This window comes from Actomonas aquatica (assembly GCF_019679435.2).
GTDB lineage: Bacteria > Verrucomicrobiota > Verrucomicrobiia > Opitutales > Opitutaceae > Actomonas > Actomonas aquatica.
On record NZ_CP139781.1, the window covers coordinates 4,688,375 to 4,919,060 of the forward strand.

The window sequence follows — 230,686 nt, forward strand, 5'->3', positions numbered from 1 at the left end:
GTCTGACAGATCGGCAGATTTGGCCGATGGACACGGCCACCGCGCGTGCGCAGCTTAGGCGGCATGTTACCCCCTTTTCGTCGGATGGCCGTCGCGGCCGTCCTCGCTCTTTCGACCCTGGCCGTCGCAGCGGCGGCTGATCGCCCCAACATCATCTTCGTCATGGCCGATGACCTCGGCTACGGCGACCTCGGTTGCTACGGGCAGGAACTCATCGCCACGCCGCGCCTCGATCAGATGGCGGCCGAGGGCATGCGGTTCACCCAATTTTATGCCGGGGCCTCGGTCTGCGCGCCGTCGCGAGCGGTGTTGATGACGGGACAACACACCGGCCACGTGAGTGTGCGCGGCAACGCCAGCAAAGAAATCCAGCGCCTCGGCGATGACGATGTCACGGTGGGCGCCGTATTGCAGGATGCCGGCTACGACACCGCACTCATCGGCAAGTGGGGCCTGGGTGAAGCCGACACGACCTCACACCCCAACGACAAGGGCTTCGACCATTTCTTCGGTTTCACCAACCAGACTCAGGCCCACAACTACTACCCGGTTTACCTGTGGCGCCAGCGCGTGCAGGTGCCGCTGCGCAATGAAGTGCAGGTGGCCAAGCGCGCCGGTTCCAACTACCACGGCGGCTACGCCATCAAACGCGTCGACTACAGCCACGACCTGTTTTTCGACGATGCCTTGGCGTGGATCAGCGAACCGCGTGACGAACCGTTTTTCCTCTACCTCTCACCCACCATTCCGCACGCCAACAACGAGGCGACCAACGATCTCGGCGACGGTCAGGAGGTGCCGGACTACGGCGACTACGCCGACCGCGATTGGCCGACTCCGGCCAAAGGACAGGCGGCGATGATCAGCCGACTCGACCGCGACGTGGGTCGTCTGCTGGATCGCTTGGCGGAGCTCGGTCTCGACGAAAATACGATCGTGTTTTTCACCTCCGACAACGGTCCGCATGACGAAGGCGGTTTCGACATCCGTCGCTTCCGTCCCGCCGGACCCTTGCGCGGCATCAAGCGCGACCTCTACGAAGGCGGCATTCGGGAGCCGCTCATCGCGCGTTGGCCGGGGCGGATTCCCGCCGGCACGGTGAATGACCATATCGGCTACTTCGGCGATGTGCTCGCGACCTGCGCCGACCTCGCCGGGGTGGAGCCGCCGGCCGGACTGGATTCGATTTCGATGGTGCCGACGCTATTGGGCGAAGCGGACGCGACGCAGGCGAAGCACGACTACCTGTATTGGGAATTTTACGAGCAGGGCGGCAAACAGGCCATCCGGCGGGGCGATTGGAAACTCGTGCGGCGTGGGCTGTTTGAGGGGCCCCTGGAACTCTACAACTTGGCCGACGATATTGGTGAAACGACCAACCTCATCGCTGAACATCCCGCCGTCGCCGCCGAACTCGAAGAGTTGATGCAAGCGGCGCACCGCCCCGACCCGCGTTGGCAGGTGCGCGGCACCCCGCCACCTCCACCACCTCCGCCGCCCGCGGCTCAGTAGCGGCTGATCACAAACCACATCACCCAGGTCAATGACAGGGTGTAGGCGGCCATGCCGCCGAGACCGCAGGCCTGGAGGAACGGGTTGCCCCAGCCGAAGAAGGTGATGAGGCCGAGGACGCTGTTGCCCAGAATCATGAGGAACCAGTAGTCCCGGCGGCGGCGACTGGGGCGGATTTCGATGGGCTCCAGATCGGGAAACTCCAGCGCGTCTGGATCGTCGCCCGGCAGCGGCGGGCGGGTGCCGTCGCCGGCGGCTTGGCGCAGGGCCCACACATCGTGATCGGGGGAGGCTTCGCCGCGCGGGATGGGTGGGTTGGTGACGGTGAAGTCGGTCTTCGGTTTCAGCTTGAACGGCGAGCGGGTGGTCCCGGGATCAGGCGGGGGTGGGGTGGAGTCGGGGGACGGTTTTTCGGGCATGGGCCAGTGCTCGGATGGCAAAGCGCATTCGCCGCGGCAGGGAAAGCTTGGAAACTGCGTAGTGGGGGCTGGGGCGGGCGCGGAGTGTCGTCACGCAATTGTTGCTCTGCTCGAATTGACAGGGAGCGGATGAGCGGGCCTCTTTGCGTTCGTTCCCGCCTAGCGGGAACTTTGGGGTTACCAAGAAAACAAATGGCCGGTCGCTTAGGGGTAGGCGACCGGCCAACTTTTTGGCCAAGCGCGACGCGCGCGGCAGCGGCGGGATTTAGGCTTTGGGTTTTGGTGATTTCCCGCTACGGCATGGATCACCCCACCCTTGTTGTCCCCGTTCCGCTCAACGCCCCATGAGCTCTGCCATCCCTGCTCGTCCCGCTTCCAGCCCCACCACCAGCTTTCGCATCCGCCCGCGCTTCGAAGAGATTCTGCCGGATTCCCCCGAGGAGGTGCGCGAACGCCTGCTCACCGCCTTTGGCGCCGACACGACGTTTTTTGAAGTGAAAACCTACGACGGATTTGTGGGCATCCACATCTGCGGTGAGGAACGCCACCGCTGGTCGCCGCGATTGCACCTCAGCATCGATGCGGCGGACGGAGGCTGCACCCACGTGCGTGGCGTGTATGGACCGGAGTTGGAGGTGTGGGCGTTTTTCATCTACGGCTACGTGATGTGCGGTTTGCTCGGAATGTTCGCGGCGATCTACGGCTGCGCTCAGCTCTTCATCGGCCAGTCGCCGTGGGGCCTGTGGGTGACCGGGGGCATGGCGTTGATCGCGGTGGGTTTGTATCTCGTTGCGCAGCTGGGACAAAAGCTGGCGTCCTGTCAGACCCTGCGGCTGCATCAGGCTTACCATCAGGCCGTCGGCACCGCGCCGCAGTGTGGCTGAGTGTAAGTAGGGGAATTGCGAACCGCTGGCGGAAAAAGCCTACGTAATCCTTCCTCACCGTCGATTTTGACAAAAACGAAAGGGTGCGTGATGCTCTGTCCTGTTCCCGCTTAGCGGGGACATTTTGGGGTAACTAAGAAAGCAAATGGCCGGTCACTTAGGGGTAGGTGACCGGCCAACTTCTTTTATGGGGGGAAGAGGCCCGCGGACGAGGATGGGCTCAGGTTCGGGAGAGGGAGCGTTGCAAGGGAAGTCCTGTGCGGGAGCCGCGGCGGAGCGCAGCGAACCCGCGTCGACTCGATGGCGGTTGTTCGGCCGCGCCTTCGCCTCGGGCTCAAGCGCAGCTACTTCTCTGCATTGGGGCCGGTTTAACCGGTTGATACGGTGGGGATTGGCCACGTGGGGGGATGTCCGAAGCCATGGCGAGTCGGCTCCAGATTCAAACGGACTTAGTAGAATTACCCAATGTTGAGGGCGAATGACCCTACAATTAGGGGGCCGAATAGAGGCGCCGCCTAGGTCTTTAAGGCTTGGGCTTGGGGAGGGGAGCAGCCCTGTTTGGGTGCAGGTCCTCTGCATCTAGTCGCCCCGGATAATGCCCTCTGGAAGCGGCTATTCCTTCTGCTCTCTCCGCTTTCAACGCCCCGCCTCTCTATGCCTATCGCAAACGGCACTTGTGCATCGGCGAGTGTATATACCCCGCGAGGGGCGCGCTGCATTCGTTTCTGACGACTTCAAGGTGATGATAGGCAACCACATGTGGTTTTTGAACCGGTTTGCTAGCAGCTTATTATCAGGAAAAGTGCAGCTAATTGGCTTTGTAGTGACCCATTTGTCTCCACCGCTTCGCACTGATGGAGGCAGCGATTTCCCCTCTCTTTTCTCCGCTTTCAGCACCTCAGCCCATTTTAGCCGACACCGTTCATGAACATGCACCTGCCCATCCTATCCCGCCGTGGTTTTTTCATCCGCCGACTCCTTGTGTTGTTCGGTGCGTTGGGGCTGCTGGCGACTCTGTCTCATGCTCAGGCCATCACCAGCGTGGTGCCGGGTTATCTCAGTTACCAAGGTAAGGTAACCGATGCTTCCGGAAATCCGTTGGGGGCCAGTCCTTCTCCCATCAACCGCACGGTGACCTTCCGCATCTGGACGCATCCGACCAATAGCGCGGCCGCCGATCTGATCTACGCGGAGACGCAGACGGTCACCATCTCGGACGGCGAGTTCAGCGTGCTCATCGGCCAAGGCTCAGCCGTGTCGGATCAGCCTTTGGGCTTCGATGAATCCGGCAAAGGTCCTCCCACTCTGACGCCGACTTCCGCCGTGGTCTTCAACTCGCCCGATCGTTATCTGGGCGTGACCATCGATGACGGTTCCAGCGCGGCCGATCCGGAAATCGCGCCGCGCCAACGCCTGGTCAGTTCGGCTTATGCGGTGCGGGCGAAATACGCCGAGGTCGTCGGTTCCAACGGCAACTCCAGCATTGTCGCGGCGGACAATGGCAACGTCGGTATCGGCACCGCCAATCCGACCGCCAAACTCGATGTCGCGGGCAGCATGCGCGTGGGCAACTCCAACTTCGTTGCGACGGATTCCGGTAACATCGGCATCGGCACGGCCAACCCGGCCGCGAAGCTCGATGTCGCGGGATCCATGCGGGTGGGTGGGGCCAGTGTGCTCGACACCGTTTTTTCCCTCATGTCGGGTTCGGACACGGAGGTCGGCTTGGAGATCAAGTCGTTCGGTGATGGCAATCACTCTTGGATCCACACGGGTAACGGCGGCGACCTCTATCTTGGCTCGGGCAACGGGCCGAGCGCGCAGTTGATCAACGGCAACAATGACGTGATCTTCTTCAATTCGGCCTTTGCTGACAAAGGCTTCTCCACCACGGGCCAGCGCTTGACTCACCCCGAGGGCGCTTGGCTGGAGTGGAACAAGGATAACAGCCAAAAGAAGACCTACCTGCTCAACCAACCGGGGGCGGCTGCGGGCGGAATCGTATTCGGCAAGATTGATGGGGCCAATTCGTGGTCTGAGCAGATGACGATCTTCGGTGATGGTCGGGTGGGCATCAATTCGGGACCGTCGGGTCAGTTGACGATCCGAAACGGTGCCGGGGGCACCGAGTCGATTAAGTTGTATTCAAGTAGTGGACACTCTGAGCTTCAGCTCCATGTGGGGAATTTGTTTGGCCAAACGGATTCGGCCTCCAACACCCAGCTCGCCATGTTTGAAATGCCGGGCGGAGGAAAGATCGGCTTTTGGGATCACGTGGTTCTTCAATATGGCCGTGTGGGTATTGGCACGACGAATCCCCAAGTGCCGCTTCATGTGGTCGACTCGGTATCCATGGGTCTGCCGGAATACCGGTATCTCGCCAGAAGCGGAAGCAATCTTGTATCCGGTGAGTCGGGCAACATTTCGATTTGGGCCAATGGTCGCGTGGTTTGTGAAGAAGTGAACGCGATCTCGGATGAGCGCGTGAAGGTTATCGAGGGCGTGTCTGATAGCGCCAGTGACTTGATCACCCTCATGGAGCTGCGCGTGACGGATTATCATCTCAAGGACACGATTGGCCGGGGAATGGCGTCGGAAAAGAAGGTGATCGCGCAGCAGGTGGAGACCGTGTTCCCCCAAGCCATCAGCGAGAACACGGGAGTCATTCCCAATTTTTACCAAAGGGCAGCCGTCGCCGATGGTTGGGTTTCGATCGAGACCGATTTGGCGGTGGGTGATCGGGTTCGCTTGATCGATGACGCGTCCGACGAAAAGAAATCCAAGATCGATCGTGTTTTCGAGGTGCGGGAGGTCGCTCAAGGACGCTTCCGCGTGGACCTCCCGCCGGAGACCAAGGAGGTTTTTGTCTTTGGTCAGGAAGTCGATGATCTGCGTGTGGTCGACTACGATGCGATCGCGATGCTCAACGTCTCCGCGACGCAAGAGATCAAGCGCGAGAAGGACGCCGAGATCGCTGAATTGCGCGCCGCGAATGCAGCTTTGGCCGAGCGGGTGGCTGCGCTCGAAGAGCGCAATCGTCACTGGAAGCTGAAGCTCACCGCCATCGAAGAAATGCTGCGCGCCGGCAACGTGGCGCAGACGCCCGCGACGGCCAAAACGACCTCCTCATCGGACGAAGAGTAAGCCCGCCTGCCTACGCCCAACCCGCGTTACCCTTCACCCCTCACGCTGTGCCTATGAACGCTTCAAGCACTCGAGCGCGTTGGACTGGCCTGCTCGCTGCCGTCGGCCTGGCCCTCGGCAGCGGGCTGTCGCTGACCGCCTTTCCGCCGGCGCCCTATTACACCCTCTTTGGGGTGGTGCGGGACCAAGTTGGCACCGCCCTCGATGTCGAGGGCGCGGATGTGATTCTCTTACGCGACGGCATCGAGATCGGGCGCACCCCGATCACCGGTGACCTGCGCCTCGACCTCAACTACGAGCTCAACATCAGCATCGAGCAGGGCCGGGCCAACACCCGCACCTACTCGGATCGCACGGTGGCGCGGCAGGGTTTGTTTTCCCTCGCGGTGGAGATGAATGGCGAAACGTTCTACCCCATCGAAGCCGACGGCACCTTGCGCGCCGGTGAGGGCGGCGAACGCGTGCGGCTCGATCTCAACATCGGTGCCGATGCCAACGGCGACGGTCTGCCCGATGCCTGGCAGGAGTGGCAACTCTACCAAGCCGGCTTCCGCCCGGGCGATGACGGCTGGAACATCGATGACATCACGCGCGACGGCGACTACGACGGAGATGGCACGAGCAACTTCCTCGAGTATCTGGCCGGCACCTTCGCGGGCGACGCGGCGGAACGCTTTGAGCTCATCATCACCGGCCGCACCGACGCTCTGGTGAGCTTCGAGTTTTTCGCCATAACCGGGAAGGTTTACGCCATCGAATCCAGCACCGATCTGGTCAACTGGACGCCCGTCCCTCATCGCCTGTCTCCGACGGGTGAGGACTCCGATTACTCCCGCGCCACGGTGGTGGATATCCTGCCGATCTACGTGGTCACTGAACCCGGCGCTCAGCGCTTCTACCGCATCACGGTCCGATGAACTTACGTCGTTTCACCTCCCAGTTTTCGGCCTATTCAGCGGGGGGCGCCGCCTCCGGGCCAACCGCGGTGTCGGGCGTAAAGCCCGACCCACAAGCATATCATCCTGCCGGTGTGGGTCGGGCGTTACGCCGGCTGGCGCTCGCCGTCGGCGTGCTGGTCGGCGCGACCTCCGCGCAGGCCCAGTGGGAAACCGTCACCTACCACCTCAAGGGCGGTTGGAACGCCATCTACCTGCACGGCGAAGCCGACTACGCGTCCCTCGAAACCATTTTCCCGGAGTCGAGCAACGTGATCTCGGTCTGGCGTTGGAACCCCAATCCCAACCCGATCCAAATCGGCACGTCTTCGGTGCTGCCCACCACCGGCACGCCGGAGTGGCAGGTGTGGACCCGCGCCGAAGGCGACAGCGACTCGCTGGACTCGCTACCTGGCCAGTCCGCTTACCTCGTCGAGTGTTCCGGCTCCGCCGGTGACAGCTCCACGGTCACGATCACCCAGCGCGTTCTGCCGCCCCGCTACTCGTGGGTGCGCAACGGCGCCAACCTGCTCGGCTTTCCGTCCCGTTTGAGCGGCAACTACCCGCTCTTCTCCACCTATTTCGCCACCTTCCCGGTGGCGACGGCCAGCAACTCCAAGATCTACAAATACGACGGCGGTCCGCTCGGTCCGGGCAACCCGATCCAAGTGTTTTCGCCGTCCTCCGAGCGCCTGGATCGCACCAAGGCTTACTGGTTTGAGGCCCCGGTGGTGGGCAACTTCTACGCGCCCTTGGAGGTCACACCGTCGCGTCTCGATGGGCTCCACTACGGCCGCACCGGCTCGCTCATCACCGTGCGCGTGCGCAACCGCACCGCGAGTGCGCTCAACCTCACCGTGTCGCCCGTCACGTCGGCGGCCGCCCCCGTCGGCGAGGAAGCGATCGCCGCGCCCGTGCCGCTCACCTTCCGCGAGTTTGATACCGGCTCGTCCGCCTATGTGTTTAACGCCGTCTCGGGCGACATCCCGGTGACCATCGGACCGCAGTCTGCCGTCGAACTGAGCTTCGGCGTGGATCGTTCCCAAATCGTGGGCTCCACCGATTCCCTCTACGCGTCGCTCCTGCGCTTCACCGATGGCGGCAACCTCATGGACGTTACGCTGCCGGTCTCCGCCCGCGTCTCCTCCATGGCCGGCCTTTGGGTGGGCGAGGCGCTGGTGTCCGAGGTGCAAAGCCATGTGCCGGGTGCGGAGGGCACCGGCACCGGGCGTGACTTCCCGCTGCGACTGATCGTGCATGTGGCCGACGACGGCACCGCCCGACTGCTCTCGCAGGTCTTCATTGGCACGCTGACCTCGAACCCCAACGCCGTTGGTTTGGCCACGGTCGAAGGGGCCCTGCTGGCGAGCGACAAAGCCAACGCGCAACGTCTCAGCGTGGCGCACCTGCCGCCCGACACGGTGGCGGACGATGTGGTGGGCTCCGGTTCCGTCGCCATCGGCCAGACGCTCACCCGCACGATCACGATCGGATTCAACGCCCCCACCAATCCCTACGTGCACACGTATCACCCGGACCATGACAACCGGAACGCGCGCTTCGATGCGATGCTCCCGGCGGGCGAGGAAAGCCCGACGATCACCCGCGCTATGAGCTTCGCCTTCACGGCCTCGCCTCCGGAAGGAACGAGTCCGCAAGGGTGGGGCAGTAGCGTGATCGGCGGTGACTACACCGAAACCCTTTCCGGCCTGCGCCGCGCCAAGATGTCTGATGGCACTTCGACCACCAGCATCACGGTGTCCGGCACCTTCATCCTCCGACGGGTCAGCGAACTCGGCAGCATCACGACCACCGCGGCGCCATGATCACTCGAACTCTCCATCGCATCCGACTTTCCCTGTTCACCGCGGCCTTGCTTGGGGCTGTTGGTGCCAGCAGCGCCTCCGCTCAATACGAGATGAGTGGCTCGACGCAAAATCGGCTGTTCCAAGCCGACACCATCGCCGATCTGGCCGTGACCAACGGTGGCAGTGGTTACACCTCTGCGCCGACCGTCGCTCTCAGTGGCGGCAGCGGCAGTGGCGCCATTATCGTCGCCACGGTGTCCGGTGGCCAAGTCACCGGATTCACGATCAACGCGGCCGGTTCCGGATATTCGTTTACCAATCCTCCCACCGTCACCCTCAGCGGAGGCGGGGGCACGGGAGCCACCGCTCGGGTGATTTTCCGGGCGGTGCCGGACGGGCTCAACCCGCCGGTGACCACGTCCCAGTTTGCGAGCATAGCCAGCAACTCCGGTGGATCCGCTGCGGTGGCGGCCAATGAGGTGGTGTCAGTTCGTTACCCCTCCAGCGACGGCGGACTCGTGCTGCAACGCTCCGCTATTGGCAGCACCTTTGCGGCGGGCGTGCCGCGCTTCCTGCTCGGCGATGTGATACCGGTCCCGGCCACCCAGCTGGACGGCATCACGCCAGCCGGACCCAACTACTGGCGCGCCCAGCCGGTCGAAGTGGGGGAAACCTTCTCCCAAACGGCCACCTCCACGACCGACACACCGCTGCCGCTGGAGCTGGCGTCCATTCAAGTGACGTCGGGAGGATCTGGATACAGCTCCGTGCCGGCCGTTTCGATCACCGGCGGTGGCGGCTCAGGCGCCACCGCGACCGCGGTGATTTCGCAAGGCGTGGTGACGAACATCCTGCTCAACAACACCGGCTCTGGATACACCTCCCTGCCGGCGGTGACCCTCTCCGGCGGTGGTGGCACCGGCGCTGTTGCCGAAATGCTGGGTAAACAGTCTTCGTTTTATTTCAGCCCCCACGCCGAGCGCGTGTTTGCCACGCAGGCGGGGCGGGTGAGCGTCACGTGGGTGACGCGCTTGCCGATCACGACGGCCGATGAGCCGGAAACCGCCAAATACCGTTTCCGTCAGGAGTCGTTTACTGTTTCGTCCACCACGGCCAAACCCACCCGCCGGATCTACTGGACCGAGCGGAGTTTCGATGGACCGCTCATCAATATCCCCTTGGGCAAGATCGAAACGATCAACCCGGTCTTCAGTTCCTTCTTCCCGGCGTTGGTGGCCAAAGAATACACCCGCGTGGGGGCATCCGAATCTCCGGACGTCAGCCTGCCGCCGGAACGCCGCACGCTCTGGTTCGACAAGTCGAGCGGCATCGGCCAGCTGCATGCCTACAACCGCGAAGGTCGTATCTTCGTAGAGTATCTGGGGCCGATCAAAGAAGGCAGTGGGGGTGAGGTGCATGAGTTCCTCGGTGCCGACATCCTGGAGGTCGTGCGGGTCGCCTCTCCGACCGCCACCGACGTGTATTTGGGCGACCAGCTTACGCCGCGCACTGCAGGTGGCCGTTTGCTGCCGCTTGAGCAGGATGCCGAGTGGCTGGCCTATCCGGTCAACTCCGTCTCGACCAACAACGAAACCTTCTACGGCTCCATTACCCGACGCGACGGCGTGATCGAATACTTCGCCGAGCGCGAAAACCTGTCCCCTGATCGGGTGGCGTTCTATTGGTTGGAGGAGTCCGATGCGGCGATCCACTTCCAGAGTGCGGCCAACGCTCCGGACCTCGGTATCTATTGGCCGCGCATCCGCAGTCACTATCGCCAAATCTGGCCGGACGACGTCACCGAATACGCCCACTACACCGTGGGGACTCTGGGTAGCACGCCGGCGACGGGACTGGCTTTTACCGGCGGGCAACAACCGCAGATCATCTTCCAGGATGACCCCGCGCAGAGCGAAGCGCGCATCGACTCCTCCTCCCAACGTTTGTTTGTGCAGTTCACCGGGGCCGATGGGTTGAACCGCTCCCTGCTCAAATTCAGCGGCACCAACGAGCTCTGGTATGTGCGCTTGTTCACTCAGTTGGAGGATCGCGTGCGCCGGATTTCCGTCACGGATGGCGGCAGCGGTTACACCGAAGCGCCGACGGTGACCTTCACCAACGGCGGCGACGGCGCGACTGCCGTCGCCACGGTCGTCGATGGCGTGGTGGTGTCGATCACCGTGACCGATCCCGGGCGTAATTTCACTGCGGATACGCAGGTGGTGATTTCCGGCGGCGGCGGCAGTGGCGCGACTGCCGAGGTCACGATCCTGGGCTTCCTCGAAGGCGATGCCGAAAACGCCATCTATGCCGACGCGGTGGTCGGTGAGCGCATCGATGCTCCGGAAGGTCACGAGATTGCCGGCTACATTGCGGCCGGCACCGGCTACAATGTCGGCGCCTACGTCGATCCCTTCGATGTCGGGGTGGAAGAGGCCGCGACTGGTGCGATCATTCCGATCAACGCCATGCCGGCAGACGACGTGCTCAAGGTCTGGTGGTTTAAGGAAGTGGTGCCGGCCAACCCCGCGTTCCAACCCTTTTATGTCCCGGCCAAGATCGGCACCTACAACCTCGCTTACCCGGAGGATCCGGCGCTGATCGTATTGGCCTCCAACGAGGGTAGTGGCAGCCTGGCGTCTGCGGAGATCGCCGGCAGCCTCTATGTGCAGAACGATCGCACCAAGGTCGGCTTCAACCCCAATGAAGAGCACGCGGTGGCGCTTGGCGGTCGACTTTACGCGCTGCGGGATGACCTCAACAACACGTCTTCCAACGCCTCCGTTTATACCTCCGAGCCGTATGTGTTGCTCGACTACACGGATTTGGAAGACGGTCGCCCGGCCATGCGTGCCTTCAGGGTGGAGCGGGAGTTGGATCGCGCAGGCACGGAGAATGACTGGAAATTTAACTATCCGGTGACCGCTGGCACCATTCTCCAGCCCCCGATGCCGCTGCCCATCCTGCCGTTACCGGTGAATGCGAATGGCGATGTGGTGAACGAGGAGGTCCCGGCCATCACCGACTTGGCCGCAGCTGAGAATGCCCCTCCCGCCTACGACAGTTTCACGTTCAAGGACCGCAAGGGTTACGATTGGGTTTACCGCGGTCCGCATGGCGCCGGACCGGTGAACTCCATTGCGATTTCGTCCGGCGGTGCTGGCTACACCTCTGCTCCGACGGTTTCCTTTGTGGGCGGCGGTGGCAGTGGAGCTGCGGCGACCGCCACCGTCACCGACGGTGAGGTCACCGCGATTGAAGTGACCGCGCTGGGCAGTGGATACACCAGTGCGCCGACGATCGAGATCTCCGGTGGCGAAGGCACGGGCGCGACCGCGCAGGCCATCGTCGGACCGACCCTGGGCATGCAGTTCTACTACCTCATGCAGGAGAACTTTTACGTGCCGGGCATCGCTACCCAACCTGCCGTCGGCACCGTCCTGCCCTACCTCCGTCCGCTCGCCGAAGGCGTGCCGCAAGGCGACGCGGTCACGGGCACGCCGTTGACCATCACCTATCGTCCGGCCTGGCCTGAGCTTGCCCCGGAACTGCGCATCGCGGAGACGCTGACTCTGCCCAAGTTTGGCCTGCCCGCCGTGCTCACCCAGACCAGCGTGGAACTGCTCTATCAACAGTCCATCGCTCACGCCGGCAACGCGCAGCCCAGTGTCACGCTGCACGACCCGATTCGCGAAAAATCCTATGCCTTGGGTGAACTCAACGAACTGGACCGCATTCCCGACTCGGTGCTGACCTCCGATTATCAGGGACGCCTCTATTTCCAAGGCCTGCCGCCGCATCTGCAGAACCGGGTGTTCTTCGATGGCAACCGCGGCACCGACGGCGCCTTGGTTTTCCTTGGCGAGTTCGTCGATGAAATCGCGGGCGAAGACTACGTGAGTCTGAATGTTCTAGGCATCGATGACGTCGCGGCCCTCAAAGCTCTGTGTCAGACGACCGATACCAACAAGAGCAAGTGGGACAGTGCCATCGACGAGTTGAACACCGTAGTCGAGACGTTCGTGGAGGACGTTTTGCTACCGGGCACCTACGTGTCTGACGGTTCCCCGGTCACGGTCGGTCCGACTGTCCTCGCCCAGCCATCGGACTCAGATACCGCGGTGGTCAACTATGCGCTCACCGCCACCGGCAAGGGCAGTGGTTGGGTGTCGCTCATTTTCGGCGACGGCGAGGCGTTTACGCCGGCAGGTGAGCCGGTCAGCGCGGCCGTCTTCAAGGTCGCTCCGCGTCTTTACACCGGCGAGCTGAAGGTCGAACCCTCCAGTAACCCGCTGGATGAAATGGTCTCGCTGCGTCACTCCGGCGACTTCGCCGCCGAGCCCGGCAACTACGAGTTTGAATGGCGCTACGCGCCGCCCGTCGATGGCGTCGCGCCCGCAGTCTATACCTATGCACTGACCGCGCTTGCTAGTGACACCTGGCTGATTGTGCCTAATCCGGAAAACAACCTGCCAAATGCGGCCGAATACGCCGCGGCGGGCGATGTTTACTCGCTGCCGCACAACCGCGCCATCAACACCGATGATTCGCGAGTCGCCACCCAACCCGACCTGGTGGCCCGCAAGTCGAACGCCCTCGACTTCTCCGGTGGCGTGCCCGGCCGGATCATCTTTAGCGCCGACCTGTCCGACACCAACGCGGGTCTGGTGCTCTACGTGAATGGGGCAGCTGCAATTGCTTACAACGCGCCGGATAGCTTTGCCAACCTTAGCAGCTCCACCGGCTTGGTGGGCTCTGGTCTCACGCACCAATTTGAAGTGGACCCCAACGCGTTCCAGGCCGGAACCAACCGCATTGAAGTCGCGCTGTTCTCCGGCTCGGCGGAGGATGCCGTTTCGACCTTCGACTTCCGTCTGCATGCCTCCACCGAAACCGACGAAGTGGCCGGTTCCACCACTTGGCAGACCCCCAGCGGCGTGCTGAGTTCGCAGGTCATTGTGGGCGGTTCGCCCACCGCTCCTCTTGGCAGTCCCTTGTTGGTCCTCACCGACAACTATTTCACGCTGCGTTACCGCCCCAAGATCAACACGGGCAACATCCTCGCCGAAGGTTCGAATCAAAGTGAGGTTGGCTGGTCGCGTTGGACGCAGCCCAAGCTGGTCGAGGGCTGGATCAAGCGGGTGCTCGCCGGCATCAATCCCTTCAACCAGCGCGTCACCGACCTCTACAACAATGCCATCAATACCGACGTGTCCTTGCTCACGCAGGCCGGCACGCGTTGGGAGGGCGACATCTCGCTCAACCTGGCCAATATCCAGGACTTCGGCCTGATCGAAATCTACGAGACGGTGCTCAATCGCGGCAAAATGCTGAGTATCGAATCGGGCTTTGATTACGCCCCAGCCAACGACGCGCTCCTGCTGGCCGCTGGCTATTTGAACGACCTCTACACCCTGCTCGGTAACGAGGCCTTCGCCGATGCCGCCAACCCGACCATCTCGATCGACGACAGTTCGACGGTCACCGAAGTGAACACCTCGCGTTTCTCCTTCGAAGGGCAGGTTACCAGCGTGTTGGAAGAGGAGCTCGCCCTGCTGCGCGGTCGCGATGACTTCCTTTCGCCGGGCGTCACCGTTTCCCCGGCCTACAATCGCCTGTATTGGAACTACACCCGTGGCATCAACTCCGGCGAAGCCCTCTACGCGGCCAACTACAACATCGCGGAGAAGTCCGGCAGCTCCACCGCTGATGGTGTGGTCGATGCGGCCGACGCCTACCGCATGTTCCCGCAGGCGCACGGTGATGCTTACGGTCACTACCTCACCGCGCTCAGCGTATATCTCGGTCTGCTGCAGAACCCCAACTTAACCTGGGAGCCTCGCTCCGAAGCGGTTTCGGTGCTCGGCCAATCCATCCAGATCGACTACCAGGACGAACGGAAGTTTGCCCAGGCGGCGCTAAATCTCGCGCGCACTGCAGAGCAAGTGGTGGGGCTGACGCATCGCCAAAGCTATCGTGATGACCCGAGCGCCGGCTGGTCCCACTTCCGTGATGGTGCCACGAATACACGCACCGGTATCACGCGTCATTGGGGCCTTGATGAATGGACCTCCCGAGCCACCCAAGGCGCTTACTACAATTGGGTGATTGGCAACTCCATCCTGCCGGAACAGGACGACAACCCCGACCATACCGGCATTCAGGTCATCGACCGTTCCACCGTGCTTGAGCTCTCACAGCTCCCGACGATGGCGGACAGTTTCCAGACCAAGTTGGACAACGCGAATGCGCACCTGAACCCGCTCGGTCTCAGCCCGCATGCCATCGCCTTCGACATCTCGCCCAGCGAGCTGAAGGCCGGCAATTCGCACTTCGATCAGATCTACGAACGCGCCCTGCGTTCGGTGGTGAATGCCAAGGGGGCCTTTGACCAAGCCGCCCGCATGACCCGCTTGCTGCGCAATCAGGAGAACCAAATCCAGTCGCTCAACGATGCGATCGTGGACGAAGAGTTCGCCTTCGAAGTCGCGTTGATCGACATCTTTGGTCAGGCGTATCCGTCAGAAATCGGCGCCGGTCGCACCTACGCTCAAGGCTACGCCGGTCCCGACCTCTACCTCTGGTATGTGGTCGATCGCCCGACCGACCTGGTGGATACAGGCAGCACCTACGACATCTCGATCACCCTGCCGAAGGATGTGCCTCAGCTGTCGACCGATTTCCTCAATCTCCTGGATCCGGCCGTTCAAAGTATCTCCCTCAACCTGACCCCACAAACGGTCAGCATCCAGCCCGACCGAACGGTTCAATTCTCCGATGAGTTCCGTCGCGGCCAATCTATGGGTCTGCGTCCTACCATCGGCAGTGTGCAGATCGCGTTGGTGGAAGCTTACCAAGCACGAGTGGAATTTATGGCTGCTGGTGACGCGTTGCGCCTGAAACGACTACAGGTAGCAAAACAACTCGATCTGTTGTTAGAGTTGGCCCACCTCCACGCCGAAATTGTGGCGAAGCAGGCCAACGCAACTACTGAGATTCTCCGTCTTCGCCGGGTGCAGGCGGATCTCGAAAGCACGTCCGAGCTTTTGGCCACTACGGGTGATATCGTATACAATTCCTTCGAGGCAGCGTCGATCGCGCCGCCAGAATCTGCAGGATTGTCAAGTGACTTCACGTCGACGCTTCGCTCAGCTTTGAAAGGCTGGGGCACTGGCATTGATGGGGGGCTAAAGCTCGCTTCTGTAGGACTGCAGGGTGGCGCGCGCTTGGCTGGAATCGATTCCGAGCGGATCGCCGCCATCACGGAGACGGAAATCCTCGGGCTCGGGTTCGATTACGAGGAGCGCCAGGCGTTCTACGAGTTCCAGCTCTCCCTCAATGAGCTCTCCTCCAGCCTCTTCGAAGCTGCTCAGCTGGCGACCGCCCTGCAGCAGGCGAATGAGCGGGTGCGGAACGAAATCGCCACCGGCAATACCTTGCTGGCGCAGCGTGAAACCTTCCGGAAGCGCGCCGCGGCCAACATCCAGGGTTACCGCACCAAGGACCTCACCTTCCGCACCTTCCGCAATGAGGCCTTGGAGCAATACCGTTCCCTCTACGATCTGGCCGCCCGCTACACCTACCTCGCGGCCAAGGCTTACGACTACGAAACCGGCTTGCTGGGCACCACCACGGGCCAGACGGCGATCAACAACATCGTCTCCTCCCGCGCCCTCGGCGATCTGACCGGCGGCACCCCGCAGGCTACCGTCAGTGAGTTTGGTGACGCCGGTCTGGCCGGCACCATGGCTCGCCTGCAGGCCGACTGGGCCGTGGCCAAGCCGCGCCTCGGTATCAATAACCCGGATACGAACGGCACGGTCTTCTCGCTGCGTCGTGAGCTCTTCCGCCTCTCCTCGGAAGTCGATGGCGACACCGCCTGGCGCCAGACCCTTGAGCAGCACATCGTGAGTGACATCATGGCCGATCCCGATGTCGCGGCCTACGCCCGCAACGTGGGCAAGGGCGACGGCAGCGCGGTGCCGGGCATCATCATCCCGTTCTCCTCGCTCATCCAGAAGGGCTACAACTTCTTCGGCCATCCGCTGGCTGGTGGGGACCACGTCTTCACCGACTCCAATTACGCCACCAAGATCTTCAGCGTGGGTGTCGTGCTGCGGGACTACGTGGGCATGGACGCTTATGCTCAACGCGATCCGGGCCAGCCCGGACCGGACGCCACCGATCCCAACGCACTCGCCGCCACGCCTTACCTGTATCTGTTGCCCACCGGCACCGATTACATGCTGGCGCCGCCCTTGGGGGACACCGGTGAGGTGCGCGCCTTCACGGTGCATGATCAGGCCTTGCCGCTGCCGTTCAACCTCGGGGGATCGGACTTCTCCGATAGCCAGTTCTTCAGCGCGACGGACACCCTCTCGGAAAAGCCGTGGATCCTGCGTAAACACCAGGCCTTCCGTGCGGTGGACGACCCGGCCTTCTTCTACTCAACCGTGCCGGCGGAGTTCACCAGCTCCCGCTTGGTCGGTCGCAGCGTGTGGAACGGCGGCTGGAAGCTCGTCATCCCCGCCTACACCCTGCTCAGCGACGAACACGAGGGCCTCAACCGCTTCGCCGCCAGCGTGAAAGACATCGAGCTCTTCCTCCGCACCTACTCCAACTCCGGAAACTGAGCCATGACGACGCGCCACCTGCTCTCCGCCGCCGCGATGGTCTGTCTTACTATCGGTGCCGTCGTCTGGCATCTGCGGGACGACAACGCCACGACGGCTTCGGCGTCCGACGTCACCTCCACCGCGTGGGTCGATTCGGACGAGGCCCTGCTGAAACTGCAGCTCAACCAGGCCGAGGTCTTCCGCCGCGCCTTCTGGCGCCAGCCCGCGGACGATGATCGCATCCTCCACGCCGAGCGTCGCCACCGGCTGCGCGGCGAAGGCGGCAGCGTGGAGGAGTGGCAGTGGTTCATCGCCGTGGAACCGGGGGACGCCTTCGCCACTTGGTTCTTCGAGGACAATCCCTTCGAGCTCATCGCCGCTCGGCCGACCACCGCGATGCCCACCCTGACGGATGCGCCGGAATGGCTGCCGTCCGCCGACACGCTCGCGGGCATGGATCACTTCATCAAACCCGGCAGCCACCTCCACGTGTTTCGCGACGCGCGGAGTGGGCGGCTCTACGCCACCGACGAAGGTGGCGGTTTCACCTTGGCGCAGAACTGAACCTTTTTGCCATGACCTTTCATCGCTTTCCTTCCCCGTCCGCCGTGCTGCTCGGCCTGAGCTGTTTGCTGATCGCGTCCAGTGGCCTGTTGGCGCAGGGGGGCGTGTCACGACCGGTTGGATACATCGTGCAAACGATTCCGGCCGGGCAGACGCGTTCGTTTTCCGTTCCGCTCGACGCGCCGGCCTCCAGCCTCGGCGACTCGGTCGGCCTGATCACCGACGTGGGCGAAAACTGGCTCGAGAACGCCGCCGCCGATTGGGTGCCGGGCGTCTTCTCCTCGCCGGAGTATCCGTATTTCCTGCGCCTCACCTCGGGTGCGCAATCCGGCCGACTCTTCCGCATCATCAACCCGGCCAACACCGCCACCCGGATTTACGTCGCCGATGATGGCGTGGACCTGCTCACCCTCGCCATCGAGACCGGCGAAAACGGCGCGGGTTACGAGATCATCCCGGCCGACACCCTCGCGACACTTTTTGGCACGGCAGGGGAGGGCAACCTGATGCTGCAGGGCGGCGAGACCGCGCTGGAGGCCGACCTCGTGCAAGTCTGGGGTGGCGCCTCGTGGATCAACTTCTACTTCAATACCGCCCGGGATCGTTGGGCCCGCGACCTCGATTCCGCGGCGAGTCCGAGTCGCGATCACTTTCTGCTGCGGCCCGACCGCGGTGTCATGATCACGCGACGCGGCGGCTCCGATCTGAATATTCCGACGATTGGACGTGTGCTCATTTCGCCGCCGCGCGCCGTGCACTCCCGCACCGAAAATGCACTCACCTTCCTCGCCACCATGCAGGCGATGGATACGACCTTGGGGGAGCTGGCCTTGCAGACGGAGTCCCGCACGCACGCGTGGAAATCTGCGGCCGATCCGACCGAGGCCGATCTGCTCGTGGTCTGGGCCGGCGCCTCATGGTTCAGCTTCTACTTCAACAGCGAAAGCGGCCACTGGCAGCGCAGCGACGAGACCGACACCAATCGGGATGGCTTTGTGATCAAGGCTGGCACGCCCATCTTTGTGCAGCGCCGCGACGCGGGTGAAACGGCGGCCGACAAAACCATCCAGTTTCCGTCGATCGGCAACTGATCGAGGGGTATGGCGGGACACGCTCAGTATTTCCGAGCATGGGCGGCGCTGGTGCTGGGGCTCGGTCTTATCCGGCTGCCAATCCTGGCGCAGACGGTTGAGCTCGATTCCTTCGACCAAGACACGGTGAGCGGAGCGCCGGCCACCGGCACCTCTTGGACCGGTAACATCACGCAGCAGGCCACGAGCATCCAGGTCGGTGGCACGGCGAAAGATGAGAACGGCTGGGTGTCGGCGAGCCTCAACCTCGATGCGTCCGCCATGAACTACCTGCGCATCCTCGCGCAGCGCGACACCGGTAACGAAAGTCCGGCAGTCGTCGTGCAGTTCAACGACCTCTACCTCACCCAGGACGCCGGCGTGTTTTCGGTGGGCAGCGATGCCTTCGCCGCTGGGGAGCTGACGTGGGTCCAGGTGCCCATCGACTCGTGGGGCGCCGGCTTCGACGCGAGCCAGATCACTGACTGGAGCCTTGGTGGCGGGGCGACGGGTCTGACCGATTTCCGCATGACCTTTGCCCACCTCGCGTTGTCCAGCGACCTCTTGGCCCTAAGCGGCGGCAAAATCATTACGGCGGGTGATCAGACTTACGCGGCGGCGCAGTCTCTCACCGGTGACACCACCCTTGGCAACACCGACGGCGCGAATGGCACCGGCACCGCCATCACCTTTGATGACTCCTTGGACGGAGCTTATGCGCTTACGCTCAACACCAACGGCGTCACCACGTTGGACGGTGCGGCGGGCGGCACCACTCCGCTCGCGAGTCTCACCACCGATGCCGGTGGCCGCACCGAAATCAATGGCGGCGAAGTGACCACCACCGGCGACCAATCCTACGGTGACGAAGTGCACCTCGGCGCCGACACGCTCCTGCAAGTGTTGGGGGATGGCATTGTGCAGTTCTTCCAGCCGATCCAGGGCAACGATTGGGAGCTGACGATCAACTCGCCGAACTGGGGCACCTTCGGCGCCGCCCACCAATTGGCGGCGCTGAACAAATCCGGCTCCGGCACCTTCGTGCTCAGTAGCCAAAGCACCTTCACCGGTCCCACCACCGTGAATGCCGGCACCCTGCAGCTCGACGTCGATCAGGCGCTCAGTGCGTCCAGCTCGCTGGTGCTCGCCGGCGGCACCTTCGACCTCAATCAGCACAGCCTCACCCTCAGCACCTTGGCGGTCACGGCCGATTCGATCCTGGATTTTGGCGGCGGCTCGGGCTCGTTCACCTTGTCCAGTATCAGTGGCAGCCTGTGGAACGGCACGCTGAGTATCAGCAACTTTAACCCGTCTTCCAACACCCTGCGCTTCGGCACGGGGTCCGATGGTCTGAACCTCGCTAACCTGCCGCTGTTTCGCTTTGTCGATTACGGCGGAGCGATCGGCCAGATCGATGGACTCGGTTTTGTGACGCCCTCGGCCGTGCCGGAACCCGGCACGGTGGCGCTGCTGGCCGGCGTGGCCGTGTTGGGAGCCACGGTCTATCGACGTCGCCGGTTGCAGCAATTGGCGGCGACGGAGCGCGACGCGGACTCGACCGCGCCGCGTTGCGATGACACAAGGTCGTCCTCATGCTGCTGACCCCCCTCATGGCAATGCGAGTGCGCCGCTGGTTGAGCGTGGTGTTACTGTGCGGTGGCCTCACCGCCGCCTCCGCGCAAACGCTCCTGGTGGAGAGCTTCGACGCCGGCAGTAGCACGGGTTCGGTCGTGCCCGGCAGCTCGTGGGAAGGCAACGTGACGCAGAATGCGGGCAGCATCACGGTTGGCGGAGACGCCTTGGATGAAAACGGCTGGTTTGCCCCGGCCGTAAACCTCGATGCGACTGGCATGAACGTGCTCACCATCACGGCGCAGCGCGACAGCGGCAACCAAGCGCCCTCGGTCGCGATCCAGTTTGAGGATCCCTTTCTCAACACGACGGTGTTTTCGATCGCCGCCTCGGAGTTTGCCGTGGGCGAGCTCACCACCGTGCACCTGGCCATCAGCGGTTGGGCGGCCGGTTTCGACTTCACCCAGATCACCGGTTGGAATTTTGGCGGCGGTTCCCCCGGCATCGTCCCCTTTCGCCTCACCATCGATGAGATCCTCTTCGAAGCCGAGATCCTGGCCGCACCCGAAATCACCTCTGCGGGCGCTGACGTGACCGTGGTCGAAGGTGAGTCCACCACCTTTGCGGTGACCGCCACCGGCACGGATCCGCTCACGTATCAATGGTTCCATGACGGCGCGGCCGTCACCGGCAATGCCTCCGCGACCACCGCGTCGCTCGCCCTGACCGACATCACTCCCGCCGATGCCGGCAACTACACCTGCGTGGTCAGCAACGGCGAAGGCAGTGCGACCAGTCCGGCCTTTGCGCTCACCGTGCGCCCCCTGGCGGTGGTGACCTTGCTCGACCTGGCCACCACCTACTCCGGTGAGCCGCGGGTTGCCTCCGCCACCACCGACCCGGCGGGACTCACCGTTACCTTCACTTACGATGGGGCCGAGACTCCGCCGACCGCGGCGGGCAGTTACACCGTCGTCGCCACGGTCGACGACGATTCCTACGTCGGCTCAGCGACCGGCACGCTGGTCGTGGCCAAACGCCGGCCGGTCATCACGTGGGATGCGGGCGGGCCGCTGAACGACGGCGACACGCTCACCGCCGAGAACCTGGACGCCACGGCCGATACGGATGGCGCCTTCGTTTACGACCCGGCGCTCGGCACCACGCTGGCGACGGGCGAACACACGCTCACGGCGCAGTTTACGCCGACGGATACAGCCAACGAACTGCCGGTCACGACCACGCGTTTGCTCGCGGTGGGCATCACCCCGCCGTCGGTGCTCAGCGCACCGTCGAACCAAGTCACGATTCTGGGCCAAGCCTCCAGCTTCACCGTATCGGCCGCCGGACCCGGCACCTTGTTCTACGAATGGAGTAAGGACGGCGCCGTCCTCCCCGAGGCCACTAGCGCGACGCTCACCCTCAACGCGGTCACGCTCGACGATGCCGGCGACTACACGGTGCGTGTTTACAGCGCGGCTGGCTCGGCCCCGACGCGCACGGCCAGCCTCACCGTGCACGATGTGAGCGTCGCGCAATCGATCGAAGGGGCGGGCTATACCCCGGGCGCGACGGTGACTGTGACCAATACGGTGACCTACACCGCCAACCTCAGCGCGCTCACCTGGAGCGTGTTGCCGCCGGCCGCCGTGGGCGGAGCTGACTGGGCGTTCGCCGCCAGCAGTGGCGACACCACCGCGACCACCACCCCGACTGCCGGCGATACGGACCTCTTCGAGTGGCAATGGTCCACCGTGCCGGCCAACCCCTTCACGTTCAGCTACACCGTCGACGTGCCAGCTGCGGCGACGGGCGATTACGAATTCACCGCCATGGCGTCGGTCACCATTGAGGGCACGGTCATCGACGCGCTGGTCGCGCCCGATCCGCTGACCCTGGCTGCGGCCGACACCACGCACAGCGCGGACACCAATGGCGACTTTGCCATCGATTTGTCCGAGCTGCTGCGCGTCATCGAGCTCTACAACACCCGTTTTGGCACCACGCGCACGGGCCGCTATCAGGAACAGAGTGGCACCGACGACGGGTTTGCGTCCGACCCTTCGCTCGCGGCCGACGGGCCCGTGGGCCTAACCCAATTTCATTCAGCAGATTACAACGACGATGGATTGGTCGATCTGAGTGAGCTCCTGCGGGTGATCGAACTCTACAACCAGCGTGAGGGCACGACGCGCACCGGGCGGTATCACGTCGCCACGGGCACCGTGGACGGTTTTGCGCCGGGCGAGTGAGGGGGGCGCCAAACTTTGTTGCATAAAAATTCACTTCAGCCGGAACCCCTCGTGCCGTTTAGGGTCCATGCAAGTGTTCCCGCTTAGCGGGCACTTATTGGGGTAACCAAGAAAGCAAATGGCCGGTCACTTAGGGGTAGGTGACCGGCCAACTTATTTTCCGGCGGTCGGGGTGAAACTGTTTGGGACCTTTGCCTCAGCCGAGATTCTCGCGTCGCTCCAATTCCGCACGGATCTCCTGCAACCGCTCCTGAGTCAGGTCGAAGCGGGACGTCAGCCAATAGCTGACCGCGTAACCCACGACGGGAATGACGGCGAACAGCACCCGCATGGAGGTGAGGGTCTCCGGGGCTTGATCCGCTCCGACGGTGGCGTCGAATCCGGTCCACAGTAGCAGATAACCGGCGGTTAAGAATGCGAGGGCCAGGCCGAGTTTGAAGGCCCAACCATAAACTGCGCCAAACAATCCCTCGCGCCGAGTGCCGTGGCGGAGTTCTTCCAAGTCGCACACGTCGCCAATCATGGCGTGGCAAAGCATGAAGATCGCGGTGAGGCCGAATCCGCTCAGGCACGCACAGAGCAATTGCAGGTAAGGTTGCGCCGGCACGAAGAGGAACCAGGTGCTCAAGCTGCCCATACCGGCGAAGAGGAACGCGAGGCGCAGGGTGCGGATCTTGCCGTGGCGGGCCGAGTAACGATTCATTGCGGGGACTGCGATCAAGCCGACGAGTTGCGTGACGGTGCCGTTGTAACCGATGAAGGTGGCCGCAGTGGTTTTGTCGCCGCCACAGACGTAGTAGATGTTGAGATACGGCATCAGGCCCGCGACGAGCGAGTTGCACATCAGGATCGTGGTCACGATCGCGGTCAGAATCAAAAACGGCCGGTTCCGAAAGGCCTGGCGGGTATTGTGCCAGGTGGACCGTGTCGCGGGTGCCCCCGCGGATGGCGGAGGCGGCGAGGGCAGGGCGGGTTCCCGCACGAATACGAAGGTCACGAGTCCGGAGAGAGTTAGGACTCCCGCTGCGCCGATTCCGACCCACTTGGCGCCTTCCATCGCCGAATCGAACATCGGTTGTTTCATCAACCAGTAGAGCCACGCCACCCCGATCTGCGCCAGCGTGCCGAAAAACGCGGCGTAGGCCATCACACTGGTGCGTTGGTGGTAGTCCCGCGACAACTCGTAGCCGAGCGCATACCACGGCACGGCGTAGAGCGTCAGGGCCGTGTAGAACACCATGGCGAGCACGGTGAAATAGGCGAAGTAAGCGAGCTCGCTCCAGCCCAGGGGGAACCACCACAACAGCGCAAACCCCACGCCCGACAGCAGCGCTCCCGCGAGGAGGAAGGGCCGGCGCCGTCCCCAGCGGGAGCGAAAATGGTCGGAAAAATTTCCCATCCAAGGGTCGGTGATCGCATCCCACAGCCGGGCGAGAAACAGCACCGCGCCGACCAGGTGCGGCGCCAGCCCGAGTTCGATGTTGTAGACCTGAAAGGCGAACTGCTTGGGCGCCTGCTTGCCGAGCATCGTAGCGACCGCGCCGACGCCGTAGGCCAGTTTTTGGCGGACCGATACCGCGTGGGCAGCGGCCGGGGAAACGGCGGGATCGGGGCGCGAAGACATGGGGAGGCGAGGGGAGGGGGCGTTATGGAGTGGCAACCGGCCGGGGCGGGTCGAGGCTTTTGGGCCGTGACGTGTCACACCTGCCCGGAGTTGTGGCGCCAAGCGGCCTGTCGGTAGGTTTTGATCCTCCCCTTGCGACCCTTTCACCCCGGGTCGACCACCCCTGCCGCCGGACGACGCTTCCCGTGATATCCGGCTCTTTTTACGCTATGACTTTGTGCCTGTTATCCCCGTCACGTTTCCCTCGTGGTGCCGTCGCCGTCGCGAGCCTGCTTCTGGCCAGCGGCTTTGTCGCGCTCCGCGGGGCGGAGCCTGACACGACCTCGCGATCGATTTATCACGCCGATTGGATCGACCTGAACAAGAACGGTGTGCGTGATCCCTACGAAGATTCGCGCCGCTCGATCGACGAACGGGTCAACGATCTGCTCGCCCGCATGACGATGGAGGAGAAGACCTGTCAGCTGGTCACGCTCTACGGTTACTGCCGCGTATTGTCGGATCCCCAACCGACTGAGCAGTGGAAACAGCGGGTCTGGAAGGATGGCATCGGCAACATCGATGAGCATCTCAACAACAGCATCCGCTGCATCGCCAAGGGCGCGACCCGCGAGTATTCATTTCCCTATGACGCCAATGCGGCGGGGCTGAACGAAACCCAGCGCTTCTTCATCGAGGAAACGCGGCTCGGCATTCCGGCCGACTTCACCAATGAGGGATTGCGCGGCTTGTGCAGTGATTCGGCCACCTTGTTGCCGGCGGCAATCGGTATCGGCAGCACGTGGAACACCGAACTCGTGCGCGCCATCGGTGGTATGGTGGGCGCTGAGGCGTATGCTTTGGGTTACACCAATATCTACGCGCCTATTCTGGACCTGCCGCGCGATCCGCGGTGGGGACGCATCGTGGAGTGTTACGGCGAGGATCCGTTTCTGGTTTCCAGTTACGGCCGCCAAATGGTGCTGGGTTTGCAGGAGCAGGGTGTGGCTTCGACGCTCAAGCACTTCGCCGTCTACGGCATCCCGCGGGGCGGCCGCGATGGCAATGCCCGCACCGATCCGCAGGTCACGCCACGCGAGATGGTCGACCTGCACCTCGAACCCTTTCGGGTGGCGGTGCAGGAGGCGGGAGCCCTCGGCGTGATGGCGTCTTACAACGACTGGAACGGCGCCCCTGTCGCGACCAGCGCCCATTTCCTCACCGATATTCTGCGCGATGAGTTTGGGTTTCGGGGTTACGTCGTTTCCGACAGCGACGCGGTCGAGTATCCATTTTCCAAACACCGCACCGCCGCCCACTACCGGGAGGCGATCCGACAGTGCCTGGAGGCCGGCTTGAACATCCGCACCAATTTCACCGCGCCGGAGAAGTTTGTGGAGCCGCTGCGTGAGGCCATCGCGCTCGGCGAAATCGCGCCCAGCTTGATCGATCAACGCGTGGCGGAGGTGCTGCGGGTGAAGTTTGTGCTCGGCCTGTTTGATCAGCCTTATCGCGACCCCGCCAACGCCAACACGGTGGTGCGTTCGCCGGAACACCTCGCGATCGCGCGGCAGGCGTCGCGGGAGTCGTTGGTGTTGCTCAAGAATGACGGCCTGCTGCCCATTGACCCATCGGCCCTGCGCCGGGTGTTGGTGGTAGGACCGAATGCCGACGATGGTGAAGGCTCCATCAGTCGCTACGGTCCGTCCAACGTCGACGTCGTGACCGTTTACGAAGGGATCAAGGCGCACCTCGGTTCGGCGGTGGAGGTTGTGCATGCCCGGGGCAGCGAGATCGTGGATGCCACGTGGCCGGAATCGGAGATCCTGCCCACACCGCTGACGTCGACGGAAGAGTCGATGATATCCGAGGCGGTGGAGGAGGCGCGTCAATCGGACCTGGCCGTGGTGGTGCTGGGCGACAGTGAGCGCACCGTGGGCGAAAGTGTTTCCCGCACCAGCCTCGAGCTGCCCGGCCGCCAGCTGCAATTGCTGCAGGCGATCGAAGCCACCGGCACTCCGGTGGTGCTGGTGCTGGTGAGTGGTCGTCCCTTGTCGATCAATTGGGCGGACCGCCATGTGCCGGCGATTGTTGAGGCGTGGTTTCCGGGCGAGTTTGGCGGCGACGCCATCGCGGAACTTTTGACGGGAACACTCAACCCCGGCGGGCGTCTTCCGGTCACGTTTCCCAAGACCGTGGGACAGGTGCCCATCGCTTTTCCGTCCAAACCGGCGGCCAATGCGGGGCAGCCGAAATCCGGACCGAATGGCACCGGCTTTTCCCGGGTGACCGGCGCACTCTATCCGTTTGGCCACGGGCTGAGCTACACCACATTTGATTATGGGCCGCTGGAACTCTCGGCCTCGACCCTCGACCTGAGCGACGACCTGGAGCTGAGTGTGTCGCTGGAAGTAACCAACAGCGGTGAGCGCGCAGGTGACGAGGTCGTGCAGCTCTATCTGCGCGACGAAGTGAGCACCGTCACGACCTACGACCAAATGTTGCGCGGCTTTGCCCGCATCACCTTGGCGCCGGGGGAAACTCGCCGGGTGACGTTCACGCTCAGCTGGCGAGACCTCAGTTTGTTGGACGACAACCTGCAACGCATGGTGGAGCCGGGCGTGTTTCGCCTGATGGTCGGCGCCTCGTCGGAGGATATTCGCTCCGAAGCGGAATTCACCGTCGCGACTGCGAACTTGGAGGACAATGGATGAAGCCCCACCCGATGATGAAGAGAACCGCGTTGTTTCGAAAACTGGCCTGGTTGGTTTTGAGCCTGAGTTGGTGGAATCCCGCCGGGGCCGAAGACTATTTTCTGGATGCCGAGCACGGAGATGACACGGCGGCGGGCACCGCGGCCGAGGCCGCTTGGCAAAGCCTAGCCCGAGCCAGCGCCCACACTTACGGACCGGGCGATCGATTGCTGTTGCGGTCCGGCCAGACTTGGCGCGGTGCCCTGCTCCTGCAGGGCTCTGGCACCGCGACGGATCCGGTGGTGGTGACCTCCTTCGGCGACGGGGCTCGGCCGCGACTCGAGGGAGACGGCGCGACCAACCACAACCTCGCCAGCGATGTGGTGATCAGTTGCGCCGTCCGGCTCTACAACCTCGATCACTGGGAGCTGCGCGGTCTCGAAATCACCAACTACAATTCCGCCGAAGAGGACGGCATGACTTTGGCGGAATGGGAGCAGCACGGCATCGAGGCCTTTGCACAGGTCGTGAATCCACCGCGCATCGAGCACAAACGCATCCGCAAAGTGGGGGTGCTGGTGCAGGCCAAAGGAGCCGCGCCGGGCGGAGCGCGTCGCGGGTTCACCTTTGCGGATCTCGAAATTCACGGCATCAACGGCGACCTGTCGTCGAAGCATAACGGCGGGATCTTCGTGGAGGTTTTTGACGATGGCAGTGGCACACCGCTGCGGATCGATGACGTTCGTTTTGAGAACAATCTGATTCGCGATGTGGACCGCACCGGCATCTCCAACATGTCCGCCTTCTGGCGTCGCGACGCCGAGTCGGTGGAGGATTGGACGCCCAATCGCGGCTGGGTTTTTCGTGGCAACACCTTTCGTCGCACCGGCGCGAACGCCCTCATCGTGCGGGTGGCGGAGAACCCCGTGATGGAGCACAACCTCTTCGACCGTTGTGCGATCAAGGGGTCCGGCAACGCGGCCTTCAATTTCAACACCGATGGCGCCGTTTGGCAGTTCAACGAGTTTCGTTACACCAAAGCGAATCAAGGCGACGAGGATGCCGGCGGCGTCGACAGTGACTTCCGCTCGCGCTTCACCGTCATCCGCGAGAACTACTCCCACCACAACGACTACGGGATGCTGGTGACCGGCGGACCGGGCCGGTTCAACGTCGGCACCGAGGTCTACCGCAACCTGTTCTATCATGACGGTCAGCGACCGCGTGGCGGGGGGGAAGGGCGGTTTGTGATCCGGGTTTCCGGTTCCGCCAGCGCGACGCTTGTGCGCGACAACACCATCGTGGTCGATCCGGCCCATCCCGACACCCGCGTGATCTTCCACAAACGCTGGCAGACCTGGGCCGACGACACGACCTATCGCGATAATCTGATCTTCAACGCCGAGCGCGACACCACCGTCCACTTCGGCGAAAGCTCCAACAACCGGCTCGAAGGCAATCACTTCCTGGCGCAGTATCCGGATGAGTGATACGCGACAAAGAAGTGATGGAATAGGACGTGTCACGGGCGGCCTCTTTTGACTCCTACCGCGCGCATTCCAGCCTCTTTTCCCAGCGGCGGTTCGCCGCCTGACCCCACCCCACCAAGTTCCCCAACCCCACCCGCAATGATTGATGAGCTGCACGGCGAGGCCGAGCCATCCGACCGACTCCGCGATGCCGCGCGACGCCTCGATTCTGCGGACTCAGCAACGCCCGCGGCGGTTTCCGTCCCCGTGCGTCTGCGGAAAGAATTCAAAATGAATACCTTCAAAAAAGTCTGCCGCGCGCTGCCTGTCGCCGCGCTTGCTCTCCTGGGCCCCGCGCGGGGCTTCGGCCAAACCACCACCGTCGGGCCCGACTCCGAACCGGAGGACGAGGTCGTGATTCTGTCGCCGTTCACGATCGATGCCGCCGAGGACGATGGCTGGGTCGCGGGCAGCACCTTGGTGGGCTCACGCACCCGGGAATCGTTGCGGAATGTGCCGATCAGCGTCGATGCCATCACCTCCGATTTCATGGAGGACATGGGCATCCAAACGTTGGAAGATGCCGGAGCGTTTATCGCCGGTTTGGATACCGTGCCCGACGACGAGCGCGACAACGATGACGGTGGCACGGCCTTTCGGGGCCTGAGTCAGGGCGGCCGCGAAAACGCCGCCGCCTCGCGCAACTTCTTCCTGTGGTATCCGCGCACCGACAGCTACAACGTGGGCCGCATCGATTTTAACAAGGGCTCCAATTCCCTCATGTATGGCGACGCGTCGCCGGGCGGCATCGCGACGGTCTACACCAAGCAGGCCCGTTTCCGCAATTTCGGCTCCGTCACGGGGCAATACGGGAGCTACGACAGCTACCGCATGATGCTGGACATCAACCGCCAGTTGAATGACCGGATCGCCCTGCGCCTGAACGCAGTGCAGCGCAACAATCGCAGTTACATCGATTTCGCCGAGGACTACCTCGAAGGCGTCGATCTCGCCGGCACGGTGAACATCTTCGACAACCTCACCTTGCGCTTCGAAGCGGAGGATCTGAGTTACGAGCGCACCCGGGCCAACAGCCGCGTGGAGGCCAACCAGCGCGCCGCGGATGGACGGGGTTTCTCGTCCACAACGAGCAATTACTTCACCTCCGACGGCGAGTATGTGGATTCGCGGGATCGACTCGTTTACTCGTCCGATGGGATGGGCGGCTTTGGCACGCCCTACACGCTCTCGGCCGACGACCGCCGACGCGGTGCGACCGGCGACGACTTGTCGTGGGCCGTGGGTATGACCCCGGAGATCCTGACTTACGATGGCGATCCCTTCATCACGCTGCCCACGATTCCGCGCGGCGTGAACACGACCGGCGTGCGCGATTTCATCGCCCGCGATATCAACAATTACACGCTGTGGCTGGAGTCGCGGCTCGGCGATCTCAACGTCGAATTCGCGGTCAATCGGCAGGAGCAGTATCAGCTGCGCAATGACAACCGCTTCGGTTACGCGGTGAGCGCGGACAACACCGGGCGGCTGTATCTCGACAGCGATCTCGATCGCAAAACCTACGGCAACAACGTCGACACCGTGCGCCTCACAGCGACCTACCCGTTGGAGTTCGGTCGCAACTTCAAGCAATACCTCGTCGCCAACGTCACTTATCTGGACGACGAAGCGTTTTCGTTCCGGGAGCGTCTCGTGAACAAGGCCAAAGCCTACGATTCCGCCACCGGCGAATACGACGTGCTGCATGACCTTGAGGGACGCGACCGCATCCGGGTGCGTGGTTACTTCGATGCCTCCGATCCGGTCGCCGCATTGAGCAACGCCGACCAATGGACCAGCCTTACCCCGGAAGCGTTGCCGGTGGTGCCGGGCATCTTCGAACCGATGTGGGTGCACTACACGACCTCCAACAAGCCGTTTACCGACAAACGCTATTCCAAGTCCGGTTCGTTCTCCGCGTCCGGCAGCTACTTCGGCGGCAAGCTGCGGTCGTTGGTCGGCGTGCGTTACGATCAGTTCAAGTTGAAGCGCTACCAGTTGCCCGAGGGCACGGCTCAGGAGTTGGTCGATGAATACGGTGAACTCGCGTGGTGGGGTCAGGATGTCTACGTCGGCAGTCCCGATCAGGCGCCCGAATATTACGCCTACGTGCCCGAGCTCGACCAATCGGCGACCACCGGCAACGCGGGCTTGGTGTATCAGCTCAACCGCAACCTCAATGTCTACGGCAACTATTCCTCCTCCTTCCGTTGGCAGGGGACCGAGGATTTCCTCGGGCGCAATCTCGGACCGCAGGACGGTGTCACCCGCGAGATCGGCCTGAAGGGCGAGCTGTTCGAAAACCGGCTGGGTTTCAGCATGGCCGCGTTTGAAGTCGATCGCGACAATGTCGCCTACACGTTCTCCACCAGCAACAGTGCCGAGGAGCTGGAGTTGCTCTTCAACGATGTCGCGATCGATATCCAAAACGGCTCGCTGATTTACACGCCGGCCACCCCGGGCAGTGCTGGCTTCGTGGAAATTCCGCGCGGACTCAACAACGAGCACCGGCAGATCACCGCCTCCGAAACGTCGAAGGGACTCGAGCTCACGCTGCAATTAAAACGCATCCACGGCCTGCAGGCCCGGCTGGCACTCTCCCATATCGATGTCACCAGTGATCGCGACGTGCGCGACTACGCGGAGCAGGTCGTTTTGGCCGAGGCGCGCCTGGCCGAGAGACAGGCGATCATCGATCAATACTGGCCCTCCGACCCCAACTACGCGCCCGGCACGCTGCCGGAAATGGAAGCGGACCTGCGTGACTATCTCGAGGATGCCCGGAATGTGGTGGCGAGTAACTCCACCGGTGAGCTCGTGACGGGATCCCGCTCGCGGCCCTATATGGCGAGTTGGATTCTGGACTACCAGATGAGCGACGGCTTCATCCTGCCGGGCCTGCGGATCATCCTTTCCGGCCGCTACGCCGACAACTACCTCATGTCGACCAACGACGGCGTCAATTGGTATGGCGGCTCGACCCATCCGGTGGACCTGTCGTTTCACTACCGCACAAAGCTCTTCAATCGACGGCTCGATTTGCGGCTGAAGATCGACGACCTCCATGATTTCGAAAACACCGACTTCAAGGAATTCAGTGGCTTCGTCGACCAGTATTCCGGCGAGCAGCGTCTGCGTTGGGCCAACATCCGCCCGACCAGCTGGACCTTCAGCGCCACCTATCACTTCTGATTGAACCCATGCCTATGACCGACGTCCGGGACGGGTTTGCGCAGCAACGTTGCAAACCGTGCCCGGTCGCCGGACAGTGCGGTCCATGGCGGAGCGACGCATGACGATTCGAGACTTGGCTAAACTGGCCGGCGTATCGCGCATGACCGTGTCGCGGGCTTTGAACAACGCCGCCGAGGTGGCGCCGGAAACCCGCGAACGCATCCAGTCCCTCGCCCGCGAACACCGTTACACTGGTAATCCCATGATCACCGCGCTCATGGCCGATGTGCGCCGGCGCAAGGTGCGGTCGGATCGCACGATCATCGCGGTGGTGCCGCCTGTGTTTCAGACCACCAAATGGGGCACCAATCACATCGCCAATCGCCTCTATCGCATCGGCGTCGAGCGCCGCGCCGCCGCGCTGGGGTTTAAGGTCGAGGACTTCATGCCGAGCGCCTACGAGGGTTCCTATCGGCGGGTGTCGCAGGTCCTTTATCAACGCGGCATCCAGGCCGTGCTCGTCCCCAGCATCGATGTGCGCGACCCGCCGGAGCAGTTCGAATACGCGCTTGATTGGGACAAATTTGCCGTCGCGGGCATCGGCTTTTCGCTGCACGAACCGAAGCGTCTGGATCGGGCGGTTGTGGCGCATTTTCAATCCGCGCGTCTGGCTTTGCACGAGATCCGCGAGCGCGGTTATCGGCGGATCGGTTTTGGTATCCTGCAACGCATCAACGAGCGCATGGAGGGTCGTTGGAAAGCGGCGTTCCTGCTCGATCAGCTGGAACACGACGAACTCGGCCAGATGCGTTTATTCGAGTTCGACCGCATGCAGGGGCAGAAGGCGCGGCTGCGCCGTTGGCTGCGCGAGCACCTCCCGGAAGTGATCCTGGGCGAACGTTACTTCCTGCAATTGTTGCTCGAATGCGGCGTTAAGATTCCCGGTGACGTAGCCTTTGTGTTGCTGGATTGGTTGCCGGACGATCTGGGCGGAGACCGTTTTGCCGGGATCGACCAACGTTTCGAATCGGTGGGCGAAGCGACCGTGGACCTCATTGCCGGCCGACTGAATCGCAACGAACGGGGTCTGCCGGAGGATCCGCACGTGAAGAAAATCGAGGGCCGCTGGCTGGACGGACATTCGTTGCCGCGCCTCAACTGAGCCTGAGGCTGAGAAAGGGCGGACCGAGGTCCGTGGTCTCCAACTTATTTTCCGGTCGGCGCTGTCGCGGTCGCGTTCGCGCCTTTGCGCAGGGAGCCAGGGCTTACGCCGCGCATGGATTTGAAAGCGCGGCTGAAGGCGGCTTCGCTTTGGTAGCCGAGGCGGTCGGCGATCTCCGCCACCGTGGCCTGGCCTTCGCGCAGCCACGACTCCGCCAACCCCATGCGCCAGCGGCGCACGTAGTGCATGGGCGTTTCGCCCACCTTTTCCTGAAAGGCCGCCGCAAACGCCGAGCGCGACATGGCGGCGGTGTCGGCCAGCGATTGCAGGTTCCAGTCGCGCACGGGGTCGCGATGCACCATCGCGATGGCGCGGCCGATCTGCGGGTCGCGCAACGCACCGAGCCAGCCTTGCTGCGCACTTGGATCATGATCGATCCAGGCGCGGATGGCTTGGATGACGAGGATGTCGGAAAAACGCGTGATGATCGTGTCGCCGCCGGGCCGCAGGTTTTCGGCTTCGGCCGTGATGAAGCGCAACGAGTCGTGGATCCAGGCGTTGCCCGGCACACTGGCGCGCAGGTTCATGAGTTTGGGCAACATGCCGATGACCTGCTGTGCCACCGGATGGGAAAACGTCACCGCGCCGCAGATGAGGTTCGTGACCGCGCCGCCGCCGCCGGTGATGATGCGTTCGTAGCGGTCGCCCAGCTCCTCGCGCGGCAGATCGAAGAGGTCGACGCTGGGCGCTCCGATGGCGTGCGTGAGTTGGTGTCCTTCGCCGTGCGGCAACAGTGCGATGTCGCCCGCGCTGAGATGGCAGGGGTCGGCATCGGGCACGGTGACCCACGCTTCACCCTGCGACACGACGTGAAACATGAGGCAGTGCGGCATGGCCGGCAAATCCACGCCCCACGGGGCGGTGAGTTCCGACCGGCAATAAAAGGTGCCGCTCATGTGCAGGCTGTGCAGGGCCTCGCCCAGCGGGTCCACCGTTTGGCGGATCGTTTTCAGCGCAGCGTCGCGGTCCATGAGTTGGCAACCGTGGGCACGATGCCGGGCAAGTCCACCCGGTTTGGACGAAAGAGCAGGTTTCGTGGACCAAGTGGAATATCGGGCAGCGGCCGTCGCCCCTATGCTGGTGGCGTTATGCAAAACCAATCCCACTCCTCCACCTCCTCCGCTCCCATCCTCGTTCTCGGCAGTTCCGGCAAAACCGGCCGTCGCGTCGCCGAACGCCTCCACGCCGCCGGCCGTTTGGTCCGCGAGGGCTCCCGCGCCGCCGCCGTGCCGTTTGACTGGAATGACTCGAGCAACTGGGCCGATGTGCTCGCCGGCGTCGAAGCGGTTTACATCGCCTACGCGCCCGATCTCGCCGCGCCGGGAGCCGACACCGCCATGCGTGAACTCGTGCGCCTCGCGTCCGCCGCCCACGTGCAACGGCTCGTCCTGCTCTCCGGTCGCGGAGAGCCCGAGGCTCAGCTCTGCGAGCAGATCGTGCGCGACAGTGGCATCGCCTGGACCATCGTGCGCTGCAGCTGGTTCGCCCAGAACTTCACCGAGAGCTTCCTCGCCGACAGTGTGGCGCAGGGGCTCGTGGCGCTGCCGGCGGGCGAGATCGGTGAACCCTTCGTGGACGCCGACGACATTGCCGACGTCGCGACCGCGGCGCTGCTGGATTCGCGTCACACGGGTCAGCTCTACGAACTCACCGGACCGCGCCTGCTGACCTTTGCCGAAGCGGTAGCCGAGTTTGGCGCGGCGACCGGCCGTGAGCTGACGTATCAACAAATCCCGCACGCCGACTTCATTGCGGGCATGGAGGACGCCGGGGTGCCCGCCGACTACGTGCACCTGCTCGACTACCTCTTCGGCACCGTGCTCGACGGTCGCAATGCCTGGGTGGCCGACGGCGTGGAGCGGGCGCTTGGTCGACCGGCGCGCGACTTCGCGGAGTTCGCCCGCCGCGCGGCCGGTGCCGTCGCCGCAACGTCCTAAACCGGAACCCGAAACGACGCATTCCCATGAGCCCGCTCCAATTCGCTCTCCTGATCTTCGCCACCCTCGCCAGCGCGGCGCTGGCCGGACTGTTCTTTGTTTTCTCCAACTTCACCATGCAGGCGCTGGGGCAATTGACGCCGACTGCCGGCATGGCGGCGATGCAACGCATCAACGTGGTCATCATCAACCCGTGGTTCATCGGCCTGTTTTTGGGCACGGGCGTGGTGAGCGTGGTGCTGGCCGTGCTCGGCTGGGGTGATTGGCAGAGTCCGGCGACGCTGTGGATGCTGCTCGGCGCCGTGCTGTATATGCTCGGTTGTCTGGTCGTCACTGGCACCTGCAACGTGCCGCTCAACGACGCGCTGGCGTCACTCGAACCCGGCGGGCCCACCGCCGCCGGGGCATGGACCGACTACCGGCGGCGGTGGCTGCCGTGGAACCACGTGCGCATGATCGCCTGTCTGGGCGCGGCAGGTTCGTTTCTTACGGCGTTGCTGGTGCGGGGAACGTGAAGGTGCGCGTGCCGGGCTCGCAGACATGCGTGGCGCCGTCGGGCAGGGTGACAGTGGCGGTCGAGTTGGGCGGCACGGTGACGGTAAGCGTCACGGTGTCGCCGACGCGGCGCCATCCGCTGGCGGCGAGGCCGTAGGGTGTTTCGAGCGTGGCTTCGGCGTGGTCGAGTTGCGGCACGACGAGCGGTCGCACGAGGATGTGTTTATATCCTGGATACGCCGGATCGGGGGCGAGGCCGGCGATACGCTCATACATCCACTGGCCGACCGCGCCGTAGGCGTAGTGGTTGAAGGAGTTCATCGAGACGTCCCCAAAACCGTCGGCGTGCGTGTAGCTGTTCCACCGTTCCCACATGGTCGTGGCGCCCTGGTTGATGGGGTAGAACCACGAGGGGTAGCTCTCTTGGAACAGCAGGGCGGCGGCGAGATCGGCGTGGCCGGTGCGATCGAGCGCAAAGGTCAGGACCGGCGTGCCGAGGAAGCCGGTGCGCAGGTGGGTGTCGGCGACGTCGCGCACGAGGCGCGCGAGGTGTTCACCGGCGGCGGGGATGAGCTTGGCGGGCAGCAGATCAAACGCGATGGCGAGGGCGTAGGCGGTTTGCGACTCGGGCACGTTTTGCAGGCGACCCTCGGCATCGAAGTAGGCGCGAGTGAAGGCGGCGCGGATGGCGGCGGCTTCGGCGGCGTAGGTCGCGGCCAGTTCGTCGCGGCCGAGCACGCGGGCGGCTTGGGCGAGCAGTTGGGTGCTGCGGGCGTAGTAGGCCACGCCGAGGAGCGGGCGAGGGGTGTCGCCGCGGCGGTCGCCCATGCCATCTTCGGGCGTGATTTGGGCGGCGGCGTGCGGTTGCAGCCAATCGCCAAAACCTTCGATCGTCGGCAAGAGGCCATCGACGGACTGGCTGCGATACCAGCCGACGAGTTTTTCCATCATGGCGAAATTTTCGGCCAGGATCGTCGCGTCACCGGTGCGCACATACACCTCCCAGGGGATGACCGCGGCGGCGTCCATCCAACCCGGGCTGCGGGCGCGCCACTTGATGTTGGCGCTGGGGATGATGGAGGGGATGACGCCGTCGGCGTCCTGCTCGAGGCGCATGGACGCGAGCCAGCTGCGCCAGAACGCATGGCCGTCGGTGAGGAACATGGCGGTGGGGCAGAAGACCTGGGCATCGCCGGTCCAACCGGCGCGTTCGTCGCGTTGCGGGCAGTCGGTCGGGATGTCGAGGGAGTTGCCGCGCCAGCCCCAGACAATGTTGCTCTGCAGCTGATTCAGTTTGGCGTGCGAGGAGGTGAAGGTGCCGGTGGGCGTGAGGTCGGAGTGGAGCACCACGCCGGTGACCCAGTCGGGTTGGGGCGCGGCGTCGGGGGCGAGACCGGAGAGTTCAACGTAGCGAAAACCGTGGAAGGTGAAGTGCGGCTCCCACGTGATGGTGCCGTCGGTCGCCGCGGTGTAGGTGTCGGTCGATTTGGCGGCGCGGTAGTTGGCGTTGTAGAGCGTGCCGTCGGCTTGGAGCATCTCGCCGAACTTCACCGTGATCGTCTGGTCGCGTTGCACAGGCATCTGGAGGCGCGCCCAGCCAACCATGTTTTGACCGAGGTCGAAGATGAAGCGACCGGGCACGGGTTCGGAGATGGCTTGGGTGGCGAGGGTTTCGGTGGCGCGAACCGGCGCGAAGGGTTTGGGCTGCAGGACCGCGTAGCTGAGGTCGGGATCGACGTCCACGGGAGCCCAGTCCGACACGTGCTGGCGCGCGTCGAAGTGTTCGCCATCGTAGATGCTGGAGGAGCGAATGGGACCGTTGAAGGAGCCCTCCCAATTTTTGTCGGAGACGATGGTGCGGGTGGAGCCGCCGGCGAGGGTCAGCTCGAGTTGGAGGAGGAGTTGGGGATGTCGGCCGTAGGGTCCTGGCTTCTCCGCTTCGAACGGATAGCGGCCGGCGAACCAACCGGTGCCGAGGGCGGCATGCAGGGTGTTGTCGCCGGGGCGGAGCTGGTCGGTGACATCGTAGGTCAGCGTGTCGATGCGGTTTTCGTAGGGCGTGAGGCCCGGCACAAAGTGGTCATCGCCGACGCGCGTGCCGTTGAGTTGCAACGCGAACGCACCGCGGGCGGTGACGTGCAGGCGGGCACGAGTGACGGACTGATCGAGAGAGAAGGTTCGACGCAGCTCGCCGACGGGCTCGGCGTCCGGATCGTGCGCTTGGCTGGGACGAATCCACGCGGCCGACCAATCGGCGGTGGTGAGCAGCCCGAGCTCGAAGCGGGCGGGGTCGCTCCAACCGAGTTCGTCGCCCTGTTCGTCGCGGACATTCACCCGCCAGGTGGCGCGGTCGCCGGCCGCGAAAGGGTCAGGCGGGCCGGGCACACGCACGGACTGAGCGGACTCGATCCAGCCGCTATCCCAGCTACGATCGGCGGCGGTGATTTCGAGGCGGTAGGCGGTCTGGCGCGAGGTGCCGGTCGGCAATTTCCAGGAGAAGACGGGCTGGGCGTCGGGAAAGCTGATCGGATCGACGAAGCCGTCGCCGACGGTGAGGGAGTGGGCGGGCGCGGCGAAGCCGAGCGGGGCGGCCAGCATGAAGAGCAGGAGGAGCAGGTGGGGTTTCATTTCGGGGGCGTAGTGGGCACACCACTACGCAAAGTCCTACCCTCCGCCGCCGGCCCATCGCAATCCGCGAAGGCCGAGCGTCGCCCCAAAGTGGCCAGTGGCGTCAGGACGAAGGGGCGACGCTCGTTTCGGCGGGGCCGTTGTAGGAGGGGCGCAGGCCGCCGAGGTCGATCACGAGTTTGTCGACCACCACGCCGGGTTCGACGCCGATGAGGTGCAGGGTGTGCCAGCCGGGGGAGAGCGGCTCGGCGAGTTTCACGGTCGTCTCGGTGGCGTTGGTCACGACGCGTTCGCGCCAAGCTTGGGCGCGGGTGTTGAAACCGTCGGTGACGGCGCCGGGTTGGGCGGGTCCGTCGTTGACCGCGAGGGCGAAGCGCAGCGCCTCGGCATCCGCTTCGATGGGGAAGGTGGGCAACAGGCGCACGTGCACGGTGGCGGGGCCGCCGGTGGTCACGTGGAAACGATACGACAACAACGGTGCGTGGGCGGGTTCGATGGTGGCGGTGGACGGCAGGATCGTCACGGCATTGCCGGTGCGACCGAGCCCGGGCACGACGCGCCACCCGGCGCCGGCGCTGAGATCGCGTTGGCTGGTAAAGTGACCGGCGTGGATCGAGATGACGCCGTCTTGTTCAAAGAAGTCGCCGGGGCGGGCGTCGGCCGGGATGACGGGTGGCGTGCGATGCGGCGCCGGGGGCGGCAGGTGCACCTGTTCCTGGGCGACGGAGTCGAGGGGCGGGATGTCGGGATCGGGTTGGAAGCGCGGGCGCCACTCCTCCATGTCCATGCCGTTGAATTGCACGATGTGGCGCCATTTGCCGTCTGCGACCTCCTCGTTGTAGTGACGCGTCAGCTCGCGCCAGCGTTGGTCGCCGGCCTCGGATTCCGCCCAGAGCTCGTCTGCCGCGTCGTCGATCCCGCTGGCTTTGGCGAGGCGGGCAAGTTCGGCGCGGAAGTAGCGCTCGTTCATGGCGGCGGCGATGCCGACCTGGTAAGTCACGCGTTGGAAGAAGGCGTCCTGCGCGGCGGCGGGCAGGGTGGCGGCGACGGCTTCGGTGTCGGCAACGAGCGCGGCGTAGGCGTCGAGGCGTTCGTGCATCTCGGCCGCGGTGTAGGTGGTCGGCTGATACGAGCGGGTGGGGAACTGCCATTGCAGGTGCTCGGGTTTGCGGGCGGCGGCGAGCACCTGGTGACGCGTCCAGAGGTCGGCGATGGCCGCGGCGTGCTCGGCCCCGAAGTCGCGGGCGGCGACGCGCTGCAGGTAGGTCGCGGCGTGATCGGGCGTGGTGCGGTCGGCGTGCCAGGCGAGATCGAGGAAGTATTCGGCGGAGAGCTCCTGACCCTTGAAGTCGCCGACGTTGCCAATCCAGAGCGTGCGGGCGCCTTGCTCGTAAGCGCGGGTCATTTCGGACCAGATGAGCGCGGTGGGGATGGTGTCGACCCACAGCCAGGAGAAGGGCGCGCCGAGGTAGGACAGGTGGTAATACACGCCGAGGCCACCGGCGCGGGCGCGCTCGGCCGGCGTGGCGTAGCGGCGCACGTAACCGAAGTTGTCGTCGGGCCAGACGATGGTGACGTCGTCGGGCACGCGCAGGCCGGCGTTGTAGTCGGGCAGGACCTCCTTGTAGGGCACGAAGATCTGGGCGATGCGGGTGGGGTCACCGTCGCCGAGGTGGCGGGCGAGCAGGTCGCGTTGGTCGGCGAAGATGCGTTCCCAGACGGCAAGGCGTTCCTCCTGCGTGTCGGCGCCCATCATGCCGCTGTCGTGGATGCCGCGCATGCCGAGGGTGAAGATGCTCTCGCCGGAAGTGCGGGCGGCGACGCGTTCCTCCCAGTAGGCGAGCACGCCCTCGCGGTTGGTGACGTAGTTGTAGAGATGGTGGTCCTGCGTCCACTCGCCGACATTGTTGCGGAGCATGGGTTCGGCGTGGGAGGAGCCGACGACGATGGCGTAGCGGTCGGCCGTGGCGGCGTTGCCCGGCATGAGGTGGAAGGGCGTGGTGCCCGGGTGCATGGCTGGCCAGATGCTGTTGCCGCGCAGACGGAGGAGGAGCTCGAAGATGCGGGCGTAGGTTTTGGGGCCGATGTTGCCGGCTTCGGGTTCGAAGGTTTGCGCGGCCCACGGGCGCAGGCCCCAGCCCTCGTCGTTGAGGAAGACGCCGCGGTATTTCACGGCGGGCTGATCGACCGGCTCGGTGCCGAGGGAGAGGTGCAGGGAGTCGCGCGGCGTCACGGGGACGTCGGCCCACCAGGCCCAGGGCGAAACGCCGATGCGACGGGAGAGTTCGTAGAGGCCAAAGGCGAGGGCACGACGGTCGGCGCCGGCGACGGTGAGCTCGGTGGCGGAGGCGGAAAGTTGGAACGCCTCCCAACGGTCGGCGAGGTCGGGCGCGAGGGTGATGACGATGCGCGGCGCGGCCGGATCGGTAGGTGGTGTATCCGAAATTGAAGGACGTTGGCCGGTGACGCGTTCGACATCGGCGGCGAAATCGGCGGCGGCGAGGTGCACGACCTCGGCGGCGTCGGCCGGCACGATGAGCGGGGCGACGTGGTCGGCGGTGACGAGCGGGAAGCCGGTCGAGTTGGTGAGGTCAACAGCGGCTTGGGTGCTGGAGCAGAGGAGACCGCCGGTAAGGAGGACAAGGAAGGGGCGCAGGCGCATGGGGCGAAGGGGACGCGGATTAATCGACGGTCACGTTGACGGAGCGCGTGATTTCGAAACGGGGGGCGGAGTCGTCGACGGTTTGGAGATCCGTGAAGGTCACGTTTTCCACGCGGTCGAGTTTGATGGAGGCATCGGCGGGCAGGGTGATGCCGTCGAAGGTCACGTTTTGCGTGCGGTGACCGTCGGCTTCGAAGCCGTTGAGGTGAATGACAGGTTTGTTGGTGGGAGCGGAGCTCAGGTCGATGTTCTCGAAGCGGAAGTTGCGGAAGAGCGGAACGGTGGGTGCAGCGGCACCGTCGTTGTTGTAGTTGAGCACGGTGTTGACGGTGATCTGCTGGAGGTCGCAGTTGCGGACGGTCACGTTTTCGACGAAGCCGCCGCGGTCCTTGGTGCCCTTGATTTGGAGGCCGTGCAGGAGTGGACCGGCGATGCAGTCCTCGACGAGCACGTTGCGCACACCGCCGGACATCTCGCTGCCGATGGAGATGCCGTGGCCGCGACTGAAGGTGCAGTCGAAGATGCGCACGTTTTCGGTGGGGCGGTTGACGACGTTGCCCTCGGGGTTCTTGCCGGACTTGATCGCGATGCAGTCGTCGCCGGTGTCGAAGGTGCTGTTGAAGATGTAGGAGTTGACGGAGGAATCGGGATCAATGCCGTCGCCGTTGTGCACATCGCTGCGGATGGTGAGGCCGTGGAGGCTGACGTTTTCCGAGTAGATGTAGTGGAGCGTCCAGCACGACGATTCCTCGAGGGTGATGCCGCTGACCTCGATGTTGGCGGCGTTCATGAAGAGGACGAGGCGGCCGCGGGCGCGCAGGCCATCGCGGCGGTTTTCGTAGGAATCGACAATGGCGTGGTAGAGCGGGCGGCCGGCGCCGGCGATGGTGCCTGCGCCGCGGATGGAGACATTGCGGATGTTGGCGGGGCCGTCGCGGTCGAGCGTGCCGGCGTTGATGAGGGAGGCGTGAGTCTCGAGCTCCCAGCCCTCGAAACGATTGCGATTGAAGGGCAGGTAATCCTGCGGGTCGGCGGAGCCTTTGAGCACGGCGCCTTGGGCGAGGTCGAGGGTCATGTTGCTCTTCAGGTAGAGCGCACCGCTAAGAAAGGTGCCGGCGGGGACGTGCACAATGCCGCCGGGCGGGCAGGCGTCGATGGCGGCTTGAAGGGCGGTGGTGTTGAGGGTGGTGCCGTCACCGATGGCGCCGTGTTTGGTGACGTCGACGATGGGTTCGCGCGGTTTGGTGGTGAGACTAACGACGGATGACGTGGTCGCCTCGTCGCCCGTCGCAAGCGCGCGAACCTGGAACCGGTAATGGCTGGCCGCGGTGAGCGTGGTGTCGGTGAAGTGGGCCTTGCTGGTGGTGGCGATCACCTCGCCGTCGCGTAGCACCTCGAACTCCTGGTCGGGCGCAGAGCTGGCGGACGCGGGTTTATTCCAGATCAGTGTAACGCGGTCGGAGTGCAGCGTCTGAGGCGCGACCATGAGGTCGAGCGACGATGCGGCGACGACGGTCGTTGCCGCCCACAGCGGGAGCAGGGCGAATTTGAGCAAGCGCATGGGGACCGGCTCAGATTGGGTCGTTGGTCACGCCGTTGAAAGGAATCTCGGTCGGCGCGTTTCCGTCGGCATCGGTGAGGGTGAAGGTGGTCGAGGCCCGGATGTCGGCGGAAGAGGCGCCCACCATGACGGTGAAGCCGCCCGGTTCGACCACCCATTGGCGGTCGGCGTTGTAGAGCTGCAGGTGTTCGCGGGTAAGGGTGAAGGTGACGGTGCGGGACTCGCCCGGCGCGAAGTGCAGGCGTTGGAAGCCGGCGAGGCGGCGTTCGTAGGTGGTGAGGCTGCTGTAGTTGTCACGCAGATACAACTGCACCACTTCGTCGCCGGCGCGGTCGCCGGTGTTGGTGACGGTCACGCTGACGGTGACGTCGCCGTCGATGGTGCCGGTGGTCGGCGTGGCGGAGAGATCGGAGTAAGCAAAGGTGGTGTAGCTGAGCCCGTGACCAAAGGCAAAGAGCGGGCCTTCGACCTGGCCGTAATCTTTATCCTGAGCGCCGGGTTTTGTGGGGAAGTTGTAGGGGATCTGTCCGACGGACTGCGGCACGGTGACGGGCAGACGGCCGGCGGGGTTGTAGTGGCCTAACAGCACGTCGGTGAGGGCGTGGCCGCCGTCCTGACCGGGGAACCACATCTCGACGATGGCGGGGATGTGACGCACAGCAAACTGGGTGCTGAGGGGGCGACCGTTGGAGAGGACGAGCACGACGGGTTTGCCGGTGGCCTGCAGAGCCATGAGCAGCTCCTGCTGGTAGCCGGGCAGGTTGAGGCTGATGCGACTGAGCGACTCGCGGCACTGGGCATCGGTTTCGCCGAGGCAAGCGATGATGACGTCGGCCTCGCGGGCGGCGGCGACGGCGGCATCGATGCCGGCCTGCACGTCGGCGGAGGCCGGTTCCTTGTAGACGTCGCTCTCCGGCCAGTTGGCGTCGGCGGCGTCCACGCCCTTGACGTAATCGAGCTGGGTGGTGGTGCCGGCGAAGGCCTCGCGAAGGGCCTCGAGCGGTGTGACGAAGGGCGTGCGTTGGGCGCCGTAGCGGCTCCACCAGGCGCGTTTGTCGTCGGCCATCGGGCCGGTGACGAGGACGCGGTCGTAGGTGCCTTCGAGAGGGAGAAGGTTGCCCTCGTTTTTGAGGAGAATGATGGATTCGCGACCGGCTTGGGCGGCGACGTCGAGGTGGTCGGCGGAGCGGACAACGTCGTCGGTGTGCGCGGGGTCGGTCACGTAGGGCGCGTCGAAGAGACCGAGGCGGAACTTCACGCGGAGGATGTCGGCCACACGGGCATCAATCACGTCCATGCCGAGTTCGCCATCGTGCACGAGTTGGCGCAGCGGTTCGGCGTAGTCTTCGGGTTGAGTGAAGTTGGTGCGGATGTTGAGGCCGGCTTCGACGGAGAGGCGGATGGCCTCGGCGGGGGTGGGCGCGACGCGGTGTTTTTGGTGGATGAATTCCACGGCGGCGCTGTCGGAGACGACGTAGCCCTCAAACCCCCATTCGTCGCGCAGGATCTCGGTGAGAAAGAGGTGACTGCTTTGGACGGGCACGCCGTCGTAGTCGTTGTAGGAGGCCATTACGCCGAGGGCGCCGCCTTGGGTGATGGCTTTGCGGAAGGGGGCCAGATACATGGTCTGCACTTCGTTCCAGGTGGCGTGGGGGTCGGTGCGGGCGTGACCGTCTCGACCGCCCTTGGGGATGCCGTAGATGGCGTAGTGCTTGAGGGTGGAGGCGACGCCCTGCTCCTGAATGCCGAGCACCTGTTGCAGACCGAGTTCGCCGATGAGGAAGGGGTCTTCGCCGTAGCTCTCGATGATGCGGCCCCAGCGCGGATCGCGGGCGACGTCCAAGACCGGTGAATACACGTTGGTGTAGCCGAGGGCGCGGGCTTCCGTGCCGGTGACGCGGCCGATCTCGCGCGCGAGAGTCGGGTTCCAGGTGGAGGCGACGCCGAGCTCCGCGGGGAAACTGGTGGCGCCGGAATGCATGAGGCCGCGGATGCCCTCGTTGGTGAAATCGACTGGGATGCCGAGGCGGGTCTCCTCGATGAACCAGCGTTGCACGGTGTTGAGGGCGCGGGTGTGGCGGGACCACGGGAGATCGTTGTCCGGGTCGGGGAGGTTTTGAGTCCAGCCTTCGTTGCCGTTGATGTGCTCGTCGATGTTGCCGATGCCGTCCTTCCACAGGCGGTCCTTCCAGGCGGGCGTCGGGAGCTCGTCCTTCAGCACGCGGGAGAAGCCGTAGAGGGTGGTCATCTGCGCGGTCTTTTCGTCGAGCGTCATGCGTGCGAGCAGGTCGGCGATGCGGGCGTCTTCGGCGAACGTCGGATCCTCGTAGGGGTCGCGCTGGCCGTTTTTGTTAAAATCGATCCAGCCCTCGTAGTAGATGGGCGCGGGGGACGTTTCGATGGCAAAAATGTCGGCGGGCGGAGGCGCGGCCAAGGCGAGCGCCGGAGACAGGCAGCACGCGGCCAGCGCCAGACGGCGGGCAAGGGGTTGGGGATGCATTGAGTTCCATGAAGGCAGAGGCTGGCGCAGAAAACCGACTCCGAGAGCAGGCGGACTGTCTGAGTGACACCGGTGGTGGTGGGGTGCTCAGTGGTGGTGGGGGCGGTGAGATCGCCGATTGTATTGGGCGAGTGCGGGGCTAGGGTTCTCGGCCTCGCCGTATGAAACGACTGCTTCCTTGTCTCGCGACAGCCGCACTCCTGTGCTCCTCCGTTATGGCTGCCTCAACCTATCACGTGGTGCTCGATGAGACCGTAAACGGTCGTTTTGTCGTCGAACCGGCCCTGCCGGTCGACGGGCAGGTGGCGGAGGGCACGGTGTTGACGGTGCGGACTACGCCGGCGGAGGGCTACGTGCTGGACGCGGGGTATTATTCGGTGCCGGGGCGCTGGGGGGCGATGTATCACGAATCAATGACCGCCGAGTTCGAGGTGGTGGTGGATCAGAACAAGCACATCGGGGCGTCGTTCGTTCCCGCGGCGGCAGTCGCGCACGTGGAGGTGTTGCATGACGTCGTTTATGCGCAGCCGGGCGTGAAGCCGCTGAAATACGACGTGTTTACGCCGAAGGGCGCGCGGGATTTGCCGATCATTGTTATCATCCATGGCGGAGGTTGGACGACCAACGATGAGAACATCATGCGGGGGCTCGCGCGGGAGTTGACGAAGGGCGGGCAGTTTGTGGCGGTGAGTATCGACTACCGGTGGGCGGGACTGGCCGATGGCGACGCTGAGGCCAACTCCATGGTGGACCTCATTGAGGACTGCTACGGGGCGATCGCCCACATCATGGAGCACGCGGCCGATTACGGCGGTGATGCCTCGCGAATCGGGGTGACCGGCGACAGCGCGGGTGGCCATTTGTCGGCTTCGATGGCGACCATGATCGAACGCGTGGGCGACGGTGGCTTTGGCGAGACGGAGGGCGTGTTTGAGTTTATGCCCAGCTATCTGCCGGCGGGGAAGTCGGTCGACGTGGTGCGCGACGAGATGCTGACCGCGATCCGCGCGGCGGCGCCGAGTTACGGGGTGTTTGGGGGACCGTTCCTAAATCTCTACCTAGATGACCCGCGCATCGATGACGCGTGGAAGCAGGCAATCATGCCCCTGCACGCGGTGCCGGCGGCGACGGTGCGGGCCGTGCCGCACTACGTGAATCGCGGCACGAAGGACGGCCTCATTTCCGACGCGATGTGCACCGAGTATGTGGACGCGTTGGTGGCGCAGGGACAGCGCGTGCAGTATGTCCAGGTGGGAGGCGCGGGGCATGCCTTCTTCGACTGGAAACCCGATGCCGAGACTCGTGCGACGTTTGCCGAATATGGCGTCTATTACGCCGCCGAAATGAAGGCGTTCTTTGCCTCGGTCCTCAGTGGAGAGGATTGATTCACGAATATAAGATTGACCCCTTATGTTAGGGTTGCACGGCCCGCAGGATGGCTTCGGTCATGACGTCGGCGGCGAGCGCGCCGATTTGTGATACGTCGGCGGGACCGGTCCAGCCTCCCGTTGCGAGAGAGAAGACCGTGTCACCGTCGATCATGCTGTGGGCTGGGTAAGTGGTGCGGGCCAGTCCGTCCTGCGCCATCTGGGCCATTTTAGTCGCCTGCGCTTTGGTGAGTTGAGCGTTGGTGGCGACGACGCCGATGGTGGTGTTCTCGACTGGCAGAGGGTCGGCAGTTTGGTCGCCGGATCGAAGGATCTGACGCATGTCGGCGAACCCTTCACCAGAGGCGTCGCGGGCCCCGGCGATGATTTGGCCGGTGGCGGGATCGACGATATCGCCCGCGGCGTTTACCACCACGGCGGCGGCGACGATGAGTCCGTTGGGCAGGGTGATACTGGCGGTGCCAAAGCCGCCGCGCATGGCACGATCGGCGCCGAGCAGCTTGCCGATGGTGGCGCCCGCGCCAGCGCCGACGGCGCCTTCGGCTGGGGTTGCGCTAGAGGCAGACTGGGCGGCGAGGTAGCCCGCGTTGGCATCCGGCCGCATACGTTGTCCCTCGGGTTCGAGTTGCAGGTCGAAAATCACGGCGCCAGCGACGATCGGCACTACCTTGCCACGTCCGACCTCGAAGCCGATTTTTTCATCCTCCAAGTAGCGCATCACGCCATCGACGGAGGCGAGGCCGTAGGCGCTGCCACCGGTGAGCACGATGGCGTGGACCTGATCGACCAGGTTGATGGGGTCGAGGGTGTTGGTCCCGGAGGTGCCGGGCGCGCCGCCGCGAACATCGACACCGCCGACGGCCCCGGCGCGAGCGAGGATCACGGTGCAGCCGGTGGCACGGGCGGAAAGGGTGTGGTGACCGACTTCGATGCCGGGGATGGCGGTGATACCAGTAGCGGGTGTCGCAGTTTGAGCCACAAGCAGAGGGGCAATCAGGAGGTTAATGCCGAACAGCCAACGGGACACGTGGAGGAGGGGGGCGTTCATTTTGGGGGGATGAGAGCAAGGACTTCCAAGTTAACCGCACCGTGGTTGGGTGGCGAGGCAAGGGAAATGGGAATGTTGCTCTCCATTGTGAGCAGGTGGCAGGCCGAACCGACGGTGACTCGGGGTCAGCCAAAGCAGGCTTTGGAATGACCTCTTCGATGAGTAGTGCCTGAGTATAGGTGTGACCCTTTATGGGGAGGCTCTGGACAGCTCACGGACCAAGCGGATGGCGACGGTGGTGATCACCATGGTCGCAAGAAGAACGAGAGTGAGCCCGGTAATGAGCGCGTCGGGACCGTTGGAGGCAGGCGCTGTCGCGGAGGGTAGGTCGAGCAAGGGAACTAGGAGCGGTGGCTCGGGGGAAAGCTGGAAGAAATGCCACACGATGCGGGAGTTTTAGCATGCGGCGGCCAGCGTGTCTTTTACGGGTTCTGCGCGCTTTTGTAACTCAGTTGAAATGGAAACCGTTCGGGGGGCGAACGGTGTTATATGCAATCGAATCGCGCAGCTGAGCGGAGGCGTGGAGCGGAGAATGGTGCCGTTTTCAGGGCCGAATTCAGAGCCTCACCATCGTTAGGGAAACGAAGTGTGAAAAAAGTTCGTCCAGAAATTTGCAGAAAATTGCACGACGTGTGCACGAGGTGAGGGGATGTGATTCAAGAATATAAGATTGACCCCTTAGGATCGGGCAAAACTTTCAAAAGTGTAATGATGTGGGAGTTGACGCGGGGTTCGGCGTGAGCATGGTTCACGACGTTCCGCCTAGCGGAACTATTGGGGTAACCAAGAAAGCAAATGGCCGGTCGCTTAGGGGTAGGCGACCGGCCAACTTCTTTTCCAGACCTCGCGAGGTGCGGAAATCAGTGTAATCCCGTCAGGTCGGAATCGATCTGCAGCTCACCATCTCCTGCCGCCACCCGCGCGGAGAATCCTGAACCGGTTTTCATACTGGCGGTGGTTTTCACGCGGATGACTTTCCCGGGGATTTGGTTGTCGATGAGGGTCATCTGTCCGGGATGATTGAATACGCAGCCGATGAAGTTGATCGAGGTGGGGCCGTAGTCGGGCAGGGCGTCATTGGAGATAAACCGCACCGGGTTGTCGTTCAGGCTGCAGTTCACCACCGAGAGGCTGTCGATCGGGGTCTTCACTTCGATGAAGGCCGTGCCGGCATCGATCATGGCGCGGCAGTTTTCGAAGACCAACTGCTCCTGCAGCGGAATGGTCGCGCCGGGATAGTAGGAGCGGCTGTAGTGATCGTTGTCGAAACGCACCGCAAAGAGCGGCCGCGACTTGTGCAGCACGATGTTGCGAAAGGTCACTCGGCGCACGCCGGCGGTGTAGGTCACCTCGTCCTGCACCACGACCCAAGGAATGCCGTCGAGCGTGACGGTGCCGCTTTCATGCTCCGGCTGAGTGACGGATTGGTAGACGGTGCCGTCGGGTTTGGCCGACACACGGTAGAGGCGGCCGTTGGAGACCACGGTGTCGGATTGCTGCACTTCCATGCCTTTGCGCCAGTCGATCCACGCACCGGCGAGGATGCGGCAGAAGTGGCCGACGTTGCCGGAGACCTCCTGCAAGTCGTGACAATTCTCCACCAGGCCGTCTTCGATCCAACCGAGCTCCGGGTTGCTGGTGGCATAGTCGTGCGCGTTGAGCGCGATGGCATCATCGGTCGTGTCGAACACCCCGTCGCGGATGATGAAGCGTTTGCCGCGACCGAGATGCACGCCGTCCTTTTGGCCGCGAATGATGACATCTTCGACGAGCAAGTCCTCGAAGGTGCAGACATGTATGGCAAACTGGATACGTCCGAGATCGGCGCAGCGAAACCCACTGATGCGCAGGTCGCGCACGTAGAAAAATCCAAGATGACCGCGCAGGCCGAAGACCGTCCAGTTGCGGTTGTCGACGCCGTTGACGATGAGTTGCAGACCTTCGATCGCGATGTGTTCGTCCCAGGTTTTGGTGAGTGCACCTTTGTTGAGCAGCACATGCATGAACGGTCCGGCCTCTTCGACCTTTTGCAAAAACACGCCGTTGCCGCAGCGCAGGGTGGTGTGGCTACCGATGAATACCGTGCCGGCGATCTTGTAGGTGCCGGGCTGGCTGATCACGACCGTGCCGCCGCCGTCGAGCGCCTGTTGCAGCGCGACTTGGTTGGCCAACCCCGATGCCGCGGGCGAGAAGCCAAACGACTGCGCATCCACAAAACCCGGTGACGCCTCTACCGCCGTGGCGACGGGCTGGGCTTGAGCGCCCAAATGCAGGAGGCTCGAAGCAATGAACAGGGCGGCAAGCTGCAGCATGCGGCGGTGTGAACGAACGGAGGAGTCCCCCGGTCGGGGTAGAAAGCCAAACATGAGAGAGGGGCATAGCTGGCGATGCTTCGCGGCGCAAAGGAAAGGCACGTGGCGCGCGGTATTTGGGCTCCGAGTTGGGTCATTGCTTAGCCACGGATTTCACGAATCGACCCGGATAAACAGACCCCGATGCTAGAGTGTAGCTGCGCTTGAGCCGGAGGTGAAAGCGTGGCGCGGAGGCGTCCCATCCCGCGACCACGTTGTCGCTACGCTTCAACGCGGCTACCGAGCAGAGGCATATCCGGGTGGGGCGGCGCAATCCGTGGCCGGCTTGTCCTATTTCACTTCGTCGGCCGCGGGTTTGGCTAACGGGGCAGCGGGGCGACGGGTTGCTCCGGCGAGTGGGCTTTGTCAGGTCATGGTTTCAACCCTCTGTCGGCAGTCGCCCCGCGGTTTTTCCGGTTTGGTGCGCTGCCTATTCCCCGTAACCCCCATAATTCGGAGAAGCCCTTTATGCCCTCATTGTCTCGTTTGGTTTTCACGCGCGCGGTCGCGTTGCTGCTCGTTTGTCTTGGTTTGGCGGTCGAAACCGCGGCCGAGCCGACGCAGGTGCAGTATCTCTCAGGCACGGGTTCGGACGACACGGTGGAGTGGGAGTTCCGGGTCAACGGCGGGCGGCGCAGCGGTGAGTGGGCCACCATTCCGGTGCCGTCGAATTGGGAGATGCAGGGTTTCGGCACCTATCACTATTGGCGCGACTGGGGCTCGGATGCGGCGGAGGACAGTTTGGGCGAATACCGGCACACGTTCGCCGTGCCGGCCGACTGGGCGGGGCGCGCCGTGCGCCTCGTGTTTGGCGGCGTGATGACCGACACCCGCGTGCGGGTGAACGGCCACGAGGTCGGCCCGGTGCACCAGGGCGGGTTTTATGAGTTCGGCTACGACATCACGGCGTGGCTGGAGTTTGGCGCGGACAATACGCTGGAAGTGGACGTGCAAAAGTTCTCGGCCAACGAGTCGGTCAACGTGGCCGAGCGCGAGGCGGACTTCTGGTTGTTCGGCGGCATCTTTCGGCCGGTGTGGCTGGAGGCCCGTCCGGCGGAACACATCGCGCACGTCGCGATCGCGGCGGAAGCGGACGGACGTTTTCGCGCCGAGCTCGAGCTGGCTTCGGCCGCACACACGGCCGATGCGGTCGCGGTGACCTTGTTCGATCGCGCCACACAGGCCGAGGTCGCGCAATGGGAGCAGGTCATCCAACCGGGCGCGACAAACGTCTCCGTTGCGGGGGCGGCTGAAGCGATCACGGCGTGGACGGCCGAAGCCCCGCATCTCTACACGGCGCGCGTGGCGTTGCGGCGCGGCGCGGAGACGCTGCACACGGTGGAGGAGACGTTTGGGTTTCGCACCATCGAGGTGCGGCCGAAGGACGGACTCTACGTCAATGGCAGCCGGGTGGTGTTGAAAGGCGTCAACCGTCACACCGCTTGGCCGACGAGTGGCCGCACCACCAACGCGACGCTCAGCCGCGAGGACATCCGCTTGATGAAGGAGATGAACATGAATGCGGTGCGCATGAGCCATTACCCGCCGGATTCCCACTTCCTTGCCGCAGCCGACGAAATGGGACTCTACGTCATCGACGAGCTGACCGGTTGGCAGCGCGCTTACGATGAAGAGGTCGGCGCGAAGCTGGTGCGTGAGCTGGTGCGACGGGACGTCAACCATCCCTCTATCATCCTCTGGGCCAACGGCAATGAAGGCGGTTGGAACCGTGCCTTGGACGACGACTTTGCCGACTACGATCCGCAGGCGCGCGTGGTGATTCACCCGTGGCTCAATTCCAACGGCATCAACACGGCGCACTACGAGGCATACGACACCGGCACCAATTTCTTCTTCCACGGCGACGACATCATCATGCCGACGGAATTCCTGCATGCGCTCTACGATGGCGGCGGTGCGGCGGGGTTGGACGATTGGTGGACGCGCATCTGGAATCATCCGCTGGCGGGTGGTGGTTTCCTCTGGGTCTTTGCCGATGAAGGTATCGTGCGCGACGATCAGGACGGGCGCATCGATGTCGCGGGCAACCGCGCGCCGGATGGATTGGTGGGACCCTACCGGGAAAAGGAGGGGAGCTTTTATGCGGTGAAGGAAATCTGGTCCCCGGTGTATCTGCCGCTGGCGGAGCGCGACCGCTTGCCCGTCAGTTTCGACGGACGGCTGATGGTGGAGAACCGTTACGATCACACCGACCTCGCCGCGGTGCAGTTCGATTGGAAACTGCGGGCGTTGGACGGCGGGCGGGAGCTGCGTGACGTGGCGACAGGGGAGGCACCGCGCCTGGCGTTGGCGCCACGCTTGCGGGGCTGGCTCGATCTGGGGCTGCCCGACGATTGGGCCGATGCCGAGGTGCTGGAGCTCGCCGCGACGGGACCGGACGGCCGCGAGATTTACCGTTGGAACTGGATGCTGCGGGAGCCGGCGGAACTCGTCGCGGACTGGGTCGACGTTGAGTCGAGTGATGCCGGAGCGAGCGTGACCTTAAGCGAGGGCGACGGGCAATGGATCGCGCAGACCGGCGACGTTCGCTTCGTCTTTGATGCCGCGAACGGTCGACTGATCGAGGCCTACAAAGGCGGACAACGTCACCCGTGGAGCAACGGTCCGATCGCGATCGGGGCCGAGGCGCGAGCGAAGGACGTGACCGGGACCGTGTCCGATGGCCGAGCCGTGATCCGAGCCGATTACGAAGGCGGGATGCGGTTTGTGGAGTGGACCTTGGAGGCGAATGGTTGGCTGCGCCTCGACTATCAGGTCACGCCCCGCAGTGGTCAGCCGACGCAGCGTTTCGTCGATTACATCGGCGTGAGCTTCGACTTCGCCGAAGACGGCGTCACGGGTGTGGACTACCTCGGCAAGGGGCCTTACCGCGTGTGGAAAAACCGCCGCAAAGGGGTCGAATACGGCGTCTGGCAGAAGGACTACAACGACACCGCGACGGGCGCGAGTTGGGTGTATCCTGAGTTCAAGGGCTTCCACGAAGACCTGTATTGGGCGACGCTGCACAGCGAGCGCGGCGGGCTGACGATGGTCTCGGCGACGACGGATCTATACCTCGGTCTGTTCACGCCGGCCGAGGGACCGGATCCGCGCACCTCACACGTGGAGTTCCCGGACGGCGACCTCTCGTTTTTGCACGGCATCACCCCGATCGGCACCAAGTTCCAAACTGCCGCGGCGCACGGCCCGCAAGGCGCGCCGAACCTCGTGCACAACTACGCCGACGGTTATCGGGGCACGCTGTATTTCCGGTTGGAGTAGACGCAGGGGGCGCGTCGGGTGAGTGTAGGGCCGCACCTTGTGTGCGGCCGCGGCGGAACCACGGAGCGGCATCGGCGGCTCGACACAAGGTCGAGCCCTACAGTGAGAGCATGCTGGGAATGAGATGGTGCGTGGCCCGGATTTTACACGGTGAGGTGTTCGCGTGCAGTTGGGCCTTCAGTGCCTCTGCTCGGGTCATCGTGTTCGAAGGTGAACGAGACTGCCGTCCACCAAGGCGATGAGGACGTTGACGTCGAAGCGGGTTGGTCATTGAGCTGGGTCACCGGTCGCTCGCGCAAACTCCTCTTGGCCGTGCACCTCTTGCAGCGCTCGAATGGATTCGGAGGTCATCGGCTGGTCGGTCGGACGTGATTTGATCACGAGAAAGCCCAGCTCGTTGCGTTCAAATCGGTTTGGGTCGGGGTTGACGGTGTCGCAGGAAGAGCGCAGTTCACGCCGTAACGCACTCTCTACAAAAGCCACAAGCGTAGTGCCCCTCTGGGCTGCAGCCGTTTTAGACGCAGTCAGGAGCTCATCAGGCAAGTTGAACGTCGTTTTCATGCTACGGGCCATCGTATGGAATTGCGGCTAGTGGCCAAGTTTAGTGGGCCGCAAAAAGCGCGCTCCGGGATGGGAGCGCGCTGGGGAGGGGAGAAAGAGAAAGATAAAGAGAAAGAGGAAAGATGCATTGGACCGCTGAAACGCGGTTCAATGCTTACCGATACTCTTCGCCGGTGATCGCGTTGATGATTTTGAAGTTCTCGAGGTGATAGCTGAGGTCGGCGCGGAAGGCCAACTTGACGCCGAAGTCGCGCTCCATGCGCACGAGCAGCTCGGCATCCTCGTTGCGGAGGCGTTCGAGGATCGAGGGGTGCACCAGCACGCGCAGGGCGAGTTCGTCCTGACCCGGGCGGGCGGTGAGGCGACGCACCACGGAGGAGAGCTTGCGTTGCAGCTCGACCGAGATGGTGGTGGCCGACTTCACGATGCCGCGGCCGCGGCAGTAGGGGCAGTCGGTGTAGAGGTTGCTCGAGAGAGACTCCTGCTGGCGCTGGCGGGTCATCTGCATGATGCCAAGCTGGGAGATGGGCAGGATGTGGGTCTTGGCGCGGTCCTGGGCCATGAGTTCGCACATCTTCTCGTAGACGGCGTTGCGGTGGCGGCGCTCCTTCATGTCGATGAAGTCCATGATGATGAGGCCACCGAGGTTGCGCAGGCGGATCTGACGGGCGATCTCGGCGGCGGCCTCGAGGTTGACCGCGTAGATGACGTTTTTCTCGTCGCCGCCCCGGTTCTTGTGCGAGCCGGTGTTCACGTCGACGGCGATGAGGGCCTCGGTCTCGTCGATGATGATTTCACCGCCGGAGGGCAGGCCGACTTTGCGCAGGGCGGTTTGCTCGATCTGGCGCTCGATATTGAAGCGCTCGAAGATGGGAATGTTATCCTTGTAGAGGGCGATCTTGCCCTTGGAGCGGCTGGAGATCTGGGCCACGGCGGTTTGGGCGCGGGCGTGATCTTCGCTGTTGTCGACGAGCACGCGGTCGACCTCTTCGGTGAGGAAGTCGCGCACGGTGCGTTCGACGATGTCGGGTTCCTGGTAGAGGCAGGCGGGGGAACGCTCGCTCTTCTCGCGGGCCTGGATCTGGGCCCAGGTCTTGAGCAGGAGGTGGAGGTCGCGGACGAAGTAGCGGGCCTTCTTGCCCTCGCCGGCGGTGCGCACGATGACGCCCATGCCTTCGGGGATGGTGAGCTCGTTGACGAGGCGCTTGAGACGGGTGCGCTCCTTCGGGTCCTCGATCTTGCGCGAGATGCCGCACTGGTCGGAGAACGGCATGAGCACGAGGTAGCGGCCGGGCAGGGAAAGGTTGGTGGTGGTGCGCGGTCCCTTGGTGCCGATGGGGCCCTTGGTCACCTGAATGACGATCTCGGAGCCGGCCGGGTAGAGCTTGGGAATGTCCTTAACGGTGGGCTCGGCGCCGGTCTTCGGTTTGCCCTTCTTCTTGCTGTTCACGCGCACGACTTCGACAGAGGAGTCGGCGGCGGCCGGGAGCATGTCCCAGTAGTGGAGGAAGGCGTTTTTGTTGTAGCCGATGTCGACGAAGGCGGCCTTGAGGCCCGGGTCGAGGTTCTTGATGCGGCCCTTGTAGATGCCGCCGACCATACGGTTGTCGGATTCGCGCTCGATTTCGTATTTTTCGAGCACGCCATCGACGAGCAGGGCGACCCGCTTCTCGAGCGGTTCGGCGTTGATGATGAGTTCGCGGAAGGAGGATTTTTCCTTCTGGAAGGCGGCGACGATTTTTTGGAGCAGCGGACGCTGCTTGGCGCGGTCTTGGGCGCCTTTTTTCAGGCCGTTGCGGTCGATGGCTTCGGCTTTGCGCTGGCGGGGCGGTTGGGCCAATTCTTCGTCATACTGGGAGGCCGGGTCGGCGGAGGGGCTGCCGTTGCCGGAGGAATACTGATCGCTCATGGTGGGTTTGGTCCTTGGGTTGGACGGTGGCCCGACGGGCGAGCGTTGAGGCGCAAGGAGCCTCGGTCCGGCGTGCGATAGCGCGAGAAAGGTTCAGTTTCACGTGAAGTCCTTTCGGAAGCGATAGACGCTCTGGACGAGTCCTTGCAGCAAACAGCAACTGAGCATGAAGGAACCACCGTAGCTAATGAAGGGAAGTGGTATACCCGTGATGGGCATCAGCCCGATGGTCATTGCGATATTAACAAACACGTGCACGGCGAAGAGCACCGTGACGCCGAGGGCGATCAGGGTGCCGAAGCGATCCCGGGCGAGCCCGGCGATGCGTATGCCATTAAAGAGCATTAAACCAAACAAGCTGAGAACCGTGAGGCTTCCCAAAAGTCCTTTCTCCTCGGCGATGACCGAGAAGATGAAGTCGTTGTGCGCGACGCCGCGCGGCAGATAGCCGAGTTGCGCCTGCGTGCCCTGGGTCCAACCCTTGCCCGTCAGCCCGCCGGAACCGACGGTGATGAGGGACTGTTTCAGGTTGTAGCCGTCCTTGATTCCTCGCGGGTCAATGACGTCCGGGGCGGCAAAAGTGAGGATACGATTCCGCTGATAATCATGCAGCGGGATCCAGGAGTGCTCCTCGTAAGCACCCTTGTCGTTCATGAAATCGAGGTCGTTCGACTTCATGAAATTGACGTAATGGAAGGTGTCCCACGCCACCGCGCCCACGAGGAGGCTGAAAGCGCCCAAGGCTGCTACGAAGAACCGCGTCGAAAGGCGGGAGATGTAGAGCATTGAGAAAACCATGGGGGGCAGGACGATAACCGATTTGAGGTCGGGCTGGCGCCAGATAAGGAACATCGGAATTCCGGCGGCAAGCGCCAACTTTCCCAGCACGCCGAGCGACTGGAAGATGCCGCCGACCTTTTCGCGCATCAAAATCGTGGCGCAGAGCAGCAAAACGCCAACCTTGGCCGGCTCGGACGGTTGCAAACTGAAGGCCCCCAAATCGATCCAGCGCTGCGCGCCGTCGCGGGTGGCGCCGATCCCGGGGATGAGCACGGCGACCAGCAAAATGAGACAAGCCCCGTAAAACCAATGGATTACGCGCAGCCAGAATCGGTAGTCGATCAGGGAAACCGAGATGTAGAGCCCAGCTCCGGCGGTGACCCAGACGATCTGCTTCATCCAGTCGTTGTCCGAGGTGGAGAACTGGGCGCTGTAGACGAAGGCGATGCCGGTGAGGCTCAGCACGGTCAGAATCAGCGGGGTCCCGATGTCCCAACGCTCCCGCGTGGTCAGCTTAAATATGCTGAACATCTCGATGGGAGCGCGGAGATTTACGGCCATGAAGGTGGGTGAGGGAGGAGGTCCGGGAGTCGCCGACCGGTTCATTCGGAGCGAGACCGCGCCAAGGTGTCGCGTTTCCGGGGCGCGGCGCAAGCGCGGGCTTTGACCGATTGGCCGGGGGCTTGGGCTGCATGCACTTGGCGCTTCTCATTTCCGGCCGACGCCCCATGCAAGAGGGCCATGCGTTGGCGCAACCAACTGGGCAGAGTCCTCCCGCCGATCAATCGGCGCTGCGTGACGCCGCCCGGCGAACTGCGACCGCGGCCCGGGCGGCCGATCCTCGTCGCCTCGCTCATGCGCAGCGGCACCCACCTGGCGATCGATCTGATCCTGAACAACTTCGCCGCCTATCGGCACAACCCGCTCTACCTCGATCTGGATGGTTACCTCCTCGACGGGCGGGCGCGGGAGCCGCTGCTGGCCTGCGGCGCTTACGTCGCCAAGACCCATCACCCACACCGGCCGGTGCCGGCGGACCAACTCGAAGCCCTGAGGCGCTTCGCGGCGACGGCGGTGGTGGTGACGCCGGTGCGGGAGGCGGAGGCGGTGAGCCGTTCGCTGGCGAGTTTTGGGGAGTCGGAGACGGTGGCGGAGGTCGCCGCGATGCAGGCGCAGGCGCAGGCCTTTTGGGCGGAATGGGATCCGGTGGCGGTGGACTTTGCGGAGTTGACCGACTGGGCGGGGAGCGCGGGGTTTCTGGCCCGATTGGCTGAACGAGCTGGAGTTCCGGTGCCAGCGAGGGTGGTGGAAAACCCGCCGCGCTCGGCGACCGGGCAGGTTCTCTGGGCCAAGCTATGGACGCGGCTGCTCGGCAGTCGGGCGGCCCGCATCAATACCACCATCCAGTTCGATTCCACCCGGAGTTGAGACCGGTGCCGGCAACGGACTGCGGCCGTAGGCGGCGCCGAGCAGGATCCAGAAGGTGACCGCGCCCATCGGGCCCTCCAGCACGACGCCGAAGAAGGCACTCACCATGATACCCCACGCGCCGATCCACAGGCCGAGCCCGGCGTGGTCGGTCGAACTCAGGGCACGCCAGGTGTGACGGGCCATCAGGCCGAGCAAGAACAGGAAGGGCAACAGGCCGACGACGCCCATGCGGGCAAACACCGTCATGACGATCGAGTGCGGGCTGCGCACCGAATAGTCCCCGGAATTGTCGCCGTAGTAGCGCTGCATGAAGTTGCGCGCCAGGTCGTAGCCGAAGCCCAGGCCGGTGACCGGGTTCTCCTCCACCGTCTCGCGGGCGACGGTTTGCCACCAGACGAGGCGGTAGCGGTTGTTGTCGCCCTTGTTGGCCGTGTCATCTCCCCGGTAGGCGCCTTGGCCGCTGGGGTCGATGACCGAGCGCGCCTTTTCGTAGAGTCCGAGCAGCGGCGTTTGCTGCCACGGAGTGTTGGTCTGTTGAGCCACCCACAGCGTGCCAAATATCCCGACCACGCCAGTCACCAACACGACCATGGCGAGGCGCCAGCGTCCGCCGAACACCAGCCAGCAACCACCGCAGGCCAGCGCCAGCATGGCGGCGCGGTTGTCGGTTTCGATGATCTCAAAGGTCATCACCGCCATGAGCGGCCAGCGCCACCAGCCGCCGCGTTCCTCCCAACGCACGAACTGCAACAAGGTCCCCACCGCGAGAAACACCCCCAGTAGGTCGGCCTTATAAAAGATGAGCGGCACGCCTCCGATCTGGAGCACGTTAAAAAAGAAGCCGGGGTAGAACTGCCACAGCCGGTGGGTGATCATCATCACGACGGCCGCGATGCGCAGAGTGGCCAGCAGGCGGGCCTCAAAATCGGGGCGCCGCCGCAGCACCGTCTGCGTGAGGAAGAAAAACGCCGCATAATAGACCGTGGCGAAATCGCGCAGGGCGAAGAACCCGTGACTCCGGAAATCGAAGAGGAAGCGCACACTGCCGATCACGATCCAGAGCAGCACGATCACATCGAGTGCGCCCACCCGCCGGGCCTCCGGTCCGCTGTGCGCCCGCTCGATCACCTGCAGCGCGGCCAGCACCACGAGCCCCATCTCGGCGGGCAGCGCGGGCAATCCGGGAATGAGCGAAAACTGGGCGAAGCCGCGGTTGCCGATCAGGTAGCCGGCCAGCAATCCCATCAGCACGAACCCCTGCAACGCGGTGGTGCGCACCAGCGAAAGGATCACCGCGAGGGACGCTGCCAGCACCAGCGCCGGGATGAGCACGACCCCTTGGGCGACGTAAACGCCCGAAACCACAGCCACCAACAGCCCCCCGCCAAAAAACAGGCGATCACGCCAAACAGGTGCGAGGTGGTGCAGCATGGAGGTTGGGCAACAAAAAGAAGGGCGGGCGCCGGAAACGTGACGACGACGAGCGGAATCGTGGGCGGATCGATCCGGCGGTCAACGCTGGCTGAGCGCGTTCACCATGGCTCGCCAGCGATCGGGACGCACGATGATGAGCAGGCCGTCGAGCTGCGCGCGGGCGAGCGGACGCAGCGGCGGGAGTAACCAGGTTGTGAATACGCCGCCGACCAGCGCGCCGACCGCCACGGCGCCGGCCGCCCCCATCATGCCCCAGCGTTCGAGGCACCAGCCGGCCAGCGCGACTTGCACCGCCACGGTAATGAGCGCGCAGGCGAAGCTCCACCAACTGTCGGCCACCAGCAGCACGGCGTTCCACCGCGCGGCAACACTCAGCAGCAGGACGCCCAACCAGGCGCGGGCAATGAGCGGCGCGACCGCACCGTCGTATTGTGGACCGAGCACGAGATGCACCAGCACGGGCGCGAGCAGGGTGAGGGCGATGGCGGAGGCCCAGCCGAGTGCGCTCACGGCCTCGAACATGGCGCGCAGTTCGCGGCGAAAGCCGACCGCATCGGGCGCGGCGTGGGCGGCGGTGAGCGCCGGGAAGAGACTGGCGATGAGCGCGGCACCGGAGTAGAGGGCAAACTCGGTAAAACGGTTGGCCGCGAGGTAGAGTCCGGCGGCGTGATCCGAGAGTTTGATCGCGACCAGCACCTGGTCGAAGCGTCCGCCGAGCGCGGCCACCAAGCCGGCCAAGGCGAGGGGCAGACCCCCGCGCAGGAGGCGGCGGGCGATGACCTGATCCCAATGCCACGGACCGCTGCGCTCGGGGGCGGTGCGGTAGGCGATGGCGTAAGCCACGGCGTAGAGTCCGGCCTCAAGCACGATGGTGGCGACGAAAGCGAGGAGCGGCGCATCGAGCACGACCAGCAGCAGTTTCACGGCGGCGCCGGCGTAGATAACAGAGGTGCGGGAGATGACCGCGCGGCGCGACTGCAGGTGGCGTTGGAACCACAGATCGATGACGTTGTTGGCCTGAAAGACGAGCGAGAGGCTGGCGAGCAGCAGCAGGGGCCATTGGCCGGGCAACGCGACGCGGCCGGCGATCGCCATGCCGACGATGGCGGTGAGTCCGCCGCCGACGCGCAGCAGGCAGGCGGTGCCGAGCGTGCCGCCGGCTTCATCGGGTCGCCGCACCAGCTCCCGCACCACCACGGCGTCGAGACTAAGCGTGGCCCACGGCACGGCGATGGCCATGAAGGCGAGCACGGCGTTGAAGTGACCGAAATCCGCCGGACCCAGGTGCCGGGCGATCGCGCCGACCACGCCGATGGTGACGACCATGCTGGCCACGCGTCCGCCCACGATCCACAGCGTGTTGGCGAGAGGTTGGGCAGGGCGGAGCGGCACAGCGCGCAGTAAGCGCGGCGGCATTTTCCGGGGCAATCAAAGTCTGGCTGGGGCGTGTGTGAGATCGCTGAGTAGCTGCGCTTGAGCCGGCGGCGAAAGCGTGGCGCGGTGGCCTGGTGGAGCGGCCACGTTGTCGCTGCGCTCCAACGCGGCTACGGGGTTGGGCGCTGAGGCGGGCGGAGGGGCAGCGTTAGCGCGAGCAAGCTCGCGGCCTGGTCGCTCTAAGTAGCTGCGCTTGAGCCTAAGGCGAAAGCGTGGCCCGGGGCTTGCGGCGGGGGCGGGTGGTGACGCAGGCTTCGGGCGCATGCCGGCTGTGAGCGTCCTGATGGTCTTCCACCGCGACGGTCCGCATCTGCGGCCGGCGATTGCGAGTGTGTTGGCGCAGACGTGGCGGGACTTCGAATTGGTCTTGGTCGACAATGGCAGCGGGCTGGATGCGAGCGACCTCGGCGAACTCGGTCAGGACGCGCGCGTGCGTTGGGTGCACCTGCCGCAGAACGTGGGCATTCCCGGCGGACACAACGCCGGGGTCGCGGCGGCGCGGGCGCCGTGGGTGGCGTTGATGGATTACGATGACGTGAGTCAACCGGAGCGTTTGGCTCGACAATGGGCGGCGGCGCAGACGGTCGGTGATGACGTGGGCGTGATTTCGGGTCAGGCAGAGCGGATCAACGCGGCGGGTGAGCCGGTGGGGCAGTGCGAATTTTCGCTCGGACCGGACGACGCGACGAGGCAGCGCGACTACGCGGCGTATGCGGGCGCGTGGGTCACGCAGACGAGTTTGGTGCGACGCGAATGGCTGACGGCGCTGCCGTATCGCGAGGTCTTTCCGTTTGCGGCCGATCTGGATTGGCAGGCGCGGGCGAGTGAGCGCGGGGCGGCGTTGATCCTGCCGGACGTGTTGCTGCGCTACCGCTGGCACGATGGGCAGACCACGCAGGCTCGGCGGGATGAGATCGAGCGCAGTCGGGCGGTGATTTTGTTGATCAGTCAGCGTCGGCGAGCCGGGCGCGACGAGCGGCTGGCGGAAGCGTTGGCGGAGTTGGAGGGGATGTCGGCGGCGGCCGCGTGGTGGCAGGTGGCGGAGTGGGCCGCGACGGAAGGCTGGGCCGAGGCGGCGGCTTACGCGGCGCGGCGCAGCTGGGTGCTTGAGCGTGGTTGGCGGCGGGCGGGGCAGGCGGTTCGACTGATCGCGGCGCTGCCGGCGGCGGCGCGAGCGCGGGCGTGGCGCATGGCGTTGCGGGGGCCGGTGCGGGCGTTGGGTGTGCGGGGCACGCCCTAAAGTTGAAGCTTTTCGCCGGCGGGTCGTCCGGCCTTGCTGGGGGCGTGCCCGCTGCCCCGGAACTCGAGACCCTGCATTATCTTGGCTACGACGAGGATGTCGGCGGCATCGTCTCGATTGTGCGGGCGCTGGCGGAGACCGGACTTTTTGGGGTCACGTTGGGTCTGAACCGTGGCGCGCACCAACGGCGGCAGCCGGCGCTGCCGGTGGTGGAGTTCAGTCCGCTGGCGGGTGAGACGATTTCGCCGGGGACCTGGTGGCGGGCGCGACAGGTGGCGCGTGAGGTGCAGGTTTGGTTGCAGGGGGCGCCGGGACGGGTGTTTCACGGTCACTCGCGGGCGGGGCTGTTGGTGGCGCTGGCGTTGCGGGCGCGCGGCGAAGCCCGGGTCGTCGCAAGTGTGCACGCCTACGGACGGCAACGGTGGTTTTACCGGGCGGCGGCGCGACGGCTGGGGGCGCGGTTGTTTTGGCTGAGTCCGGCAATGAAGGCGTATTATGGGGTGCCGGGCAGTGACTGGACGCAGTGCATCGGGGGCGGGGTGTCGGAGCGTTGTTTTGCGGTGCCGCGCACGGCAGCGGAGGCGCCGCCGTGGATCATCGCGGGCATCGGCGATCGGGTGCGGTGGAAGGGGTGGCACCGGGTGCTGGACGCGTTGGCCGCGTTGCCAGAGGCGGAACGGGCGGCGCTGCGGTTTGAACATATCGGCGGCGCGGGTGATCCGGCTTACGTGGCGGAGCTGGAGACGCGCACGCGGTCGGCGGGGCTGAGCGACGTGGTGACCTGGCGCGGGCCGCAGCCGGACTCGGCCGGGCTGCTGGCGGAGGCGCATGCGTTGGTGGTCGCGTCGGACCATGAACCGTTTTCGATGGCCATGCTCGAAGCCATGGCGGCCGGGGTGCCGGTGCTGGCGGCGGCCGCCGGCGGAGCGGTGGATGTGGTGTCACCACCGCGCCTGGGGGTGTTGTATTCGAATTCTGATGACGACGGATTGGCGCGGGAGCTGGGGCGCTTGGCGCGGGGAGAAGGGGTGGCGCGGGTGTCGCCGGATCCAGCGGCGGTGCGACGCTTCGCGGCTCCGGCGGTGGCCGAACAATGGCAGAAGGTTTACCGGTTATGAGTGAGATGCCGTCCTTGCTGCACGTGGCGTCGTGGGTGCGCAGTATCGGCGGCGTGGAGACGCTGCTGGCGCAGCATGCGCGGGCTGATGCGGCGGCTGGGTTAAAGGCGACGCAGGTGTCGTTGTTTGATCGGCCGCCGTTTGGGGGCGAACCGGAGCCCGGTTATGTGCCACTGCGGCTGGGTGGTTGGTCGACGGTGCGCGCCATGCGGCGGGCGATGGCGGGCGTGGGCCGGGAAAATGCGGGGGCATTGGTCCTGTGGCACAACGGCTGGGGCTTGCCGTGGTTTGCGCCGGCGGATCGCTCGGCGCGGCGCATTGTTTGCCTGTGGGACAGCGTGGAGCATTTTGGACCGTGGCTGGCGTCGGTGCGAAGCTGGCTCGATGGCGTGATCTGCATGAGTGCGGCGGCGCGGGAGGACGTGCGGCGTTTACTGCCGGATTGGCCGGAAGAACGCACGCAGGTATTGCGGGTTCCCTTGGCCGCACCGGCGGGGCTTGTGGTCGAGCGCACGCGCGGAGCGGAGCTCGTGATCGGCTGCGCGGGGCGGTTGGTCAAAGCGCAGAAACGCTGGGAGCGGTTGGTGCCGTTTGTGGCGGAGTTGCGACGGCTCGGGGTGGCTTATCGGATCGAGGTGGTGAGCGACGGTCCGTTGCGGCCGTGGTTGCAGCAGCGATTGGGGGACGATGCGCGCATCGCGTTTTTGGGTTGGCAGGACCGGGCGGCGTATTGGCAACGACTGCAGCGTTGGGATGTCGCACTGTCCTTCACCGATCACGAAGGGGGGCCGATTGTGATGCTGGAGGCGATGGCGGCAGGGGCCCTGCCGGTGTATCCAGCAATTGGAGGCAGCCTCGTGCGCGACTACCTGCCGGGGCTGGATGCACGTAGCCAGTATGCAGTGGGCGACCCAGTGGCGGCGGCGCGAGCGGTGCAGGCGTGGGCAGCGACGACGGAGGCCGAGGTGCAGCCGGTGCGGGCGCGGGCGCAAGAGATCGCGGCGGGGCATCGCCCGGAGCACTACGATGCGGACTTTGCGGCGTTTGCGCGGCGGATCGCGGCCTTGCCGCGGGTGTCGCGGGACGGCGCGGGCGAGATGCCGCGCCGGTGGTGGGATGTGTTGCCGTTGGGCGTGGTGACGCGCCTGATGCCGGGAGCGTTGTGGCGATAGCTAGCGCAGGGCTTCGGCAAGGCGGTGGGCGAAGGCGTCGCGGGTGTAGTGCTGGAGGAAATACTGGCGGTGGGCGCCGGCGGGACGAGGCGCGGCGGCGACGCGTTCAAGGGCGTCGGCGATGTTCACCGCGCTGCGTTGGCGGGCGGGGATGAGGTGGACGTGTGCGGGGGGCAGGCCTTCGGGCACGGCGTGCCAGTCGGTGAGGATGAGGGGCAGGTCGTGGGCGAGCGCTTCGAGGATGACCAGCGGGTGCGCTTCGGCGGCGTAGCGGGTGGGGAAGAGCAGCACGTCGGCGCCGGCGTAGAGGTGGTGTTTGGCTTCGGCGGTGGCGAAGCCGATGTGGTCGACGGGCGCGCCGCAGCGGGCGGCGTGAGCGCGGAAGGCTTTGGCGGTGGCGGGATCGTCGAAGTCGCCGGCAACGGTGAGGCGCACGCTGCCCGGGCAACGGCGGTGGGCTTCGGCGACGCCGGCGAGGGCGGCCAGCACGCCTTTGGCGCGGGTGCAGGCGCCGACAAAAACAGCGTGCAGCGGGCGTTGGTGAGGACCGTCGCGGCGTTGCCAGTGCGGGAAGGGATCGGCGATGCCGTTGCGGATGACGACGGTGCGGTGCGGGTGCAGGTAGGCGACGTCGGCGCGGAGGGCTTCGCCGAGCACGAGCGAGAGTTCGGCGCGGCCGAGGGCGCGGCGGGCGAGTCCGCGTTCGAAGGGTTTGGCGTGGTGTTGCAGCCAGTGGCCGAGGCCGGTGGCGTGCCAGTGGAGGATGAGGCGGGTGGCGAGCGGGCGGCAGAAAAAGAGCAGGAGAAAATCGCGGTAGAGGGCGACGCGCTTGCCGGGCGCGGGCACGTAATAGAGGTCCATGCGGCCGTGGCGCAGGGTGAGTCGCCAGACGCGCCAGATGGCGACGGCGAGCGGGAGCAGTTTGCCCCAGCGCCAGCGACCGACGTCGGCGTTGTTGCGCGAGAGAGGGAGGTTGACGTGGTGCAGCTCGATCTCGGGGGCGGCGGCGGGGAGCGCGTCGAGCAGCGTCTGCACCATGAGACTCTGGCCGTGGATGGGGGGCGGAATCTGCGCGAGGACGAGCAGCTTCATCGCGAGCTTGGAATGTGGCGCGGGCGGCGGAACACTGCGGCCCAACGTGAACCGAGAGTCGTCGTCAAACCAGTCTGGAATCGTGCAATCGCCGTGGGCGGCGGCGGGGCTGTGCGCGCTCGTCGGTTTGGTGGTGTTTCAGGTCTGGGGTAACGCGGTGCGCGGTTACATTGATACGCCGTCGGTGTTTTGGTGGTGGGGCTGGCAGTGGTTCAACGAAGGTTCGGAGGCCGAGCATGGTCCGCTGCTGGTGGCGCTGGCGGTGTGGCTGGTGTGGCGGAACCTTTCCAAGGATGAAGTAAGAAGTAAGAAGTTTGAAGTGGGGGAAGTGTGGCCGGGGGTGGTGGCGATGGTGGGGGCACTGGGGCTGCATGCGCTGGGGTTTGTGGTGCAGCAGACCCGCATCTCGATCTTGGCGGTGTTGTTGTTTGCGTGGGGCGTGGCGCGGCTGGGTGGCGGGGCACGCTGGGGACGGGCGACGGTGTTTCCGCTCGCGCTGCTGTTGTTTGCGATCCCCTTGGGCGTGCTGGATGCGGTGGGCTTTCATCTGCGGCTGGGCGTGATCACGACGACGGAACTGATCGCGCGGGCGGCCGGCATAGAGGTGGTGCGCAACGGCACGCAGCTCTTCGCGCCGGATGGCAGTTACCAATACGACGTGGCGGCGGCGTGTTCGGGCGTGCGTTCCTTGCTGGCGCTCCTGGCGCTGTCGGCGCTTATCGCCTACGTGTGGGTGCGAGCGTGGTGGCGGCGCGGGGCGGTGTTTTTATTGGCGTTCCCGCTGACCTTTGTGGGCAACGTGGTGCGGATCGGCGCGATCGTTTTTGCGGGGGAGTGGTTCGGGCAACGGGCCGGTGAGATCGTGCACGACTGGGCGGGCTTTCTGGTGTTTGTGATCGTGCTGGGGGGCGTGTTGGCGGTCAGCACGTGGTTGGCGAAGGGCGAGAGCGAGGGTGGAGCGACGGAGAAGGTGGCCGGAGGACCGGGGGCGGCGACCCCGGCTACAGCGGAGACGGGTGTCGTGCGAGGCTCGCGGGCCTGGCGGGCCGCGGCGGTGGTGGGGTTGGCGGCGGTGGGGACCGTGAATTTTTTGGTGCGGGTGGATGCGTGGGCGGTGCGGGCGGAGGCGGGGATCCGGCTCGCGCCGGATGGGATGAACCCGGCGGAGTTGCCGACCTTTGTGGGCACGGAGTGGATCGGCCGGGAAACCGAGGTGACGCAGGTCGAGCGCGAGACCTTGCCGGCGGACACGGGTTACTCGCGGCGGCTGTATGTGTCGGTGAATGACCGGCGCGAGCAGGTGCTCATCTCCATTGTGTTGAGTGGGCAGGACCGGACTTCGATTCACCGGCCGGAGATCTGTTTGGTGGGGCAGGGCTGGAGTATCGGGACGCGCGAGGAGGCGGAGTTTAGCGATGCGCTGGGGCATGTCGTGCCGGCGGCGTTGTTGCGTTTGCAGCGCGAGGTGACGCGGCGGGATGGGGCGCGCGTGGAGGTGCCGGCGTTGTTTGCTTATTGGTTTGTGGGGCGGGACCGGGTGGCGACGACCACGGCGGAACGGCTGTGGTATACGGCGCTCAATCGGCTGCGGCTGCGGCCCGATCGTTGGGCGTATGTGGTGGCGCGAACAGTGCAACTCGATGGCGAATCCGAGGCCGATGCGCGGGCGCGAATGGAAGCGGTGGTGGAGCAGTTGTTGCCGCAACTCGTCCCAGCTGCAGACGAGCAACAACTCCGTGGTTGAACTTTGATTTAAGGCCCGCACGCTGCGCAGCTCCTTGCAATCAGCCAGCGCCGCCGACTTAGCCTTGTTGATAGCCGAGGGTGATCCAGTAAACTGGTCGCTCGCGGCTGCGTTGGTGTTGGGCATGGGCGGAGGCTTTTTGGTGGTGTGGCTGTTGTCGCGCAACACGCGTCGCCAAGCGCATTTACAGGCGGAACAGGTCATCGAAGTGGCCCGTCGCGAAGCGGCGGTGGCGGCCGAGGAAATCAAGCAGGCGGCCGAAAAGGATCTCGCCACGCGGCGCACTGCGCTCAACCGCGAGTTCGATCGGCGCGACATTGAGATCGATGTGCGCCTGCGGGAAATTCGTTCGCACGAGGAATCTTTGGCGGCCTTGGATTTTGAGCTGGAGGAAAAAGGGGAGCGCCTGAAGCGCGAAGCGGCGGCGATCAAACAGGCCCGGGATTCGATCCGCGATCAGGCGAAATCGCTGCGCAAGCGTCTCGAAGGTGTGGCGCAGATGGACGCCGAGGAAATCAGCGCGGCGCTGCGCGAGGAGGTCATGATCGAGTGCCAAGACGAGTTGCGCGCGCTGCGTCGCCAGATTCTCGAGCGCTCGGAGCAGGACATTAACAACGAGGCGCGGCGCATCCTCATCGCATCGATGCAGCGGCTCTCCTCGCAGCCCAACAATGATCTCACCGCGACGATCGTGCAGCTGCCGAGCGAGGACATGAAGGGCCGCATCATCGGTCGCGAAGGGCGCAACATTAAGTCCTTTGAGTCTTCGACCGGCGTCACGCTGCTCATTGATGAGTCGCCGCAGATGGTGCTCATCTCGTCCTTCGACCCGGTGCGTCGCGAAGTGGCGCGCGTGGCGTTGGAGGCCCTCGTGAAGGATGGCCGCATTCATCCGGCCAACATCGAGGACTTCGTGCAGCAGGCGCGGGATGAGATCGGCCTGAAGGTGCAGCAAGCCGGTGAAGACGCGGTGACGCAGCTCAGCATCAACGGCCTGCACCCCGAGATCATCAAACTGCTGGGTCGCCTGAAGTATCGCTTTTCCTACACCCAGAACGCCCTCGATCACTCCATCGAGGTCGGTCAACTCTGCTCGATGCTCGCGAGCGAGCTCGGGCTGGATCCCCAGGTGGCGAAACGCGCCGGCCTGTTGCACGACATCGGCAAAGGCATCGAGGGGGATTACGAAGGCAGCCACGCGGCCATCGGCGCGGAGTTTGTGAAGCGCCACGGCGAGACTGCCACGGTGGTTAACGCCATCGCGGCCCACCACGAAGAGGTGGCGCCGGAAACGATTTACGCGGGCTTGGTGATTCTGGCCGACACGGTTTCGGCGGTGCGCCCGGGCGCGCGGGCGGAGTCGATGTCGAGCTACATTCAGCGACTCGATCGTCTGGAGAAAATGGCCAAGAAGATCGACGGTGTGCGTCAGGCCTACGCCATCCAGGCGGGTCGCGAAGTGCGTGTGGTGGTGAATCCGAACGTGGTGAGCGACGACCAGGCGGGCGAGATCGCCAAGAAGTTGCGTCAGCGCATCGAGGACGAATTGCAGTATCCGAGCACGATCCGCGTGACCGTGATCCGCGAGAGCCGCTACACCGAAACCGCCACGTAAGCGCCGCGGGCGGCGCAAGGGGTCAAGGGCCAAGTGCTCAAGTGACAGGCAGAATCGGAGCTACCGTCGCTCTTGATACTTGGTCACTTCTACCTTGTTACTTCCTCCATCATGGCAGACCCGAAGATTCTTGAGACCTTTCCCAATCCGGCGCCGCAGCGGGATTTTCTGATCGAACACACGCATCACGAGTTCACCTCGCTGTGTCCGATGACCGGGCACCCGGACTTCGCCAACATCACCGTGCGTTATGTGGCCGACAAAACCTGCGTGGAGCTCAAGTCGCTGAAGCTCTACTTCCACGCCTACCGCAACGAGGGCATCTTCTTCGAGGCCGCGACCAACCAGATCTGCGACGACCTGGGCGCGGCGCTGCAACCGCGCTCGCTGGTGATTGTGGCGGATTGGAAGGCCCGAGGCGGTTTCAGCTCGCGCGTCACCGCCGAGTGGATACAGCCATCGGACTGATTTTTTTAAACCACGGATGCTCCCAAGGCGCACAAGTGGACACGGATGGCCTCACTAACGTTCGGCTGTAGAGATAAATTCTGGATCCGTGCAGGTGCGTAGCCGGTAGGCGAAGCCATCCGTGTCCATCTGTGGTTTTAAACCCAACACCATCATGAGTTCTCTGTTCGATCTGCCGGTGGATCATCCGGTGCGGAAACGCGCGGTGATTCGGCGTAGCCTCAAGATGAGTTCCTTCGAGGCGGTGCTGGCGATGCCCTTGGTCTACACGGGTCAGCCGGCCAACCTCGTGTTGGCGGCTTTGTTGGCGCAGGGGCTCAAGCTCGACCCGGGAGCCTACGGTCTGGTCGTGTCGCTGCCGTTTTGGTGCAACATGCTGCAGCTCTTCATCACCCCGGTGCTGGGGCGGTGGTTTGCGATGCGCTCGGTGTTCATCTGGGCGATCTGGTTGCACATTGCCTGCTGGTCGGGTTTCGCGAGCACACTGCTGATCGCGCCGGAGTGGGCGATGGCGCATGCGGTGCCGCTCTCGGTGGGTTTTGTGGGCGCGGCCGGTATGGTGGCGGCGGTGATGGGCGTGGCGTGGACGGCTTACATGCAGGCGTGGGTGCCGGCACGGGTGCGGGGTAAATACTTCGCCCGGCGTAACCGGTTGGCGCAGGCGTCCAACTTCATCTTTCTCCTGCTGGCGGGTTGGGCGCTGATGAATCCATCGCTCGATGTGCTGGCCGGGTTGATCCTTTTCGCGTGTTGGACGCGGGCCATCTCGGCGGTGGTGGCGGCGCGCACGCAGGCCGCGGGCGATCCGGTCGCACCGGAGCGCGTGTCGTGGCTGAAGCAGTGGAACGACCTGCGGCAAAACAAACGTTACCTGCGCTCGGTGGTGTTTGTGGCGGCTTGGATGGCGGTGCTGAACGGCTTCGGCGCGTTTCAGCCGGTATTCATGCTGACGGTGCTCACCGACAACGCAGGCGTGGCGAGTCTGCCGCTGGCGTTGTCATTGCTCTTCGGCGCGCTGGCGCTGCCGGCGTGGGGTCATCTGCTCGACCGCTACGGTGCCCGGCCGGTGTTGTTCAACGCGGTGGCGCTGTGGGCGTTGATTGGATTGCCGTGGATGTTTGTGACCAAGGAAAGCCAGTGGCTGCTCTACGTGGTGTGGGCGTTCACGGGCGCGGTGAATGCGGGCATCGTGATCGGTCAGCTCAACCTGCTCATGAAGCTGGTGCCGCCGGAGTGCAAAGCGCTCGCGGTGGGCCTGAACATCGCGGCGGGTTCGGTGGGCACGGCGATCGCGCCGATCCTTACGGGGCAATTGCTCGAGTGGGTGATGGCGCAGGGGTGGTCGGACCTGCGCACCTACCATGCCTTTTTCGCGACCATGCCGTTCTTCGCGATCGGAGTTTTGATTCTACTGCGCAAGGTGGAGGAACCGCGTTCGGCGCCGGTCAATCACGTGCTCGGTGCGCTGCGTAATGCGCGCACGCTGGGGGCGGCGCTCGGTCTGGGCTTCATCTCGCAGTCGCTGTTCACGCCGCGCGGTCCGGGCAAGCGCAGCGAGTATTGAGCGCGGCGAATCCGGGCGCGGCGGGCACGGAATCGGGCCTCGCCACCGGTCGGGATGGTGTGCACGGTGCGGCGTTTTCCCGATGTTGAACGAGTTGTTAAAAGAGCTTTCCACGGGCTGGGTTTGGGCCGCGATTCCCGTGTTGATCATCTCTGGCGTGCGCCTGTTTCGCTACCGCTTCCGGCGGCGGTATTCGAAATTCACGCTCATCAAGGTGGTGCGGCTGCGCTTCAAGTCGCATGGTCATCCGCCCTTTTACACCCGCAAGATGCAGACGAAGGAGGCGGAGCCGGAGGAGGTCTTTGATGAGGCTTGGATGCTCAATGGGGCGCTGTGCAACTACCACGTCGACATGCGGCCGATCCTCATCAGCTCGTCGGGAGCGTCCGATGCCTACCAGATTTTGCCGTGTGTTTCCGGGGCGGCGGATATCCGGCCGCATCGTTCGCAGATGACCGGGTTCTCCAGCTTTTCCAGCAAGGAAAAGACCGACCGATTGGCGGCGCTGGGAGTGCTGGTGAACGGCCTGCAGGACGAGAAGGATTGGGAGTATGCGACCACGGCCCAATATCACGGCCAGGACTTGTCGCTGGTGGTGGACTTTTCGTCGGTGGCCGATGTGGAGGCCGTCGTCACGCAAGTCACCGCGGTGCATCGCCGCAGCGTGGGAGGCGGCGTTGAAGAGAAGCCGGTGGCGGTGACCATGGTGGGCTCGGCGATTTATTCGGCCGAGATGAAGCAAGCCGAACAGGACGACGTGTTGGCGCTACGTTTTCGCTTCAACCGGGACGGGGTGAAGCTGCACGATGGCGGGGTATGACGTCTGAGCTGTTGGATTCGATCCGATGAGTGGCGCGCGGCTGGCAGCGGGGCCCGACGAGGTGGCGATGTTTGGCTTCGGCTCGTTGCTCCTGCGCGAGAGCATCGCGAAGTCCTTGGGGCGGCCGTATGAGGGGCCGCTCCACGAGGTCGAGCTGGTGGGGTGGACGCGGCGCTGGAATGTCTCGATGCCCAACCGCGCCTTCTACGCGGAGACGACAGAGGGCGAGCTCTGGCCGGAGAAGATCCTGTATCTCAACATCGTGCGGCAGGCCGGCGCGCGGATGAACGGCGTGGTGATGGTCGTGCGGCGTAGTGACCTCGCCAGCATGGATCGACGGGAGAGCGTTTACGACCGGGTGGATGTGGCGGCCGATCTGGCGGGGCTGGACGTGCCGTCCGGCACGCCGGTGTATGCCTATTCCGGGCAGGCGGCGCACTGTATTAAAACTTACACTACGCTGGCGGAGATGGGCCTGCGGCAGACCTACCTCGACGGCGTGAACCGGGCACTGGCGGCGATGTCGCAGGATTATCAGACGGCGTTCGCCGCGAGCACCGAAGCGGTGCCGCAGGAGCTGGTGTTCGCCGACCAACTCAAGGCGGGCGAAGACCCGTTTGGCTACGACAAGGTGAAACGCGAGCGCAAGACGGGCGACGGGTAATTTGCACGATCCGGGCACCGCTGCCGCCAAGGCGGGTTTATGCCGGGCATGAACGTGCTCACCATCCTCCTCTGTATCGTCCTCCCGCCGGTAGCCGTCGCGATTAAGCGCGGCATTGGCGGCGACTTCGTCATCAACCTGTTGCTCACCCTCATCATGTGGCTGCCGGGCGCGATCCACGCCATTCTGGTGTGCAACAATAGCAGCAGCTCGTCCTCGGCGACGGCTTAGAGCGGAGTCGGGCAGAGGCGCCGTTGCGGTCACGCTTGGGCCACGCTTTCGCCTTCGGCTCAAGCGCAGCTACTTGTCAGGGACTGTCGGCCGCCGGTGCCTCCAGCCAGACCGTGCGGTAGTCGGCGCGGTCCATGGGGTTTTCTTGCAGTCCGCGCACGGCCGGGTGGCGGAGGTAGCTGACGTTTTGATTGGCCAGCGGCACGATGGGCATCGCCTGCATGAGCAGATGCTCGGCTTCCCGCAGGGCGGCGGCGCGGTCGGCGGGATCGCGCAGCGTGGCCGCGTGATCGAGGGCGGCGTCGTAGGCGGGATCGGACCATCCGGTGAAGTTCCATCCGGAGTCCGTCCGCCACAGGTCGAGGAAGGCCGTGGCATCGGCGTAGTCGGCCACCCAACCGCCGGCGGCCACCGTGTATTCGCCGTGTTGCAGGCGGCTCCAATGCACGCGGCTCTCGCTCACCAGAATCTCCACTTGGATGCCGAGGCCGTCTTTCCACTGGGCCTGCAAGATCTCGGCCAGCATGCGGGTGCCGCCGGATTCGGTGCTGAGTTCGAGCACGGGAAAACCGTCGCCATTCGGGTAGCCCGCGGCGGCGAGTTCGGCGCGGGCTGCGGCCAAATCGTCGGAGAAATCGGCGGTGGTCGGATAGCCGGTCAGGCTGGTCGGCACCACCCGGTGAGCCGGCGTGGCGTCGTCAAAATAGACGCGGGCGGTGATGGCTTCACGGTCGAGAGCGAGCGCCAGTGCACGGCGCACACGCGGATCGTCGAGCGGCGGATGGCGGGTATTGAGGTTCACAAACCGTGCGATGAGCGAAGGCACTTCGCGGAGCAGGCTGGCCTCGCCTTGTTCGCGATAAACGGGGAGGCGCGACGGCGGCACGCGCTCGGTGCGATGGAGTTGGCCGGCGCGAAAAGCGCGCTCGGCGCTCTCGAGGTTGTCGTAGGCGTGGTAAACCACCGCGTTGAGGCGGACGTGGGAGGCGTCCCAGTAGTTGGGCGATTTTTCGAGGCGGATGACGTCGTTAGGGCGCCACTCGGTGAGGTGGAAGGGGCCGTTGGTCACCATGGTGCCGGGTTTGGTCCAGCCGGTGCCGCGGGCGGTGGCGGAGCCGACGGACTCGACGGTGGCCCGATGCACGGGGGCCCACACCGGGTTGTTGGCGACGATGACCGGAAAGTAGGGGGTCGGCTGGTTCAGGGTGATGGTTACGGTGGAGGCATCGGGGGCACCGAAACCGACGGTGGTAAAGTCATTGCTGCGACCAGCCGCGAAATCGCTCGCGCCCACCACGTTGTCGAAGAGGAAGGTGTATTGGGAGCCGAGCGCCGGGGAGAGCACACGTTGCCAACTGAAGAGGAAGTCGGCGGCGGTGACGGGGTCGCCATTCGACCAGCGGGCGTCGGGGCGCAGATGAAAGGTGTAGGTGAGGCCATCGGCGGAGACGTCCCAACGCGCGGCCACGCCGGGGCGGGCCTCGAGGGTGGTGGGATCGGCGATGAGCAGACCCTCGAACAGCATGGGCACGATTTTGAAATCGGGCGGCGCGTTGATGATGGCCGGATCCAGTTCGCTCGGTTCGCCGGTGCTGGCGACGTGCAGGGTCTGGGTGGCGATGGCGGCCTCGGCGATCGATTCACGGCGACCGCAGCCGGAGGCGAGAACGGCGCCGGCGACGAGGGTAAGCAGGACGAACAGGCGCAGGCGGGGGAGCGGCATCAGGCGGATGGGGGCGGTAGGTTGGAGCCCGTGAGGCGGGCGAGGGTGGAGGGATCCACCGGGCGGCAGGTGCGGAAGCCGGGGCCCTGAGTGGGCATGGCGGCGATGAAGGCGTCGCGCTCGGTGGCACTGTCGAAATCGAACCCGATGAGCGCGCGGCCGATGCGTTCGCCGGATTGGCGGTAGTTGAAGTAGCAGAAGCTCGCCAGGTCGCGCACGCGGGCGTGCAGAAAGTCGAGCAGGGCGCCGGAGCGCTCGTAGAAATCGAGACGGAAGAACGCAGGCTGGTGCAGCAGGTCGCCGTGCAGCGGGATGGCGCGGAACTGCACGTCGTCGGGCTGATCGAGGGACTCCCATTCGTAGCCCTGCGCATCGAGGCGGGCGGGCAACGTGGCGAGGGCGGCGGGGTCGTCGGCGGTGACGGTGAAGATCGGCCAGGCGATCTCGGCGTGGTTTTTGCCGTATTGGAAATCGGCGATGTTGAGCCCGGCGAAACAACCGCCGAGCAGACCGAGCATGGAGCCGCGTGTCTCCGGTAAACGGATACGCAGGGTCTGGCTGGCGCGGGGGGTGAGGCTCTGGGTCTGGGCAACGAGGCCGATCTGGCGGAAGTCGATGTTGGCGCCGGTGATGACGATGAGCACGCGTTGACCGGCGAGGGCGGTGCGGTGTTTGAGCACGGCGGCGAGGCCGAGGGCACCCGAAGGTTCGGCGACGCAGCGCAGGGTTTCCCAGAGCACACGAATGGCGTTGCCGACCTCGGCGTTGGTGACGGTTTCGACGCGGGAGAGGGTGTCGCGGCAGATGGCGAAGGGCAGGGTGCCGGCGCGGCGCACGGCGGTGCCGTCGCAGAAGATGTCGACGTTGGCGAGGGTGACGGGTTGACCGGCAGCGAGAGCGGCCTGCATGGACGCCTGACCGTCGGCTTCAACGCCCACGAGATCCATGTCGGGCCAGAAGGTCTGCCACCAGGCGGCGGCCGCGGCGGCGAGGCCTCCGCCGCCGATTTGGAGGAAGGCGGTGTCGAAGGGACCGTGGCCGGACATGACCACCTCGTCGGCCATGGTGCCCTGGCCGGCCATGACCTGAAGGTCGTCGTAGGCGTGGATGTAGACGGCGCCGGTGGCGTCGGCTTCGGCGCGGGCGGCCTCGTAGGCTTCGTCGTAGCTGTCGCCGGAGAGCACGATGGTGATCCAGTCGCCGCCGTGTTGGCGCACGGCGTCCTGTTTCACGCGCGGAGTGGAGCGCGGCATGTGGATGCGGGCGCGGACGGAGAGGGCTTTGGCGGCGAGAGCGACGCCCTGGGCGTGGTTGCCGGCGGAGGCGGCGACGACCCCGCGGTCGCGTTCGGCGGCGGTGAGCAGGGCCATGCGGTTGGCGGCGCCGCGCCACTTGTAGGCGTTGATCGGCGACAGGTCTTCGCGTTTCACCCAGACCTCGGGGCCGGGCTCATTGCCGGGCAGGATCAGACGCTCTAGGGGCGTGGCCTGGCCGTAGTGATACACCCGCTCGCGGGCGAGCAGGATGCCTTGGCGCAGCTGGCGATCGAGCGGAAGTTCGGCGGAAGAGTCGGCGGACATGTCGGGCAACACTGTGGCCGGTGCGGCGCCGGGGGGAATGTGAAAGTGTGGCGAAAGGGGCGAGCGTGGGCGAGGCGGGGTTGAGACTGCGGCGATCGTGGGTCAGGTTGGGCGCATGAATTTGGCCGCGATGGGACCGGAGACGACGTTACTGCTGCCGCGGGTTTTGGTGACGCTCGCGACGCTGGCCTATGCGGTGGGCCCGCTGATCGTGGACATGAACCGCACGCACCTGCTGCATCCCGCGTGGTCGGGGCACGCGCGGTATCATCTCATGTGGTCGACGCTCGGGCAGCTCGGCGTCGGGCTGGTGGCCCTGTGGCTGACGTGGTCAACGGACGGAAGCGGCGACGCGGTGGGGCGGCTGCGCCTGGCGATCGTGTTGGGCGGCTGTTTTAACGTCGGCTTTTGGGGCGCGCTGGTTTTGCGCAGACGGTTTGGCGGCACGCTGAGTGATCCCGGGGGCGTGCCGGCGTGGCGCGGCATCGACGGCAACCTGGTGGCGTGTGCCTTGATCGGCGGGTTGCTGATCGCGGCGTGGTGGCTGACTTGAGCGGGCTCGGCCGGGGCGGGGGTTATTCTTCGCCGTCGAAGTAGTTTACCTCGGTGATGCGGTAGAACTTTCCGAGGGCGCGGGCGCCGTGTTTGTCGGAATCGGGGTAATAGAAGGTGTCGCCGCTGGGGTTGTTGGCGATGACGAGGAGCAGGAGGTCGTCGTCGCTGGTGTTGCTGGTTTGGTGGGCGGTGCCCGGCGGATGGAAAACGATGTCGCCGGCGGGCACGTCGGTGGAGCCGTCGGCGGTGCGGATGGTGGCGCGGCCCTCCAGCACGATGAACATCTCGGATTGCCGGGAGTGCTGATGGTAGGGGCAGATGGCTTTGCCGGCGGGGACGCGAATGTAGGTGAGGTCGAAGGGGTGGCCGCCGTGATTGGCGTTTTGGTTGGGCGGGCAGCCCAGCGCCATCGAAACGAGCCGGACGGCGGCGCCGAATTTGCCCTGCGGCGAGGTGCGTTCCTGCCAGGGGATGTCGTCGAGGTGGAGGATGCGGGTGAGCGGCGGCTCGGGGGCAACCGGCGGCGGCGGGCGGCGGGTCGGCTCGGTGGGCGCGCCTTCCTCTTCGCCGACGTAGTAGCCGGTGAGTTCGCGGGTGAAGGTGCCTAGGTTGGCGATGCCCCATTTGTCGGAGTCCGGGTAATAGCACCACTCGGTGGGAGGATTATCGGCGACGAGGAAGTAGGTGAGATCGGTGGCGCCGGTATTGATCAATTGATGGGCTTCGCCGGGCGGGTGCAGGATGACGTGGCCGGCGCGCACGGCGGTGCGTTGGGCGCCATGCCGCACGGTGCCCTCGCCGGAGAGAATGACAAAGAGCTCCCACTGGGCGCCGTGGGTGTGGAAGGGGCAGCCGGATTTGCCGGGCGGGAGTTTGCCGTGCTCGAGGTCGAAGGGGTGACCACCGAGGTGGGCGGGGGCTTCGTCGGCGGCGCCGAGGGCACAGGAAACCTGTTGGCCAAAACCTTCAAAGGTGGCGGCGGGCGAGACCCAGTGGTCCCAGGGGAGATCGGCAAGCGTGACGCGTTTCATGGGGTTAAGCAGGTCGCAGCCAGGGCCGGAAGGACGCGGGATGCAACGGTTTGGGCGGGCGGAACGAAAATGTTGCAGGCAGGCGCTTGCGAAAAGAGAACAAACGTTCGTTTATTAAACGCATGAGACCGCGCGACGAAGCCAAGATCGAAGTCATTCACGCCGAAACGGTGCGATTGGTGGCGGAGCATGGATTCGACGGCCTGAGCATGCACAAGTTGGCCAAGGCGGCGGGGGTGTCGGCGGCGACGCTCTACATCTATTTCAAAGACCGGGAGGACCTGATTGAGCAGGTGGGGGTGGCGTCGATGCGGCGCTTGGTGGAGGCGAGTCTGGCAGGGTTTGAGCCGGAGATGAGTTTGGCGGAGGGCTTGCGCGTGCAGTGGCACAATCGCTCCCGCTACATCTTGGCGCATCCGCACGAGCTGCAGTTTTTGGAGGCGTTGCGTTTCTCGCGTTTTGAGAGCGCGGTGATGGATCGGCAGCAGTCGGCTTTCCGCGAGGTGATGCGGCCCTTTCTGCATGGTGCGGTGGCGCGAGGTGAACTGCAGCCGATGGAACCGGAGGTGTTCTGGTCGCTGGCGTTTGCGCCGCTTTACCAGTTGCTGAAGTTTCATCTCAACAAAGCGGGTTTTATGCGTCGGCCGTTCCGTTTCACGGAGACGCACTTTGAGCAAAGTCTGGCGGCCGTCTTGCGGGCGCTCACGCCGCCGGCGGTTTCGAACGACGGGGCAGGCAAAGGAGATTTCTGATCATGTCCACTTCCTCTGATTCCGTGGCCGCGGCTAATGCACCGTCGGCGCCGACCTCGACCAAGTTCACCCGCTACGAGCTGCTGGTGATGGTGCTGCTGGCGGTGGCGCATTTTACCATCGTGCTCGACTTCATGGTGCTGTCGCCGCTGAGCGCGATCCTGTTGGATAAGCTCTCCATCACGACGGCTCAGTTTGGGCGGGTGGTGTCGGTGTATGCCTTCAGCGCGGGTTTCTCCGGCATCCTGGCGGCGACCTTTGCTGACCGTTTTGACCGCAAGCGACTGCTGCTGGTGTTTTATGCCGGGTTCATTCTGGGCACCTTGTTGTGCGGCTTCGCCCATGACTACACCGAGCTGCTGCTGGCGCGGATGGTCACGGGGTTGTTCGGCGGGGTGATGGGATCGATCAGTTTCGCGATCATCACCGACCTGTTTCCGTTGGAACGTCGCGGACGGGTGATGGGTTTGGTCGGCATGGCCTTTGCGGCGAGTCAGGTGCTCGGGCTGCCGTTTGGCGTGTATTTGGCCACGCACTACGGCTGGCATTCACCGTTCTTTTTGATCGTGATATTGAGTCTGCCGGTGATCGGGGTGGTGGCGTGGGGGCTGCGGCCGATCGACGGGCATCTGGCTTTGCAGGACAGCGAGCCCGGATGGCGGCGGTTGTGGCGCACGGTGTCGCGGGCGCGTTACGTGCGGGGATTCACGGCGACAACGTTGTTGGCTTCGGGCGGATTCATGCTGATGCCCTTTGGCAGTGCCTTTGCGGTTAACAACCTCGGCATCGATTTGGACCACCTGCCGATGGTGTATTTGGTGACGGGCATCGCGACGATCTTCTTTGGGCCGATGGCGGGGCGGATGGCGGACCGGCACGGCAAGTTTCGGATCTTTGTCATTGGCTCAGCGATCTCGATGCTGATCACGGCGATCTACACCCACCTCGGTCCCACGCCGCTGATCGCGGTGATCGGGCTGAATGTGGTGATGTTTGCCGGTATCACGGGACGCATGGTGGCGGCGCAGACGCTCGTGTCGGCGGTGCCGGACGCGCGCGAACGTGGCGCGTTCATGAGCGTCAACTCGGCGGTGCAGCAACTGTCGGGCGGTCTCTCGGCGATGGTGGCCGGTTGGATCGTGGTGCAGACCCCGACGGGGCCGATCGATCGTTACGGTCTGCTCGGCTGGGTGGTCTGTTTGGCGATGCTGGTGACGATCTTCCTCATGCGCCGCATCGACCGCATGGTGCAGGCCGATCAGACCTGAAGCGTCGCCATTGCCGCGGCGTGGAGTTCGGGGGTGGCGGCGGCGAGGATGGACTCGGCGGGGTAGGGGGCGTTGCCGGTCCAGTCGGTGATGATGCCGCCGGCGCCGCGCACGACGGGGACGAGGGCGGCAATGTCCCAGGGGTTCATGATGGGGTCGGCTGAGATGTCGACGAAGCCGGTGGCGAGCAGGAGGTAGCCATAGCCGTCGGCCCAGGTGCGGTAGAGGCGGCAGGCATCGATGAGGCGATCGGTGGCGGGGCCGTCCTGGTAGCGGGCGAGGTTGCGGTGGTCGCTGGTGACGAAGGTGGCGGTGTCGAGCGTGGTGGTGTCGCGGGTGGTGACGGGCCGGTCGTTGAGCGTGGTGGTGTGGTTGTCGCCGATGACCAGCTGACCGAGGTTGGGCTGATGGATCGCGCCGAGCACGGGTTGGCCGTGATGGAGCAGGCCGATGAGGGTGGTCCAGAGCGGCACGCCGGTGATGAAGGATTTGGTGCCGTCGATGGGATCGAGCACCCAGACAAACTCGGCGTCGGGGTTCAGGTTGCCGTGCTCTTCACCGATGATGCCGTGGTCGGGGAAGCGTTTGGTGATGAGCTCACGCATGACGGCTTCGGCACCACGGTCGGCGGCGGTGACGGGCGAATCGTCGGCCTTAAAATCGACGGCGGTCGACGGGTTGCCAAAATAGGGCGCGATGAAGTCGGCGCTGGCGCGGGCGAGTTCGGCGATGAAAGGGCGGAAGGCGGTGAGGTCCGGTGACACGCGGGTTTTACACACCACGTGGCGGGTGAAATACACTCAATAATCGCCAAGCGCGATTCAGGCGAGGGCGGCGTGGGCTTGGTCGCAGGCGGTGGCGAAGGCCTGGCGGTCGCGCTCGGCGGTGAGTTGATCGATCTCGAGGCGCAACGCCGCGAGGGTGCGTTCGGCCCAGGCGCGATCGGCGGGGCGACGCAGGTGAGGGGCGAGGATGCGCAGGGAATCGGCGAGGCGACAGGCGACTTCGGGATGCTCGCGGCCGTAGTGGCGCAGGTTGTCAAAGGCGGCATCGGCGATGTCGGCGAAATCATCGCGACGCACGATGGCGCGGAGCTGATTGTCTTCGTCGACCCGGCAGCGCGAGGGGAAGGCGCGGCGGGCGAGGGAGATGAGGTTTTCGGTGAGGTAGTCGATGCAGGCGACGGCTGTCACCGGATCGTTGATACCGGGCGAGAGGCAACGCACGCCGATTTCGGTAAGCTGGCGCACGCCGTATTGGCAGTCCTGCTCGCCGGTGCGTTCGGCGCCGAGCAGCACCCAACTGCGGCCGGTGGCGCACAGTTGTTTTTCGTCGAGGTCGTTGGGCAAGGAATCGCCGTGGAGGCGGGCGAGTTCGGTGTCGCGGGTGATGAACTGGCCGGGTTTGACGGTGAGTTCGATGACGAGGTCGTGGGCGGCGGCGAACTCCAGCAGGTCTTCGACATTCAGGGCCTGCACGTAACCGGCGCGGTCGGCATGAATGGTGAAGTGGGGCTCACGATCGGCGTAGTCGGCGACGCGATCATCGACGTCGGACGGCGGCTCGTCACCGAGTTCCTCGGGAAACATGGCGGCGATGGTGCGGCAGGTTTCGTGGTGGGCGCGCAGCACGATATACGATGCCTGAACTGAGCGGGCCACGTGGTGGATGAAGGCGATGAGGGTGGCGAGGCTGCCGAGGGCGAGCACGAGCGCGAGGCTGATGGTGAGACGCGGCACGGGCGCGCCGGTCGATTCGTCGGCGGAGAGGTGGCCGAGCACCAGCAGGCAGTAGGCGAAGGTCGAGACGAAGACGCCGAGCACGATCTGGTAAAATCGGTCGGCGGTGAAGTTGCGCAGCACGCGTGGGCCGAACTGGTTGGAGGCCAGCGTGAGCACCACCATCATGACCGAAAAGCTGATGGTGGTGAGCGACACCATCGAACCGGCGAGCGTCGTGAGCACCTGTCGACCACCCTCGATGCCGCCGGGGTAAAGCACCGGCAGGTTTTCCAAGGCCGAGCCGAAGTGGTCATCCACCCAGATCGCGATCTCGGCCAGGGCGGCGGCGCCACAGGCGAGCAGGGCGGGGAGCACCCAGAGGGTGGCGCGCAGGCGCTCGAGCAGGTTGTGCCAACGGGTCCTCATGCGGCGGCGGCCGCAAAACCGCGTCGGAGCGAGGAGACCGGGGGCGGCGGCAGGAGGTTGTATTGGCGCACGGCAAGGCGCCACCACGGGGCGAGTTCCGCTTCGGTGCAGGACCAGAGCTCACGGTGCAGCGCGAGCACGGAATCGGCATGCTGCAGGAGGGAACGTTTTTCGACGGCAGAGAGCGCGTCGGGTCCCTCGTGCAAGAGGCGTTCGCGCAGTGGCGCAAAACGGGCGTCGGCGTGGGCCGGGGTGACCTTGCCCGCGCGGAGCAGGGACAGGTGCACGGCGTTGACGTAGGGGTCGAGCACGGCCTGCAGCAGGCCGAAGTTTTCCGCCAGTTCCGGGTGGGGCGGCGCGATGGTTTCCGCCTGCTGCGCCACCATGGTGTCGACGCGGGTGAGCACGCGCGGTGGCGCGGTTTCCTCGGGCACGACAAACCAACCGCGGGCGCGGATGCGGCGGCCGAGTTCGACCTTGCCGGTGATGAGCGAGACCGGGATGGAGAAAACGAGTCCGGCGAGCACCGGCGACAACCACCAGGCGAGGGCGGGTTGTATCCACCACGCCACGACAAACCAGGCGATGCCGATGCCGGTGTGGGCGACGTGGGTGAGGATTACCTCGCGCCATTCCGGTTCGCCGTCCTGACCGCGGCGTTGGGCGATCCATTGCACGCCCTGTCCGCCGAGAACCTTGGCGATGAATTTGCTGTGGAAGAGCATGAGCACCGGTGCGATGAGCGTGAAGGCGATGGTTTCCAGCACGACGCCGCCGAGCAGCCGAGCGCCGCCGCCGAAGGCGCGCCACTCGTCGGGGTGGCGGCGCAGGTCGAGCAGCGCGAGGAGTTTGGGCAGGAAGAGCAGACCCATGGTGCCGGCGAAGAGCAGGATGCCTTGCGTGGCGAAGGTCAGATTCCAGGTGGGGAAAACCGAAGCGCCGGGCAGCACGCTGAGGCCGGTGGCCTGTTGGCGGAAGGCGATGACGGTGGAGAGCACGAGGAACGCGAGCCACAGCGGCGAGGCGAGAAAGGCCATGATGCCGAGCAGCAGGTGGAGGCGGTTGGCGCCGTGGAGACCGCGCGCGGCGACGAGCCAGGCGTGTTGGAGGTTGCCCTGCAGCCAGCGACGATCGCGTTTGGCGTAGTCGATGAGGTTGGCCGGGCCCTCCTCGTAACTGCCGGCGAGATCGGTCGCGAGCCAGACGGCCCAACCGCCGCGGCGCATGAGGGCGGCCTCGACGTAATCGTGCGACAGGATGCGACCGCCGAAGGGTTCGTTGCCGGGCAGATCGGGCAGCGAGCAGTGCTCGATGAACGGGGCGGTGCGAATGATGGCGTTGTGGCCCCAGTAGTTGCCGTTGCCGAGTTGCCAGGTGTTGAGGCCGGCGGCGAAGACGCTGCCGTAAAGGCGGCTGGCAAACTGTTGCAGGCGGGCAAAGAGGGTTTCGCCGCGCACGAGGCGCGGGATGGTTTGGATGATGCCGGTGCGCGGGTTGGCTTCCATCAGGCGCACGAGGGTCACGATGGTGGAGCCGGCCATGATGCTGTCGGCGTCGAGCACGACCATGTATTGATGGCGCGAGCCCCAGCGGCGGCAGAAGTCGGCCATGTTGCCGGCCTTCTTGTTGGTGTTGACGCGGCGCTTGCGGTAGAAAATCCGGCCGCGGGCATCGAGCTCCTTGGTGAGGCGCACCCACAGGGCCTCCTCCTCGACCCAGCGGTTGGGATCGGAGGAATCGCTGAGGATAAAAAACTCGAAGCGGTCGAGCTCACCGGCCTCGGCGATCGATTCGTAGATGGCGCGCAGGCCGAGGAACACCCGCTCGGGGTCCTCGTTGCAGATCGGCATGACGATGGCGGTCGAGGCGTTGGGCGGCAGCGGCGTTTGGTCGGCGTCGGGTGGGAGCGTGTTGAGCACGCGCAAGGGGTCGGCCGCGCCGTAGCGGCGGCGTTGCCAGAAGCCGACGAGGGCCTGGCTGGAACCGAAAGCGACGAGGCTGAAGAGCACGACAAAGAGGATGAAGTGGGCGATCTTCCAGGCGTCGAAACCGAGGCGCCAGTGGAGGTCGAACATGAGCAGACTGGCGGGCAGCACGAAAGCGGCGGTGGCCATGCCGACACGCCAGCGCAGCCAACGGGCCTGGCCGCGGCTGAGGTCTTGCACGGAAGGAGCGGAACGGGAGGAGCTCATGGGCGGAAGAGGTGCCAGAGGAGGACGGCGGCGGCGGCGATGGCAGACCAGTAGAGGAGGGTGCGCAGGCGCGGGGCGCGGCGGACCTTGTCCCAGGTTTGACCGGCGAGATTGGCGACCGGGCCGAGGTCGATCGGCCGCGGGGCCATGTTGGAAAATTTCAGTTCGGGACCGGCGGAAAGGTAGGCGGCGCGCATCGCCTGTTGGAGGTCCTCGGGGATGGGGCCGGAGTCGAGAAACGCGTCGGGCCAGCGCTCGGGGACGTCGGCGATCTCGAGGGCGAGGCGGGCGCGGCCGCGGGCGAGATCGGATTCGCTGGCGGAGGAGCCGACCACGCGCTCGATCCAGTCGTTGATGTGGTGGTCGGCCACCTGCATGGCGGCGGCGACGGGCGTCTCGTGCGGGCAGATGCAACGCTGGGCGCGACCGACGAGCACGGCGGTGAGTTCGGTGAGGCGCGAACGGCGTTCGAGGCGATGGGCGCGCAGGTAACTCTCCACGCGGGCGAAGGCCTCTTCCCAATCGTCGACGGAGCGCGCCGGTGGGACGGACACGGGGGCAGGCGTCGGCGCGGCGGGCGCGGGTGCGGGCGGAGCGGCGGTAGCGACGGCGGATGGAGCGGTGGCGTTCATGACGAGGAAGTGGGCAGGCGCCAGGTTTCGCTGATGGCGTCGGGGCCTTGGCGCAGGGTGCAGGTGAGACCGGCCGTCGGGCGTGCGTTGGTCACGATGATGACGCGCCAGCCGGCGCCGTCGGGCAGGGCTTCGAGGGCTTGGTGCACGACCTCGGCGTCGCCGCCGATTTGGAGGTCGGCGCCGAAGTCGGACGGCGCGAGCTGGGCGAGGTTTTCGCCGGCGAAATCGACCCACCACATCGGCCGACCCTCGCCGTCGTGGCCATGGCGGGTGGCGGTGACCTGAGCGAGGGAGGCGGGCGGCGGTTGGTCGCCCCAGATGAGACGGTAGGAAAAGTGGGACTCATCGCCGGCGGCGACGGGTTGGTCGGGACGCCAGTAGGCGACGACGTTGTCGTGATACTCACTGTCGGTGGGCAGCTCGCTGAGGCGCAGCTGGCCGGGACCCCAATCCTCGAGGGGTTCGACCCAGGCGGACGGGCGACGATGGTAACCGGCTTCGAGATCCTGATAGTTGGCGAAGGCGCGGTCGCGTTGGATGAGACCGAAGCCGCGGAGGGAGCTGGTGGGGATGTCGGTGATGCGGGCGTGGGCGACGCGTTGGAGCGGTTGCCATTGGCGACCGGCGTCGGCGGTTTCGATCCAGAGGCCGTCGGAGTCGTGCACCTCGGGGCGCAGGGTGTTGGCGGGGCGGTCGGAGTTTTCGCCAAACCAGAACATGCTGGTGAGGGGCGCCCAGCCGGGATCGGCGACGGCGTTGCGCCAGTAGAGGGCGACGCGCACGGTCATGACGGTTTCGTGGCCGGGATCGATGGTGAAGGCGTAGGCGCCGGCAACGCTCGGGCTGTCGAGCAGGGCGAACCATTCGAGCGACTCGGCGTCGGCAGTGGGTTTGCGAATCCAGAAGGAAACGAAATCGGGAAACTCTTCGGCGCGGCCGGGCAGGGCGGCGTCGAGCGCGAGTCCGCGGGCGGAGAGGCCGTAGATGTTGCCGGGGGCGAGGGCGCGGAAGTAACTCGAGCCGAGGAAGGACACGAGTTCGTCCATGGCCTCGGGGCGGTTCAACGCGTAGTGCACGCGGAAGCCGGCGTAGCCGGAATCGGAGCGCATGCGGCCGGGATCTTCGAGGGCGCGGTAGTTGAAGAACTCCTCGCGGAAAGGAATCTCCTGCACGTGGGTGGCACTGGTCTCGTGGAGGAGCACGCGTTGGCTGTTCGCGCCGCCGCGATGGTAGAAGCGGAGTTGGAAAGGCAGGGCCTGTTCGCCGCCCCAGAGGGAAGCGTCGGCGCGAAACTCGATCTCCCGATAGTCGTTGTAGTCGAGATCGCGCAGTTTGCGCGGAAGGCGCGGCGCCTCGGGCGGTTTGTAGTCGTTGGCCGCGCGTTCGGCGGCCAGCGATTTCACGTAGTCAAAGTCGACCGTGAGTCGTTCGACGCCGGCTCCCCATGTGAAGGACGCCGGTGCGGTGGCGAGCATCGAGAGCAGCAAAAAGGAAGTGAAGCGGGACATACGCGCTGCATGGAGCGGGCAGTTTGAGCATCGGTTCCCGGTATAAAACGAATGCATCGGGAGGACGGTGAGAGGGCGTTTTGCTTAGGTGGGCGAAATGCATGAGACTCGGTTTTGTGGCGTGGCAAAATGCACGAGCGCCGTGGCGCGGAGCGTGAGGCGGTTGGATGATTTTCCCGGGTAACGCGGGGGGATCGGGGGTGGATCCGGCGCCTTGGCATGGCCGTTGCGCGAGAACGGAACCGGTCTGCGAAACTTTTTTTGGCCGATCTGAACCATCGCTGCTTTTGCTCATGAAAATCCCGTCCGATTCCCCCCTTCAGCACGTCGCTCTCGTCACCGGTGCCGGCTCCGGCCTGGGCCGTGCCACGGCCAAATTGTTGGCGCATGCTGGGGCCAATGTTGGCCTGCTCGGTCGCACGGAGGAGGAGCTGGAAGAGGTGGCGGAGGAGATTAACGGCAGCGCCGAAACGGTGGGAGAAGCGATGGTCTTGACGGCCGATGTGACCGACATGGCGTCGCTGCGCGATGCGGTGGCGGCGTTGGAGTCGCGCTGGGGGCGGCTCGACATCGTGTTTGCCAACGCCGGGATCAATGGCGTGTGGAATGGCATCGACGCGTTGGAGGAGGACGACTTTGCGAAGACGATTGATATCAATCTCACCGGCACGTTTCGCACCTTGAAGGCGGCGGTGCCGCTCATCCGGCGCGGCGGGCGTGGTGGGTCGATCATCATCACGGCGTCGGTCAACGGCACGCGGATGTTTTCCAACACCGGCGCGACGGCATACGCCTCATCCAAGGCCGGGCAGGTCGCGATGGCACGGATGCTGGCGGTGGAGTTGGCGCGCGACGGGATCCGGGTGAACACGATCTGTCCGGGTGCGATTCACTCGGAGATCGACGACAATACCGAGCGGCACGATCCGACCCGCATGCGCCTGCCGGTAGAGTTTCCCGACGGCAAGATCCCGCTGACGGGTGAAGAGCCGGGCACGGCGGGGCAGGTGGCCGAGGCGGTGTGGTTTCTGGCCAGCGACGCGTCCAGTCATACGACGGGCACGGAGCTGTTCATCGACGGCGCGCAGTCGCTGTTCCAAGGCTAAGGCTGAGGCGGAGTAAATCGCGACCTGACAGCTGCGGGCTTGTGCTGCGGGGCGGAACCGGGTTTCGCTGGTCGGTGATGTCCTGGCCGGCGCAGACCATACACTTCATCGATTTCGAAGGCGGGGCGACGTGCGGCATCCTCGAATACGGGGTGGTGACGTTGCGCGGTGGTGAGATTGTGGATACGGCAACGCGGCTGTGTCGGGCGACCGGCCGAGTGCGGCCGGAGGACGTGGCGGTGCACGGCATCGAGCCGATGGCGGTGGCGGAGGAGGCGCCGTTTACGGAGGAGTTTGAACGTTTCGCGAGTCTGCGGGAGAGCGGACCGCTGGCCGCGCACTTTGCGAACGCGGAGAACACGATGCTGAAAAGCGTGTGGCCCTACGCGCGGCAGGCGCCGGATTGGGTGCGCCCGGGGGCTGTATCCACGGAGTGGGGACCATGGATCGATACGGGGCGTTTGTATCCGCAACTTTACCTCGGGTTGGAGTCGGCGCGACTGGAGGAATTGGTGGGGCGGATGCGGTTGCAGAACGAGTTGGACCGGGTCGCGTTGGAGCTGTGTCCGCTGGATCGGCGACGTTACCATGCGGCGCTCTATGATGCGCTGGCGGGGGCGCTGTTGCTGCGACATCTGGCCACGGAACCGGAAGTGGCGGCGCAGTCGTTACCGTGGCTGCTCACCATGAGCACGCTTGATCCGGACAAGCGGGAGGCGATGACGCAGGGCGACCTGTTTTAAAAAGCTGAAACGCTGAAGGCTGAAAGCTGATTATGGGGAAGCGCGCTAAACCGGAACTGTCGGCAGCTGAGTTGAAGCGCAAGGGCGTGCCCGCGCCGCAGAGTGGTTTGGAGCGAGCGATGTTGGAGGGCTACAAGGAGGACATGATGGCTTTCATGGATGCGCACCCGGCGGCGCTGGCGGAGGCGATCATGTTGGCCCCGACGGATCGGCAGCCGTATGCGTGGCGGGCGGCGTGGTTGATCAATACTCGCATGGAGGACAATGATGCGCGGGTGCGGCCGGCGATCGATGGCTTGTTGGCGGCTTTGCCGGAGCGAGCCGACGGGCATCAACGGGAGATTCTGCGCATCCTTACGCGCATGGATTTGAACGACGAGCAGGAGGGCACCTTGTTCAACCATACGGTGGCGTTCTGGGAGGACGTGCGCAAAAAGCCGGCGCTGCGGTGGTTCGCGATCCGGTTCATCCTGCAGATGCTGGCCAAATATCCGGACCTGGAGGGCGAGGTGAAAGTCCTCACGCAACGACCGTATCTGCAGCCGCTATCGCCGGGGGTGCGCCGTTCGGTGGAACGGATGTTGGCGAAGGTGTTCGGTTAGCTTCGCCCGGTGAGGAGCTCTCGTAGCATGAGCCAAAAAAAGCGCGGGTGGGTGCGGAGGTAGCGCGGACCGAGGCGGCCCGGTTCGCGGCAGATGCGGTAAAGCCACTCAAAGCCAATGCGCTGGATCCAGCGAGGGGCTTGGGCAATGCGGCCGCTGTGAAAGTCAAAGGCGGCGCCGACGCCGATGAGCAGGCCTGCTTCGAGGCGCGGCGCGAGGCGGGCCATGAAGCGTTCCTGTTTCGGCGTGCTGATGCCGACCCAGACGACGTGTGGACGCGCCGTGGCGATGTCGGCGATGAGGACATTTTCCTCCTCGGCGGTGAGCTCACGATAGGGCGGAGTGTGGGTGCCGGCGACCGCGAGGCCGGGGAAGCGTTGGGAAAGTTTGGCGGCGAGGTCGGTCGCAACTCCGGGTGCTCCGCCGTAGAAATAGTGGCGGAGTCCACTGGCGCGGCCGGCGTCACAGACGGCGAGAAGCAAGTCGGGACCGTAAACGCGTTGGGTGCCGGGCGGGCCTCGCCAGACGAGTGGCATGCCATCGGTGGTGACGAGGAAGGCTTGGTTGAAGATCTCCCGCAGCGCCGGGTCGTCGCGGGTTTCGATGATGCTGCGCGCGTCGGCAACACACACGTAGCCGGAGCGCGGGGTCGCCGATGTTTCGATCACCAGCCGGGTGGCGCGAGCGAGGTCGAGGGCGTGCACGCCGACGCCGAGGACATTGTAGCGAGGAGGAAGCAAACGACGTCTACAAACGCTGAAAGCGGAAAGGCTGAAAAGCTGAAATAGGCCGGCGCGAAGGCTGACTTTAACTATAGCGAAGTCAGCAATGCGGCCGGGGGGACGTCGGCGAGCGTGTCGAGGCGGCGGGCGGCGTGAGTGAAGGTGTGGTCGACGGTGCAGGGGTTGGGGATGACGACCACCCGCAGGCCCGCGGCGTGGGCGGCGTGGTGACCGGGCACGGAGTCTTCGAAAGCGATGGCGGCGGCGGGATCGGCAGTGAGGCGGCGGCAGGCCTCCAAGTAGACGTCGGGGGCGGGTTTGCCGTGCGGCACGTCCTCGCGGCAGACCACGGTGGCAAACCGTTCGAAGAGGCCGAGGCGTTGCAGGTGACGATCGACGTGGTCGTGCGGCGAGTTGGAGGCGACGGCCAGCGGGATGCCCTCGGCGTGGGCGTGATCGAGCAGGGCGACCACGCCGGGCAGGATGGGTTGGTCGGAAATGATGCGGTCTTTCAGGATTACAAAACGATCCTGCAGGTGGTCGCGGTCGACGGCGGGGGGGATGCCTTCCCACGGATCGAATACAATGCCGACGTGGCCGATGATGCCGGCGCCGCGGGCGCGATCGAAGGCGCAGCCCTGTTCCTGATGAACCGCGGACCACGCGTCGATGAGGGCGGTTTCCGTGTCGAGGATGAGGCCGTCGAAATCGAGCACCAATGCAGAAGGCAATGCCATGGCAGAGGGATGCGCGGGCAGATGCAGAGCGCAAGCAGCAGGGCGGATTTGGCGGGCGAGCGGGAACCAGCCGGAAGGCGCCCGGTCCGTGCCATCGAACCCTCAACCGGAGAAATCCCCATGTCCAAAGCACAGCCCAACTCCTCCAGCCCCAACCCTGAAGCCGCCGCGGTTAAGCGTCCGAGCGAGAATCAGAAGGCACAGATCAAGCAGCAAAAGATCGAACAAACGGGGCTGAACAGCCGGATCCGCGGCCATGTCTCGGCGCGAGGTCGACGAGAGCAGGCGAAGAGCGACGCGAAAGGTTAGGCCGGTCGGCTAAACTGGCGGCGGGAGGGGCATGTCGCAAAGCGATGGACAGACCGGTTTGCCCCTGCACTTGGCTTGCCGCGGGCACGGGATTAGCTGGGGATGAGCAATGCAATTCATCTCTCCGCGCTGGAAGGTCGCCTGTATGGCAGGTGTGACGACCTTGTTGTTTAACCCCTCGCTTATGGCTAAACCCGATACCATGAACCGCGACGAGATCGCGGAGGACTACAAATGGGACTTTTCTCAGATCTATCCGAACTGGGAAGCGTGGGAGGCGGACATGGCGGTGTTGGACGGCCTCATCGACGACTATGCGGCGTTGCAGGGCACGCTGGCGAGTGGGCCGGAGGCGTTGGTGCGGGCCTCGGAGTTGTCCGACGACATCGGTCGGTTGCAGTTTAAACTCTACCGCTATCCGCAGCTGCAGCGTGACGTGGACACGCGCAACACCGAGATTTCGGGGCGCTTCCAGCGCGTGACGGCCTTGTTTGCCAAGCTCGGCACGGCCGCGTCGTGGTTCACGCCGGAGTTGCTCGAGGTCGGCTACGGCACGGTGGGCGAGTGGCTCAACTCCGAGCCGAAGCTGGCGCCATATCGTTTCCCGATCGAGGAAGCGTTCCGCCAGGCTGAGCACACGCTCGATGCGGACGGTGAGCGTCTGATGTCCTACTCCTCGCAGTTCTCGGGCACGCCGCGCACGATCTATCAGGAGCTGAGCACTTCGGATATCGATTTCCCGGAGGTCGAACTCTCCACCGGCGAGAAGGTGAAACTGTCCTATGGCGGTTACTCGCGGACGCTGAACACCGCGCGCAATCAGGCCGATCGTCAGGCGGCATTTGAGGGCCACTACGAAACCTATGCGGCCAACAGGAACACTTACGCGGCGATTTACAATGCGAGCCTGCAACGGGATTGGTTTGGCGCGCAGGCGCGCAACTACAGCTCGACCTTGGAGGCCGCACTCGACGGCAACAACGTGCCGGTCGACGTCTACAAAACCCTGGTCGAAACCGTGCGCGGCGGCACGGAGCCGTTGCAGCGTTACGTGAAGATCCGGGCCAAGATGCTCGGGCTCGACAGCTACCACCTCTACGACGGCTCGCTGCCGCTCCTGGAGGACGACCGCGTGTATCCCTACGACGACGTGAAGGACACGGTGCTCGAGTCGGTCGCGCCGCTCGGTGAAGCCTATCAGCAGAAAATGGCGGCCCTGCTCAACAACCGTCGCCTCGACGTTTATGAAAACGAAGGCAAGCGCAGCGGCGCCTACAGTGCCGGCGTGTATGGGGTGGGGCCCTACATGCTGATGAACTACAACGACACGATGGATGCCGTGTTCACCTTCGCGCATGAGATGGGGCATTCGATGCACACGGAGCTGGCTTACGAAACCCAGCCTTTCGCGACGGCCAGCTACACCATCTTTGTGGCCGAGGTTGCTTCGACCACCAATGAACGGTTCCTTCTCGAGTTGTTGCTCAGCCGCACGGAGGACCCGAAGGAGCGTTTCCTCCTCCTACAACAGGCGATCGATGACATCGTGGGCACCTTCTACACCCAGGTGATGTTTGCCGACTACGAGTGGCAGGCGCACCAGAAGGTGGAGCAAGGGCAGCCGATCACGCCGGACAGCCTATCGGAAATCTATATGGGTCTGCTTGAGGACTACTATGGCGATGCGGTGGCCAAGGATGAACTCTACCGCTACACGTGGACGCGCATCCCGCACTTCTTCAACTCGCCGTATTATGTTTACCAATACGCGACCTGCTTCGCCTCGTCGGCGCAGGTTTACAAGGCGATGACGACCGGCACCGCCGAAGAAAAAGCGGCGGCGACGGAGCGTTACCTCGACCTGCTGCGCAGCGGCGGCAACGACCACCCGATGGAGCAGCTGCGCAAGGCGGGGGTCGACCTGTCGGATCCGGCGACCATCCAAGCGGTGGTCGACCAGATGTCCGATCTGGTGGACCGCCTCGAAGTCGAAGCCGAACGCATTCAGAGCTCGAGCTGACGCCCGGCGGGTTTTTTCAACCGCCAAGAACGTCAAAAGCCTCCCGATGGGGAGGCTTTTTTGTTGGTGAACCGGGCTCGGTGAGCGGCTGTTTTGTTGCTTTTACAGCCAGCCGCGGCGGCGGATGAAGGCGGCCATGCCGGCGGTGCAGGCGACGGTTACGGCCAAGGTGAGCGGGTAGGCCCAGCCGCTGTCGAGGATGTCCATGTGCTCGAAGTTCATGCCGAACCAGCCGCCGATGAGCAGCGGCGGAATGGAGAGTGCGGTGAGCGAGGTGAGCACACGGATGCCTTCGGAGGCTTCGTGGCTGGAGCGGTTGAGGAAGACGCGGAAGGACAAGATGAGCTGGTCGGACCAGCCGGAGGCCTGCGATTCGAGCCGCTGCATTTCTTCCCCGAGATCGCGCAGGTAGGGCAGAATGACTTTGCGGATGAACTTGGTTTTACCGCGGGAAAGTTCGCTGACGGTCTGTCGCTGCGGGCGCACGATCTGGCGCAGTTGAGCGAGCTCCTTGCGCAGGTCGAGCACGCGCGGGAAGAGGTCTTCGGGCGTGCCTTCGTGGAGGGCGTCCCATTCGATGTCCTCGAGTTCCTGACGCAGCTCGGCGAGGGCCGGTTGGTAGGCGTCGACCATGTAGTCCAGGATGGTGTGGGCAAAACGATCGGGGCCGCGAACGAGGCGTTTGGGCGTGCGCACAAACTTGTCGATGGCGGCCTGCACCGGACGCAGGGGCTGATGGTGGAAGGTGAGCAGGAAGTTCTTCCCGATGATGAGATCGAGTTCGGTGGTGGTGAACTTGTCGGTGCGAGAGTAGTCGACCGCGTGCATGACGAGGTGCAGGTAGTCGTCGTAGATCTCGAGTTTGGGGAAGGGGTTGTCGGAGGCGCAGTCCTCGATGACGAGCGGGTGCAATTGCAGGAGGTCCTGCATGATGCGCTTCACGTGTTTCTCCGCCGGGTTGACCATGTCGATCCACATCATGACCCCCGGCTCTTCGCGTAACGCCGCCAGCGTGCTCGTGGGCGGATTCTCCACGGCGAGGCGGTTGTGACGGTAGATGAGGGAGGTGACCACGGGTGGAAGTAAGAAGTAGGATGTATGAAGTAAGAAGTGGAGTCAGCGGCGCCGACTTGGCGCGGGGGGGGCTGTTTCTTGAGACTTGAAACTTGAATGTTGATACTTGCGCGGCGGAGCCGCGCTTAGATCCAGCGGCGTTTTTTGCACCACCACCACATGGTGCCGGAGACGGCGAGGGTGAGGAGGAGGACGACCGGGTAGCCGGCGGCGGTGTGCAGCTCGGGCATGTGGTTGAAGTTCATGCCAAACCAGGTGCCGATGACCATGGCGGGCAGGGTGATGGCGGTAAGGGCGGTAAGGACTTTGATGCCTTCGTTGGCTTGGAAGCCGGACTTGGACAGGAAGAGGTCGAAGGCGATGAGCAGCTGATCGGAGAAGGTGATGGCACGCTCGTTGATGCGCACGAGGTTGTCCTTCAAGTCGCGGAAGTAGGGCAGCATGACCGGCCGGATGAGGTCGGATTCACCGAGGGCGAGGCGGTTGATGACGTCGCGCTGCGGAGCGATGATGCGACGCAAGTGGGCCAACTCCTCGCGGGTTTCGAGCAGGGTGGGAATGAGGTCCTTTTGCTCGGGTGAAAGCAGCTCGGCCTCGATGTCCTCCAACTCCTCGCGGAACTCGTCGGTGACGGGTTGGTAGAGGTCGATGATGGCATCGAGGACGTAGTGGGCGATGCGATCGGGGGCCTTGGCAAAGGGGGCGGTGGTCTTGCGGCAGCGATCGAGCACGCCGTCGACGGCTTTGAGTTCGGCACGGCGGAACGTGACGACGAAGTTTTTGCCGAGGAAGAGATCGAGCTCGGTGGTGTTGAACTTCTCCGTGCGGGTGAAGTCGACCGCGTGCATGACGATGAAGAGGTAATCGTCGTAGTCTTCGAGCTTGGGCACATCGGTCGGCGTCACGCAGTCCTCGATGGCGAGCGGGTGAAAGGCGAAGAGGGTTTCGAGGACGTCGCGGATCTCCTCGGGCGTGGGGTCGCTGAGGTCGACCCAGAGGAAGAGTCCCTTGTCGGCGCGCACGAGTCGCAGGGCATCGAGCTCGAGGTCGGTGCCGACGACTTTGCCATCGCTGAAGACGAAGGAGGAGATCATCGCGGTGGAAGAAAGCGGAAATGCCGAAACGCGGAAACGCTGAAATTGAGCAGCGGGGGCGTTTACAGCTTCGCCTCGGCGTCGGTGACGGCGGCGATGAATTCGGCGGGGGTCTCGGCTTCGAGCAAGGCGGTGCGCAGGGCGGGCTGCTTGACCAGTTTGCAGAGGCGGCTGACGAGGGAAAGGTAGGCGGTGGGATCCTTCTTGGGGGTGCCGAGCAGGAACATGAGTTTCACGTGTTCGTCGGCTTTCTCGAAATAGATGCCGCGGTCGTGGCGACCGACGGCGAGCAAGGTTTCCTTGAGGTGATCGGTGCGGGCGTGCGGCAGGGCGACGCTGTTACCGAGACAGGTGGAGTCGAGGCGTTCGCGCGCGAGCAGGTCTTTGTAGAAGCCCTTGTAGTTGGTCATCGCCTCATGCGATTCCAACAGGCCGGCAACCTGGGCGAGCGCGGTCGTGCGACGCGCGCTGCGCACGTTCAAATCGATGCGAGCAGGATCGAGGAGATCGGAAATTCGAACTGCCATGGCGAAGGTGATTTGAGGAGGGACGGTGGGCTGAGACCGAACCCGCTTCGCCAGAGTCACCAGATACAGGAACGCCGGCTACCGCAGGTTCGGCTGCGGAGGCAGAGGATCGGTATCTTCTGGTTCGAGGAGGTGATTCACGGCGGTGAAAAGAGAGGAAGGTAAAGGAGGCTGCAGGCGTGGCGGAGAGTCAACTGTGGCGTGGGAGAGCGCGGGGAAAATGTTGCGGGTGGGGAGGCGGTGCTTGCCGAGGCAGGGATGTCTCGGCCACGGGAGGGGGAGGTGGGTGGCGGAGGGGCAGCGGAGCGCGAGTAAACTCGCAGCCTACATGGTGGGGGCGAACACGGAATGTAGGCTGCGAGCTTGCTCGCGCTGCGGTGGGGCGGGGTTGCGTGCCGAGAGGCAAGGTGGCGTGCCGCAAGCGGCAGCCCTACAGGTGGAAGGGTGGATGCCACGGCCACAGGAAGACGCGTCGAGCTGAGAGGCACATGGGAGCGGCCGACACGGCCGCTGCTACACTCGGCGTGCGCGGCTAGCTTTCGAGGAGGCGGGTGACGAGGGCGGTCCAGCCGGTTTGGTGGCTGGCGCCGAGGCCCTGGCCGGTGTCGCCGTGGAAGTATTCGTGGAAGAGCACGAGGTCGCGCCAATGCGGATCATTGGCGTAACGGTCGTCGTTGCCGAGGGAGGGACGGCGGCCGGTCTCGGGATCGGGCAGGAAGAGTTTGCCGAGGCGTTGGGCGAGATCTTCGGCGATCTGCGCGAGGGTGAGGGCGTTGCCGCTGCCGGTGGGGTATTCGATGGTGAAGTTGTCACCGTAGAAGTGGTGATAACGCTCGAGGGCCTCGATGAAGATGTAGTTGAGCGGGAACCACACGGGGCCGCGCCAGTTGGAGTTGCCGCCAAACATGAAGGAGGAGGACTCGCCCGGTTCGTAGGACACGCAGTGCGTTTCGTCCCCGGTGTGCATGATGAAGGGGTCGTCGTAGTGGGCCTTGGACAACGAGCGCAGACCGTAGGGGGAGAGAAATTCGTTCTCATCGAAAACGTAGCGCAGGACGCGGGTGAGGCGTTCGCGCGACGGGATGGCGAGCAGGTGCAGGCCCTCCTTGCCGCCGTCGGGCGTGAAGTAGGAAATCTGCGCAGCGAGGTCTTTGCGGTTCTCCAAAAACCAGCGGGTGCGTTGCGCGAAACCGGGGAGTTGGTCGAGGCGGTTGTGGTCGATGAACTCGACGGCGAAGAGCGGGATGATGCCGACCATGGAGCGCACGCGCAGGGGTTCCGGAGGGCCGTCGGGCGGCAGGTATTGGTCGTAATAAAAACCGTCTTCCTCGTGCCAGAGACCGGTGCCGCCGAGCTCGTTCATGGCATCGGCGATGGACACGAAGTGTTCGAAGAACTTGGACGCGATGTCTTCGTATTCCGGTTTGGTTTCGGCGAGTTCGAGCGCCATGGCGAGCATGGTGCTGCAGTAGAACGCCATCCAGGCGGTGCCGTCGGCCTGGGCGAGGGAGCCGCCGATGGGGAGCGGTTTGGAGCGATCGAAGACGCCGATGTTGTCGAGGCCGAGGAAGCCGCCGCCGAAGAGGTTGTTGCCGTTGGGATCCTTGCGGTTGACCCACCAGGTGAAGTTGAGGAGCAGCTTTTGGAAGGTGCGGGCGAGGAAGAGGGTGTCGCGCTGGCCGCGGGGGCCGGTGAGTTTGTAGACGCGCCAGCAGGCCCAGGCGTGGACGGGTGGATTGACGTCGGAGAAGTTCCACTCGTAGGCCGGGAGTTGGCCATTGGGGTGCATATACCATTCGCGCAGGAAGAGGTTGAGTTGCACCTTGGCGAACTCGGGGTCGATCCGCGCGAAGGGGATCATGTGAAAGGCGAGATCCCACGCCGCATACCACGGGTATTCCCACTTGTCGGGCATGGAGATGACGCGGCGGTTGTAGAGGTGGCGCCATTCGGAGTTGCGGATGGCGTGGCGGCCGGGCGGGGGCGGCGGTTGGTGCGGATCGCCTTTGAGCCAGTCGGCCACGATGTAGTGGTAAAACTGTTTCGACCAGAGGAGGCCGGCGTAAGCGCGTTCGACGACGGTGGCGGCGGCGGGGTCGGTGGGCCGATCGGGCAGGGCGGCGTAGAAGTCGGCCGCCTCTTGTCGCCGTTTTTCGAATACAGCGGTGAAGGTCTCGCCGAACCACTCAGCGCGCGGCGGGGCGCCGGCGGCCGGGCGGAAGCGGGCGCGCAGCACGTGGGAGGCGCCGGGCTCGAGCGTGACGCTGGCGTGGGCGGCGCATTTGGTGCCGTGTTGGTCGGGATTGACCGCGTCCGTCTCGCCGTGGATCACGCGGCGGTGAAAGGCGTCCTTGGTGTAGGGCGTGGTGTTGGGGCTGTTGAAGAGACGCTGGTTGTTGGTCTCGTTGTTGGTGAAATACCAAGGCAGCGCGTCGTCTTCGACGGCGAAGAGCCAGTCCTCGAGCTGCTCGTGTTGGGCGGCGACGAAGCCGGGGTTTTCGGTGGCGCGGATGGAGGGCGCGGCGAGGCAACCCTCGTGGGCGCAGCCCCAGGACCAGGTGTTGCGAAACCACCACGTGGGCAGGAGGTGAAGCGGGGCGGGGTCGGGACCGCGGTTGATGGCTTCGATCTCGATCAGAAGGTCATCGGCGTCGGCTTTGGCGTAGCGGATGAAGATATCGAAGTAGCGGTTGTCGGCGAAGGCGTCGGTGTCGGTGAGTTCGAACTCGGGCTGCTCGCGATTGCGACGGCGGTTTTCGGTGACGAGTTGGTCGTAGGGGAAGACCGACTGCGGATATTTGTAGAGCGCCTGCATCCAGCTGTGGGTGGGCGTGTTCTCGAGGTGGAAGTAGAGTTCTTTGACGTCTTCGCCGTGGTTGCCCTCGGGGCCGGTGAGGCCGAAGAGCCGTTCCTTGAGGATCGGGTCCTGGCCGTTCCAGAGGGCGAGGGCGAAGCACAGGCGGCCCTCATTGTCGCAGAGGCCGAGCAAGCCGTCTTCGCCCCAGCGGTAGGCGCGGGCGGCGGCGTGGTCATGGGGGAAATTGCGCCAGGCGTCGCCGTCGGCCGAGTAGTCTTCGCGCACGGTGCCCCACTGGCGGTCGGCGAGGTAGGGACCCCAGCGTTTCCAGTAGATCTCCCGGCGTTCGTTTTGGTGGAGGCGGTGGCGTTCGGCTTCGTCGGACACAGGCGTTGAGAATATGGAGCAATGACACCGGAAGCAAATTCCAGTTCGAGGTGGGCAGACAGATTGCCCGGCAAGCAGATACAAAATCGCCGCGGTGGGGTGACCGCGGCGATTTGATGTAGAGTTGGATTAGGTTCAGGACTCGTCGTCCGCGTCAGCTGCGGCGTCCGGTTCCGCGTCGTCGGTGGACGGCGTGTCGCCGGTCGACGGGGTGGTCTCGGCGGCGGCATCGGCGGCGTCTGCAGCGGTCTCGCCGATGGCGGCGGCAGCGGCGTCGAGTTCCTCTTCGGATTCCACGACCTTGGCGATGGAGAGCAGGGAGTCGCCTTCACCGAGGGTGAGGAGCTTCACGCCCTTGGCGCCGCGGTTGGTTTCGCGAATGGTGTCGACCGGGCAGCGGATGCTTTGGCCCTTGGAGGTGAGGAGCATGATCTCGTCGGTGTCCTTGACGCCGAGGGCGCCAACCAACGAAACGGAGCCGTCCCGGGGCAGGTCCTGAGCGGTGACGCCCGAGCCGCCGCGGTTGATGAGGCGGTAATCTTCGAAGCGGGTCCGCACGCCGAGGCCGCTTTGGCTGGCGACGAGGAACTTCTTCTCGAGATCGACCACTTCGATGGCCTGGAGGTAGTCGCCCTTCTTTTTGAAGCGCATGCCGGTGACGCCGCTGGTGGCGCGGCCGGTGGCGCGGAAGAGCACCTCGCCGGTCTCGGTTTGTTCGCGGAAGCGGACGGCGAGACCGAGGTTGGAAACGAGGATGATCTCGTTGGCACCGTTGGTGAGCACGCAGCCGATGACGGTGTCGTTTTCGGCCAGGTTGATGCCGATGATACCGGAGTCGCGGGTCGAGTTGGTGTAGGCGGCGAGGGCGGTCTTTTTGATCTGCCCCTCCTTGGTGGCCATGACGAGGAAGTGCTCCTCGTCGAAGTCGGAGGTGGTGAGCATGGCGGCGATCTTTTCGCCGTCGTCGAGGGAGAGGAAGGACTTCACCGACTTGCCCTTGGAGGTGCGGGTGCCCTCCGGGATCTGGTAGACCTTGCGGGCGAGGCACTGGCCGTGGCTGGTGATAAAGAGGATGTAGTCGTGGGTCTGCGCCGTGAAGAGGTGTTCCACGAAGTCATCGGTGTAGGTATCCGCTCCGATGATACCCTTGCCGCCGCGCTTCTGGGAGCGGTATTCGGCGACGCGGGTGCGCTTGATGAAGCCGGAGTGCGAGATGGTGATGACCATGCCCTCGTTGGGGATGACGTCCTCCATGCGGAAGTCGCCCATGTCGGGGACGATGTCGGACTTGCGGGCGGAGCTGTATTTGCCGCCGGCTTCCACGAGCTCTTCCTTGATGACGTCGAGCAGGCGGCGCTCGGATTCGAGGATGCCGCGGAGCTCTTCGATGAGGCGGAGCAGTTGGGCGTATTCCTCTTCGATCTTGTCGCGCTCGAGGCCGGTGAGTTGGTAGAGACGGAGCTCGAGAATGGCGTCGGTCTGGCGCTCGGTGAGCGGGTATTTCGCCATCAATTTCTCCTTGGCCTCCTGGCGGTTGGAGGAGGCGCGGATGATGCGGACGAAGTCGTCGAGGTTATCGAGGGCGATCTTGTAGCCCTCGAGGATGTGGGCGCGATCCTCGGCCTTGCGCAGGCGGTATTGGGTGCGGCGGGTGATGACGTCGCGGCGGTGCTCGATGTAGCAATCGAGCAGCTCGCGGATGTTCATCTGCTTCGGGCGCTTGTCGTCGAGAGCGAGGAGTGTGACGCCGAAGGAAGACTCGAGGGCGGTCTTCTTGTAGAGTTGGTTGAGGATGGGCTCGGCTTGTTCGCCGCGCTTGAGCTCGATGACGATGCGGGTGTTTTCGTCGGATTCGTCGCGGAGGTCGCGGATGCCTTCGATGGTCTTGTCGGAGACGAGTTCGGCGATCTTGGAGACGAGGTTGGCGCGGTTTACGTTGTAGGGGATCTCGGTGATGATGATCTGCTCACCACCGGTTTTCATCTCCTCGGTGTGGGCCTTGCCGCGCATGCGGACGATGCCCTTGCCGGTGCGCAGGTAGGAATCGATGCCGGCGGTGCCGACGATGACGCCGCCGGTGGGGAAGTCGGGGCCCTTGATGAACTGGCAGACCTCCTCGAGGGTGATGTCGGGGCGGTCGATGATCGCGCAGGTGGCGGCGATGAGTTCGTCGAGATTGTGGGGCGGGATGTTGGTCGCCATACCGACCGCGATACCCGTCGAGCCGTTCATGAGCAGGTGCGGCAGGGCGGAGGGCAGGACGGTGGGCTCGGTGGTCGACTCCTTGTAATTGGGGGCGAAGTCGACGGTCTCTTCCTCGATGTTGGCGAGGAGGGTTTCGGCGAGGGCGGTGAGGCGCGACTCGGTGTAACGGTAGGCGGCGGGCGGGTCGCCATCGACGGAACCGAAGTTACCCTGCGGGTCGATGAGCGGGTAGCGCATGACCCAGTTTTGCGCCATACGCACGAGGGTGTCGTAGACGGAGGAGTCGCCGTGCGGGTGATAGTTTTTGAGGACTTCACCGACGACACCGGCGCACTTGTCGAAGGCGCGGTTGTGGAGCAGGCCTTCGCGCAGCATGGCGTAGAGGATGCGGCGCTGGACGGGCTTGAGGCCGTCGCGGGCATCGGGGAGCGCGCGGGAGACAATGACCGACATCGAGTAGTCGATGTAGGCCGTCTGCATGATGTCGGTGATGTTGGCCGTGGTGAGTTTTTCGTTGGCGGTGAACACGGGTTACGAATGGGGAATGGAGAGTGGTGAAGAGTGAAATCAGACGGGGAAGGTCAGAGATCGGCTTCGGTGAGCTGGGCGGTTTTTAAAAGATGGTGGAGGAGTCCGGTTTTGAGAGGCTGGTTGCCGTGGACGGGGACGACGAGGCGCTCGCGGTGGCCGGGTTTGCCGAGGATGTGGTGGCTGCCTTGGATGCGTTTGAGTTGCCAACCATGGTGTTCAGCGGTGCGCACGAAGTCTTTGCCGGAGATTTGCTTCATGCTGGTTCAGTTTAAGACAGATCTTGGTCATCCAAGGGAAATACCTTGTTAATATTTGTTAATCCCGTCGGCTCCTCAAAGAGCCACTTCGACCACTTGGTCTTCGGAGCCGTAGGCGGCTTGTTCCTCTTCGACGGCCAGCCAGCCTTCGATGGCTTCGCGGAGATTGGCGTTCAGTTCGTCGAGGGTTTCGCCTTGGGTGACGCAGCCGGGCAGGGCGGGAACTTCCGCCCAATACCCGCCTTCGTCGGCCTTGTGGATGATGGCTTTGAGCTTCATGGCGCTTAGACGTCGAGGTAGGAGACGTTGAGGGCGTTGTCTTCGATGAATTGGCGGCGCGGGGGGACTTCGTCGCCCATGAGCAGGGTGAACAGGGCGTCGGCTTTGGCGGCGTCGGCGATGTTGACCTTGAGCAGGCGGCGTTTGTCGGGGTCCATCGTGGTTTCGAAGAGCTGCTTCGGATTCATTTCACCGAGACCCTTGTAACGTTGGATGGAGAGGCCCTTGCGACCGAGGGTGCGGATGTGGCTGAGCACATCGAGGGGGGCGTGCAGCTCGGTGACGGACTCGTTCTTTTGGCCGGCGTTTTCGGTGACGACGTAGCGCGCTTCCTCGGTGGGATGGAAGCGGTTGATCTCGAGCCCGGAGGCGCGGATGGCCTGCAGGAGCTTGGTCATCTCGGTGGACTCGAAGATCTCGTGCAGGGTGATGCGGCGGGTGAGGGCGCCATCCTTGGAGGAGAGGCCGGTGGCGGTGACCGAGGGGGAGGCCGTCGCGGGGGCGTCGCTGCCGTCTTCACCTTCACCGGCGGTTTCCTCGGCATCGAGGTCGGCGTCGAGGCCCATGTTGTGGTTAAACTCGGCGCGGGCCATCTCGTCGCGGAGGAACTCGTGGCTCTCCTTGTTGCCCTCGCGGATGCGGGCGATGTAGCGCGGCAGGGCGAGGGTTTCTTTGTCGTGCTGATCGAGATACTCGCTGAGCGACGCGCCGTAGCGGGTGACGCCGGTGCCGAGTTTTTCGAGGGCGGCGAGGTTTTCGACGATGCGGTCGATCTGTTCGGCGGCGAAGAGGTGGTTGTCCTTGAGGCGGGTGAGGGTGACGTCTTCGGAACCGAGCTCGAGGAGGATGCGGTTCAGTTGCTCGTCGTTGTCGACGTATTGCTCGCGGCGCTTGCGCTTGATTTTGTAGAGCGGCGGCTGGGCGATGTAGACGTAACCGCGCTCGATGAGGCCCTTCATCTGACGGTAGAGGAAGGTGAGGAGCAGGGTGCGAATGTGGGAGCCGTCGACGTCCGCGTCGGTCATGACGATGATGCGGTGGTAGCGGGCTTTGTCGGGGTTGAAGCCGCCGGCGTCATCGGCGTGGCCGATGCCGGTGCCGATGGCGGTGATGAGGGTGCGGATTTCCTCGTTGGAGAGCACCTTGTCGAGGCGGGCCTTCTCGGAGTTGATGAGTTTACCGCGCAGGGGGAGGATGGCTTGGTAGCGGCGATCGCGGCCCTGTTTGGCGGAGCCACCGGCGGAGTCACCCTCCACGATGTAGAGCTCGGCGACGGAAGGGTCGCGTTCGGAGCAGTCGGCCAGTTTGCCGGGCAGGCCGCCGGAGGAGAGGGCACCCTTGCGGATGGTCTCGCGGGCCTTGCGGGCGGCTTCGCGCGCGCGGGCGGCGTTGAGGGCCTTGTCGACGAGGCGTTTGGCGACATTGGGGTTGGTCTCGAAATACTGCATGAGCCCCTCGTAGGAGGCGGAGCCGACGGTGGACTCGACCTCGGGGGAGAGCAGCTTGACCTTGGTTTGCGACTCGAACTTCGGGTCGGAGTGCTTGATCGAGATGACGGCGGCGAGGCCTTCGCGGACGTCGTCGCCGGTGATCTGCGGGTCCTTGTCCTTGAGCAGCTTGTTGGCGCGGGAGAATTGGTTGATGGCGCGGGTCAGGGCGCTGCGGAAACCGGAGAGGTGGGTGCCGCCGTCGGGATTATGGACGGTGTTGGTGTAGCAGAGCACCTGGTCGTTGAAGGAGTCGTTGTATTGGAGAACGACTTCGAGGTGGATCTCGTTGGGCTTCTCGTCGATGAGGAGCTCAACCTGCTTGAAAATGCGGACGGGGTCCGGGTGGAGGACCTGCTTGCCCTCGTTGAGCTGGCGGACGAACTCCTTGACGCCGTCCTTGTAGAGGAAGGTGACGGGCTTGGGGGTGGCCGGGCGCTCGTCGACGAAGGAGATTTCGAGGCCGCTGTTCAGGAAGGCGAGTTCGCGCAGGCGTTGGGCGATGCGGTCGCCGACGAAGGTGGTGGTCTCCTTGAAGATCTCGGGGTCGGGCTTGAAGGTGATGTAGGTGCCGGTCCCGCGGGCTTTGCCGATGACGTTGAGGGGTTTGACCGTCTTGCCGCGCTCGAACTTCATGTGGTGGACCTGCCCGTTGCGGGAGACCTCGACCTCGAACCACTCGGAGACGGCGTTCACGCACTTGGCGCCGACGCCGTGGGTGCCGCCGGAGAATTTGTAACCGCCCTGGCCGTATTTACCGCCGGAGTGCAGGGTGGTGAGCACCATCTCGACGCCGGGGATGCCGTATTGCGGGTGGATGTCGACCGGGATGCCGCGGCCGTCGTCGCGGATGGAAATGGAGCCGTCGACATGGATGGCCACATCGATGCGTTTGCAGTGGCCGGCGAGGTGTTCGTCGACGGAGTTGTCGAGCACTTCGGAGACGCAGTGGTGGAGCGCTCGCTCGTCGGTGCCACCGATATACATGCCGGGCTTTTTGCGGACGGCCTCGAGGCCCTCGAGCTTGCCCAATTTGGAGGCGTCGTAGGTGCCGGAGATGGCGGGGTTTTCGGGAGGCGGAACCGGGTCAGTAGGGTCGGACATGCAGAATATAAATTGGGATGGATTCTAAAGGCCAAAGAGCATCGGAAATCGATGTCCCTCACAACTGAAAATTTGTGACGGGAAGTGCAGGTGAGTGGCATGTTTTCAAGTATTTTAGGTTGCCGACTCAAGATATCCTTTTAGGGTCCGGCGCTTAGTGAAGCTCTCGGTCAAAGTTGATTATGCCTGCCGGGTCCTGGCGCAGATGGCGCGGTCGTTTGGGACGGACGAATTGTCGCACATCGAGGATCTGGCGAGGATCGAGGCGGTGCCGGCCAATTACCTGGTGCAGATCCTGAGTGAGCTGCGCAACGGCGGCCTGATCATCAGCAAGCGGGGCAAGCAGGGCGGTTATGCCCTGGCGCGGGCGCCGGAGTCGGTGACCCTCTATGATATCGTGCGGTTGATCGAGGGGGAGGTGCTCGATCTGAATGCCTCGGGAGAGGGCTTCAGCGGGGCGCAGGTGGATGCGGTGTGGCAGGAGGTGCGGGAGACCTTGGAAGCGAAGTGTCGGACGTGCACCTTGGAGCAAATGGTGAATCGTAGCGCCGATGAAATGTATTACATCTAGTGCGGCGTTGCGGCGCCAAATCCCCAGTTTGGAAATCCTAAATCCTCAACCTGATGCGAATGCGCGCTTCCCGTCGCTCGGCTGATCGGTAGGGTTTCCCCGAGTTATCCCTTTCATGCGACACCCGGCCATCGAACCCATCCTCGTCCTTCAAGATCGCGAACAGGCCCGTAGGGGGCTCGTTCACCAAATCGAAGCCATCCCGGGCGACGTGGGGCGGGTGCAGGCGAAGATCGATGCGGAAAAGGCGGCGATCGAAACGGCAAAGACGGAGTGGCGCGAACTCGAGACCAAGAAGAAGTTATTGGAGACCGAGATCGGCACGGCGGAGGACAAGCTGGCCAAATACAAGACCCAGCAGTCGTTGGTGAAGAAGAACGACGAGTATCAGGCGCTGGGCCAGGAAATCGAATCGATGGAAGGGAAGATCGGCGAACTCGAGGGGCAGGAGCTCGAGATCATGTATGCGATCGATGCGGCCAAGGAGCGTTTCAACGCGGCCGAAACGTCGTTGAAGGAGAACATTTCCGGGCACGAAGAGAAGATCGCCGTGCTGCGCGAGCGGGAGACCAACTTGAAGGCCGAGCTGGCCGAAGTGGAGGCGGCGGTGGCGGCGGCGCGGGAACCGATTTCGGAGCGTTACCAACGGGAGTTTGATCGCATCGCGGAGCGGCAGTTTCCGGTGTGTGTGGCGATCGAGGGGGGCAATTGCTCGGGCTGCCACCTGAAGGTTTCCGGCGAGATCGACTCCGTGGCGCGCAAGGGCGAGGAGCTCGCCAAGTGCGATCAGTGCGGGCGCATCGTGTGGTTCCAGTCGGCCTGAGGTAGGCCGACGCGGGCGGGGTCGTGGATCAGAGGCTCAGCCGGGCGATGTAGGGGCTGCGGCTGGCGGCGGTGTTGAGTTCGCTGTAGTTGTCGATGGCGACGGAACCACCGGAGCCGAAGTTTTTGAGCGACTCGTCGAAATGATAGGAGCCGCTGCCGGAAAGGGTGGCGGAGTTGACGACGGCGGCGCCGGCAAAGTCGGTGTGGCCGGGCAGAATCAAGTCGGCGTCGGGGGCGTATATGGCGGCGTTGAGGGCGCCGCTGCCGGCGAGGCGGATGGTTTGTCCTAGGCTGCCGTTGCGGTTGCTCCAGATTTGCAGATTGGCGGGCGCGGAGGGGTTGGTGATGCCGGCACCGGATACGGTGATGTTGCCCGGGGTGTAGATGGTGAGCGACGCGTCGGGGGCGAGTCGGATGCGGCCGCTGCCGGCGACGTTGAGGGTGGTGATGCCGGAGGGGGGCAGGTAGAGGGTGACGTCGCCCTCGATGGTGAGGGTGGCAGCGCCGGCGACCGACATGGAATCGAGTTGGAGGTAGGTGGTGGCGCCGGGGCTGCCGATGGTTTCGGCGGCGAGGTAGTAGGGTGGGCCGGCAACGCTGCGGGGCAGGACGTAGGGGGAGCGCGGGGTGGCGCCGGAAGGCACGGTGACGGTTTCGAAGTTGGCAGTGAAGTTGGTGGTGAGCGCGCCCGGGGCGAGGTTGTAGGGGCCGGCGATCGGCATGCCGCGGGGGCCGACCTGACCACCCCAGCTCATGGCCAGGCCTGCCATGAGAGAGCTGCCGACGGCGGTGGTGCCATAGAGGTCGGCGCTGCCGATGGAGATGGAGGGCAGGGCGGTGGAGGCGCTGGCGAGGCTGCCGTTGTCACGGGCGACGCCGGGACTCCAGCCGACGGGGGGCGTGGCCGGATCGTTGTCGGGGTCGGATTGCCAGCTATCGACCCAAGCGCCGCCGGACATGACGATGGTATCGCGGGCGAGCAGGCCGAAGGCGAAGAGGCCGCGGGAGGCGGTGGTGACGCGGAGCCATTTCTCGAGGGTGGCGCCGTTGGCGAGGGTGATGCGGGCACGGGCGCACACGGCGGGAGCGCTCGCAGCGTAGTTTTCCACCAACACTTTGACGGTGCCGGTGACGCCGGCTCCGTAGTCGAAACCGCTGAGGGTGCGGGTGGCGTTGGAGCCGTTGATGGTCCAGCCAGTCCAAGCGTTGGGGTTGCCGTCTTCCTGCGCGTTGATGGACCACATGCCGTGCTCGAGGCCGGTTTCGGCGAGGTCGACCGTGGCGGTGAGATAGAGGGCGCGGTGCGCGGTGTGGACGGCGGTTTGGCTGACGGTGAGGTAGCTGGCGAGGGATATCCCGATAACGGCGACAAACACGAGCGCGGTGATAAGGGCGCCCCCGCGGTTGGGGGCGGTGGTGGGCGCGTTTCGCATCGCGCTAGACGACCTTCTTGTTGCGCAGCACGAAGCGCGCGGAAGCGACACGTTGGGAGGTGTTGCTGTTGTCGACGGTGTTGGCGTGGAAACCGAGTTCGAGTTGAATCATTTTCACCGGTCCGCCGGCGGCGGCGGGATTGGCGGACAGGTTGATCTCGGAGGCGTTGATATCGAAGGCGCGGAACGAAAAGGTGTTGAGGTCGCGGGCGACGACGTCGGCGGACCCGGCGGCGGTGCGGGTGAGGGAGTCGGTGCCGGAGTCGAAGGCGTAGGTCACGGTTCCGCTGTCGGTGGCGAGGTTGAGCGTGTTGGCGTCGGACCAGTTGGCTCCGGTGGCGGCGCGACAGTCCTCGCCAAACTGCAGGAGGGTGGAGCGGGCGGCGGTCTCAATGTCGGCGTAGTTGGAGAGGCGAAAGCCGCTGCGGGTGAGATGGAAGTAGGTTGTTACGGCTCCCAGCAACAGGAGGCTGGAGAGGGTGAGTCCCACCAGGACCTCAGCCAGGGAGAAGGCACGTCGAAGCTCAGCTCTGGGCGGCATTGTAGTAGTAATCGAAGAGGCCGTTGCGGCTGTAGTGCAGTTGGAAGGCGCGGCGGTGGGGTTGTCCGTCGATGGAGGTCCACGTGGCGATCAGGACGATGGCTTTCATCTGCGTGGGGCTGCCGAAGCCGGGCACATCCTGCACGGTGCGGGTGATGGTGAGGCGGTCGGCCTCAATGGAATTACTGGTGTAGGTGGCGGGGATGTTGATCTCGGCGGAGGCCGGCAGAGCGTTGAGTTGGCTCCAGTTGAGCAAACGGATGCGCTCCATCTCGCTTTGCATGGCCTGCCCGGCGGCGGTGGCGGTGCGGGCGGTATCGAGGTTACGAAAGCCGGCTTGGAGCACGATGATGGCGGAGGCTAGGGCGAGAGTCAGCACGCTGGCGGCCACCATGACCTCCACGAGCGTGAAGGCGGTGTTTCCCTGCGGGCGCGTCTTGGGTCGCCCACCGAGGGTGCTTGCCGCCGAGTTAGTTAGAGCCATTCGGACCTATAATTGTCAGGTCTGGATGGATCTCAACGTTCGTGAACCGGATTAGGGGGGCGTATTTTTGCCTAGGAAAAATTCCGTGGTTAGTTTGTAGGGTATTTGGCACTACAGTCGGTGGCGGAGGGCCGAAGAGGGCGGGCGTGCGGCGGGCTTGCCAAACGGGGGCGAAGGCGTGAGTTTGCGCGGCTTGGTTCCGGGGCCAGATCGTCGCTCCGGGGTTCTTTGTATCCCAAGGCGCGGGTAATGCCGCGTCCGATAAGAGTCATTCCCCGGAGAGGAAAGTCCGGACACCACAGGGCAGGATGCCGTGCGAGCTTCACCGCAAGCATGGGAGGCGTGCGTCAAGGCACGTCGACGGCCAGTGTCACAGAGAATATACCGCCCGGCGGCTTGCCGTCGGGTAAGGGTGAAAAGGTGGGGTAAGAGCCCACCGCGTCGCGCAGCAATGCCGGCGGCATGATAAACCCCTTCCGGTGCAAGGCAAAATAGGCGGCTGACCGGCCCGGTTGTAAGCCGCGGGTATGTCGCACCCACCTACGCCTCGGCGCTTTGGCGCCGGAGCTGCGGCGGGCGGGTTCCTCTGGCAACGGAGGGGCTCGAGATAAATGACGATCACGGGATCGCTTCGGCGGTGCCGCACAGAATCCGGCTTATCGGCCCCGGAACCAAGTTTTTGCCGATGAGGAGGTGGCGCGCGTGAGGCGCAGCCACGGCTCAGTTGGACATGTAGGGGAGGTAGGGGGCTCGATCGGCGGCGGAGCTTATTTCCTGATAGTTGGAGATGCGCATGGAGCCGCCTTCGCTGTAGTTGAGCAGCGATTCGTCGAAGTGGTAGGCTCCGGAGCCGGAGAGGTTGGCGCTGTTGACGATGGCGGAGCCGCCGAAGTCGGTGTCGCCGGGGAGCGAAAGGTCGGCGTAGGGGGCGTAGATCACGCCGTAGAGGGCACCGCTACCTTCGAGGGTGATGGATTGGCCCGTCGTGGTGCGGGGACTCCAGATCTGAAAATCTTTGGGGTAGCCGTTGTTGATCACGCCGGCACCCGAGATGTTGATGTTGCCCGGGGTGTAGATCGTGAGACTGGCGCCGTGAGCGAGTTTGATACTGGCGGCGCCGGTGACGGTGAGGGTGGTGATATGATCGGGGGGGAAAATGAGGATGACATCGCCGGCGATGGTGAGTTCGCCGTCGTTGTTGATCGTCATCTGATCCATTTGCAAAATGGTGGTCGCGGAGGGGGAGCCGATGGTTTCGCGATTGAGATACCAGGGAGCAACGGTGAGGCCGCGCGGGAGTGTGTAGGGGGAGCGGACGGTGGCTCCGCCCGGCACCTCGACATCTTCGAAACTGGCGGTGAAATTGGTGCTGAGAGCCCCCGGGGCGAGGTTGTAGGACCCCGCGATGGGCATGGAAGACGGGCCGACCTGGCCGCCCCAGTCCATGGCGAGACCGGCGGAGGTCGAGGCCCCGACGGAGACGGTGCCGTAGATATCGGCGCTCCCGATGCTGATCGACGGGGTGGCACTGGAGACACTGGCGAGGCGGGTGTTTTCCAGGGCAACGCCGGCGGACCAAGCTTGGGCGGGCGTGGAGTCGTTGTTATCGGGATTGGAGATCCAGCTGTCCATCCAAGCGCCGCCGGACATGACGATGCTCTGGCGGGCGAGCAGGCCGTAGGCAAAGACGCTGCGGGCGGTGGTGGTGATGCGGAGCCATTTTTCGGAGCTCAGGCCGGCACCGGAGGTGACGAGGCCGCGGGCAATCACGGTGGGGGTGGCGCTGGTGTAGTTTTCGACCAGGACGTAGGCGGTGCCGGTTACACCGTTGGCAAAATCGAAGCGATCGAATTTGCGGCGAGCCAGATTGCCGTCGACGGTCCAGCCGGCCCAGGCGGCGGCGTTGCCGTCGTTGGTCTGGTTGATGGCCCAGAGGCCGTGCTCAAGTCCGGTTTCCGCCAAGTCGTGGGCGGCGGTGCGATAGACGGAGCGGTGGGAGAGGTCGGCGGTGGTGCGGGTGAGCGTCATGTAGCTCACGAGCGAGACGCCGATGAGCGCGACGAAGATGAGGGCGGTGATGAGGACCCCACCGCGCTCGGGAGAGCACGGGCCAGCCGATGGGGAGGACGGCGCTGGCGCGGGCGACATGCTAGCTAACCTTCTTGTTGCGCAGCACGAAGCGGGCGGAGATCAGGCGCTGGGTGGAGCGCACGGTCGTCACTTCCTGACGGGAGAGGTCGAGATCCACTTGGATCATCTTGGCCGGGCCGCCGGCGGTGCTGGGGGCGGAGGCAACGTCGAGGGCGTTGGTATTGATATCGAAGGCCTTGAAGGAGAAGGCGGAGATTTCGTCGGCGATGACTTGGGAATTGCCGTTGGCGGTGCGGATGAAGGAGCCGCCACTGGCATCAAACTCATAGACGATCGCGTCGCCATCGACGGTGAGGACGAGGGTGGTGGCGTCGGACCAACTGGCGTCGGTGGCGGTGCGGCAGTCTTCGCCAAATACCTGATAGGTGGCACGGGCTTGAGTCTCCATTTCGTTATACTGACCGAGACCCACGCCGGAACGGCTGAGGAAGAGGAAGGTGCTGATGATACCGGCCAACACGAAGACGGATGCGGCCGAACTGACCATGAGTTCAACCAAGGTAAAACCGGCGACGGAGGCGGAGGAAGAGAGGGGGCGCTTAGGTTTGAGCATGGTTGTAGTAGTAGTCGAAGAGGCCGTTGCGGGCGTAGCGCATGCGGAACAGTCGGGTGGCGGGGTGGCCGTTGATCGTCGTCCACGTGGCGGTCACGATGATCTCTTTCATCTCGCCGCCGAAGCTGGGCACGTCGCTGACGGAGCGGATGACGGTGATGCGGTCGGTTTCGATGGTGCTGGTGGTGAAAAATGAGGCAGGGTCGATTTCCTCCGAGGCGGGCAGGGCTTCGACGCTCTCCCAGTTGAGGAGGCGGATGCGTTCCATTTCACTTTGAATCATCTGGGACGCGGTGGTGCCCAGACGCGCGGTGTCGAGATTACGGAACCCGTTTTGTATAACGATGATGGCGGATGACAGGGCCATGCTGAGCACGGAGGCGGCCATCAACACCTCAAGCAGAGTAAAGCCGCCCCGACGTGTGGCTTTGGGGTCGCCAGGGGCCTGACTTCGGGGGCGAAAAAGCATGTAATTAGGGAATATAACCCAGATGCTCTATCGCAAATGGTTATAATACGTAAGGGGGCTTACGTAGTTTGCTTAAGTCCGTTCTGGTATAGCCTGAACGGGGGGGCAGCGAACGAGGGACGGAATAAAAAAGCCGCGACCCGTCGGGGGCGCGGCACTTTGTGTAAGCGGCGTGTGGGATGGACTTCGCGTAGCCTAGAAACTCAAGATACCGCTGTATAAGCTACGGGCGGAGGACGTCGTGAGCTCCGTCCAATTGGCGATGCCAAAGGGGTTGCCGCTGGTCATATCGGACAGGGCTTCGTCGTAGTGAAACTCGCTGCCACCGTTGATGGTGATGGTGTTGGATACCACCGCGCCATAGACGCTGCCGCTGACGCCGCCGCCGTTCATGCTGACGTCGGCGTTGGGGGCGTAGACGACGGCGCTGAGTTGGCCGTTGCCGGAGATGTCGACGGACTGGGAGCCGGGCGCGCCGGCGGCGCGGGTGCTCCAAAACTGGAAGGCGGCGGGGTCGTTGGCGTTGGCGATGCCGCGACCGGCGATGGAAATGTTGCTGGCGGCATACAGTTCCAGGGTGGCGCTGCCGAGGACCTGGATGGAGGCGTTGCCGCCCACGCTCACACCGGTGCCGGAAGCGCTGGTGATGCGGATGACGACGTCGCGACCGGGAGCGATGGAAAGGATGCGGGAAGACGGGCCGCTGAGGGAGATAGACGTGACGTCGTAGTAGAACTTGCCGTCGGCGGCCGGAAGATCGAGGGCGCGGGGCAGGGTGAAGGCGCTGTTGATGGAACCGATGCTGTAGCCGGCGGTGGTGGGAGCGGCGGCGTCTTCAAAGTTGGTGGTGAAATCGGTGGTGACACGGCTGTAGTCGATGGTGCCGGCGGCGGCGGCGAAGTTGCCGGAAACGACGCCGTTGGGGCCGACGTCGAGGCCGGAGTAATCGGCGGTGCCGATGGAGACGTAGCCAAAGATGTCGGAGTTGCTGAGGGTGAAGCTGTTGACGGCCACGGAGCCACTGCCGGCGGAGCCGCGGGGAAAGCGGTTGTTGGCGCCGGCGCCGAGGGAGGCATTGTAGACGCCGAGACGGGAGTCGTAGGAATCGACGCTGGCGTTGCCGCCGCTGAAGGTGAGGGTGTCTTTGGCGACGAGGCCGTTGGCGAAGAGGGAGCGTTTGGTGAGGCTCACGCGAATCCACTTTTCGATCGGGTCGCCCTGCGCGGGGGTGATGGTGGCGCGGGCGACGATGACGGGCGCGATGCCGAGGGTGTGGTTGCGCACGTAGACCCGCACGTTGCCGGTGGAGTTGGCGTCGAAGTCGAAGCCGGTGAAGTTGCGCCAGGCGTTGTTGGCGTCGGCGCTCCAGCCGTTCCAGGCGTTGGGGGCACCGTCCACGGCTTTGTTGATGGACCACATGGCCTGCTCGAGTCCGGTTTCGGCGAGGTTGATGGCGGCGTTGGCGTAGAAGGCGCGGTTGGAGATGCGCAGGTTTGTCTGGCCGATGTTCAGATAGCTGGCCAGAGATACGCCGATGGCCGCGAGTAGCAGCATGGCGACGACCAGGAGGGAGCCGCGGCGACGAGATGGGACGCGAAAGGGGGTCATGTGGTGACGCGTTTGTTGCGCAGGATGTAGCGGGCGGAGAGCACGGTGTTGGTGGCGGTGGTGACCGTCACGGAGGAGCGGGAGGCCTTGAGATAGACCTGCAGCTGTTTGGTCACGTCGCTGGCCGCGTCGCGCTTGGCGGCGGTGGAGAGGTCGTTGAGGGCGACGGAGGTTCCCGTGATCATGTAGCCGGTGAAGGAAAATTCGCTGACGCCACTCACGAGCACGGTGGAGCCGCTGCCGGTGGTGCGGGTGAAGGTTTGGTCGCCGGAGTTGTAGGCATACGTGATGGACGACCCGCCGACGGAAAGTCGCACGCTGGAGGCACTGTTCCAATACAGGTCGGAGGCTTGGCGGGTGTCCTGGGCGAAGAGCTCCAGCCCACCGCGAGCCTCGGTCTCCATCTCGGAGTAGTTGCTGATATTGGCCCCGCTGCGGCCGAGGAAGAGGAAGGTCGAAACGACGCCGGCCAGCACAAAGCTGGCGAGGCTGGCCCCGACCATCACTTCCACCAAGGTCAGGCCGCTGCGATGGTGCCGCGGGTGGCGGGGCTTAGGAACGCGCGAGGGTGTAGTAGTAGTCATAGAGACCGTCCTTGGCGTAAAAGGTCTTAAATTGGCGGGTCAGGGGGCGGCCGTCTACGGTCGTCCAGGATACGACGAGCAGGATTTCCTTCATCTCGCCGACTTTGCCGGCGACGTCACTGACGGTGCGGGTGAGGGTGAATTGGGCGGCCAGATGGGCGTCGGTCGTGAAGACGGCGTTGAGGTCGACCTCGTTGGTGCCGGACAGGGCGGCGATGTCTCCCCAGTCCATGAGGCGCAGTCGCTCCATTTCGCTTTGGAGGATTTGGGACGAGAGGGTGATGTTGCGCGCAACATCGAGGGTCTTGAAGCCGCTCATCACGGTGTAGGTCGAGGTCGAGATACCAAAGGCCATCACGAAGGTCGCGATGGTCACCTCCAGAATAGTGAAGCCCCGGCGGCGGCGAGGGGGGCGCGCGGGGCGTTTCGGTGGGAGCGGGGACGAGTGCATCTCCCCTATACTATCGGATAGTGAGGGAGTTGCGTTAGAGAGACTCGGGCTAAATTATGTCCCTAGTGGCTTAGGTCTGTTCGGAGAATGGATACCTCCAAATGGGCTGGATTGTCCGCACCAAGCCCTTGGCTTCAAGCCACGCTTATCACCTGATCGGGAATCTCGCCCGCGTTTTGGGGGCCGGGGAGGGAGGCCGCTCGTTAGCGAGCGAGCCGGACCGGAATCAGGAGTGTTGCGACTGCGATTGGACGTAGAGGGCCGCGGCTTGGGAGCGGCGGCGCACCTGCAGTTTGTCGAAGACGCTGCACAGGTAGTTTTTCACCGTGTTGTCCGAGAGTCCCATCTCGTCGCCGATCTGCTTGTTGGTCTTACCTTCGGCGACCAACGCGAGCACGCGCCGTTCCTGGGGGGAAAGAATACTGAGGTCGCCGGCTTCGCCCTTGCCGCCGCGCATCATGCGCATGACGCCGGCCGTGATGTCGGGGGAGAGGATCGACTTGCCTTCCATGATGTCGCTGATCGCCTTCACCAATCCCAAGGGGTCGATCTCCTTCATGAGGTAACCCTGGGCACCGCTGGTGATCGCTTCGTAGACGAAGCCGTCGCTGGTGAACGAGGTGAGGACGAGGATGCGGGTGTCGGGAAGGTTTTTGAGGATCTCCCGGCAAGCGGTGAAGCCGGAGCCGTCGGGCAGGCGAATGTCCAGCAGGACCACGTCGGGACGGTGTTCAATGGCTGAGGAGATCGCTTCGGCCACCGTAGCGGCTTCGCCACAGACTTGGATGCCGCTTTCGGCGCCGTGGTCATGCAGCACGGAGCGGATACCTTCGCGAACCAGGGTGCTATCATCGACAATGAGAACGCGGATGGTGTCTTGGGCAGTCATTATTGTTATGTTTTGGCAGGTTTAAGGGGAATCTCCACGACGATGCGAGCCCCTTTTGGGAGGACGGTTTCGACCTTTAGCTCACCGCCGAGGGCAAGCACCCGATCGCGAATGTTGGTCATGCCACGACCGTGACCAGCGGGTTCGGTGGCGGGCAGGCCCCGGCCATCATCGGCGATGCAGACGATGACTTTATCGAGTCCCGGGTGGAGTTGGATCTCGACGAGCGAGGCATGGGCGTGGCGGACGATGTTGCTCAGCGCTTCGCGAATGACGTGCAGGAGTTGGGCGCGTTGAAAGGGAGTGAGTTTTTCAGCACACGTCTCATCGATATCGGTTTCGGTCGCGAGATCGGCCGTGCCGCAGGTGAAGTCGACCAGATGCTGCACGGATTCGTGGAAGGTGCGCACCTGGGTGGCTTCGGGCTCCAAGCCGGTGATAAAGAGCCGCAGTTCGCGGATGGTTTCGTTGAGGCGTTCCTGCACGACCTCGAGGCGACGTTCGACTCCAGCAGGATCATCAGGGAGTTGGCGCCGGGCGGTGGCGATGGCCATGCCGGACGCGTAGAGCGTCTGAATCACGCTATCGTGCAAGTCGCGGCCCAAGCGCACCCGCTCTTCGATGGTCTGGCGCAGGGTGGTTTCGCTGAGTTGGAGGGCTTCGGCGACTTCGTGGCGTCGAGAGACCTCCTCGGCGAGGCGCCGTTTTTGTGCAAAGGAACCGTCGACCAGACGCGCGAGGCGACCGAATTCTCCCGGTTGATGGATCAAGGGGCCGAGGGGGCTGGGGTCGTCTGCACCCAATCCGGCTTCGAGGCGGCTCAGCGGCTTGAGCACCCAGCGGCGCAAGGCCAGGCTGAGCAGCACGAAGGTTAACCCACCAAATCCGATGAAGATTCCGAGTTCGCTTTGGTCGGCGGCATCCCGGATCGCGAGTGCCGTGGAGTTACGGTCGATCACGAGGTCGGCCAATTTACGCCCGCGATAGTCTTCCATCGGGCGCACGATGCGGATGGGTTGCTCTGTGGTAGAGAGAGGCAGGTCCTGCAGGGTGGGGACGAGGGCAACATCTGCGTGCAGAAGCTCAGCGAGTTGATCGACGCGGGCCGGGTGCCAAATGCGACCGGCCACAAACCAGCCGTGGGCGGGATCGCTGCGATCGGTGGTTTCGGAGGGTTGGATGGGGGCCGCGCGCAATTCGACGATACCGGATGGCGTCTCGGCGAAAAAGGAGGCATGGCGGTCACGGGCCAGTAGGCGGGTGGTGTCGGCAGGAGCGACTGGAAACGCCAAAGTTGAAAACGCCTCGCGGCTCTCGCGGTGGATCGGGCTGCCGTCCAGTGCGAGCACCCACATGACGTCGACGTCGAAGAAATCGACCATTTGCGCCAGATTGATCTGAGCCCACTCCGGGTCGGGATTTCCCACGAACTCCACCATGTCGTCCCACCAACTGTAGTCGTCGACAAACTGGCGTAGCGGAGCAGAGGCCAACTCGAGGAAACGGGTCACATCCTCGGTCTGCTCCGCTTGCAGATTGGCGCGCAAAGCGGCTTGTTCACCCTGTTCGGCCCAATGCAAAAGTCCCAATGCCAGGGCAAAACCAACCATGAGCACGGCGAGCAGGGATAAGAGGCGAAGGCGGAGGGTCATGGTCGGGAGGGGCAAGGGGCGGGGAAAATGGTTGGCGAATTCGCCCTTGACTCGATCACACGGCTTTGAGTGTTTTGCCCTCTTACAATTTTAACTATCGCCATGGCCAACACCAAATCAGCCCTCAAAGCTGCTCGCCAGACCGAGCGCAACACCGCCCGCAACAAGACGGTGAAGACCCGCTTGAAGACGCTTCGCAAGAAGTTCATGACCGCCGTTGCCGCGGGCGACAAAGACGTCGTGGCCTCGGCCGGTGCGCAATACGCGTCGGCCATGGATCGTGCGACCAAGTCGGGCGTCGTCCATCGCAACGCCGCGGCCCGTGCCAAGTCGCACGTGTCGAAGGCGCTCGCCAGCTAAGCAGCAGCCCGGTTCCGGCGCCCGCCGCCGGCACTTTTTCAACCCTGTGGCTCACCGCCACGGGGTTTTTGTTTTGGCGGTGAGCGACGAGCCCGCCTAGCTGAGTGGCTTGTCGATGCCGCCCGATTCCCGCTCTGCCGCTGCGCCGCGCCTATGCGCCCTGCCTTGGTCGTTACCCCTGCCGGAGGCGGCGGCCGGCTGGTTGATCGAGCAGGCGGCGTGGACGGGGGAGGGGCCTCTGGATTTACGCGATTGGTTGATCGTAGTGCCAACCCGCCAGTCGAGTCGGCGGTTGCGGGAGGCCTTGGCGCAGGCGGCGGCGGAGCGCGACCAAGCCGTTTTCTCGCCGCGCGTGGTGGTGCCGGAGCAAATCCCGGCGTTGTTGGTGGAGTTGCCGCCGGTGGCCAGTCGGCTCGAGAGCACGCTCGCGTGGGTGCGGGTGCTGCAGGAGGTGCCGTTGGGCGAGCTGCGGGTGCTGCTGCCGGTGGAGCCGCCGCAGCGAGATTTTGCGTGGGCGCTGGGATTGGCGACGCGACTGCTGCGCGTGCAGGGGCAGTTGGTGGAGGAGGGACTGAGTTTTAAGGCGGTGGCCGAGCGGGAGGGCCATCCGGAGCAGGAGCGTTGGCGGCAACTGGGATGGTTGGAGGACCGTTGGCGGGTCGTTTTGGCGGAGGCGCAGCGCCAACCGCGAGGAGATGCGGAGGCCGCCGGACTGGATTCGGTGCAGGTGCCGGAGGGCTGCGCGCGGGTGGCTTGGATCGGCGTGCCGGATGCGCTGGGGGTGGCGGTGAATTACGGTGAACGGCTGGCCGCGCTCTGTCCGGTGGACGTGTTGGTGTATTTCGATCCGGCGTTTGGCGCGGTGGACGACGCCTTCGATGCGTGGGGGCGTCCGAGGTCCGATTTTTGGGCGGGACGGGAGTTGCCGTGGCAGGATTTTGAGCGGCAAGTGCGTCTGATGGCCAACCCGGCGGCGCAGGCGGAACGCATCGCTGCGGTCGCGCAACAACATGAGCGGCCGGATGAATGGCTGGCGGTGGCGCTGGTGGATCCGGAGGTGCGGGCACCACTGGAGCAGGAATTGGCGGCGGCCGAGGTGCACAGCTTCAACCCCGAAGGCGAACCGTGGGCGCAGGGTCGGCTTTACGGCCTGCTGGCGAAACTGGCCGCGTTGGTGGCGGCGCCGGGTGAAGCCGAGATCGGCGCGCTGCTACGGCATCCGGATGTGTTGGCGACGCTGATCGCCGGGCGCGGTCCGCAGGGGGAGACGGCCCTACCCACGACCTTGCTGGAGCAATGGGACCGCCTGCGCGAACAGCACCTGGTGGAGGACTTGGCGCAGGCGCGGACTCATGCGGGGCGTTGGCCGCTGCTGCAGGCGGCGCTGGCGCAGGTGGCGGACTGGCGCGAGCAGATGCTGGATGGTGCCTTCGTCGACGGGGCGATCGCATTGCCGGCGCGATTTTACGGCGATCGGGAAATCGAGGGCGGCTCCGCGTTGGCTGAGGCTGCCCGGCATTGGGTGGAAACGGTCGAAGCGTGGGAAGCGGCGGGCGGGTTGGTAGACGGGCTTAGTCGGGCGGAGCAATGGCGCCTCGCGGTGCAAGGTTTTGGCGAGGGCGCGCGCTTTGCGCCGAAGCCCGCCGACGCGCTCGAGCTCGGCGGTTGGCTCGAGCTGCTCTGGGCCGATGCCGAGCGCGTGGTGGTGGCCGGCGTGAACGAAGGTCTGTTGCCGGAATCGGTGGTGGGCGACGCGTTCCTGCCGGAGGGCCTGCGGGTGGAACTCGGGCTGCGCAGCAACGCCCAGCGCGGGGCGCGCGACGCCTACCTGTTGGCGGCGGTGCTGGCGTCACGAAAAGGTGAATACGTCGAGCTGTTGGTGGGCAAAACGGCGGACAATGGTGAACCGTTGCGGCCATCACGACTGTTGCTGGCGGGCAACGACGAAGCGCTGCCGGCGCGGGTGCGCCGTCTTTTCCGTCCGTTGGAGTCACAGCAAGCCAACCTGCCGTGGCGCCGCGCGTGGCAACTCGAAACGCCGCGCGCGAAACTGCCGGACGCGGTGTCGGTCACGGCGCTGCGCGATTGGTTGGATTGTCCGTATCGGTTCTACCTGAAGCGCGTGCTGCGCATGGAGCCGCGTGACCTGCAGAAGGCCGAACTTGATGCGCGGGACTTTGGCTCGTTGGTGCATCTCGCGCTGGAGGCGATGGGCGAGCAACCGGCGCTGCGCGACTGCACCGACGAGGGCAAACTGCGGGACGGATTGTTGGCGGTGCTGGAGGCGGCGGCGAAGGAACGGTTTGGCGACACGTGGAGCCTGCCGCTGCAAATCCAAATGGAGTCGGCGCGCCAACGCTTGCGGCGGGTGGCGGCGGTGGAAGTGGCGGAGCGTCAGGCTGGCTGGCGCACCGAGCGGGTGGAGTGGGAATTTGCGGTGCCACTCGGACCGCTGACCGTGCGCGGCAAGATCGATCGGATCGATCGGCACGAAGACGGGCGCGTGAGGGTGATCGACTACAAAACGTCGGACCGGCCGGTGGAGCCGATCGAGGCGCACCTCGACCGGTTGCGGGAGGATGATCACGACCGGCCGGAATGGTTGCGGGTGGAGTATGGTGGCAAGGAACGCCGCTGGTGTGACCTGCAGTTGCCGCTCTATCGGCGGGCGTTGGCGCCGGAGTATGGCGACGAGCTGGATTGCTTGTATTTTAACCTACCCAAGGCGGTGGGCGAAACCGGCCTGCTGGCATGGCCGGAGGGCCTGCCGGAGTTGCAGCAGGCGGCGGAGCGGTGCGCGGAGCGCGTGGCGGAATCAATCGCGGCGGGCGTGTTCTGGCCGCCGGTGGAGGATGCTGGTCGGGCGGGGGATGAATGGGAACAGCTGTTCCATGACGGTGTGGCCGCGAGCGTGTCCGAAAATTGGATACGGCAGTCCGGCAAGGAGGTGGCACCATGAGTGCCGGACCCGGCCATGTAATGATTCTGGCTTCGGCCGGCGCGGGTAAAACCTATGCGCTGACGACGCGTTTTGTGCGGCTGTTGGCGGCGGGCGCGGAGCCGGCGCGGGTGGTGGCGCTGACCTTTACGCGGAAGGCGGCGGGCGAGTTTTTCGACGACATCCTGAATCGCCTCGCGGGCGCGGCGGCGAGTGAGGCGGCGGCGGAGCGGTTGGCGCGGGAGATTGAGCGACCGGAGTGGGGGACGGCGGATTTCCGCGGGCTGTTGCGCGCGATGATTGATGCAATGCCACAGCTGAACCTCGGCACCCTGGACGGGTTCTTCTCGCGCATGGTGCAGGCCTTTCCGTTGGAGCTCGGGTTGAGCGGTGAATTTAAGCTGCTGGAGGAGGCCGAAGCGCGCGGCGAACGGCAGCGGGTGCTGGGGCTCATCTTCGCGGCGGGCGCGGTGACCGAGGTCGCGCGGGAGGATTTTATCGAGTCGTTTAAGCGGGCCACTTACGGGGTGGAGGAAAAGGCGTTGGGGCGGCGGTTGGATGCGTTTCTGGATGAACACGGCGAAACGTATCTGAGTGCACCGTCGGCGCAGGCGTGGGGCAATGCGCGGCGGATCTGGCCGGACGGCTGTGCGTGGCTGGAGGACGTGCAGCCGATGGAAGCGGCGCTGGCGCGGTGTCAGGCGGCGTGGCCGTGGGCGGAGTTGAAGGACAAGCAGCGCGCGCGTTTGGAGCGGTTTGGCGAGCAAGTCGGCGCGTGGTCGCCGGGCGCGGCGTTTGGGCCGGACATGGAGTTTGTGCTCAAGAAAGCGTTGGCGGATTGGCCGGCGTTGTTGAGTGGCGGTGCGGAGCTGGTGATCGATCGGCTGAAGGTTTCGCTGGGGCCGGAATCGTGTGCGGGGTTGCGGGGCGTGGTGCAGATGGTGGTGGCGGCGGAGTTGGGGCGGCGGCTCGAGATTACCCAGGGCATCCACGCGGTGTTGCGCTGGTATGACCGGGTCTACGACCGGCAGGTGCGGCGGGTGGGCAAACTCACCTTTGGCGACGTGTTGCGGATCCTGACGCCGGAAGGTCCGGGGGAGGGGGCGGCGGCGCTGGAGCGCGACCTGATCGACTGGCGACTGGATGCGCGGTTCGACCACTGGTTGCTCGACGAATTCCAGGATACGAGTCGGGTGCAGTGGAGCATCCTCAAGCCGCTGATTGATGAGGCGGTGCAGGATCCCGAAGGGCGGCGCAGCTTTTTCTATGTCGGTGACGTGAAGCAGGCGATCTACGGCTGGCGGGGCGGCGATGCGCGGCTGTTTCGGGAGATTTTTGATCACTACAACGCGGCGCAACCGGGCGCGGTGCAGGAGGCGCATCTGCAGGTGTCATGGCGATCCGGACCTTCGGTCATCGCGATGGTGAATGCGGTGTTTGGCGACGAGGCCGCGTTGGCGGCGGTGTTGCCGGAAGCGACAGTGGCGCGGTGGGGGCGGGAGTGGCGCGCCCATGACAGTGCGCGGCCGGGGCTGGGCGGCTGGGCGGAATTGCGCGAGGCGGCGGATGAAGCGGAGCGTTTCGCGGAGACCTTGCGCATCCTGCGCGAAGTTGGAGCGGCCGAGCGTGGACTGACGGTGGCGGTGTTGGTGCAGAAGAACGACACGGGGGCGCGATTGGCGGAGTATTTGCGAGCCGAAGGCAGCTTGGCGGCGGTGGCGGAGAGTGACCTGCATGTGGCGTTCGATAATCCGCTGACCAGCGCGCTGCTGGCGCTGGTGCGGGCGGCGGCGCATCCGTGGGATCGGTTTGCGCGCGGGCAGGTGGAGCTCACGCCCGTGGGAGCGGTGTTGGCGGATTTGGGGTGGCGCGACGGCGAGCGTTGGGTGCTGCGGGTGCTGGGGGAAATCGAGGAGCTCGGTTTTGGGGGCGCGCTGGCGGCGTGGGTAGCGCGACTGGAGCCGAAGTTGGCGGCGGACGATGCGTTCAGTCGCTTGCGGGCGCGACAGGTGGTGGATGCCGCGCGGCGATTTGACGAAAACGGCGGCGGCAGCGTGGCGGCGTTTTGGCAATGGATGGAGTCGTTCACGCTGCGCGAAACGGAATCGCCCGGTGTGGTGCGCGTCATGACCGTGCACAAGGCGAAGGGCCTCGGCTTTGATATGGTCATCGTGCCGGATCTGCAGGGGCAGAGTGTGGATCGGCGGCGCCAGGGACTGGCGGTGCATCGCGACGTGGCGGGTGACGTGGATTGGGTGATGGATTTGCCGGCGAAACTCATGGTCGACAACGACGAGGCGCTGTCGGCGTTGGCGGAAGAAGACGCGGCAGAGTCGGCTTACGAAGCACTTTGTCGGCTGTATGTCGCGCTGACCCGGGCGAAGCGCGCCTTGTATGTGCTGGTGGAGCCCACCGGGCGATCGCGGTCTCGGAATCTGCCTAAACTGTTGCAGGGCGCATTGGGTGACACGTGGTCGGACGGAGATGCGTTGTGGTGGCAGGCGATTGCCGAGGTGGACGATGTCGCCGGGGCGGGGCAGGGCGGCGACGAGCCGGAGTGTTTGCCGGTGCAGAGGCGGCGGCGTCGCTTGCTGGCGCGCACGCCGTCCGGCGATCGGGGTGCGGCGCTGGCGGGCAAAGTGTGGTTCTCGCGACGTGCGGGCGACCGAGCGGAGCGAGGCACCGCAGTGCATGCGTTGCTAGCGACCATTGAGTGGTTGAACGAAGGCGCGACGGGATTGGCGGAGTGGAGCGAGGCGCAACGGGCGGTCGGGCATGACGGAGAAGCGCTGGCGTGGCTGGAGCACTGCTTGGCCGCGCCAGAACTGATGGTGGCGCTTGCACCGCCGGTGATGCAGGAAGGGGAAGCGACGGTCGAGCTGTGGCGCGAGCGCGCGTTTGAGGTGGCGTTGGCAGACGTATGGTTAAGCGGCTCGTTTGATCGGGTGACGGTCTGGCGTGATGCGGCAGGCAACGCGTGCCGCGCGGTGGTGGATGATTTTAAGACGGACCGGGTGGACGCGGGCGCGGTCTTGGAGGAGCGAGCGCAACGCTACCGGGAGCAGCTCGAGCGGTATCGTCGAGTGGTGGGGCGCCTGACTGGATTGCCGATGTCGGCAGTGGGGGCACGGCTAGTGTTTTTGGAGCCGGGGCGGGTGATTTCGCTGGGGTGAAATAGCGCTTTACAGGGCGGAAAGCGTTCCGCAAGTTGTCCGGCTCTTTACTTCAATCCGACCACTTTCCAGTCATGGGTAATCTCAAAAAGAAACGCCGCCTCCAGATGAACAAGCACAAGCGCCGCAAGCGCTTGAAGTCGAATCGCCACAAGAAGCGCTCGTGGTAATCGACCGGTGCGACGCATTTGGCGTCGCGCCTCTGGCACGAACTGGCCATCCGGCTCGCCGTTGATTTCACGGCGGGCTTTTTTCGTATCTGTTTGGTAGGCGGGGGTGTGAGGTGGTTGTCTGAGGGGATGGCCCGATTCTGCTAACGGATGGTAAATACCAGTTTGCAACTTAATCGGGGCCGGATTTTGCCTTGTCTTGCCTTGGTTGTAGTAAGAGGTTTGCGGCGCTGGTCCCCCCTCGCACCCGGGTTCTGAGAGGATTCGGGAAGGGTCCGGTATTCTACCCAATCCACACTTTCGCATGTTATTTGCCTCAAAGCCGAAAGGTTTGTTCGTCGAGTTCGCGAACCACGCGCGGCGTGTTGTGCGCGCGAACGCGGCTACCTCTCCGATGGTGATCGAAGAATTTGCGGAGTGTGACGAGTCGGACACCGAAGGCTGGGGGGAGATTGTGGAGCATTTTTTGCCGAAGAAAGCACCACACGGCCTTCTGCAGTCCGTCTGTTCGGTGGTTCCGCCGAAACGGTTGCTGCGCAAGGCCACGATTGAACCCAAGAAGTTGGGGGATGCCAAATACCTGAGTGAGTTTGCGGCGGGGCAATTTCGCATCGATCCGGCGGCCTATAAGTTGGCCATGATCAATGCCAAGGACGGCCGTGAGTATGACATGAAGGCGGCCGCGGAGAAGGAGGTCCTGATCACCGGGATGCCCAAGGCGGTGGTGGAGGAAGTGCAGGAGCACATTCTGGAGGAGAGTGTTTACCCGGAGCGCTTGGAGCTGGGGTCGCTGGCAGCCATCGGGGCGTTGCGCGATTACCTGCGTTTTGCAGATATCCGCAATCCGGTCGTGATGATTGAGTTGGAACTCGATTCCACGCATTCGTTCATCGTTTCTCCGGACGGGGTGGAGGCGTCTCGCCTGTTGCCGCACGGGCTGAATTCCATGATCCCGGTCGTGCAAAAGGAGTTGGGACTGAAAGATGAGGAGTCGGCGAAGAAGCTGTTTTTCTCCAACACCTTCGATTTTACCGGGATGGGTCCGGCGCTGATCAAGCGACTCCTGCACGAGCTTCAGTCATCGATCGGCTTCTTTGAGGTGCAGACGGGCCAGTCGATTGGTCAGGTCTTCTGCTTCAACCTCGCTTCGAAGCTCTTGTGGCTCGAAGACGTGATCGCGGCTCAACTGGGAGTGGAAACCATGAGCTTCGATCTGAAGCCGTGGTTGGAGTCGCACGAAATCACTTTCTCGGAAGAAACGTCCGCCATGGAACTGAGCCGTGACTGGTTTGGTGTGCTGAGCCTGCTGCCCCGATACGATGCTATCAAAACTGAAGAAAAAGAGTGATGCGACGGAAGTAACGGTGCCGTCGTGGCACTTGGACTTCCGTGATACGGACGCGCTTCCGGATATGAAGCCGATCCGGACGGCGTTTTTCATCAATGGTCTGGCGATCCTGATCGCGGCGATGTCGCTGCTGTTGTTCGCCTACCAGGAGTTGGAGCTCTATTCCCTGCGTAGCCAGATCGATGATTGGGATCGTCAAATCGAGCAGGACCGTGCGCAGAGCGGGCAAGCCGCGGCGGCGTTCAAGCAATTCCAAGCCCAAGAGCGTAAGATTAAGGAAACGGAAGCCTTCCTGAAAACGCCGATGAAGCTATCGACGTTCCTGCTGCGTTTGGGCGAAATCCTGCCGGAAAACATCAAGATCGACACGATCGACTGGCGGGGTCGCACGATCACGTTGCGCGGGACGGTTTCGGGGTCGCCGGATGAGGCCAGCGGCTACGCATCAGGCATGGTCGAGTTGTTGAATAGCGACGAGGTGTTCGGACCGGTTTTTGACGATGCGGTGTTGACCAGCCTTCTGCGCAATCCGGCGTCGGGCATGTTGGCGTTGGAAATTCGCTTGGAGTTCACTCAGGAGGCCAAGTGAGGACATAGTCATGAACGGTTCAGCCATCATCACTTTCATCAAAAAGCACCCGGTCGGAGTCGGGTGTATGTTGCTCGCGATCGTGCTGTTCATCGGCCGTTCAGTGCGGGCTGGCAGCATGGACAATCTGGATGCGGAGCTGCACGAAAAGACGCGCCAAGGGGAACGTTTCAAAAACAACCTGCGTTACGCGTCCAAACTCGATGAGCATCTGGCGACCGTGAATCGGGCGGTGGGAATCATCGACGAGCGCGCGATCAATCCGGCCTCACTGGCGACCAACCTGCAGTTCTTTTACCGCCTCGAGTCAGAGTTGGGGCTTACGCTGATCGATCTGCGCCAAGGCTCGCCGGAGCGGGGCAAGCAGAATGGGTCTTACATCGGCGTGCCCTACACCGTGGCGGTTGAAGGCACTTATCGGCAATTGATGCAGTTGCTGCAGCGGCTCGAAAACGGGTCGCACTATGTGCGGTTTCTTTCCTCCAACCTGGCTCCCAGCCGCTCCCAAGCGGAGCAAGGCTCCGACCCCACGGATCCGGTGCTGGTCTTGAGCCTCAACCTCGAACTCCTCGGTCGCACGCAATGAGAACCTCGTCCAGTCGGGTCCTGATCACCGTCCTCGGACTGGTCATTTCGACCGCGCTCCTCCGGTCACAGGGGGCCGACGTTTTGCCCGGCAATCGGCGGCTGCCGACGGTCGAGCTCGCGGCCTCGCTCGCCGACCGGGACCCGATCGCGGCCTTGCCGGAAGATCTTAACAACCCGTTTTACCCGGACTATCTGAAGCCGAAGGAGCAGCCTGATGAGCCGGGAAGTCTGCTCCCGGACACTCCGACCGGACCGTCCAGTAACTACGAGTTGTTGGAGACGATCGCGCCGGAACTTACCCCGAGTGGCACCATGGTGTTGGGTGGGGAACCGCTGCTGTTATTTGGTCAGAAGAAAATCCGGGTCGGTGGCGAACTGCCGATCATTTACGAGGGGCGTCGTTACACGCTGATCATCAGCGCCATCGAATCCTCCTTTTTCACTCTCCGGCTCGGTGAAGCCGAATACACCCGTCCCATCAAACCTTGATATCCATCATGAGGACACGACTCATCCCCCTTTCGTTAGCAGCGTTCACTCTCAGCCTGACTGCCTGGGCCCAGAACGCCGTGCCGCCTGGTGTGACCGACTTGCCGCCGGCGGACCAGATGCCCGCTGCACCGGACATGATCGACGAGAATGATGATACTGCCATCGCCGAACCCGCGCCGCCAGAGCCCGCGGTGGTGATCGCCGACGATGTTACGGCCTCCTCTGTAGCCCGTGCTCGCGACACGCTGTCGGTGGATTTTCCGGATGAGGAAATTCGCAACATTTTGCGTAACGTCGCCGACCTCTTTGAGCTGAATCTGGTCATCCCCGACACCCTGCAGGGCAACACCTCGATCAAGTTGCGCGATGTCACTTGGCGCCAGATCTTCGAGGTCGTGTTGGCCCCGGTGGGCTACACCTTTGTCGAAGAGGGCAATATCATCAAGGTGGTGAGTCAGGAGTCCTTGTTGCAGGAGCCGGTGAGCACGGATGTCTTCGTGATCAATTACGCTCGAGCCGGTGATCTGCTGGGTTCCATCGAGCCGCTCATCGATACCGCGGTCGGAGGTCGCATCGTGGTGAATGCGCGCAGTAACGCGTTGGTGATCACCGAACGCCCCTCGCGCCTCAGTCGCATCCGCCCGATCATCGAGCAGTTGGATAAGGCCACCGACCAGGTCATGATCGAATCTAAGTTTGTGGAGGTCACCGACCGCGACGTGAAGAACATCGGGGTGAACTGGTCCTCTCTGAGCGGTTACCAAGTCGGTGTCGGCGGTATCGGTCGCACCTACGATTCAACCAGTGGCAATACCTACTCCAACGAGTCTTCGACCGAGAGCGTTCGTGAGAATGAGAATACGAACGAAAGCGAATCTTCGTCGGGGACCGATGGCTCCACGACGAGCGGTTCCACCTCCACCACGACTTCCACCATCACTACAGGTGGCGGTGCCACGAGCACCAGCACCTTGGCCAACTCCCTGGGCAGCACGAATGGCACGACCAGCAGCTCGACTGACACGGTCACGGCGGTCAATTCTCTGACTGATACGATCAACAATCTCAGCAGCCTGATCGGCACGGGCGGCACGCAGCGCAGCACCACCGCGGTATTTTCGGCCGATGAGTTCGCCCTCGTGCTCAGCGCGCTGCAGTCGCAGAACGAAACCAAGCTGGTTTCGAATCCGACGGTCGTGACCCTCAACAATACCGAAGCGCAGATCAACGTCGGCGCGGAGTATCCGATTCCCAACTACACTTACAACGCTGAACGCGGCACGTTCGAAGTGGCCGGTTTTGAATACCGCCCGGTGGGCATCATCCTCAAGGTGACGCCCCAGGTGAATGCCCAAGGCTTCATTAAGCTCTCCATCGAGCCGGAAGTCAGCAGCCAGAATGGTTTCACCAGCTTTGGCGGCGCGGGTGGCGCGCAGATCCCGATCATCGCGACGCGCAAAGCGAAGACACAGGTTTCTCTCCGCGACGGTTATACCATGGGCATCGGTGGACTCATCGAGTCCAACACGTCCAATGGCCAAACCAAGGTGCCACTGCTCGGTTCCATTCCTGGACTCGGCCGTCTCTTCCGATCGGATAACAAAACGGAAGACAGCCGGAACCTCCTCATCTTCATCACGGCCAAGACGCTTTCCGCTGAGGGCGCTAGCGTCGAAGAGGTCTTCGACCCGCGCACGGTGCGCCGCATGAAACTGCGACGCGACGAACTCCCCGGTTTCCGCGATGGCTCTGATCCCTTCCTGCCAGCGGCCGAAGAGGATCCGGAGTGAGCCCTGCAACCATCGATCCCACCACGATCATGAAAACTTCCTTTTCCCCGATGCGCTGCATCGCCTGGGTCGTGGGGCTGTGCCTGATCGGCATGACCCAACTCGCGGCCGCTCCCATCATCAGCGTAACCGGCGCGACGGTGAGCCCCGGCTCAGTCGAGCCAGGCGACGCGATCGAGATTGAGCTGGCCTTGGCGAATTCCCAAGCCGCGCAGGAGCCGGCCGTGCCCGGAGACACCCTAGCTGCGGGCACCAGCATTACGGCCACGATTACCTTCACGCACATGGACACAGGGACGCAGTTTGTCGTCTCCGGGACCGGACAGACTCCCGATGCGATCGACCCGGAGGGTAACGGCACGGTAAAGATCTCGGGCTTCGTGCCCACCCAAACCACCGACCAAGGCGGTTATCGTATCGACGTGGCGGTTACGGCTCCGAGTGCTTCTTCGTATTCCAGTGCGGATCAGGCGCTCACGCTGAATGGCAGCCCCGACTTTGTGGTGACGTCGCTCACCTATCCGGCGGGTATCAGCTACGAAGGCGGCGATACCATCCCGATGAGCCTGACCTACACGAATCGGGTGAATACTTACGGCTCCAACAACGTGCCTTACGTGCCGGGCGCTTTAGGTTTTTCGGACTACTTCCGTATCGAAGTCATCCTTTCCTCGAACCCTACCTTCGGGGATGCCGATGACTTCCTTCTCACCTTCTTTGATATCGGTAGCCGCGTGGATGCCGATGGAGTGGATCGCACGCTGAATTGGACTCAGCTGCTACCAGGCAACTTCCCGGGTTCGTTCTACGTTATAGCCAAGATCGACACGCTCGAGCAGGTCTCCGAGGTGGAGGAGAACAACGGTCGCGACGACGGCAACAACGTCTGGCTCGATCCGGAAGGCACCCGCATCGCGCTCGATCCGACCAATTTCCCTACCGTCTACTGGACCAGTGACGAAGGTAACAACTGGAGCGACCAACCGGTCACCAGTGAAGACGGCCGCTACACGGTGTTTGCCTCCGATTCGACGAACCTCGTCGACGGTGACGGCAACAACCAACGCGACATCTTCGTTTACGACCAACAGACCTCGACCATTCGTCGACTCAACGTCTCCGAGCAAGGCGCCGAGGGTAACGGGGCATCCCAATATCCCTTCATCTCAGCCAACGCCAACCGGGTGGCCTTCTCCTCCGAGGCGACCAATCTGGTATTGGGCGACACCAACGGATTCTCAGATATTTATGTGGTGACCACCTTCACCGGTGCGATTTCTCGCGTGAGTCTTTCCAGCACCGGCACTCAGGCCAACGGCTCCAGCTTCCGCCCGGCGCTCAGCCAGGATGGACGGTATGTGGTTTTTGAATCCTCGGCCACGAATCTCGTGACGGGCGGCACCGCGACCGGCGTGACGCACATCTTCCTGCGCGACACCCAGACCGGCACCACCGAGCTGATATCGGTCGACGGCTCCGGCGCCGCAGGCAACGACGACAGCACCCAGGCGCGCGTCAGCGCCGATGGCCGCTACGTGGTGTTTGCGTCCGACGCCAGCAATCTGGTCGCCGGCGATGCCAACGGCACCCGCGACATCTTCGTGCGCGACCGCACCGCCGGCACCACGACGCGAGTGTCGGTCGCCACGGGCGGCACCGAAGCGAATGGCTTCAGCCGTTCACCGTCACTCACCAGTGATGGTGGTATGGTCGCCTTCAGCTCGGCGGCCAGCAATCTGGTGGCGGGCGATACCAACGGCATCCCCGACATCTTCGTGCACACGGTCGCGACCGGCGTCACGACTCGCGTGAGTATTTCCTCGGCGGGCGCTCAGGCTTCCGATCCATCCTCGGCCAACTTCCAACTGGGCTCGATCAATCCGAGCATCAGTGCCACGGGTCGTTTCGTCGCTTTTGCCTCCTTGGCCAACAACCTCACCGACGGTGATGCCGTAGGCCAATATCAGGGCACCGACAGCAACCGTTCCCTCGACATCTTTGTGCATGACCGCGACGTCACTGCGACCGGCACCTTCGATACTCCCGGCAATATCGCGACTGAGATGGTCAGCCGAAACCGTTTCGGTTATCAGACCCTCCGCGTGCTGGGTGAACCCTCCACCGCGGCATCCGACATCTTCCCCGCGATCAGTTCTGACGGCCGTTGGGTCGCGTTCCCGTCGGACGCGGAAGGTAACTCGGGCCTCGCCCACGGTGCGACCAATCGCACCTCGCCCGACACCAATGATTACCGCGACGTCTTCCTCCATGACCGCCGCATCAATGCGCTGCCGAATCCGGGCAACGACCCGACGGTGAGCATCACCGCGCCGATCAACGGCGGCTCGGTCGCGATCGGTTCCACCGTATCCGTGGTGGCCTCGGCCTCGGCTCCGGCCGGCACGGTCGCGTCGGTTGAATTCTTCGTGAACGGCAGTAGCATCGGCACCGTGACGCAGGCTCCCTATTCGGTGAATTGGAGCCCCACGGTCGCGGCGACCTACACGCTGAGTGCGTTGGTGATCGACAGCTTCGGAAACCGTGGCGTGTCCGGCACGATTTCGGTTACGGTGTCCACCACCAGCCCGGCGACGCCGTCGGTGACGGTGACCTCGCCGTCCGCCGGTGCGGTATTGCCGGTGAACACCAGCACCACGATCAACGCGACCGCCTCCGACAGCGATGGAACGATCGCCTCGGTCGAGTTCTTTGCCAACGGCCAGAGTTTGGGCATCGATACCAACTTCCCCTACAGCATCGCTTGGACGCCGCAGGCAACGGGTTCGTTTGCCATCACGGCCGAAGCCACCGACGACGGAGGCAACACCTCGGTTTCCGCGATCGTTCTGGCCACCGTGACTGGTGGTGGGGCGCCTTCGGCGACTCTCACGGCTCCGGGGGCGGGCAGCAGCTTTGTGGTCGGCACGACGATCCCGCTCTCTGCCACCGCCTCCGCGGTGTCGCCGGCCAGCGTGCAGAGCGTGCGTTTCCTCGCCAACGGCCAGCCGATCCTCGTTGATGCAGGCGAGCCCTATGTCGGCTCTTGGACGCCGGTAGCCTCCGGCGTCTACGCGTTGACCGTCGAGGTCACGGACAGCCTGGGCAACGTCTCGACCAGTGCCTCGACCTCCGTATCGATCATCGCGAACGGAGCCCCGACGGTCGCGTTGACTTCCCCCGTCAGCGGCACCAGCGCGCAACAGGGCACACCGCTGGCTCTCACGGCCACCGCGCTCGATCTCGACGGTTTGGTCGCCAATGTGACCTTCCTCGTGAACGGTGTGCCGGTGGGCACAGCCGCGGCCATGCCTTACACGGCGGTGTGGACTCCCCCGGGCCCGGGCAATTACAGCGTAGTTGCTCGAGCGACCGACAACTCGGGTAATTTCACCGATTCGGTGCCGGTGGTGGTGACGGTCGCGGCCAACGGTGCACCTACCGTCGAGCTGACCTTCCCGGCCAACGGCGCGACCACGCTGCTCGGCAACGGCCTGGAATTGCAGGCCTCAGCCAGCGACTCCAACGGTTCCATCGCGGCGGTGGAGTTCTTTGCCAACGGCGTTTCGGTGGGACGGGATACCACTGGTCCCTTCACGGCCAATTGGGTCCCCAATTCCACCGGCCTTTACCGGATTCGGGCTACGGCGACCGACAACGGTGGCTCGATCGCCTCCACCTCCGAAATCACTGTGGCGGTGCTCGATGCCGACGAAGCGGAGACGCTTTACTCGGGCATCTACATCGCCGGCTTTGAGTCGGGCAACTTCACCGTGGCCCGCCAAGGTGACCGCGGGGTGATTTTCGTCGGTTACACGGACTCGACCTCCGCGGGAATTCTCGGCATCGAGCCCCGCATCTACCACTACAACGTGCCGTCCATTTCCGCTGGCGGAAACTTCAGCCAGACGGTCGGCAACGCCACGGTCATTTCCGGAACGGTCGACGGTGCGGCCGCCTATGGCACCTTCGCCGCCGCCGATGCACAGGCCACCTTCAGCGGAGCGCTCTCCTCGGGTTCATCCGATGGTTACGCTGGTCCGACCGGGGTGATCTACGGCAGCCTCACCGACAACCAGGACAGTGAACTGCTCGCCTTGGTGGGACCGGATGCCTCGGTCACCTTCTACGCCCGCAAGGGCACGGCAGAGGACGTCAGCCTGCCCGGTAGCCTCGCCGCCGACGGCTCCTTTGACATCGCCACGGTGCGCGGTGGCACGATCTCCGGTATGATCGATCCGGAAACCGGATTCCTGTCCGGCACGCTCACCAACTCGCCTGCGTCAGGCGCGCTTTCCGGAGCTGCGAGCACCCCGACCCCGGCCGCCGATGGCTTCCTGCGCAACCTCTCCACCCGCGGTCACGTGGGCACCGGTCAGTCGGTGTTGGTGGCCGGTTTTGTGGTGAACGGTTCCACGCCCAAGCGTCTTCTGGTGCGCGCCATCGGTCCGACTTTGGGCACGTTCAATGTCTCTGGCGCAGTGGCCGATCCTGTTCTCCAGCTCTATCGCGGGGAAACGGTGGTCGCCACCAACGATAACTGGGGCGACGCCGCCGGAGTGCCGGCCGCATCCGCCACGGTCGGGGCCTTTGCGCTGCCGAGCGGCAGTGCCGATGCAGCCCTGGTCGCGACCCTGCAGCCTGGTGCCTACACCGCACAGGTTTCCGGTGCCGGTGGTAGCTCGGGCGTGGGTCTCGTCGAACTCTACGACGTCGATACCCAGACTCCGTTCTCTGCCGAAAAGGTGCTCAACGTCTCCACACGTGGTGAGGTCGGCACGGGCTCGAGCGCCCAGCTCATCGCGGGTGTGACCATCAACGGCACGACCGCCAAGCGCGTGCTCATCCGGGCGATCGGTCCGACCCTCAGCGAGTTCGGTATCGGCAATCCGCTCAACGATCCGGTGCTGCGCATCGTGCGCCAGTCCGACAGTGCGGTGGTGCGCGAGAACGACGACTGGGAAGTCGGCAATGACGTCGGTCAAGTGACCGAAGCCGGCGGCTCCGTCGGGGCGTTTGCGCTGCCGTCCGGTAGTCAGGACGCGGTGCTGCTCATCACGTTGCCGCCAGGTGCCTATACCGCGCTGGTCTCCAGCGGCGATGGAGATACCGGTGTAGCGATCGTGGAAGTCTACGAAGTGCCCTGATTCCGCACCGCACGCTCACTAACTCATTTCGCCAAGCGCGACGGGTGATCCCCGTCGCGTTTTTGTTGGTTCCGGAGGGAAGGGGGCGGGGCGGCGGTGAGGTTCAGAACCAGCCGACCACAAACCCTTGCGCGGCTTTGATGATGATGACGGCGAGATTCTTGGCGCCGTGGGCGGCGAAACACGGCAGCAGCGAGCGGCTGGAGTTAGCCGACATGAACCGCACGTAGTAAAACCACAGCGAACTGACGAACACCGCCGCGGTGCTGAACCAACCCTTGGTGCCGAAGTTCAGCGTCAGTCCTTCGTCGCCCCAGCTCCACAAGAACGGGTGGGCGAGGGCAAATACCAGAGAAGCAGCGAAGACGCCGCCGAGCAGAGTCGCTCTTCCCCGTGATTCCGCCGGCACGATAAAACCGCGAAAGATGATCTCCTCGATGACGGCCGCCAGCAGGGTGTAGAGGCAAAATAGCACGGTCACCTGCGACTGCTCGTCGGCGATGCCAAGTCGTAGTTCGCCCCACGTTTCGGCCGCGACGATCAGCAGGCCGCCCAGCACCGCGACGATAACGGCCAGCCAGGTCGTCGGCGTCGCCCCAGGTAGCGCTCCGGGATTAGGTTTGCCGGCGCGTTGGGCGGAAAAGTCCTGCCACCAAAGGAAGGTGAAATAACCACCGCCCGCGATGAGCGCCAAAGTGAGCCAAGGGGAGTCCGTCATGGGCGAAAAGCGTGCGAGGGCAGGGGAGCGGTCGGTAAGGCGCGGTTAAGGACGGGCGGGGTGGGGTAGAATGCGAACTAATTCTACGACTATTGGTTAGCCAAATCGAAGTGGGAGAGTTTGGGTAACCAATTCCATGAAACCCTCGGCCTCATCGACCTCGGCTCCGGCCCCGGCGCTCGACTTTGCGTCCGTCTTCCAACGGCTCGGGCCGCACGTCGCCGCGTTGGACGCCTGCCTGCGTGAGCAAATCGAGTCCTTCGAGACGGAGATTCGCGACATGGCCGACTATTGCATCGATACGTCGGGCAAACGCATCCGGCCGTCGTTGGTGTTTCTCAGTGGTTGGCGGAATGAGACGGTCAACCCCGCGCTGGTCAAGGTCGCCGCGGTGATCGAGTTGGTGCATCTGGCGACGCTGGTGCATGACGACATCATGGATGAAGCGGACATTCGCCGCGGGCGGGACACGGCGGTGCGTAGTTTTGGTCCTGAGGCGGCGGTGCTGCTGGGAGATGCCTTGTTCGCCCATGCGCTGCATCTGGCGGCGCAATTTCCGACCACGGAGGTTTGCTCGGCGGTGGCGGAGTCGACGCGTCGGGTGTGTGCGGGCGAGATCATTCAGACCATGCGCCGGGGCACCACAGAGATCTCACGGGCGGATTATTTCCGGGTGATCGATCTCAAGACGGCCGAGCTTTTCCGGGTGTCCTGCCGGTTGGGGGCCCGCCTGGCCGAGTTCTCCGATGCCTTTGTCGACGCGGCGGCCACCTATGGTCGGCAGCTCGGCATCGCCTACCAGATCTATGATGATCTGGCCGATTTCTTTGGCGAAGAGGCGCGTATCGGGAAAACCCTCGGCACGGATCTCGTGAGTGGGAAGCTCACGCTGCCGTTACTTGAGCTGGGAGACGCGTTGCCCGAGGACGAGCGAGCCGGGCTGGTGGCGGAGCTCACCGGCCAAGCCAAACCCGATATGGCTCGTCGGCTGGGCCAGCTGCAGGAGTTTGCTATCTTCGAGCGGGTGGAATCGGAGATTGAGCGGCAGATGGAGATCGGCGAGGAGGCGCTGGCACCTTTTTCGGATCAACCGCCGGTGGCCCGCCTGCTCACACTCGGATCGACGCTGCGCGCGCAGATTGCGGTCCTGCGGCCGTAGGCCGCGGACATTCCTCATTATCTTTCAAGTTGCGCGTTGAGAGTGCGAGGGCATCTTCGGGGAAGGTATGTCTATCGCCGCAAAAGTCCTGGGAAAGACTCTGGTGAGCTCGGAAGAGCGTCGCCAAGAGGCTGACAGTGACTGGACGATCGTCAAACAGGTGCAGGCTGGCGAGGTGGGAGCTTTTGATCAATTGGTGCTGCGCTATCGGGAGCGGGTATACGGTGTCGTCTATAACATGACGTCCAACCGGGAGGACGCGGCCGATCTTACGCAGGACGCCTTCATCAAGGCCTTCCAGTCGATCAACCGTTTTCAAGGGCAGTCTTCGTTCTTCACCTGGCTCTACCGCATCGCGGTCAATTCGACGCTAAGTCACTTGCGGAAGAACAAGTTGCGCACCTTTTTTAGTTTCGAGAAGATCACCGAGGACGACAAAACCACGGAGATTTTGGCTCAGCTCACCGACAAGGATGGCGCGGACAAGGAAGTCTATGTCCGCGAACTTCAGGAAAAATTGAACGAGGCGATGCAGAAATTGTCTATCAAGCATCGCACCGTGGTGACTTTGTTCGAAATCGATGGGTTAAGCCATGAGCAGATTGCCGAAGTGGTGGGCTGCTCCGTTGGCACCGTGCGTTCTCGACTCCATTACGCCAAACAGATCCTGCAGTCAGAACTACAGTCCTACTTGCGCCCATGAAGCAGCCCTCCAATCAACGCCCCCCTTCTCTGGACGACTTGTTTGCGCTTAAGCGCGCGGAGCGTCCGTCGCAGGAATTCTGGGACGATTTCCAGCGGGAGTTCCATGTCCGTCAACGTGCTGCCGCGATCGAACCCAAGCGCTGGTGGTTTGTGCTGCCCCGTATTTTTGTGGGCCTGTCCCGCTACCAGATGCCCATGGGAGCCGCGGCGGTGCTGGCCGTGACCTTCCTGTCTTTCCGTGAGTATCGTGAGCCTGGTTTTGAAGTGGCCTTCGCGCCGGCTTCGCCCGTGGCGACGAATCAATCAACCCGTGAACTGCTGGCTCCGGAGTCCGCGCAAATCGCGGCGGTGTCAGACGAGATCAGCGAGTCTCAGCTGGTGCAAAATGACGATTCCATCGCGACGCAGCAGGTTCGGGTCGCCGTGAGCTCGGTAGACGTCGCAGCCGATCCGATGCCGCTCTCTCCGATGGTGGTGTGGGCCGGAGTGGCCGATCGGTCGCCGTCCAAATCGGTTGCTGAACCCTCACCGTCCGCCCGTTCCATTGCGGCCAACTTGGCGGCGGTCCGCGCGGAGCAGCCTGAGATCGCTCGCCTGCCGGGTGAGCCCCAGATCAACTTGACCGCCAGTGCCCCGAGTTCGGAGCCCTTGGCCGGTATCGCGATGTCGGTCGGTTCCGCCCGCGAGCCTCTCTTCGCTTATCAGCCTGCGGGATCGCAGCTGAGCGATGACCAGGACGACGCGGATGGACCGGACATCCACTCCCGTATCGCCAGCCGCCTGAGTGACGACCAACTCTATGAGTCCGTTCGTCGTCTCACCGCCGGCGGCGATCGGCTGACGCTGAAGTTCTGAGCCAACTTCACGCGTCTTCCTCACGCACAACCGAAGCCCCGCTGGTCGCAGCGGGGTTTTTTGTAGGCGCAGTGCGGGCCAGAGCAGAGACATGGTTGCCTGCTTCAGCGTGAGCCGTTGCAGTCGGCCGCATGGCCGTCGTGCAGGAACTGCTCAACATCAGCACTCGGGGGCAGGGCACCACCGAGGTCACCCGCGAAGTCGCCCGTATCGTCGAGCGCAGCGGGTTGCGCACCGGCACGGTCACAGTCTTTTGCCAGCACACCAGCTGCAGCCTGGTCATCATGGAGAACGCTGATCCGTCGGCCCGACGCGACCTAGAAGGGTGGCTCGACCGTCTTGTGCCGCCGGACGATCCCCACTTTACCCACACCTACGAAGGTCCGGATGACATGCCCAGTCACATCAAGATGTCGCTCACGCGGACGTCCGAGGTGGTGGCGTTCGGCGACGGCGAGCTGCTGCTCGGCACCTGGCAGGGAATCTTCCTGTGGGAGCATCGCACGGCCGCGCATCGTCGCCGTTTGGTGGTGACGGTGGTGGGCGAATGAAGCGCTTTCACTGAGCTTGGCGTCGCGGCCGCGATCTCCATCGTGGTCCCATGACACTCTTTACCGCTGCAGCGACCTTGCTGCTCATTCTCGATCCGTTCGGGAATATAGTAATCTTCAACGCCATTCTGGCCAAAGTCCCGCCGGAGCGAAGACGGCGCGTGCTCCTCCGAGAGACGCTCATCGCTTACGGCCTGCTGATGGGGTTCCTGCTGCTGGGCGCGCAATTGCTGGCCTTTCTGGGGCTACAGCAGTCCTCGCTCAGTTTGGCGGGTGGCATCCTGCTCTTTCTCATCGCCATCGGTATGGTGTTTCCCAATCGCGCGGTGCAGTTCGGCACCGACGGTGACGAAGAACCGTTTATTGTGCCGCTGGCCACGCCGATGATCGCGGGGCCGAGTGGCATCGCTTTCCTGCTACTGCTCGCGTCCAAAGAGCCCGGCCGGCTCCCAGAATGGATCATTGCGGTCACGGTCGCATCGGCCATCAGCACGGCCATTCTCATCGCGGGTGAGCGGATCGCGCGCATGCTCGGATCGCGTGGTATGCGCGCGGCCGAGAAGCTCATGGGCATGCTGCTCATCCTCGTCGCGGTGCAGATGATCACCGACGGGATCAGCCTCTACTGGCATGATTTGATGATGAAATAAATGAAAGTTTCGTGCGGCGGGGAATGGCCTTGGCCAAGCCCCGCCCAGAGGCGTATGAACGTTGCTTCTGCACCTGGCGGTGCTTCTGCACCAGCTGCGGTGTAGTTGAATATCCCCTACGCCGCCATGAAAATTCATACGCTTATCCCGGCGGTCACGCGTGCAGTTGGTCTCGTCCTTTTAGCGACGTGCGCGAACTGGGCCCGGGCCGAATCCAGTCCAGCCGACCTGCAAGGCAGGTGGGTCCTGATCAAGGAGCAGAGCAGCGCCATCGATGTGTTTGATGGAGTCTCGCTCGACTTTCGCGAGGTGTCGGAGGGGCGACTCGAGATCCACCGGCGTTGGGGCACGCGCCGCTACCAGGAGGAGGTGCTCGACCTGCAGGTGGGCGGCGAAGTCAATGCGGTGCCGATTGGCCACAAGGTATTTCCCACCAATGTCTTCATGGGCCTGCGCCGCGAGGTGGGCGGCACCAGTGAGGTGGTGGCCCAATGGACGGAGCCCTTCCGCGCGTTCACCCTCGATGTGAGCGAACCCTTGCTCTCCTCCCAAGGGCGGCACGATTTCCAAATCCACTCCACGTTCGCGCTCAACGCCGATGCCACGATCCTCACTTGGACCCTGCAGCGGCCGACGCGTCCGGCGGACGACCCCTTGATTTTCAAACTCAAGCGCGAGGGGTGGCGCGATGCCTACGTGATGGAGATGAGTGACAACTGGGGCATCGACGAAGACCTCCCCGAGCAGGCGTCGCTCATCACTTTGCAGGGCGTGGTCAACCGCGAGAAGCCGCAGCTCTACTTCCTCTACGGCCCGCAGTGGGACTTCCGTTTCACCAAGGAGATCAAGGACTACTATCAGGAGAAAAAGGCCTTTTCGTTCAAAACGCTGCGCAGCTTCAAGCAGGCGCTGAAGACCTTTGAAGGGCAGGTGACGCGCTACATTGTCTGGGACAAAGACGTGCGCACTTCGCTCATCGTCTCCTTCACGCTCGCCGGTCTCGAAGACGCGATCGTGGTGTCGGAGGAGTTCATTCCGCTCATGCAGGAAATGGGCCTCGAGCAAATCGAGGACTTCCGTGGTCGGTTCGTCGGCATGAGTGACGTCGAGATCTACGAATGGGCTTACGATGCCTATTGGGATCGCTGCAGTAAGGACGCCATCGTGTGGATGGGCGGCGATGCCGGTCGGCGCATGCGTCCGGGGGTGGCCGACTTCGGCATGGTGCAACACGCCTTCTTTACGGACTTGTCGACCGACGCCAATGAACCGAAGTGGGCCGAGGAGTATGCGCTGGCGGACAAGTTGTTGAGCGAGATGAACCCGCTCGCGATGTGCTTCGGTTGGCACTCCTACGGCAAGGACAAGGAGCGCGATCACGTGAAGCTGGCCTCGTCCTACGCGATTCGCGTTTCGGGTCTGCACACGTTGCCGAACACCAGCTTCAACACCCTCGTCCCGCTCACGCCGGGCTTTAAGTTCCGCAATCATCACAACCTCATCCCGGGGGATCCGCGTAAGCCGGAGAAGAAGGTTTACATCGCGGCGGTGCAGACGGACTCACTCGGCATCGGCGCGTGGACGCGGCCCGGCCGCGGCACGATCCCCTACGCTTGGCAAGTCACGCCCAACTGGCTGTGGATGAGCCCGTCGGTGTTGGAAATGTTCTACGACCAAGCCACCGACAAAGACCTCTTCATCTCGGGTCTTTCCGGGCCGGGTTACATGTATGCCAAGGCGATCCCGCCCGCGCATCGTGATGAGATCATCGACATGTCGCGGGAAATTATGGAGACGCTCGATCTCTCGGTTTTCGAGTTCATGGACTATTCGGAAGGCGCCTCGATCGAGGGCAATCCGGACCTGCCGCAGTCGGTCATTGATGCCTATTTCAAGGGGCTGCCGGATGCCGTCGGATTCATCAACGGTTATGCGCCGGCCTATACCTTTACGCATCAGGACGGCCGGGCGTTGCTGTCCTACGACTATTACATGTCGCCCGATCGTTCGGAGCGTGAGGTGGTGGCCGACCTGCGCGAACTGGCTGCGATCAACGCGGTGCGACCCTATTTCCTGCTCATGCACGTGCGGCAGTGGAGCGACATTACCCGCGTGAAGGCCGTGCTGGATCAGCTCGGACCGGCCTTCGAAGTGGTGCCGTTGGATGTCTTCCTCGAGATGGCGGCGCAGGACCCGACTTTCGAAACCTACACCAAACCGGAGTAAGCGTTTCGTTTGTAGTAGTAGTAGTTGTAGTAGTTAATTCGATACAAAAGCGGGCACCGTTTCCGGTGCCCGCTCTTTTTTGTGCCGGAGCAAATCTCCGGCACGGATGGGGTTTTAAACTCGAATCACTTCGACGGCACGCAGGCACTGCAGCCGTTGACGAAGAAGTCGTTGCCCTTGTTGTCGACGAGGATGAAGGCGGGGAAGTTTTCGACTTCGATCTTCCACACGGCTTCCATGCCGAGCTCGGGATACTCCAGCACTTCGACCTTCTTGATGCTCTCCTTGGCGAGGATGGCGGCGGGACCGCCGATCGAACCGAGGTAGAAGCCGCCGTGCTTTTGGCAGGCGTCGGTGACGGCCTGGGAGCGGTTGCCCTTGGCCAGCATGACCATGGAGCCGCCGTTCTCCTGGAAGAGATCAACGTAGCTGTCCATGCGGCCGGCGGTGGTCGGACCGAAGCTGCCGGAAGCGTAGCCCACCGGGGTCTTGGCCGGGCCGGCGTAGTAAACCGGGTGGTTTTTGATGTAGTCGGGCAGACCTTCGCCGGCGTCGATGCGCTCCTTGAGCTTCGCGTGGGCGATGTCGCGGGCGACGATCATGGGGCCGTTGAGCAGCACGCGGGTCGTGACCGGGTGCTTGCCGAGTTCGGCGAGGATGTCGGCCATCGGCTGGTTGAGGTCGATGTTGACCGCGCCTTCCTGCTTGAGGGTGCGCATCGCCTCGGGAATGAGGGCGCCGGGGTTGGTTTCCATCTGCTCGAGCCAGATGCCGTCCTTGTTGATCTTGGCCTTGATGTTGCGGTCGGCGCTGCAGGACACGCCCATGCCCACGGGGCAGGAGGCGCCGTGGCGGGGGAGGCGAACGATGCGCACGTCGAGGGCGAAGTATTTGCCACCAAACTGGGCGCCGATGCCGGTGGTCTGGGCGAGCTTCAGCACCTTTTCCTCGAGTTCGATGTCGCGGAAGGCCTGGCCCTTGTCGTTACCGGAGGTGGGGAGGGTGTCGTAGTATTTGGTCGAGGCGAGTTTGACCGTCTTGAGGCAGGTCTCGGCGCTGGTGCCACCGATCACGAAGGTGAGGTGGTAGGGCGGGCAAGCGGCGGTGCCGAGCGTCTTCATCTTCTCCAGCAGGAAGGCCTCGAGGCTCTTGGGGTTGAGCAGGGCGCGGGTCTGTTGGAAGAGGAAGGTTTTGTTGGCGGAGCCGCCGCCTTTGGCCACGAAGAGGAATTTGTATTCGTCGCCGTCGGTCGCGTAGAGGTCGATCTGCGCCGGCAGATTGGTGCCGGTGTTCTTCTCCTCATACATGGTGAGAGGCGCGGTCTGCGAGTAGCGCAGGTTTTCCGTGGTGTAGCACTCGTAGACACCCTTGGAGAGCCACTCGGCATCGTCGGCGCCGGTCCAGACGCGCTGGCCCTTTTTGCCCATGATGGTGGCGGTGCCGGTGTCCTGGCAAAACGGCAGGATGCCCTGGGCGGCGATCTCGGCGTTCTTGAGCAGCGTGGTGGCGACGTAGCGGTCGTTGTCGGAGGCCTCGGGGTCGTCGAGGATGGCGGCGACCTGCTTCAGGTGCTTGTTGCGCAACATGAAGGAGCAGTCGTGGAAGGCCTGCTGGGCGAGAAAAGCGAGGGCGGAAGGCTCAACCTTCAGAATGGTCTGACCCTCAAACTCGGTGGTGCTGATGCCTTCCTTGGAAAGGAGGCGGTATTCGGTCTCATCCTTCCCCAGCGGAAAGGTGTCCTGGTATTCGAAGGGCGGCGTAGGCATGGCGGTAAGGGCGGGGAGATTAGGGGATTTTGTAGGGGGACGGGGATCACGAAATCACCGGAGAGCAAGGATTCACAAATAATGCAGCATGCGGTGCAAGCCGCCGCCGACGGGCGCGGATCCGGTGCCTCGTTTGCGTGGAATCGAATCGCGCACTTCTTGTGGTATGACACCGGACACCCGCATCGAAAAAGACACCATGGGCGAGATCGCCGTCCCGGCTCAGCGCTACTGGGGCGCCCAAACCCAACGCTCGATCGAAAACTTCCCGATCGGCCCCGCTGGCTCCATGCCGATCGAGATCGTGCGGGCGTTTGGTCTGCTCAAGAAAGCCGCCGCACTGGCTAATCGCGATCTAGGTGTGTTGTCCGCTGAAAAGGCCGACGCGATTGCCGGGGCCTGTGACGAGATCATCGCCGGAGACCTCGACGACGAGTTTCCTCTGGTGGTGTGGCAGACCGGGTCTGGCACGCAGTCGAACATGAACTGCAACGAAGTCGTGGCTAATCGCGCCCATGTGCGCGGCGGCGGCCAGCTGGGGCAGGGCGAACGCTTCATCCATCCGAACGACGACGTGAACAAATCGCAGTCGTCGAATGACACCTTCCCCACGGCCATGCATCTCGCTGCCTACGCGGTGCTGGTCGAGCGCACCGTGCCGGCGGTGGCGCGGCTTGCTCGGACGCTCAAGGCGAAGGCCGACGCTATGTCGGACATCGTGAAGATCGGTCGCACCCACTGGATGGATGCGACGCCGCTGACTCTCGGGCAGGAGTTTTCGGGCTACGTGGCGCAACTCGAGTCGGCCCTCGAAGCCGTGCAGCGTTGCCTGCCCGATCTCACGGAACTCGCGCTCGGTGGCACGGCGGTGGGCACTGGGCTCAACGCGCCGGTCGGCTTCGACGAAAAGGTGGCGCAGCATCTCGCGAAGCTCACCGGGCACCCCTTTGTGAGCGCACCCAACAAGTTTGCCGCGCTGGCGGCGCACGACGGTTTGGTCGGCGCGCATGGCGCGCTCAAGCGGCTGGCGGTCGCGCTCACGAAGATCGCGAACGATCTGCGCCTGCTCGGTTCGGGTCCGCGCTGTGGCATCGGCGAACTCCAGTTGCCGGCCAACGAGCCCGGTTCGTCGATCATGCCCGGCAAGGTGAACCCGACGCAGGTCGAGGCGCTCACCATGGTGTGTGCTCGCGTGCTCGGCAACGACACCACCATCGGTTTTGCCGGCGCCAGCGGGCAGTTTGAGCTCAATGTCTACAAGCCCGTCATCATCGATGCCTTCCTGCAGTCCGCCAACCTGTTGGCGGATGCCTGCGTCGCCTTTGAGGAGCGGTGTGTGGCCGGTCTCGAACCCAACCGCTCGCGGATCGCGGCGCACCTCGAGAACTCACTCATGCTGGTGACCGCGCTCAACACTCACATCGGCTACGAAAAGGCGGCGAAGATCGCCAAACACGCCCACGCCGAAGGCACGACGCTCAAGGAAGCCGCGCTCGCCCTCGGCTTGGTCTCGGCCGAGGACTTCGACGCGTGGGTCGATCCGACACAGATGACCGGTCCGCTCGCGGCGAGCAGTCGGGCGTAAAGCCCGACCCACAGCAAAGCGACGCACTCCGATTGTGGGTCGGGCTTTACGCCCGACTCCCGTCCTACGGTTCTTGGCTTGGACTCAAACGATTTTCAGCTTCGGCAGGTCCTGGCCATCGACGAGGCCGACGGGCTTGCCGGCGCGATCGACCACGATGAGGTCGTCGATTTTGTGGGCCTCGAAGAGACGCAGCGCATCCACGCCGAGCGCGTCGTCGCGCACCGTCTTGGGGTTGCGCGTCATGAAGGTCTTCACCGGCTGCGTCAGAAAATCGGGGCCGGTGAGCGCGCTACGGCGGAAGTCTCCGTCGGTGAGGATACCGGTGAGTTTGCCGGACTTGGGGGCCACCAGCGCGATGCTGCCGCTCTTGGCTTTGGTCATGCGCAAAATCGCGTCCTGCGTGCTCACCGTTTCGGGCGCGATGGGCAGGCGGTCGTCCTTGCGCATGATGTCGGCCACACGCAGCAGGAGGATGCGACCGAGGTTGCCGGCGGGATGGAATTTGGCGAAGTCGTCGCGGGTGATGCCACGTGCTTCGAGCAGGACCATGGCGAGGGCGTCACCGATCGCGAGAGCGGCGGTGGTGCTGGCCGTCGGCGCGAGATCGAGCGGGCAGGCCTCGCGCGGCACGACGTAAAGGAGGACGTGATCCGACTCCTTCGCGAGGTCGGAGGTCGGCGTCGAGGTGCAGGCGATCGTCGTCACGCCAAAGCGCTTCAACAGCGGCAAAAGGCGCAGCACTTCCTCGGACTGGCCACTGTTGCTGAAGAGGATGGCGATGTCGCCCTCGGCGCACAGGCCCAGATCGCCGTGCAACGCCTGAGTGGCGTCGAGGAAACAGGTCGGGATGCCGGTGCTGTTGAAGGTGCCGACCAGCTTCTGCGCTATGTGCGCGGATTTGCCGACGCCGGTGCAGATCAACTTGCCGCCGGTAGCGGTCGCGGCCGCGATGGCGCGGGCGGTGGCGACGAATTTTTGATCGAGCGCGTCGGAGGTGGCCGCGAGGGCTTCCGATTCAATCGCCAAGCAGGCGCGGGCGCGTTTAAGAGCGGATTTGGGGGCGATTGCCATTTAGGGTTTGAGTCGGAAGTGGGGTTGCCAGACTTAGATTGGCCTCCGAGGCGTTCAAACCCTTTTCCCGTTCATGTCGTCGTATCGATCCGTTCTCCGCACCCTGCTTTTGATCTGCTGCATCGCAGTGGTGGGTTGCGATCGGCTGCCCAAAGGCGAGCCGGTGGCGGAGATCAACGAACCCGACTACGTCGAGGGCAAACGCCTGTCGCGCCAAGGCAACGAACAGGGGGCGCTGGCGGCCTTCACTCGCGTGATCAACTCCCGTCCGGAGGACGCCGCCGAATCGCATCTCGAGGTGGGCCTGCTCTATTCGGAGCACGTCAACGATCCCGTCGCCGCGATCTATCATTTCCGCCGTTATCTGGAGTTGAAGCCCAACTCCCAGCAGCGCGAACTCGTTGAGCAACGCATCGCCGTGGCCTTCCGTGATTTCGCGCGCACGCTGCCCGCACAGCCGCTCGAAAACCAAGCCATGCGCAGCGACCTGCTCGATGTGGTCGAGCGTCTCAAAGTGGAGAACACCCGCCTCAAGGACGAGGTGGCGTTGCTCCGCGCCGCGACTTCGGCCGATGGGCCGGCCGCGCTGCGCCAGACGGCCAACCTCTCCGCCCAACCGCTCACCACGCGCCCCGCGCAGACCACGTCGCGTTTCAGTGCGGCACCGATTGAGCCCGAGCCCCAACCGCGCACCGTGGCTCCGCCCACGCGCCCCGAGGCGGCTCCGGCCGCTAGTGCCCGGCGGGTGCACACGGTGGTGAAGGGCGACACCCTCTACAGCCTCGCGCGCCGTTATTATAACAACTCGACCCGCTCGCGGGACATCTACGAGGCCAACCGCAACCAGATGCGCTCGCAGAACGACCTGCAGATCGGGATGCAGTTGGTCATCCCCGAGTAAGCGGCGGAGCCAGGTCGCGAGGCGCACGACACAATATGCGCATATCTTGCGGCAACGGCTGCGGAGCGAGTTGCGCCTCATTGGGGGCATGATGTCCACTCGCATGATCACCCCGGACGACGGCTCCTCATCTTTTGGCTCCACGGCTAGCGCCGCGGCCACCGCCTTGGATCTCGATATGATCCGCAAATACGCCGTGCCGGGTCCGCGTTACACCTCCTATCCGCCGGCCAACAAATTCCACGACCGGCTCGATGAGGTGGACGTGGGGCAGGGGATCGCCGCCGACAACGCCGACTCCGCCCGCCCACTCTCGCTCTATTTTCACCTGCCGTTCTGCGAATCGCGCTGCTGGTATTGCGGCTGCACCACCATCATCACGCGACGCAAGGACTGGGCCGACGAATATGAGCGCGACCTCGAGCGCGAGATGGAGGTGGTCGGGCGCCAGCTCAACCCGCAGCGGCTGGTCGACCAACTGCACTTTGGCGGAGGCACCCCGACCTTCTTCGCGCCGGAGGTGCTCACCAAACTCGGTGAGTCCATCCACCGTCGTTTCAGCTTTGCCGCCGACGCCGAGCTGAGCGTCGAGATCGACCCACGTTGCGCCACCCCCGAGCACCTCGCCGCACTTAAGTCGATCGGTATCAACCGCGCCTCTCTCGGCATCCAGGACACCAACCCCGAGGTGCAGGAAGCGATCCATCGTATCCAGCCTCATGATACGAATCGTCGTGTGGTCGATGGACTGCGTTCGATCGGCATCGATTCGGTCAATCTCGACCTGATTTACGGTCTGCCGCTGCAGACGCCCGACTCGGTGGAGCGCACGGTCGACGACGCGCTCGAGCTCTCGCCCGCGCGGCTGTCGGTCTTTTCCTACGCGCACGTGCCGTGGATCAAACCGGCGCAGCGTATCTTCGACAAACGCGGCCAAATGCCCGGGCCGGCCGAGAAGTTGGAAATGTTTTCGCGCATTCGCGCCAAGCTGCTGGCCGCCGGTTACGTCGACATCGGACTCGACCATTTTGCCCGTCCGGACGACGAACTCGCGATCGCGTTGCGCGAGGGCAAGCTGCACCGCAATTTCCAAGGCTACAGCACGCGCTCGGGCGCGTCGCTCTACGGTTTCGGCATCTCGTCGATCTCCCAGAGCAACGACATTTACTGGCAGAACCACAAGTCGCTCATGGAATACCGCGCCGCTCTGAATGAGGGCCGCCTGCCGGTCGAGCGAGGCTACCGCCTCACCGCCGAGGATAAACGGCGGCGGCGGCTCGTGATGGCCGTGATGTGTGACCGGCGGCTGGATTTTGCGCCCTTGAGCGCCGAGTTCGGCATCGATGTCGCGCAGACCTACGCCGAAGAAATTGCCCGGCTGCAGCCCCTGCAGGCCGACGGTTTGGTGGAGGTCTCCGCCGACGGCATCCGGGTCCTGCCCAAGGGCGAACCGCTGCTGCGCGTCGTCGCCATGGCCTTCGATCAGACCCTGTCGCGGGGTGTGCGGGCCCATGCGATGACCGTCTGATCCGGTCCGATTCGCGGTGGGGAGTTGCCAAACCGGCGCAGGCCGTGACATTGGCGGTTCCCATGTCCGACTTAACCGACCTCTATCAAGCGGTCATCCTCGACCACAACAAGCGTCCTCGCAACCGCGGCCGGCTGCCCACAGCCACTCGCGTCGCGACCGGTGACAACCCGACTTGCGGGGACCAGTGCACTGTCTTTCTGCGGATGGACGGCGATAAGATCGATGAGATCACCTTCGAAGGGTCGGGCTGCGCCATCTCGCAGGCCAGCGCTTCGCTCATGACCACGGAGCTCAAGGGCAAAACCAAGGCGGAAGCCGAGGCCGCGTTTGCCGACTTCAAGGACATCGTCACCACCGGTCGCGAGCCCGAGGAGTTCAGTGAGGTCGCGGCCTTTGCCGGCGTGCATGCCTTCCCGGCGCGCATCAAGTGCGCCACGCTCTCCTGGCACGCCGCCGTCGAAGCGGTCAACAAGCCCGATCAGGCACCGATCGGGGACTAAATTGTCCCGCTCGCGCCTCCAGCTCCTACGTCCATGACCCACGATTTTTCCAACCTGCGCGTGGATTTCCCCACGCTCGACCAACACGTCGGCGGCCATCCGCTCGTCTATCTCGACAACGCGGCCACCACCCAGAAGCCGCGCGCAGTGATCGATGCGATCGCACGTTACTACGAGCGCGACAACAGCAACGTGCACCGCGGTCTGCACGCCCTCTCCATGCGCGCCACGGATGGTTACGAAGCTGCTCGCGCTCGCACGGCCAAATTCATCAACGCGGCCGATCCGGCCGAAATCGTCTTCACCCGCGGCACCACCGAAGCGGTGAACCTCGTCGCGCTGAGCTGGGGCCGCGCCAACCTGAAGGCCGGCGATGTGATCCTCTGCACCGAGATGGAGCACCACTCCAACATGGTGCCGTGGCAACTCATCGCCCAGCAGACCGGCGCCACCGTGCGCTACATCCCGGTGGTGGGCGAGAACGCCGAGGGCGGGCTCGATCTCGAAGCGGCCGACGAGCTGCTCACGCCCGAGGTCAAGGTCCTGGCGGTGACGCACATCTCGAACACCCTTGGTTGCGAAAACCCGATCAAAGACCTGTGCGCCAAGGCGCGCGCCGTCGGAGCGATCAGTGTGATCGATGGAGCCCAATCGGCCGGCCACGAACTCGTCGACGTGCAGGATCTGGGGTGCGATTTCTTCGCCTTCTCCGGCCACAAAATGGCCGCGCCGACTGGCATCGGTGCGCTCTATGGTCGCAAGGCCCTGCTCGACGCCATGCCGCCGTGGCAGGGCGGTGGCGGCATGATCGCCAACGTCACGTTTGAGGGCAGCACTTGGAAGCCGTCGCCGGAGCGTTTTGAAGCCGGCACGCCCAATGTGGCTGACGCCATCGGCCTGCATGCCGCGATGGATTATCTCGATGGCCTCGGCCGTCCCGCGATCAGCCGTCACGAGTCGGAACTGGCCATGATGGCGTGTGAAGCGCTCAGCGAGTTGCCGGGGATCCGTATCCTCGGTCCGCGCCCCGGCGAACATCGGGCGGGCACGGTGAGTTTTGCTTTCGCTGATGTGCACGCGCACGACGTCGTGACCTTTGCCGATCAAGATGGTGTCGCTCTGCGCGGCGGTCACCACTGCAACCAGCCGCTCATGCGCAAGCTCGGTTTGCCGAGCACGACGCGGGCGAGTTTTTACGTCTACAACACGCCGGAAGACGTGGACGCGCTGGTGAAATCGATGCGCAAGATCCTGAAGTTTTTCGGCGCCTGAGCGGCGGCGGGCCGCGCAGTCCTCGCAAGAACTGCAATCGACCGGCCAACGACTGCGGAGACGGGGTGGGGCAGGCCCGGCATGATGGCCGGTGCTTTCCCCGCACCCACCCCAACCCCAGTCCGCCATGAACCTCCAGACCACCTACCTTGGTCTCAAGTTGCGTAATCCACTTGTGATCGGGGCTTCGCCGTTTTGCGACAACCTCACTGCCTGTCGAGAACTCGCCGAGGCAGGCGTGGCCGCGATCGTGATGCACTCGTTTTTTGAAGAGCAAATCGGTGCCACGCCGCGAGAGCTCGGCGGTAGCGCCGATGGGCTCGTGGAGGGCCGGGAGCAGTTGAGTGAGCTGTTCCCGCACTACGAAGACTACCGCCTCGATTCCGAACAATACCTGCGTCAGCTCGAACGTCTGCGCAAGCTGGTGGACATCCCCATCATCGGCTCGTTGAACGGCAGTCACATGGGCAACTGGGTCGGCCAGGTGCAACGCATGGAGGATGCCGGCGCGGCGGCCATCGAGCTCAATCCCTACCAGCTGCCGACCGACCCGTCGCGACCGGCGGATGACATTGAGCGCGAGATCGTGGAACTGGTGCGCACCGTTGCCGCGGCGGTGAATATTCCGGTGTCGGTGAAGCTGTCGCCCTTCCACACCTCGTTGGCGCATTTTGCCAGCACCTTGGCCGCGAACGGCGCGGCCGGCGTGGTGTTGTTCAACCAATTTTATCAGCCGGACATCGACATCGATGCCTTGGAGGCGGTCACGCAACTGCGGCTGTCGCACTCCAGTGATCTGCTGCTGCGGCTGCGCTGGCTCTCCATCCTGTCCCCGCAGTTCAGCGGCAGTCTGGCGTGTAGTGGTGGAGTGCATACAACGCAGGATCTGGTGAAGGCGTTGTTGGCCGGCGCCGATGTGGTGCAGGTGGTTTCGGCGCTCCTGCGCTATGGCACCGGACACGTCGCGAGTCTGCTGAAGGGCCTCGAAGCCTGGATGAGCGAGCACGAGTTTTATTCGGTCGATCGCGTGCGCGGGCAGTTGAACCTGCGCAAGTGCGCGGACCCTGCGGTGCACGAGCGCGCGCATTACCTGAAGGTGCTGCAATCCTGGCAGGTCTGACTTTGGCGTTCACGCGACGGTGGTGATTTCGGGGGCAAGTTGAGATCGGCGCGTCCTCGCCCATGCTCGTATCATGAATGATGACACATTGCGCCAACACCTGAGCCAGGCTCGCACGATAGCGGTCGTGGGGCTGTCCACCGATCCCGCCAAGGCGAGCCATCGCGTGGCGAGTTATTTGCAGGCGCAGGGTTACCGCATCATCCCGGTGCATCCGCGAGCGGATGAGCTCCTCGGTGAGCGGGTGGTGCGATCCTTGGCGGAGATCGCCGAGCCCGTGGACATCGTGGACGTGTTTCGCCCGGGGCCGGAGACGCTGCGCTGGGCGGAGGAGGCGATCACGAACGGGGCGGGGCTCTTGTGGCTGCAGGAAGGCATAACCTCAGAGGAGACGGCGGCACGGGCGGAAGCGGCCGGGCTACCGTGGGTCATGGATGCCTGCCTGATGGTCGAGCATCGGCGGCTTCTCGGAAAGGTGTGAAATTCCGTTTGACCGAGGCGGCGACATCCGCCTTATCTCACCCTCTTTCGTCCAACGTCAGGGTGTTTCGGCACTCTGATGCACATCACCAGGAGAGGTGGCAGAGTGGTCGAATGCGCTCGCTTGGAAAGCGGGTATAGGCTTAAACCTATCGGGGGTTCGAATCCCCCCCTCTCCGCCATGTAAGCCCCCACGAAGGGGTTATGGACCACTCCCTCAATGGAAGTGACCGTGGCGGTGACCGCCCGTCGCACCGTTGTCTTCGCGCTGCCACTCAAACGCAGGCGGCGATGCCACCACATCAGCGCCTGCTGCTTCTGTGATCCGATAGATTCGGTTGAGTTGAAGGTCGGTGAGCGTCTGGCGGTGGTCGCTCCCGGCCCATCGAATCGCCACTTCCTTGATCGCGGTCGCGTCGCCGAGGCCGATGATGGTTTCGGTGAGCGGATTGGAGCCAAAGGTGCCGCCGCTGGTGACGACGCGGTGGATCGATCGTGGCCCGGCGGGGGTGTCGACGGTCACGAGGATGCGCGAGCCAACGCCGAGGCGGTTGGAGGTCTGGCCGTGCAGGCGGAGTTTCAGCCACGCGTGGTCAAAGCCGGGATTGGCGAAGAGCTGGTTGGGGTAGTGGTCGCCGGCAAACGCGCCGCCCACGACGGAGTAGATGTCGGGCTGCCCGTCGTGGTTGAGGTCGCCGAAGGCGATGGCGTGGCCTTTTTGCAGCTGGCCGAAGCCGCCGGCGGTGGTCACGTCCTGAAAGCGGCGGCCCGCGTCGTTGCGGAACATGAGGTTGGGGATGACGGTTCCGAGATTGGGGTCGCCCGTGCCCACGTAAAAATCAAGCCAACCGTCGTTGTCGATGTCGCCGAAGTTGCTGCCCATGGTGTGCAGGATGCGATCGAGGCCGGTGGCGGCGCTCACCTCCGCGAAGGTGCCGTCACCACGATTTCGATACAACCGGGCTTCCTCGCCGCGGTGGGGAGACTGGAGGAGATCGGCCAGAACGTCCCCGGCGTTGCGAATCGAGTAGCCGGTGACGAGGATATCGAGCCAGCCATCGTTGTCGTAGTCGAAGAACCAGCACGGAAAACTCCGGCCGGGTTCGGTGACGCCGGCGGCTGCGGCCACATCGGTGAAACGATGACCACGCTCGGGGCGGGCCGGGTCGACCGGGCCGTCGTTGCGCAGCAGGCGATTGGCACCGGTGAGGGAGGAAAGGTAGAGGTCGGGCCGGCCGTCGTTGTTGTAATCGCCAGCGGTGACTGCCTTGATCCAATCGACGACATCGACGCCACTGGTGGCGGCGAGGTTGGTGAAGGTGCCGTCGCCGTTGTTGCGATACAGTTCACAGGGATCGGCCTCGGTGTTGCCCTCGAGTGACTCGTTGCCGATGAAGATATCGAGCCAGCCGTCACCGTCGTAGTCGAACCACGTGGCGGTCTGGGTGGGGTGAAAACTCAGGAGGCCGGCGGTTTCAGTGACATCGGTGAAGGTGCCGTCGCCGTCGTTGCGCAACAGGGAATTGGGAATACGACCCTCTTCACCGCGCCAGGCGCCGCGCAGGATGAGCACGTCGACGAAGCCGTCGTTGTTGTAGTCGCCGTGGATCAGGTTGAGCCCGCCGGTGAGCCCTTGGAGGCCCGCCTCGCCGGTGCGTTCGGTAAAGGTGCCGCCGCCGTCGTTGGTGAAATAGCGGAGCTGGCCGTAGGGGCCCCACGCGGAGGCCATCAGGTCCAGATCGCCGTCGCGATCAAAGTCATCCATAACCACGCCCCCGGAGAGATCGTCGACCGCCACGCCATGCGCCATGGCGACGTCGTAGAAACGGGGCAGGGGAAAATCGGAGGCAAAAACCTCGGGTGGCACCCGCCAACGCTCGGGGACCTTTTCGGGGTATTCTCCGACGGTCATGTGGGCGAGGTTGAGCATCCAGGCGGCGTAAGGAGAGGGGGCTTGGGCCAGCACCTGCTTGTAGGTGGCGATGGCGGCGCGGGAGCCGGTCTGGTCGAGGTGGATGGCGCCGCCGGCGAGGGGTAGCAGGCAGGAGTCGGCGTTGTGGTTGGCGAGACAGTTGGCCTGTTCCCCGAGCCGGAATTCGCACAGCGCCTTCAGTTGCAGCAGTTCGGCGATCTGTTGGCGGTCCATCGACGCACCGGATCGGGCAAAGTCGCGTCCGAAGATCTGGATCTGTTCCAGCGCGGCGGTGGAGTGGCCGTCGTTGAGCAGGGCCTGGGCGTAGGGGATGCGCAGGGGCAGGCTTTGATTGAGGGACGTGGCGGCGGCGAGTTGCGCTTCGAGATCGGCGACGGCGCGTCCGGGGAAGAAGACGTCGGTCTCCCCCGAGCTGGTTTCGGCGAGCGTTTGCAGGCGTTCAATCATGCGCTGCGTGCTCGGGGCGAGGCTGCTGGCCAGGGCGGGCGGGGGGAAGGCGGCACCGATTGCGAGCAGACCGAGGCCGAGGCCGAGGCGCACGCGACGGACGCGGAAACGGGGGCAGGAGAGACGAAAGCCGGGGTAAAAAGTCATGGGCACGGCACCAAGTCCACGGCGAAGGTGCCGGTCAAACGGCACGGGTTGATTACCGGCAGATCGCGGTATCATCGTGCAGATTGCGCGATGATGCGGTGTGTCCAATGCGCCATGACGTCGGGCGGGCGGCTCAACGCTGGAGCAGTCGGTTCACCTGTTCCAGATTGGCGCGCGCGGCGGCAAAGTTGGGGTCGAGTTGCAGGGCCCGTTGCCAGCTGGCGCGCGCTTCCTCCAAGGCGTTTTGTTGTGCGTAGACGAGGGCGAGGGTGTTGTGGGCGGCGGGGTTGCGCGGTTCCAGTCGCACGGCTTCACGGGCATGCTCCCGGGCCCGGGTGGCTTCGTTGGGCAGGCGGCTGAGGCCGAGCGCAAAGTTTTGGTGCAGCCAGCCGAGTGAAGGGTCCAGGCGTAGGGCTTCTTCGTAAAGGGCGAGAGATTCGGCCAGTCGGCCGAGGCGGCCGTAGGCGTTGCCGAGGTTGCCGAGGATCTCGGCGGAATCGGGCTGTCGTTTTAGCGCTTCGGCGTAGTGCTGCAGGGCCTCTTCCATGCGGTCCGGGAAGCGGGCGAGGGTGTTGGCGAGGTTGAAGTGGGCGCCGGCGGTATCGGGTTGGAGGCGGATGGCGGCTTCGTAGTGGGTGACGGCCTCTTCGGCACCGTCGGGTTGCCTGGCGAGCAGATTGGCCAATTCGAAGTGCGCGGCGGCGAGATCGGCGTCGAGAGCCAGCGCTTCGCGCAGCCGGGATTCGGCTTCCCGATCACGTCCGGGCAAGGAGGCGAGTAAGCGCCCGATCCCGGCGTGGGCGGCCGCGAGTTCGGGCTCGAAGCGCAGGGCTTCGTTGAAGTGGTGCAGGGCTTCGGCCTGGCGCGACGGGTCCCGGGCCAGCACGTCCCCGAGGAGTTGGTGGGCGGCGGCAAATTCGGGCCGGGTTTGCAGGGCGATCTCCAGGTGATCAATCACGGCGGCGGTGCGCTGCGGGTCGTTGCGCTGTCGAAGAGCCAGCAAGTAGTGCGGCTCGGCAAAATGGGGCCGTAGCGCGATCGCTTGGCGCAGCAATGCCTCTGCTTCGTCTGCGTGGGCAGGATCGCGGAGGAGCACGACGGCGAGGCCGTGCAGGCTGTCGGGGGAATCCGGCTTGAGGGCAAGAGAGGCGCGGTAGTGCTGGATGCTCTCGGCGTCGTGGTCGGGTAGCAGGGAATAAGCCCAAGCGAGGCAACGTTGGGCCATCCAGTTGTTTGGCACCGTCGCCGCCGAGGCGGAGAAAAGGGCGATGTTGTTCTGGTAGTGGCGACTTTCCCGGTGAGCCATCACTCCGAGTAGCCCCAACACCCCTAAGCTGCACGCGACGAGGATCCGCTGCCGGAGGCGGTTTCCGCGCAGGGCCAAGAGGGTTATCCCCATGGCCAGTCCACCCGCCAGACTGAACGTCGCGAGATATTGGAAGTGGTCGGCCACGTAAGAAAAGGCGAAGGGGAAGACGTTGAAGAATCCGAGGGCGGGGAAAAGGGTTCCGGCCCACAGCAGCCAGATTGCGAGGCCGCCACGGTATCCGCGGCGACTGAGCCAGCCTAGGCCGACCGTGAAGAGCACGGTCAGCAGGGCGTAGGGCCACCATCCGCCGCTCGCGGTGGGCACGTCCCATCGTTCATAGAAGAAGGCTAGATCGGCGGGCCAGGCGAAGGAGCCGAGGTAAAACCACAGGATGCGATTTGCGAGCAGGCTGCGCTCCGGGAAGGAAAGGGCGTAGTCCGCGCCGTCGGCGCCTATCAGGTTGCGTTCGATCCAAGCGGTGGTGAGTCCGGCGGCGAGAGCCATCCCGAACCATGGCAGGAGAGGTCGCACGTCGTTTCGCCACGAAAGGCGCCCCTTTTGCCACCAAAACACGACCAGCAGGGCGGCCGGTAGTGTGGCAGTGACTGTTTTGGTGCCCAACGCGAGGAGGAAGGTGGTGGTGGCGAGCAGATAACGACCGGGGTGAGGAAACTCGCGATAGCGGAGAAAAAGGAGCGCGGCGCCGAAGTAGAAGACGGTCGATAGGGTGTTTTTCTGTTCCGAGATCCATGCCACGGATTCCACTGCGACGGGATGTAGTGCCATCAGGAGGGCGGCGCCGCCGGCCGCAAGCACCGCCGCGCGAGGATGGCTCACTAGCAGCTGTTGGATCTGACCACTCGAGCCCCGCCATGCCGCGATCAGCAAGGAGGCAAAAAGTGCGCACGCTAGGGCATGCTGGAGAACGTTTACGGTGTGGTATCCCCAGGTCGAATCCCCCCAAAGTTTGGCTTCCAACCAAAAGGCTGAATGCAACACCGGGTAATACTGTTGGGTGGCCCAAACGTCGGTCCAGATTCGACCTAAGCCGTCCAACGAACGCAGTGTCGGCCGGGTGATATGGGCGGGATCGTCCCACAGTTTATCGCCATTAAGTGACGGCCAATAAACGGCTAACGAAATTATGCTTAGGGCCAAAACGCCCGCTGCCCAGCGGAGCCAATATCTTGGTGAGGCGGTGGGGGCAGATGGGGGCATGGCAAGGTATTGGGCGGAGTCGCTTTAGAGGCGCAAACCCGTTGTGAAGGGGCGTCCAGATTTGGGCCGCTCCGAGCGACTGCGCTTTGCCACAAAAAAACCTGCCGGACTGTCCGAGTCTAAAGTTTGACTGTAAATGAAGGGGCATTTGACGGATCTGTTGCAAAGCTCCCGCCGCCGGTTCCCCCCTGGAATTCCGCGTTTCACCCCTACCTCACAGCACTCTACCTCTCAAAAGGCGTTGCGTCTCGGCCGCGATGCGTCATTTCACTCTCTCATACCCCGCCCGATTCCCCCGGGCTTTACCCCTAACACCCTAACCCCTTTCGCCCCGCGTTTACCCCGTGTGATTCGTTGGGCGTCTGTTCGATTCGCCAGAGGCGCCGGCGTTGTCGTCGGTCGGCTCTGGAGACCAACCAATACCATGCATACCAAAAAAGACAAAACCCTGCCTAGGTTTACACTAGCCGCGGTGTCCGCCTGCTTGGCAGCCGGTTCCGCGTGGGCGCAGTCCACGACTGCTTCGTCTGAAATCGACGACGAGGATGTTATCGTCCTCTCCCCGTTCGAAGTCTCGGCCGAAGAAGACAATCAAGGTTACACTGCTGCCACCACCCTCGCCGGCAATCGTCTGAACACCGAGCTGCGTGACATCGGTAACGCTGTTACCGTCATCACCAGCCAGTTCCTCGACGATATCGCTGCCACCGACAACGAGTCCCTCCTGCAATATACGACGGGCACTGAGGTCGGTAACCTCCAAGGTAACTTCGCCGGTGTCGGCGATGGCACCCAACTTAACGAAGAAGGTAACTTCACCAACCCCAACCAGAACACCCGCGTTCGCGGCCTCACCTCGGCCGACACCACCCGCGACTTCTTCCTGACGGACATTCCGTGGGATGGTTACTCCGTGGACCGTGTCGACCTCCAGCGTGGTCCGAACTCCATTCTGTTCGGTCAGGGTTCGCCGGCCGGTATCATCAATGCCGGTCTGAAGCAGGCCTCCTTCAAGAACTCCAATGAAGTGACCTTCCGCGTGGCCAGCTACGGTTCGGCCCGCGCCGAAGTCGACTTCAACCGGGTTCTCATCGAAGACCAGCTCGCCGTGCGTATCGCGGCGGTGAAGGACGATCAGAAGTTCCAGCAGGATCCGGCTTTCCAAGACTCCGAGCGCGTGTTTGCCGCGCTGCGTTTTGAGCCCGAGTTCCTGAAGCGCGGTTCTGCTCGCACCATCATCAAGGCCAACTTCGAAGATGGTTCGATCAACTCCAACCGTCCCCGCACGCTGCCCCCGTTGGACTACATCACTCCGTGGTTCTACACCGGCACCTACCAGGGCACTTGGACGAGTGACGTCAACTACACCTACCAAGACGGTGAGACCATCTCGGTGAGTGCCGGTGATCCCCGCACCTTTAACTACCTCAACAAGGGCACCTGGAACCCGTTCCAGATTCAGGACGACAACACGGGTCGCCCCAATCACGGACTCACCCGTCCTGCCATCAATGGCGGTCCGGACTCCGGTCAGCCGAACCGCTGGTATACCCCTTGGATGGGTAGCTTCGGTTTCGACGCCGGTCACTTCCACTTCGACGGCAACGGTAGCGTTGATCCGCTGAGTGCGTGGCAGGCCGAAATCCGCGGTAGCTCCGGCGGCGGCGGTCTCGCCCCCGATGGCACGACCGACGACGACCTCTCCACCGGCTTCCACCGCATGGGTGGTGTGCAGAGCTACTCGACCTTCGCGGTCAACTCCGGTCTGCCTTACTCCGAGTTCGGTGTGTATAAGGATCGCAGCCTCATCGACAGCACGGTCTTCGACTTCTACAACAACCTGATCGACGGCCCGACCAAGAAGGAATGGCAGGACTTTGATGTGTTTAACATCTCCCTCGCCCAGACCTTCATGAACGACAAGTTCGGTTTCGAGGTCGTTTTCAACCAGGAAGACTACTCCAACGGTCGTCTCGCCCTCCTCACCGGTGGCAACCAAGGTATCTGGATCGACTTCAATAACGTCTATGCTGACGGCACCGTTAACGGCGTCCCGAACCATCCGTCGCAGACCATCAACGGAGTGAGCTACAACCTCCCGAATGCCGACGGCACGCCGAACCCGAACCTCGGTCGCGCGTTCGTCAACGGCACCTCCGGTTCGAACAACTCGTTCTCCAGCGAGCGCGAAGGTCTCCGCGGCACGGCGTTCTTCACCCACGACTTCGCGCGTGACGGCGACTCGAGCTTCCTCAAGCGCCTCCTCGGCAAGCACACCCTCACCGGCCTCGTCGCCGAGGAGTCCCGCGACACCGACAACCGCAGCTGGCAGCGTTACGTCATCGACAAGGCCTGGACCGATTGGCTCGGCCGCGACGGTGACTTCAATGGTTCCGAGCGTCAGCCGCAGACCATGGTCTACCTCGGACCGTCCCTCCTGAACGCTTCGAGCGCCTCCGGTGCCTACATTCCGCGCATCACGACCAACATCGACATGCCGCAGAACTACGCGATCTACGCCTTCGACTCCACCTGGAATCCTCCGGCTGGTGTCAACCCGGGCGACGATTGGTATAACGCCTACAACCTGCCGATTCCGGACGCGTCCAACCAGCTCGACCAGCAGGCCGACAACCGGGCCAACTACGTCGGCTGGCGCTATGAGCCGGTCACCATCTACGACTCCGAGGACAACAACGGCGCCCTCCGCGACGCCCACACCACCTTCGCCCGCCTTACCCGCAGCGAAGTGGAGTCTCAGGCCTTCGTCTGGCAGGCTCACCTGCTCGACAATGCCATCGTCGGCACTTGGGGCTGGCGTGAGGATACCGCCCGCAACTGGGAGTATTCCACCGACACCAACGACGTTGATGATGACGAGCGCCTCAACCTCTCGCCGGGCACCTACAAGCTCCGCGACGACTTCGACAACGAGCTCACCGTCGAGTCCACCAGCTACTCCATCGTGGCTCACTTGGACGACCTGCCGGGTCTCAAGAACCTGACCGAGCGCCTGCCGTTCCTCACCACGATCTACTACAACGAGTCGGAGAACTTCCAGCCGGCCGCCGAGCGTGTCGACGTCTACGGCGAGCCGATTCCGGCCCCGTCGGGCGTTACTGAGGATCTGGGTATCTTGCTCGAATCCAAGGACGGTCGCTTCTCCCTCAAGGTGAACAAGTATGAAACCCAAGTTCTCCAGGCCTCCTCTTCCGGCCTCGGCGGCGCGTGGTTCATCGGTTCCTCCCAAGTGTGGTCTGGTAACTGGGTCAATCGCTACGAGTATGACCTCGGTTCCGCGGGTTACCGCGGTATCGACCGTGTGGCCAACCCCGATCCTGAGAACTCCCTGTATAACTACGGTGGTGGCCAGGACGGTGAAGACTACATCGCCGCTCATGATCGCGAGCTCCGTCACATCGCCCTCTGGCGTGAGTGGCAGGCCAGTGTCGACCCGCGCTTCTACGAAGCTTGGGGTATCGACCTCGCCGGTTGGGAAGCCAATGGCCTCTCCTCCAGCACTCCGGCCGGCTTCACTGTCCCGGAGGACGCCGTGTCCAAGGGTTACGAAATCGAGTTCTCCGCTCAGCCGACCCGTAACTGGCGCCTGACGCTCAACGCGTCCAAGACCACGGCCGTTCGTCAGAACATCGGTGGTGAAAACCTCGCCGAGTTCGTCTCCGCTTACGAAAACTTCCTCAATAACACCGATGGTGGTGACCTCCGCATCTGGTGGGGTGGCGCTGGTAACGAGCGCGCCCTCTTCCAGTGGAACACCAACGTGGGTGCCGAATGGGCCGCCCGTAAGCTGCAGGAAGGCACCGATGTGCCGGAACTGCGCGAATGGCGCGTGAACGCCATCACCAACTACGACTTCGATGAGGGTATCCTCAAGGGCGTCAACGTGGGTGCGGCGATCCGCTGGCAGGACGACGTCGTGATTGGCTTCCCGCCGATTCCGAATCCGGCCCAGCCGGGCCGCGTCAACTTCGATCTCGATAACCCCTACCGGGGTCCGGCCGAGACGAACATCGACTTGTGGGTCGGCTACAGCCGACGCCTCAGCGACAAGATCGATTGGCGCATCCAGCTCAACGTGCGCAACGTGGGGCAGGGTAATGAGCTGATACCGATCACGGTCCAGCCCGACGGCACACCAGCAACTTATCGTATTGCACCGCACCAAACCTGGTCGCTCACCAATTCGTTCAAGTTCTAGCCTGGCTTAACAAACTACAGCTCTCACGCCCCCCGCTTTGCCGGGGGGCGTTTTTTTTGGCCGGTTCTCCGACCTCCACCGGCGCGATCTTGGATCTGCGTCGACTCCGCCACGAACTCCGTGGATCCACCCGGATGACTGCGCTCTGGAGCCAACGAGTCGCTGCGCTTGAGCCAAAGGTGAAAGCGTGGCCCGAAGGGGATCGCGTTCTCGAGGCGCAGCAACGCCGCTACTGCGCGGCCCGCCTCAGTTTCGGAGGCCCCAATCCGTGATCATCTGTGTGGTCCGTGGCTCCTTTCCCTTAGGTAGTCCTCAGCCGGTGAAGCGACCGAGGTCTTCCGGCGCTTTCCTGGCGCTGCGCTTTGAACTGTGCCCGCTGGCGCGGGCTAATCCTGCTCAGCGCTTCGGCAGTTGTCCCAGGATCTCGCGGCAGAAGGCCGCGAGGCGTTCGTCGCCCTGTTGTCTCGCGGCGGCTTCGGCGTGAGTCAGCAACTCGCGCGCTTGGCGAAAGCGGCGTTCGCCGGCGTATAGCCGGGCCAAGAGCATGGCACTCCGCGGATTCTCGGGCTGTTGTCGGTAAAACTCAGTCAGCGGTGCGCGCGCTTCCGCCAATTCACCGTGTTCCAGCAGGAGGTTACCGTAGAGCTCGGCCACGCCGGGTAGGTCAGACGCAATGTTGAAGCTTCGGCGCAGCGCCGCCAACGCGTTGCCGGTTTGCCCCGCATCTCGCTGCCGCAGACCGTCGAGGAAATGCCAACGGGCCACCATTTGGCGCACTTCCGGCACGCCGAAAAAGGCGTCAAAGAGCGTGTCCACGTAGGGTTTGGCCTCGTCCAGATTTCCCTGCCGCATCTCGTGCATGGCCAGGAACATCAGCGAGGGGGGATAGGTGGGTTTGGAGCGCAGAGCGCGATGATGGAGCTCGATCGCCTCGGCTTCGGCCCCGCGATTGAAGAGCAAAGTCGCGAGGTTGAAGTTGCCGTCCGCATCGAGTGGATTGCGTGCCAGAGCCGCGCGGAATTCCGCGATGGCGGCACTGCCTTTCCCCTGTGCTTGCAGCACGATTCCGAGCGAATTGTGCAATTCGAACGATTCCGGGTGGTGATCCAATCCTTCGCGCAAGGTCCTTTCGGCGTCGGCCACCTGATCCTGGGTCCGCAGAGCTTCACCCAGATTCAAATAGACAGAGATAGGGATATCCTGACCGGCGGTCGTGAAACGGCGTTGGGCGTCACGCAGCACAGTGATGGCACGGTCTGTGTCACCAAGTTTCAGATACAGATCCCCCAGCAGGTTCCAGCCCCCCGGGTCGTCCGGGTCCACATCCACGGCACGTTCAAACAGCGTGCGCGCCTCCTCGTTGCGTCCATTTTGATACTCGCGCATGGCGATGATACGCAGCCGTCCCGGCGTGAGGCAGCGTTCCTCCAACTCTCGCATCCACGGGTCGCTGGCCTCCTCAAAGCGACCCGCCTCATGCCCCAGCCAGCGGTGCCGTGCGGCCAACTCCTCCTGACCTTCCTCGGCGGCGAGCTGCGCAAAGAGGTTGTGCGCGGCGGAAAAGTCGGGGTGATCTTTGATGATCTCCAGCAACAGGCGCTTGGCCTCCTCCCGTTCAAAATCGATGAGGGCGAGACGGGCCAAGCCGAGGCGGGCGTGGGCGTCATCGGGCAGCAGCTGCAGTCGTTGTTGGTAGGCGGTGCGGGCCAGCGCGTAGTCGCCCTGTTTGAAGGCGAGGTCCGCGCGTTGTTGCCAGGCCGGGGCGTAATCGGGCGCGCGTTTGACGGTGAGAGCCAGGTGGCGGGCGATGGCCGCTTGGTCGCTGCGTATGCGCGCCAACTGCGCCAAGTAGTGCGACCAATGTCCGTTCTCCGGGGCTTCCTGAGAGAGCAGCATCCAACAGGCGCGGGCCGCCTCGTGAAAGCCATTGGCATGGTAGCGGCGTCCCAGCTCAGCCACGGTTTCGACGTTCGGGGTCTCCCGCGCGGCCTGTTCCGCGGCCGTGATACTGTCGGTGAGAAAGGGGTTGCGACCGTTCAGTTCAACGGTGGCGGGCAGATAACGCTCCAGGCGCTCCGACTGGCGCGGCCACAGCGCCACGGCCACCACGCTGGCGCTGGCGGCGGCGATCGCGAGATGCAGGGGCCAGCGCGCGCGCCACGGCGGTCGGGAATCTGTCACTGGCGTCGCCACAGGGTGATGCTGCTCATGTTCTCGTAGGGCGGGAATCCGTGGAAGCCGCCGGTGACCAACTCCGGGATGCCATCACCGTCGAAGTCCCCGGTGTCGGCGGTAATCAGTTGGATGGGAGTGCGCGCGACCGTGACGGGGGTGAAGGTTTCCGTTCCATCATTCAGCCAGGCAATGAGGGCCGGGGTCGCTGGATTCGACCAATCGCCAAAGCCGCTCACGGAGATGAGGTCGATGTCGCCATCGCCGTCCAGATCGGCCGGGGAGGGGGCGTAGGCGCCGCCCATGTAACCAATCCGCTGATACGTGAATTTGCCGGCCCCGTCGTTGCGCAACCACTGCAAGCCGTGCCAGGGGCGGGGGCCACGCACGGAGTAATCAAAACCGTCACCGTTGGAAACGATCAGGTCCGGTCGACCGTCCTGGTTGAGGTCATGCACCTTCATGCCACTGCTGCCAAAATCCTCGTTGGTGGAGCCCCACAGAATGCTCTCGGCGAAGGTGTCGTCGCCTTGGTTGGTGAAGAGGTGCACCTCCTCCCACTCTTGGGTGATCAAGGCGGCAAAATCGGGCCGCCCGTCACCGTCGAAATCGGCGATCGGGGTGTGCACACAACCGGATTGGGCATTCACGCGGCGGGCGGTGAAGCGCCAGTCGCCTTCGTTTTTCATCCATTGGGTTTCGCCCTGATCGTAGCCGAACTGCCCTACGACCAAGTCGAGTCGACCATCGGTGTGACCGCTGAAATTAGCCGCGCGCACGTCGGTGACGCGGGCGGTGTTTTCGAGCAGGACGCGCGGTTGGAAACGTTGGTTGTCGAGATTCTCCAGCACGACCACCGCGCCGATGCGGTCGTTGTTGGGCATGATTTGGCCCATGCTGGCAACGAGCACGTCGAGCCGCCCGTTGCCGTAGAGATCGGCGGCCCAAACGTTGGCCGGACCGGCGATGTCCTCGCCGATGATATGCTCCACAAACACGTCCCGTGTCGCCTGGCGAATCCACCGCACCGTATTGGTGGAGGACTCGCAGTAGAGCACGTCGAGCAACCCGTCCTGATCGAGGTCGAAGACGTTGAGGTTGGTCACGAAGGGGCGGCCAAATTCTTCCACCGGGGCACCGATTGCTTGCGGAGCGTAGGCAATGGCCGGGGCGGCGCCAGACGTGCTGGCGGTCGCGATGGGGGCCGCCAACGGATCCTCCGGCGCGCTGGGCTTGATCAGTTGCACCCCCCCCCAGCCGATCACACCGCCGATCACAGCGCTGGCCAGCAGGGATGGCAGATGTTGGCGGAACGCGAAAGGCATGGCCTCGAGTCAGTCCTGCTGCTGCGGTTGATTATGGGCGGCTCGCAGATCCGGCGGCAGCAGGCGCAGGGCGGCTTCGCGCAGTTCCGGTTCGGGGAAAGGCTCGTCTAGAATGCCGCACAGCAACATGAAGCGGTGGAGGGTCGGCGGGGTCACCGTGCGCAGGAGGAACTCGTCGACCTCATCCATGCAGAACTGGGCCTGCTCGCGCGCGAAGTCGGTTTTTTGGGCGAGCATCAGCAGGTTGGCGAGATTCACCCGCCGGTCCCACAGGAGGTCGCCGTCACGAGCATCCTCGAGGTAGGGCATGATCGCGTCCATCGCGCGTTCGAAGTCGGCCCGATTGCTCAACGCGACCGCGATTTGCGCGCGCGCCACCAATCCACCCAGATCGGAGGGGAACGAGTCCTCCAGGGTTTTGGCGATGCCGAGGGCGAAACGTTTCTGGCCGGTCTCGACAAAATACTCGCCGAGGCGACTGAGCGCGGTGGCGTTGTCTTGCACATCCACCACCTCAAAAATGACCGCGCCGTTGCCGTCGAAATCCTCGATCTCTGGCAGCGGATGATGCATCGCGCGCAGCCACCGGGGCGGCAGCCAGTTGTGCAGGAGGGCGACCAAGGTGTGCTGCGGTTGGGCGGCGCCGAGTCGCGCATACTCGTCGAGGAACGGGTCCCAGTTTGGCATCACGATGTGGGACAACTCACGCTGAGTCGCGAGCGCCTCGGCTTCGTCGGGGGAGGTCGCCGCCGCGATACGCACCGCTGCACCGAATCCCTCCTGGTTGCCTTGGTAAGGCGAACCGAGGCCTCGCACGCTCCCGTAGTAGTAAAGGGACGGCACCACTTCCGGCGGAGCCAGCACCACCGAGCGGTAGTCGTTGGTGCGCTGCGTCAGCCAATAACCCAGATCACGTTCGATGAGGGTTTGCTCCTCGGCCGTTGTCAGAGCCTGTGCCTGCGCCGGGAGGGTGAGAGGCAGCACGCGCGCCAGACTCGGCAGCACGACGATCGCCGCCGCGATGATGAATCGTTTGCGCTGTGGCGCTTCGCGGCAGGTGGCCGCCAGCGCGGTCGCGCCCAGCACGGCGAGCGTGCCGGTGGTCATCCACCAAGATATTTGCGACCAGCCGATGATGATGCCGGCGATCACAGGACCGGCTGCCAACAGTGTAGCCTGGGCCATCCCCTCGGACAGGCGTTTGCCCAGATTCAGCACGAGCGTCAGTCCGAGCGTGCCGAGGATCGGCAGCGCCGTTGCCCAAAACGAGAGGCGCACGCCCTCGCGGTTCAGCCAATCCTTCAGGCCAGCGGCACGCTCCGCGCCAGGCAGGGGCGACATTTGTGCGCTCACCGCATCGCCGGCCAAAAACGCGTTCTGTTGAGTCATCGCCATCGCGACGGGCAGCGCCGCTAACGCGGCGAGGCCCAGCACCAGTTCGACGATGCCAACGCCGCGCAAGGGCCCGCGGCCGGCACGGGAAGCTTGAGTCAAACGCGCCGCCACCAGGCCGAGACCGAGCCAGGACACCGCATACAACGGGTGCACGTTGCGCAGCAAAAGCTCCGACAGATTCAGGCGGTCGGGGGCATTTTCCGCCAACCACGCCAGCAGCGTGCAACTGGCCCCCGCAATCGCCCACGTGCGCCACGGCAATGCCGCGCTTGCCACGGCGGTCGCCACATCCGCGGGGCGGTTCCGATTCGTCCACCATGCGGCCAGCGGTGCGGCGACGCCCAGTCCGATGATCACGGGTGCGGCGCGGTTGGGATCCACCCACAGGCCGAACGCCCCGGCCACCCCCGCCAGCAAAAACATCAGCCGCGGCTTCCACCCGGTTGCACCGATGAGCAATGGCAGCACCGCGCCAATCACCGCCACCGTGGCGAGGCTGCGGTCGTTGGGGGAGCCGGGATAAAACGCACTCAGCACCGGATAGGTCATGCCCAGCCCGAGCGCTGCGATCGCGGCCGCAAAGGCTCCCCAGCGCCACGCCACCAGCACCACCACCGGGATCGCCACCAACCAGTGCAACAACGGGTCGGCGAGCTTCAGGCCGTCCTCGATCGCAACTCCCACCGGCCGCTCATCATTTGCCCGCGCCTTGCCCAACGCCGCCAGCCACCAGCGGTAGGGTGACGGCGAATACACCGGGCGGGTGCGTGGCGCGTTGTCGTAGTCGACTTCGCGCAGGCGCCACGATTCGGCGGCAGTCATCAACTGCGCCTGGGCGATCCATTGAAAACTCTCCGCGTTGTGGTCCAACGGGATGAGGTAACGCTTGCCGTCGACGTAGCCGGTCGGCGACTCCGCATCGATCGCCGGGCGCGGCGTTTCGCGGTCCGCCACGGCATCGACCCGTTTGACGGCGGCCACGTCCACCCACGCGAGCAGCACGGCGGCGAGTAGACACAATCCGATCCAGACCAAGGAGCGTTGCCGGGGGCTTTGATTCATACGCACAAAAAGGGGTAGGGCGGGAGAAAACCCCCACTCAAGGTGGCCCCGCAGAGGCTGGCAAGCGCTGTCCCGGCGCGAGCCCGAACGACCCGGTCAACCTATAGCCTTACCTTGACTCATATGGAGGTGACCGCCTCCTTTGCTTCCGCCCATGCCGACTGTCGCTACCCCTGCCTTTTCGACGGTGAGGTTTCGGTTTTGCCTATGCGCCGCTGCGGTCCTGAGCACCGTCGCTTTGCCCGCTTGGCTGGCCGGACAGACCTCTGCCCCTGAGTCGACTCCCTTCGCGCCCCGCAGTGAACGGAGCGGGTCCACGCTTTTCACGTCCCTGCCGGCCGCCCAGACCGGCGTGCTCACGGAAAACAACTACGCCGATCCACGCATGTGGGGCGATCGCTACCAGGAATTTGCCCTTGGGGGCATGGGCACCGGCATCGCCATCGGTGACTACGACGGCGACGGCCGCCCCGACATCTTTACCGTCAGCAAGACCGAGACCTGTCACCTCTTTCGCAACCTCGGCGACTGGCGCTTCGAGGACGTGACCGATTCCGCCGGCATCACCGCCGGGTCCGCGCCCAAACCTGGCACCGGCTACCGCGGTGGCGACGGGCCCGACGGCCGCGATCCCGGCATATCGGCGTGGAAGCAGGGCGCCACCTTCGCCGACATCGACAACGACGGTGACCTCGATCTCTACGTCTGCCGCTGGGGCGTGCCCAACTGGCTTTTCATCAACCAGGGCGACGGCACCTTTACCGAGGAGGCCGCCGCCCGCGGTCTGGCCGTGGTGGATGCCTCGGGCGTCGGCGCCTTTGCCGACTACGATCGCGACGGTTTCCTCGATGTCTACGTGCAGACCAACATGCTCAACGCCAACGAGAGTCATGCCGGTCAGCGCGACTTCCTCTTTCGCAATCGCGGCGTCGGCACCTTCGAGGATGTGACCGAGGCCGCCGGCATTTCCGGCCAGAACCTCGCGCACTCCTCCTCCTGGTGGGACTACAATCAGGACGGCTGGCCCGACCTCTACGTGGCCAACGACTTTGCGCCGGCCGACTTCCTGTATCGAAACAATGGAGACGGCACCTTCACCGACGTCATCCACGACGTGTTGCCCACCATGCCTTATTCTTCGATGGGCGCCGACCAGGGTGACGTGAACAACGACGGCCTGATCGACTTCCTCGTCGCCGACATGGCCACCACCTCGCACGAGAAGGATCAGCGCGGCATGGCCAGCTCCCGCGAGCTCAGTCGCGAGGACAGCGACAGCTTCACGCAGTCACCGCAACGGCTGCGCAATTGCCTCTACCTCAACACCGACATGCCGCACTTTCAGGAGGCGGGCGCCTTGGCCGGGCTCGGCGCGACCGACTGGACGTGGTCCATCCGCTGGGAGGATTTGGACAACGATGGCTTCGCCGATCTGCACGTGACCAACGGCATGAATCGCGAATATCAAAACGCCGATCTGCGCCAGCGCATCATCCTTGCCGAAAACCCCAACGTGCGCCTGCGCACCATGCGCGAGAGCGACATGCTGCGCGAAGCCAACTTCGCCTTTCGCAATCACGGTGACCTGGTCTTCGAAGAAGTCGGCGCGCAGTGGGGTCTCAACAAAGTGGGCGTGTCCTTCGGTGCCGCCATGGGCGACCTCGATGGCGACGGCGACCTCGACATCGTGCACGCCAACTACGGCGAGACGGTCGAAGTCTTGCGCAATGATACGCCCGCCACGCAGCACGCCATTCAGTTCGCGCTGCAAGGCACCCAATCCAATCGGCACGGCGTCGGTGCCCGCGTCGAAATCGAAACGACCGCCGGGCCGCAGGTGCGCGAGCTGGTGTTGGTGCGCGGTTACCTGTCGAACAGTGAACCCATCCTGCATTTCGGTCTCGGCGACGTGGATACGGTTCAGTCGATCAAGGTGCGCTGGCCGAGTGGGGTGGTGCAGCGTTTCACCGATCTGGCGGCCGGCCGTCGCTACGTGTTGACGGAGCCGGCCGCGGCCACCCCGCCCGCTCCCGAGGAGCCCGCGCCCGGTTATTTTGCCGATGTCACCGAAGCCAGCGGACTTGCCTTCACCTCGCGCGAAGGCGCCTTCCGGGAGAACACCCGCCAGCCGCTCGCGCCCACGCGCTTCGACCGGCTCGGTCCGGCGCTCGCGGTGGGTGACCTCAACGGCGACGGCCGCGACGACCTGATTCTTGGCGGCACGACCGAATCACCCGCGCGCATCATCGCAGCGACCGGTGGCGGCAAGTTCGTCTCGGGCTCCATCGGCCAACTCACGGCGCACGCCACGCTCAACGACGGTCCGTTGCTGCTGCTGGATGTCGATGGTGACAACGACCTCGACCTGCTGCTCACGCGCACGACGGACAGCCTGCCGGCCGGTCACGATGCGTTCCAACCGTTGCTGTTCCTCAACGCAGGCAACGGAGGCCTGAGCCCGGCCCCGGTGGGGGCCTTGCCGGAGCTCGCCCTCAGCGTGGGAGCGGTGGCCGCGGCGGACTTTGATCGGGATGGTCGCCTTGATGTTTTCCTCGGCGGTCGCGTCACGCCCGGCGAATACCCGACTCCTCCCGGCAGTGCGCTGCTGCACAATGAGGGCGGCCGCTTTTCGGTGGTCGCCGAAGCGCTCGAAAGCGTCGGTATGGTGACCTCCGCGCTATGGAGTGACATCGACGACGATGGCTGGCTCGACCTGCTGGTCGCGACGGAGTGGGGCGGGGTGCGGGCCTTCCGTAACGAGGCGGGGCGTAGTTTCTCCGATCAATCGACCGCCTGGGGCTTCGCTGCGGCGGGTAGCGGCTGGTGGACCTCGTTGGCCTCGGCGGATTTTAACGGTGACGGGAAGATGGACTATGTCGCGGGTAATGCTGGACTGAATACGCCCTATCACGCTTCACCCGACGCCCCGGCGGTGCTCTTTCACGGCGACTTCCGCGGTCGGGGGCGAGGCGTGAAACGCTTGTTGGAGGCGCACTACGAGGACGGCCGCCTGTTGCCGCGACGCACCAGCAAGGTGTTGGGCGGTGTCATTCCGACGGTGCGCCGCAAGTTCCGCAGCAACGACGACTATGCGGCGGCCACGCTCGCAGAAATTGTGGGCGAGGACAAACTCGCCGCCGCCGATCGTTACGCAGCGACTGAACTACGCAGCGGCGTTTTCTTGAGCCAACCCAACGGTTCCTTTGCGTTTCAACCGCTGCCGCGCATCGCGCAGATCGCGCCCCTGCAAGGCGTCGTGACCGGTGACTTCGATGGCGATGGTTTGGCAGACATCGTGGCGATGCAGAACAGCTTTGCACCGATGCCGTTTACGGGCCGCTACGATGGCGGCGTGGGGCAATTCCTGCGCGGCGATGGCGCGGGCGGTTTTGTCGCGGTGCCGTCGGCTGAGAGCCGGATCAATCTGAAGGGCGACGCCAAGGCGCTGGTGCGGCTCGACTTCGATGGTGACGGTGTGCCCGACCTCTTCGGCACGCGCAACAACGGCGAAACCGTCGCTTTGCATACCCAAGTTGAGGGCGGCTTGGAGGTGCGATTGCCGTCCGCCGCTGCGGCGGGAGCGCGCGTGAGCCTGATCGCGCCGGATGGACACCGGCAGGTGGAGGAACTGCACGTGGGCGCCGGTTACTTCAGCCAATCTGCGCCCAGCGCGTTCTTTACTCACGTGCCGGCCGGGGCGCGCCTCGAAGTGCGTTGGCCGGATGGGACCACGACGGAGCATGCCGTGCCGTCGGGCGAATCCCGGATCAGCTTGAGCCGATGATGCGTTTGCTGCTTCCGCTCTTAGCGTTGGCGACGGTCTCCAGCGCCCAGATCGAGTCGGTGCCCCTCGCGCCCCGCTCGCAGCCGGACGGGACCACGCTGTTTACGACCCTCGTCCCCGCGCGCACGGGAATTGTCACAACCAACAACTACGATGACCCGCGCATGTGGGCGGAGTTTTATCGGGAGCTGACTTTCGGCGGTATGGGCACGGGTGTCGCGATCGGCGACTACGACGGCGACGGTCGGCCCGACGTGTTTGTAGTCTCGAAGACCGAAACCTCGCGCCTCTTCCGCAACCTCGGGGACTGGCGCTTCGAGGACGTGACCACCCGCGCCGGTTTGCCGCTCAACGAGGGTGAACCCGGCGAGAAAGACTGGGAGCAGGGCGCGTCGTTTGCCGATATCGATAATGACGGCGACCTCGACCTCTACGTCTGCCGTTACGCGGCGCCCAACCTGTTGTATTTAAATCGTGGAGACGGCACCTTCCGCGAGGAGGCGGCAGCGCGGGGTTTGGACATCGTGGACGGGTCCGGCGTGGGCACGTTCTGCGACTACGACGGTGACGGCTGGCTCGATGTTTACGTGCTCACCAACATGATGGATTACGTCAATAACCCCGACGGTCGTCGCGACTACCTGTTGCGTAATCGGGGGGACGGCACCTTTGAGGACGTGACGGTGCGGGCGGGCATCAGCGGCGTGACCGCCGGGCACTCCGCGACGTGGTGTGACTTTGATGCTGACGGCCATCCCGACATCTGGGTGGCCAACGATTTCGCCACGCCCGACCGCTACTACCACAACAACGGCGACGGCACCTTCACCAACATCATCAACGACGCGGTGCCGCACATGTCGCACTACTCGATGGGGGCTGACTTTGCCGATGTGAACAACGACGGCCGCTTTGACCTGCTGGTGGCCGATATGGCGACGACCTCGCACGAAAAGGATCAGCGCAGCATGGCGGGCTCACGGGTGCGCGGGCAGAAGATTGACGAGACCTCACCAGTGCCGCCCCAATACATGCGCAACGCCCTGCATCTCAATGCCGGCAATGGTCGGTTCCGCGAGGCGGCGGTGCTTGCGGGATTGCGGGCGACTGACTGGACCTGGTCGCCGCGATTTGAGGACTACGACAACGATGGTCGGGTGGACCTCACCGTGACCAACGGCATGAATCGCGAGTATCACGGCGCCGATTTGTTGGAGCGCATCATGATCTCGGAAAATCCCGGCGCGCCCATTCGTATCATGTTGGACAGCCCGGTGCTGGAGGAGGCCAACCTCGCGTTTCGTAACGAGGGTGACCTGCGGTTTAGCCAGATCTCCACCGAGTGGGGCTTTGCCCGCAACGGGGTGAGTTTTGGTTCGGCCACCGGCGACCTGGATGGCGATGGCGACCTCGACCTCGTGCACGGCAATTACCAAGGACCGCCGTCGGTTTACCGCAACGACAGCACCAGCGGGCATCGCATCACCCTCGCGCTGCAGGGCACGGCCTCCAACCGGCGCGGCGTCGGCGCGATCGTGCGACTGCGCACAGCAGATGGGCAGGAGCAGGTGCGGCAGTTGATTCCCAATCGGGGTTACCTTTCCACCAGCCAGCCTCTGGTGCATTTTGGTCTCGGCGAGCAGGAGCACATCGCCGAGCTGGTCGTGCAGTGGCCGAGTGGATACGAACAGCGCTTCACCGACCTCGCCGCCGATCGGCACTACACCGTGACCGAAGCTGGCGATACTCCGGTGACACCGCCGTCGAACCCCGTGCCCCTTTTTCGCGAAGTGGCCGCGACGCACGGGATGGATCTGCCGGGCGCGGAACGCATCGTTGATGAGCCCAACGGGCAGCCGCTGCTGCCGTTTCGCTTTAACCGGCCGGGACCGCTGGTAACTGTCGGCAACCTGAACGGTGACGCGCACCCGGACCTGGTGGTGAGCGGCACCTCGATGGAATCGCCGCGCATCCTGATCGGGACCGGTAGTGATCGTTTTAATTCCGTCGCGGCGCCGCCGTTGGCGGGTGACAGTCGCCTGCCGATGGGGCCGGTGCTGCTCTTCGATTCCGACGGTGATGGGCGCGACGATTTGCTGGTGACGCGCACGGGCGCGAACACGCGGCTGCGCGATACGGCCTATCAGCCGACCCTCTTTCTCAATCGCGGTGGGTTTTCGCCGGCACCGGAGGGCACGCTGCCTGACCTGCCGATTAGTGTCGGTGCGGTGGTGGCGGCCGACTGGGATGGTGACGGCGACGACGACCTTTTTATCGGCGGTCGCATCGCGCCAGGCGCTTACCCGAGCGCGCCGCGCAGCGCAATGCTGCGCAATGACGGCGGAACGTTTGTCGACATCACGCCCGAGCCGCTGAGTCGCACCGGCATGGTGACGGCGGCGCAGGCGGTGGACCTCGATGGTGACGGCCAGCTGGATCTCGTGCTGATGACGGACTGGGGCACCGTGCAGTGGTGGCGCAACGACGGTGGCGAGTGGATTGATGCGTCGGTGACGAGCGGTTTTGACGCGGCGGGCACAGGCTGGTGGCGGTCGCTGGCGGTGGCCGATTTTAACGGTGACGGACGGCTCGACGTGGCGGCCGGTAATGTCGGTCTGAATACGTATTACGGCGACGGTCCGGCGGTGGCGATTTTGGGCAATTTCAGCGGACGGCGGCGGGGTAGTCCGACGCTCGTCGAAGCCTACTACGAAGCGGGAAAGTTGTTCCCGCGGCGCGAGCGCAAGGACCTCACCGGGCAGGTGCGCGCCTTGCAGCGCAAGTATCGCTTCACGGTCGATTACGCCGACCAGACGATCGACGCGTTGTTCGACGCCGAGCAACTGGCCGCGGCGCGGCGTTGGGAGGCGGAGCAGTTCCAAAGTGGAGTGTTTCTAAGTCAGCCCGACGGCACGTGGCGTTTCGCGCCGTGGCCGCGCATCGCCCAGATTGCGCCGATCATGGCGCTGGTCGTGGATGACGTGAATGGCGACGGTTTTGCCGATGTGATCGCCGGGCAAAACGATCACAGCCCGATCGATCTGGTGGGGCGTTTTGACGGCGGGCTGGGTCAGGTGCTGCTCGGCGACGGGCAGGGCGGATTCACCGCGCTCGATCCGACGGAGAGTGGCTTCGTGGTGCCGGGCGCAGTGAAGTCCCTCACGTTGGTGGATGTGGATGGCGATGGTCGCGCGGAAATCTGGGTGACGCGGAACAATGCGCCGGCCATGCTTTTCCAACGCTGACAGACTGGCCGTCTCGTTCCCCGCGCGCTTGGCGCAAAACCCCAGATTCCGTTATGAAAACAGTGCTCCCGCTACTGGCCGTCTGTTTCGTTGGTGTGCTTGCTGCAGCCGACGAGAGTCCCACGTTTGTGATCGCTCCGGTGGAGGTCACCACGCACCGGGGAGGCGTGTGGGCCCTGCAGGATCGGCTGCTGGATCACGCCGAATATTTTCAAGTCTCGCCGTCCTATTCCGTCACGCATCGGCGCTTCCGCGATACGCTCGATAGCGAGTCGGATCTGGCGATGGTCAACCTCTCGCTCGGGCGCGAGCGACCGTGGAATGAGGCCGATTTGGAGGGGGCGCAGGTGCATTTTGTGTGGTTGCGGGATGGCGAAATCGAATGGGCGCAGGACGTGCCGGTGGTGGGGAAGTTTCATGCCTCTGGTGCCTTTGCGGCGATGGCGGTGCGTTCTTTGCCGGGAGGGCAGGAGTTGGTTGGCAGCCCCGCGATTTTGGTCTCAAAGGATGGCGAGTTCATCGCGCCGCGTCCGTGGTTTGGTGACAACGCCCGGGCGAATCGAGTGGCTTTCAAAATTGTGGCCGGGATCGATGACGGTCTGGCGACGGACATCGAGGGGCTAGCGGACCCCAATGTGTCGTCGTCGGTCTTCCGCGGCGTGACCTTGGCGCATATCGCGGCCGAAGCCGGTCACGTGAAGGCGTTGGCGGCGTTGGCTGCCGCTGGAGCGGATCTCAATCGCGAAGACCGAAACCGGACGAGTCCGCTGTGGTGGGCGACCGAAAAGAATCGCGTGCAGGCGGTGGAGTGGTTGCTGGAGCAGGGCGTGAAGACCCAGGCAAACCTGGCCGGAAAGCATCTGGTGGAGTCGGCCGTGGAGCGTGGTCACATCGAGGCGGCGGCGGCGATCTATCGGCGCCAAAACAGCAAGGTGTTTCGCGACGAAATGCTGGGAGGCGCGGCCTACGTGGGGAAGCGCGAGCTGAGTCGGGAACTGTTGGCAGACTACAGCAATTTTCGGGTGCGCTGGATGGATGGCGAGCCGCTCTGGTGGGTGGCGCAGTCAGGCGATGTGGAGCTCATGGCGCTGATGCTCGATCGCGGTGTGAATGCCCGACGGCAACCGCACAGTGTGCCGTTGTTGAATCTGGCGGCGAGGGCTGGAGATTTGGCGATGGTGCAACTGCTCGTGGAGCGAGGGGCCAAGGTGAAGGCGCGTGATCCGGCGGGGCGCACGGCGTTGATGGAGGCGACATTGGGCGGGCACGTCGAAGTCGCCGCTTGGTTGATGCAACAGGGCGCGGATGCGACGCGGAAGGATCGGGACGGTCTCAGCGCGCTGCAGGTCGCGGAGCAACGTCAGGACGCGCGTCTCGTCGCGGTCTTGCGCGGCGCGGTTGCGGCGGATGCGTCGTTGGCCGCAGGGTCAGCCCCGGTGATGGCGGAGTGGCAGGTCGATACCAAGCCGCTCTTGCGACAGCGGCCGGCGTTTCGTTTGGTGCGGGAAATGGAAGCGGGGGCCGAGTCGCGCTACCAAGGCCGGGTGGTGCTGACGAGCCCGCTGTCGGTCGGCGGCGCGCAGGTGCTGGGGGAAGAAGGCACCACGGCGGCGTTCCCCTCGGTGTCTTCGATCGAGAGCAACGCGCACTTCGCTTACTGGACGGGGATCATCGAAACGGATGGCACCGTCTCTCACGCGGTGGTGCTCAACGCTGGTCCTTACCCCTTCCGCGCCAACGTCGAGGAGGTGCTTGGCGATTATCGATTCGAACCGGCGCGGCGGGACGGCAAGCCGGTGCGCACGCGCGTGGTGTGGGTGGAAGACCTGCGCTAAAAGTGACTGCACTTAAGCGGTAGCCGGGCTCGGTGAGCCCGGTCTTTGCCTCTCTACGGCGTCACCTGGGGTCAACGACCCCGGCAACAGTGGTGCAGCAGCTTGCTGGCCTCAGATGTTCGGTAGGACGCCGAATTGTTTGCGGTAGGCCTCGCGGAGTTTGCCGGTTTGGTTGCGGTCGATGCGCGGTTGGGCGTCGACCTTTTGCAGCCATTCGTCGGCGCGTTCGCGGTTGCCGGTTTCGATGGCTTGAAAGGCGAGGGCGGTGAGCGCGGTGGGATTGGCCGGATCGTAGACGAGCGCGGTTTCAAACTGGCGCACGGCCTCCGCATTGCGGCCGACGTTGAGGAGCACGATGGCGAGTTCGATGTAGGGCTCGGGCTCGTTGGGGCGCAGGCGAATGGAGGCGCGATAATCGTTGATGGCGGCGCCGTTGTTGTTGGCGGCGCGATGGCGGCGGGCGCGCATGAGGTGCAGGCCAGGCGAGTCGGGCACGGCGTCGAGGCCGGCGTTGAGCACGCGGTCGGCTTCGGCGACGTTGCCGATCTGGGCGAGCGTGCCGCTGAGCTGGGCCCAACCGTCGGCGAAGGACGGGTCGAGCAGGGTGCAGCGGCGGAACTCGGCCATGGCGTCCTGGAACTGGCGCTGCTGCTTGTAGAGGTTGCCGAGCTGGAAGTGGGTGGAGACGTCCAAAGGGTCGAGTTCGAGAGCCCGATGCAGCAGCTCGATGGCGGTATCCGTTTCGCCGATACGGGCTTTGGTGCCGGCTTCGAGGGCGACGCGGAACGGGTCGTAGCAGAAGGCGAGCAGGCCATCGAGCCACGGGTCGGGCGGATCGCGGAAGGCGCCGGAAGCCTCGGCCTGGCCGCGGATGGCGTCGGCTTTGGCGGTCTCGCCGGCGTTTTCGTAGAGGGTGACGATGAGGTCGTAGCCGAGGGTGTAGTTGGTGCGGCGCACGATGGTCTCGAGTTTGTCGAGGGCGGCGGCCTCGTTGCCTTTTTCGATGTCGATGCGGGCGAGGCCGAGCAGGGCGTAGGCGTTGCCGTCATCGATGCGGTCGGCGGCCTCGTAGGCGGCGATCGCACGGGGCAGATCGTTGGACTTGAGGGCGATGTCGCCGATGCGCAGGCGGGCCGGGAGGTAGTCGGGCGCGAGCTCGGTCACGCGGTCCCACAGGGCCAGGGCGTCCTCGGACATGCCGAAGCCGGCGAGGATGGAGGCGTGCAGGTGCGGCCAGCGGGCTTCATTGGGTTCGATTTCGGCGAGGCCTTGGTAGGTGAGGATGGCGGAATCGAAAAAGCCGTTGGCGTGGAGGAGGGCGCTGAGCTCTTTGAGGCCCTTGAGGGAGTCACCGCGGGAGTAGGCCTTGGCTTCGGCGGCGGCGAAGGCGTCGTTGAGCGCGGGCGGGAAACCGGCGGTGTCGGGGATGGGCGGAATCCATGGCGCGACGGCGGCTTGTTGCGCTCCGGCGTTCTTGAGCCAGAAGGCACCGGCGGCGACGCCGCCGAGGAGGAGCACACCGAGGATTAGAGCGATGAGGGCGCGGGGTTTCATGGCTGGGTCGAGTCGGCGGGTTGGGCGTGAGTCCAGAGCATGATGCGGCTGAGATTATCGAAAGGCGGATAGATGTAGAAACCGCCGGTGACGATGCCGGGACGGCCGTCGGCGCTGAAGTGGCCCACGGAGGTGGTGATGAGGTCTTTGGGCGCGCGGGTGAGGATGTGCGGTTTAAAGTGTTGTTTGCCGTCGTTGCGGAACCACATGAGCGAGATCACGTTGCGGTTCTGGTCGTTCCAGTCGGAGTAGGCCGAGGAGGCGACGATATCGAGCGCGCCGTCCTGATCGAGGTCGACCGCGACCGGGGAATAGGCGCCGGGAAAGTTGGCCACGCGGTGGTAGCGGAAGTTGCCGCCGCCGACGTTTTCAAACCATTGCAGGCCGTGCCACGGGCGGGGGCCGGGGGTGGCGGCGGGGCCGAAGCCGTCGCCATTGGTATAGATAAGATCGGGGCGGCCGTCGCCGTTGAGGTCGGCCGAGCTCATGCCGCTGCTGCCGTAGTCCTCGTTGGTGGAGCCCCAGATGCGCTGGACCTTGAAGTTGCCCTTACCGTCGTTGGGGAAGAGGTAGACCTCCTCCCATTGCTGCGAAATGAGCGCGGCGATGTCGGGGGTGCGGTCGCCGTTGAAGTCGTCGACGACGACGTTGATGGCGCCGGAGAGGGGGAGGAGGACGTGGCGCTCGAAATTTTCGGGGATGAGCTCGGGGCCTTTGCGCTCCAGCCAGCTGACGACGCCTTGGTCGTAGCCGAACTGTCCGAGCACGAGGTCAAGCAGACCGTCGCCGTTGAGGTCGGCGGCGCGCATGTCGACGATGCGGTCGGTGTTGGCGAGGACGATGTGGGGCGTGAATTGCTGTTGGCCGTCGTTGACGAGGATGAAGGCGGTGCCGATGCGGTCGTTGTTGGGGAAAACCACGCCCATGCTCGAGATGAGCAGGTCGGTGTGGCCGTCGCCGTTCATGTCGGCCGCCTCCACGTGCACGGGGCCGCTCATATCGGTGGCGAGAACCTGCTCGGGGGCGAAAACGCCGGGGGCGGTCTGGCGGATCCAAATCACCTCGTTGTCCTGCGATTCGCAGAAGACGACGTCGTCGAGCCCATCCTGGTCGAGATCGATGACATTGAGGTTGCCGATCCAGGGCGGGAGCTCGCGCAGGGTGCCGAGTTCGCGGCCGGTGAAGGTCCCAATGGCGTCGACCGGGGCGTTGAGGGTGTTCGTCGTGGTCGATGGCGTGTTCTGGCGGCGCGGCGGCGGTTTGCTGCAGGCGGTCCAGAGCACCAAGGTGGCGAGGCCGAGCAGGATGGGCAGGGGAGAGACGGTGACTGTGCCGGGGCGGGAGGACATGGCGGGGACGGTTTGGCGTCCTCTCCGAACCGAGAAAACGCGGGCTCCTGCACTCATAGAGGGGTGACGGGTGGTCGCAATCCCAAGCTCAGAATGATTAGCAAGCAGCTTGCGGGATAGGAGCAAGGGTTATGCAAATAGTAGACTAACGGGAAAACAGGCCGGTCCGACTTTCTCCAAAAGCGTCTTGCGCGGTTTGGGGGGGATACCGATGCTGAGGCCCATTTTTTGCTCTGGACCTGCAAAATTCGAACCATGGTAACGCCTAACACTGACGTCGCATATGACAGCAAAATCGAAGGAGACATCGTCGTCTCCCGCCTCGATGCTGTCGTTAACTGGATTCGCACGAACTCGATGTGGCCGATGCCGATGGGCCTCGCCTGTTGCGCCATCGAACTGATGGCCGTCGGCGGACCGAAGTTCGACATTGCTCGCTTCGGAGCGGAGGTCATGCGCTTTTCGCCCCGGCAGTCCGACTGCATGATCGTTGCGGGCACGGTGACCTACAAAATGGCGCCGCACTTGCGCCGCATCTACGACCAGATGGCTGAGCCGAAGTGGGTGATCGCCATGGGCGCCTGCGCCTCGTCGGGTGGCATGTATCGCAGCTACGCCACGCTGCAGGGAGTCGATCGCATCGTGCCGGTGGACGTGTATGTGAGCGGATGTCCGCCGCGGCCCGAGGCGCTGTTGGATGCCCTCGTCAAGCTGCAGGACAAGGTTCGCAAGACGCCCTCGTTCAAGAAAAACTTCGCCTAAGTCGGGCTCCGCCGCCCTTCCGATCCCATTCCAGACCTTCCATATGACTGCGCCCGCCGCTGCCGACGTCACTTCCGCCCTTCAGGCCAAATTTCCCTCCGCGACCTCGCGTCCTTCGGTTGACCATCCGGCCTTCAACGTGCCGATGAGTGAGGCGAAGACCGTGCTCCAGTGGCTCCGGGACGAGCAGGGCTTTGACTTCATGAACGATGTGACCGGCATCGACTGGGCGGAGGGCGCTTCGCCGCGGTTCACCACGGTGTGGCACCTGTATTCGACCACTGGGCACCTCTACATCCGCGTCGCCGCCGACAATGCGGACGACGAGAACCCGGTCGCCCCGTCTGTCGTCGATCTCTGGCCCGCCGCCAACTGGCACGAGCGCGAGTGCTGGGACCTGATGGGCATCAAATTTGACGGTCACCCGGACCTGCGCCGCATCCTCATGTGGGAGGGCTACCCGCACCACCCGCTGCGCAAGGAATTCCCCTTGGCCGGCATCGAAACCGAGCTGCCCGACTTGGAAGTCGCCGCGGAAACCCAAGCCAAGGCGATCGCCGCCCCGATGGCAGGCGGTCCCTTCGTCGCCTCCAGCAAGGGCGAGATGAACCTGACCGAAGCCGAGCCTCGCGCCAAGGACGAGAGCTGGAACGAAAAGAAGCCCAAGCCGCACGCGGACTAACCCGCCCAACCACTTTTATCGATGGCCTCCGAATTTACCGTTCCCGACGCCGGCGCCAAAACCGCCGCCGCTGCTGCCAGCCCCGAGTTTGAAACCGAGAAGATGTCCCTCGCCATGGGACCGTCGCACCCGTCGACCCACGGCGTGCTGCGTCTCCAGCTCGAACTCGATGGTGAGACCGTGACCCACTGCGATCCGGTCCTCGGTTACCTGCATCGCGGCGACGAAAAGATCGCCGAGAACATGACCTACAATCAGTTCGTGCCCTACACGGACCGCTTGGACTACCTGGCCCCGCTGGCCAACAACCACGCCTACGCGCACACCGTCGAGCAACTCGCCGGCGTCGAAGTGCCGGATCGCGTGAAGGCCATCCGCGTTCTCACCACCGAAATGGCGCGCGTCTCGTCCCACCTCATGGGCTTGGGAGCTTACGGTCTCGATGTGGGCGCATGGACGGTGTTGCTCTACACCTTCGGCGAGCGCGAGAAGCTCTACACCCTCTTTGAGGAACTCACGGGGGCTCGTTTCACCACCAGCTACAGCCGGATCGGCGGAGTCTCGCGTGATTTGCCGGAGGGCTGGCTCGAGAAGGTTTCCGACTTCTGTGACGGGTTTCTCCCGATGCTGGAGGAGATTCTGCAGCTGCTCACTCGCAACAAGATCTTCCTGGATCGCACAGTCGATGTCGGCGTCATCAGCAAGGAAGACGCGATCGGCTACGGTCTGTCTGGTCCCAACCTGCGCGGCTCCGGCGTGAAGTGCGACCTGCGCAAGGACCGACCCTACTGGGGTTACGAGCAATACGACTTCGATGTCCCGGTCGGCTCCAAGGGCGATTGCTACGACCGCTACCTCTGCCGCGGCGAAGAGATGCGCCAATCGATCCGCATCATCCGCCAAGTCATTGCGAATTTCCCCGCCGGCGACCACTTCGCCAAGGACGCCGTGCGCATCTTCGCCCCGAAGAAGGACAAGGTGCTCACCTCCATGGAGGAGCTCATCAACAACTTCATGATTGTGACCGAAGGTCCGCAGATGCCGGCCGGCGAGGTCTACTTTGAGGCCGAAAACCCGAAGGGCACCCTGGGCTTCTTCGTGGTCAGCAAGGGCGGCGGGGTGCCGTGGCGCCTGAAGATCCGCGGTCCTTCCTTCTGCAACATTTCCATCCTGCCCAAGCTGTGTAAGGACGAACTCGTTTCCGACGTCGTCTCCATCCTCGGTTCGCTCGACTTCGTCATGGGCGAATGCGACCGCTAAACCGCTGTCCGACTTTTCTGATTCGATGAATTTGAAGCCCGAAACCCTGACCCGTATCGACGAGGTCATTACGCACTACCCGGAGAAGCGCAGCGGCACCCTGCCGTTGCTGCACCTCATCCAGGAGGACGTTGGTTACATTTCCGACGAGGCCATCGAGTGGATCGCCGCGAAGCTGGAGCTCCAGCCGATCAATGTCTACGAGGTCGTGACCTTCTACCCGATGTTCCGCCGCAAGCCCATTGGCCGGCGTCACATTCGGGTGTGCCGCACCCTGTCCTGCGCGCTCATGGGCGGCTACAAGACCTGCTCCAAGTTTGAGCAGGAGTTCAACACCCACCGCGGCGAGGTTTCGCCCGATGGCGAGGTGACGATCGAGTTCGTCGAATGCCTCGCCAGCTGCGGCACCGCTCCGGTCGTCATGGTCGACGACGAGCTCCACGAGAACGTCGACGAGGCCAAGGCCAAGGAGATCGCCGACCAGATCAAAGCCGAGGCCGCCAAACGAGGATAAGCACCATGAGCGCACCCGAGCAGACCCGCATCATTTTCAAACACATCGACGAGGAGGGCTACTCCAACGACATCGCCTGCTACCAAAAGCACGGCGGTTACGAGATGCTCAAGCAGGCCGTCACGAAGAAGCCCGAAGACATCCGCGAGGAGGTCAAAAAGTCCGGCCTGCGCGGCCGCGGCGGCGCTGGTTTCTCCTGCGGCCTCAAGTGGTCCTTCGTCGACCGCAAGAGCGGCAAGCCGATCTACCTCATCGTCAACGCCGACGAGTCCGAGCCCGGCACTTTCAAGGACCGTTACATCATTCACCAGGACCCGCATCAGCTCATCGAAGGCACGATGATCTCCTGCTGGGCCAACGACGTGAAGCAGGCCTACATTTACATCCGCGGTGAATTCCCGGAAGGCGCCCGCATCCTCGAGAAGGCCATCCAGGAAGCCCGCGACGCTGGTTTCGTGGGCAAAAACATCCTCGGGACCGACTACTCCTGCGACATCTTCGTCCATCGCGGCGCCGGTGCCTACATCTGCGGCGAAGAGACCGGCCTCATCGAGTCCCTCGAAGGCAAACGCGCCAACCCGCGCATCAAGCCGCCTTACTTCCCGGCCGTGCTCGGCCTCTACCAGTGCCCGACCATCGTGAACAACGTGGAGACGCTCTGCCACGTGAAGCACATCATGGACATGGGCGCCGACGAATACCTCAAGATCGGCACGCCCAACAACACCGGCACCCGCATCCTTTGCGTCTCCGGCCACGTCAAGAAGCCCGGTTATTACGAGTTCGCCTGCGGTGACGTGACCCTGGGGCAACTGCTCTACGACGTCTGCGGTGGTCCGCGCGAAGGCCGCACCTTCAAGGCTGTCATCCCCGGTGGTTCTTCGGCCAAGATCCTGCGCTTTGGCGAGAAGTTCACCCTCAAGAACAAGGATGGTTCGACCCGTGAGATCGGCGTTGAAGACATCCCGATGGACTTCGACACCCTCGCCGCCTGCGGCACCATGGGTGGTTCCGGTGGCGTCATCGTGATGGATGACTCCGTCAACATCGTCGAGGCCCTCGCCAACATCAACGCGTTCTACTCCCATGAGAGCTGCGGCCAGTGCACGCCCTGCCGCGAAGGCTCCCTGTGGATGAAGAAAATCTCCTCCCGCATGGTCCACGGCGACGCCCGCCCCGAGGACGGCGAACTGCTCAAGAGCGTCGCCGACCAGATCGCCGGCCGCACCATTTGCGCCTTTGGTGAAGCCTGCTCCTGGCCGACCCAAAGCTACGTCCTTAAATTCGGCGACGAGTTCAAAGCCTATCCTGAGGCCAAAAAGAACAAGTCCGCCGACGCCCTCGAACTCATCTGAGCCGATCCCGTTTTTCCGCAATGATTCAGCCCGCCCAACCCGAGCTCGTGACCGTCACCATCGACGGCAAAGAGGTCTCCGTGCCCAAGGGCACCAATGTGATCGAGGCCGCTCGCCTGGTCGGCACCGACGTGCCGCACTATTGCTATCACCCGAAGCTGTCCATCGCCGGCAACTGCCGTATGTGTCTCATCGAGATGGGCATGCCCATGGCCGACCGCGCCACCCGCGAGCCGATCATGGACCCGGAGACCGGCAAACAGAAGATCGGCTGGATCCCGCGTCCGCAGATCGGCTGTGCGACCAACGTCGCTCCCGGCATGCACATCAAGACCCAGTCGCCGCTCATCAAGGAGTGCCGCGAGGGCGTGATGGAGTTCCTGCTCATCAATCACCCGCTCGACTGCCCGATCTGTGACCAAGCCGGCGAGTGCAAGCTGCAGGAACAGGCCACCGGTTACGGCCGCGGCTACTCCCGCTTCATCGAGCAGAAGAACGTCAAACCCAAGCGCACCCAGCTCGGCCCCCGGGTCATGCTCGATGACGAGCGCTGTGTGCTCTGCTCCCGCTGCATCCGTTTCTCCAAGGAAGTCGCCAAGGACGACGTGCTCGGCTTCGTCGATCGCGGTTCCTACTCCACGCTCACCTGCTACCCGGGCAAGGAGTTGGCCAACAACTACTCGCTCAACACCGTCGATATCTGCCCGGTCGGCGCGCTCACTTCGACGGACTTCCGTTTCAAGATGCGCGTCTGGTTCCTCAAGCAGACCAACAGCATCGACACGGAGTCCTCCGTCGGCGCCAATACCGTCGTCTGGTCCCGTGAAGGCGTGATCTACCGCATCACCCCGCGCCGCAACGACGAGGTCAACGACACCTGGATGGCCGACTCCGGTCGCGTCCTCTACAAGGAAGTCCAGGCCGCCAACCGTCTCACGGCCATCTCCGCCAACGGCGCGACCGCGACCCTCGAGGGCGCCATCGCCGCCGCCGCCGAACTCGCCAAGGGCGGCAACGTCGCCGTGGTTGGCTCCGGTCGCAGCTCGGTCGAGGAACAGTTCCTCACCAAGAAGCTCGCCGCTGCCGTTGATGGGGAAGCGTTCCTCGTCGGTCGGGTAGGGGAGGGCGACGGTCTGCTCATCTCCGCCGACCGCAACCCGAACACCCGCGGTGCGCTCGTCACCGGTCTCATCGATAAACTGCCCGAGTCGGACCTCAGCGCCCTCGGTGCCGAGATCGATGCCGGTCGCGTGAAGACGATCATCAGCGTGGGCGAGGACCTGAGCGCCGCCGGCCTCAGTGCCGAGCAACTCGCCAAGGTCGCCATCGTTTTCATCGGCACGCACGGCAGCGACACCACCGCCGCCGCCAAGGTCGTCATCCCGACTCTCACCGTCTTCGAGAAGAACGGCTCCTTCATCAATCAGCAGTTCCGCCTGCAGAAGTTTGCCAAGGCCATCCCCGGTCCGGCCGGCGCCATCGACGACCTCGTGGTCCTCGATGAACTCATCGCCGCGCTCGGCGGTGAAGCCACCGACGGCGATCTGAAGTCGGTCTGGAAGAGCCTCAATGCCGAGGTCAGCCAACTGGCCAATGTCACCTACGCCAACCTGCCCGCCACCGGCCTGCTGCTCGACAGCTCCGCTTGGGCCGGCCTCAGCTTCCCGGAAGGCGAATCCCTTCATTTCAAACCCGCGGCCGCCGAAGCCAGCGCCTGAAACCTGAGCCATGAGTGAGTTCTACTTCAGTCTTCCCCTCCTGCTCCGCCTCGCCCTCCAAGGCGTCGCGGTGATTGCAGTGCTGTTCCCGCTGGCGGGCGCCTGCTCCATGGCTGAGCGCAAGGTGTCGGCCTGGATTCAGGGCCGTCCCGGCCCCAGTCGCGCCATCGTGCCGTGGCTGGCCTGGATCCCGGGCATCGGGTTCCTGCAGCGCCTGGGCGTGTTCCACTTCACCGCCGACGGCGGCAAGATGTTCCTTAAGGAGGACGTCATTCCGGGGCACGTGAACAAGTTCTACTATTACCTCGCGCCCCTCGTGGCCGTCGTGCCGGCGCTGTGCACCGTGGTGTTTGTGCCTTTCGGCGCCTATTGGGATGCGGCGACCGCGATGATGAAGCCCATCATCCTCGCCAATACCGATATCGGCATCCTGGCCGTTTTCGCGGTGAGTTCCCTGGGCGTCTATTCGCTCATTCTCGCCGGTTGGGCCTCCAACTCGAAGTATCCCTTCCTCGGTGGCGTGCGTGCCTCCGCGCAGCTCATCTCCTACGAGCTGTCGATGACTCTCTCGATCCTGCCGGTCTTCCTGTGGGTCAACGTCCCCGGAGGTGAGGGCACCCTCAGCCTCTTTGCGGTGGTCGAGGCGCAGACGCAGCCGGGCTTCTTCGGTGGCATGTGGAACATCTTCCTCATGCCCCTGAGCGCCTTCATCTTCATGGTTGCGCTCTTTGCTGAGACCAATCGCCAGCCCTTCGATATGCCGGAATCCGAGGCCGACCTCGTGGGCGGTTTCCACACCGAATACGGTGAACTTAAGTGGGGCCTCTTTTTCGTGGCCGAATACGCTCACATGTTCATCGGTTCCGGCGTCTTCATGATTCTCTTCTGCGGTGGTTGGAATCCGCTGCCGTGGGTCTCGCTGGCCGACCTGCTCGGCTGGCTCGGCGGCTTCGCGCCGATCTTCCTCAACCCGGTCGTCAGCGGCCTCATCGCCATCGGCATCTTTCTGGCGAAGCTCATCTTCTCGATCTTCGTCTTCATGTGGGTGCGCTGGACCTTGCCGCGCTTCCGCTACGACCAAGTCATGAAGATGGGTTGGCAGAAACTCCTGCCCCTCTCCATCGGCAACCTCATCTTCTACGCGATCGCCATCGCGATCATCGAACGCAGCTAACCGCAGCCACCGGCCCTTTCTGCCATGTCTTTCAAAACCGTCGAACGCAAGCCGCTCACCCTCGCTGAGCGCACCTACATCCCGCAGATTCTGGGCGGGATGAAGACCACGTTCAAACACCTCGTGAAGCCCAAGGAGACCCTCGAGTATCCCGAGGCGCGTCCCGCGATCCTGCCTGGCTACCGTGGTGTGCCCACGCTGGTGATGGATCCTAACGGCCGCGAGAAGTGCGTGTCCTGCCAGCTCTGCGAATTCGTTTGCCCGCCCAAAGCCATCCGCATCAAGCCGGGTGAGATCGCGGCCGAATCCACCAACGCCCATGTCGAGAAGGCTCCCGAGGAGTTCGATATCGATATGCTGCGCTGCATCTACTGCGGCCTCTGCCAGGAAGTCTGCCCCGAGGAGGCGATCTGGCTGCAGAACGTCTTTTCCGTTTCCGGCTACTCCCGCGACGAGATGGTCAATAACAAGCAGCGCCTCTACGAACTCGGCGGCACGCTGCCCGACCAACACTTCAAGTGGGACAAGAAAAAGGCGGCTGAGGAAGCCGGCAACGACGCCCACTAAAAACGCTGAAAAGCTGAAAAACTAAAAAGCTAAAAGCTATCGGCTCCGACCCCCTCCACTTCATTTCCAGCAATCTGTTTCAGAATTTCAGATTCCAGCGTTTCAGCTTTTTCCGCCCATGGCAGACATCCTGTTCCACATCTTCGCAGTCCTGATCGTGCTCAGCTCGATCATGGTGGTGTTGAACCACAACGCGGTGAACTCCGCTTTATGGTTCCTACTCGGCCTCGTGGGCGTATCCGCGATGTTCGTGCTGCTCGACGCGTTCCTCTTGGCGGCGCTCATGATCCTCGTCTATGCCGGCGCGGTCGTGGCGCTGTTCCTCTTCATCATCATGCTGCTCGACATGCAGGGTGGTGAACGCCCGCCGTTCTCCAAGCCCACCGCGGTCGCCGCCGTCATCGGCTCCGGTCTGTTGGTGGTCTGCGTGATGACCTTCGTGCGCGGTGCGATGGCCCTGCCCAAGACCAGCGCCGAGCAGGTCCCGGCTTACGGTGCCACCCTCAAGAACTACGCCGACCAACTCTTCACCACCTACCTCCTGCCCGTGCAGGTCGTCGGTTTCCTGCTCCTCATCGCCATGCTGGGTGTGATCGTGCTCTCCAAGAAATTTGAAGGACTGGAGGACGTGAAATGACCATCGGACTCACCGAATATCTCGTCCTCTCCGCCATTGTTTTCGCCATCGGGTTTGTGGGTGTGCTCATCCGCAAGAACACCCTGGTGATCTACATGTGCCTCGAGCTCATGCTCGTCGCCTCCACCATCGCGCTCGTCGCCTTCTCGCGCTTCAACGGCACGATGGACGGCAACGTCTTCGTCTTCTTCATCCTTACCGTCGCCGCTGCCGAAGTGGCGGTCGGTCTCGCCATCATTGTCGCGCTCTTCCGCCGTCGTCAGACCGTGCAGGTTGAGAAGCTCAACGCGCTCAAGAACTGATCGCCATGGAGTCCAGCCAACTCGCTCTCATTTCCCTGCTGACGCCGCTCGTTTCGGCGACGGTCATCGCGCTGTTTTTGCGGCGCGCCGGGGCGCTCGCGTCCTACCTCTCGACGGCCGCGGCCGCCGTGACGATGGTCACCGCGCTCATGCTCGCTTACGGCGGTCATCGCTTCGATGACTCCCATGAGTGGTTCGCCCTCGGGGATTTCACCCTCTCGCTCGGCATCAAGTTCGATGACCTCGCCGCTCTCATGCTCAGCATCGTGGGTGTCGTCGGCTTCTGCGTGCACCTCTTCTCGCTCGGTTACATGAACGACGACGACTCCAAGGCCCGCTTTTTCGGCGGTCTGTCGATCTTCATGTTCTCCATGATCGGGATCGTCTTCGCAGACAATCTCTTCATGATGTTCATCTTCTGGGAGTTGGTCGGTTTCAGCTCCTACCTGCTGATCAACCACTACTGCCTCAAGCAGTCCGCGGCCGATGCCTCGAAGAAGGCCTTCATCGTCAACCGCGTGGGTGACTTCGGTTTCCTCCTCGGCATCCTCATGTGCTACTGGCACTTCGACACGGTGACCCTCAGCGAGCTGCCCGACGCCATCGCCGGGGGCAAGCCGCTCATCGCTGCGATTCCGCTGCTGCTTTTCTGCGGTGCGGTCGGCAAGTCGGCCCAGATGCCGCTGCACGTGTGGCTGCCGGACGCCATGGAAGGTCCGACCCCGGTGTCGGCCCTCATCCATGCCGCCACCATGGTTGCTGCCGGTATCTACATGCTGTGCCGCATCGAGGTGCTGATGGTCGCGCAAGCCCTGCAGGTCATCATGTGGGTCGGCACGGTCACCGCCCTTTACGCCGCCCTCTGCGCCATCGTGCAGAGCGACATCAAGAAGGTGCTGGCCTACTCCACGCTGTCCCAGCTCGGCTACATGGTCGCCGCCTTCGGCCTGGGTTCGCTCGCCACTGAGCATGACGGCCACGAGGTGCTCATCTCCGCCGGTGTCGGCGCCGCGATGTTCCACCTCACCACCCACGCCTTCTTCAAGGCGCTCATGTTCCTCGGTTCCGGTTCCGTCATCCACGGCTGCCACCACGAGCAGAACATCTTCAAGATGGGTGGCCTGCTGAAGAAGATGCCGATCACGGGCATCACCTTCACCATCGGCGTGCTGGCCATCTCCGGTTTGCCCTTCATCTCCGGTTTCTTCTCCAAAGACGCCATCCTGCATCTCGCGCAGGTTAAGAGCACGCCGGTCTTCGCCATCCTCGTCTTCACCGCGGTGCTCACCACCTTCTACATGGTGCGCATGTGGCGTATCACCTTCCTGGGCACGACGCGCAGCGAGGCCGCGTCCCACGCGCATGAAAGTGGGCTCACCATGACGGTGCCGCTCATCGTGCTGGCAGTCCTGTCCCTCTTCGGCGGTTACACCCACGGCGGCCTCGGTTTCATCTACGGTCACAGCTTCGACGGCGTCTGGTCGCAGATCCCGCACGCCGAGGGCGCGAGCGTTTACATCATGTCGCTCGCCATCATCGCCATCGGTGCAGGCCTGGCCTTCGCGCTCTACAAGCCGAGTGAGACCGACGGTCTCGCCGCCAAGGCCCCCGGTCTCTTCACCGGCCTCACCATGGTCAAGGAAGCGCCCGACACCGCCTACAACTATTACGTCGGCAAGATCCAGGATCGCTTCGCGATGCTGCTGAACTTCCTCGAACAAATCTTCCTCGCCGGTCTCATCATCCGCGGACTGGCCGGAGTGGTGGGTCTATTCGGTCTCGGCGCCCGTGCGCTGCACACCGGTAACCTGCACGCCTACATTTATTGGTTCCTGCTCGGAGCGGTCGCGCTCTGGGGCTTCGCGGGAGGGCTTTTCTGATGCAAAGTTTCGATATCCTGTTGTTCGCGATTATGTCGCCGCTGGCCCTCGCGCTGGCGATGGCGCTCGGTCTGCCTGAAGGACTGGGCAAGAAACTCGCCTACGTGGCCTTTGCGCTGCCGGCCCTCGCCGGTCTCTGCGCCTGGTATCGTTTTGCCGGTGCGCCCACCGAGGGCGGTTATGCCTTCCTCACCAGCTACAACACTGGCCTGTCCAACATGGGCATTCAGCTCACGCTGGGCCTCAACGGCATCTCCCTGCCGCTCTTCGTGATGGCTGGCTTGGTCGGTCTCGCGGCCGGTCTCTACGCGCTGCAGTCCGCCGCCGAGCGGCTCAACACCTACATCATGCTGCTCCTTATCATGCAGGGCGGTCTGATGGGCGTGTTCGCCAGCGTGGACGTGTTCTTCTTCTACTTCTTCCACGAACTCGCCCTCATCCCGACCTTCATCATGGTCGGCATCTGGGGTGGTCGGGACCGCAACTACGCGGCCATGAAGATGACGATTTACCTGACCGTCGGCGCCATGCTTTCGCTGATCGGTCTCATCGCCATCTACTACCAGAGCGGCGCGAAGACCTTCGACATGATCGCGCTGCGCGCGGCCATCGCCGAGCATGGTCTCTCCACCGTCGCCCAGCAGAACATCTTCGGTCTGCTCATGTTCGGCTTCGGCGTGCTGGTCTCGCTCTGGCCGCTGCACACCTGGGCTCCGCTCGGCTACGGCGCGGCGCCGAGCTCGGTCGCCATGCTGCACGCTGGCGTGCTCAAGAAGTTTGGTCTCTACGGCCTCATCCAAGTGGCGCTGCCTTTGCTCCCGCAGGGCGCCAGCCACTGGGCCACGATCCTCGCCGTGCTCGCGGTGGTCGGTAACGTCGTCGTCGTTGGTATCATCACGATCGCGCAGAAGGACCTCAAACAGCTCGTCGGTTACAGTTCGGTCATGCACATGGGTTATGCCTTCCTCGGCATCGCCTGCATCTCGACCATCGGTATCGGTGGTGTGGTCTTCATGATGGTGGCGCACGGTTTCTCCGCCGCGCTGCTCTTCCTGCTCTCGACCAGCATCTACCACCGCACCCAGACCTTCGACCTCGATGAAATGGGTGGTCTGGTGAAACACGCGCCGGTGCTCTCCGCCTTCTTCGTCGCCGCCACGCTGGCCAGCATCGGCCTGCCGGGCTTTGCCAACTTCTGGGGCGAGCTCACGATCTTCGTGGCTGCCTGGAAGAGCTTCCCGACGCTAACGGTGCTCTCCGTCACTGGCATCATCATCTCTGCCATCTACGGCCTGCGCGCTGCCGCCAAGGTCTTCTTTGGTCCGCAGACCGAAGCCTTCGACAAGGTGCTGGCGGAAAAGCCGGCCACCGACCTCAACTGGGCCGAAAAGCTGCCGGCGTTGCTCCTCCTCGCCGGACTGCTGGTCTTCGGTTTCTGGCCCAAGGCCTTCACCGCCCCGATCAACGACTCCGTCACCGAGATCTACGCCGCCGCCGCGGCGGTCACGCCCACCGACGCCGATGTCGCCCGCAACTGATCTGATTTCCTCCCGCTTCACGCCTGATTCGCCGCTGCGATGAATTACACCGAACTTCAACAAGCCGCCGCTTCCAACCAATGGCTCGCCATCGCGCCCGAGCTGATGGTCGCCTGCCTCGCGCTGCTGCTCCTCATCTTTGAGATCGTGCTGCCTAAGCAGAAGCACGACATCATCCCGACCCTGTCCATCGTCGGCCTGCTCGCCATCATCGGCGGCCTGATCATCAACTACAACACGGTCTTCCTTGGTCGCGAGACCTTCAACGGTCTGCTCAAGCACACCGGCACGGGACAGTTCATGCGGATGTTCTTCCTGCTCGCGGCCACCGGCGTGAGCGTGCTCGGCACCGTGGCCCTCAAGCGCCAGAAGATGCCCAAGGTCGAGTTCTTCGCCATCACCCTCGTGGTGACCGCGGCGATGATGCTCCTGGCGCAGTCCAACCACTTCGTGATGCTCTTCGTGGCGCTCGAAACCATCACGGTCGGTTTCTACGTGCTGGTGAGCTACACCCGCACCAACCCGCTCTCTCTCGAAGCTGGTTTGAAGTATCTCGTGATGGGCGCCCTCAGCTCGGCCATCCTGCTCTTCGGTATCGTGCTCCTTTACGGTGTGGCCGGTAACCCGGGCCTGCCGCAAAACACGGCGGACGCCATGGGCTTCGAAAGCCTGCGCGCCTTCCTGTTGGCCAACCCCGACAACGTGCTGGCCTCCATCGGCATCGTGCTCGTGATCTCCGGTGTCGCCTTCAAGATCGGCGCGGTGCCGTTCCAGATCTGGATCCCCGATGTGTATCAAGGCGCCCCGACTCCCGTCACCGCCTTCCTCGCCATCGCCTCCAAGGCCGCCGGCTTCGCCATCCTGCTCACCCTCGTGAGCGTGTTCAGCCCCTACGCGGCGCTGGTCACCAAGGTGCTCACTGTCATGGCGATTGTGACCATCCTCTTCGGCAACATTGCCGCGCTCACCCAGCACAACGTGAAGCGCCTCATCGGTCTCTCCGGTGTCTCGCACGCCGGTTACCTGCTCATCGGCGTGGTCGCCGCCATGCACGTGCCCTTCGCCGTCGGTGCGATCTGCTTCTACCTCTTTGCCTACCTGCTGGCCTCGCTGGCCGTCTTCGGCGTGATGACTCACGTCTCGGGCGACGACGACGCCGATCAGGACCTCGATCACTACGCCGACCTCGCCAAGGAATATCCCTTCCTCGGCGCCGTGCTCGGCGTGGGACTCGGTTCGCTCGCTGGCATCCCGCCGCTGGCCGGCTTCATGGGTAAGCTGATGGTCTTCCTCGCCGCGTTTGAAGCCGGACTCTATCCGCTGCTCGCCGTCGCCATCGTCGGTGTGGTGCTCTCGATCTACTACTACTTCGGTTGGATCAAGGCCGCCTTCTTCCCGCAATGGCGTCCGCCGGTGTTTGAAGGGGATGACCCGATTCCCGAGCCCCCGCGCCAGCCGGTCGGCACGACCGCGCGTATCCTGCTCGCCACCGCCGCCCTCGCTTCGGTCTTCCTCGGTTTCTACCAAGGTCCGATCGGTGCCTGGCTCGGCCTCGGCTGAGGCGCTCGCTCACGCGCAACGCGTATCGCCTGACTCCCCATGGCGTTAAACGCAGCCCGACCCACCCCCCGATTTTCGGCCGGGTGGGTTTGTTTTTTGGTCACCTTCGTTTTGGCGATCGGGTGGGCGGGATTCACCGACCACGTTTGGGAAGATTATTTCATCACCTATCGCGCCTCGAAGAATCTGGCGCAGGGCGACGGCCTGGTCTTCCAGCCGGGCGAAAAGCTGCACACCTTTACCTCCCCGCTCGGCGTGCTGCTGCCGGCGGTGGCCCACCTGATGGCCGGGCGCGGATCGGACATCGTGACGTTGTGGATTTTTCGTGTGATGGGGGCTCTGGCTTTTGCCGGCGCGGTCACCCTCGCGTGGGCGGCGTTGCGCCGCAGCTTGGGCGCGAACGGGGATATCATGAAGTGGTGGCTGCTGCCGCTGCTGTTGGCGCTGGATACGAAGTGCCTGGATTACGCGACCAACGGCATGGAGACCCCATTCCTGCTGCTCTCCTTTGCCTGGGGCCTGTGGGCGGTGGCCGCCCGCTTTCCGCGCTCGGCGCTCTCCATCGGTGGGGCGTGTGCGTTGATGCTGTGGAGTCGTCCGGACGCGGTGGTTTACATCATGGGTTTGGCGATTGCGGTGCTGTTGTTTGAACCGCGCGAAGGCGGCGCCAGTTTCGCGGCCCGGTTTGGGTTGTGGGTGCGTAGCGCCGTCGTCACCACCGCGCTGTATCTGCCCTGGTTGATCTGGTCGACATGGTATTACGGCACCCCGATCGCGCACACGATTGCGGCCAAGGGCCTGTTTGCCGGCGAGCGTTCGGTGGGGGACATCTTGCTGGGCTTCGTGTCGCGGCCGTTCCACATGCCTAGCGAATGGTCGGCCACCTTTTTGCCGCCTTACGCGCCGTATATCGAATGGCCGGCGGGCCTCGGGATCATCTCCATCGTCGTGGCCGTGCTCTCTTGCCTGCTTTGGGTCTGGCCGCGGTTTCCGTGGTTGGTGCGGGTGGCGTCTTTCGTGGCTTTGGTGGGACACAGTTACCTGCTCAACTTTGTCGGTTTTGGGGTGCCTTGGTATTATCCGGCGGTCGCCTTCTTCGGCCTGTTCGCGGTCGGCGGCGCGCTCTGGCATCTGGCTTCGAGTTGGGTCGACCGACCGCGGTTGCGGCGAGTCGTCGTGTGGGCGGGCGCCGCGCTGACTGTCTTTCTGGCCGCCAACACCGTGATGGCGGCGCAACAACTCAAGTGGCAGCAGCGGCTGGTGGAGTGGGGCAACCGTCGGGTGATCGGGGAGTGGCTGCGGGACCACGCGTCCACGCCCACCGACACCGTGTTCCTCGAGCCGCTGGGTTACATCGGATTCTTTTCGCAGCTCAAAATGCTGGATTACCCGGGCCTGTGTGCGCCGGAGGTGGTCGCGGCCCGCACGCGCACTTACGCCCGCTCGTATCCGGAATGTTGGCACGAATTGATCATGGCGCTCGAACCCGACTGGCTGGTGCTGCGGGACTGGGAAATCGAACGCATCCAACACAACGCGCCGGATCTGCTGTGGGTCGATTACACCCGGGCGGAAGTCTTTGATGTGCGGGATCAGGTGCGGGCGGTGCCGTGGGTGCCCGGGCGCGCTTACCTCATCAACGACGGTCGCTTCACGGTTTATCGCCGCGTCAAAGCGAAGACTCCGGCGCTGGAGCCCAACGTATTCCGCCGGTCCCTTGGCGTGGAGCAATGGGAGGTCGCGGAGAGTGGTTTCCAACAACCGTATCTGGCGGGCGACGTCCTGCTCAGCCACGCGCCCTCCCGGCTGCAGAAAACGTTTCAGGGAGGAGCCGACATGACGCTCCGCGGTCAGTTTGGCATCCTGCCCGGCGCCTACGCTGACCCGATGAATGCCACCGATGGGGCCGTGTTTACCGTCCGAGTCCGCACCGCTGCGGGTGAAGAACGGGTCCTGTTGGAGCGGGCCTTGGATCCGGTCGAAGTCACCGCCGATCAGGGGGCGCAAGCGCTCGAATTGTCGCTGCCCCCCGACACCGCGTGGCTGTCACTGGAAATCACCCCCGGCCCCGCGGGCAGTGCCGACTTTGACTGGACCTATTGGCAGGACCTGCGCGTCGTGCAGCCGCTGTGGCCCGACGGGTTTCGCGGAACGTGGGAACCTGCGGCTGGTCCTGCCCAGAGGTTAGACTGAATTCGTCCGGCGGATTTTTTTGCCCTGGCGGGCGGTTTGAGAAAAGTCAGCGGCGATGCCCCTTAACCCCTTACCCCTTTGGCGGCGCGCCCGGCTGGCGGTTGCGTCGATCCCTGCCTTGTTGCTGTCCACGCTCGTCGCGCAGGACATTCCATCCGGCGGCCAAGCGATGATCGCGCAGGCGACCATCAACGACTCCGGTTTCTACTCCAACTCGACCAGCGAAGGTGTGGTCGCCAGCCGCGAGTTCGTAGCCGTCACCGGTCAGGACTTCACGACGGCCGCCCGCGTGCAGACGCTCAATCCCAACGGCCAGTTCTGGTCGAGCGTGATGGATTTCACCAGCAACCGCGCCGTATCCGATGGCGACGTGGTGCTGCTGCACTTTTGGATGCGGGCCATCGCCACGACCGACGAGACCGGCACCGTGACCATGCAGGCCTTCGTCGAAGGCCCGGGGCCGGATTACACCAAGTCTGCTTCGCTGCAGATCAACGCCATCTCCGCGTGGCAGCACTTCTTCATCCCGTTCGCGGTCGACGGCAATTACGCGGCCGGCGCGCTCGGCTTCAAGTTTGGCTTCGGCAACACCGGCCGCCCCCAGACGCTCGAACTCGGTGGCGTTGAAGCCCTCTGGTATGGCAACTCCCTCACGACCGACGACCTGCCGCGCACGAGTTTCCAATACGTCGGCCGTGACGCCAACGCCTCCTGGCGACTCGATGCGGCCAACCGCATCAATGAGTATCGAAAGAACCGATACGTGGTGCGCGCGCGGGACGGTTCCGGTTTCCCGATCGGCGGCGAAAAGCTGCGGGTGCGTCTCGTCCGCCACGCCTTTCAATTTGGCACGGCCATGGTTGCCTCCCGCATCATGGATGCGAATGGCGCAGCCAACGCCACCTATCGCGAAAAGATCCTCGAACTCTTCAACAGCGGCACGTTGGAGAACGACACCAAGTGGCCGCCGTGGGACGGCGAATGGGGCGGCGGTTTCAACCAAACCCAGACGCTCAACGCCCTGCAGTGGACGCAGGACAACGACCTGGTCATGCGCGGCCACGTGCTCGTCTGGCCGTCCATTCGTAACCTGCCCAACCACCTCACCGCCCGCGTGCAGGCGGCCGACGCCACCGTGCCCGCCACGGTCATGGCGCACTTTGAGGAGATCATGAACGCGACCCGGGGCTACTTTGTGGACTGGGACGTGATGAACGAGCCCTACGACAACTACGACCTCATGCAGACCTACGGTTACGATCTCATGGGCGAGTGGTTTAAAAAAGCCGCCGAACTCGATGCCGGCCTCGGTCGCTTCGTGAACGACTACGGCATCCTTTCCGGTGGCGGTCTCAACACCACCAAGCAGGACGCCTACGCCGCCACCATTCAGCGCATCAAAAACGATGGAGGCCCCATCACCGGCATCGGTTTCCAAGGTCACTTCTCCGCCAGCCCCACCGGCATTCCGAAGGTGTGGGAGATTCTCGATCGCTACGCGACGGAGTTCCCGGATCTCGATCTGCGCATCACCGAATTTGACATCGGCGGCGAGGACGCCGATCTGCAGGCTGACTACCTGCGCGACTTCTACACGGTCGCATTCAGTCATCCCAACATGCTCGGTATTCAGGCCTGGGGCTTCTGGGCAGACGCCCACTGGCGCGCCGAGTCGGCCATGTTTTCCAGCGATTGGACCGAGCGGCCCATCGGCACGGCCTATCGCGAGTTGGTGCATGGTGCCTGGAAAACCAACGACCTGCGCACCACCGCCATCGACGGTCGTTTCGCCGGACGCGGTTTCCTGGGCGACTACGTGGTCGAAGATGAAGCGGGCAACGTCCTGCAAACCTTCACGCTCACCGCCGGGCAGGAGGCCACCGTGGACGTGGTCATAGCCAGCGACACGGCGCCCGCGCAGTTGAGTTTTGTGCTCCATCCCACCGGCACGACGGTGCCTTCAGGCTCAACCGTTCGCTTCACGGCCGAAGCCACTGGGCCGGAGCCGCATACGATCGCGTGGTTCAAGGAGGGCGGCGCCCAGGTCGGCACGGGCAATGACCTAGTGCTCAGCAACGTCTCCGGCTCCGACGAAGGGCGCTACTACGCGGTCGCGACCGCCGGTGGCACCACCGTCGAATCGCGCCGCGCGCGCATCGGCGTGCGTGGCCCCAATGCGCCGCGCAGCGAACTGCTGGCCAACATCTCCACGCGCGCGCGGGTGCAGACCGGGCTCGGATTTATGGTCGCCGGCTTCGTGGTCGAGGGCAGCACGAGCAAGGAGGTGGTCATCCGCGCCGTCGGTCCGCAGCTCGGGGCGTTTGGCGTGCCGGGCGTGTTGGCCGATCCGCAGATTCGTCTCTTCCAAGGCGTGACGGAGATCGCCAGCAACGACAACTGGTCGCCCGATTTGGCGGACGATTTTGCCACCCTCGGCGCGTTTGCGCTCACCGCCGACACGGCATCAGCCGCGCTGCGCACCACGCTCAACAGCGGTGCCTACACGGTCGAGGTGTCGGGCGTGAACGACACGACCGGCGTGGCGATCGTGGAGGTCTACGACGCGGCCACCGGCGATCCGGTGCAGATGACCAACATCTCCACCCGCGGTCAGATCGGCACGGGGGCGGACATCATGGTGGCCGGTTTTGTGATTGAGGGTTCGGTCCCGCAACGCGTGTTGGTGCGGGGAATCGGTCCGGCGTTGGCACGTTTTGGCGTGACCGGCACCGTGAGTGATCCGGTGCTGCGTCTCTTCGAAAGCCTGCCTGATGGCTCGGCGCGCCATCTGCGCACCAACTACGATTGGTCGGCCGCCGCCAACGCCGCGGAGCTCAAGGAGACCACGGCAAGGGTCGGCGCGTTTTCGCTCATACCGGGCGACGGCGACGCCGCGCTGCTCATCGATCTTGAGCCCGGCACTTACACGGTTGAACTCGCCGGCGCCAACGATGAGACCGGCATTGGTCTCATCGAGGTGTATCGAGTGCCCTGATACGGCTGGCCGACGACCCGAAATGACGAGCCGCGGCAGGGATGCCGCGGCCACTTCGGAGGGGGGGGAGAAAAGTGACCGAGGCTTCCAGCCTCGTCGCACTCGGTCGGCTCAGTTGACTTCGTAGACTTCGACGATGGCGATGCCGGTGGTGTCGTTCACGCCGCTCACGGTGGCGGTGTAGGCACCGGGGGCGAGTGTCACCAGCAAGGCGGCGTCGGCATTCGAGCTGAGCGAGAAGGCACCGAGGGTGTTGGCCATGGCGGCGATCTGGGCATCGCCATCCCAGTTGTCGTTGCTGGCGATGACGGTGGAGGAACCGAGCGGGTTGATGACGAGCTGCGGATCCTCTAGCACACCGGGCAGGTTAAATCGGCTATCTGCCAACGTGGCCCCGACGCCGCGGATCAGCAGGGTTTTATTGCTGGAACCCTCGATGACGAAACCGGCCACCAGCACGTCGGCGCCGGCGCCGACTTGGTTGCGGGCGGAGACGTTGATCAAACGCGCGCTGCCTTCGTCCACGGCGTGTTTGTCGTAAGCCTCAACGAGAACCACGCCGTTTTGGCCCTGCGTGTCGACGAGCACCACGTGCGGTTCGGTGGGCAGGGAAATATCGATGGCGGCGTCGGCGGAGTTGTCGCCCAAGGCGAAGGCGCCGAGTTGGTTGAAGGTGGCGGAGAGGGCGCCGTCCCAATTGTCGTTGGTGGCCACGGTCGTGCCACCGCGGGTCACGGCGAGGGCGGGATCGGGCGCCGTGCCGGGCACACCGAGCACACCGAGCGTCGGGCCGACCACCCGCACGAGCAGGGGTTTGGTGCCGCTGCCGCCGATGACCATGCCGACGTTGAGGGCGTTGACCCCGGACGCAGCGCTGGCGCGGACGGAGAGGTTGATGATCCGGCTCTCGCCGCCGCCGTTGTTGGAGGAGCCCGCTTGGGCGGTGAGCAGGGAGATGGGTCCCCAGTCCATGCCGTAGTGGCCAAAGAACATGCCGCGCGCCTGGAGAATTTTGATGCCCTCGGAGGACGGCGTGTAGCTGAAGCTGGTGCCGCTTTGGTGGCTGCTGGTGGAGACCGGCGTCACGCTCATGACATTGGTCAGGCGAACGTTGTCGACGAGCCAGCCGACGCTGGGGTCGGTCTGGTTGAAGTAGCTGCCGCCCTCGTGATCGTAGCTGAAACGCACCTTGATGGTGCGACCGGCAAACGGGGTCAAGCTGGCGGAGCGGCTTTGGTAAGCGGCGTCGGCAGGGCTGGTGTTACTGCCCGTGCCGCGCTGCTCGTAGACCGTGACCCAGGACTTGCCGCCGTTGGTCGAGACTTCGGCGCGGGCGACCTGAGTTTGGCTGGAGAAGCCGAGTTTGGAGTCGAAGGTCAGATCGGTGGGACCGGACGGCGGCACCATGTAGGTGTCGGGCAGGGTGAAGGTCTGCAGAATCGGGGTGGGGTGGGCGAGGTAGTAGGCCCCGCTGCCGCTCGCGGTGGGACTGGAGACGATAAGGTTGTAGTCGCTGGCGGTGCCGTCGATCTCGCCGCGCAAGCCGCCCTCGGCGTTCCAGAGGGCGTTGCCGTTGGGATCGGTGCCGAGTTCGCGCCATTGGAAGCCGCCGGCGAAGGACGGCACCGCGACTTGCAGAGTGCTGGGGCTGCCCGCGGTGAGGGAACTCGGGGTGCCGATCGTGGTGGCGACGAAGTCGTTGCCCGGCACGTCGGGATCGAAGACGTTGACGGTGTAAGTGAAGGTGCGGGTGGCTCCGCCGATGTTCACGTTGCTCACCGTGACCTCGTAGGCGACGTCGGCGTCGGGGCGCTCGTGGGAATCGGAGCTGTTGCCTGACTTGCCGTCGTAGAGCCAGACGAGGGTGACCTCGTTGGCGAGGGACTGGTTGCCGGCCTCGATGACGGCGCTGATCGGGGCGCCATTGCGCGTCATGCTGACGGAGGCGTTGGTGAAGTTGGCGCCGGGCAGAGTGAGGGACCAGCGCGGCCAGACGAGCTGGTAGGGCACGTTGCCCTTGGGCGGCCACGCGACGAACTCCTCGCGGGTGTTGGGGCGCGCGTCGCCGGCGCGGCCGTCGTTCACCCAAAGGGTGTTGCTCGCCGGGAAGCCGTTCTGGGCTTCGACGTCGCCGGTGCCAAATTCCTTGGCTTGGGGGATAAAGATCCAGCGACGGTGTCCTACCACAGCGTTGCTGGCACCTTGGTCGCGAATGTAGCCGTCGATGGCGTCGGGGCCGAAGGGACCGAGCGCGAGGTTGGACTTGCCGGCCGCTTCCTGCGCGTTGGCGGTAACGAAGGACCACCCGGGCTGCTCGACCTGCGGGTTGTGGCTCAGGCCGTTGTTGGCCGAGGACATCACCGCAGCCTCCTGGGCTTTGGCTGAGAAGGTGGAGTTGAAGGTGATGTCGGCGGGGATGCCCACGTAGGCGCGGTAGAAATTCACCCGGTCCCGGACGGCCTCCTTAAACGCCGCGGTGGTGGTGCCGGGGGTGCCGGTGGCGGCGTCGCCGTTCCAGCCGCTGGGCACGTCCTCCGATGCCCCGTAAACCGCGCGGAAAAATTGGCGGGCTGCCTCGCGGGAACTCGGGTCGATCGACCAAGGTTCGCCGGCGCGTTGGATCTTGGGGTCGAGCTCCCACATGATGCGCAGACGAGCAACATCCGCGGGGGAGGGCTCGGCGGGCTGGGCGAAGCCGAGGGAGGCACCGAGCAAACTCAGGGCAAAGATTACGAACAGGTTACGGCTCATGGAGCGGAAGGGGAACGGGGATGGCATCACGATTACGTGCGCAAAATATGCGTCGGCCGGTGCCGCAATTTGCAACGGTATAGGCAAACCTCATGCGATTTGATGGGCGTCGGTGCGATTTGCGCGGGTTTTGCCTTTGCTCTGCCGCCGGAATTTTGCGCCGATCACCTTCCATGCGCATCACCGGTCTCGCCCTCGTCCCGCCCCCGACCGCGGCCGATCTTCCCCAAGTCACGCCCGAGCTGCTCGCGTCCGTTTTGGCGCGCTATTCCCGCAGCAATGACGGCATCCACGCCATTCTCGAGAAGGTCGATCTGGCCAATCCGGATGCGTCGATCGATCGCATCCTCAAGTTTGTCGATTACGGTCACGCCTCCATCGGCGGCCTCACCGGCGGACTCGCCATCGCCCTCGACGATGTCTCGATGTGGTTGGCGCTCAAAATGTTCGAGATCGCCCAGATGGCCGACGGCCAGGAGTCGAGCACCCGCTACATTGCCATGGATGCCAACAACCTGCCCGATCCGGCCGAGCTCGGCATCCCGGACGATCTGGCCGATCGCTGGCGCGACGTGATGGCGCGTTCCTTCGCCGCCTACCATGCCGAATACGCCCGCCTCGACGCGCTGGGTGAAGCCGAGCCGGAGCGCATCCGCCTGCCCGAGGGCGCCAAGCCCGCCGTCGTCACCCGCCTGCGCAAGAACTTCGCCCTCGATCGCGCCCGCTATTTTATCCCGCTCGCCACCCGCACCAACCTCGCGCTGGTCCAGACCTCCCGCATGTGGGCCACGACGGTGAAGCATCTCGACTCCTTGCCGCACCCCGAGGCCAAGGCCGCCGCCAAACTCATCCGCGACGAGCTCATGAAGCAGTCGCCGCGGCTCATGCGGCACAGTTTCGCCGAAAAATCCTACGAGGCGCAGACCGCTCAGGAGCTCGCCACCAGTCTCTCGCTCGGTCTCGAGCGCCTGAGCACGGAGCCGCTGGACGACGACGTTTGGGTCCATGTCGACCGCGCCACGCCGCCGTGGTTGCCCGAGACTCAGCCCATCGCCGAAGCCCTACGTCACCGCGCCAACCGCTACGGTTACCAAGGCACCGCCACCCGCCGCATGCGGGTGAGCTTCGCCTGGAACAACATGGCTCTGGCCGAGCTGCGCGACCTCAACCGCCATCGCACCGGCCACCGGTGGACGCCGCTCATTCAGGCGGGTTTTTACCTGCCGCCCGAAATCGACCGCGCCACGCACGCCGCCCTGCTCGCCGACCAAGCCGCGCTCACCCGCGAGCTCATGGAGCGGGGCAGTGCGAGCTACGCCTATTCGCTGCTGCTGGGAGCTCAGACGCCCTTCGAACACACCACGCAGGCGGATAAATTCATCTACGAAGTGGAGCTACGCACCGGTATGGGGGCCCATTTCCGCTATGCCGAACACTGCAGTGCGGCGCTCCAGGCCTTCCTGCAACAGGTGCCCGAGGCGACCGAATGGGTGGTCGAAGGCACCGCCGAGCCCGAATAGGCCCAGGCACGCTCCAAGGCGAAATTTGGCTTGCCGCAGTTGGTTGGCAAACAAGCCTCTCCGGCAGCATGCGGCGCCTCGCGAAACTCCCGATCCTGCTGATGGCAGCGCTCTTGCCGCTGGTGGCGTCGGCTCGGGATACCCAAAAGGCGCGACCCTTGTGGCGCTCGACTCCCAGCGCTTCACAAATGGATGCTTCGCGGGTCAAGGTGATCCGTCCGAGCACCTTGCGAGTGCGGGGCACCTCCACATCCGCCCCAAAAATCTGGCGGGCCTCCGCACAGCAGACCACCGTGGTCCGATCGACGCGCCCGCTCTCGGGTCTGCGCCGTCTCTTCGACTCGACTCCTCGCCAGCCGTCCGCCACGCCCCTCACGGTTCAGCCGGCCCAGCACCTGCAAAAGAAAGGACGCCTGCCGTGAGCGGATTCCGTTTCCTCCAGTTCAACATCCAATTTGGCCAAGTCTGGGATGCCTCGGACCCCGACAACGCGCCGATCGATCTCGATCAAACCATCGCCGAGATCCGTCGCCACGATGCCGACATCATCACCCTGCAGGAGGTGGAGCAGGCGCGCTCCGATGGCCAGCAAGCCGACCCCCCGCCCAACTTTCAACGGCTGCGGGCGGCGCTCCCGGAGTATCACGCTCATTTCAGTTACCCCAAAGCCGACCCGCGGGAGCTGCCCTTCGGCATCGGTCTGGCCATCTTCTCCAAAACGCCCCTGCACGAACGCATGCGCCAAGACCTGCCTTCGCCGCGGGTGGAGTTCGATTTTTTTGGCGAAACCAAGACCCCGACCGATCGCGTGCTCATCGGAGCCAAGACCACCATCGCCGGTCACGAGGTCACGATCTACAACGTGCACCTGCTCGCCTTCTTCATGCTCAAGACCAGCAGCGAAACCCACGGCGGCCAACGTCGCCAGGTGGCCGAGCTCCTGCGCCAAAGCGACGGACCGACCCTGCTTGCCGGCGATTTTAATGTCAGCCGCCCCGGCCCGTTGATCGACCAATACGAAGCGGTGGGTTTCCAGACGGTGCAGGACGAAACGATCACCTGGCACCGCATGCCCTTCGTGCTCGATCACATTTTCTACAACGAATCCCTGCGATGCGTGGAGCACGAGATCGTGCGGACTGAGGTCTCCGACCACCTCCCGCTTCGCGCCGACTTTGAATTCGTCGACTGACCCGGCGCGGGGTCCGAAGAAGAATCCGCGGCCCGGTATTTTACGGGCTGACGGTATCTGCGCTCATCCGCGCTCTCTGCGGTAAGGAGCGCATCCAGCGTAGATTACGCAGATGAACGCCGAGAATCAGCAGTAGCGAGCATCGCGTCGCGAACCTCCGTTTTGGCGTCCGGTAGCCTTTTCCCCTTGCGTGTCTAGGGAAGGCGTGTCTTTCCCTAGATGCACAAGGGAAAGCCATGGCTAAACTCGAACTTCTTCAAGGCACGCTCGATCTCCTCGTCCTCCGCGTGCTCAACGCCGGCCCCATGCACGGGTTCGGCATCGCCCAAAAAATCCACCTGCTCTCAGCCGATGCGCTGCGCGTCGAGGAGGGCTCGCTCTACCCGGCGCTCTATCGCATGGAGCGCAAGGGCTGGATCGAGGCGGAGTGGGGCGTTTCGGAAAACAACCGCCGCGCCAAGTTTTATGCGCTGACCAAAGTCGGCCGCAAACAGCTCGCCGCCGAACAGGCGACCTGGGAGCGCCTCACCGCTGCCGTCGGTCAGGTCCTGGCCAAAGCCGACGAGGCCTGAGCTCCGCCCCCCCCCGCCCGGACCGTCATTCCCGTCTTACCCCTTTCGGAGTCCGTCATGAATGTATTCACCAAACTGAGACAGGCGCTGCGCGCCGTCTTTCGCCGCAATCAACTCGACGCCGAGATGGCCGAGGAGATGCGTTTTCACCGCGAGGCCCAGATCGAAGCCAACCTCGCCGCCGGCATGACGCGACGTGAAGCCCTGCGCGCCGCCAACCTCCAGTTTGGCCCGGCCGATGCCATCGCCGAGGAGGGCCGCGAGGCCCGCGGTTTTGCGTGGCTCATCCACCTGCGGCAGGACCTGCGTTACGGCATCAAGATGCTGCTCAAACAAAAGGGCTTCACCTTCGTCGCGGTCATGACCCTGGGCCTTGGGCTCAGCGCCAACATCACGATTTTTTCCCTGGTGGATGTGTTCTTCTTCCAGCCGCTCAAGGTCACGGCGCCCGAGCGGTTGGTCGTGATGAACCGGCAGAACCCGAGCAACCAGTTTGCCTCCATGTTTTCGTGGGCCGACTACGCGGCCTATCGCGATCAGGTGCCTGGACTGGAGGACGCCATGGCGGTGCTGTTGCGCCCGGTGCACCTGGCCTGGCCGGGCCAGATGCCGCATCGCAACTGGATCGAAAACGTGAGTCCCAACTACCTCGAGGCCCTCGGTGCTCGCGCCTTGCTTGGACGCACCTTCCTGCCGGGGGAGGGGGAGAAACCCGGGGCCGATCCCTACATCGTGCTCAACCACCGCTACTGGGCCGACCAGCTCGGCTCCGATCCGGGTGTGGTGGGACGCACGGTGGCGATCAATGGCCACCCCATGGAAGTGATCGGCGTCACGGTGCCGGAATTTAACGGCGGCCAATGGGGGCTCGGCGCCGCGGGCTGGGTGCCGGTGACCATGATGCCGACGCTCTTCGGTTGGGACGAATCGATGTTCACCAATCACGAGTGGAGCGGTTTTCGTGTCCTTGCTCATCTGGCGTCGGGTTACGACGAAGCCCGCGTGGAGGCCGAAATTTCGGTGGTGGATCAACGCCTGCGTGAGCTCCATCCGTCGGGTGACCTTGATCAGACCACGACGGGGGTGGTGCGCGAGCAACTCAGTCGGCCCGATCCCAACGTCAGCAGTTTCATGCCGCTCGCCGCGGTCGTCTTTATGGCGCTGGTGCTGATGATTCTGCTGATTGCCTGCGCCAACGTATCCAACCTGCTGTCCGCCCGCGCGGCCTCGCGCCAACGCGAGCTCGGCATTCGCGCCGCGGTCGGCGCCTCCCGCGGCCGCCTCACTCGACAGTTGCTTACCGAGAGTGTGTTGCTGGCGTTGATCGCCGGCGCCGTGGGATGGTTCCTGAGCGACCTCGCCGGACGTCTGTTGTCGGACATGTCCCCGTCGGGCGACATGCCGGTTGCGACTGAAGCGGTGCAGGGCACGTGGTGGATCCTCGCCTTCGCCGTCGTGGTGTCCCTGTTTGCCGGTGTGGTGACCGGGCTCCTGCCGGCGTTGCGCGCGACGCGGGTCGACGTGCAGGAAATCCTCAAATCAGGCGGCGCGGCCGGCGGCGGCAAACGCCGGCACTGGCTGCGCAACGGTTTGGTCATCTCGCAGGTCGCCTTCTGCGCCATCGTCTTGGTCGCGGGCGGACTCTTCCTGCGCAGCCTGCGCCAGGCGGCGGCGATGCCGTTGGGATTTGATCCCGATAACCTCGCCATCGCCTCGATCGACCTCGACTTGCAGGGCTACGAACGCGAACGCGGCCGAACCTTCCTGCGCCAGTTGCAGGATGACCTTGCGGCGATTCCCGGCGTGCAGGCGGTGGCGCTCTCCAACGTATTGCCGATGAGTAATTCGCCGGGACTGCGTGATGTGAGTGACGCCAACTCACCGCTCATAGCCGAGACCGGTCAGCGCGAGGGTATGCTCAATGCCGCCAGCAATATTGTGGACGAACACTTCTTCGACACCTTGCGCATCAACCTGCTGCGCGGTCGGGGTATTCAGGAAACCGATACAGTCGACAGTCCCGCCGTGGTGGTGGTCAATGACACCCTGGCCCGGCGCCTGTGGCCTGAGCAGGACGCGATCGGCCAACGGCTCACCAGCTTCGACTTCACGGCCGAGGTGGTAGGCGTCGTGGCGACGGGCAAATACGTGATGATCAGCGAAGAGGATCGGCCGGCCTACTACCGCCCTTACCAGCAGGCCTACAATCAGCCGGTCACGCTTTACCTGCGCACGGCCGGTGATCCTGCGGCGGCGCTCGCCGAAATGCGCCGCGTGCTGCAGCGGCTCGATCCGGAGCTGCCGGTTTACAACACCTCGACGATGGAAGAGCACCTGCGCAGCACGGCCTTTGGTTATCTGCCGCTGCGCATGGCCGCCTACCTCGCCGGGGCGCAGGGCCTGGTGGGCCTCGTGCTGGCCGTGATGGGCGTGTATGCCGTGGTGGCGTTTTCGGTAAGCCAACGCACGCGCGAGATCGGCATCCGCCTAGCTCTCGGCGCGGATCGGAGTGACGTGTTTCGGCTGGTGGTGCGCGGTGGTCTGATCCTGATCGGCACGGGTCTGGGGCTCGGCCTCATGGTTGCACTCGGACTCTCTCACGTCTTGGCGGGTCTGTTGGCGGGGCTTAATCCGCTCGACGTGCCCGTCTTCGGTGGGGTGACGCTGCTGCTGTTGATGGTGTCCTTCCTCGCCTGTTACCTGCCCGCGCGGCGCGCCATGGCCATCGACCCCGCCATCACGCTCAAGAGCGACTGAGGGGGTAGCCACGAAGAGGCACGAAAAAGCACAAAAACGACCCCGCCGATCACGCAACTAGGCACAGATATGCCGAGAACTTCTTGTGCATTTTCGTGCCTTTTTGTGGCCAATTTCTCGCCGCTGCGGCGTTGCGTTGACGCGTCTCGCTTGGCTGGCTGGCGGGCATGAGGCGCTGCATGTTTTTTGGACTGCTGGTTGCGTTGCTGCTGTCGCTCGGCGGTTTGGCGGCGGCCATGCCGACGACGGTGCTGCTGGTGCGGCATGCGGAGAAGGTGGACGACGGGACGAAGGATCCGGTGCTCAGCGACGCCGGTCAGGCGCGGGCGATCGCGCTGGCCGAGGTCGCGCGGGAGCACGGCGTGACGCACGTGTTCACCAGTCAGTATCAACGCACGATTTTGACCGGCGCGCCTGCGGCCGAGGTGTGCGGTGCCAGGGCAACGGTGATGGATGCGTCCAAAGCAGATGACCTGCTCGCCGCGGTGCGCGCGTTGCCGGCCGAGGCCGTGGTTCTGATCGTCGGCCACAGCAACACGGTGCCTCCGTTGGCGGAGAAACTGGGTGCGGTGTCCGTCGCACCCATGACCGAGGCCGAATACGACCGACTGCTCGTGCTCACCACCACCGTGGATGGCGCGGTGACGGTCGTGGTCTCGCGCTACGGCGAGGGTTCCTGACTTACTCGGCGCGGACGCGTTCTTTCTCGTCCTCGCGTTCCTCTTCGAGGCGGGCGCGTTCGCTGCGGAGTTGTTCGCGCACCTGTTCGATCTCGTGGAGATCCTGGTTGGCCATGGCTTCGTCGAGCTTCTGCTTCAGGAAGATTTCGCGCTCGGCCAGTTTGCCTTGGTAGCGATTGTCGATCTCGGCGAGGCGGGCCTTCTGCTCATCGGTCAGAGGCTTGTTCCCATCGGGGTCCGACTGGGCGAGGCGTTCCATGGCGAGTTCGTAGGCGCTTTTCATGGCCGACAGCTATCAGGCGAAACGCAGCCCGCTGACAAGCATGACTGTCGCCACCACCGGCGGCAGCCACGGTCGCGTCCAACGTCCGCTCCAGCCACGCCCGTAGCCCCAGAACATGCTCAGCAACACGAGGGTCATCGCCAGTGAACCCCACATCGGGTGCCAAAAACCCGCCGGCCAGGCCGATCCGGGCAGTCGCATGACGAGCGCGAGCACACCCTGCATCACGCTGAGCACGAGCGCCGCCGCATGGTTGAAGAGCATCACCCAACCCGTGAGGCCGAGCGCCGCGCACAGCAGCGCGATGAACCCGCAGCGGATCACCGCAAACGCCAGCGGGATGAGCATCAGATTCGCCAGCAGCGCGAGCGGACTCAGCCAGCCGAAAAACGCCACGCCCGCCAACATGCCCATCAGGCTCGCCGCCCACGCTAACGCCACGCTGGTGAGGGTCTGGTCCAACCCGGCTCGCCAACGGCGGTGGTTGCGGGTGAGGTCACTCTCCGGCAAGGCCCGCCATGGCCGGAAGTGTTGTTTGAGTCGCTCGGCCATCGGCAGGCCGTAGAGCAGCAGGGCCAACACGATGCCGTAGCTCATCTGGAAACCGGCCGAAAACAGCTCCAGCGGATCGACCAACAAGACCAGCAGTGCCGAAGCCGTGATGCCGGCCAAGGGATTGCCCGGGGCCCGCGTCGCCCGCGCGAGTTGCACGCACACCACCATCAACCACGCGCGCATCGCCGATGGCGGGCGCCCGATCAGATCGACGTAAAATCCCAGCAGCAGGGCGCTCAGCAACACCGCCGGGAGGCGCGGCACGCGCAGCAGTCGCAGCGTCGACGTGACCCCCAATGCGATCACCGCAAAGTGCAGTCCGCTGATGGCGAACAGGTGCAAGGTGCCGCTGCGCATGAATAGGTCCTTCGCCTCGTCGCCGATCCCGTGGCGCTGGCCCAACACCATCGCGGTGAGCGCGCCAGCCAGGTCGGGGTGCGCCTCCAACCCCACGACCAAGCGCGCACACAGAGCGTTCAACGTGGCTTCCCGCCAACGCGCGTAGGCGCTGGTGGGCGGTTCGACTTCGATCAGGCGTCCGCGCCCGAGGCGAAAGTTGAGTCCGCGGTCAGTCAGGTAGGCCAAAAAGCCGTCGGCGTCTTCGGCCGGTGGATGCCGCGGCAACGGTTCCAGCTGACCGCGAACCGTGATTGTGCTGCCGCGGCTCGTCGACGGCGCCGCCTCTGCAGCGCAGCGTGCGCTCACGAAGAGCGACTGGCCGACTAGGTCGACGAGATGGGGCGGGGCGGCCGTCACGCGACCGATCAGGCTCACACGTTCCCCGCGAGCGGCTCCGCCTTGAAAGGTGCGCTCAACCTGCAGAACGAGCTCGGCTTCGCGCGGTGGCAGTCGATTCCAGTCGGACAGGCGGGCGCGGTGGTTTTCGTGATGCAGCGCGCCGGCCGCCGCGAGGGCCAGCCCCATCGCCGCCAGCGCCGCAGAGCCGTGGCGCCGCTGCAGGCCCACCGCGACTCCGATCGCGATCAGCGCGACGGCGGCGATTCCGCCTACAGGCAGCGCGGTCGGGCTGGCATGAGCGGCGCCGATCCCGAGCGCCATAGGCAGCACCAGCCAGAGCAAGGGGGCGCGATGGCCCATCGGACGGTCGAGCTGCATCGCTCCTGTAACGTTTGTTTGAAAGCGATTCTTTCATTCCGGGGCACCTTTGTTTCATTTTGATCCTTCGACCATGCTGCCACCCGACCAATCTGACCTCTTTGGCGATCCGACCGCCGGCTCCACCGCCGGGCAGGGCGGAGGCGCGGGGGCGGTGGGTAAACCCGGCGCCCACCAGCCGCTGGCCGCCCGCATGCGTCCGCGGGCGCTGGCCGATATCGTGGGTCAGGAACACCTCACGCGCGCGGGCAGCCTGTTGCCGCAACTCATCTCAACCGACCGCTTTGGCAGCCTGCTGTTTTATGGACCGCCGGGCTGCGGCAAAACCAGTTTCGCCGAGGTGATTGCGCGCGAAACCAAGAGCCGCTTTGTGCGGATCAACGCCGTCATGTCCAACGTGGCCGAGTTGCGCGAGATCCTCTCCATCGCCCGCAAGATGCCGGAGGCGCGCACGCTGCTCTTCATCGACGAGCTGCACCGTTTTAACAAATCGCAACAGGACCTGCTCTTGCCCGACGTGGAGGAGGGCAACGTGCGGCTCATCGGCGCGACCACGCACAACCCCGGGTTTTATGTGAACCCGCCGCTGCTCTCGCGCTCGCACCTTTTCCGGCTCGAACCGCTCTCGACGGAGGCCGTGGCATCGGTGCTCAAGCGCGCCCTCGCCGACGACGAACGTGGTCTCGGCGAACGCGGCCTGAGTGCCAGCGGTGACGTGTTGGCCGACCTCGCCGTGCTCTGTGACGGCGACCTGCGCCGGGCACTCAATGCGCTCGAAGTCATCGCGCTCTCGCTCGACGGCAAAACCACGATCGAAGCGAGCGAGTTGGAGTCGTTCGCACGCGAGCGGCGCATTCGCTACGACGCCAACGAAGACGAGCACTACGATACGATTTCGGCCTTCATCAAAAGTTGCCGCGGCGGTGATCCCGATGCCGCGATGTATTGGTTGGCCAAAATGCTGGAAGGCGGTGAAGACCCGCGCTTCATCGCGCGGCGCCTCGTGATATTGGCCAGCGAAGACATCGGTTTGGCCGACCCCTTCGCGCTGCCGCTGGCGGTGGCGGCGCATCACGCCTGCGACTTTGTGGGCCTGCCCGAAGCCGAACTCACGCTCGCGCACGCCACCCTGCACATCGCCTGTGCGCCGAAAAGTAACTCGGCCACGATGGCTCTGGCCGCCGCCAAACAGGCGATCAAGTCAGCGACTGTGCAGCCCGTGCCGATGCACCTGCGCGACAAAGGCGGCAAAGCCAGCAAGCGCGCCGGCCACGGCAAAGGTTACCTCTACTCGCACGATTTCCCGGAAGGCATCTCCGGCCAGACCTACCTGAGCCAACCGACGAAGCTCTACGACCCGTCGCCCAACGGCCTCGAAGCCCGCGTCGCCGACCGTCTCGCCCGCTGGGAAACCCTCCGCGCCGAACGCCGCGCCGAACGCGGGGAGTGAGTATGCTGGAGAAGCGTGTTTTAACCCACTGGCTGAATAACGGAGTGGAGGTGGTGGAGCCCCCGTCGGCGGATTTGGTCGTCCGCAGCCTGGAAGCTGCCGGCCTGCGAGTGGGACGCGATTACATCGATTTTTTGGCCACGGTGGGAGGTATGGTGGACCACGAGTGGCGGCTCGATCAATGGGCGGTCTGGCGCTTGGAGCGTGTGATCGCGGAAAACGTGGATCGAACGGCGGGAGACGTCTTCTTTGCCGATTGGTGCCTCAGTTCGCATTTCCATTTCCTCCGACAAGAGACCGCCGCGACATCCTCCGTATGGGTGGAGGGCTATGAGTCGCGGGGTCCGCGACGTGTCGCAGAATCGCTCACGGATTTCTTTGAACGCTACCTCGATCGCGACCAGCGCATCGGAGTTTATTTCGACGATTGAGCGCGAGGAATTGGACGCCGAGGCAACACTAGCGCGATCGGGAGTCCCATTGTAGGCTGCGACCTTGGTCGCGCTGCGTTGCCTCTCGGCCGAGTATGAGGACCTCACGCGCTCACTTCCGGCAGGCGGTGGCCGAGGAGCATGCCGGTGAGGGCGCAGATAGCGAAGACGGCGAGGGCGAGGGGGAGCGACAGGAGCGAGAGCGCGCCGGTGATCGTGCCGGCCACTAGCAGCAGGACGCCGATGACACTGTTGCTCACGGCGACATAATCGGTGCGTTGGTCGCCTTCGGCCATGTCGACGAGGTAGGTCTTGCGGCCAAGGCGCACGCCGCTGTGGGCGATGCCGAGGGCAAAGAAAAGAGCGGGATAGACAACCTGCGCGACCACGGCGGAGAGCTCGATGAAGGTGAGCCCGATGGTGATCGCCAGCAGCGTGGCGGTCACGCCCATGGCGGTGCGCAGCACGGTGCGGCTCGAGCGGTCGGCGAGGCGACCCCAGATCGGCGCCGAGACCATGGAGGCAAATCCATCGACGATGATGAAGACGCCCAACCACCACCCGCCGCCACCGAGTTCGCCGTGGGCGAGCGAAACCACAAAGGGCGCCGACAGGCCGGAGCCGATGGCGAGCGCGCGCACGGTCACGAAATCGCGGAAGGGGCGGTCGTCGACCAGCAGGCGCAGGCGCTGGCGCGCATGAGTCCAGGCGTTGCCGCCGCCCGAGGTTTCACCGGGAAATTCGGCAATGGTGCTGTAGATGATGCTGGCGATCAGCCAGAGCGCGGCGGCGACGAGCAGCCAGAGGGTGTAGAGGTGCAGGGAGCCGTCGGCACCGCCGGTGAGGAGCAGCATGGCACCGGCGCCCATGGCCATGACGCCGCTGAGGGAGGACTTCCAACCGGAGAGCTGACCGCGGCGCGTCTTGGGAATGGTTTTGCCGAGCACGTCCTTGGACGCGATGGAGCAGAGGCCGCGGGCGAGGCTGAAGAGGGCGACGAGTCCCACGATGGCGAGGCCGGCGATCGTGCCTTCGAGGGTCCAAGCGACGAGGGCGTAACCGGCGACGGCGACGGCTTGGAGCGCGGAGCCGACCACCCAGACCCATTTGCGCACGGCGAGCTGGCGCAGGTAGCCGGCGATGAAAAGTTGGGGCAGGAGCGAGCCGGCTTCGCGCAGCGGCACGATGAGAGCGAGAAAGAGACCCGGCGCGCCCATGGCCTGCAGCAGCCAGGCGAGGGTGGTTTTGGGGTTGGCGAGGCGGTCGCCGAGACCGGTGAAGGTCTGCGCGCCGAGTTGGCGCAGGAAGTTGCCCGGGACCTCGCGGCAGGCGTCGTCGGAGATCGCTTTGCAGACGCGCGCGTCCTCCTCGTTGGTCAGCGAGCGGTAGAGGTGGTCGGTCCAATCGGCATGCCGCGGCATGCGTAAAAACAGAGTGATTGTGATGGTGGCCTCAAGCCTGCGGGGTGGGTCGACTTGCGTGCGGGGACGAAGCGCGTGTAGCGTGGCGCCATGAAACGCTGGCCGCTGCTTTTGCTCCTGTCCCTGCTCGCGATCACTGGCGCCTGGGCGCAGCCCATGACGGAAGAGGAGGAGCCGCAGGTGACCGGCATCGAGGCGAGCCGCAGCAACGGCGGTTTCCTTGGCCTCAACATCGAAGGCAACGCGCTGGTGCTGCGTTTTTACGACGAGGAGAAAACCGAGATCAAACCGGACGCCGCGCGGGCGACGGCACGGTGGAGTAATCCGCAAAAGGCGGGCCAGCAGCGCGCGGTATTGGCCCCTTCAGGTAATGTGTTGCGCACACCGGCGGTGGTGCGTCCGCCGCATGTGTTCATCGTCTACCTGTCCCTCTTCACGGCGGACGGCGAAGTGATCGAGAGTCACGCGTTCAACATCCGTAATCTGGAATAGGCAGGGTTCTTTTCGGCCACAAAAAGGCACGAAAAGGCACCAAAATCAGGATAAGAGTCCGGAGGCAGGAATCCCTGGGATGAGCACGGCCGATGAAGGAGGTCGCCGCCGTTTTTTGTGATTTTTTGTGCCTTTTGGTGGCCCCAAAAACTGCGGATTCATGCGGGCTGGACGGCCCACCTCAGTCGCTCAGGCGGCGCATGTCGACGGCGGCGGTGAGGCGTTCGGTGTGGGTGCCTTTGAAGACGCCGCGCGTGGGGGTGCAGTCGTGGTAGTCCCGCCCCGCGGCGACCTGCACGTGGCGTTCGCCGGCGACGCAGTCGTTGGTCGGGTCGAGCGCCCACCAGTGTCCGCCCGGCAGGCAGACTTCCACCCAAGCGTGACTCTCGGCGGCACCGATGAGCGGACGGCGTTTGGAGGGCGTTTTGGCGGCGGCCTCCGTCTGGCCGGCATCGCGCTGGGCATCGGTTTCAATGTAACCGACGAGGTAGCGGGCGGGGATCTCGGCCGAGCGCAGCACGGCGATCATGGCCTGGGCGAAGTCCTGGCAGACCCCTTTCTTCTGGGTGAGCACCTCATCGACGGTGGTGTCGATGCGGGTGGAGCCGGTCACGTAGCGGAGGTTGGTGTAAATCCAGTGGTTGAGCGCGAGGATGGACGGACCGATGTCGTTGCCCGGACGGAAGAAGCGATTGGCGAGTTTGTTGACCGCGGCGCTGAACTGGATGGCGGGCGACGGGTTGAGAAACTCAAAGAAGCGCAACGGCTCGGCGCGGTAGAGCTGGCGGGCTTCCGACACGCTCAGCTCGAGGGCGACCTCGGGCGGGGGCGCGGCGTGGGTTTCGACCTCGGCGTAGCTGTCGAGCACCAGCTCGGTGTGCCGATGCACCAGCGAGAAGGTCTGCACGTGGTTGCCAAAATAGTCGGTGTAGGCGTGGAGATTGCAGGACGGATCACTCTCCAAGCGGTGGCTGAGCAGGGTCTGGCGGGCGTTCGTCATGGGCCGCAGCCGCACCTCCATAAAAGACTCCGACGCCGCGCCGGCGTAGCGGTAGTGGGTGCGATGGTGGATGCGGAACTGCATGGTGCGAACGGCCCATCAGGACGATTCGCAGTGCGGCTGCCAAGTCTGGAGCGCGGGGGATGCGGGTGGGGCGACCGGGGCCGGAACCGGTTCCGGGCGCCTGCGCTTTCGGGTTGCGGATTGTGGCGAGAGGGGCGTCGGTAGTGCGGTGTTGGACTGACGTCAGGTTTGGCAACCGTCCTCACGTCCGCCACAGTCCTCCTTTCAACCATGAGTTTAGATTCTCCCAGTGCCTTGCAGATCGATGGTGCGCCCTTCCGGGTGGGCATCGTCGCGGCACGCTTTAACCAGCGTTACGTCGAGGGGCTGATGAACAGTGCCTCCACGGTGCTCCGCGATGCCGGGGTGACCGAGGCCAACCTCGCCGTGGTGCGGGTGCCGGGCAGCGGTGAGCTCCCCACCGGCGCCCAGCTGCTGCTGCGCAAATACCGTTTTGATGTCATCATCGCCCTCGGCGTAGTGATCAAGGGCGGCACCCTCCATGACCAACTGGTTGCCGAGGCCGCTCAGCAGGGCCTGCTGCGGGTGAGCCTCGATACTGGCACGCCCATCATTGCCGGCGTGGTGACGGCCAACGACGACGCTCAGGCTGAGCTGCGTTGTCTCGGTGAAATCAATCGCGGCGCCGAGTTCGCCCGCGGGGCGCTCGAGATGGCCGCCCTCAAAAAATCCCTTTCCAAATGAGCAAAGCCCTTTTCGCCCAGCGCCGTGACGGCCGTGTTGCCGCCATGCAATTTCTTTACTCGTGGAGCCTCAATGCGCCGCAAAATCTGGCGGAGGACCTGCGGATGTTTTTCGAAAATCTCGAGACGACCGACAAGCCGCGCGAGCACTACGCCTTTGGCGAGGAGCTCATCAATGGCGCCATTCAGCAAGTCGCCGAAGTGGATGCCCGCATCAAGCAGCTCGCGCACAATTGGGAGTTTGAGCGCATCGCGCGCATCGATTTGGCCATCCTGCGCATGGCCATTTACGAGATGCTCTTCCGCAAGGACATCCCGCCGATCGTGACGATCAACGAGGCCATCGATCTTTCGAAGCAGTTCTCCACCGCCGATTCCAAGCGCTTCATCAACGGCATCCTCGATCGCCTGAAGGACCAGCTCGGTCGCGACGCCCGCAAGGCGGAGTGACGGGCGAGGGGGCTTTCTCTTAACCACGAATGGACACGAATGGCTTCGCCTACCGGCTACGCACCGGAACGGTCGGGTGCCCGGGGTTCCCGCTTTCGGCGAAACGGTAGTGTAGCCTATTCGTGTCCATTCGTGGTTTAAAACCAACGCATCATGTTCGGACTGTTTAAGAAGTTTAAGGACGGTTTCTCCAAAACCGTCGCGGCCATTTCCAATACGACGCGCGGCCTCTTCGGCGGTCGCAAGATCGACGCCTCCTCCCTGGAGGAGCTGGAGGAAGCGCTCTACACCGCAGACTTCGGCGTCGAGACGACCGAGGAGATTCTCAAGGAGATCAAGCGCGCCTTCCGCAAGGACCCGGAGCTGAAGGGGCAGGCCGCGGCCGAGATCGGTGCGGCCGTGCTGGAGCGCGCGCTGGCTGGCAGTGAAGGCAAACTGGAGGCGGGTCCGGCAGACAAGCCGCTGGTGGTTGCGCTCATCGGCGTGAACGGCTCCGGCAAAACCACGACGTCCGCAAAACTTGGATACATGCTCAAGAATGACGGCCAGCAAGTGATGCTGGCGGCCTGCGACACCTTCCGCGCCGCGGCGGTGGAGCAGCTCAAGTCCTGGGCGACGCGCCTCGATTTGCCGATCGTGGCGAGTCACACCGGCGCTGATGCAGCGGCGGTGGCCTACGACGCCTGGGCGGCGGCGAAGTCGCGGGGCTGCCAGACCTTGCTGGTCGATACCGCCGGTCGTCTGCACACCAAGAGCAACCTCATGGAGGAGCTGGCGAAGATCCGCCGGGTGCTGCAGAAGCATGACCCGGAGGCGCCGCAGCACGCGTGGCTGGTGGTGGACGGTTCGCTGGGCACCAACTCCATCGAGCAGGCCAAAGTGTTTCACGAAAAGTTCGGCCTCACCGGTCTTATCGTGACCAAGCTCGATGGCACCTCGCGCGGTGGCGCGATCGTGGGCATCTGGCGCGAGATGAAGCTGCCGATCTACTTCCTCGGTCTGGGCGAGCAGCCCGACGACCTGCAGCCCTTCAACGCCCGCAACTACGCCCGGGCGGTGTTTGGCTTGGAGGCTTAAGGTCTCACGCGGGGGTCGCCGACAACTCGTCGGCGATGGCGCGGGCGACTTCGGCCAGCGGGGCGGGTTTGCGGAGCACGCGGCGCACCTTCACGGCCTGCAGTTGGTCGTGGAGTTCGCTCTCGAGGTGACCGGTGTAGATGATGACCGGCAGCTCGGGACGGACGGCAAGCATGCGTTTGGCGAGGTCGCGACCGCTCAGCTCGGGCATCGAGAGGTCTGAGAGCACGAGGGCAAAATCATCGGGGCCCTGTTCAAAACGTTTCCAGGCTTCGACTGGATCGGTGAAGGTTTCGACGCGGTAGCCGATGCGGGAGAGCAGAGCCTCGAAGTTGAGGGTGATCATCGGTTCATCGTCGACCACGAGCAGACGCTCGCCGTGTCCCGGCGCGATTTCGGGGTTGGTTACGGTCGGGGTGCGGGACGCCGGGGCTGCGGCGATCGGCAGGTGGACCTCCACCGTGGTGCCCTGACCGGGCGCGCTGCGCAGGGTGATCGCGCCGTCGTGGTTTTCGACGACGGTGTGCACGACGGCCATGCCGAGGCCGGTGCCCTGCCCGGGCGGCTTGGTGGTGAAGAAGGGATCAAAGATGCGCTGCAAGGTGGCTTCATCCATGCCGCATCCGGTATCGGATATGCGGATACGTGCGTAGGCACCGGGAGCGAGTGCCGCGAGCGCGGGGGGCAGCGGGGCGGTGAGGGGAACTTCTTCCAACTGCAGGACGACGTCGCCGCCATGGGCGGGCAGGGCCTGCCAGGCGTTGGAGCAGAGGTTGACCAGCAGTTGGTGAAGTTGCGCGGCGTCGGCGAAGACCGGCAGCGGTCCGTCGGGCAGCTTCAGAGCGCAGCGGGTGGAGGATGGGGCACTGGCTTTGGCGAGGCGGTAAACCTCGCGGGCGATGTCATCGAGCAGGAGGGATTCGCGGCGTGGTTCGTTTTCGTTGCTGAAGGTCAGCACGTGTTGCACGAGTTCGCGGGCGCGGTCGCTGGACTGGTTGATTTGCGCGACCTGGACGTGCGCGTCGGAGTCTCGCGGCAGGGCGTAAGCAACCCGATCGATGGAGCCTTGGATGGTGGTGAGGATGTTGTTGATGTCGTGGGCGATGCCGCCGGCCAGGGTGCCGAGGGACTCGAGTTTGCGGGCCTGCACCGAGCGGGCCTCCACCTCTTTCTGCCGGCGTTCCTCGGCCTTGCGGTCGCTCACGTCGCGCATGATGCCGAAGCCGCCCACGAGGCGATCGTCCTGGCGAATAAATCCGGCGCAGGTTTCTACCTCGATCTCGCGGCCGTCCTTGGTGCGCAGCTGGTATTCGAAGGTGACGGAGCGTTCCGGGTTGAGGCGGCGTTGGATGTAGAGGCGGGTGCGGCGGGCGGCGGTCTCGTCGATGATGTCGTAGATGCGCATCTGCATCGCCTCCTCGCGGGTGTAGCCGGTGAGTCGTTCGCCGGCGGCGTTGAAGGAGGTGAAACGGCCGCTGAAATCGACCGTGAAGATAAAGTCGTTGGTCTGATCGATGACTTCTTTGAAGCGGGCCTGCAGCAGGTCGCGTTGCTCGGTGCTTTGGTCGATCTCGAGGCGTTGGGCAGCCACCCGGCGGCGCAACAGACCCACCCAGGTCATGCCGGCGCCCAGTCCGGCGGCCATGAGCAGAATGATGGCGAGGGTGCGGCTGGTGGTCCACCACGTGGGGGTGTTGAGCAACACCACATCGGGCGGGGTGCGCAGACGGAGATTAAAATCGTGGGGACGGTTGAACTCGTCGAATTCCGTTTCGTAGAGACCGGAGATGCGCAGTTGGCTCCCGGGACGCAGATCGAGCAGACCACTGGCGTCCACTTCGGCACGGGAGGCTTCCCACGTGGCTTCCATCACGCTACCGCCGCGGGCGAGGCTGAGGGTGACGCCTTGGCGGTGGGGCACGGCGCTGATGAGTTCGGCTTCCACCTCGACCATGGCACCGTCGGGCAGAGCGTCGCCATCGCGGCTCGCCAGGACGGCGGCGAAGGGCGCGGCCACGGGCGGTTCTTCGTGACCGATCACGCGGTATTGGGTCTCACGCAGCACAAAACGATTGCCGAGGCGGCCGGGCAGACCGACGAGTTCGACGACGTCGCCGGGCTGCAATGCGGGTTCGGTGAGGCGACTGAGGGCGCGCAGGCTGTCGTGGCCGTCGGTGATCCAGAGGGCGCGTCCCGGCAGATGCAGGGTCACGGTGCCGCGGGTCTTGGCGAGGTGGTCGGCCTGGCCTTGGCCGCGGTAACCTTGCAACGAGGTGAGGGAGGATTCGGGAGCGTCGAAGAGGTCCTCCCGCGCAGGTTCGACGACTTCGACATTTTGCGGCGTCGGCACCAGCAGGTTCACCGTTTCGAGGAACGGCTCGCCGCTGGTGACAGCGACGCACACCCCGTCCAGACGCAGGAACGCTCCGGGTGCGACCGAGGGCGGGAGGGGCGCGTCGACTCGAGCGGTGAACTCGCCGCCCGGGGTTGTGAGGTGGAGGAGGGTGTGGTCTTCGAGCGGGTTCAGTTGATGCAGGTAACCCTGGAGGCTCACCCATTGACTGTCTTCGACGCCGGTGAGGGCTTGTTCGAGGGTGACGTCCCGCGGCGAGAGGACTGGTCGCACGCCTTCGAAGGCGAAGGACGTGGCCACCACTTGCGGGGCAAATGCGCCCGGAGCGGCGTGTCCCACCACCGTGATAGCCTGACCCGATTGCAGTCCGGGTAGCCGGGATCGGTCCTGGATGGCTTCGGCGCTGAGCTGCACGCGCACGCTACCCGACGCATCGAGGAGGTAGAAATAGCGGTGGTCGGGATCGGGGTAGGTGATGGTGCCCTTGAGGGTGACGGGCAGGTTTTGGCGGATGGCTTCCGTGGTGAGTTGCAGAACCTGCCGCGCCACGCGGAGCTTGTGCGAGGGTTGCACGGCAGCGGTTTGGGTCGGGTCCAAGGTCCGGAAAACCGCGTTTGTGATTGGGTGGTCAGTGAAGCGGGCGTGCCACCGGCCGACCAACGCGACGGCTTCACCACTGCGGGCGCGGCGGGCTTGAGAGGTGTGGACGGTGATCTGACCGGTATTGTCGTGGAGGATCAGTTGGCCGTCGCGGTTGTGGTGGAGGACCATGGCCTGCAGGCGCAGCCACGCGCCGTCTTCGAGATGGGCCAGGTCGGCGATGGCGGTGGGAGGCAGTTGCCAGGGAGAGGCGAGGTCGGGGGCGTCCGTCAGCACGTGATGGATGCTGGGAATCCACAGGGCATAATCCTCGCGCGTCTCGTCGGGTTGCTCGGTCGGCACCCACACCCCACGCAGTCGCACAAAATGGCCGGTGAGGTCCGGCACCGGGTCGCCCGCGACGCGGAGGACGCGACCCGTCACGGTGCGGTCGGCGACCACCAGTTCGAGTTGGAGGTGGTTGGGCTCCGGGATGGATTGGCGGTCGACGTAAGCGTCCACCTCGATGAAACGGCGAATGAGTGCGGGATCATCGGGCCATTCACTGCCCAGCCGCCCGGCGGGACGCAGGGCTCCCTCCCGGATGACTTCGATCTGAGTGTCGCCGGCACCGAGGCCGAGGGCCGGAATCTGGGTGCCGGTGAGGCGCACGATCTGCCCGGAGTGCAGCGGCAGCGGCTGGGTGGTGGTGTTAAAAAAGACGCCTCGATTTTCGATTTCGCACCACAACAGTGACCAGCTTGGATCGTAGAGCAGGACGGTGAGAGTGAGGTCAATACGGTGTGGCAGCTCGCGTAGTTTGGAGTCGCTGAGAACGGCCCAAAGCGCGTCGGGGGTGGCGAGCAGAGGTGGTGCTGCCGTCGGCGCGGGGGTTGCGGCCGGCGAGGAGGTGGTGGGTTGGGCGGCGAGCGGGAGGGCCCCGCAAAGCAGGCCCATGCACACGCGGAGGAGGGAAGCATAGCGGAACCTCCACGTCCGCTGGTAAGGCAAACGCGGCGACGAGGCAGAAAAAAGTCGCGTGGCAGGCATCAGGTCCGAACCTCATCCCGGGAGGAGCGAGGGCAGGGGATCAGCCTGTATAATGATTTGCATTGAGGCAAACCGCCGCCCGTCCGCTCTTCTACGTAGGGGCCCCTGGATAGGTTTACGTAGAGAGCCTGGCGGAGTGGGAAAACGACCGGATTGAAGTCAATTTTAGGCACAGCATGACACATGCGGGAAAGCCTCAGCCAAGGGGACAAACCCCGATCCGGTCGGCATGGCTTTGGCGCCGGCGAGCGCCGCGCGGGAAGGGGCCGAGGCGTCCCGCGCAGCGATTTTCAAGCCGAAGGTGGCGCCGACTAGAAGCTGGCGCGCAGGCTCAGGCTCAGGTTGCGGCCGGGCAGGGGCACGACTTCTTTCAGGAACGAGGTGTGCACGCGGGCTTCTTCGTCGGTGAGATTGGAGCCGCGCAGCAGGAGATCCCAGGTGACCGCGGAGGTGACCCAACGGTAGCCGCCGTAGAGGCCCACGAGCGTGTAGGCGTCGGTGGTGGTTTCACCGGGGGCGGTGCGGTCCTGTTCGAACACGTGGCTGACGTCGGCCCCGGCGCGCCATTGGTGGAGCGACCAATCGAGGCCGGCGCGCAGGCGGGTCGGCGTGGTGCGCGGCAGATCGGTGCGGTCGCTGGTGTTGCGGGCGCGCACGAAGTCGCCCGAGAGGCTCAGATCGAGATGGCCGTGTTGGTCCTCGTGCAGGTGGATGGTGGTGGTGAATTCGGCGCCGTGGAAATCGGCGTCGCGCTGCACAAACGCATACACGGGCAACCCGTCCGCTTCCGCCCCGGTGGGGTTCTCGTAGATGTAACCGTCGAAGTGGTTGAGGAAGACGGTGAGCTCGGACGAGAACAGTTCGCCGCGATGACGGAGGGAGAGGTCCAGGCCGTGCGAGATCTCGTGGCCGAGATTGGCGTCACCGAGCTCGTAGGCGTTGGTGCCGATATGCGGACCATCGGCGTAGAGTTCCTGGGCCGAGGGCGTGCGCTCGGTGTGGGCGAGAGACGCGGCGACCGTCCAAGATTCGTTGAGCTTTTGCACCCAGCCGAGTGAGCCGCTCACGGCGTCCTCGGATGCCCGGCGACCGCTGCCATCCTCGACATCGATGCCGGTGTGATCCCAACGGGCACCGAACTGCCAGAGCGTGGGGCCGGCTTCGACCTCCTCGAAGGCGAAGAGGGCAAATTCGCGCGTGCGGTAGGCGGGCAGGAAGGCCTCGGCCCCGACGGCATCAAACTCACTTTCGCCAAACTTGGCGCCGACTGCCCCCTGCAGGCCGCCCCAAGGTTGGTGCAGGGCGTCGAGGCGCAGGTCGTAGCCCCGATTGGTGAAGGTCGTGCCGATCTCATCGCCCTCGAGCTCGCGGTGTTCGTAGTCGGCGTGGACGGCGCGGAAACGCAGGGCGCGCAAGGCGGCGAAGGGGTCGCGCAACTCGCCCTCAAGTTCGAAGCGACGCTGGCTTAGGTCGACCGAGACCAGTTCCTCGCCGTGCTCGTGCTCGTCGTGGTCCTCGTCGTCGTGATCCTCTTCCTCATGGTCTTCGTCCTCGTGGTGTTCGTGGCTGTGAGCACCGGGCGGGATGCCGTAGAGGGTGTCGAAGCCGCTGTAAGCAAAGCCGAGGTAACCCCGGTCGCCGACCCAGGACAGGCCCAGGGCGCCGCCGGTGGAGTCGACGTAGGAGTTGGGCACATGCCCGTAGGCTTCGGCCTCCTCCTCCTCATCGTGGTCATCGTGATCCTCCTCATCGTGGTCCTCGTCGTCGTGATCATGTTCAGCCTCTTCCTCGGCGCGCAGGCGGGCGCTCTCGGCGTAACCGGGAATTTCCACGTCGCCGCTGCGGCGGTCAAAGGCGTCGACGTGCCAAGCAAGGGCGCCGGAGCTGCCTTCGATGACGAGGCCGAAGGCGCGCTCGTCGTTGCCGGTGGCGTAGCGGCCCTCGGTGCGGCCGTGGATGCCGGGCTCAGGGGCGGTGGTGTGTATCCGGTGAGTCACGACGTTGACTGCGCCGCCGATGGCGGAGCCGCCCTGCAGGAGCGCGGCGGGACCGCGGGTGACTTCGACGCGCTCAATGAGCAGCGGGTCGAGTGACACGGCGTGGTCGGGACTGATGACGGAGGCGTCGATGGTATCGGTGCCGTTTTGCAGCACGGCGACGCGCGGGCCGCCGAGAGCGCGGATGACGGGGCGGCTCGAACCGGGACCGAAGTAGGTCGAGCTCACGCCGGGCTGGTTGGCCAGCAATTCGCCGAGGGTGGCGGCTTGGTCGCGGCGCACGGTCTCGTCGCCGATGACGGTGGTGGGTTGGGCGATCTCGCTTTGCGAGCGCGCGTAAGGGTGCGTCGAGACGACAAAGTCGCCGAGGTGCACGGTATGGTTATCAGCGGCCGCGGAGGGCGGCAGCGTGGTTTGGGCAAACGCGCAGGAAGCGAGGGCGCTGCCCAGCAAGAGACGAAAGGAAAGGGACATGATACGGATGTGAGAGAGGGGCCGAGCGGGCGCACGGAGGCACGGAGGGCGCGGCGGGTTGCGGTTCAAAACGGCGCACGCACAGCGCGCGCGCCGGTAGGGCAACGGGGTAGGCAGGCGGCGCGGTGGCCGCCGGTTCTCACATCTGCGGAGGGGCGCGTCCCGGTGGGAGCGACCAGGTGGGCGTCGGCTGGGCGACGCGCGTCACGGGCGTGATCGAGCCGAGCGCCAGCAAGGCGACCGGCGCAAACAGCACGACCGTCAGCGCCGGGGTCACACCGCCGGCGAAGAGATCCACCGCGCAACTGTGCTCGGGGGAATGGGCATCATCGTGCACCACGACGTGCAGCTCCGGCGCGACCGTCAGCACGCCCAAGGCAAACACCGTCCACGCCAGCAGGACCGCGAGGACGCGGCGGCGAGGTTGGGCTTTGCGGTAATGGGCGGAGATGAACATCGCGGACAGACGGCTTACTAGCGGGCATGGTATAGAACGCGTCAAGTCACCGGAGGCGGGAATTTGCGATGTTCGCCCATCGGCGGCGAACGCTGCGTGGACGAACCGGTTTTGAAATTTCAAATCGGGTGCACTGGAGCGTTGCGGCGCGAGCGTTAAGGGGCAGCGATGGGGCCATGAATACGTTATCCCGGTGGCGCCGTTTGGCGTCGGTTTGTTTGGTCTCTTTGGGGGCCACGGTGGCTTCGGCCGATGATGGCATGTGGTTGCTCAACGCGCCGCCGACGGCGCAGCTGCAGGAACGCTACGGCTTCACGCCCACGGCGGACTGGCTGGAGCACCTGCAGAAATCCTCGGTGCGTTTTAACAACGGCGGTTCCGGCTCCTTCGTGTCGGCCGACGGTCTGGTCATCACCAACCACCACGTGGCGTCGGATGTCCTGCACAAGTTGAGCTCCGCGGATCACGACCTGTTGGAGGACGGTTTCATCGCCCGCACCCGTGACGCCGAGCTGCCCTGTCTCGATCTCGAGCTCAACGTGCTCATGTCGATCGAGGATGTGACCGACCGCGTGAACGCCGCCGTGGGCGCCGACCTCGATCCCGCCGCCGCCAGTGCCGCGCGTCGTGCCGTGCTCGCGGAGATCGAACAGGAGTCGCTGGCCGAGACGGGGCTACGCAGTGACGTCGAGTCGCTGTATCAGGGAGCTCAATACCACCTCTATCGATACAAGCGCTACACCGACGTGCGCCTGGTCTTCGCGCCAGAGAGTGCGGCGGGCGCATTTGGCGGTGACCCGGACAACTTTGGTTACCCGCGCTACTGCCTCGATGTGACCTTCTTTCGGGTTTACGAGAACGATCAGCCGGCGGCGATCGAGCATCACCTGACCTGGAACAGTGCCGGCACGCAGGAAGGCGACCTGGTGTTTGTGACCGGCCACCCCGGCTCGACCGATCGTCTCATCACGATGGCGGAGATGGATTTCTCCCGCGATGTGTCGGTGCCGCAGGTGCTGTGGTGGATCAAAAGCCGCGAGGTGCTGCTCAACGCCTACAGCAAAACCAGCGGCGAAGCGGCGCGCCAGGCCAAGGACGAGCTGCTTTACATGCAGAACGGTCGCAAAGTTTACGACGGTGAGATTTCCGGCCTCCTGGATCCGGCATTGAAGGCCATGAAGCAGGCCGAGGAAGAGCGTCTGCGCGCCTACTCGGCGGCGCATCCGGAGCTCGGCGCCGAGGGCGCTTGGGCCGAGATAGAAGCGGCCCAAGCCGAGCTCACGGATCTCTATGCCCGCCACCGCTTGGTGGAGCGTTGGAACTTCAACTCGAGCCTGTTTGAAAAGGCGCGCGAGCTCTACCGCGCTCCGACCGAGCGGGCCAAACCGAACGGCGAGCGTCTGCCGGATTACCGCGAGTCCTCGAAGGCGCAGTTTGAGTTGTCGCTGTTTTCCGAGGAGCCGATCTACCCGGAGTTTGAGTTGATCAAGGTGAAGCACCACCTCGAGTTCATGGCCATGGCGTTGGGCTCGAACGATCCCGCCGTGGTGATCGCCCTCGGCGGCAAAGCTCCGGCGGAGCGCGCAGCCGAACTCGTCATGGGCACGAAGGTCGGCGACGTTGCTTATCGTCGGGAGTTGTATGCATTGGATGCCGCCGCGATGGAGACGGTCGAGGATCCGATGATCGCGCTCGTGCGCGCGCTCGATGCGAGCTCGCGGGCGATGCAGGAACAGGTGGATGCGATCGACGAAACCAAGTCGCAGGCCCACGCCCGCATCGCCAAGGTGCGTTACGCGCTCGACGGCGACAGCGTCTCGCCGGACGCCACCTTCTCGCTGCGCCTCGGCGTCGGCACGGTCAAAGGCGTGCAGGAAGACGGCGCGTGGATCGAACCCTACACCAAGATCGGCGGCACCTACGCGCGGGCGGATTTGCACGAGCAAGTGTTCCCCTTCGGCCTGCCGGAAAGCTGGCTCGAAGCGCGTGACGAGGTGGCGGCGGATACGCCGTATAACTTCATCAGCACGGTCTATTCGATCGGCGGCAACTCCGGCAGTCCGGTGCTGAATCGTGACGGTGAATTCGTGGGCATCCTCTTCGACGGCAACATCCACTCGCTGGTCTGGGCTTACGCCTACACCGACACGCTGGCGCGCTCGGTGAACGTCGATGTGCGTGGCATCCTGGAGGCCTTGGATTCGATCTACGACGCTCAGGAACTGCTCGCGGAAATCAACGCGAAGTAAGGGGCGGGCGTTACTGCTGTAGCCGGGCTCGGTGAGCCCGGGCCGGGGTCAACGACCCCGGCTACAGCGGCCAAGATCTGTAGGGCCGTCGCTTGCGACGTGCCGCTGGCAGAGAGGCAGGAGGGAGCGGCCGAGACGGCCGCTGCTACACTCGGACAGGAGTTGTAGCCGCGGGCGTGTCGCCCGCCTTGCGGTGAGACGGTGGTTGGGGTGCCGAGGCTGGAAGCCTCGGCCACGGGTTGCTGGTTCGGTGGGTAGTGGGCGCGGCATCTTGCCGCGGCGGCAGTGGGGGAGGCGGCGTGCTGGATGGGGCGGAGAGGCAATGGGCGGCGTGCCGCAAGCGGCAACCCTACGATGGATGCGCTAAAGGGGGGGCCGTTGTTGTAGCCGGGCTCGGTTAGCCCGGACCGGGGTCAACGACCCCGGCTAAAGCGGGCCTGGCCTGCTCTGTAGGGCCGTCGCTTGCGACGTGCCGCCGGCGGAGAGGCAACGAGGAGCGGCCGAGACGGCCGCTGCTACACTCGGACGGACGTTGTAGCCGCGGGCGTGTCGCCCGCGTTTCAGGGGGACGGGGGCGATGGGGGCGTGGCTTTGGACGGGTTCGCGAATGCGCTGGTCGCAGGTTGGTGCCGCGATAGGCCGCAGATAGTCGGTTGACCAGTGGACACCGTGCCGGAAAATGCATGCATGGGACCGGGGCTTGTCCTGATTTTCTGGGGTGTTATTTTTTCCGTGATCGCGGCGGTTTGGGTGGCGTTGGTGGTGGCGGCGATCTGGGGCTGGAAGCGCAATATTGTTTGGCTCAAATGGGGGGCGACGGTCGCCGCCGGCCTGTTTGCGGTGGCAGCGGTCGCAATCGTGGGATTTTTCGCGTTCGGCGTGTATTGGTTTTCCCGTCCGACGGAGGTGTTTCACGAAGCGTTCCGAGAATACCCGTCGCCTGAGGTATCGGACTTGGAAAGCCGCCAGTTTTTTTTCGCCGACAACGGAGAGGTGCGGATGCGTTTCATTACGACTCGGCTGGAGTATGAACGGCTTGTGCCGGGGGACCTTCGACCGAGTTCGGCTGAGGAGGTGCGTCGTCGAATGGGCATCCGATCAGAAGGCGATCCGGAGTGGTGGACGTTTCAGTTCAATCCGTCGTGGCAGTATGCCCTGCGGGAAACGGAACGGGATGCGAATCGAGCCGGTAAGCGGGGCTTTTTTTGGGAGCTTGAAGTGTTCGCATACGATCCGAGTGCGAGCGTGGCATATTATTTCTTCAGCGGAATTGACTAGCTGATCGGTTCGCTGCCGGCATCCGGCTTGGTGGTCTTCGCTCCGGGGCTCAACGTTGTTGATTTGCGATCCCCTCCAGGTGGCAGGTGTCGGCCAGGAAGGCGGGAAAAGGCGGTGCGGTTCAGGATGCAAAATGGGGTCTTGGCCTGGGTAGCAGAGGGAAGTTCACGGCCAGTTTTACTCCTCAAGCGGAGTAATGCTGAAATACTCCTGATGTGGAGTAGTGAGGGTGACCGTCTTCCCGAGTTCGCCCTCCGAACGGGTCGCGCGCGCTGCGGTTGGGGCGGTGGTGGGGGGCCGAGGCTGGAAGCCTCGGCCACGGTCTTTCGGTGCGCGATCGGTTGTGGGCGCGGCATCTTGCCGCGGCGGCGTGCTGGATGGGGCGGAGAGGCAATGGACGGTGTGCCGCAAGCGGCAGCCCTACACTGGAGGCGTTTAAGGGCGGCCGTTGTTGTAGCCGGGCTCGGTGAGCCCGGACCGGGGTCAACGACCCCGGCTACAGCGGGCAAGATCTTTAGGGCCGTCGCTTGCGACGTGCCGCCGGCGGAGTGGCAAGGAGGAGCGGCCGAGACGGCCGCTGCTACACTCGGACAGGAGTTGTAGCCGCGGGCGTGTCGCCCGCGTTGCGGTGGGACGGTGGTGGGGTGCCGAGGCTGGAAGCCTCGGCCACGGTGTTGCCGGTGCGGTCGGTTGTGGGCGCGGCATCTTGCCGCGGCGGGGTTGAGGGGGGGCGTGCCGCAAGCGTCAGCCCTACGATGGATGCGCTAAAGGGGCCCGTTGTTGTAGCCGGGCTCGGTGAGCCCGGGCCGGGGTCGACGACCCCGGCTACAGTTCCGAGGTGAGTGGCGATGCGATTTGCGATGTCATCGATCATAAAAAAGGCGCCGCGGGTAGCGGCGCCTTTTGCGTAACGGGAGCGTGGGATCAGAGGCTCTTGTCCGGGTGAGGAGGTGGCGGGGGCAGGCCGGTTTCGACTTGTTCGAGTTCGGCGAGCACCTCTTCGATGCCGCGGTCGAGCTGCTGGTCTTCGCCGTGGAATTCCTTCCACGGGTCGTTGTCCACCACGATGTCGGGATCGACGCCGTGACCTTCGATGACCCACTTGGAACCGTCCAAGGCATACGGGCCGCTTTCGGGTTTGTGGAGCGAGCCGCCGTCGATGAACGGCAGGGAACCCCAGATGCCGACGACGCCGCCCCAAGAGCGTTTGCCAATGAGTTTGCCGAGGCCGGCGGCGCGGAAGCGGTGGTTCACAATGTCACCGTCGGAGGCGGAGAACTCGTCCATGAGCATGACCTTGGGGCCGTAGATGGCGCCTCCTGGATCGGCTCGCGGGGTGCCGCCGCGGCGCAGTTCGATCATGGCGATTTCGCGGCTGAGGCGTTCGATGATCATGGGCGAGACGTTGCCGCCGCCGTTACCGCGCACGTCGATGATGAGCGCGTCCTTGTTGAGCTGCGGGTAGAAGCGGCGCACGAAGGCGTTGAGACCGGGGGGGCCCATGTCGGGGATGTGCAGGTAACCGACGCGGCCGTCGGTGCGCTCGGTGACGTAGTCGATGTTGTTCTCCACCCATTGCTCGTAGTAGAGGTCGGCCTCGTCGCCGATGGGGACGATGGTGACATCGCGGGCGCCTTCGGTGGTGGGCGTGCCGTTGACGGTGAGCTTCACCTGCGCGCCGACTTTGCCGATGAGGGCCTCGAAGAGGTTGTTCATCTCGGCGACGGGACGGCCGTCGATGGCGAGGATGTAGTCACCTTCGCTGACGTTGACGCCGAGCTCGGTGAGGGGGGAGCGGGTGTTGGAGTGCCAGTTGGCACCCGGCAGGATGTGATCGATGCGGTAGGCGCGGCTGGCTTCGTCGCGGGAAACCTGGGCACCGAGCAGGCCGGTCTGGATGCGCGGGGCGTTGTTGCGATCGCCGCCGCCGACGTAGGCGTGGCCGATGTGGAGCTCACCGATCATCTCACCGATGAGGTAGGTGAGGTCGTTGCGGGTGGCGACCGACGGCACGAGCGCGCCGTATTTGTCGTGCATGGCCTGCCAGTCGACGCCGTGCATGTTGGCGTCGTAGAAGAAGTCGCGCATCTGGCGCCAGCTCTCGTCGAAGATCTGGGCCCACTCGGCGCGGGGATCGACGACCATCTTTAGGCCGGAGAGGCTGATCTTGTTCTCGGGCTTGAGCTCGATCTTGCCCTTGGCGGGGAGGTCGATGAGCGAGAAGGAACCGTGGCCGGCGACGACCAACATCTTCTTGTGGTCGGCCGTGATCTCGAAGCCGTTGTAGGCGCCGAGCACAGTCTCTTCGCGGTCCTCGAGGCTGTAGCGCACGATGACGGGCTGACGGCCGCTGTCGCCGCCGAAACCTTCACCGCCGTGGCCGCCGGTGACGGCACTGCCGGGCTCGCGGTAGTAGTAGACGTTGCCGTCGACGAGGTAGAGGCTGCGGTAGTTGGAGGGCTCGATGGGGAGCGCGATGACCCGGTCGTAGAGACCGTCGGTGTCGACCTTGACGGTGATGGCGGGCTCGGCGTCTTCGTCGTCGGCCTTCTTCTCGTCGTCGGATTTTTCGTCAGCGTCGGACTTGGCGTCGTCGGCCGGTTTGTCTTCGGCGATCTTCACCTCGTCGCTGCGCGGGGCGAAGGGCGACTCGGTGTCCTTGGCGAGGGCGACCATGTAAACGCGCTCCATGTCCATGTAGGCGTAGTTCCACTCGACGTCGGAGTAGATGGGATTGAAGTCGCGGGCGGAGGCAAAGAGCAGCCATTTGCCGTCGTCGGAGAAGGCGGGGCTGTTGGCGTTGAACCATTCGTCGGTTGCGGCGATCTCGGTGCCGTCGGTGACGTTGGTGAGCATGACGCGGGTGGAGCCGGCGGCGACGTTGCGCACCCAGGCGACCCAGTTGGAGTCGGGCGCCCACGTGTAGCTGTAGATGGGCGACTCGGGGTTGGTGGCGAGGTCGGTGACGGTCTTGGACTCGACGTCGACCATGCGCAGGCGTTGGTCGCGGTCGGCCCAGAGGAGCTTCTTGGAGTCGGGTGACCAATCGATGCCGAAGGCGTAGGACGTGGCGTCGTCGGTCAGCTGGGTGGCCTCGCCGCTGCCGTCCTGGGCGCGCAGGTAGAGTTCGAACTCGCCGGTGGCGTCGGACAGGTAAGCGACCCACTTGCCGTCGGGCGACCAGGTGGCGGAACGCTCATGGACGCCGGGGGTGTTGGAGAGGTTGCGGGTCGGACCGTGTTGGGCGGGGACGGTGAAGACCTCGCCGCGGGCGACGACGGTGACGCGGGCGCCGTCGGGGGACGGGCTCACGCTCTCGACGTAGTTCTCGACCGAGCGGTAGGACGGACGGGTGTCGGTGCGGTCGTCGATGACGGTGATCGGCACGACGGCGGCGGTCTGGGTGGCGAGATCGAAGCGCCAGATCTGGCCGGCGTTTTCGAAGACGACGGCGTCGGGTCCGAGGGAGGGGAACTTCACGTCGAAGTCGGTGAAGTGGGTGAGCTGCTTGATCTCCTTGGTGGTGAGGTCGACCGAGAAGAGGTTGGCGCGCGGGGTGCGTTCGGAGACGAAGTAGACGTGGTTGTCGGAGGCCCACATCGGGAAGATGTCCTGGGCGGGATCGTTGGTGAGGTTCTCGAGCTCGCCGCTTTTGAGGTCGAGGATCCAGACGTCGTCGGCCATGCCGCCGCGGTAGTGTTTCCAGGTGCGGAATTCGCGGAAGATGCGGTTGTAGGCGATCTTGGAATCGTCGGGCGAGAAGGTGAGGAAACCGCCGCGGGGCACGGGCAGGCGTTCCGGCACGTCGCCGTCGAGGCCGACGGTGTAGAGTTGGCCGTTGAAGGAGTTGTATTCGATGGCGCGGGAGCGGAAGGCGATCTCGGGCGCGGTGTTGCGCCAGGCCATGACGATGTTGTTGGGGCCCATGCGATCGGCGAGGTCGTCGCGGCCGAGGGTGGCGCTGGTGGTGAGGCGCTGGGGTTCACCGCCGGTGGCCGGCATCACGTAGACCTCGGTGTTGCCATCGTATTGGCCGGTGAAGGCGAGCTGGGCGCCATCGGCCGAGAAGCGCGGGAAGACCGCGTAGCCGGGGGTGTTGGTGAGGCGACGGGCGGTGCCGCCGGCGACGTCGACCGTGTAGAGCTGGCCGGCGTAGGAGAAAACGATCTGCTCACCGTTGGTGGTGGGGAAGCGCAGCAGACGCGTGGAGGAGGAGGACGACTCTCCGGCCGCGAAGACCGAAGCCGACAGAAGAATGGCGAGGAGCGACGTTAGGTAATAACGGCTCCGCCCAAGTAGTGTGTGCATTTTGCCACGCAAAGCGGTCGGGCCGTGGCTGACAAATGAGAATCCGCGGGCGGTCGCATTTCGGTGGTCATTGCCAAAGACCGGGCGGTGCAGGTGCCGCCAGAGGCAAGTCTGAGGCGATAAATTGGGGGCATGGGCCTATGAGAGAGCCTGCACACCGATCAGTATGATAAACAAAATGTGAAATTGCCCGAGGGTCGCAGGAAAATGGCGCGGTGGGATCAGGGACTGCGCTTGTTTGGTCGATCTATAGAATGATGCGATTTTTTCCGGACCCGCTACGTTGGGGGGCGCGCGCCTACTTGGTGGGAGGCGCGTTATTTGGCTGTCTGTTTCCGTTGGGAGCGATGGTGGTGCTCAGCTGGCAGGCGGGGGAGGGGGTTGTTTGGGGGCGGGCGTGGCAGGAACAGGCCAGCAATCCCTTGCTTTGGATTATCGACACGGCGCCGCTGTTCTTGGGCGTTTTTGCCTATGAAGTGGGGCGTCGCCAGGAAGCGATCGAAGCCATCAATACCTCGCTGCAGGAGCAGGTGAATCAGCAGACGCATGATCTGGTGCAGGCCAATACGTCGCTGCGGCTGGAGGTGCGGGCGAAACGGGAGCGCGAGGAGGAGTTGGTGTTGGCCACGCGGCAGGCCGAGGCGGGCACGCGGGCGCGCGATCGTTTTATTTCGAGTATCAGTCATGAGTTGCGCACTCCGATGAACGGGGTGGTGGGCATGGCGGAGGAGCTCGCGCGGTCGCCGCTCAACGAGGAGCAGCAGCGCGCGCTCGAGACGCTGCAATACTCGGCGCGTCACATGATCGGTCTGCTCGACGATGTGTTGGAGTTGGCCAAAGCGACGGCGCGGGAGGTGGTGCTCGACAACACCGAGTTCACTTTGGCTCCGATTCTCGATCTGGTCGAAAAATCCACTCAGGCGGACTGCGCGGCCAAAGGCGTCAAACTTGTGGTGCAGCGTCCGGCATCGGCGGTGCCGCCGCTCATGGGCGACCCGCTGCGACTCGGACAGATCCTGCTCAATCTGGTTAACTGGGCAGTGGCTTTCGCGGAAGGGCCGGTCGTCACCCTGAACGTCACGGCCGAGCCCGGCAAAGACGACGCGCTCGATGTGCGCTTTGAGATCGAGAACCCGCAGACTCAACCACTCACGCGCGATCGCACCTGGCAGGACAAGGATGCGCGGGAACACGAGGGCACCGACAGCATCAGCCTCAACGTCGCGCGCATGTTACTCAAGTTGCACGGTCGCACCCTCGAGCACGAACGGCCGGGGCGCGGCAGTGGCCGGTTGCGGTTCACGCTGCCGTTTGAGTTAGGGCGACCGGTGGTTGCTGCGCCTCCGACGCCAGTCGAAGCACCGCCGCAGGGGCGGGTGCTGGTGGTGGAAGACAATCTGGTGAATCGCAAGGTGGCGGTGGCGGTGCTCAAACGCATGGGCCTGGAGTATGACATCGCGGGGGATGGCGAAGAGGCCTTGGCCAAGCTGGCGGCGGGCGACTTTCAGCTCGTGCTGATGGACATCCAGATGCCGAAGATGGACGGCATCGAAGCGACCCGACAGATCCGGGCGTCGGCCGAACCGCGGATACGCGATATCTCAATCGTGGCGGTGACCGCGTCGGTGCTGAAGTCCGACGTGCACATCTGTGCGCAAGCCGGCATGGATGACTTTTTGGCCAAGCCCTACAAAAACGCCGACCTGATCGATAAGGTCAGGCAGTGGCTGGCGCATCCGCGCTCGGCGGCGGCTTGAGGGCGACGCAGGATCGGCCGATCCCGCGCGGGCCACGCTTTCGCCTCCGGCTCAAGCGCAGCTACTTTATGGCAGCTCGGTTTTTCGAGACGGCCGTCTAGTTGGCGGCTTTGAGCAGGCGGATGTTGAAGAGCCACCACTTGCCG

The 230,686-nt window shown here is 64.2% G+C and carries 159 protein-coding genes, 1 tRNA gene and 1 other RNA gene (1 of these 161 only partly in view); 97 read left to right on the forward strand and 64 right to left on the reverse strand.

All coding sequences use genetic code 11. The features are described 5' to 3' along the window. Window positions 1-84 precede the first annotated feature (84 nt). Window positions 85-1,512, forward strand: a complete 1,428-nt coding sequence (locus K1X11_RS18000; protein ID WP_221030547.1) for an arylsulfatase — start codon at window positions 85-87, stop codon at window positions 1,510-1,512. Here the strand turns inward: K1X11_RS18000 and K1X11_RS18005 are convergent. Continuing rightward, window positions 1,506-1,931 carry a hypothetical protein gene (locus K1X11_RS18005; protein ID WP_221030548.1) on the reverse strand — a complete coding sequence of 142 codons (426 nt, stop codon included), beginning with the start codon at window positions 1,929-1,931 and terminating at the stop codon, window positions 1,506-1,508. The genes K1X11_RS18000 and K1X11_RS18005 overlap by 7 nt on opposite strands. Window positions 1,932-2,275: 344 nt before the next feature. On the opposite strand from K1X11_RS18005, the gene K1X11_RS18010 reads away from it, so the two are divergent. The 9 genes from K1X11_RS18010 (at window position 2,276) to K1X11_RS18050 (ending at window position 22,775) form a co-directional block, all read left to right on the forward strand. Beyond that, entirely contained in the window at window positions 2,276-2,815 is a 540-nt protein-coding gene (locus K1X11_RS18010; RefSeq protein WP_221030549.1) for a hypothetical protein, read from the forward strand. Between the two features lie 930 nt (window positions 2,816-3,745). Then, on the forward strand, window positions 3,746-5,959 hold the full coding sequence (locus tag K1X11_RS18015) for a tail fiber domain-containing protein (protein WP_221030550.1): 2,214 nt from the start codon (window positions 3,746-3,748) through the stop codon (window positions 5,957-5,959). Window positions 5,960-6,012: 53 nt separating this feature from the next. After that, window positions 6,013-6,876, forward strand: a complete 864-nt coding sequence (locus K1X11_RS18020; RefSeq protein WP_221030551.1) for a hypothetical protein — start codon at window positions 6,013-6,015, stop codon at window positions 6,874-6,876. Continuing rightward, window positions 6,873-8,720 carry a hypothetical protein gene (locus K1X11_RS18025; protein WP_221030552.1) on the forward strand — a complete coding sequence of 616 codons (1,848 nt, stop codon included), beginning with the start codon at window positions 6,873-6,875 and terminating at the stop codon, window positions 8,718-8,720. The genes K1X11_RS18020 and K1X11_RS18025 overlap by 4 nt, the downstream gene beginning before the upstream one ends. Then, window positions 8,717-17,335 (forward strand): hypothetical protein, encoded by an 8,619-nt coding sequence (locus tag K1X11_RS18030; protein ID WP_221030553.1) that lies wholly within the window; start codon window positions 8,717-8,719, stop codon window positions 17,333-17,335. The genes K1X11_RS18025 and K1X11_RS18030 overlap by 4 nt, the downstream gene beginning before the upstream one ends. Before the next feature lie 3 nt (window positions 17,336-17,338). After that, window positions 17,339-17,881 (forward strand): hypothetical protein, encoded by a 543-nt coding sequence (locus K1X11_RS18035; RefSeq protein ID WP_221030554.1) that lies wholly within the window; start codon window positions 17,339-17,341, stop codon window positions 17,879-17,881. Between the two features lie 11 nt (window positions 17,882-17,892). Beyond that, window positions 17,893-18,972, forward strand: coding sequence for a hypothetical protein (locus K1X11_RS18040; RefSeq protein WP_221030555.1), 1,080 nt, complete (start codon window positions 17,893-17,895; stop codon window positions 18,970-18,972). Window positions 18,973-18,981: 9 nt separating this feature from the next. Further along, window positions 18,982-20,553, forward strand: a complete 1,572-nt coding sequence (locus tag K1X11_RS18045; protein WP_221030556.1) for an autotransporter-associated beta strand repeat-containing protein — start codon at window positions 18,982-18,984, stop codon at window positions 20,551-20,553. Beyond that, the gene (locus K1X11_RS18050) at window positions 20,544-22,775 is read left to right on the forward strand and encodes an MBG domain-containing protein (RefSeq protein WP_221030557.1); all 2,232 of its coding nucleotides are present in this window, start codon (window positions 20,544-20,546) and stop codon (window positions 22,773-22,775) included. Before K1X11_RS18045 ends, K1X11_RS18050 begins: the two co-directional genes overlap by 10 nt. Before the next feature lie 196 nt (window positions 22,776-22,971). Here K1X11_RS18050 and K1X11_RS18055 read toward each other — a convergent pair whose 3' ends face one another. Beyond that, window positions 22,972-24,399, reverse strand: a complete 1,428-nt coding sequence (locus tag K1X11_RS18055) for an MFS transporter (protein ID WP_221030558.1) — start codon at window positions 24,397-24,399, stop codon at window positions 22,972-22,974. Between the two features lie 209 nt (window positions 24,400-24,608). Between K1X11_RS18055 and K1X11_RS18060 the strand changes: the two genes are divergently transcribed. From K1X11_RS18060 to K1X11_RS18075, 4 genes are all read left to right on the forward strand, one after another. Beyond that, on the forward strand, window positions 24,609-27,092 hold the full coding sequence (locus K1X11_RS18060; protein WP_425503774.1) for a glycoside hydrolase family 3 N-terminal domain-containing protein: 2,484 nt from the start codon (window positions 24,609-24,611) through the stop codon (window positions 27,090-27,092). Between the two features lie 11 nt (window positions 27,093-27,103). Continuing rightward, window positions 27,104-28,561, forward strand: coding sequence for a right-handed parallel beta-helix repeat-containing protein (locus K1X11_RS18065; protein ID WP_221030560.1), 1,458 nt, complete (start codon window positions 27,104-27,106; stop codon window positions 28,559-28,561). A 270-nt stretch (window positions 28,562-28,831) separates the two neighbouring features. Next, a complete protein-coding gene (locus K1X11_RS18070) occupies window positions 28,832-31,792 on the forward strand; it encodes a TonB-dependent siderophore receptor (protein ID WP_221030561.1) in 2,961 nt (986 codons plus the stop codon). 85 nt (window positions 31,793-31,877) lie between these two features. Further along, complete coding sequence (locus K1X11_RS18075; RefSeq protein ID WP_324726020.1) at window positions 31,878-32,936, forward strand: LacI family DNA-binding transcriptional regulator; 1,059 nt, start codon at window positions 31,878-31,880, stop codon at window positions 32,934-32,936. A gap of 44 nt (window positions 32,937-32,980) precedes the next feature. Here K1X11_RS18075 and K1X11_RS18080 read toward each other — a convergent pair whose 3' ends face one another. After that, window positions 32,981-33,967 (reverse strand): AraC family transcriptional regulator, encoded by a 987-nt coding sequence (locus K1X11_RS18080; RefSeq protein WP_221030563.1) that lies wholly within the window; start codon window positions 33,965-33,967, stop codon window positions 32,981-32,983. A 117-nt stretch (window positions 33,968-34,084) separates the two neighbouring features. Here K1X11_RS18080 and K1X11_RS18085 point away from each other — a divergent pair, with 117 nt between their 5' ends. Together K1X11_RS18085 and K1X11_RS18090 are read left to right on the forward strand one after the other, a co-directional pair. Beyond that, on the forward strand, window positions 34,085-34,933 hold the full coding sequence (locus tag K1X11_RS18085) for an NAD(P)H-binding protein (RefSeq protein WP_221030564.1): 849 nt from the start codon (window positions 34,085-34,087) through the stop codon (window positions 34,931-34,933). Window positions 34,934-34,959: 26 nt separating this feature from the next. Continuing rightward, complete coding sequence (locus K1X11_RS18090; RefSeq protein WP_221030565.1) at window positions 34,960-35,448, forward strand: anthrone oxygenase family protein; 489 nt, start codon at window positions 34,960-34,962, stop codon at window positions 35,446-35,448. On the opposite strand, the gene K1X11_RS18095 is transcribed toward K1X11_RS18090, so the two are convergent. The 4 genes from K1X11_RS18095 to K1X11_RS18110 form a co-directional block, all read right to left on the reverse strand. Further along, entirely contained in the window at window positions 35,420-38,056 is a 2,637-nt protein-coding gene (locus K1X11_RS18095) for a family 78 glycoside hydrolase catalytic domain (protein WP_221030566.1), read from the reverse strand. The two genes, K1X11_RS18090 and K1X11_RS18095, sit on opposite strands and share 29 nt — an antisense overlap. 103 nt (window positions 38,057-38,159) lie before the next feature. Next, window positions 38,160-40,718 carry a glycosyl hydrolase 115 family protein gene (locus K1X11_RS18100; protein WP_221030567.1) on the reverse strand — a complete coding sequence of 853 codons (2,559 nt, stop codon included), beginning with the start codon at window positions 40,716-40,718 and terminating at the stop codon, window positions 38,160-38,162. A gap of 19 nt (window positions 40,719-40,737) precedes the next feature. Then, a complete protein-coding gene (locus tag K1X11_RS18105; protein WP_221030568.1) occupies window positions 40,738-42,279 on the reverse strand; it encodes a glycoside hydrolase family 28 protein in 1,542 nt (513 codons plus the stop codon). Window positions 42,280-42,289: 10 nt separating this feature from the next. After that, window positions 42,290-44,779 carry a glycoside hydrolase family 3 N-terminal domain-containing protein gene (locus K1X11_RS18110; protein WP_221030569.1) on the reverse strand — a complete coding sequence of 830 codons (2,490 nt, stop codon included), beginning with the start codon at window positions 44,777-44,779 and terminating at the stop codon, window positions 42,290-42,292. Window positions 44,780-44,994: 215 nt separating this feature from the next. Between K1X11_RS18110 and K1X11_RS18115 the strand changes: the two genes are divergently transcribed. After that, complete coding sequence (locus K1X11_RS18115) at window positions 44,995-46,164, forward strand: alpha/beta hydrolase (protein WP_221030570.1); 1,170 nt, start codon at window positions 44,995-44,997, stop codon at window positions 46,162-46,164. Window positions 46,165-46,192: 28 nt separating this feature from the next. Here the strand turns inward: K1X11_RS18115 and K1X11_RS18120 are convergent, their stop codons facing one another. Both K1X11_RS18120 and K1X11_RS18125 read right to left on the reverse strand, forming a co-directional pair. After that, window positions 46,193-47,215, reverse strand: a complete 1,023-nt coding sequence (locus K1X11_RS18120; protein WP_221030571.1) for a P1 family peptidase — start codon at window positions 47,213-47,215, stop codon at window positions 46,193-46,195. An 860-nt stretch (window positions 47,216-48,075) separates the two neighbouring features. Beyond that, window positions 48,076-49,527, reverse strand: coding sequence for a glycoside hydrolase family protein (locus K1X11_RS18125; RefSeq protein WP_221030572.1), 1,452 nt, complete (start codon window positions 49,525-49,527; stop codon window positions 48,076-48,078). 507 nt (window positions 49,528-50,034) lie between these two features. Between K1X11_RS18125 and K1X11_RS18130 the strand changes: the two genes are divergently transcribed. Then, on the forward strand, window positions 50,035-52,848 hold the full coding sequence (locus tag K1X11_RS18130) for a glycoside hydrolase family 2 TIM barrel-domain containing protein (protein WP_221030573.1): 2,814 nt from the start codon (window positions 50,035-50,037) through the stop codon (window positions 52,846-52,848). A 267-nt stretch (window positions 52,849-53,115) separates the two neighbouring features. On the opposite strand, the gene K1X11_RS18135 is transcribed toward K1X11_RS18130, so the two are convergent. The 3 genes from K1X11_RS18135 to rodA all read right to left on the reverse strand — a co-directional run bounded on the left by K1X11_RS18135 (window position 53,116) and on the right by rodA (window position 56,659). After that, window positions 53,116-53,409, reverse strand: a complete 294-nt coding sequence (locus tag K1X11_RS18135) for a hypothetical protein (protein ID WP_221030574.1) — start codon at window positions 53,407-53,409, stop codon at window positions 53,116-53,118. A gap of 154 nt (window positions 53,410-53,563) precedes the next feature. After that, on the reverse strand, window positions 53,564-55,318 hold the full coding sequence (locus K1X11_RS18140; protein WP_221030575.1) for an Rne/Rng family ribonuclease: 1,755 nt from the start codon (window positions 55,316-55,318) through the stop codon (window positions 53,564-53,566). Window positions 55,319-55,417: 99 nt separating this feature from the next. After that, window positions 55,418-56,659 carry a rod shape-determining protein RodA gene (gene rodA / locus K1X11_RS18145; RefSeq protein ID WP_324726171.1) on the reverse strand — a complete coding sequence of 414 codons (1,242 nt, stop codon included), beginning with the start codon at window positions 56,657-56,659 and terminating at the stop codon, window positions 55,418-55,420. Between the two features lie 180 nt (window positions 56,660-56,839). Between rodA and K1X11_RS18150 the strand changes: the two genes are divergently transcribed. Continuing rightward, the gene (locus K1X11_RS18150) at window positions 56,840-57,526 is read left to right on the forward strand and encodes a hypothetical protein (protein ID WP_221030576.1); all 687 of its coding nucleotides are present in this window, start codon (window positions 56,840-56,842) and stop codon (window positions 57,524-57,526) included. Here the strand turns inward: K1X11_RS18150 and K1X11_RS18155 are convergent. Continuing rightward, window positions 57,452-58,960, reverse strand: a complete 1,509-nt coding sequence (locus K1X11_RS18155; protein WP_221030577.1) for an O-antigen ligase family protein — start codon at window positions 58,958-58,960, stop codon at window positions 57,452-57,454. The two genes, K1X11_RS18150 and K1X11_RS18155, sit on opposite strands and share 75 nt — an antisense overlap. Window positions 58,961-59,041: 81 nt before the next feature. Beyond that, window positions 59,042-60,355 carry an oligosaccharide flippase family protein gene (locus tag K1X11_RS18160; RefSeq protein ID WP_221030578.1) on the reverse strand — a complete coding sequence of 438 codons (1,314 nt, stop codon included), beginning with the start codon at window positions 60,353-60,355 and terminating at the stop codon, window positions 59,042-59,044. A 304-nt stretch (window positions 60,356-60,659) separates the two neighbouring features. Between K1X11_RS18160 and K1X11_RS18165 the strand changes: the two genes are divergently transcribed. The 3 genes from K1X11_RS18165 to K1X11_RS18175 are packed head-to-tail and all read left to right on the forward strand — an operon-like array spanning window position 60,660 to window position 63,927. Then, on the forward strand, window positions 60,660-61,637 hold the full coding sequence (locus K1X11_RS18165; protein ID WP_221030579.1) for a glycosyltransferase family 2 protein: 978 nt from the start codon (window positions 60,660-60,662) through the stop codon (window positions 61,635-61,637). 44 nt (window positions 61,638-61,681) lie between these two features. Further along, on the forward strand, window positions 61,682-62,755 hold the full coding sequence (locus tag K1X11_RS18170; protein WP_221030580.1) for a glycosyltransferase family 4 protein: 1,074 nt from the start codon (window positions 61,682-61,684) through the stop codon (window positions 62,753-62,755). Beyond that, complete coding sequence (locus K1X11_RS18175) at window positions 62,752-63,927, forward strand: glycosyltransferase (protein WP_221030581.1); 1,176 nt, start codon at window positions 62,752-62,754, stop codon at window positions 63,925-63,927. Before K1X11_RS18170 ends, K1X11_RS18175 begins: the two co-directional genes overlap by 4 nt. Here K1X11_RS18175 and K1X11_RS18180 read toward each other — a convergent pair whose 3' ends face one another. Further along, on the reverse strand, window positions 63,928-65,019 hold the full coding sequence (locus K1X11_RS18180) for a glycosyltransferase family 4 protein (RefSeq protein ID WP_221030582.1): 1,092 nt from the start codon (window positions 65,017-65,019) through the stop codon (window positions 63,928-63,930). A gap of 82 nt (window positions 65,020-65,101) precedes the next feature. On the opposite strand from K1X11_RS18180, the gene K1X11_RS18185 reads away from it, so the two are divergent. The 7 genes from K1X11_RS18185 (at window position 65,102) to K1X11_RS18215 (ending at window position 72,125) form a co-directional block, all read left to right on the forward strand. Next, window positions 65,102-66,763, forward strand: coding sequence for an exosortase C-terminal domain/associated protein EpsI (locus K1X11_RS18185; protein WP_221030583.1), 1,662 nt, complete (start codon window positions 65,102-65,104; stop codon window positions 66,761-66,763). Between the two features lie 34 nt (window positions 66,764-66,797). Continuing rightward, a complete protein-coding gene (gene rny, locus K1X11_RS18190; RefSeq protein WP_225919386.1) occupies window positions 66,798-68,378 on the forward strand; it encodes a ribonuclease Y in 1,581 nt (526 codons plus the stop codon). A gap of 111 nt (window positions 68,379-68,489) precedes the next feature. Beyond that, window positions 68,490-68,846 carry a preQ(1) synthase gene (gene queF, locus K1X11_RS18195; RefSeq protein ID WP_221030584.1) on the forward strand — a complete coding sequence of 119 codons (357 nt, stop codon included), beginning with the start codon at window positions 68,490-68,492 and terminating at the stop codon, window positions 68,844-68,846. Between the two features lie 154 nt (window positions 68,847-69,000). Next, window positions 69,001-70,410: an MFS transporter gene (locus K1X11_RS18200; RefSeq protein WP_221030585.1), complete on the forward strand. Its 1,410-nt coding sequence runs from the start codon at window positions 69,001-69,003 to the stop codon at window positions 70,408-70,410. 139 nt (window positions 70,411-70,549) lie between these two features. Further along, complete coding sequence (locus K1X11_RS18205) at window positions 70,550-71,230, forward strand: hypothetical protein (RefSeq protein ID WP_221030586.1); 681 nt, start codon at window positions 70,550-70,552, stop codon at window positions 71,228-71,230. 25 nt (window positions 71,231-71,255) lie between these two features. Then, window positions 71,256-71,894 carry a gamma-glutamylcyclotransferase family protein gene (locus tag K1X11_RS18210; protein WP_221030587.1) on the forward strand — a complete coding sequence of 213 codons (639 nt, stop codon included), beginning with the start codon at window positions 71,256-71,258 and terminating at the stop codon, window positions 71,892-71,894. A gap of 48 nt (window positions 71,895-71,942) precedes the next feature. After that, entirely contained in the window at window positions 71,943-72,125 is a 183-nt protein-coding gene (locus K1X11_RS18215) for a YqaE/Pmp3 family membrane protein (RefSeq protein ID WP_221030588.1), read from the forward strand. Window positions 72,126-72,201: 76 nt separating this feature from the next. Here the strand turns inward: K1X11_RS18215 and K1X11_RS18220 are convergent, their stop codons facing one another. Both K1X11_RS18220 and K1X11_RS18225 read right to left on the reverse strand, forming a co-directional pair. After that, on the reverse strand, window positions 72,202-73,848 hold the full coding sequence (locus tag K1X11_RS18220) for a peptide ABC transporter substrate-binding protein (RefSeq protein ID WP_221030589.1): 1,647 nt from the start codon (window positions 73,846-73,848) through the stop codon (window positions 72,202-72,204). After that, a complete protein-coding gene (locus tag K1X11_RS18225; protein WP_221030590.1) occupies window positions 73,848-75,428 on the reverse strand; it encodes a pyridoxal-phosphate dependent enzyme in 1,581 nt (526 codons plus the stop codon). The genes K1X11_RS18220 and K1X11_RS18225 overlap by 1 nt, the downstream gene beginning before the upstream one ends. A 115-nt stretch (window positions 75,429-75,543) precedes the next feature. Here K1X11_RS18225 and K1X11_RS18230 point away from each other — a divergent pair, with 115 nt between their 5' ends. Further along, a complete protein-coding gene (locus K1X11_RS18230) occupies window positions 75,544-75,981 on the forward strand; it encodes a hypothetical protein (protein WP_221030591.1) in 438 nt (145 codons plus the stop codon). A gap of 22 nt (window positions 75,982-76,003) precedes the next feature. Here the strand turns inward: K1X11_RS18230 and K1X11_RS18235 are convergent, their stop codons facing one another. After that, window positions 76,004-77,014, reverse strand: a complete 1,011-nt coding sequence (locus K1X11_RS18235) for a cupin domain-containing protein (protein ID WP_221030592.1) — start codon at window positions 77,012-77,014, stop codon at window positions 76,004-76,006. Between the two features lie 122 nt (window positions 77,015-77,136). On the opposite strand from K1X11_RS18235, the gene K1X11_RS18240 reads away from it, so the two are divergent. Next, the gene (locus K1X11_RS18240) at window positions 77,137-77,766 is read left to right on the forward strand and encodes a TetR/AcrR family transcriptional regulator (RefSeq protein ID WP_221030593.1); all 630 of its coding nucleotides are present in this window, start codon (window positions 77,137-77,139) and stop codon (window positions 77,764-77,766) included. A 2-nt stretch (window positions 77,767-77,768) separates the two neighbouring features. Further along, window positions 77,769-79,034, forward strand: a complete 1,266-nt coding sequence (locus K1X11_RS18245; protein ID WP_221030594.1) for an MFS transporter — start codon at window positions 77,769-77,771, stop codon at window positions 79,032-79,034. On the opposite strand, the gene hisN is transcribed toward K1X11_RS18245, so the two are convergent. Genes hisN through K1X11_RS18270 form a run of 5 tightly spaced genes read right to left on the reverse strand, consistent with a single transcriptional unit; the run spans window position 79,025 to window position 85,516 of the window. Beyond that, the gene (hisN, locus tag K1X11_RS18250; RefSeq protein ID WP_324726021.1) at window positions 79,025-79,834 is read right to left on the reverse strand and encodes a histidinol-phosphatase; all 810 of its coding nucleotides are present in this window, start codon (window positions 79,832-79,834) and stop codon (window positions 79,025-79,027) included. The genes K1X11_RS18245 and hisN overlap by 10 nt on opposite strands. A 21-nt stretch (window positions 79,835-79,855) precedes the next feature. Further along, on the reverse strand, window positions 79,856-81,181 hold the full coding sequence (locus K1X11_RS18255; protein ID WP_221030595.1) for a DUF2254 domain-containing protein: 1,326 nt from the start codon (window positions 81,179-81,181) through the stop codon (window positions 79,856-79,858). Next, a complete protein-coding gene (gene mdoH, locus K1X11_RS18260) occupies window positions 81,178-83,373 on the reverse strand; it encodes a glucans biosynthesis glucosyltransferase MdoH (RefSeq protein WP_221030596.1) in 2,196 nt (731 codons plus the stop codon). The genes K1X11_RS18255 and mdoH overlap by 4 nt, the downstream gene beginning before the upstream one ends. Beyond that, window positions 83,370-84,005, reverse strand: a complete 636-nt coding sequence (locus tag K1X11_RS18265; protein ID WP_221030597.1) for a hypothetical protein — start codon at window positions 84,003-84,005, stop codon at window positions 83,370-83,372. Before K1X11_RS18265 ends, mdoH begins: the two co-directional genes overlap by 4 nt. Beyond that, the gene (locus K1X11_RS18270; protein WP_221030598.1) at window positions 84,002-85,516 is read right to left on the reverse strand and encodes an OpgD/OpgG family glucan biosynthesis protein; all 1,515 of its coding nucleotides are present in this window, start codon (window positions 85,514-85,516) and stop codon (window positions 84,002-84,004) included. Before K1X11_RS18270 ends, K1X11_RS18265 begins: the two co-directional genes overlap by 4 nt. A gap of 293 nt (window positions 85,517-85,809) precedes the next feature. On the opposite strand from K1X11_RS18270, the gene K1X11_RS18275 reads away from it, so the two are divergent. The 3 genes from K1X11_RS18275 (at window position 85,810) to K1X11_RS18285 (ending at window position 87,967) form a co-directional block, all read left to right on the forward strand. Beyond that, window positions 85,810-86,622: an SDR family oxidoreductase gene (locus K1X11_RS18275; RefSeq protein WP_221030599.1), complete on the forward strand. Its 813-nt coding sequence runs from the start codon at window positions 85,810-85,812 to the stop codon at window positions 86,620-86,622. Window positions 86,623-86,699: 77 nt separating this feature from the next. Beyond that, window positions 86,700-87,365, forward strand: coding sequence for a 3'-5' exonuclease (locus tag K1X11_RS18280; RefSeq protein ID WP_221030600.1), 666 nt, complete (start codon window positions 86,700-86,702; stop codon window positions 87,363-87,365). Between the two features lie 32 nt (window positions 87,366-87,397). Next, on the forward strand, window positions 87,398-87,967 hold the full coding sequence (locus tag K1X11_RS18285) for a hypothetical protein (RefSeq protein ID WP_221030601.1): 570 nt from the start codon (window positions 87,398-87,400) through the stop codon (window positions 87,965-87,967). On the opposite strand, the gene K1X11_RS18290 is transcribed toward K1X11_RS18285, so the two are convergent. Together K1X11_RS18290 and K1X11_RS18295 are read right to left on the reverse strand one after the other, a co-directional pair. Continuing rightward, on the reverse strand, window positions 87,964-88,707 hold the full coding sequence (locus K1X11_RS18290) for a WecB/TagA/CpsF family glycosyltransferase (RefSeq protein ID WP_221030602.1): 744 nt from the start codon (window positions 88,705-88,707) through the stop codon (window positions 87,964-87,966). The two genes, K1X11_RS18285 and K1X11_RS18290, sit on opposite strands and share 4 nt — an antisense overlap. Before the next feature lie 71 nt (window positions 88,708-88,778). Beyond that, entirely contained in the window at window positions 88,779-89,426 is a 648-nt protein-coding gene (locus K1X11_RS18295; RefSeq protein WP_221030603.1) for an HAD family hydrolase, read from the reverse strand. 120 nt (window positions 89,427-89,546) lie between these two features. Between K1X11_RS18295 and K1X11_RS18300 the strand changes: the two genes are divergently transcribed. Together K1X11_RS18300 and pepF are read left to right on the forward strand one after the other, a co-directional pair. Then, complete coding sequence (locus K1X11_RS18300) at window positions 89,547-89,735, forward strand: hypothetical protein (protein WP_221030604.1); 189 nt, start codon at window positions 89,547-89,549, stop codon at window positions 89,733-89,735. Between the two features lie 184 nt (window positions 89,736-89,919). Beyond that, window positions 89,920-91,755: an oligoendopeptidase F gene (gene pepF, locus K1X11_RS18305; RefSeq protein WP_221030605.1), complete on the forward strand. Its 1,836-nt coding sequence runs from the start codon at window positions 89,920-89,922 to the stop codon at window positions 91,753-91,755. A gap of 102 nt (window positions 91,756-91,857) precedes the next feature. Here pepF and K1X11_RS18310 read toward each other — a convergent pair whose 3' ends face one another. The 8 genes from K1X11_RS18310 to gyrB form a co-directional block, all read right to left on the reverse strand. Next, the gene (locus K1X11_RS18310; RefSeq protein WP_221030606.1) at window positions 91,858-92,829 is read right to left on the reverse strand and encodes a magnesium transporter CorA family protein; all 972 of its coding nucleotides are present in this window, start codon (window positions 92,827-92,829) and stop codon (window positions 91,858-91,860) included. 125 nt (window positions 92,830-92,954) lie between these two features. Continuing rightward, complete coding sequence (corA, locus tag K1X11_RS18315; protein WP_221030607.1) at window positions 92,955-93,923, reverse strand: magnesium/cobalt transporter CorA; 969 nt, start codon at window positions 93,921-93,923, stop codon at window positions 92,955-92,957. Window positions 93,924-93,985: 62 nt separating this feature from the next. Next, window positions 93,986-94,450 carry a PTS sugar transporter subunit IIA gene (locus tag K1X11_RS18320; protein ID WP_221030608.1) on the reverse strand — a complete coding sequence of 155 codons (465 nt, stop codon included), beginning with the start codon at window positions 94,448-94,450 and terminating at the stop codon, window positions 93,986-93,988. 532 nt (window positions 94,451-94,982) lie between these two features. Further along, window positions 94,983-97,634: an MGH1-like glycoside hydrolase domain-containing protein gene (locus tag K1X11_RS18325; RefSeq protein ID WP_221030609.1), complete on the reverse strand. Its 2,652-nt coding sequence runs from the start codon at window positions 97,632-97,634 to the stop codon at window positions 94,983-94,985. 135 nt (window positions 97,635-97,769) lie between these two features. After that, window positions 97,770-100,367, reverse strand: a complete 2,598-nt coding sequence (gyrA, locus tag K1X11_RS18330; protein ID WP_221030610.1) for a DNA gyrase subunit A — start codon at window positions 100,365-100,367, stop codon at window positions 97,770-97,772. A gap of 53 nt (window positions 100,368-100,420) precedes the next feature. Then, window positions 100,421-100,627 carry a type II toxin-antitoxin system HicA family toxin gene (locus tag K1X11_RS18335; protein ID WP_221030611.1) on the reverse strand — a complete coding sequence of 69 codons (207 nt, stop codon included), beginning with the start codon at window positions 100,625-100,627 and terminating at the stop codon, window positions 100,421-100,423. A 75-nt stretch (window positions 100,628-100,702) separates the two neighbouring features. Beyond that, window positions 100,703-100,906 (reverse strand): type II toxin-antitoxin system HicB family antitoxin, encoded by a 204-nt coding sequence (locus K1X11_RS18340; protein ID WP_221030612.1) that lies wholly within the window; start codon window positions 100,904-100,906, stop codon window positions 100,703-100,705. A gap of 5 nt (window positions 100,907-100,911) precedes the next feature. Beyond that, a complete protein-coding gene (gene gyrB, locus K1X11_RS18345; RefSeq protein WP_221030613.1) occupies window positions 100,912-103,497 on the reverse strand; it encodes a DNA topoisomerase (ATP-hydrolyzing) subunit B in 2,586 nt (861 codons plus the stop codon). A gap of 157 nt (window positions 103,498-103,654) precedes the next feature. Here gyrB and K1X11_RS18350 point away from each other — a divergent pair, with 157 nt between their 5' ends. Next, a complete protein-coding gene (locus K1X11_RS18350; RefSeq protein WP_221030614.1) occupies window positions 103,655-104,068 on the forward strand; it encodes an RrF2 family transcriptional regulator in 414 nt (137 codons plus the stop codon). Between the two features lie 115 nt (window positions 104,069-104,183). Then, window positions 104,184-104,891: a zinc ribbon domain-containing protein gene (locus tag K1X11_RS18355; RefSeq protein WP_221030615.1), complete on the forward strand. Its 708-nt coding sequence runs from the start codon at window positions 104,184-104,186 to the stop codon at window positions 104,889-104,891. A 28-nt stretch (window positions 104,892-104,919) separates the two neighbouring features. Here the strand turns inward: K1X11_RS18355 and K1X11_RS18360 are convergent, their stop codons facing one another. Genes K1X11_RS18360 through K1X11_RS18370 form a run of 3 tightly spaced genes read right to left on the reverse strand, consistent with a single transcriptional unit; the run spans window position 104,920 to window position 107,351 of the window. Continuing rightward, window positions 104,920-106,326, reverse strand: a complete 1,407-nt coding sequence (locus K1X11_RS18360) for a DUF7305 domain-containing protein (RefSeq protein WP_221030616.1) — start codon at window positions 106,324-106,326, stop codon at window positions 104,920-104,922. Window positions 106,327-106,330: 4 nt separating this feature from the next. After that, window positions 106,331-106,867: a hypothetical protein gene (locus K1X11_RS18365; protein WP_221030617.1), complete on the reverse strand. Its 537-nt coding sequence runs from the start codon at window positions 106,865-106,867 to the stop codon at window positions 106,331-106,333. Then, the gene (locus K1X11_RS18370; RefSeq protein ID WP_221030618.1) at window positions 106,851-107,351 is read right to left on the reverse strand and encodes a type IV pilus modification PilV family protein; all 501 of its coding nucleotides are present in this window, start codon (window positions 107,349-107,351) and stop codon (window positions 106,851-106,853) included. Before K1X11_RS18370 ends, K1X11_RS18365 begins: the two co-directional genes overlap by 17 nt. Before the next feature lie 253 nt (window positions 107,352-107,604). Here K1X11_RS18370 and rnpB point away from each other — a divergent pair. After that, window positions 107,605-108,023, forward strand: an RNA gene (rnpB, locus tag K1X11_RS18375) — RNase P RNA component class A. A gap of 48 nt (window positions 108,024-108,071) precedes the next feature. Here rnpB and K1X11_RS18380 read toward each other — a convergent pair. From K1X11_RS18380 to K1X11_RS18415, 8 genes are all read right to left on the reverse strand, one after another. Then, a complete protein-coding gene (locus K1X11_RS18380; protein ID WP_221030619.1) occupies window positions 108,072-109,499 on the reverse strand; it encodes a DUF7305 domain-containing protein in 1,428 nt (475 codons plus the stop codon). Between the two features lies 1 nt (window position 109,500). Then, window positions 109,501-110,055, reverse strand: coding sequence for a PilW family protein (locus K1X11_RS18385; RefSeq protein ID WP_221030620.1), 555 nt, complete (start codon window positions 110,053-110,055; stop codon window positions 109,501-109,503). After that, entirely contained in the window at window positions 110,042-110,524 is a 483-nt protein-coding gene (locus tag K1X11_RS18390; protein WP_225919387.1) for a type IV pilus modification PilV family protein, read from the reverse strand. Before K1X11_RS18390 ends, K1X11_RS18385 begins: the two co-directional genes overlap by 14 nt. Window positions 110,525-110,719: 195 nt before the next feature. Further along, entirely contained in the window at window positions 110,720-112,132 is a 1,413-nt protein-coding gene (locus K1X11_RS18395) for a DUF7305 domain-containing protein (RefSeq protein ID WP_324726022.1), read from the reverse strand. Continuing rightward, complete coding sequence (locus K1X11_RS18400) at window positions 112,129-112,716, reverse strand: PilW family protein (protein ID WP_221030623.1); 588 nt, start codon at window positions 112,714-112,716, stop codon at window positions 112,129-112,131. Before K1X11_RS18400 ends, K1X11_RS18395 begins: the two co-directional genes overlap by 4 nt. After that, window positions 112,685-113,092, reverse strand: a complete 408-nt coding sequence (locus tag K1X11_RS18405) for a hypothetical protein (RefSeq protein ID WP_221030624.1) — start codon at window positions 113,090-113,092, stop codon at window positions 112,685-112,687. Before K1X11_RS18405 ends, K1X11_RS18400 begins: the two co-directional genes overlap by 32 nt. Before the next feature lie 301 nt (window positions 113,093-113,393). Beyond that, on the reverse strand, window positions 113,394-114,056 hold the full coding sequence (locus K1X11_RS18410) for a response regulator (RefSeq protein ID WP_221030625.1): 663 nt from the start codon (window positions 114,054-114,056) through the stop codon (window positions 113,394-113,396). Window positions 114,057-114,061: 5 nt separating this feature from the next. Next, a complete protein-coding gene (locus K1X11_RS18415; protein WP_221030626.1) occupies window positions 114,062-115,708 on the reverse strand; it encodes a CHASE4 domain-containing protein in 1,647 nt (548 codons plus the stop codon). A gap of 102 nt (window positions 115,709-115,810) precedes the next feature. On the opposite strand from K1X11_RS18415, the gene rpsT reads away from it, so the two are divergent. The 10 genes from rpsT to K1X11_RS18465 all read left to right on the forward strand — a co-directional run bounded on the left by rpsT (window position 115,811) and on the right by K1X11_RS18465 (window position 132,300). Further along, window positions 115,811-116,068, forward strand: a complete 258-nt coding sequence (rpsT, locus tag K1X11_RS18420; protein ID WP_221030627.1) for a 30S ribosomal protein S20 — start codon at window positions 115,811-115,813, stop codon at window positions 116,066-116,068. Between the two features lie 115 nt (window positions 116,069-116,183). Further along, the gene (locus K1X11_RS18425) at window positions 116,184-119,027 is read left to right on the forward strand and encodes a PD-(D/E)XK nuclease family protein (protein WP_221030628.1); all 2,844 of its coding nucleotides are present in this window, start codon (window positions 116,184-116,186) and stop codon (window positions 119,025-119,027) included. After that, on the forward strand, window positions 119,024-122,179 hold the full coding sequence (locus K1X11_RS18430) for a UvrD-helicase domain-containing protein (RefSeq protein ID WP_221030629.1): 3,156 nt from the start codon (window positions 119,024-119,026) through the stop codon (window positions 122,177-122,179). The genes K1X11_RS18425 and K1X11_RS18430 overlap by 4 nt, the downstream gene beginning before the upstream one ends. Before the next feature lie 74 nt (window positions 122,180-122,253). Next, window positions 122,254-122,349: an AURKAIP1/COX24 domain-containing protein gene (locus tag K1X11_RS18435; protein WP_221030630.1), complete on the forward strand. Its 96-nt coding sequence runs from the start codon at window positions 122,254-122,256 to the stop codon at window positions 122,347-122,349. A gap of 304 nt (window positions 122,350-122,653) precedes the next feature. Further along, window positions 122,654-123,697 carry a type IV pilus biogenesis protein PilM gene (locus K1X11_RS18440; RefSeq protein WP_221030631.1) on the forward strand — a complete coding sequence of 348 codons (1,044 nt, stop codon included), beginning with the start codon at window positions 122,654-122,656 and terminating at the stop codon, window positions 123,695-123,697. Continuing rightward, window positions 123,669-124,286, forward strand: a complete 618-nt coding sequence (locus K1X11_RS18445; protein WP_221030632.1) for a hypothetical protein — start codon at window positions 123,669-123,671, stop codon at window positions 124,284-124,286. The genes K1X11_RS18440 and K1X11_RS18445 overlap by 29 nt, the downstream gene beginning before the upstream one ends. A 10-nt stretch (window positions 124,287-124,296) precedes the next feature. Further along, window positions 124,297-124,872 (forward strand): hypothetical protein, encoded by a 576-nt coding sequence (locus tag K1X11_RS18450; RefSeq protein WP_221030633.1) that lies wholly within the window; start codon window positions 124,297-124,299, stop codon window positions 124,870-124,872. Then, window positions 124,869-125,363 carry a hypothetical protein gene (locus K1X11_RS18455; protein WP_221030634.1) on the forward strand — a complete coding sequence of 165 codons (495 nt, stop codon included), beginning with the start codon at window positions 124,869-124,871 and terminating at the stop codon, window positions 125,361-125,363. Before K1X11_RS18450 ends, K1X11_RS18455 begins: the two co-directional genes overlap by 4 nt. Before the next feature lie 8 nt (window positions 125,364-125,371). After that, window positions 125,372-127,156: a secretin N-terminal domain-containing protein gene (locus tag K1X11_RS18460; protein ID WP_221030635.1), complete on the forward strand. Its 1,785-nt coding sequence runs from the start codon at window positions 125,372-125,374 to the stop codon at window positions 127,154-127,156. A gap of 29 nt (window positions 127,157-127,185) precedes the next feature. After that, window positions 127,186-132,300 (forward strand): beta strand repeat-containing protein, encoded by a 5,115-nt coding sequence (locus tag K1X11_RS18465; RefSeq protein WP_221030636.1) that lies wholly within the window; start codon window positions 127,186-127,188, stop codon window positions 132,298-132,300. A gap of 103 nt (window positions 132,301-132,403) precedes the next feature. Here the strand turns inward: K1X11_RS18465 and K1X11_RS18470 are convergent, their stop codons facing one another. Beyond that, on the reverse strand, window positions 132,404-133,018 hold the full coding sequence (locus K1X11_RS18470; RefSeq protein WP_221030637.1) for a CPBP family glutamic-type intramembrane protease: 615 nt from the start codon (window positions 133,016-133,018) through the stop codon (window positions 132,404-132,406). Window positions 133,019-133,154: 136 nt separating this feature from the next. Between K1X11_RS18470 and K1X11_RS18475 the strand changes: the two genes are divergently transcribed. The 6 genes from K1X11_RS18475 (at window position 133,155) to K1X11_RS18500 (ending at window position 139,164) form a co-directional block, all read left to right on the forward strand. Beyond that, window positions 133,155-134,177 carry a polyprenyl synthetase family protein gene (locus K1X11_RS18475; RefSeq protein WP_221030638.1) on the forward strand — a complete coding sequence of 341 codons (1,023 nt, stop codon included), beginning with the start codon at window positions 133,155-133,157 and terminating at the stop codon, window positions 134,175-134,177. Between the two features lie 67 nt (window positions 134,178-134,244). Then, a complete protein-coding gene (locus K1X11_RS18480; RefSeq protein WP_221030639.1) occupies window positions 134,245-134,880 on the forward strand; it encodes a sigma-70 family RNA polymerase sigma factor in 636 nt (211 codons plus the stop codon). Next, on the forward strand, window positions 134,877-135,737 hold the full coding sequence (locus tag K1X11_RS18485; protein WP_221030640.1) for a hypothetical protein: 861 nt from the start codon (window positions 134,877-134,879) through the stop codon (window positions 135,735-135,737). The genes K1X11_RS18480 and K1X11_RS18485 overlap by 4 nt, the downstream gene beginning before the upstream one ends. A 131-nt stretch (window positions 135,738-135,868) precedes the next feature. Then, window positions 135,869-136,288 carry a secondary thiamine-phosphate synthase enzyme YjbQ gene (locus K1X11_RS18490; protein WP_221030641.1) on the forward strand — a complete coding sequence of 140 codons (420 nt, stop codon included), beginning with the start codon at window positions 135,869-135,871 and terminating at the stop codon, window positions 136,286-136,288. 50 nt (window positions 136,289-136,338) lie between these two features. Further along, complete coding sequence (locus K1X11_RS18495; protein ID WP_221030642.1) at window positions 136,339-136,938, forward strand: MarC family protein; 600 nt, start codon at window positions 136,339-136,341, stop codon at window positions 136,936-136,938. Between the two features lie 126 nt (window positions 136,939-137,064). Then, on the forward strand, window positions 137,065-139,164 hold the full coding sequence (locus K1X11_RS18500; RefSeq protein ID WP_221030643.1) for a GxGYxYP domain-containing protein: 2,100 nt from the start codon (window positions 137,065-137,067) through the stop codon (window positions 139,162-139,164). Between the two features lie 125 nt (window positions 139,165-139,289). On the opposite strand, the gene K1X11_RS18505 is transcribed toward K1X11_RS18500, so the two are convergent. After that, on the reverse strand, window positions 139,290-140,930 hold the full coding sequence (locus tag K1X11_RS18505; protein ID WP_221030644.1) for a fumarate hydratase: 1,641 nt from the start codon (window positions 140,928-140,930) through the stop codon (window positions 139,290-139,292). A 166-nt stretch (window positions 140,931-141,096) separates the two neighbouring features. Between K1X11_RS18505 and fumC the strand changes: the two genes are divergently transcribed. After that, complete coding sequence (gene fumC / locus K1X11_RS18510) at window positions 141,097-142,515, forward strand: class II fumarate hydratase (protein WP_221030645.1); 1,419 nt, start codon at window positions 141,097-141,099, stop codon at window positions 142,513-142,515. An 84-nt stretch (window positions 142,516-142,599) separates the two neighbouring features. Here fumC and K1X11_RS18515 read toward each other — a convergent pair whose 3' ends face one another. Next, complete coding sequence (locus tag K1X11_RS18515) at window positions 142,600-143,589, reverse strand: KpsF/GutQ family sugar-phosphate isomerase (protein WP_221030646.1); 990 nt, start codon at window positions 143,587-143,589, stop codon at window positions 142,600-142,602. A 73-nt stretch (window positions 143,590-143,662) separates the two neighbouring features. Between K1X11_RS18515 and K1X11_RS18520 the strand changes: the two genes are divergently transcribed. The 7 genes from K1X11_RS18520 to K1X11_RS18550 all read left to right on the forward strand — a co-directional run bounded on the left by K1X11_RS18520 (window position 143,663) and on the right by K1X11_RS18550 (window position 149,575). Further along, window positions 143,663-144,490: a Cell division protein CpoB gene (locus K1X11_RS18520; protein ID WP_221030647.1), complete on the forward strand. Its 828-nt coding sequence runs from the start codon at window positions 143,663-143,665 to the stop codon at window positions 144,488-144,490. Between the two features lie 88 nt (window positions 144,491-144,578). Further along, the gene (gene hemN, locus K1X11_RS18525; protein WP_225919388.1) at window positions 144,579-146,018 is read left to right on the forward strand and encodes an oxygen-independent coproporphyrinogen III oxidase; all 1,440 of its coding nucleotides are present in this window, start codon (window positions 144,579-144,581) and stop codon (window positions 146,016-146,018) included. A 62-nt stretch (window positions 146,019-146,080) separates the two neighbouring features. Then, a complete protein-coding gene (sufU, locus tag K1X11_RS18530) occupies window positions 146,081-146,521 on the forward strand; it encodes a Fe-S cluster assembly sulfur transfer protein SufU (protein WP_221030648.1) in 441 nt (146 codons plus the stop codon). Between the two features lie 33 nt (window positions 146,522-146,554). Then, entirely contained in the window at window positions 146,555-147,793 is a 1,239-nt protein-coding gene (locus K1X11_RS18535) for a cysteine desulfurase (protein WP_221030649.1), read from the forward strand. Window positions 147,794-147,920: 127 nt separating this feature from the next. Then, window positions 147,921-148,913, forward strand: a complete 993-nt coding sequence (locus K1X11_RS18540) for a dihydroorotate dehydrogenase-like protein (RefSeq protein WP_221030650.1) — start codon at window positions 147,921-147,923, stop codon at window positions 148,911-148,913. A 73-nt stretch (window positions 148,914-148,986) separates the two neighbouring features. Continuing rightward, window positions 148,987-149,394 (forward strand): CoA-binding protein, encoded by a 408-nt coding sequence (locus tag K1X11_RS18545; protein ID WP_221030651.1) that lies wholly within the window; start codon window positions 148,987-148,989, stop codon window positions 149,392-149,394. A 91-nt stretch (window positions 149,395-149,485) separates the two neighbouring features. Further along, window positions 149,486-149,575, forward strand: a tRNA-Ser gene (locus K1X11_RS18550). A gap of 35 nt (window positions 149,576-149,610) precedes the next feature. Here K1X11_RS18550 and K1X11_RS18555 read toward each other — a convergent pair. Both K1X11_RS18555 and K1X11_RS18560 read right to left on the reverse strand, forming a co-directional pair. Next, window positions 149,611-151,920, reverse strand: a complete 2,310-nt coding sequence (locus K1X11_RS18555; protein ID WP_221030652.1) for a CRTAC1 family protein — start codon at window positions 151,918-151,920, stop codon at window positions 149,611-149,613. A gap of 133 nt (window positions 151,921-152,053) precedes the next feature. Beyond that, complete coding sequence (locus tag K1X11_RS18560; RefSeq protein ID WP_324726023.1) at window positions 152,054-154,066, reverse strand: tetratricopeptide repeat protein; 2,013 nt, start codon at window positions 154,064-154,066, stop codon at window positions 152,054-152,056. 805 nt (window positions 154,067-154,871) lie between these two features. On the opposite strand from K1X11_RS18560, the gene K1X11_RS18565 reads away from it, so the two are divergent. Beyond that, window positions 154,872-158,666 (forward strand): TonB-dependent receptor plug domain-containing protein, encoded by a 3,795-nt coding sequence (locus tag K1X11_RS18565; protein ID WP_221030654.1) that lies wholly within the window; start codon window positions 154,872-154,874, stop codon window positions 158,664-158,666. Between the two features lie 396 nt (window positions 158,667-159,062). Here K1X11_RS18565 and K1X11_RS18570 read toward each other — a convergent pair whose 3' ends face one another. From K1X11_RS18570 to K1X11_RS18580, 3 genes are read right to left on the reverse strand one after another with little or no spacing between them, the layout of a single operon-like run. Next, the gene (locus K1X11_RS18570; protein WP_221030655.1) at window positions 159,063-160,847 is read right to left on the reverse strand and encodes a tetratricopeptide repeat protein; all 1,785 of its coding nucleotides are present in this window, start codon (window positions 160,845-160,847) and stop codon (window positions 159,063-159,065) included. Next, window positions 160,844-162,163 (reverse strand): FG-GAP repeat domain-containing protein, encoded by a 1,320-nt coding sequence (locus tag K1X11_RS18575; RefSeq protein ID WP_221030656.1) that lies wholly within the window; start codon window positions 162,161-162,163, stop codon window positions 160,844-160,846. The genes K1X11_RS18570 and K1X11_RS18575 overlap by 4 nt, the downstream gene beginning before the upstream one ends. Window positions 162,164-162,172: 9 nt before the next feature. Beyond that, window positions 162,173-164,620, reverse strand: coding sequence for a hypothetical protein (locus K1X11_RS18580; protein ID WP_221030657.1), 2,448 nt, complete (start codon window positions 164,618-164,620; stop codon window positions 162,173-162,175). Window positions 164,621-164,774: 154 nt separating this feature from the next. Here K1X11_RS18580 and K1X11_RS18585 point away from each other — a divergent pair, with 154 nt between their 5' ends. The 3 genes from K1X11_RS18585 to K1X11_RS18595 are packed head-to-tail and all read left to right on the forward strand — an operon-like array spanning window position 164,775 to window position 173,484. After that, window positions 164,775-168,404, forward strand: a complete 3,630-nt coding sequence (locus tag K1X11_RS18585; protein ID WP_221030658.1) for an FG-GAP-like repeat-containing protein — start codon at window positions 164,775-164,777, stop codon at window positions 168,402-168,404. After that, a complete protein-coding gene (locus tag K1X11_RS18590; RefSeq protein ID WP_221030659.1) occupies window positions 168,401-171,649 on the forward strand; it encodes a VCBS repeat-containing protein in 3,249 nt (1,082 codons plus the stop codon). Before K1X11_RS18585 ends, K1X11_RS18590 begins: the two co-directional genes overlap by 4 nt. 53 nt (window positions 171,650-171,702) lie before the next feature. Then, window positions 171,703-173,484, forward strand: a complete 1,782-nt coding sequence (locus K1X11_RS18595; protein WP_221030660.1) for an ankyrin repeat domain-containing protein — start codon at window positions 171,703-171,705, stop codon at window positions 173,482-173,484. A 111-nt stretch (window positions 173,485-173,595) separates the two neighbouring features. Here the strand turns inward: K1X11_RS18595 and K1X11_RS18600 are convergent, their stop codons facing one another. Both K1X11_RS18600 and K1X11_RS18605 read right to left on the reverse strand, forming a co-directional pair. Further along, window positions 173,596-175,038, reverse strand: a complete 1,443-nt coding sequence (locus K1X11_RS18600) for a tetratricopeptide repeat protein (RefSeq protein WP_221030661.1) — start codon at window positions 175,036-175,038, stop codon at window positions 173,596-173,598. After that, window positions 175,035-176,387 carry an FG-GAP repeat domain-containing protein gene (locus tag K1X11_RS18605; RefSeq protein ID WP_221030662.1) on the reverse strand — a complete coding sequence of 451 codons (1,353 nt, stop codon included), beginning with the start codon at window positions 176,385-176,387 and terminating at the stop codon, window positions 175,035-175,037. The genes K1X11_RS18600 and K1X11_RS18605 overlap by 4 nt, the downstream gene beginning before the upstream one ends. Window positions 176,388-176,642: 255 nt before the next feature. On the opposite strand from K1X11_RS18605, the gene nuoB reads away from it, so the two are divergent. From nuoB to K1X11_RS18680, 15 genes are all read left to right on the forward strand, one after another. Further along, complete coding sequence (nuoB, locus tag K1X11_RS18610; RefSeq protein ID WP_221030663.1) at window positions 176,643-177,149, forward strand: NADH-quinone oxidoreductase subunit NuoB; 507 nt, start codon at window positions 176,643-176,645, stop codon at window positions 177,147-177,149. A 43-nt stretch (window positions 177,150-177,192) separates the two neighbouring features. Next, window positions 177,193-177,831, forward strand: a complete 639-nt coding sequence (locus K1X11_RS18615; RefSeq protein ID WP_221030664.1) for an NADH-quinone oxidoreductase subunit C — start codon at window positions 177,193-177,195, stop codon at window positions 177,829-177,831. 21 nt (window positions 177,832-177,852) lie between these two features. After that, window positions 177,853-179,091: an NADH dehydrogenase (quinone) subunit D gene (gene nuoD / locus K1X11_RS18620; RefSeq protein ID WP_221030665.1), complete on the forward strand. Its 1,239-nt coding sequence runs from the start codon at window positions 177,853-177,855 to the stop codon at window positions 179,089-179,091. 25 nt (window positions 179,092-179,116) lie between these two features. Then, window positions 179,117-179,605: an NADH-quinone oxidoreductase subunit NuoE family protein gene (locus K1X11_RS18625; RefSeq protein WP_221030666.1), complete on the forward strand. Its 489-nt coding sequence runs from the start codon at window positions 179,117-179,119 to the stop codon at window positions 179,603-179,605. 5 nt (window positions 179,606-179,610) lie between these two features. Further along, the gene (gene nuoF, locus K1X11_RS18630) at window positions 179,611-180,960 is read left to right on the forward strand and encodes an NADH-quinone oxidoreductase subunit NuoF (protein WP_221030667.1); all 1,350 of its coding nucleotides are present in this window, start codon (window positions 179,611-179,613) and stop codon (window positions 180,958-180,960) included. Between the two features lie 20 nt (window positions 180,961-180,980). After that, window positions 180,981-182,678 (forward strand): NADH-quinone oxidoreductase subunit G, encoded by a 1,698-nt coding sequence (locus K1X11_RS18635; RefSeq protein ID WP_221030668.1) that lies wholly within the window; start codon window positions 180,981-180,983, stop codon window positions 182,676-182,678. A 10-nt stretch (window positions 182,679-182,688) separates the two neighbouring features. Continuing rightward, on the forward strand, window positions 182,689-183,852 hold the full coding sequence (locus K1X11_RS18640) for a complex I subunit 1/NuoH family protein (protein WP_221030669.1): 1,164 nt from the start codon (window positions 182,689-182,691) through the stop codon (window positions 183,850-183,852). A 24-nt stretch (window positions 183,853-183,876) separates the two neighbouring features. Next, entirely contained in the window at window positions 183,877-184,419 is a 543-nt protein-coding gene (locus tag K1X11_RS18645; RefSeq protein WP_221030670.1) for a NuoI/complex I 23 kDa subunit family protein, read from the forward strand. Between the two features lie 118 nt (window positions 184,420-184,537). After that, window positions 184,538-185,056, forward strand: a complete 519-nt coding sequence (locus K1X11_RS18650) for an NADH-quinone oxidoreductase subunit J family protein (RefSeq protein ID WP_221030671.1) — start codon at window positions 184,538-184,540, stop codon at window positions 185,054-185,056. Beyond that, window positions 185,053-185,358, forward strand: coding sequence for an NADH-quinone oxidoreductase subunit NuoK (gene nuoK, locus K1X11_RS18655; protein WP_221030672.1), 306 nt, complete (start codon window positions 185,053-185,055; stop codon window positions 185,356-185,358). The genes K1X11_RS18650 and nuoK overlap by 4 nt, the downstream gene beginning before the upstream one ends. Window positions 185,359-185,363: 5 nt before the next feature. Further along, the gene (gene nuoL, locus K1X11_RS18660) at window positions 185,364-187,238 is read left to right on the forward strand and encodes an NADH-quinone oxidoreductase subunit L (protein ID WP_221030673.1); all 1,875 of its coding nucleotides are present in this window, start codon (window positions 185,364-185,366) and stop codon (window positions 187,236-187,238) included. Beyond that, complete coding sequence (locus K1X11_RS18665; protein ID WP_221030674.1) at window positions 187,238-188,776, forward strand: complex I subunit 4 family protein; 1,539 nt, start codon at window positions 187,238-187,240, stop codon at window positions 188,774-188,776. Before nuoL ends, K1X11_RS18665 begins: the two co-directional genes overlap by 1 nt. 39 nt (window positions 188,777-188,815) lie before the next feature. Next, complete coding sequence (locus K1X11_RS18670; protein ID WP_221030675.1) at window positions 188,816-190,336, forward strand: NADH-quinone oxidoreductase subunit N; 1,521 nt, start codon at window positions 188,816-188,818, stop codon at window positions 190,334-190,336. Between the two features lie 96 nt (window positions 190,337-190,432). Then, window positions 190,433-192,529 (forward strand): glycosyltransferase family protein, encoded by a 2,097-nt coding sequence (locus K1X11_RS18675; protein ID WP_221030676.1) that lies wholly within the window; start codon window positions 190,433-190,435, stop codon window positions 192,527-192,529. Window positions 192,530-192,647: 118 nt separating this feature from the next. Then, window positions 192,648-195,524 (forward strand): endo-1,4-beta-xylanase, encoded by a 2,877-nt coding sequence (locus tag K1X11_RS18680; protein ID WP_221030677.1) that lies wholly within the window; start codon window positions 192,648-192,650, stop codon window positions 195,522-195,524. A 111-nt stretch (window positions 195,525-195,635) separates the two neighbouring features. On the opposite strand, the gene K1X11_RS18685 is transcribed toward K1X11_RS18680, so the two are convergent. After that, on the reverse strand, window positions 195,636-198,275 hold the full coding sequence (locus K1X11_RS18685) for a CAP domain-containing protein (RefSeq protein WP_221030678.1): 2,640 nt from the start codon (window positions 198,273-198,275) through the stop codon (window positions 195,636-195,638). A gap of 173 nt (window positions 198,276-198,448) precedes the next feature. Between K1X11_RS18685 and K1X11_RS18690 the strand changes: the two genes are divergently transcribed. The 5 genes from K1X11_RS18690 (at window position 198,449) to K1X11_RS18710 (ending at window position 204,996) form a co-directional block, all read left to right on the forward strand. After that, complete coding sequence (locus tag K1X11_RS18690) at window positions 198,449-199,795, forward strand: FAD-dependent thymidylate synthase (RefSeq protein ID WP_221030679.1); 1,347 nt, start codon at window positions 198,449-198,451, stop codon at window positions 199,793-199,795. A gap of 418 nt (window positions 199,796-200,213) precedes the next feature. Further along, window positions 200,214-200,987 carry an endonuclease/exonuclease/phosphatase family protein gene (locus tag K1X11_RS18695; RefSeq protein ID WP_221030680.1) on the forward strand — a complete coding sequence of 258 codons (774 nt, stop codon included), beginning with the start codon at window positions 200,214-200,216 and terminating at the stop codon, window positions 200,985-200,987. A gap of 236 nt (window positions 200,988-201,223) precedes the next feature. Continuing rightward, entirely contained in the window at window positions 201,224-201,559 is a 336-nt protein-coding gene (locus K1X11_RS18700; protein ID WP_221030681.1) for a PadR family transcriptional regulator, read from the forward strand. A gap of 57 nt (window positions 201,560-201,616) precedes the next feature. After that, window positions 201,617-204,316, forward strand: a complete 2,700-nt coding sequence (locus tag K1X11_RS18705; protein WP_221030682.1) for an ABC transporter permease — start codon at window positions 201,617-201,619, stop codon at window positions 204,314-204,316. Window positions 204,317-204,495: 179 nt separating this feature from the next. Continuing rightward, on the forward strand, window positions 204,496-204,996 hold the full coding sequence (locus tag K1X11_RS18710; RefSeq protein ID WP_221030683.1) for a SixA phosphatase family protein: 501 nt from the start codon (window positions 204,496-204,498) through the stop codon (window positions 204,994-204,996). A gap of 1 nt (window position 204,997) precedes the next feature. On the opposite strand, the gene K1X11_RS18715 is transcribed toward K1X11_RS18710, so the two are convergent. Both K1X11_RS18715 and K1X11_RS18720 read right to left on the reverse strand, forming a co-directional pair. Continuing rightward, complete coding sequence (locus tag K1X11_RS18715) at window positions 204,998-205,279, reverse strand: hypothetical protein (RefSeq protein ID WP_221030684.1); 282 nt, start codon at window positions 205,277-205,279, stop codon at window positions 204,998-205,000. Between the two features lie 12 nt (window positions 205,280-205,291). Continuing rightward, window positions 205,292-206,950 (reverse strand): ComEC/Rec2 family competence protein, encoded by a 1,659-nt coding sequence (locus tag K1X11_RS18720; RefSeq protein ID WP_221030685.1) that lies wholly within the window; start codon window positions 206,948-206,950, stop codon window positions 205,292-205,294. A 73-nt stretch (window positions 206,951-207,023) separates the two neighbouring features. Here K1X11_RS18720 and K1X11_RS18725 point away from each other — a divergent pair, with 73 nt between their 5' ends. Together K1X11_RS18725 and K1X11_RS18730 are read left to right on the forward strand one after the other, a co-directional pair. After that, window positions 207,024-208,400 carry a replication-associated recombination protein A gene (locus tag K1X11_RS18725; protein WP_221030686.1) on the forward strand — a complete coding sequence of 459 codons (1,377 nt, stop codon included), beginning with the start codon at window positions 207,024-207,026 and terminating at the stop codon, window positions 208,398-208,400. A gap of 2 nt (window positions 208,401-208,402) precedes the next feature. Further along, window positions 208,403-208,831: a hypothetical protein gene (locus tag K1X11_RS18730; RefSeq protein ID WP_221030687.1), complete on the forward strand. Its 429-nt coding sequence runs from the start codon at window positions 208,403-208,405 to the stop codon at window positions 208,829-208,831. A gap of 104 nt (window positions 208,832-208,935) precedes the next feature. Here the strand turns inward: K1X11_RS18730 and K1X11_RS18735 are convergent, their stop codons facing one another. Beyond that, the gene (locus K1X11_RS18735) at window positions 208,936-210,252 is read right to left on the reverse strand and encodes an MFS transporter (protein ID WP_221030688.1); all 1,317 of its coding nucleotides are present in this window, start codon (window positions 210,250-210,252) and stop codon (window positions 208,936-208,938) included. A gap of 90 nt (window positions 210,253-210,342) precedes the next feature. Between K1X11_RS18735 and K1X11_RS18740 the strand changes: the two genes are divergently transcribed. Beyond that, window positions 210,343-210,744 carry a hypothetical protein gene (locus tag K1X11_RS18740; RefSeq protein WP_221030689.1) on the forward strand — a complete coding sequence of 134 codons (402 nt, stop codon included), beginning with the start codon at window positions 210,343-210,345 and terminating at the stop codon, window positions 210,742-210,744. A gap of 181 nt (window positions 210,745-210,925) precedes the next feature. On the opposite strand, the gene K1X11_RS18745 is transcribed toward K1X11_RS18740, so the two are convergent. Continuing rightward, complete coding sequence (locus K1X11_RS18745; RefSeq protein WP_221030690.1) at window positions 210,926-211,828, reverse strand: transglutaminase family protein; 903 nt, start codon at window positions 211,826-211,828, stop codon at window positions 210,926-210,928. 210 nt (window positions 211,829-212,038) lie between these two features. On the opposite strand from K1X11_RS18745, the gene ribH reads away from it, so the two are divergent. From ribH to ftsY, 3 genes are all read left to right on the forward strand, one after another. Continuing rightward, complete coding sequence (ribH, locus tag K1X11_RS18750) at window positions 212,039-212,512, forward strand: 6,7-dimethyl-8-ribityllumazine synthase (RefSeq protein WP_221030691.1); 474 nt, start codon at window positions 212,039-212,041, stop codon at window positions 212,510-212,512. After that, entirely contained in the window at window positions 212,509-212,961 is a 453-nt protein-coding gene (gene nusB / locus K1X11_RS18755) for a transcription antitermination factor NusB (protein WP_221030692.1), read from the forward strand. Before ribH ends, nusB begins: the two co-directional genes overlap by 4 nt. Window positions 212,962-213,114: 153 nt before the next feature. Further along, on the forward strand, window positions 213,115-214,038 hold the full coding sequence (gene ftsY, locus K1X11_RS18760) for a signal recognition particle-docking protein FtsY (protein WP_221030693.1): 924 nt from the start codon (window positions 213,115-213,117) through the stop codon (window positions 214,036-214,038). 4 nt (window positions 214,039-214,042) lie between these two features. On the opposite strand, the gene K1X11_RS18765 is transcribed toward ftsY, so the two are convergent. The 3 genes from K1X11_RS18765 to K1X11_RS18775 form a co-directional block, all read right to left on the reverse strand. Then, the gene (locus tag K1X11_RS18765) at window positions 214,043-217,927 is read right to left on the reverse strand and encodes a hybrid sensor histidine kinase/response regulator (protein WP_221030694.1); all 3,885 of its coding nucleotides are present in this window, start codon (window positions 217,925-217,927) and stop codon (window positions 214,043-214,045) included. A gap of 404 nt (window positions 217,928-218,331) precedes the next feature. After that, window positions 218,332-220,491: a TonB-dependent receptor gene (locus K1X11_RS18770; protein WP_221030695.1), complete on the reverse strand. Its 2,160-nt coding sequence runs from the start codon at window positions 220,489-220,491 to the stop codon at window positions 218,332-218,334. Window positions 220,492-220,630: 139 nt separating this feature from the next. Then, the gene (locus K1X11_RS18775) at window positions 220,631-220,948 is read right to left on the reverse strand and encodes a hypothetical protein (RefSeq protein WP_221030696.1); all 318 of its coding nucleotides are present in this window, start codon (window positions 220,946-220,948) and stop codon (window positions 220,631-220,633) included. A gap of 176 nt (window positions 220,949-221,124) precedes the next feature. Here K1X11_RS18775 and K1X11_RS18780 point away from each other — a divergent pair, with 176 nt between their 5' ends. Continuing rightward, window positions 221,125-223,197: a S46 family peptidase gene (locus K1X11_RS18780; RefSeq protein ID WP_221030697.1), complete on the forward strand. Its 2,073-nt coding sequence runs from the start codon at window positions 221,125-221,127 to the stop codon at window positions 223,195-223,197. 660 nt (window positions 223,198-223,857) lie between these two features. After that, window positions 223,858-224,475: a hypothetical protein gene (locus tag K1X11_RS18785; protein ID WP_221030698.1), complete on the forward strand. Its 618-nt coding sequence runs from the start codon at window positions 223,858-223,860 to the stop codon at window positions 224,473-224,475. A 924-nt stretch (window positions 224,476-225,399) separates the two neighbouring features. Here the strand turns inward: K1X11_RS18785 and K1X11_RS18790 are convergent. Then, window positions 225,400-228,783, reverse strand: coding sequence for a S41 family peptidase (locus tag K1X11_RS18790; protein WP_221030699.1), 3,384 nt, complete (start codon window positions 228,781-228,783; stop codon window positions 225,400-225,402). A 254-nt stretch (window positions 228,784-229,037) separates the two neighbouring features. Between K1X11_RS18790 and K1X11_RS18795 the strand changes: the two genes are divergently transcribed. After that, window positions 229,038-230,540 (forward strand): response regulator, encoded by a 1,503-nt coding sequence (locus K1X11_RS18795; protein ID WP_221030700.1) that lies wholly within the window; start codon window positions 229,038-229,040, stop codon window positions 230,538-230,540. A 97-nt stretch (window positions 230,541-230,637) separates the two neighbouring features. Here the strand turns inward: K1X11_RS18795 and K1X11_RS18800 are convergent, their stop codons facing one another. Beyond that, window positions 230,638-230,686, reverse strand: partial view of a copper-binding protein gene (locus K1X11_RS18800; RefSeq protein WP_221030701.1) — the end only. The gene runs 1,436 nt beyond the window's last position; 49 of the gene's 1,485 nt are visible here — the last part of the coding sequence; the start codon falls outside the window, past its right edge; the stop codon is at window positions 230,638-230,640.

Excerpts from the sequence above, each read along its gene's own strand:
- K1X11_RS18010 (WP_221030549.1), top strand. The coding sequence starts at position 2,276 with ATGAGCTCTGCCATCCCTGCTCGTCCCGCTTCCAGCCCCACCACCAGC.
- K1X11_RS18605 (WP_221030662.1), bottom strand. The coding sequence starts at position 176,387 with ATGTCCTCCCGCCCCGGCACAGTCACCGTCTCTCCCCTGCCCATCCTG.
- K1X11_RS18730 (WP_221030687.1), top strand. The coding sequence starts at position 208,403 with ATGCTGGAGAAGCGTGTTTTAACCCACTGGCTGAATAACGGAGTGGAG.
- K1X11_RS18555 (WP_221030652.1), bottom strand. The coding sequence starts at position 151,920 with ATGACTTTTTACCCCGGCTTTCGTCTCTCCTGCCCCCGTTTCCGCGTC.
- K1X11_RS18240 (WP_221030593.1), top strand. The coding sequence starts at position 77,137 with ATGAGACCGCGCGACGAAGCCAAGATCGAAGTCATTCACGCCGAAACG.
- K1X11_RS18030 (WP_221030553.1), top strand. The coding sequence starts at position 8,717 with ATGATCACTCGAACTCTCCATCGCATCCGACTTTCCCTGTTCACCGCG.
- K1X11_RS18515 (WP_221030646.1), bottom strand. The coding sequence starts at position 143,589 with ATGGCAATCGCCCCCAAATCCGCTCTTAAACGCGCCCGCGCCTGCTTG.
- K1X11_RS18225 (WP_221030590.1), bottom strand. The coding sequence starts at position 75,428 with ATGTCCGCCGACTCTTCCGCCGAACTTCCGCTCGATCGCCAGCTGCGC.
- K1X11_RS18545 (WP_221030651.1), top strand. The coding sequence starts at position 148,987 with ATGAATGATGACACATTGCGCCAACACCTGAGCCAGGCTCGCACGATA.
- K1X11_RS18050 (WP_221030557.1), top strand. The coding sequence starts at position 20,544 with ATGCTGCTGACCCCCCTCATGGCAATGCGAGTGCGCCGCTGGTTGAGC.
- K1X11_RS18000 (WP_221030547.1), top strand. The coding sequence starts at position 85 with ATGGCCGTCGCGGCCGTCCTCGCTCTTTCGACCCTGGCCGTCGCAGCG.
- K1X11_RS18765 (WP_221030694.1), bottom strand. The coding sequence starts at position 217,927 with ATGGGCCTGCTTTGCGGGGCCCTCCCGCTCGCCGCCCAACCCACCACC.
- K1X11_RS18370 (WP_221030618.1), bottom strand. The coding sequence starts at position 107,351 with ATGGCTCTAACTAACTCGGCGGCAAGCACCCTCGGTGGGCGACCCAAG.
- K1X11_RS18490 (WP_221030641.1), top strand. The coding sequence starts at position 135,869 with ATGGCCGTCGTGCAGGAACTGCTCAACATCAGCACTCGGGGGCAGGGC.
- K1X11_RS18770 (WP_221030695.1), bottom strand. The coding sequence starts at position 220,491 with ATGTCCCTTTCCTTTCGTCTCTTGCTGGGCAGCGCCCTCGCTTCCTGC.
- K1X11_RS18725 (WP_221030686.1), top strand. The coding sequence starts at position 207,024 with ATGCTGCCACCCGACCAATCTGACCTCTTTGGCGATCCGACCGCCGGC.
- K1X11_RS18565 (WP_221030654.1), top strand. The coding sequence starts at position 154,872 with ATGCATACCAAAAAAGACAAAACCCTGCCTAGGTTTACACTAGCCGCG.
- K1X11_RS18245 (WP_221030594.1), top strand. The coding sequence starts at position 77,769 with ATGTCCACTTCCTCTGATTCCGTGGCCGCGGCTAATGCACCGTCGGCG.
- K1X11_RS18450 (WP_221030633.1), top strand. The coding sequence starts at position 124,297 with ATGAACGGTTCAGCCATCATCACTTTCATCAAAAAGCACCCGGTCGGA.
- K1X11_RS18435 (WP_221030630.1), top strand. The coding sequence starts at position 122,254 with ATGGGTAATCTCAAAAAGAAACGCCGCCTCCAGATGAACAAGCACAAG.
- ribH (WP_221030691.1), top strand. The coding sequence starts at position 212,039 with ATGAGTTTAGATTCTCCCAGTGCCTTGCAGATCGATGGTGCGCCCTTC.
- K1X11_RS18270 (WP_221030598.1), bottom strand. The coding sequence starts at position 85,516 with ATGTCCCGCTTCACTTCCTTTTTGCTGCTCTCGATGCTCGCCACCGCA.
- K1X11_RS18320 (WP_221030608.1), bottom strand. The coding sequence starts at position 94,450 with ATGGCAGTTCGAATTTCCGATCTCCTCGATCCTGCTCGCATCGATTTG.
- sufU (WP_221030648.1), top strand. The coding sequence starts at position 146,081 with ATGTCCGACTTAACCGACCTCTATCAAGCGGTCATCCTCGACCACAAC.
- K1X11_RS18650 (WP_221030671.1), top strand. The coding sequence starts at position 184,538 with ATGGCAGACATCCTGTTCCACATCTTCGCAGTCCTGATCGTGCTCAGC.
- K1X11_RS18485 (WP_221030640.1), top strand. The coding sequence starts at position 134,877 with ATGAAGCAGCCCTCCAATCAACGCCCCCCTTCTCTGGACGACTTGTTT.
- K1X11_RS18595 (WP_221030660.1), top strand. The coding sequence starts at position 171,703 with ATGAAAACAGTGCTCCCGCTACTGGCCGTCTGTTTCGTTGGTGTGCTT.
- K1X11_RS18500 (WP_221030643.1), top strand. The coding sequence starts at position 137,065 with ATGAAAATTCATACGCTTATCCCGGCGGTCACGCGTGCAGTTGGTCTC.
- K1X11_RS18215 (WP_221030588.1), top strand. The coding sequence starts at position 71,943 with ATGAACGTGCTCACCATCCTCCTCTGTATCGTCCTCCCGCCGGTAGCC.
- K1X11_RS18220 (WP_221030589.1), bottom strand. The coding sequence starts at position 73,848 with ATGCCGCTCCCCCGCCTGCGCCTGTTCGTCCTGCTTACCCTCGTCGCC.
- K1X11_RS18105 (WP_221030568.1), bottom strand. The coding sequence starts at position 42,279 with ATGCGCTTGCTCAAATTCGCCCTGCTCCCGCTGTGGGCGGCAACGACC.
- K1X11_RS18410 (WP_221030625.1), bottom strand. The coding sequence starts at position 114,056 with ATGACTGCCCAAGACACCATCCGCGTTCTCATTGTCGATGATAGCACC.
- K1X11_RS18080 (WP_221030563.1), bottom strand. The coding sequence starts at position 33,967 with ATGGACCGCGACGCTGCGCTGAAAACGATCCGCCAAACGGTGGACCCG.
- K1X11_RS18335 (WP_221030611.1), bottom strand. The coding sequence starts at position 100,627 with ATGAAGCAAATCTCCGGCAAAGACTTCGTGCGCACCGCTGAACACCAT.
- K1X11_RS18295 (WP_221030603.1), bottom strand. The coding sequence starts at position 89,426 with ATGGCATTGCCTTCTGCATTGGTGCTCGATTTCGACGGCCTCATCCTC.
- K1X11_RS18005 (WP_221030548.1), bottom strand. The coding sequence starts at position 1,931 with ATGCCCGAAAAACCGTCCCCCGACTCCACCCCACCCCCGCCTGATCCC.
- K1X11_RS18720 (WP_221030685.1), bottom strand. The coding sequence starts at position 206,950 with ATGCAGCTCGACCGTCCGATGGGCCATCGCGCCCCCTTGCTCTGGCTG.
- K1X11_RS18110 (WP_221030569.1), bottom strand. The coding sequence starts at position 44,779 with ATGCATCCCCAACCCCTTGCCCGCCGTCTGGCGCTGGCCGCGTGCTGC.
- rpsT (WP_221030627.1), top strand. The coding sequence starts at position 115,811 with ATGGCCAACACCAAATCAGCCCTCAAAGCTGCTCGCCAGACCGAGCGC.
- nuoK (WP_221030672.1), top strand. The coding sequence starts at position 185,053 with ATGACCATCGGACTCACCGAATATCTCGTCCTCTCCGCCATTGTTTTC.
- K1X11_RS18480 (WP_221030639.1), top strand. The coding sequence starts at position 134,245 with ATGTCTATCGCCGCAAAAGTCCTGGGAAAGACTCTGGTGAGCTCGGAA.
- K1X11_RS18255 (WP_221030595.1), bottom strand. The coding sequence starts at position 81,181 with ATGAGGACCCGTTGGCACAACCTGCTCGAGCGCCTGCGCGCCACCCTC.
- K1X11_RS18210 (WP_221030587.1), top strand. The coding sequence starts at position 71,256 with ATGAGTGGCGCGCGGCTGGCAGCGGGGCCCGACGAGGTGGCGATGTTT.
- K1X11_RS18475 (WP_221030638.1), top strand. The coding sequence starts at position 133,155 with ATGAAACCCTCGGCCTCATCGACCTCGGCTCCGGCCCCGGCGCTCGAC.
- K1X11_RS18645 (WP_221030670.1), top strand. The coding sequence starts at position 183,877 with ATGTCTTTCAAAACCGTCGAACGCAAGCCGCTCACCCTCGCTGAGCGC.
- K1X11_RS18150 (WP_221030576.1), top strand. The coding sequence starts at position 56,840 with ATGCGTTGGCGCAACCAACTGGGCAGAGTCCTCCCGCCGATCAATCGG.
- K1X11_RS18265 (WP_221030597.1), bottom strand. The coding sequence starts at position 84,005 with ATGAACGCCACCGCTCCATCCGCCGTCGCTACCGCCGCTCCGCCCGCA.
- K1X11_RS18495 (WP_221030642.1), top strand. The coding sequence starts at position 136,339 with ATGACACTCTTTACCGCTGCAGCGACCTTGCTGCTCATTCTCGATCCG.
- K1X11_RS18470 (WP_221030637.1), bottom strand. The coding sequence starts at position 133,018 with ATGACGGACTCCCCTTGGCTCACTTTGGCGCTCATCGCGGGCGGTGGT.
- K1X11_RS18055 (WP_221030558.1), bottom strand. The coding sequence starts at position 24,399 with ATGTCTTCGCGCCCCGATCCCGCCGTTTCCCCGGCCGCTGCCCACGCG.
- K1X11_RS18300 (WP_221030604.1), top strand. The coding sequence starts at position 89,547 with ATGTCCAAAGCACAGCCCAACTCCTCCAGCCCCAACCCTGAAGCCGCC.
- K1X11_RS18465 (WP_221030636.1), top strand. The coding sequence starts at position 127,186 with ATGAAAACTTCCTTTTCCCCGATGCGCTGCATCGCCTGGGTCGTGGGG.
- rodA (WP_324726171.1), bottom strand. The coding sequence starts at position 56,659 with ATGGCCGTAAATCTCCGCGCTCCCATCGAGATGTTCAGCATATTTAAG.
- K1X11_RS18715 (WP_221030684.1), bottom strand. The coding sequence starts at position 205,279 with ATGAAAAGCGCCTACGAACTCGCCATGGAACGCCTCGCCCAGTCGGAC.
- K1X11_RS18100 (WP_221030567.1), bottom strand. The coding sequence starts at position 40,718 with ATGCGCCTGCGCCCCTTCCTTGTCCTCCTTACCGGCGGTCTCCTCTGC.
- K1X11_RS18640 (WP_221030669.1), top strand. The coding sequence starts at position 182,689 with ATGAGTGAGTTCTACTTCAGTCTTCCCCTCCTGCTCCGCCTCGCCCTC.
- K1X11_RS18385 (WP_221030620.1), bottom strand. The coding sequence starts at position 110,055 with ATGCTCAAACCTAAGCGCCCCCTCTCTTCCTCCGCCTCCGTCGCCGGT.
- K1X11_RS18090 (WP_221030565.1), top strand. The coding sequence starts at position 34,960 with ATGAGCCCGCTCCAATTCGCTCTCCTGATCTTCGCCACCCTCGCCAGC.
- K1X11_RS18165 (WP_221030579.1), top strand. The coding sequence starts at position 60,660 with ATGCCGGCTGTGAGCGTCCTGATGGTCTTCCACCGCGACGGTCCGCAT.
- K1X11_RS18445 (WP_221030632.1), top strand. The coding sequence starts at position 123,669 with ATGCTATCAAAACTGAAGAAAAAGAGTGATGCGACGGAAGTAACGGTG.
- K1X11_RS18580 (WP_221030657.1), bottom strand. The coding sequence starts at position 164,620 with ATGAATCAAAGCCCCCGGCAACGCTCCTTGGTCTGGATCGGATTGTGT.
- K1X11_RS18280 (WP_221030600.1), top strand. The coding sequence starts at position 86,700 with ATGTCCTGGCCGGCGCAGACCATACACTTCATCGATTTCGAAGGCGGG.
- K1X11_RS18795 (WP_221030700.1), top strand. The coding sequence starts at position 229,038 with ATGATGCGATTTTTTCCGGACCCGCTACGTTGGGGGGCGCGCGCCTAC.
- K1X11_RS18705 (WP_221030682.1), top strand. The coding sequence starts at position 201,617 with ATGAATGTATTCACCAAACTGAGACAGGCGCTGCGCGCCGTCTTTCGC.
- K1X11_RS18585 (WP_221030658.1), top strand. The coding sequence starts at position 164,775 with ATGCCGACTGTCGCTACCCCTGCCTTTTCGACGGTGAGGTTTCGGTTT.
- K1X11_RS18095 (WP_221030566.1), bottom strand. The coding sequence starts at position 38,056 with ATGAAACCCCACCTGCTCCTCCTGCTCTTCATGCTGGCCGCCCCGCTC.
- K1X11_RS18685 (WP_221030678.1), bottom strand. The coding sequence starts at position 198,275 with ATGAGCCGTAACCTGTTCGTAATCTTTGCCCTGAGTTTGCTCGGTGCC.
- K1X11_RS18395 (WP_324726022.1), bottom strand. The coding sequence starts at position 112,132 with ATGACCCCCTTTCGCGTCCCATCTCGTCGCCGCGGCTCCCTCCTGGTC.
- K1X11_RS18430 (WP_221030629.1), top strand. The coding sequence starts at position 119,024 with ATGAGTGCCGGACCCGGCCATGTAATGATTCTGGCTTCGGCCGGCGCG.
- K1X11_RS18635 (WP_221030668.1), top strand. The coding sequence starts at position 180,981 with ATGATTCAGCCCGCCCAACCCGAGCTCGTGACCGTCACCATCGACGGC.
- nuoL (WP_221030673.1), top strand. The coding sequence starts at position 185,364 with ATGGAGTCCAGCCAACTCGCTCTCATTTCCCTGCTGACGCCGCTCGTT.
- pepF (WP_221030605.1), top strand. The coding sequence starts at position 89,920 with ATGGCTAAACCCGATACCATGAACCGCGACGAGATCGCGGAGGACTAC.
- K1X11_RS18340 (WP_221030612.1), bottom strand. The coding sequence starts at position 100,906 with ATGAAGCTCAAAGCCATCATCCACAAGGCCGACGAAGGCGGGTATTGG.
- K1X11_RS18060 (WP_425503774.1), top strand. The coding sequence starts at position 24,609 with ATGACTTTGTGCCTGTTATCCCCGTCACGTTTCCCTCGTGGTGCCGTC.
- K1X11_RS18135 (WP_221030574.1), bottom strand. The coding sequence starts at position 53,409 with ATGAAAACGACGTTCAACTTGCCTGATGAGCTCCTGACTGCGTCTAAA.
- K1X11_RS18590 (WP_221030659.1), top strand. The coding sequence starts at position 168,401 with ATGATGCGTTTGCTGCTTCCGCTCTTAGCGTTGGCGACGGTCTCCAGC.
- K1X11_RS18710 (WP_221030683.1), top strand. The coding sequence starts at position 204,496 with ATGTTTTTTGGACTGCTGGTTGCGTTGCTGCTGTCGCTCGGCGGTTTG.
- K1X11_RS18015 (WP_221030550.1), top strand. The coding sequence starts at position 3,746 with ATGCACCTGCCCATCCTATCCCGCCGTGGTTTTTTCATCCGCCGACTC.
- K1X11_RS18540 (WP_221030650.1), top strand. The coding sequence starts at position 147,921 with ATGAACCTCCAGACCACCTACCTTGGTCTCAAGTTGCGTAATCCACTT.
- K1X11_RS18355 (WP_221030615.1), top strand. The coding sequence starts at position 104,184 with ATGCGACACCCGGCCATCGAACCCATCCTCGTCCTTCAAGATCGCGAA.
- K1X11_RS18615 (WP_221030664.1), top strand. The coding sequence starts at position 177,193 with ATGACTGCGCCCGCCGCTGCCGACGTCACTTCCGCCCTTCAGGCCAAA.
- K1X11_RS18380 (WP_221030619.1), bottom strand. The coding sequence starts at position 109,499 with ATGTCGCCCGCGCCAGCGCCGTCCTCCCCATCGGCTGGCCCGTGCTCT.
- gyrB (WP_221030613.1), bottom strand. The coding sequence starts at position 103,497 with ATGTCCGACCCTACTGACCCGGTTCCGCCTCCCGAAAACCCCGCCATC.
- K1X11_RS18365 (WP_221030617.1), bottom strand. The coding sequence starts at position 106,867 with ATGCCGCCCAGAGCTGAGCTTCGACGTGCCTTCTCCCTGGCTGAGGTC.
- K1X11_RS18400 (WP_221030623.1), bottom strand. The coding sequence starts at position 112,716 with ATGACTACTACTACACCCTCGCGCGTTCCTAAGCCCCGCCACCCGCGG.
- K1X11_RS18455 (WP_221030634.1), top strand. The coding sequence starts at position 124,869 with ATGAGAACCTCGTCCAGTCGGGTCCTGATCACCGTCCTCGGACTGGTC.
- nuoB (WP_221030663.1), top strand. The coding sequence starts at position 176,643 with ATGGTAACGCCTAACACTGACGTCGCATATGACAGCAAAATCGAAGGA.
- K1X11_RS18600 (WP_221030661.1), bottom strand. The coding sequence starts at position 175,038 with ATGAAACCCCGCGCCCTCATCGCTCTAATCCTCGGTGTGCTCCTCCTC.
- K1X11_RS18415 (WP_221030626.1), bottom strand. The coding sequence starts at position 115,708 with ATGACCCTCCGCCTTCGCCTCTTATCCCTGCTCGCCGTGCTCATGGTT.
- K1X11_RS18235 (WP_221030592.1), bottom strand. The coding sequence starts at position 77,014 with ATGAAACGCGTCACGCTTGCCGATCTCCCCTGGGACCACTGGGTCTCG.
- K1X11_RS18360 (WP_221030616.1), bottom strand. The coding sequence starts at position 106,326 with ATGCGAAACGCGCCCACCACCGCCCCCAACCGCGGGGGCGCCCTTATC.
- corA (WP_221030607.1), bottom strand. The coding sequence starts at position 93,923 with ATGATCTCCTCCTTCGTCTTCAGCGATGGCAAAGTCGTCGGCACCGAC.
- K1X11_RS18440 (WP_221030631.1), top strand. The coding sequence starts at position 122,654 with ATGTTATTTGCCTCAAAGCCGAAAGGTTTGTTCGTCGAGTTCGCGAAC.
- K1X11_RS18155 (WP_221030577.1), bottom strand. The coding sequence starts at position 58,960 with ATGCTGCACCACCTCGCACCTGTTTGGCGTGATCGCCTGTTTTTTGGC.
- K1X11_RS18275 (WP_221030599.1), top strand. The coding sequence starts at position 85,810 with ATGAAAATCCCGTCCGATTCCCCCCTTCAGCACGTCGCTCTCGTCACC.
- K1X11_RS18740 (WP_221030689.1), top strand. The coding sequence starts at position 210,343 with ATGAAACGCTGGCCGCTGCTTTTGCTCCTGTCCCTGCTCGCGATCACT.
- K1X11_RS18285 (WP_221030601.1), top strand. The coding sequence starts at position 87,398 with ATGGGGAAGCGCGCTAAACCGGAACTGTCGGCAGCTGAGTTGAAGCGC.
- nuoD (WP_221030665.1), top strand. The coding sequence starts at position 177,853 with ATGGCCTCCGAATTTACCGTTCCCGACGCCGGCGCCAAAACCGCCGCC.
- K1X11_RS18505 (WP_221030644.1), bottom strand. The coding sequence starts at position 140,930 with ATGCCTACGCCGCCCTTCGAATACCAGGACACCTTTCCGCTGGGGAAG.
- K1X11_RS18690 (WP_221030679.1), top strand. The coding sequence starts at position 198,449 with ATGCGCATCACCGGTCTCGCCCTCGTCCCGCCCCCGACCGCGGCCGAT.
- queF (WP_221030584.1), top strand. The coding sequence starts at position 68,490 with ATGGCAGACCCGAAGATTCTTGAGACCTTTCCCAATCCGGCGCCGCAG.
- K1X11_RS18200 (WP_221030585.1), top strand. The coding sequence starts at position 69,001 with ATGAGTTCTCTGTTCGATCTGCCGGTGGATCATCCGGTGCGGAAACGC.
- K1X11_RS18390 (WP_225919387.1), bottom strand. The coding sequence starts at position 110,524 with ATGCTTTTTCGCCCCCGAAGTCAGGCCCCTGGCGACCCCAAAGCCACA.
- K1X11_RS18460 (WP_221030635.1), top strand. The coding sequence starts at position 125,372 with ATGAGGACACGACTCATCCCCCTTTCGTTAGCAGCGTTCACTCTCAGC.
- K1X11_RS18120 (WP_221030571.1), bottom strand. The coding sequence starts at position 47,215 with ATGAACGCCCCCCTCCTCCACGTGTCCCGTTGGCTGTTCGGCATTAAC.
- K1X11_RS18125 (WP_221030572.1), bottom strand. The coding sequence starts at position 49,527 with ATGCTGCAGCTTGCCGCCCTGTTCATTGCTTCGAGCCTCCTGCATTTG.
- K1X11_RS18040 (WP_221030555.1), top strand. The coding sequence starts at position 17,893 with ATGACCTTTCATCGCTTTCCTTCCCCGTCCGCCGTGCTGCTCGGCCTG.
- K1X11_RS18780 (WP_221030697.1), top strand. The coding sequence starts at position 221,125 with ATGAATACGTTATCCCGGTGGCGCCGTTTGGCGTCGGTTTGTTTGGTC.
- hemN (WP_225919388.1), top strand. The coding sequence starts at position 144,579 with ATGATGTCCACTCGCATGATCACCCCGGACGACGGCTCCTCATCTTTT.
- K1X11_RS18020 (WP_221030551.1), top strand. The coding sequence starts at position 6,013 with ATGAACGCTTCAAGCACTCGAGCGCGTTGGACTGGCCTGCTCGCTGCC.
- K1X11_RS18575 (WP_221030656.1), bottom strand. The coding sequence starts at position 162,163 with ATGCCTTTCGCGTTCCGCCAACATCTGCCATCCCTGCTGGCCAGCGCT.
- K1X11_RS18670 (WP_221030675.1), top strand. The coding sequence starts at position 188,816 with ATGAATTACACCGAACTTCAACAAGCCGCCGCTTCCAACCAATGGCTC.
- K1X11_RS18070 (WP_221030561.1), top strand. The coding sequence starts at position 28,832 with ATGAATACCTTCAAAAAAGTCTGCCGCGCGCTGCCTGTCGCCGCGCTT.
- K1X11_RS18035 (WP_221030554.1), top strand. The coding sequence starts at position 17,339 with ATGACGACGCGCCACCTGCTCTCCGCCGCCGCGATGGTCTGTCTTACT.
- mdoH (WP_221030596.1), bottom strand. The coding sequence starts at position 83,373 with ATGAGCTCCTCCCGTTCCGCTCCTTCCGTGCAAGACCTCAGCCGCGGC.
- K1X11_RS18425 (WP_221030628.1), top strand. The coding sequence starts at position 116,184 with ATGCCGCCCGATTCCCGCTCTGCCGCTGCGCCGCGCCTATGCGCCCTG.
- K1X11_RS18175 (WP_221030581.1), top strand. The coding sequence starts at position 62,752 with ATGAGTGAGATGCCGTCCTTGCTGCACGTGGCGTCGTGGGTGCGCAGT.
- K1X11_RS18790 (WP_221030699.1), bottom strand. The coding sequence starts at position 228,783 with ATGCACACACTACTTGGGCGGAGCCGTTATTACCTAACGTCGCTCCTC.
- K1X11_RS18665 (WP_221030674.1), top strand. The coding sequence starts at position 187,238 with ATGCAAAGTTTCGATATCCTGTTGTTCGCGATTATGTCGCCGCTGGCC.
- K1X11_RS18180 (WP_221030582.1), bottom strand. The coding sequence starts at position 65,019 with ATGAAGCTGCTCGTCCTCGCGCAGATTCCGCCCCCCATCCACGGCCAG.
- K1X11_RS18025 (WP_221030552.1), top strand. The coding sequence starts at position 6,873 with ATGAACTTACGTCGTTTCACCTCCCAGTTTTCGGCCTATTCAGCGGGG.
- K1X11_RS18085 (WP_221030564.1), top strand. The coding sequence starts at position 34,085 with ATGCAAAACCAATCCCACTCCTCCACCTCCTCCGCTCCCATCCTCGTT.
- K1X11_RS18140 (WP_221030575.1), bottom strand. The coding sequence starts at position 55,318 with ATGAGCGATCAGTATTCCTCCGGCAACGGCAGCCCCTCCGCCGACCCG.
- K1X11_RS18535 (WP_221030649.1), top strand. The coding sequence starts at position 146,555 with ATGACCCACGATTTTTCCAACCTGCGCGTGGATTTCCCCACGCTCGAC.
- nusB (WP_221030692.1), top strand. The coding sequence starts at position 212,509 with ATGAGCAAAGCCCTTTTCGCCCAGCGCCGTGACGGCCGTGTTGCCGCC.
- K1X11_RS18520 (WP_221030647.1), top strand. The coding sequence starts at position 143,663 with ATGTCGTCGTATCGATCCGTTCTCCGCACCCTGCTTTTGATCTGCTGC.
- K1X11_RS18075 (WP_324726020.1), top strand. The coding sequence starts at position 31,878 with ATGGCGGAGCGACGCATGACGATTCGAGACTTGGCTAAACTGGCCGGC.
- K1X11_RS18745 (WP_221030690.1), bottom strand. The coding sequence starts at position 211,828 with ATGCAGTTCCGCATCCACCATCGCACCCACTACCGCTACGCCGGCGCG.
- fumC (WP_221030645.1), top strand. The coding sequence starts at position 141,097 with ATGACACCGGACACCCGCATCGAAAAAGACACCATGGGCGAGATCGCC.
- K1X11_RS18700 (WP_221030681.1), top strand. The coding sequence starts at position 201,224 with ATGGCTAAACTCGAACTTCTTCAAGGCACGCTCGATCTCCTCGTCCTC.
- K1X11_RS18130 (WP_221030573.1), top strand. The coding sequence starts at position 50,035 with ATGCCCTCATTGTCTCGTTTGGTTTTCACGCGCGCGGTCGCGTTGCTG.
- K1X11_RS18230 (WP_221030591.1), top strand. The coding sequence starts at position 75,544 with ATGAATTTGGCCGCGATGGGACCGGAGACGACGTTACTGCTGCCGCGG.
- K1X11_RS18625 (WP_221030666.1), top strand. The coding sequence starts at position 179,117 with ATGAATTTGAAGCCCGAAACCCTGACCCGTATCGACGAGGTCATTACG.
- K1X11_RS18045 (WP_221030556.1), top strand. The coding sequence starts at position 18,982 with ATGGCGGGACACGCTCAGTATTTCCGAGCATGGGCGGCGCTGGTGCTG.
- K1X11_RS18775 (WP_221030696.1), bottom strand. The coding sequence starts at position 220,948 with ATGTTCATCTCCGCCCATTACCGCAAAGCCCAACCTCGCCGCCGCGTC.
- K1X11_RS18735 (WP_221030688.1), bottom strand. The coding sequence starts at position 210,252 with ATGCCGCGGCATGCCGATTGGACCGACCACCTCTACCGCTCGCTGACC.
- K1X11_RS18065 (WP_221030560.1), top strand. The coding sequence starts at position 27,104 with ATGATGAAGAGAACCGCGTTGTTTCGAAAACTGGCCTGGTTGGTTTTG.
- K1X11_RS18115 (WP_221030570.1), top strand. The coding sequence starts at position 44,995 with ATGGCTGCCTCAACCTATCACGTGGTGCTCGATGAGACCGTAAACGGT.
- ftsY (WP_221030693.1), top strand. The coding sequence starts at position 213,115 with ATGTTCGGACTGTTTAAGAAGTTTAAGGACGGTTTCTCCAAAACCGTC.
- nuoF (WP_221030667.1), top strand. The coding sequence starts at position 179,611 with ATGAGCGCACCCGAGCAGACCCGCATCATTTTCAAACACATCGACGAG.